This window comes from Syntrophothermus lipocalidus DSM 12680 (assembly GCF_000092405.1).
In the GTDB taxonomy this organism is placed as follows: domain Bacteria; phylum Bacillota; class Syntrophomonadia; order Syntrophomonadales; family Syntrophothermaceae; genus Syntrophothermus; species Syntrophothermus lipocalidus.
The window spans coordinates 345,846-576,531 of sequence record NC_014220.1 but is presented as its reverse complement, the minus strand read 5'-3'; the positions used below and the strand labels follow the sequence as shown (position 1 = coordinate 576,531).

The following is a 230,686-nucleotide window of genomic DNA, read 5'->3' as shown; positions in this document are numbered from 1 at the left end:
CACTTTCAGCCCAGCTCACCTCGTTTTAGCTGCTGGTATTTATCTCTTATCAGTTTAAAGTCCTCCCAAGCCGGCCTTTTCAGCCTGGGATCACGGAGTAAGGCAGCGGGGTGGTAAACGGCCATCATCCACACGTCACCGCGCTTGAACCACTGCCCGTGGATCCCGGCCATGGTAGCCTTGGCCTCTATTACCGTCCTGGTCGCCAAAAGCCCCAAACAGACGATTATGCGCGGGCTCATCAGCCTTATCTGGGCCTCTAACCATCCCCTGCAGGCAGCCACTTCATCCGGATTTGGTAAGCGGTTGCCTGGAGGCCGGCACTTGACGATATTGGTGATATAAACCTCATCCCGGCGGATAGCACACGCTTCCAGGATGCGGTCCAGCAACTGCCCGGCAGGCCCCACAAACGGCCGCCCCTGCTCGTCTTCAACCTGCCCCGGCCCCTCTCCTACCAGCATCAGATCCGCTTTCTGATCCCCCTCTCCGAAGACCACCTGCCGGCAGCCGGAACGCAGTCGGCAGCGACTGCAGGCTCCCGCCCTGGCAGCCAGTTCTTCCAGGCTGCTGATCTCTAAGAATGATTCTTCCCTTTTGACCCCGGGCAGAAACGCAAAATAGTGGTCTTGTCCCCATTCCGGTCGTACCGGTTCTATCTCGGGAAAAAGTGTCAGCTCCTCTCCGCTCATCGTACCCTCCCGCTTCCGTTTCTTCCTAGCTTGCGCTTTTGGCTAGTCCCGCTACGACATACGCTGACATCGTCGGTCGGCGTTAACTTAATTTTATGCCTTGTTTTATCAATCTTCCACCCTGTTATCGAACAGCGCCTGGTTTAAGGCCAGGTTACACCCTGCTAAACTTTTAAACCCTCTTTGAATGAAAAAGGATTTTTCTTTTATACGTCAAAATATAAATAGTACAAGTCCAAAAAATCGGCAGCTATAATCGCTGTCGTGTTACCTTGAAAGGAGGTGAAATGTATGAGTAGAAAGATAGTCATTAAAGCCATCTCTAATTCACCCGGTGGTAAAGACCCTAACTTCAGGCTAACCGACGAGTGGGTATGCATTAAAAACGAAGGAACCACTACGGAGAACATGGCTAACTGGATCCTCCTGAACCGTAAACCTGACAACAAGCACTATTACCATTTCCACTTCCCAGCCCGTGTAGGCAACCGTCCTATGGAGCTGAAACCGGGTCAATCCGTTTACGTTATAACCGGACATGGTGAAGACGCTTTCGTACCAGGGGATGAGAGTGGACCGGGTCAATTTTTCTTCTATCGCAACTTCGACCATTTTATCTGGAATGAGCCAGGCGACAAAGCCTTGCTATACAGTTACAACCATCCGACAGTTGACAAAGAGAGTTTCGAGCTGGTGAGCAGTAAGGTTATCACCGAGTAGCAAGAATCAAGAATATATCGCAACCATAAGTCATAAAGCTACGGTCTGCTACCGTAGCTTTTGTCTTTTTCTTTTTGTGCTCATTTCCTCAAGATTCCTAAGGTCATACAAGGAACAGCGAGCAGGCCTTCCTTTTTCCAATAAGGCGTGTCTTGATAAAACCGGCACATGCGGTGTAAAGCATCCGAAAGATCCTTATAAACTCGAGGCCCGAGACTTTTGTCTGCGTACTTTACTACCATCAAAGGCCCCTTTTTCAACAACAGATCCTTCGACCTCGAATAACTCCTAACTCTGCACACGACGCTGTTGTCCCGCTGCCTAACCAACGTAACCCTATGTTTCTCCGCTGGCATAGACAAGTGGTCGACTATTGCCAGTCGGTCATACTCCCATAAGTCTTTCCCAGTTTCCTCCCTCCCGGCCGTTTGGTTATTCTCTATCAGCCCGTTGAAAAGAATCCGAGCCGAGGTTAAAATACGCTCAGCCATTGGTCCTTCGCCAGCGTCATGCAAAAGTCTAGCCAAAAAAGTGACATAGAACATACGAATGAGCTTCATCTGGTCCATGGCTCTGCCTTCACCCGAAGGCTCAAGTTTGAGTGAACACTGGTGCTCACCACCAATTATAAGATCTGCCCGAAGCATCTCTTGCGGGCGCGAAAACCAAGACATATCTTGCAACCCCTTTTTCTGCAGTGTATCCGTTTAGCTGTACCGCTAAATATACTAGCAGATCGTGGGGGGTGCAGTCTAATTGCTTAAAGCCAGGTTATCGTTTTCCCATTTTTCTGCGGTTTCCGGAAAACGGGCAGACGGGGCTTGCCGAGAGATGCTACCGAAACAGGACATTGCATATATAGATAGAAGCTAATAGACCACTAATGTCAGCGGTTAGGCCCGTAACAATCGAGTAACGGTAACGCTTTACCCCTACTGAACCGAAGTAAATCGTCCAAACAAAAAAAGTCGTATCGGTTGAACCCTGCATTGTCGAAGCTAAGCGACCGATAAAAGAATCGGGACCGTAAACCCGCATTAGTTCCGTTGCCAATCCTAGTACTCCGCTTCCCGATAAGGGACGCATGATGGCCAAGGGCAAAACTTCAGCTGGCGTACCTATTGCTGTCAACAGCGGGCTCAATGCTTTCACCAGATGATCCATGGCCCCCGAAGCCCTGAAAACGGAAATCGCCACCATCATCCCAACCAAGAATGGGATAATCTTAACAGCGGTTACAAAACCCTCCTCGGCCCCTTCGACGAATGCTTCGTAAACCGGAACCTTTTTTAGCGAGCCATAAAGAGGAATGCAAATGAGGATAAGAGGAATCGCCCACTTGGATACCTGGGTGAGAAAGTCAATCAGCACGGTTTTTCCTCCCCCAGCAGCTCCTGGTGCGGAAAAGGTAGTCCACCGTCACCGCCAGCAACATCGAGCAAGAAGTAGCGAAGATCGTGGCCCCCACGATTTCAGTGGGATTGGCAGAACCAAAAGAGGCCCTTATCCCGATGATGGTAGCAGGTATAAAAGTGATGCACGAAGTGTTGAGTGCCAGGAAGGTACACATGGCTTCCGAAGCTTCATCGGAATCGCGGTTCAGCTCCTGTAACCCTCGCATAGCCTTCATTCCAAAAGGAGTCGCTGCGTTGCCCAGCCCCAGCATATTCGCAGATAGATTAAGAATTATTGCGCCCATAGCAGGATGACTCGGAGGCACCGAAGGAAACAACTTGACCATCAGCGGGCGAAGCCCCCAGGCCAAAGCCTCTACCAGGCCGGCTTTTTCTGCGATTCGCATTATGCCTAACCATAAGGCCATGACCCCTACCAGGTCAAAGCAGACCTCGACCGCCCCCCGAGCAGCGCCCAAAGCCGCTTCGGTAACAACCTCGACCTGGCCGTCCAAAGCGGCTACTAAAACCCCACCCGCCAGCAAGGCCAGCCAGATGACATTAAGCACCTCAACCCCCCCCAGCCTCTCTCTTCCCTACAGGTTATGAGGCTGAGTTGGGAATAAGAACACTGCTAACTAGCGGGCCTCGCTCACTTGAGTGATGAGTGAATAGAAGACTCTTGCAACAACCGACTTGCCTTGTCCGTTCCCTTAAAGTTCGAACAAGTCGACGGGAACTCTTAATGCCACTAACTCGGAGATACCTGCTTTTCTTTACGGCTGAGCATAGTCTCTATCCGGTTCAGCACTTCTGGGGCAAGATCCATCAGCCGTAAGGCCAGTTGGTTCCCTTTAACCGATAGCAGCCTGATATCGCTATTAGGGCGAACTACCAGAAAACCTATCGGTTTTATCGAAACCCCACCGCCGCTTCCGCCCGCAAAGGGCATAATATCATTTCCTTTCACGTCAGAAACCTCATATTCCCCCCCACCTGCCGCAAAACCGAAGGCGACTTGAGATAGAGGGATGATAACCGTACCGTCGTTGGCCTCCACCGCGTCCCCGACCACCGTATTGACGTCTACCATCTGCTTTATGTTCTCCATAGCAGTGGTCATCAGCCCCTCAATGGGATGAGGACGCAAAATTGGCGTTTGCGTTTCGTTTGTAGACATGGCAGCCCTCCTTAATATCAAAAACGTACTCTTTCTTTCATGGTTAGTATGGGCCTAAAAAAAAGTAGGTATTCCATTATCTCCATTATCGTCTACTGTTTGCAAAGCAACCCCCATTTTGCGCGGAGATTTGAAAATGACAGCAGTAAGGTTTCTTGTCATACTCTTCCATGGTTTGGTAAAATAGAAATGGCCTTGACATGAGGCTGAATGCTATGGATAGACGAAACCTCAGCGGAATCTAAGACGAGGGGGGTCTGAAGTGGAGTTCTACGAAGTAATTCATTCCCGTCGTGCGGTTCGCCAGTACCGCCCCGACCCTGTGCCGAAGGAAGTGCTGCAGAGGATACTGGATGCGGCTAACTGGGCACCCTCGGGGATGAACAGGCAACAGTGGTATTTCGTTGTGGCTTCTGGAGAAAAGAAGAAGGCACTGGGAGCGAGCTATGCCAAAATCGCGGAGAGATACACGACCAGGTGGGATGATGCCGAGCGCCGCAAGCAGTTCATCGAGTTTGCCCAGACATACGGCGGCGCCCCTGTGGTGATAGTGGCACTCACGGACGCTGCTGGTGACCCGGCTACCAGGAAGATGAACCTGGAAAGCGTGAGCGCGGCGTTTGAAAACCTGCTCTTGGCCGCCTGCGCGGAAGGGCTAGGCAGTTGCTGGATGACCGGTCCTCTCCAAGACGAGGCCTCGCTGCGGCAGATACTTAACATCCCGTACGATAAAGAAATCGTAGCTGTAACCCCTATAGGCTACCCCGCCTTTCAACCACCGGCTCCACCCCGCTTGGATCCGGAGCTCAAAGAGAAAGTCCTGTGGGTAGAGTAACCTCCACAAACGTTGAGCAGCAAGGGGGGTGCTCCCCCTTTCTTTCTTCTTTCACCAACTTCAAATAGGTCTTGATGGCAACGCCTTTTGTCATGCTTGCCCGAGTCCGGGTGGGAAGGCTGTACATTGCATCGAATACCAATAGATGATTCTGTAGACGGGAGATATAGGAGCATGATCAAGGCAGTATTGTTCGATCTTGATGGAACTCTCTTAGACATCGACATGGATATCTTTATACAGAATTACTTCAAGTTAATGGTTGAAATGGCTCGGCACCGCGGTCTGCCTTATCAGGATCTGCCGAAGAAGATTATGACAGCCACTGAGGCTATGATAAGAGACAAGGATCCGAATAGAACCAATAAGGAAGTATTTGAAAGCGTCTTTTACAAGATCTGCGAAGCAGACCCGAACCTTATGGCCGCGTTTTTCAACGATTTTTACAAAGAGGCCTTCCCCCGCCTTTCGAGTCTGGCTGCTCCTATGCAAGGCGCACAAGAAGTGGTAGCCAAAGCTTTCGAACAAGGCTTTAAAGTAGCAATCGCCACAAACGCGATTTTCCCCTACTCTGCCATTAACGAGCGCTTGAAATGGGCACAATGTCACGATTTCCCTTATGAACTAGTTACGACCTATGAGAACATGTACTTCTGCAAACCACACCACGAATACTACCTGGACATATGTCGCTTTCTCGGAGTCCAACCCCATGAGTGTCTAATGGTCGGTAACGATGTAGCCGAAGACCTGGTAGCTGGGGAAGTAGGAATGGAGACTTTTTTGTGCCGGAAGAGAATACTGAACGAAGGAGCAAGGCGAATCAAGCCACGTTATGAAGGTGACCTACTCCTACTTTACCGCTTGCTTAGTGAAACTTAGCCTCTTGGGCAAAGCGAAGAACCCGGGTTGCGCCTGATTTGCGCTTTGTGCTATAGGCCTATGTGATAGTGGAAAGGCATTCTTCCTATGTGTCGGGCCAATTGCCAAGCCGCCGGAGCTTTGGCAAACACTAAGCCGGCCACTACAACCCCTATGACTGCACCGGCTAACACTTCTTTCGGATCATGCCCGACCGGATAAGGCGGAATATCGGTGGGGCGGTCGGCTCCTTCCGTTTTCTCGACTATCTGCCGTAATATCTGAGAATGTTTTCCGGCAACCCGTCGGACACCCATAGCGTCGTGCAGCACAATAAGTGCAAACACCAAAGCCAAGGCAAATTCATCCGAATTGTAGCCCAACGTAAACCCAATCCCCGCAACAAGTGCGACGACCATGGCACTGTGGGCACTAGGCATACCGCCATCACTGAACAACCAGTACCAACGCCAACACCGTTCCTTCAGATACATGTAGACTCCTTTGATAAGCTGGGTTACCCCGCAAGCAGTGAGCGGAGCCACGATCAGTTTGTGATTGGTAAGCCATCCCCTCAAAAACTCACCTAACATATTCATTCCCTCCCCAAGAGGCCCCTCATTCGGATGAAGACAAACTCGCATACGGTTCAGGAAAGAATAACATCGGCAATCCTACCAATCTCCACCCCCTGTGCCGCAACTCCGAGATTATCACAGGCAGAGCAGTTAGCAATGCCCTCGGCCGGTGTGGAACAAAGCTTCCGTCATGGCAGAGGACAATTCCACCTTCCAGGTACCGGCAGGTTAATACCCGGCGAATAATGTACTGCGGTCTAATTCCCAACACCCAGTCCCGGCTGTCACAGGACCACCGTACCACCTCCATCTGCAACTGTCGTGCAGCCTCCACCGTCCAACGGTTAACCAGGCCCCAAGGAGGCCGGTAATAACGGGGCGCTTGGCCGGTGGTTTCCTTTAAAATCTCTACCGCCTTCCTCATTTCCCAAAACGTACCTTCCCGCGTCAGCGTCAGTTGGGGCTGATGCCTTAAGCCGTGACTTGCTAGGTGGTGACCATCCCGCAAGATGGCCTCTATTATCTCTGGGTAACGCTTAGCCTTCGTCGACAACACGAAAAACGTCGCCTGTACTTTGTAACTACGCAAAATCTCCAGTATCCTCGGGGTATAAATAGGATCGGGCCCATCGTCAAAGGTTAAGGCCACCTTGCCCGCTCCGCTCAAGCTCTTACTACGAATCTCTGGCCCGGAAAAAAGCTCCGGAACAGAAGCTTCTTTGCCAACCACCAGCCCCCACCCCAGTTTTACTCAACTAGTTCCGCAATTGCGCAAGCGGCATCGAAAGCCGCCCGGGGACGAGCCAGTTTGCGAATAGCAGCGCTGAGTGATGCCGCCAGCTCACCCCTATCCAATAGTATCTTCTCCACGGAAAGCAGGAGTTCCTCCTGGTTTCGAACCTGCAAGGCTGCTCGATGCTGAGCATAATATAGCGCGTTGGCCTCTTCCTGAGCCGGAAGACACCGGTAGATAATCACCGGCAGCCCGGCCGACGCAGCTTCTGCCAGTGTCAGGGCCCCGGCCTTAGTGATAAGAACATCCGCTGCTGTCATAAACTCCGCCATGTTGTTTACAAACCCGTAAAAACGGAACCGCGGGTCTCCCTCGAATTTGGAACAAAGTCTCTCTCGATACGTTACATCCTCCCCCGTAATAACAAGTACCTGCATTCCTAACCGGAGGCGGCTCAAACCGGCACATATTTCTTCCATTGCCGTAACCCTACCATTTCCGCCTCCGACTAACAAGACCACAGGGACCTTTTCGTCCAATCCCAAGTGGTGCCTAGCTGCTGTCTGGTTCAGGTTATCCGCAAAACCAGGACGAATCGGGATGCCGGAAACCCTTATTATATGGGAACTGATACCACGTTTGAGGAGCATTTCCCTTACGCCTTCGTCTGGGACCAGATACAGATCCACCCCTGGGTGAATCCACTCCGAGTGAACCGTATGGTCGGTTATAACCATGACCACGGGCACCTGTGACTTGCCCTCCAGTTTGAGTGTTGCTGCCACCCGCCCCGGGGTAGGAAAAGTGGCCACTACGACCCGAGGACCAAACTCATCCACGAAGCCCTGTAAACGCCTGCAACCGAAGCGGTCCAAAAGGTAACCTTTCCGCGGCTTCACTGCGTCAGTAAGGTGGTAAAACCACTGGTAACACAATGGAAAATGCCGGACCATAAAAAGATAAAATTTGCGAGAGAAAACGTCGAACGCAGGGCTGACCATCTCGACAAAGTTACAGGTCTTTACTTCCCATTCCGGCCTGATGTGTGCCAGGGCAGCCTGTAAAGCGAGTCCAGCCTGAAGGTGGCCCGCCCCGTAAGCCGCACCTAAGATGAGAACCCGAGTTTTTCCATACGTTTGCGCATGCCTAGCAGAAATACTCAACATTTCTACACATTTTCCTTATTCACGGGGAATAGAACAAATTCCCGAACATAATCTCAAGAACGGGCAACCAGAAAAACACCTACAAAAATCAATACTGCCCCTACCCACCGACTTACAGAAACCGTTTCCTTAAAGAACAATACCCCGGCCAACACGCCGAGAAAATAGGTAATACCCTGAAGAGGAAGGGCTTGAGAAAGAGGTACCCGGGCCAAAACATAAAACCACATAGCTGTCGCTAATCCAAAACAACCAAAACCAGCCCATACCAACGGGGAAAAAAGGAGCTTCCACCAAGCCACTTCTCCGCCGACCACCGCTTGTTTCCAGCAAACCTGGCCAGCTACCAAGAAAAGAGCGTTTAAGATTACCAGCCCGACAACCCTTGTACTCACAGCTTTTCTCCTAATACGACGCAGCGATGAGCCCTCCGCTACCTTCAATTCCGGGTTCTAAATATTCCCATCTATTCGATGACTCCTGGGCCCGTGCTATTCGCTTGATTGCTCTTTGTTTCTTTGTAATAATTGATCCAAAGAAACTTGGTGTATAACCGTTAAAGTTTATCCACCTGGTTTACTAATAACCCAAAAAAGGAAGTGTTCCTATGTTAAAAAAGCGTATCTCCGTATCGCGGAAGCGTCAAATAACGATTCCTATTGAGTTTTGCAACAAGCTCGGTATTGAAAAAGAAGTCGAGTGCTTTCTTCAAAATGATGCCATTATTATTCGCCCTGTGCAAGAGAGAAGTGGCGATTTTGACGAACAAATCCTAGAAGATTTGATCTCGCAGGGTTTTTCCGGCAATCAGCTTCTCGAAAAGTTCAAGGAAATGCGCCGTCAGATTCGTCCTGCTGTTGAATGCTTGCTTGCTGAAGCTCGCCTTGCCGCTGACGGCCAAGCTCGATTTTCCACATACGAAGATGTTTTTGGTGCGGAGGACGACTAATGCATGAGCTCGTTATTCTCCCCCCTGCCGCACGCTACTTAAAAAAGATAAAAGAAAAACCCCTTAAAATGGCCTTTCAAAAAGCGGTTAATGAAATACTCCAGAACCCTCACCTCGGTAATGCGAAAACGGGCGATCTATCCGGTGTGTACTGCTACGATATCTATTACAACAAAACAAACTACGAACTGGCCTACACTATCGTTAAGAAAAATACCAACACGGTTGTTGTCATTATTCTGGCCGGTACTCGTCAAAATCTTTACGAGGAATTGAAACGATATATGAAGAAGCTTTGATTGGTGACCCCGTGAAAATGCAAGTCGGGTAAAATTGGAGGCGGGCTAAAAGCCCGCCTCGCTTCTTTCAGAGCGTGACAAGGAACCGTCCCCTGTCACGGTTTTACTTGTTCTTCGGAGTGTAGTGGGTATGCAAAAGCTCGTGCGATTTGTGTCCCAGCGGCTCATGCAGGAAGTCTTCGTACAAGAGCTTGACTTCCGGGTTCTCATGGGACTTGCGCAAGGGCAGGCCCTCGTCCTCGATGTAGATACCCTTGATGCGTTCTACCCTCTTGGCTACAGTTGACGGGATCGGCTGCCCGCCGCCACCGATACAACCGCCGGGGCAGCACATGATCTCAATAAAGTGATACGGTGAGGTACCGGCCTTGATTTCTTCCATAATCTTCCTGGCGCATCCTAGCGAGTTGGCAACCGCAACCTTTACCTTGGTGCCGTCGAGATCGACCTCGGCTTCTTTCATACCCTCGAAACCGCGTACCGCGGTGAAGTTTACGTCCTCGAGGGTCTTGCCAGTAACCACTTCGTAAACGGTTCTCAAAGCTGCCTCCATAACTCCACCAGAAGCTCCAAAGATAACCGCAGCCCCTGTATAAGCACCCATCAAGGAATCGAAGTTTGAAGGTTGGAGCTTGTCAAACCCTACACCGCACATGCGGAAAAGCCTTCCCACTTCGCGGGTAGTGAGAACCAGGTCCACGTCTTGATAACCGCTGTCTCTCATCTCCGGACGGGTAGCTTCATACTTCTTGGCCGTACACGGCATGATGGAAACCGAGAATATCTTGGCCGGGTCAATGCCCATCTTGTCCGCCCAGTAGGTCTTCACCAAAGCTCCGAACATCTGCTGCGGCGATTTGCAGGTCGAAAGATGAGGTAACTGTTCCGGATAGAACGTTTCAATGAAGTTGATCCATCCGGGGCTACAAGAGGTCAGCATCGGAAGGGTCCCGCCCTCTTTCAAGCGTTTCAAAAGCTCATTGCCTTCCTCCATTATAGTGAGGTCGGCGGTGAAGTTGGTATGGAAGACGTAATCGAATCCGAGTTGTCTGAGACCCGCCACAAACGTTAACATATCCAAAGAGCCGGTTTCCATCCCTACTTCCTCAGCAACAGCCACCCTTACCGCTGGAGCTATCTGGGTTACCACGATCTTCTCGGGATCCGCTATCGCCTCTAGGAACCGGTCTATTTCTTCTTTCTCGGTGATGGCCCCTACCGGGCAAGCCAAGGCGCATTGACCGCACATCACGCACTTGGTCTCGATCAACGGCTTGCCGTCTACCGTCTGCACTACCCCGTCCTTTATCTCCAATGCCCCAACCGTTTGGATATCGTTGCAGACCTCCACACAGCGTCCGCATAGAGTACATTTAGACGGATCACGCACTATGGATGGTGTTGAAGTATCCTTGGTCAGTTGCAGTGGCTTGTGTTCGAAAGAACGAACAGTCAGGGTAGCGGTGAGGGCCTGCAATTCGCAGTTTTGGTTGCGGGCACACTGTAGGCAGTCCTGAGGATGAACCTTGAGGATCTTCTTGAGGTTTTCCCGCTTGGCTTCGATTACTCGCGGGGTAAAGGTTTTGACCTCCATCCCTGGGGACACCTTTTCCGCACATGCGTTCTTTAATTCCCCGTTTACCTCCACCACACACACATTGCAGTTCTCTTTGACCTTGAGATCCGGGTGGCTGCAAAGTGACGGAATCATAAAACCTGCTTGGGCTGCTGCTTGCATTACTGTGAAGTCCTCGGGCACGTCCACTTTGCTGCCGTTGATAACAACGCTTACCATGTCATCTCGCTCTCCTCTCCCTTTGGTATACATTACACTTTCCCCTGCCTTTGAGTCTATTTGAAAAAGCTACAGCATGTCAAGCAGATAAAGTTGTCCCTGCGTTTAGTCGTTTAATCAAACCCATGGTAATTAGAACGTGGATCACCTTCAGCTGAATATCACAGGTCAACACCGTTTTAAACAAACTGGTATCAAACCTAGGGCTGACATGAACGTGGATCCGTCTGACAGGAAATATCCATGTAATGTAGGATACGAGACACCCTTTTACCCCCCAGCAGAGACCGGCTTTAATACCGGTTTCCATGGGCTCTTCACCGCCGATCTCCGTATGCCACTCGAACCTTTTTATTAGAATGGTCCTAAAATAAAAACGTTTTAACCCAGGCCACCTATCTAGCCCTGCTAAGAAAAAACGGATCTTCCCATAGTACTCTTTCAAATCCACCAGCCCTAGCCTCCCGCGTTCAGCCCACAATTCTTTTCCTTTCGGGCTCTCCACTTCCTTGGTCACATCGAACCAAGGCAGCAGCCGCCCAAATCCAAGCTCGAGGTCCTTGTAGCTGTATTCTTTCTTAAACATCCGGTTAAGATAAAAAACTTCTAAAAACAAACCACTTTCATCGTTATTCTCCAAGTATTTCGCAGCCACTTCTATGTCCATGAACAGGAAAAGGATCAGACTCAGTCCAACCAAGGACCAGATTATAACCATCGCCCGTTTTCTCCCGTTTTCCCATATCTTTCCCCCACAGGCTTTTCCCATATACAAATAGAAAAAAAGCGAGCCTTGCTCGCCCTTTCTCATACTTTAGGAATAGCCACTGATTGACATTACAACCGCATGCCAGTTCTCTAACATCTACCCGCTACCCCGCAGGTATCACGGGGAATCTCAAACTGTGATCATCTCTTGATTTTGGAGGCCACGACTCCTTCTATTTCTTCGACTACTTTAGCATATTCCGTCTTGACGTCGATGTTGTGCCGCCCCAGCCAGAACATGGGGTTATGGAGATTGTAATTGTCAATCTGTTTGTTCAACTTCTCCAACCTCTTTAGAACGTCCTGGTAGAAGTCAGCTTTTTTCTTTTCAAAGCGTTGCCAGGCCCGGTGACTAACCCTACCGTCCAAAACCACTTCTATGTACCGCTTGAATCTTTCCACGTCCTCTCTAAAAGCTTCCATGGCACCGTCAATATCTTTCCCTAGCTCGACCCAATAGGGAGCGTAACCGGCATCCTTCAATATTTTAAAGACCATCCGCATCTCCGGCGGCTCAAACGGGTTCTCATATAGTTGAAGCGGTTTACCAAATCCCTCAAGGTTATCAAAAGCCCCCTTCTCCCGGGCTTTGCGAATCCGTTCCTCCACCAGGTCTTCAAAACTGGCCATATACCTAGCCGTACCCCTAACCTGTTGGGCCTTTATCATGATCTGTTCTTCCAAAGACTTCTCTTCCCCCATGTTCAAGCCCCCCTGACGTCCTTGGGCAAATCCTCCAAACTGGCGAGTCCAAATAACCTCATGAATTCGTTAGTAGTAACATACAGAACCGGCCGGCCAGGCGCATCCTTCCTCCCAGCTTCGGCGATTAGCCCCCGTTCGAGCAAAGAATTGATAACTCTTTCTGCCTTAACTCCACGAATCGCCTCTATCTCTGTCCTCGTTACCGGTTGCCGGTAGGCTATGATAGCCAGGGTTTCTAGAGCTGCCTGTGAAAGTCTTTTTTCTGGCCCTCTGTTCAAATCCCTGATATACTCGAAAAAAGCGGGTTTGGTACACATGGCATAACCCGCATCCGATTTGACAACCTGTATCCCGTGCTCCTCTTTATTATACTCCAAAATAAGTTCCTCCAGTATAACCTCGACATCGTCAGGCAACAAACCGGTGACCCTGGCGATCTCGCTTAAAGGAAGAGGATCGCCACTGGCAAACAGTAAAGCTTCGATCGTTGCCTTTGCGCTTATCCTAGCCAACACCTGGCAACCCCCCGTTCCCCATGGATTAGACGGGACCGCCTCTGGCACCGTTTCCTGTCAGTCGGATGATAATGCGGCCAAAGCTCTGTTCCTGTATAGCCTCCACCTTTTTTTGCCTAATCAGTTCGAGCAGGGCCAGAAAAAGGGCCAGAGCCTCCCGTCTCGTCCCGGCCCTAATGAAAACATCTTGAAACACTATTCCTTGCGGTCTGGTCTTGAGGAATTGCTCTAATTCCTGCATTTTAAGGTCGACTTTGACCTCACCGCCCGGTGCGACCACCAGCTGGAGTTCGTTTTCTCGCTTCTGCTTCCACACCATGCGGAAAGCCCGAAGCAACTCAGGCAACGAAGCCCGCAACCCGCCTTCAGGCGACGAGTCCTCGTCGTTAGCCAAGCGATAGTAAACTCTCGGCTTCTCCCCTTGATAAAGAGAAGCCAAGATACCCGCTAGTTCCTTGTAATTCCTGTACTCCAGCAGCTTCTTGACCAGTTCCTGGCGCGGGTCTCCCTCGTCGTCCTGCCCGGAGTCCTCTTCCCTCTCAGTAGGAGCAAAGAGCATCCTCGCCTTGATACTTAGCAAGGTGCAGGCCATGACCAGGAAATCAGCCAGGTGATCCAGATCGATTTCCTGGCATCCAGAAAGGTACTCCAGGTACTGCTCGGTGATAGCCGCCACCGGGATATCGTAAATGTTAACCTTATTCTTCTCGATGAGGTGCAGCAGTAAATCCAGCGGACCCTCAAAAGCCTCCAGTTGAACCCGGTATTCCATAACCAATTAGATGCGCATCGCCTCGCGCACTTCCTCCAAAGTACGGCTAGCTACTTGTCTAGCCTTCTCTGCTCCTTCTTTCAGCATATCGTGGATTTGCCCGGGGTGGTTCATCAATTCGTTTCTCTTATCCCGAATCGGTTGTAGCAACTGGTCTAAACGCTGTGCCAACCTGGCTTTGCAGGCCACACAACCGATCTCGCCCCTCCGGCACCGGATTTCTACGTCATCTGTCTCTTCCTGATTAAACATCCCGTGGTAAACGAACACCGTGCATACTTCGGGGTGCCCGGGATCCGTCTTTTTGATACGGGCAGGGTCGGTTATCATCATCCTGGTTTTATCCCGGATTTCTTCCGTTGAATCGGTAAGCGATATATAGTTGTTGTAGCTCTTGCTCATCTTCCGCCCGTCAATGCCGGGAATTACCGGTACCTTGGATAAGAGCGCCTGGGGTTCGGGAAATAAACTAACATTGAAAAGGTAATTGAATCTCCTCGCGATTTCCCGGCATAACTCCAAATGTGGCAGCTGATCCTTGCCTACCGGTACTGTGTCTGCCTTGTAAACCAGTATATCAGCTGCCATCAAGAGCGGGTAGCCCAGAAACCCATAAGTAGATATATCCTTGCCTTCTTTTCCCAGTTCCTGGATCTGTTCTTTATAGGTGGGACACCGTTCCAGCCAGGAGACGGGAGTCACCATGGACAAAAGCAGGTGAAGTTCGGCGTGCTCTTTTACGTGGCTTTGAACGAACACCGCGCTCTTTGCCGGATCCAGGCCCACGCTAAGCCAATCCAAAAACATGTCCCTGATATTCTCTTGGATGATCTCGGTTTCGTCGAACGAAGTGGTTAAAGCGTGCCAGTCCACTATAGCAAAAAAGCAACGGTAAGTCTCCTGCAACATTACCCAGTTCCGCAGTACGCTCAGGTGTCCGATATGAAGTTTTCCGGTGGGACGCATCCCGCTCATAACCGTTCCTTGCATAAAATCCACTCCTTCGGCCAAAATTCCTTTCTCTGGATAAGGACGAATATTATATAAATACAGATAATCACTTAACCCCCTACGCGACCACCAGTTTAAGAATCCCCATTACCAGCCTTATAAAAGGATCCAGCACCGTCCCCATTACCCCGGTCACGATCAGCAACATCAGTATCAGAGTGCCGTAAGGTTCCAGGCTGTACATAAACCCAGCTTGCCTTCCAGGCAGCAAACCCGCTAGGATCTTGTATCCGTCCAAAGGCGGTATAGGAATGAGGTTGAAGCTGGCCAGTATCACGTTTATCCACACCAGCGGTTGCAGTAGCTGGTCAGCTATATACAATGTCGATCCGCCAGTGAAGGTTGGCAAGTACTTAATAGCTAAAAGCCCGACGATCGCTACCAAGATGTTCATAAGGGGACCAGCCAGGGAAACCAGCATCATGCCCGTTTTCATGCTGACCCTTTTGAAGTTATACGGATTGACCTGTACCGGCTTGGCCCATCCGAAGTGAACTAAAGCCAGTAACAAGAAACCGAGCCAGTCTATATGCGATAAAGGATTCAAAGTTAAGCGGCCTTGATAATACGGGGTGTTGTCGCCCAAGGCATCGGCCACCCGCGCATGGGCGTATTCATGAAAAGTCAGTCCCACCAATATTGCCGGTAACCAAATAACAAAATCGGTCAACCTATCCATCGTCCTTTACTCTCCCCTCAGATATCCACTTCTTGACCAGCTCGATCTCTTCGTCGTAGGTCTTGACCAAACCATCCAGGTTAGCATCGTACAAGTCAGAGAGTATCTTTTGATAGACCGGTCCCTCTCTTAGGCCCAAAGCCTTTAAGTCATAGCCGTTCACCTTAACCCGGACATCCTGTTTAAGCTCCAGATACCGAGCTACCCTTTCCCACGACTCAGGCCTGTTTAAACACAGCAATAAGAAAGCGATGTGTTCCCCGCTCAATTTTCGCAGTTTTTTGTTTAGATCACTCATGCTTAAGCTTTGTATCTCCTCGATTTCCACCGCCAACCCGGGCACTTCGCGTCCCATCAATAATATCTCTGTCACATCCCGGTCAAACCGGTAACGGTGGACTATCTCTTCCACCGCGCTGTCAGGCAGTTTCTGCAGAATCACCAGCAAATAAACTACCCAGGAACGAAGCCCGATATTAAGCCACCTTTCCGCCAGCCAGCCCAACACTCTAGGTACCCGGCGGAGCATAATCCAAGTCTCGGAATCCAACCTGACTTCCGGCATAACATATTCCCATACCCCGATCTCATCCATCCGTCTCAGTGCAGGTAAAGGATCTTTTTCTTCCAGAATAAGAATCAACTCGTGCAGAATACGTTTATGGGACAGCTTCCCCAGCAACCGACGGTCGATAGCATCTCGGGCCAAACGTAAAGTCTCAGCCTCTATCTGGAACTTGTACCGCTGTTCAAATCGAATCGCCCGCAAGATCCTGGTCGGATCTTCAACAAAGCTCAGATTGTACAGTATTCTGATCAAACCTTCCTTCAGGTCTTTTCGCCCCCCGAAGTAGTCGATCAACTCCCCGAACCGGCCAGGATTGAGACATATTGCCATCGTGTTGATGGTGAAGTCCCGCCGGTACAGATCTTCCCTGATCGAAGACCTATGAACCACAGGCAAAGCAGCCGGAAACTCGTAATACTCGGTGCGGGCTGTAGCCACATCTATTTTGAAACCGTCGGGCAACACCACCACCGCTGTTTGAAAGCGCTCGTGGACTCGGGCCCTGCCCCCGAGTCTTTGCGCCAAAGCCCTGGCAAAAACAAGGCCTTCGCCTTCTACTACCAAATCGATATCGTAATTCGGAACCCCTAAGAGAAGGTCGCGGACGATACCTCCTACCATGTAAACCATGAATCCGAGGTCCTCGGCCACGACCCCCGCTATTTCCAAAAGTGACTGGATCCGGGAGGGTAATCTATGTGACAAAATCTCCCGGCAATCATCACTTGAACCAGCTTCATCGCTTACATAAAGCACCTCATGGTCTTCAATTTCTTCGTCTTCTCCGTGCAGCGTCCGAAGGATGTCAGTACGAGACACTATGCCTACCAGACGTCCTTCTTCAATCACAGGCAGGCGACCGACGTCGTGCTCGACCATAAGTCTCTGCAGTTCTTTGACCGGCGTCTCCGGAACCACGGATATCACCGTGCGCGACATGTAGCCTTTCACCGGAGCATGTCCCAGGTCATGCATCCGCGCCTTGTCCACATCCCGTCGGGAAATAACGCCTACAACGTTTTCCCCGTCCACTACCGGCATTCCCGTGTGCCCGTATCTCAGCATTATCCGCCCCGCCTCTTCCATGGTCAGGTGAGCCGAAACAGTCTTGACCGGGGTTGACATGATGTCACGGGCGGTAAGACCGGGACGGGCACTTTCTTCCACCCTTTTCATTACCTCTTCTGTCAACGATCTCAAACTTCGACCCTTTACCATAGCACTGGCCGCCTTTTCATGACCTCGCCCCCCAACAAAAGACAACACCTCGTTTACCTTGATATTGCTCGTCCGGCTCCTGGCAACGATGTTTGCCTTCCCTTCCATCATGGCTATTACAAAAACAGCATCGGCCGGTTCCATCTCCGCCAAACGATGGGTAACTAGGTCCAAACCGGGAACGAAGTTGTCGATCTCGACTGTTGCAACCAACACATCTGCTCCCTTTACGTGGTAGTGGTGGGACGTTTCCATGAGTTTGTGTAAAAGGTAACGCTGCTCGTCGGAAAATGGCTCCTCGATAAAAACAGACACAACCGACAAATTGGCTCCGCGGCTCAACAAAAAAGATACCGCTGCCGCATCCCGCCAAGTAGTCGAAGAAAACAAAAGGCTCCCGGTATCTTCATAAATACCCAAGGCCAGGATAGTAGCTTCAAACGGGGTAACCGCAATTTTTTCGCTTATGAGCTTTTCCACCAGGATAGTCGTAGTAGCCCCTACCTCGTGTACCTCCTCCAAAACACCGGCAACATCTCCAGGCGAAGCAGGGTGGTGGTCGTAAACGTAAAATTCGATGCCAGGCCGCCGGCATAAACCCTGTAGTTGACCGAGGCGATTAGGATTACGGGTGTCCACCATAATGATGCGCGAAACCCGACCCAAGCCCACTTCTCGTGGGTACCTGATGGATAAATGGTCTTTGTACAGACCCATGAATTTCTTCACGTTCTTAGAAAGCGTCCCGGCAAACACCTTGACAGCAGAAGGGTATAACTTCCCTGCTGCCACCATGGCCGCCAAACCATCGAAATCCAAGGCATTATGTGAAGTTATGATGTCCATGTCTTCTCTCCCGCGATTTCTTGCCCATTCGCATTATATCACACCCGTGGAAAAAGCCTCAATTAACGCGAGAACCGGGGCTTCGAGCACCCGGTTAGTTCGCATTTGAAGCGTTTGCGTTGTTTTGCAGTCATCATAACTTCTTGCCGGCCGCAATCTTGACCACGTCGCCTCTGGCCAAACGTTCGGGAATCACGTCGTTCCTGATGAGATCCTCATAAGACTCCCTCTTCACGATCAAGTCTGCCTGACCGTCTCTGACCAACACCATGGCCGGGCGTCCTACCCGGTTATAGTTGCTAGACATTGAATAATTATATGCTCCAGTAGCGAAAACCGCCAAAATATCTCCAGGTTGCGGATGGGAAAGCTTTATATCCCATATCAACATATCGCCTGATTCGCAGCAGCGTCCGGCAACCGACACCAGTTCGTCCGGCTCCCGGTCGGCCCGGTTGGCGATAACCGCCTCGTACTTCGAACCGTACAAGGCAGGCCGGGGATTATCCGTCATACCTCCATCAACCGCTACGTATTTGCGGACCCCAGGAATCTCTTTATAACTGCCCAAGGTGTACAGAGTAATGCCAGCCGGACCCGCTATAGCCCGACCCGGTTCCACTATAACCTTCGGCATCCGTAATGCGTTGGCCTCGGTCTTACTGCGCAAAGTCGACATAACCGCCTTTGCCCATTCCTCCGGCTGCCGGGGCTCGTCCCCGCTGTGATAATAAATCCCGAAGCCCCCACCCATATTCAGTTCCTCCAACTCCAAGCCAAAACGGTTTTTGATCTCGGCCAAAAGATCTACCATTATCTCAGTAGCATGAGCGTAGGCATCCATTTCAAATATCTGGGAACCGATGTGACAGTGCAGTCCCATCAAGCGGAGATTCTTCGTTCGGCAGACCGTATCGACTGCCTTTAGGGCGTCCCCGTTGGCCAGAGTAAACCCGAACTTTGAATCGATCTGCCCCGTTTTTATATACTCGTGGGTATGGGCCTCTACTCCCGGAGTGATCCGCAGAAGGATGTTCTGGGTGCGTCCCAACCGCTCACAGACGTTTTCCAGAAGCTCAATCTCGTAGAAATTGTCAACAACCACCCGTCCTACCCGGGACTCTACCGCCATAACCAGTTCATCCAGAGTCTTGTTGTTGCCGTGGAAGAAAATCCGCTCAGGTGGAAAACTAGCCCTGAGAGCCGTATAAAGCTCGCCCCCGGATACAACATCAAGGCCCAGACCCTCCTCTTCCACGATTATGCAAGCCGCCAGGCAGGACAGGGTTTTGCTGGCATAAATAACCAAGGAATGACCGTATTTGGCAAAAGCATCCCTAAAAGCCCGGCAGTTAGCGCGAAATCCTTCTTCATCCAGCACATACAGGGGCGTACCGAATTCCCGTACCAGGTCTAGAACATCGATTCCTCCCACCTCGAGGTGTCCCTGGGCGTTGATCCGCATAGTTCCCGTCAGCCTCAACCTTTTCACCCTTTCCGTTCCGATAGTAAGCCACAGATAGACACTGATTAAGATAAAACAAAGCAGGCTATCGTCATTAAACAGCCTGCCATAACACCTTCTAATATGACCAATTTCACCAGCATTGTAACATCGCCGTGAAAATCGTGTCAAAGCATAATACATGATACACGGTAACTAGACCTGGGGCAGAGTCTTCAGGCTCTCTGCCAGTGCTTCGTCCGAAAACTCCACGTCTTCTATTCTGCCATTCAAGTAACTGTCGTAGGCGGAGATATCGAGGTGGCCGTGCCCGCTTAAATTGAAAACGATACAGCGGCTGACCCCCTCTTCTTTGCCAGCCAAGGCTTCGTCGACTGCCGCTCTTATGGCGTGAGCCGACTCGGGAGCAGGAAGAATGCCTTCGGTTTGGGCAAACAACACCGCCGCTTCGAACACATTCTTCTGGAATACCGCCCTCGCTTCCAGTAGCCCGTCATGATAAAGTCGGCTTATAAGCGGAGAATCCCCGTGGTACCGCAAGCCCCCCGCATGGATACCGGGCGGAGTAAAATCGTGGCCCAGGGTATACATCTTCAGCAAAGGGGTAAACCCGGCCTGGTCCCCGTAGTCATACGCAAACACCCCTTTGGTCAGGGTTGGACAAGCTGCCGGTTCCACAGCGATGAGGCGGACATTGGTTCCTGCAAGTTTGTCCGGTATGAAGGGCAAAGCAATGCCCGAAAAGTTGCTGCCCCCCCCGCAGCACCCTATCACCACGTCAGGATACTCATCCACCATTTCCAGCTGGAGCTTGACTTCCTGCCCGATGACCGTCTGGTGCAGGCAAACGTGGTTCAAAACGCTGCCCAGGGAGTAGTTGGTATCGTCCCGGCTGGCTGCATCTTCCACCGCCTCGCTTATAGCTATGGCCAAGGTACCTGGGGTATCGGGATCTCTCTCCAGCACAGCCCTTCCGGATGCGGTTCGGTCGGTAGGGCTGGCTAGACAAGTCGCTCCGTAGGTTTCCATTATAGAGCGACGGTAGGGTTTCTGTTCATAACTGACCTTAACCATGTACACCGTACAATCCAGCCCGAAGACCCGACAGGCTAACGCTAACGCTGTTCCCCACTGCCCAGCTCCCGTCTCCGTCGTAAGGCGCTTGATCCCAGCGATCTTGTTAAAGAACGCTTGTGCGATAGCGCTGTTGAGCTTGTGACTGCCGACCGGGCTGACACCCTCATACTTATAGTAGATTCGGCAGGGAGTATCGAGGGCTTTTTCTAACCTGTGGGCTCTATAAAGAGGGCTCGGTCTCCACAGCCGATAAATTTCCCTAACTTCCTGGGGAATCTCGATGTACCGCTCCTGAGAAACCTCCTGTTCGATGAGACCCATTGGAAAAATCGGCAATAGATCATCAGGAGTCGCAGGCTCCCCAGTGCGCGGATTCAAAGGCGGATCCAGCGGGTTAGGCATGTCAGCCTGCACGTTGTACCAATACTTGGGAATCTTGTCCTCCGGAAGGATAATCTTAGTAAGGGCGTCTCTACTCATCTCATTAATCTCTCCTCTCCTCAGCTGTCGCTGTTACGTATTGAAATCATGTTGATATTTTACCAGACCATCATAAGCCAGACAACGAGTAATTTGGGTCATCGGGTTTTGCCAGCCAGAATCAAGCTAGTGCCCGGCAATCTGACGAGAGAGAAGTCTCCCACCTTCGACAGCGGTCTCCCCAGTAAGCCAGGACTTCCCCTCCCCGCTTGATGCTGACCACCTCACAAAGGTTAGGGCATCCCTGACACTCGAAACTTCGAGTCGTGAAATGGCCGTCTAAAACGTAATCCATGCCCTTAAAGTTCGTGGGCCGGCCCTTTTCCGCTACTGTCTCCCGGGCCAATAGCGCGGCACCTACTGCCCCCATAACACTATGGTACTGCGGTACAATGACCGGTTTTCCCAGAAGCTTCTCGAACGCTTGCTTCAGTCCTACGTTGGCCGCTACTCCCCCTTGAAACATCACCGGTTCCTGGATATCCTTACCTTTTCCTACGTTGTTGAGGAAGTTCCGGGCTAAAGCTTCGCACAAGCCGGCTATGATGTCTTCGACCGGATAACCCATCTGCTGCTTGTGTATCATATCAGATTCGGCAAAAACCCCGCAACGGCCGGCAATCCGAGCTGACTGGCGGGCAGCTAGGGCTTTCTGTCCGAATTCCTGAATAGGAATGTTCAGCCTCGCTGCCTGCTGGTCAAGGAACGAACCGGTCCCCGCCGCACAGACGGTGTTCATGGCAAAGTCAACTACTATTCCGTCCCGGATAATGATTATCTTCGAGTCCTGGCCCCCGATTTCTATAACGGTGCGAACCTCCGGATTGTACTGGTACGCGGCTATAGCATGACAGGTGATTTCATTCTTTACCACATCAGCCCCCAGCATCGTAGCTGCCAGTTGCCTCCCGCTGCCAGTGGTCCCCACCCCCTTAACAGGCGTACCGGGAAACTCTTTTGCCAACCTGGCCAACCCGTCTCTAACAGCCTGCACGGGGTTGCCCATGGTCCGAAGGTAAACAGAAGCCAGTACCTCGCCTTGACCATTAGATAAAACAAAATTGCTGCTTACCGAACCGATATCTACGCCCAAATAGAGTTCCAATTATATCACCCCGTATTGCCTCCCCCTCTCCTCTCACATACCGCATCTTTCGCCCACCACGTCGTTCTTCTGCCAGCCACAGATGAACGCAGACAGCCACTGAAAAACACCGATTATTATCAGAACAATACAGGAACCGCTATGAAGCGGAGTACTATTTGAGTTCTATTAGTAGACCTTGATTGCCTTGCCAAAACCCGTCTCCTCAATCAAGTGCAGGAGAAAAGGCTACCGTTGTTCATCCGCTTCCTATGTCGCACCATATCGATAAACGCCTCCAGCCGGGTCTGTACCCCGGCCTCTGCCGACTGTTCGTCGAAGTACATGGTCATCACCGGTATACCTTCCACCTGGCTCACCTTACCCAAGACGGATTGGGCTACGATCTCGGGCATGCAGGTTAGAGGCCCCACCTGTACCACCCCGTCAAAACCTTGCCGGGCCAGCTGAACCGTGTATCCCACTGTCTCTCTCCCGTGCCCTCCCACCCAGTCATTAAGGTACGGGCTGGAGCAAGCAACCGCTTCCCTACAACTTCCTACCTTAAGCACCCCACCCAAAAGATGATCGTTGACCCACTGGGGAAGTGATACTGTTTTCTTCACTTCTGCTCCCAATCTTCCCAGTCTTCTTTCTACCCGCAGGTTGCTAGCCGGTTCTAGGAGAGTGTATATTTCACCTACCAACCCGATCCTGAGTGGAGTACACCCGTTCTGAGGTAATCCGCCCAGTTCATCTGACGTAGCCAACACTGCTTCTCTGATTTCCATCGAAGTGTTGGCTCTGTCTACCTTTTTTAGCCCTTCTGCAAATACCTTTTCAGCCCGGTCTGGATCTAAAACGCGCGGCAAATAGTACCTAAGCTTTGATTCCAACTCATCAACTGCTTTCAGTTTTTCCCAGCCAAGACGTATGGCCTGTACAACCTTGAAAAAGGATACGTTTTGGCCCAAAAGCTTTAACTGTTTAATCAGGTCTTGCAGCCTGGAATCGGGAGCTTCCAAGACGATCAGCCTAAACTTAAAGCCAAGGTCTACAAGAATGTCCTTTTCCACCTGAGCATAGTACCCAAAACGACAGGGGCCCCAGCCACCGGCCATAACAATGGTATCAGCCCCGTTTTCCAGAGCCTCGATAAAATTTCCCATGTTGATCTTCAACGGCAAACAGGCAAATTCGGGTGAATGCCGCACTCCCAGTTCCATTGTCCGGGCCGAACAAGGAGGAGGCACTACCACTTCAAGATTCAATCCCTCGAAGAGAGATTTAACCGAGATCCAAAGATTACCCATGTGGGGAAAGGTGACTTTCATTTACTTGTTTCCTCCTCCATATCATGTCGCAGAAAGCTTCCAGCCTCGTTACAAGTCCTGCTTCCCCCGTATGCTCGTCCACGGTTACCAGCATGAAAGGGGTTTTCCTCACCCTCCGTTGTATTATCTGCCCGACCAGGGAATCCGGACCACAACCGAAACAAGCCAGGTAAATTATCCCGTCTATGGTCTCGTCACTGTCCATTTTTAAAGCTCCTCCGATGAGCTTTCGCCCCAAGGTCCAAAACATGCGCTTGGGCAAAGTTGCGGCATGAGCTTCAACTTCCTGCCCGGGCAACATTTCTAAAGTGACGATTTCTACCTTCATGCTCCTGAGTCGATTCAAGAGATCCAAGCTGATTACCTTATCGTACAAAGAGTACCCATGTCCCAAGACCCCTATTCTGAGTTTTCCTGTCCCGGCACTTTCAACGTTACCGCTGTTTTTTCCCGCCAAATTGCCGGTTTCCCAGGCTTCCAAGGCCTCATCCGACGAGTACCCTTGTCTGGTCAACCTGTTAAACCTTCTCTGTTCTTCCTGTCCCGCCCGGTAGGCAGCTTCGACCTGCTTTGGCTTACAGTTCAAGAGTTTTCCTACCTGATAGATGCTCGAGAAGAGGTCTCGTTCTCGCTTCGACATGTCAATCTTGGGCTCTATAAGCGGGGGTAAACCCGGCACTTGGGCCTTCAGCATGTCCGGTACGCCCATGAGCTTTGGACAGATATAGCTGCGCGGTTCAACACTGACCAAACGTGGCACAAACAAGTAGTCTACGTCTTTTCGGCAAAGCTCCTTTACGTGACCGAAGTACACCTTAACCGGAAGGCAAGCCTCGTCCACCGCCGTCAGAACCCCCTCATCCATAACGTGGTAGTTCGTAGCAGGCGAAGTCACCACCCTGAATCCCAGGGACAAAAAAAAGGTCTTCCATAGAGGATAATAGTAGTAGTAAAAAAGACCGCGAGGAATGCCTACAGTCTGCACCGCTGCTGCCCTCCTTCCCACTTTTATTCCTTGGGAGTGAACAATACCGCTGTTACGTAGCCAAACACAACCGCGGCCGCGATCCCAGCAGCAGCAGCCTCGACTCCCCCGCGAAAAGCCCCCAGTATGCCTGACTTGTTCATCCCTTCCAAAGCACCTTGAGCCAACAGGTGCCCGAACCCTGACAGTGGAACCGTGGCTCCCGCCCCCCCTAAGTTGACCAAAGGCTGGTAAAGTCCTATGGCGCTGAGAATTGCGCCTATCGTAACGTATCCCACTAGAATATGCCCGGGCGTAATCTCGGGTTTGGTCAGGTCCATCACTAACTGAGCTAAGAGGCAAAGTGCACCTCCGATTACGAAAGCCATGAAATACGACAACACGAGTTACCCCCTTGGTTCACGAGTCTACTCCTTTTTCACTCCGTGTCGTTAACCGGGTTAGTTCTCGATAGCCACCGCGTGCGCAATGCAGGGTATCGTTTCCCCTTGTAACGAACTGGTGGTACTCATCAAAGCCCCGGTTCCGACCAACAATATCCGGTTAAACTCTTTGGCCTGCATCCGGTTGAGTAACGGCCCGCATAACATCACTGCAGAGCACCCACAGCCGCTACCCCCAGCGTGAACATCCTGATCGATATCATAGATGAGTACCCCACAATCGCTTACGTGTTGTCCCAGCGGACAGTTTAGTTTTTGGCACAGGGATTCCATAAGAGCCAGTCCGTACTTGCCCAGATCCCCGGTTATAATCAGGTCGTAATAACGAGGATCGCGCCCGGTGTCTCGAAAGTGAGCGACGATGGTATCGGCCGCAGCCGGGGCCATGGCCGCTCCCATATCGTTCACGTCGCTTTGTCCCAGGTCAATCACCTTACCTACCGTGGCCGTCGTTATCCTGGGCCCGACACCGTCTCTTTGTATGATAAGGCACCCGCATCCCGTGACCGTCCACTGGGAAGAGGGGAGCCGCTGAGCACCTTGCTCGGTGGGAAAACGGAACTGCCGTTCAGCCGTGTGATGGTGGCTTGTTACTCCCACCGTCAAGGTGCTGTAAAAGCCGCCATCGATCAGCATCGCTCCCAGAGCAATCCCCTCAGCCATGGTCGAACACGCTCCGTACAGTCCCAAAAAAGGAATCTTCAATTCCCGGGCCGCAAAGTTGGCAGAAATAATCTGGTTGAGAAGGTCTCCTGCCAACAACACCTCGATGTTACCCAACGGCAAATTGGCCTTGCTCGCCACCAGCTTTACGGTTTCCCGCAGCATTTTGGCCTCTGCCTTTTCCCAAGACTGTTCCCCGAACAGGTAGTCTTCTAGAACCCAGTCAAACTCCTGGCCGTACGGGCCCTGCCCCTCCATCGGTCCCACTATGTTCGCCCAATTAGTAATCACGGGCGGGTTTTCAAAGTAAATACTCTGCTGACCGGTTCTCTTGGAAACCCGAGGCATTCATCCCACCTCTATTTAAACAAGTAAGCTACCAATCCTATTAGAACACCCGTAGTAATTCCATAAACCAGTACCGGCCCGGCGACCTGGAACATCCTCGCCCCCACCCCGAGCACGTAACCTTCTCTTTTAAATTCCATGGCCGCTGCCACTATGCTGTTCGCAAACCCTGTAATAGGCACGATAGAACCGGCTCCGGCCCTTTTGCCCAGCTCGTCGTAAACCCCGAGTCCGGTTAAAATGGCCCCCATCCCTATAAGCACCACGGAGGTCGCGGCTCCAGCTTCGCGGGCGTCCAGCCCGGTGGCTTTGAACAACTCGAGCAGTCCTTGCCCAATGGTACAGATTAACCCGCCAACCACAAAAGCCCACACGCTGTTTTTTAACACCGTGGGCTTGGGCTTTATTTGCTTCACCATCTCGTCATACTCCAAAGCGTCGATTTTCTGCACCTTGGCCTGTTCACTCTGGTCAACCATGATTTCACCCACCCTTTACATGGGTATTATGCGAACAAAAACCCGCTATTATACAAGCTATAAGGGCTATAAACCACTGATTGACACAGATTAACGCAGATTTGCACTAATTGTGCCGAGAAGGTGCGACCAGGGAGGGATTAGGTAGGAAAACAACACGAAGAGTTCCGTCACTCAACTCCTCGCTAACTTAAATAAGAGACACATAAAGAACGGCTATTAAATTGAATCGAGTAAACCCCTTAGTTTTTTCAGAGCTCTTTTCTCAAGCCGCGAAACCTGTACCTGCGATATACCCAAATCTTCGGCTATGGCCGACTGCGTTTCGTCTTTGAAAAACCGGCGAACGATAACCTCCCTTTCCCTGGGATCCAATCGCATAACCGCCTCTTTCAAGGCCACTTTTTCCAATAAGTCCTCTGTCCCCTCTCGGTCACTAACCTTGCTGATCAGGGGAAGAGGTTGTTCTTTCTCGTCTCCAGGCAACAAGTTGTATATGTATGTCGGGGGCTGGCACGCTTCTACCGCCATTACCACGTCATTTAATTCTAGCCCCAGCCGTTCTGCTATTTCGCCGATCGTCGGTTCTTTTCCGAACTCTCTTCGCAAGTCATCCTGGGCCGACTTGACCCGATAGTAGATCTCTTTGATACTCCGCTGGACTTTCAATATCCCATCATCTCTCAGGTAGCGTTTCAATTCCCCGATGATCATCGGTACAGCATAGGTCGAAAACTTTACCCCGTAACCAAAATCGAACCTAGCAATGGCCTTGAGTAACCCGATAGCACCGATTTGAAAAAGATCCTCAAAGTCGTATGGGGTGTTCTTAAACCTTTCCAAAGCCATATATACTAAACCCAGGTTACTCTGAAACACCGCTTCTTCCGCGTCCCGGTCTCCTGCCTGTGCAGCCTTGAGGAGAGCCTCCATCCTGTCTTGATCAATCTCGGTGCGATTCTTCATCGCTCTTCCCCTCAGGCCAGGGCTTGCCTATCTCGCTGCCCAAAGTCCCTTACCATCTTTACCTTGGTTCCTTTTCCTGGAGCAGAATCGACTTCCAGGTGGTCCGTGAACGACCTCATAAAGACAAATCCCATTCCGGTCCGCTCAGGGTCCGAGGAATAACCTGCTTGCATAGCCTTTTCTAAGTCCTCTATGCCCCGGCCATAGTCAATCACGGCCACCTCCAACACCCGTTCCTCGTATAGAGCAAGTTCGACAACAATTCTCCCATCTCTTTGATTTTCGTAACCGTGAATGATGCAGTTTGTAACCGCCTCGGACACCACCAGCTTTACTTCCTCCAGCTCTTCCAAGGTGCAATCTAGTTGAGCTACCAGGGCAGCGGCGCAGGTACGGGCCCAAGCCACGTTTTCGGGCAAACTCCAAAACTCCAGTCTAACGTAATTCTTGAGCTTCATCTTTCCCGGCTTGATCGCCGGAACACCTCCCCTTGTCTACAAGCTGATAATCTCTTTTTCGTCCTGGCATAGAGTCACGAGCTTATGCACGCCCGCCAGTTCAAGAATTTTTCGGATGCCGGGATGCGCTCTGACTATATACATCTTTCCTCCCACTGCCGAAATCTTCTTATACCTCCCCAGTATCACTCCTAAACCTGCACTGTCCATAAAAGAAATTTCTTCCAGGTCCAGTATCAGTTTCTGAATTTTTCGGGCCTGCATAACTCTGTCTATCTCCTGCCGGATTCGATCCGCTGCCAGTATATCGAGCTCACCTCCTATTTGAACCAAAAGAGTATCTTTGATTACCTTTAGCTCCAACCGCACAACTTGTCCCTCCCGGCTCCAATGCCAAAGCGCGGCAAGCATAGCTGCCGCACCTCGGTTGAGGTTACACCTGTTTCTTTCGCCAAATCTAAGAATAATTCCTTCCATTAAATGGTATTACAAACAAAATATTTTGCTCATGGCTTTTGTTATCTCCTTCCATATGCCACACCGCTCAACATCCCGGTATGCGACTAAATCTACAGTCTTTACCAAACGTCCCGAATTGTACACTTTTATTTCTCCCAGCTTCTGACCTTTCTTGACCGGGGCATCGATATAGTCCACCAGGCTTCTTTTGTAAGTAATATTCTTTTCTTCACCTTTCAAACAACTGGCACCCACCTCCTGCGTGCATATGGCCTCGACCCTGTCGTTGGTTCCCTTGCCTACACTTACCAGCCCGCACTGGCTTTGCGGTGCAAAGAAACTACGGTAAGCATACTTAGCAAAGCCGTAATTAAACAGCTTCATCGAATCCCGAAAATTTCCTCCTTTTTGGGGGGAAGCCATAACTACACAAATAAGACGCAGCCCGTTACGTTTCGCCGTGGATACCAAGCAAAACTTGGCCTCATTAGTCCAACCTGTCTTGAAACCATCAGTACCTGGATAATGCCAAAGGAGTTTGTTCGTGTTGTAGAGCTTGAACTCGCCTTGGCGCAGGTTGTATTCCTTGATGGAAGTGAACTCGAGGAGTTTGGGATAACACAAGGCATACCTGGCCATAAGCGCCAAGTCGTAGGCACTAGAATAGTGATCGGGATCAGGTAACCCGTAAGCATTGACGAAATGCGTGTCTTTCAACCTCAATTCTTTGGCTTTGGCGTTCATCCTCTTAACAAACTCCTCGTGACTGCCGTCCAAGTGTTCGGCTACCGCCACGCAGGCATCGTTGGCCGACCCTACCGCGATGGCTATCACCATGTCTTCAAAGGTCATCTCTTCGCCAGGTTCCAGGTAAATCTGCGACCCTCCGAGCTTCCAAGCGTTTTCGCTGGCTACCACTTTCTCCTTTAAATCTACTTTCCCTTTGTATAGATCTTCCATAGCCAAAATTAGGGTCATCAGCTTGGTCATACTGGCCGGTGGAAGTCGCTTGTGCTCGTTTTTCGCTAACAATACCTTGCCGGAATCTGCGTCCATCAGCACGTATGAATCGGCTTCAACATCCACCACCGCGCCCCATGCGGTCGTCGGAAACGCCAGGGAAAAGAACAAAACCCAGGCCATCAACCACAACAACCGCTTTCTTGTTTTCATAATTTATCCCCCCTCGTACCCTTTTTACTGAAAATCTATTTTCTCGTTGCCGGTATTATTCGTGAAGCAACTGTTAACAGCTGGCCGGGTAACTGAGTATAGCGTTGGGTTTCAGGGGAATAATAGAGCTAGAACCCGACTCGAGGCATCAGGGATTTGTAAATCCAGGTCTGGCGTAACTTGACACGGTTCGCTATTCCTTATGGCCATCAGGAGTCGGGTTCTTAAAGGCCCGCAAGCTGCCTTCTACTCGGTAGAAACCCTTCAAATCCGGTTATAACCGGTTTGATATAGATGGCTTGCGGGTCTTTCTATTTCATATAAAATTAGACGCTGATTGACGCAGACTTATTCTTTTATTAATTAATATATTGAATCCGAATGTGCGCGTTTACCGAAGAATGTCAAGCATTCTTTTCCATGATTTTCCTGGATGTTTTCGTTAAGAAAAACGAATTACTCCGCGATAAGGGGACATACTAAGGGTAGCTGAAGGGATCAAGCAGGCAGAGCCTCACAGGAAAAGGTCCCTGTAAAAGGATAAATCCTTTTCCTGTTAAACAGAGTAAATCCCGGGTATCTGTTATCCCTTCGGCTCAAGTTGGCCCGCAAGTTGGGTTACAGGCTGTCGGTAATGATACCCTGTAATCCACGGTTCGTCTGGTAGGCTTGCGGGCCTTTATGCTTTTAGCCGACCACGAACCGGGCGGTGCTGCCTTTTTCTGTAGGCCGTATCTCGAGCCGGGCTGGAATCCTCTCCTTCAATTCCGGTACATGCGAAATGATACCTACCAGGCGTCCAGATAGTTGAAGGTCGATTAGAGCATCCATAGCCAGGTCCAGGGTCTCCGGATCGAGGCTGCCAAAGCCTTCATCCACGAAAATGGTATCCAGCCGAATACCCCCGGCATAGCTTTCTACCACGTCGGCCAAACCCAAGGCCAGGGATAAGGCAGCAAGAAAGCTTTCTCCTCCGGACAGGGTGGCTGCCGATCGTTCCAGTCCGGTATAGGCATCGAATATAACCAGGTCCAATCCTGCAGCTCCCCGCGCTCTCGTACGCTCTACCGTCCTCCGTAGTTGGTAACGTCCCCGGCTCATAACCTTCAACCTCTCGCTGGCGGCCAGGGCTACATCGTCCAGCAAAGCACCTAGTACAAACCTCCGGAAGCTAAGGCCGAGGCTGTTTTTCCCGCTGGCCACATCTGCCAGGCGACCTAATACCCCGTATTCGGCTTCGGCTTTTTCCAGCTTTTCGTCTACCTTGAGCAAAGCCTTAAGCCATTTCTGGTCGGCCCTGATACCGTTCTCCAGTTCTATTTTTTTGGTCTCCAGTTGTTCCCACCTATTGCGGGCTATTTCTAGTTCGGCCGCCAGTGCTGGCAAATCTGGAGGGGGCAACCCCTCTGCTGCCCTCCGGGCCCGCTCGTAACGCTCTTTGGCCGTATGCAATGCTCGCTCGAACTGGCTGACTGCTTGCTCCATTTCGGCGATTTCTTCGAGGGCTTTCCGAGCATGGTGGTATGAATGCAAGTCGGGAAACCCGTTTTCTTGCAAGCGTGAATAGAAACGGGTTTCCTCCTCTCTTAGCCGAGTATCGGTTCTTTCCAATTCATTAGTTAATCCTTGTAGCATTGCTTCCGCACGAGCCGCAGCCCTTCCCGCTTCTTCCGCATCTTTTCTGGCGTTTTCTAAGGCATCGTTCAGGCTTTTCAGCCTTGTTTGAACCGATCTGATTTCGGCTTCGATGACAGGTTTCTCCCTCAGCTCAGGCGGAACCCCGGCTTCTCTCTCCTCCCGAACCGCCCGAGCCGTTTCCCACTTCGCCTGCGCATCTTTCACCTCCTTTTCGATCCGAGATGCCTCTTCTTTAGCCTGTCCCGCCTGCCTTTCCAGCTCTTGGAGTTCCGAGGCCAAACTTCCGGCGTCCCGAGAGGCCTTGAGCGCTTCTTGCCAGAGGCGTCTGGCCTCGACAACTCGGGCCTGAAGCCTCTGGATGTCTGTTTTCGCCACGTTCCCCAGCTCGGCTTCGAGATCCCGAACCCTGTTTTCAGCCGTGTTCTTTTGGGCAGAACTGGAATTGAATTCTTTGAGCGCCCGTTGGAAACCCGTCTCAGCCCGCTGCCATTCTCTTTCGGCGGCTCTCAACGCATCTTCTCCCTGAAATTCACCTGCCGCCTGAGCCGGCGCCGGGTGCTCAACTGATCCGCAAACCGGGCAGGGCCTTCCGGGAACCAGCTGGTTAGCGAGGACAACCGCCTGGGCCCGCACCCAACTGTCCTGCACCTCTTTGTAGCGTCCCCGGGCCCGATTCAGACCTTCCTGGGCTTGGCTAAGAGCCAGCTCTGCTGTTTGATAGCTTTCTTGGACAGAGGACAGCTCCTGCCTCAACTCTTCCAGCCGCTGGCGGCGCTGTAGGTTTTCTTCCCAGTCCCGGTACTGTTTTTCGCGAGCCCCAGCCTCTGCTGCCACTTCTAAGGCCGCCAAGCGCGCTTTCATAACCTCTTCCCGCCTGGTTTCGATATCGGCAACCTTCTTTTGGACTTGGTCCCACCGCACCTCTGCTTTCTTCAAAACTGCAAAGGCTTGGTTTTCGGCCTGGCGCGCGTTTTGGAGAAGCTCTATCTTCTCCAGTAAGTCTCGAAGCCAGCCCAGTTTCTGCCGGAGATCTTCCCTTTCCGGTTCCTGTTCCAAGTGGCTCTTCAAGGCCTGGTCTGCCGACTGTTTCTTTTCCCTCGCGGTTTTAAGCTCCCGATCGCTTTTTTCCACTGCCTGTTTTAGCCGGGCAGCCTCCTTTCGGCGCGATAGCACCGCTTCCTCCAAATCGACCAAGGCTGCCGCTCTTCTGGCCTGTTCCAACTCGCGTTTCGCCGCCTCCATTTGAGCCCTTTGCGATTCGAGTTGGATCCAAGCAGTCTCCGCTTCTTCTTTTTCCTTAATTTTTTCCTCGACCTTTTGGGCCTCGTTTAGAACCAGCTGCCTCCGTTTAACTTCCTCCGCGGCCTTTCCCAGGGCCTCGGCTACCTCTTTCAGCTCCATCTCGCTCCGATGACGTCTTGCTTCCAATTCTTGTGCGTCCCGGGCTTCGGCTGCCTGCAGAATCAGACTCCGCTGCTGAGAAAGTTTTTCTACTTGTTTTTTGGCCTCCGCAGCGGACTCCCGCAGGGCTTCCTCTATGCGGCCGTAGTTGTCGATGTGAAAGAGGGTCTGGAGGATATCCTGGCGCTCCCGGGAACTCGCCGTTAACAGTTTGCGAAACTCGCCCTGGGGTAAGACTACCACCTGGCGAAACTCGGCGGCGGTAAAACCCAAAAGGCTTTCCACTTTTTCGTTTACCGCATTTACCCCAGATGCCAGAACCGCCCACTCCCCGTCCTGACATGACACCCCTTTCTGATAAAGCGTCGCCGCTGCCGGCTGAACCCTCGTCCCCTGCCCCCGTTGCCTGGGACGTTCCTGTTCCGGCCAGCGTTCCACTTTGTAAACCCCGTCTCCCAAGGCAAACTCGAAAACAACCTTGGTTTCTTCCCCGAGGGAACAATGATGGCTGCGCATGTTTTTACCGTCGCGTCCCGTACTGGTTGTTTCACCGTAGAGGGCAAAACAAATGGCATCGAGAACCGTGGTTTTCCCGGCCCCGGTAGGACCGTGAACCAGAAACAGGGAATGTCCACCCAGTTCATTAAAGTCCACAACCTGAGTGCCGGCATAAGGTCCAAAAGCGGTCACGATTATCTTGATCGGTTTCATTCCGTTTCCCGCTCCTTTCGCCCCCAATCCTCAACCACTCGGGCGAAGGCCTTCGACTCTTCTTGCGCCAGCGGTCGGGAGGTCACTTGCTCGAAAAACGATGAAAAAAGATCTAAGACCGTCATTTTGCGGTGGTCTGTTGACGGGCGGATATTCTCCGCTCGCGGAACAAGGTGGGGTCGGTCGACGTGAAGGAGATTCGGGTAAACTTCTCGCAGCCTGCCCATGGCATCGAGAATCGCCCCTTCATCGTTGAGGGTAATCATGAGGTAATCGTGGCAAGAACCTCCACCGTGAGGTCCCTTTAAAAGGTCGGCCAGGTACCCTTCCAAGCACCGGACATCTCGCCGGGGAGACAAAGGTATCTCTTCCAGGGTTACGTTCCCCTCCCCGTCTAACTCCACCAAGCTTACGGATTTGCGGTGAGAAGCCTCGGCGAACGAGTACTTCAAAAGAGACCCCGAGTAGCGGATGCTATCACCACCTGCCGACTGCGGCCGGTGAAGGTGGCCCAGAGCGGTGTAGTTAAAAGTCAAGAAACATTCCCGGCTCACGGTTCCTGCTGTCCCGACGGCCAACGGTCTCTCCGATTCGCTCGCCTCTGCCCCGGCCACAAACGCATGGGCTACCGCAACCGATCTTGCGCCCCGGGGAAGACGGCTGACCATTTGGGAAACTACGGCCTTCATGGCCTGCTCATGATTACCTACCTCTTGCATCCCGAACCGTTCCTGGATCACCGGCGGCTCGGCATAGGGAATGGGGCAGAAATAAACCGGTCCCCACTGATCGTAAATCACCAGAGGCTGTGCATCATTTCTGGGCTTGCCCACGATATGTAACCCCCGGGTGACCAGTAGCCGTCCGGCAAATCCCAGCCTTTCAGGGCTGTCGTGGTTACCCGCCACCAGAATCACCTGAACCCCGCACTCCATAACCAGCCGGGTTAGAACATCGTCCAGGAGCTTTACCGCCTCGATCGGCGGCACCGCCCGGTCGTAGACATCCCCCGCGATTAAAACCACGTCCGGCTCAGTATCCTTCACTAGCCTGACCAGTTCATCCAGAACATACGCCTGGTCATCAGTCAGGTGAACCCCGTAAAAAATCCGCCCCAGGTGCCAATCGGCTGTATGTAAAAACCTCAAGAACACCCCTCCTAACAGATGAAATACGCCACCCCTGCTAAAATCTTCCCGAAAATCTAGCCACAAACCTCTATGACACTTAAGAGTGTCACCACCAGGTGTCATGGAGGTCTGCTCAAATCTTGACCGCCAGACCACCGGACAGGAAATACAGGTACTTTTTTTTGACCGGCTTCTTCAGTATCCGTTCAACCGCCAGGGCGTAGAGATCAACCTGAGGCCGGTACTTTGCCACCAATTCTTCCACCCGTCCCGGTCGCAGTTCGTCGGTTTTGTAGTCGATGAGTACAAAACCATCACCTTCATCCAGGAGGCAGTCGATAACCCCCTGCACCAGGACCCGTTCGCCGTACCCGCAAAGCTCACCCGAGTACAGTTCTTCCGCGGGTAAGGACAGGCTGAAAGGCAGCTCCCGTAAGACCGCTTCTCCGGCTCGCACTATACGCCGTCCCAGTTCTCCCGCAAACAAGCCCGCGATGGCATCGATATCGACGACCTCGATCTGGTCTGGACCCAGGATCTCCCTGGCGACCATCTCTTCCAATTCCCGTTTTACCCCCGTGACATCTCCCGCTTTAGCCGGGTCAACGTGCTGCAGCACCAGGTGCATTATGCTCCCCCGCTCGGCGGCGGTAATGCCCCCGGTCTTGCGGTAGAACCGGGGATGAGAAACGAAATCGGTCCTACGCATCTCCTCTTCTGGCCCGTACCATTCTCCGGAAGCGGCAAAAATGTTTCGGGCTTCGGTAACCGAGAATTTGGCCTTCTTCCCTAAAGCCTTTTCCCACGGATAGCGCCACGATAGTCTGCGTTCCACCTCGCCCAGGCCATCCCCGGCTGCCAGCTCGACTCCTTCCCCCGTCGTAAACAAGGAGTCATCGTCTTTGGGCCTTGGGGCAGTAGCCGCCCGCTCTTCGAGCTCGCTCGCCTTCACCACCCTTACGTCAAAATACACTTCTCCCTCCTGCTGCCCGTTCTCTTCGCCCGCCCGCTGCCATAGCTCTAATCCACCTGCCTGTCTGACTGCTGCCGGAGCTATCCAATCCAGGTAGCACCTGGCTCGAGCTAAAACCGCTTCGGGTAGAGTGTCCGCCCCGGTACTGGCAGCACGGCACCACTCCCCAGCACTCTTGTTCAGGTTCTTCACCGTTCCTACCAGAACCAGCTTTTCCCTGGCCCGGGTCATGGCCACATACAGAAGCCGCATCTCTTCCGCCAGCATCTCCCGCCTGATCCTGTTCTTCACCGCCAGTTTCGCCAGGGTAGGGTAGGTCACGGCAAGATCGCGGTCCACGAACTCCAGTCCGATTCCCAGCTTCCGGTGAACCAGCACCTTGCCCCTGAGGTCGGCAAAATTGAACATCCGTCCCAAGCCAGCCACGAAAACTAACGGAAACTCCAATCCCTTGCTCCGGTGAATACTGACCACCCGTACGGCATCATCGTTCTCGGCGGTCACCGCTGCGGTTCCCATTTCCCAGCCGTTTTCCTGCATTCTCTCCACGAACCGCAGGAAGTGAAACAACCCCGTGAAAGAAGAGTTTTCATACCGCGCTGCCCAGGTTTCGAGCAGCCGCAGGTTGGCCTGTCTCTGCTTACCGCCTGGCATGGCCCCTGCGTAATCGTAGTAACCGGTATCCTCGAACAAGTTCCAGAGAAGTTCCTTGGTCCCTCTTCTCCGGGCCACGGTACGCCACCCCTCCAGTTTACGGAAAAACTCCTGGAGCTTTTTCCCTACAGGGTTGTCGCCTTTACCCGCCACCCTAACCGCCGCCTCGTAGAAACTGCCCTCGGGGAGGTGTACCCTGATCTCCGCCAGTTCCGCCGCGTTGAATCCCCCAATCGGCGAGCGCAGAACCGCCAGGAGTGGAATGTCCTGCCGGGGGTTATCGATGATGTTTAGTAAAGATAATACGGTTTTTACCTCAATGGCATCGAAGTACCCGGTATCAACCTGGGCGTAGGCCGGTATACCTGCTCGTCGAAGCTCTTCTACGAAAGCCTGGGCTGCCCCGCGGGTCGTTCGCAGCAAAACGGCGATGTCGCGAAAACACAGCGGGCGGTAGTCCCCGGCTTCCCGGTCCCACACCTTCACGCCTTCCTTACGCAACCTCTCTATTTCCGCCGCTACCAGCCTGGCTTCGAGCTGGGCCTGGTTGAAGAGCACCCGATTGTCCCCCTGTTCCTCTGACCCTGAAAACACCCCATCGTCGTCCCACTGCTCCTCCAGGCTGTCGTCCCCGGGTTCTACCCCATCCCCAGCCGCATCGACAATCACCAGTTGAACTGGTTCGGTGCCGAGATCCTTACCGTCATCCGAGTCCGGGTAGACAGACCCCGGGACCAGTTCTGATTCACCACCATATTTCATCTCAGCCACCCCCGGAGCCATGATCTGGCCGAAGAGGTAATTCACGGCTTCTATCACCCTGTCCCGGCTGCGGTAGTTCTGCTTCAAGTCTATTCGCCGCTCTCCATTGTCGGCTTGCCGTGGGTAGCGGTGGTATTTTTCTAGGAAAAGCCCGGGTTCGGCCAACCGGAAACGATAGATACTCTGTTTTACGTCCCCGACCATGAAAATACTGGATCTTTTCGCTTCTTGCTTCGATATCAGGTTAAGAATCGCCTCCTGTACCGCGTTAATGTCCTGGTATTCGTCGACCAAGATTTCTACGAACCTCTCTCTGAACTCCAATGCGATCGATGACGGGGTAAACCTGTCACACCCTTCATCCTCTCTCGACAAAATCCTCAAACAATAGTGTTCGAGGTCGCTGAAGTCAAGCACCGACCGCCGCTCCTTGGCCCCCCGGTACCTTTCGCCGAATTCGCTCACTAGGCCGATCAGAGCCTCGACTACCGGGGCCATCCTGCGCATATCGTTCGCCTGCTGCTCGGGGGTCCTGCTGAAGACGGTTTTACGGATGGAATCGATCCGTTTTTTCACCTGATCCCGGATGGTCTTTACCTGTTCCTGTAGCTCGGAGCGGATCCCGTCCTTCTTGCGCAGCGGCTTCAGACCGGCAAAAGACGCGCCGTCAAACCCCTCTCCCAATTCGGCCCAGCTTCTCTTACACAAAGAGGACAAGCTGCCGAGCATCTTGAGGTCTTGCTTAAGGTTGTCAATATAAGCTACCGGCCCTCCGGGCTTGAGGCAAAGGGCGATGGCCCTTTTTATCTCCTCGATACAACCGCCGATCTCCAGGCCGATACCCTGCTTCAATTCTTCGCACCACGCGTACGCGTCTATGGACTCCACCTGTTTCGCCCATTCCCCCGCAACCTGTCTCAACCAATCTCCAGGACAGGGCAAGCTGCGGGAGAAGCGGAAAAGCTTCAAAACCAGTTCCTTTAAGCCCTCGTCGTCCCGCTCCCCTCCGTAAAGGTCGACCAGAGCAAAAAAGCTAGCATCTCCTCCCGCGTACTTTTCTTCCAGCAAAGCCTCCAGCACCTCCAGTTGCAGGAGTTCGGCCTCGGTCTCGTCAGCTAGGCGAAATGCAGGGTCCAATCCGACCATATAGAAGTGTTCCCTCACCACGTCCAGGCAAAAGGAGTGCATAGTGGCGATGCAGGCGTCGTTCAAAAGAATCATCTGGCGCCGAAGATGCATCGATTCCGGGTTACGGCTGATCTCACTTGCCAGTTCTGCCCTTATCCTTTCTCTCATTTCCGCAGCAGCAGCATTCGTATAAGTTACGACCAGCAACCGGTTGATGTCGATAGGGTTTACCGGGTCCTTGAGGTGGCCCATAATACGCCCGACCAGTACCGCCGTTTTTCCGGTTCCGGCCGCCGCCGAAACCAAAAGGTTCCCTCCCCGCCAGTTAATCGCATCAAGCTGTTCACTCGACCAAGCACTATTCTCCATCTATTTTGCCCCCTTGGTTCCGCTTGAGGTTCTGCCAGACCATCGCTTCCTCCAGGCTATCCCACACCCGGTACGAGTCCCCGCAAGCCACGTCGAACCGGCAAACAGCCTTGAGCCCGCAGTAGTCACAAGCCGTACGATTCCCTTTGGCAAACGGGCTTACCGCGATTTCTCCTGCCAGTATCCTCTGGCCTCTTCTTTTGGCCATATCCCGGAAATGCCGTCTCAGCCACTCGAACTGCTCCCTCAAAACTACCTTGGAGCGGGCGGTGAAGCTTCCATCCTTTTTCACACCTACCGGTATAACGTGGGAATTGCCAGCCAGTCCCCGGTGCATAAGCTCTACCGCTTCCCCCTCCGCCAGAACCAATCCTTTTAGCCTGAAGGATTTGAGCACCTCGAGCTCCGCTTTTTCTGGCCCGTCCACATTCCCCTGTATAAGAGGGTTCTTGACCTCGAAGTAAAAAACCCCCGCCGGGACCGCTTCTTTCCCCCACAGAACAGCGGCGTTCTCGACCACCGCGTCCAGGTAGGCGATAAGCTGCAGGCGGAGACCGTAATACACTTCGTCCAGCTTGAAGCCGGTCGAACCCGACTTGTAATCTATGACCCGCAGGTAAACCCCTTCTCCGTTAGGGGCGGCGTCTACCCGGTCTACCTTCCCCACCAGTTTCAGTTTTACGTCACCATCGTCCACCACAAGCGGTGGAATCCCGTTCCTCCCTATCTCCAGTTCTAGCCCTACAGGCCTGAAATCGCCGCAAGCTAAGTGTTCGGCCACGGCCCAGGCTGATACTTCCACAATTTCCTTCAGCTTGCTTACGAGATAACGCCGCCGCTCGCTCAAGGTTTGCATCTCCGACTCCATCGCGGTTACCATCTCCGAGACTATCTCGTCTGCCAGTTCCCGGCATTCGTCCCGGCCTACGGTTTCCCAGGCAAGCCTCCGAATTTTAACTTCTTCCACAAACCTCTTCAGGGCGTCATGGAAAAAAGTCCCCAGGTCTGCCGGCCTTATCTTAGCGGTCTCCTTTTCCTTAGCTCGCAAACCGTACCTTATGAAATAAGCGAAAGGACACGACGCAAACTGCTCCAGCTGGCTCACGCTCAGGTGGAGGGGATAACCGTAGAGCCTCTGCGCCAAATCCCCCCCCAGCGGTTGTTCTTCATTCCGGTAAAAGAACCCTTCCAGCACCCGGTGCAAAGCCTGGGTATGATTCTTTTTCAACCATTTGTACGCACCGGCCCACACCGGGTCCAGTGCCCCCAGGCTTCCGGCCTCCCGCAGCCTCGCCGCCAAAAAAGAAAGGGCCCTGCCGGGAACCGCCACATACGCGAGGTCGCCCGCCCCCCCAGGAGGTTCCAGGGAAACCGTCGCGACCTCGATGCTTGGGAACACCTCTCTTAGCCTATCGATGACGGGAGAAGCGTTCATCGCTCTGCCTTCTTCATCAGCCCGAGGGTAGCTGACCCACAAGTATTCGCTCGCCCTGGTCAGGCCAGTATAAACCAAAAACTGCTCCTCGAACAGCCGCTCTTGTCTCCCTGGGGCCAGCTCTACCCCGAAGATTGCCAACTCGGCCCGTTCTTTCTCGCTCAAGAGACCATCCCGCCGGGGCGGTTGCGGCAGCACCCCGTCATTGACCCCTAAGATGAAAGCCGCCTTCACCTCCGAAGGCCGCGAGCGTTCGAGTGAACCCACAAAGACCTGGTCTAGCCCAGGAGGTATCAGACCAAGCGTCAGCCCCCCTAAACCCGCATCCAGAACGCGCAGGTACTCCTCCAGTGATACTGGGTAATCTTCCAGGGCGTCAACCATTTCATCCAGCAGGCCCAGAAACTGGTTATAGACCTCGGCGTGTTCCGCCGCCTCCTCGAGCCTCCCCTCGGCTTCGGCCGCCCTGCTCCAAGCCTCCAGCTCTTTCCGTACCCCAAGTTGTTCCAATAACAGGTAGAGAGCCCTGGTCACCGATCCAGCAGTCGGGCTGTTTTTGACCTGTTCCTCAAACCATGCCAGGGCTGCTACCGCCTTTTCCCGAATTCTGTTTATGCGCGCAAGGTCCGCCGTTTCTTCGGGGTCTTCTTCGCCTAGCGAGTACCGCCGCCGGTATGCCCAGAGCTTGCCATCGGCCCACCTCGACCCCTTTATTCCGTGAGCCAAGACGTAGTTCTCGAGCTCGTCCACCTCTTCGCGGGAAACCGGAACCAGGTCCGTTTTCAGGAAGCGGAAAACCGCCTCGTAAGACCACCCGGACAGCACCACCTCCAAGGCCGACCTGACGAGCTCGATCAAGGGGTAACTGGTAACCGGCCTTCTGGAGTCGACAAAGCAGGGTAGCCCATATACCTGGAAAACCTGGGGCACCAGTTCTCCGTATATGGACAGGTCACGGACCAGAACCGCGATATCCCGAAAGCGGTATTCCCGTTCCCGGCATAAAGCGAGTATCTCGCGGGCCACGGCCTCGACTTCCGCCCGCCGGTCCTCTGCGGCTACCAGCTTCAGCCCCTGAACTTTCCCGGAGAAAACGCGGCCGGGCCAGGCCGGAAACTCGCGTTCGAGATGGGCCAAGGCCTCGTTCTCCCTGAACCTCGGGAGTCCGTTCTCGCCTAGAATTAAGGCCGGCTCCACCTCAACCCCTGCCCGGTTGGCGATTTGCAAAAGACGGGTGTATGTATTGTAAGTGCAGAAAAAGACTTCTTCCCGCTTCACGGTCTTTGTCAAAGCCCCGGGGTCTAGACATAGCAAGAAGTTCACCCGGCTCGAGGTTTTCAAAAGCGAAACCAGAACCTCGTATTCCTGGGGCGTAAATCCCTTAAAACCGTCGACCCATACCTCGCTGCCCTGGCATGTCTGCGATTCCCCGATCTTCCGGGCACAAAAATCGAGATAATCGTCCGGATCAATCAGCCTTCCTTCCAAAACCTGCTGAAAACCTCGATAAATCACGAGAAGGTCCGCCAGCTTGTCTTTGGCCAGCGACTCCCCCTGCCAAGAGGCCAGCACCTGTTGCAGGTCCTCCGGCTTAACGTGATAAGCCTTAAGCTCACCTATGGCCTGGGCCAGCCGGTCGTAAAAACCCGGCTGCTTCGCTACCCGGGCGAAAGCCTTCAGCCGGTGCCGATTTTCCTCCAGGAGGCGGCAGAGCACCATCCTCTTGCCGTTATCACCCAGAAACGGGCGGTTAGCCCCTCCTGTTTCCTGCAAAACCCGCCAGGCCAACCTACGGAAGCTGTAAACCTGAGCCCGAAAAGACCCTTCCAGCCCCGGTAGCCCGGTAAGCTTTTGCTCCATCTGGAAAGTGCTCTGTTCAGGGACGAGGATGATAATACTGGGCCCCAAAGGGCGGTCCTGGAGCTCCTTTTGTATCTCCTCCAGGCAGTAAGTGGTTTTCCCAGCTCCCGCCCTGCCGATTACAAACCGCAAAGTCATGCTTTCACCCTCCTCCCGATTCCTATTGTATGACCAAAGATCCACGCTGCTTTGTTGAAATTAATCTCCCTACAAAATAATTTTACGGTACCCACCTCATCCTGGCAAAAGAAAAAGGAACAAACATTCGCCTGTTCCTTGTCTCTAATTTTAAGCTTATTGTTTTTCTTGGTCGAGTCGATTGCCTCATCCTCTTTTTAGTTTGTATTCAGAAGCTTACAAGTCCCAACGCTTTTCACACCGCCCTCGTAATGCGCTGCTGGCGGCGGCTCACAGCTTTTTCGTACAGCTGCACATATTTAATGGCGGAATGGTTCCAGGAGAAGTCCATCTTCATGCCCCGGCGCATCAGGTTTAACCACGCTGGCCGGTCATCGCGATAAAGGTTAATAGCTCTGTTTATAGCCGCAAGCAGAGCTTCCGCTGAATAAGAGGAAAAAGAAAACCCGTTACCTTCGCCGGTTGAGGGATCATAGTCCTGGATAGTATCGCTCAAGCCCCCGGTCGCCCTTACCACGGGGATGGTGCCGTAGGCCAGGCTTATTAGCTGCCCTAATCCGCATGGCTCGAACCGGGATGGCATCAGAAATATGTCTGCACCAGCGTATATCTTTTGGGCTAAAACCGAATTAAACCCGAGGTTAACCGACATTCGTCCGGGATGCCGGAGCTGAAGGTCGGCAAAGGTTTTTTCAAGGTGGTCCTCGCCGGTGCCGAGCAAGACCATCTGGGCTCCACCTGCCAGAACGGGTTCTACCGTTTCTGCTACCAGGTCTAAACCTTTTTGCCCGACCAGGCGGCTGATTATGCCCAAAAGCGGACGGTCACACACTTCCAACCCCAATTCCTTCTGCAACTCGTACTTGTTCAGTTTCTTTCTCTCTAATGAATTCTCGTCATAGTTCACGTATATCCTTTTGTCGGTAGCGGGATTGAATTCCTCGTAATCGATGCCGTTGATAATCCCGTAAAGATCCAGAGCCCTTTTGCGCAGTAACCCGTCGAGTCCTTCGCCCAACTCCGGGGTCTGTATTTCCATGGCATACTTCGGGCTGACTGTGTTTATCACATCGGCGTACAGAAGCCCGCCTTTCATAAAATTGACTTCGCCGTAGAATTCCAGCTCTTCCGGAGTAAAAAACTCGTCGCCCAGTCCCAATGGCTTCAATATGGCCCGCGGGAACCTTCCTTGGTACTGGAGATTGTGAATCGTAAACACCGTGGCCATCGTCTCAAAGAAAGGCTCGCCCGAAAAACGTATCTTTAAGAACAGCGGCAACAAACCGGTATGCCAGTCGTTACAGTGAATTACGTCAGGTCTAAATTCCAGGTAAGGTAGCATAGCCAAGATGCTCTTGCAGAAGAAATTGAATCTTTCTCCCTCATCAACATAGCCGTAAATATAATCGCGGTAAAAGTAGCGGTAATTGTTGACCAGATAGATCGGTACTTCCGTTTCTCCAGACCTTATTGCCGTTTGCCTTACAATAGCGGTCTCTAAATGTCCGTCCATGGGGACCGGCAAATCGGTAACGTACCGCCCTCCGCTGATCTGTTTGTAATTCGGGATCACCACCCTGACGTCGTGTCCCAACCGTTGTAAGGCCTTGGGTAGGGATCCGATTACGTCCGCCAAACCTCCGGTCTTGGCAAACGGGACCATCTCGGAAGCAGCCATCAGTATTTTCATCAATCTACCTTCTTTCTTCTTTCCCCAGCCAGGGACGGGTTTAATGCGAAGGGCCCAGATCCTCAATTGTCTCGCGCAGTATCTTAGCCGCCATTTCTGGCGGAGTAGGATTAATGTAGTAATCGGTCCCCATCTCAAACCCAGCAACTCTGGTCAAGCGGGGCAGTATCTCCAAATGCCAGTGGTACCCCGGATCCCAGGGAATGTTAACCGGAGAGGAATGCAGTATCAAGTTGTAGGGAGGGTTGTTTAGGACCTGAGCCAAACGGGTAAAAGTTTCGCGCAGGATCCAGGCCAAGCTCTTTATCTCATCCTCCGATATGGCTCCAAAATCGGTTTTGTGATGCTTGGGCAGTATCCAAGTTTCAAACGGAAAACGAGAAGCAAATGGGCAAAAGGCCAAAAAATGCTCGGCTTCGAGCACCAGGCGGTCTTGCGCAGCCTGTTCCTGGACCATCATATCGCAGAATACGCACCTACCAGTGGTTTGACGGTACCGCTCAATCCCGTGAACAACTTCATCCATCACTGACTTGGGAACTACCGGGGTGGCTATGAGCTGGCAGTGAGTGTGTTCTATGGAAGCACCGCCTTCTCTTCCGTGGTTCTTGAATACCTGAATATACTTTATCCGGTAGTCCCTAGCCAGATCACAATAACGGTCCCGCCACATCCTAATTATTTCCTCTACCTGGCCAACCGGGTGTTCGTGAAAATGAACCTGGTGACGCGGCGTCTCGATGATTACCTCGTGAGCCCCGATACCGGTCATGCGACTATAAACCCCTTCATTATGTTCAGCCAAAATCCCGTCAGGAACCAAAGCCGGGTATTTGTTCGGTACTGTCCTCACCCACCAGCCCGGGGCGTCTCTATCGGTCCCTGCTTGGCGGTAGGCCCATATTTCGGGAGGAGTCTCTTCTTCCCTCCCCCCGCAAAAAGGGCAGTCTGATACCCGCGGTTCCTCGCGCGTGGCCGGAAAATCCTGGGGTCTCATCGCCCTTTCCGCCGCTATCACTACCCACTGTCCATTTACCGGATTCTGTCTCATTTCAGGCATTTTCTTCCCTCCATTCTTTTTGACGCTGCTTCGTAAGTGTAGCCACAGATACACACAGACCTTTATGACTCTCATCCGAGTCACCACTAGAGAATGAAAATGCGACTGTGGAGGAGTGTTAGCCGGGCGAAGCGACGTATGACGAGCTCCGGCACTCAGCTGACTGAAGCTGTAACATGAGAGCAGGTTCCGAAAACGCTAGTCGCTAATCAAGAGCAGAGCTGAGTGCCGGGTCAGTGTACATCAGTGGTTACGTCTTCGGAGCATATTTCCTTTATCTTTTGCTCATAGAAATCGGTTAAGGCCTCGGCTACTTCCTGGGAAAAAGCTTCCGAGTATATGCGGCATACCGGTCTCTCATCATCCGGAAGTACCAGGGTCCAGCCATCTGGGTTTTCGAGGCGCACCCCCTCCAAGTGATCATCGGTCAATCCCAGCCCTTTTTCTTCCGCCAGCCTTCTGATTACCCTTCCCTTATGTTCCCATGCTACCCTGGTTTCTCGCTTGTGGTAATTCAAAACCGGCAAAACCTCTATCTCATCCTCCAGTTCTCTATCATGATTTGCGAGGTGTTCGAGTATCTTCATAGCAGCATACAAGCCGTCAGCGTAGAGGCAGAACTGCTCAATTTCTCCTCCTTTTAGCATGGCTTCCATCAGACTGTCGGGGCTAGACTTGGTTCGTATCACTTTTTGTCCAGAACCACGAAGCGAGTTTTCTACTGCCTGCGGTAGATAGAGCGGAATGTATACAGTTTGAAAACAGCGGCCAAACAGATTTACAAGTAAAGCAATATACTCCTCTTCTTTAATCACCCGCCCCTGCCGATCTACCAAGGCCAGCTTCTGCCCCCCATCGTAAAGATACAACCCTATCCCGAAGTTTTTTTCGCACAACCTGCGTCGCAACTGGCTTAACGCCATCCCCGTCTCGAGAGGGCTAGAATCTCCGTCCATCATCTTGGCCCGGCCATCGACTCGATTCACCCGGCAACCCAGCTGGTCCAGGATTTCAGCCATCGTGCCAGACAAATATGGATTCTCGGCCGCCAGCTCGACCGAAAACCTGCGGCGTTTGATACGATCCCCGTTGACCTTGGCCAGCATCGCCGAGGTGTATGAAGAAGAAATGGCAGGCAAGACGGTTTTTTCTCTTATCCTTTCTGGCGGTACCTGTCTGAACTCTTCCCGGTTCCAGATGTTTTCGACCTTACGCTCTTCGCGCTTAGGTAGATCCGCTCCGTTCTCGTTCACCACAACCAGGTTCGCCATATGCCCGTCTGGCCCCAGAACCCGACAGTACACCCCACAGTTGGTCTGAAAGCTGTGAGCCGCATACCGCAAAACCGGCAGCAAACACCGGCCGGCATCTGCGACCTCTACTCCGGTAGCCGAGAGCCCGCTCGTCAGTGCATCTTTCAATAACTGACTGGCAGAAATCGAATCAGTTCCTACCACCACCCTCGCTCCGGTAGGAAGATACGTTCCCAAGGCCCTGCCGATACGTGCGGTGTTTTCAGGAGTTAACTCCTCGTTGATTTTGCCCTTGATTCCCCCAATCCCGAATAGGTTCCGGGTCACCCGGCCTGACCATACCACGCTTTCCAAAACGCTTCTTCCTTCTTCAATATGTTTGTGTGGCCAAATCTTTACCCCTGGCTTGACCATAGCCTGGGCTCCTACCTTAGAGTGGTCCCCGATTACCGCCCCTTCAAATACCCCGGCTTTGGTTTGAATGTTTACCCCCCGCCCGAGAATTGCGCCCCTCACCTCGGCTTGCGGTCCCAAATAACATCCTTTACCGGTTATCGTCCTCTTGACCGAAGCCCCCCTGTCTACCAGACATCCCTCACCTAACACCGAATAAGGCCCCAAAAAAGCTCCCGGCCTTATTTCCGAGCCTGGACCGATGTAAGATGGCCCCTGAACCACTGCCTCCGGCGACACAAAGGCCCCAGACCCTATCCACACAAGCCCCTGGCGGCTACCGTCGATCTCGATTTTTACCTTGCCGTCAAGGATGTCGAGGTGTACCTGGTAATACATGTCACAGTTCCCAATGTCACACCAATAGCCACTGAGCACGCACCCGAAAATCCCTTGTTTGTCACGTAGCAACTTTGGAAAAAGCTCTCGCGAAAAATCGAAGACCGTGTCCGGTGGGATGTACTGAAGGATTTCCGGTTCCAAAATGTATATTCCAGTGTTCACCGTGTCGCTGAACACCTCGCCCCACGAAGGCTTTTCTAAGAAACGAGCTACGGCTCCTGACGGTTCGGTTAGCACCAGGCCGTACTCAAGCGGAGACTCAACCCGAGTCAGCACTAGGGTTGCCAGGGCTTTTCTCGAACGGTGAAATTCAACGGCTTCGCCCAAAGCGAAGTCGGTTAAAGCGTCCCCGCTCACAACGATGAAGGTTTCATCCAAGAAATCCTCTGCGTTCTTAACGCTCCCGGCCGTTCCCAGTGCAGTCTCCTCTTCGTAGTAGTGAAGGTTGACCCCCCATTCGCTGCCATCTCCGAAGTATGCCTTGATGTGTTCAGGCAAGTATTGTAAAGTCACCGCAATCTCGGTTATCCCGATTTCCCGCAGAAGCCGAAGCGCGTATTCCATAACCGGTTTGTTCATTACCGGCACCATAGGTTTAGGCAAGTTACAAGTTAAGGGCCGCAAACGTGTTCCTTCCCCTCCAGCCATGACCACCGCTTTCATCCCTTATTCCTCCTTGTCGTTCTTGAAGGTGGAAGTTGGCACATACAGACCAGGTCCGAACCGGCAATCCTTAACCAGTAATATGCACGCTCCCCGGTCAAATAATACAAGTGCAAAAAAAGGGGCGGTTCTGATATGGCGTGGCATGCCATCTCAGAACCGCCCTTTTTTTTTACGTTTCTACTGCTCGTTTTGCTCTGTCCGCACATGAGAGACCCGATTGCGGCCTTTGCTTTTTGAGAGATACAACCCGTCGTCTGCCGCTTTCACCAAGGCGACTCCCGTTTCTCCATCCAGCGGATAAGCAGCCAATCCCATCGAAAGAGTTATGGGAGGGCCGGTCTTGTCGTTTTCCACCCTTTGCCTTATACGCTCCGCAATCAGCCGGGCATCACTCAACGGCGTGTGGGGAAGCACCACTATGAACTCGTCTCCGCCGTAACGTCCGAAAATGTCACCTTCTCGAATGGAAGACTTTACTATCCGAGACAGCCGTTTTAAAGCCATGTCCCCCGCCACATGACCCAGCTTATCGTTCAACTGCTTGAATTCGTCAATATCAAACATTAGTAGGCAAAAAACATCTCTATCTCGGGCCACCAGCAGCGAATCAATCTCCTGCAATAAAGCTTTCTTGTTCAAGGCGCCGGTCAACGCGTCGGTTGAGGCCTTATCGGCCAGCCTTTGCTTGGCCCTCTCCAGTTCTAACATCCTCAGCTTCACTTCCCTGCCTACCGCTCTTTCAAAGTCCTCGAGAACCGTGCGAGCTTGCTGAAGCTCAGCCTGGCTTACACGAACAGCCTCACGATACATGCAAGCAAAAAGCCATACCAATCCGAGCGTTTTCAGAAAAATCGGTAAAAATAGCCTGTTCCCCGACAAAAAAAGCCAGCCTGGATAGCTGGCAGCAAGTATGACAGTCGGAGTTCCCCAATCCGGCCACTTCCTTGTTCGTGCTAACTGAATTGCAGCCAGGAGCAAAAGCCACCCGAACGGCAGCCACAGAAAATGAGGATTTTGGTATATCAAGAATCTCCTTACCGACGACATAGAAAACCAAACCCAAGAAAACAGGCCCGCACTACCCAAAACAGCGGCCACCAGTTCCGGCGAGTACATCAACCTGGTTCCTAGCGCGGCTAAACCGGCGACAACAAGCATCCCGGCAACCTCGGCAAATATATAGCTCGAGGTAATGTCGGTCCCTTTGCCCATGGCTACGGCCAACACCCCTATCACAAATGGCACGACGAACCCCACGCCGGGTTTCTTCCATTGACAGGTCGCTGGCACCACCAACACAGCATAGCTCCATATCAGCAAAGACATGCATACCAAGGCCAGCCCGTATAATCTCGTTATCAAATCTAATCCTTCCATGAAAACCATTCAGCCCTTCATGCAAATTGGAAATCGTGCAATTTAAGAATCATCCCTTTTTGCACGTTTTCTAATGAATTTGTAAAGCCTTCCCTTTCATGATAATATTATTAAGAAAGTAAAAGGTCAAAGACATTAGGCAATTTCATAATTCCCGCAGTGCAGTTGCTGACCCCGACCTTTACAGGGCGTTACCGTTACCTTCGTAAATCCCGCAATGCCTGCGCTTTAAGCTTTTTGTGTTACAAACAATCCTTTGGCTCTTATAGCCAATTCTAACCCTCGATTCCCTGGATTTTTAAAGGAGGTTTTTCTTTTGAACATTACCTTGATTGAACCCAAGCCCCCGGGCAAACATGTATTCAGCACGGTTAAGATGCCGCGTTTGGGACTGCCCATCCTAGGAACCATTCTCAGACAACAAGGACATCATGTCAACCTGGTTTACGGTACCTATCGCAATGTGAAAGCTTCGGATCTGGCTGGCACCCAGCTGGTTGGAATATCTGCTACCACGTCGACCGCCCCTTATGCTTACCGATTAGCGGACTTCGCCCGTTCCCAAGGCATAGCGGTGGTGATGGGCGGACCGCATGTCAGCTTCATGCCGGAAGAAGCCCTAGGGCATTGTGATTACGTGGTGCGGATGGAAGGAGATTACACGTTCCCCGCTCTTGTACAATGCCTAAATCAAGGGGAAATACCGTTCGAGGTGCCGGGTATCAGTTTTGTCCATAACGGGGAAGTCATACACAACCCGGCACCAGACTGGGTTGACATCGCGACTTTACCTTTTCCCCACATATCCGTTTTCGGTGCAAATAGGCTTTCGACGTACCCGGTAGTAACTTCGCGCGGGTGTCCCTACGATTGTACTTTCTGCAGTGTAACCCCTATGTTCGGCCACAAGATGCGTTGTCGTAGCATTGAATCTATTGTAGAAGAACTGGAACAGTATAAAGGCAAGCAGGTCTTCTTCGTCGATGACAACTTCACAGCCAGTCCGGCCCGGGCCAAAGCCTTAATGCGAGCAATGATTGAGAAGAACGCCAGACCCCGCCGCTGGTTTGCTCAGGTACGTACTGAAAGCGCGCGGGATGATGAGCTCCTCTCGCTCATGCGGGATAGCGGATGTGGTTACGTATACGTGGGGATGGAGTCCATCAATCCCAAAACCTTGAAAAACTATAACAAGCGCCAGGAAGTATCCGACATCGAGTACTGCGTTAAACGTTTTCACGATTACGGCATAATGGTGCACGGAATGTTCGTCTTTGGAAGCGATGAAGACACTGCGGAAACCATTGAAGAAACGGTGTCTTTTGCGCTTAAGAACCACATCGACACCGTTCAGTTCATGATACTGACCCCTTTGCCGGGGACCAGAACCTTTGCCGAGTTGGAAGCTGCTGGGCGCATCTTTACCCGCGAATGGAGCCTGTATGACGCCCATCACGTAGTATTTACCCCCGCAGGCATGTCGTCTTATTCATTGCAGGCCGAGACCCAGGAAGCGTTTAAGCGTTTCTACTCTTTAAGCAACCTTTTTTCAAATTTCCAGGTATCGGGATGGCGATCCGTGGCCTTTCGCGCCGTAGGTTACTGGCTGGTAAGGAAATGGGTGAGAGAAAACAAGCACTATGCCCAGACCTTACTCCAGCCCGGCGAAACCGAGTCGCGGGACGCCTTCTCGCTAATAGAGCAACCTATTTTCAAAGTTATCCATCACCAACTGACGAAAATCGAGCTTTTTACGGACGGGGTTCAAGCCCTGGCTAAAATGACTGGAAAAATAAACGAAACAGCGGCAAGCAAAGCTGTTAAATCCTTTGCCGCCGCCTTGGGTAAGGCCTGTTGCAGCATAATTATCGATGCTCGTGAGCTAACGTTCGCCTCGGATAACAGTCTAATACGGTTCATGAAGACCCTTAACCGCACTGCAGGCACAGCACGCCACATGGTAGTACGGTTGCCCGTTTCTGCAGACTACCTGTTTCAACTTATGCTGCGTTACGACGTAGAAATACCTAGCTACGTCATCGTGCCTTCCAACCCGTAAAAACTGGAAATCGCCGCTGACCCGGCACTCAGCTTAAATCTTGATTATTGACTAGCGTTTTGGAGCCTACTGTCATGTTACAACTTCAGTCAGCTGAGTGCCGGGTCTGTGGCTCGCCTCGCAACCAGGCTTTGCCGACGAAAAGGCCATTCATACTTGCGCGGAGCTCGAAACCCGCTGTTTTTGCTTTCTTTCAGAATTTCTTCGTACACTTCCACGGTTTTAGCTGAGATTATCCTCCAGTCATATTGGGCGTACACCTTCTCAATTGCATTGTGGGCAAGTTTTTGGGCTAGATCTCGGTTTGTTAATATCTCTATCACCCTGTCCGCCAGGGAATTGGCTGACCCGGTTATAGCCCACAGCCCGTCTTCGTTGTTTTTTACTATCTCCGCTAACCCACCGCTGTCCGAAACCACAACCGGGGTTCCTGCAGCCATGGCCTCGAGAGCTACTATGCCAAACGGTTCGTAAAGACTGGGAAAGACCGCTACATCGGCTACCTGGTACAGCCGGTCACGGTCCTCTTCACTGATATACCCTGTGAAACAGACCTTATCCCCAAGACCCAAGTCGTTTGCCTTTTGTCGCAAGAAATCGTGAAAAGGACCGGTTCCAGCGATAACGAATTTTGCTTCAGGACAATGCCCGAGAATTTTAGGCACAGCCTCCAGAAGCACTTGCACCCCTTTTTCCGGCACCAACCTGCCCACAAAAAACACTATCTTTTCGTAAGGGAGGGCCCATCTATCTTTAAAACCGGTCGGCACTTCCTTCTGCCGCAATCTTTCCGGGTATACCCCATTAGGTATCAAACGTATTTTATCGGAAGGCAAATTAAACACCCGCCGCACTTCATCGACCATATAGCTAGAACAACATATGACCCGCCAGGCTTCATAGGTTAGCCACCATTCGATGTCACTTATACTTCTCTGTAACTGGTTATGGAGCCCGTTATTGCGCCCGTACTCGGTAGCGTGCACAGTAGCCACCATAGGAATTCTGTAGCCGTGTTTCAACGCCCGAGCCGCGCATGCTACCAACCAGTCGTGAGCGTGTATTATATCCACCTCTCCTTCCTGGTTCACATAGTCTATGGCCCTTTCCAGGATAGCTACGTTCAACTGAAGTGACCAGCCCAGGATGTCAGCGGTAGGCAAGTCATAAGGGCGAACGCGCAATACTTCTACTCCTTCAACCCTCTCTCTCTCCAGTGACTCTGACCCGCCGCAGGTTACGACCGTTACCTCCAGTCCTTGTCGAACCATCGATGTAGACAAATCGTACACGTGCATAGCCAGTCCCCCGACCACTCTTGGAGGAAACTCCCAGGAAAGCATCATCACTCGCATAAAAGTACCTCCTAGCAACCTTCTTCAAATAGCGAAGTTCAAAACGCCTATTTTAGCAGCATCTTTCATTAATATGTTCCGGTTTCTTGGTAAGCATACGGCTCCCCAAACATAAAAAAGCCCGGGTAATTGAACCCGGGACCAAGCGAGGGGAATTGCTAGGGCTTCCTGCCAGAATGAATAGTATAACTCCAATCCTTGCCGCTGTTGTTATCCCAGTTGTTGGCACTATCTTTGAAACAGAAATTCAGCCGGTCATTAGATTTTACTTTGATGCTGGCTTCAAACCCGTCTGAAGTTCGGTGCATGGGCAAGTCGGCAACATCGGCCCAGTGATCGGCTGGACCGTACCCGTAATGAAGGTAGACGGCATCTGCCCCGCTGGCAGCCAAGAGGCCATTGTACTTGATATTAACCTCAGCCCCAGCCGTAACCGGCACCGGATGCGCTATTACCCCGCCTTCAATCTCTGCCCGAGCCATGCCATGGCCTCCTCTTCGGTTCACACACTCCAATTCATACCGTTGTTGTTATCCCAATTGTTGGCCGAGTCTTTGAAACAAAAGTTGATACGGTCAGGTCTCTCTACCTTCAAGGTAGTTTCGAACCCGCGATCTGTCCGCATCATCTCCTGGTCATGGATGCTCGCCCAATGGGTGGAAGGTCCGTAACCCATGTGCAAAAAGACCCGGTCGGCTCCACTCTGTGCCAATAACCCGTTATAAATTATTTTTAGATTTTCCCCGGTGTTGACCGGGTACGGGCTGGCCACAACTCCACCTTGCATTCTGATTTCGCTAGCCATCTTTTTCGCCTCCTTTGATCTGAATTCAAATTTATTTTTTGTCATACCCTCTGTGTTTTATGAGCAAATAAAAAAACCTGGCCTGGCCAGGTTTTCCTCTTAATCCTGTATTTCTCAATTTTGTTCTATCCAAAGGGCTACAGGTTTTGAATTAGAGCATCCCCGAATTCCGAGCATTTTACTTCGGTTGCGCCCTCCATCAACCGGGCAAAGTCATAGGTCACGATCTTACTCGCTATGGTTCTTTCCACAGCTCCTATAATGAGATCCGCGGCTTCATGCCATCCCAAGTGCCGCAACATCATTTCCCCTGACAAAAGAACCGAGGAAGGATTGACCTTGTCCAGCCCGGCGTATTTGGGAGCTGTTCCGTGGGTTGCTTCAAATACCGCATGTCCAGTATCATAGTTGATGTTAGCTCCTGGGGCAATTCCAATCCCCCCTACCTGCGCGGCTAACGCATCAGAAATGTAATCACCATTGAGGTTCATAGTAGCTATAACATCGAATTCTCGAGGACGGGTCAGTATCTGCTGCAAAAAGATATCGGCAATTACGTCCTTAACTATGAGCTTGCCCTGGGCCTCAGCCTCTGCTTGAGCCTCATTAGCTGCTTTTTCTCCTTTACGTTCCTTGATCTCATCGTACTGGTTCCAGGTAAAGACGTGGTCCCCAAACTCCTGTTCCGCTACTTCGTACCCCCAGTTCTTGAAGCCTCCCTCAGTAAACTTCATAATGTTCCCCTTGTGAACCAGGGTCACGCTCTTTCGTCCTTCGCTCAGCGCATACCTTATTGCCGCTCGAACCAGCCTCTTGCTCCCTTCTTCCGATATGGGCTTTATGCCAATGGCCGATGTTTCGGGAAACCTTATGTTTTTCACTCCCATTTCGTCTTTTAAGAACCTTATGACCTTCTTGACCTCTTCCGACCCTTTTGGCCACTCGATGCCTGCATAGATGTCTTCTGTATTTTCTCTAAATATCACCATGTCCGTGTCCTCGGGCCTTTTGACCGGAGATGGTACTCCTTTGAAATAACGCACCGGTCTAACACAGGCATATAGATCCAGCTCTTGCCGCAAAGCCACGTTCAGAGAACGGATGCCGCCACCTATAGGAGTAGTAAGTGGCCCTTTTATTGCTATAACGTACTCCCTGATGGTATCTATGGTTTCCTGAGGAAGCCACTGTCCTATCAAGTTAAAAGCCTTTTCACCCGCGAGAATCTCTTTCCATACAATTTTTTTCTTGCCCTGATATGCTCTTTCTACCGCAGCCTCGAGTACCCTTGATGCTGCTGCCCATATATCGGGCCCGGTACCATCACCGATAATAAAAGGAATTATCGGATTATCCGGAACCTGCAGCGCTCCGTTGACCACCCTGATTTTTTCACCCTCGACCAAAATATTCACCCCTTATAACGTTTACTCGTTACCGATTGAAGTCAACGAGCTATACCGCCCGATGTCTTCGTAGGCAAAAGTTTCAGCTGAGCCAGGAAGTAATTGAGAATCTAGAATGCAGAATTAAGAATGATAAACTGAGAACTGTAAGCTGTCCGTCAGTCAAAATTGAACGTGCCGTATTTCTTGAAGTGTTCCACCAGCCCCCCGTCCGAGAGGATCTTGATCATAACCTTGGGCAACGGCTTTATCGGAATCTCAGTTCCCTGGGTTAAATTAGAAATTACCCCTCGTTCCAGATCCACCTCGAGCTCGTCCCCCGGCTCAATGCGGTCGGTATCGCACTCGATAAGAGGCAACCCGGTGTTGATGCAGTTGCGATAAAAAATGCGGGCAAAGGACTTGGCCAGGACCGCGCTGATACCGGCATGTATGATTGCCCATGGAGCCTGTTCACGTGACGACCCGCAGCCGAAGTTCTTCCCAGCAACTATCATATCTCCCTTTTGAACCTTCGAATAAAAATCGGGATCCAGGTCCTCCATAACGTGCTTGGCCAGCTCTGTCATGTCTAAGGTTTTAAACTTATACCGTCCCGAGATTATGTAGTCGGTGTTGACATCATCACCGAACTTGTGTGCTTTCCCTCTAAGTTCCATAGCAGACTAATCCTCCTATTTTAAGAATTCCCTAGGATCGGTAATAATGCCAGTAATGGCAGACGCTGCTACCGTCGCAGGCGAGCCCAAGTATATGAAGGCCTTGTTGTTTCCCATCCGTCCTTTGAAGTTACGGTTAGCTGTAGAAATTACACTTTCGCCATCAGAAGGAATCCCGTTATGGGTACCCACACAAGGCCCGCATCCGGGCGTAACCACCGCTGCTCCGGCCTCAATCAAAGTTTGCAGTACTCCCTCTCTTATGGCATCGAGCATAACCTGGCGCGAAGCAGGAGCTACGATCAACCTGAAGTTGGGATGTATTTTTCTCCCCTCCAGTATGCTGGCTGCGACTCTAAGATCTTCTAAACGACCGTTCGTGCACGTTCCTATTACTCCTTGCTGCACCGGAGTTCCTGCAACTTGACTTACCGGAACCACATTGTCAACGGTGTGTGGTTTGGCTACTTGGGGTTCCAGTTCTGACACGTCATATTCCTTGACAGCTGCATATGCAGCGTCCGGGTCCGCTTCAACCGGTTCGAAGGTCCGATCAGTGTGCTTTCTCACCCATTCCATTGTTTTCTCGTCGGCTTCCATCAGCCCTACTTTGGCTCCCATTTCTATGGCCATGTTGCTGATGGTAAAACGAGCTTCCACGGACAAGGTTTTGATCGCTTCACCCGTATACTCGGCCGCCATGTAAGTGGCACCATCGGCAGTCACGTCTCCAATGAGATAGAGGATGAGGTCTTTGGAATATACTCCTTTAGGTAGCCTACCGTTGATCACAAACTTTATCGTTTCTGGAACCTTGAACCACATCTTGCCCGAGATAATTCCCGCCGCCAGATCGGTTGACCCCACCCCGGTGGCAAAAGCGTTGATGGCCCCGTAAGTACACGTATGAGAATCAGCCCCGATGACTAAGCTACCCGGCCCCACATGACCCTTTTCAGGAAGCAGCTGGTGACATACACCCTCACCGATGTCGTACAGGATAATGCCGTAGCGGCGTGCAAAATCCCTCATCTTGGCGTGGAGACGCGAGACCCCTTCCAAAGGACTGGGCGCGCTGTGATCAATAACCATCGCCACGCGGCGCGGGTCAAACGGTCCGTCTCCTTGCATCTCCTCAAAGGCCTGAATAGCCAGGGGCGACGTGCCGTCCTGCCCCATGACGAAGTCAAGATCCGCTACCACGATTTCATTAGCCCTAGCATCCTGCCCGCTTTTGGCCGACAGTATCTTTTCCGCTATAGTCTTACCCAACGTTTCTCCCTCTCTCCTTCATGTAGTCTTCGTAGATGTAAACCAGTTCCTTATCAAAGAGCGAACGTTTGAGATCAACCGCAGTTGCCCTGACCCTTTCTAAAATGTTTTCTGCATCCTCGTCGCCCAATTCTAAACCGTACTCGCGGAATTTAGCCTTCAGTGCCGCCGTGCCCGAATGTTTGCCAATGACTATTTGCCTCTCCAATCCTACTTCTTCCGGTTTAAATACCTCATATGTCAACGGGTTTTTGAGCACGCCATCGCCGTGAATACCCGACTCGTGGGCGAAAATGTTAGACCCGACAATCGGCTTGCTGGGAGGCACCTTTCTCCCTGCAGCCTGGGCCACGTACAAGGCAACTTCCCTGAATTTCTCAGTCTTGAAGTTCAGGTCCACGTTCATGAGATACTTCAAAGCCATTACCACTTCCTGCAGGCAAGCGTTTCCGGCTCTCTCACCAAGGCCGTTTACCGTGACCCCTACGTGGTTAGCCCCCGCATAAACCCCGGCTATAGCGTTAGCAGTAGCCATTCCAAAGTCGTTATGGGTGTGCATCTCGATATCCATCTCGATAGCGTCTCGCAAGGTCTTGATCTTACGAAAAGTAGTTAAAGGATCCAGGATACCTACTGTATCGCAAAAGCGCAACCTGTTTGCCCCGCAGTGTTTGGCGGTTAGGGCGAACTCGATAAGAAACTCCATATTGGTACGGGATGCGTCTTCCGCGTTGACCGAAACGTAGAGACCGTGGTCTTTGGCAAACGAGACCGCCTCTGACATCCTCCGTAAAACATCTTCCCTCGTGGTCTTAAGCTTGTGCTCGATGTGAATATCGGAAGTCGATATGGATATCGCTACCGCATCCACGCCGCAGTCAAGAGAATGTTTCAAGTCCGATATGGCAGCCCGATTCCAGGCCATAATACTAGCTCTCAGTCCCAGGGATACTATCTGCTTGACACACTCCTTTTCGTGTCCTCCCATAACGGGTATCCCGGCCTCGATCTGGTCTACCCCTATTTCGTCGAGGTATTTAGCTATGCGGATCTTTTCCTGGTTAGCGAAGACAACTCCAGCCGTCTGTTCTCCGTCGCGTAAAGTTGTGTCTACGATGTAAATCTTAGCGTCCTTCGCCAGAAACCAGTCTTTGCTCAGCGAACTTTTGGTCAAACCTGTCACTCCTTTCCCTTCCGTTGTTCGGTAAGACGTTTGCCTATTACCAGCTATCGATTCACTGACCATCTACGAGCATCCTTCTTAATATGTCATTGACAACCTTCGGGTTTGCCTGGCCCCGGGTTGCCTTCATTACCTGCCCTACCAAGAAACCAAAAGCCTTTTCTTTTCCTTTGCGATAATCCTCCACGACCCCTGAGTTCTCAGCTATGATACGGGCGATGACAGGTTCCAAAGCAGCCTCATCCGATATCTGTACCATTCCCTTTTCCCTAACCACGGTTTCGGGAGATTTCCCACTAACAAACATTTCCTCAAATACCGTTTTGGCCATTTTTCCGCTTATCTGGCCGCTATCAATCATTTTCAGCATTTCCGTCAAATGAGCCGGTTTGATCTTCGCATCTTTCAGCTCTAGGTTGTGCTGGTTCAAGAGCCGGCTCAATTCTCCCATTATCCAGTTGGATACAGTCTTAGCGTCTTGATAATACTGCATACATTCATCAAAAAAATCAAGCGTGTCCTTGGTCATCGTAAGTAAGTTGGCATCATATTCGGGCAAGTTGAACTGTCTCATAAGGCGTTCGCGAGCAGCATCAGGAAGCTCGGGCAAACTCGATCGTACCTCTTCAACCCATCCCCTATCGATGATTAGAGGAACCAGGTCGGGATCCGGAAAATAACGGTAGTCCTGAGCTTCTTCTTTCGAGCGCATCGAAAGAGTCGCTTGTTGCGATTCATCCCAGGTTCTGGTTTCTTGAATCACCGACTCGTCATCCTCCAAAAGCTCTATCTGCCGTTTTATCTCATACTCAAGAGCCCTTTCCAGGGCTTTGAAAGAGTTCAAATTCTTTATCTCGGTCTTGGTCCCAAACCCCTGCTGCCCCTGTATGCGAACCGAAACGTTGGCATCACAGCGCAAGGAACCTTCTTCCATCCGGCAGTCCGATACCCCCAGGAAAAGAAGAATGGACCTCAGTTTTTCCATGTAAAGACGGGCCTCGGCAGGACTCCTCATGTCCGGCTCCGAAACGATCTCCAGGAGCGGCACCCCGGACCGGTTAAGGTCCACCAGAGAATACGGGGTACTGGCTATGGTACCTTGATGTAACAGTTTTCCCGCATCCTCCTCCATATGCACCCTGGTAATCCCTACTCTCTTTTTGCGCCCCTCGACTTCTATATCAATATAACCGTTGCGACAGATAGGAAGGTCGTACTGCGATATCTGGTAAGCTTTAGGCAAATCGGGGTAAAAATAATTCTTGCGGTCAAACTTGCTGAACTCCGCAATTTCACAATTAAGAGCCAAGCCGGTTTTTATCGCGTATTCCACTACTTTACGGTTCAGTACGGGTAAAACCCCGGGCATCCCTGTACAAATGGGACATACTTGAGTATTCGGTTCAGCCCCGAAACGGGTAGAACAAGCACAGAATATCTTCGAATCCGTTCTCAGCTCGGCATGCACTTCCAATCCTATTACCGCCTCATAGCGTCCTGTCGGCACTCAGTTCACCCCCAGCCGAGGTCTCAAACGAGCCATCCCTGTACTCTGTTCAAAAGCGTATGCCACCCTCAACAAAGTTCCCTCCTCCAGCGGCCTACCGATTATTTGTAAGCCAACCGGTAACCCGTTTACAAATCCACAGGGTATGGACATAGCTGGCAATCCTGCTAGATTCACGGGAATGGTAGCTATGTCAGACATATACATGGCCAGAACATTATCCGTTTTTTCATGAAGCTTAAAGGCAACTGTGGGAGCAGTTGGAGTCACTAAAACATCGTATTTATCAAAAGCCCAATCGAAATCCTCCTTAATCAGCCGTCTTACCTTCAAAGCCTTAAGGTAATACGCATCATAATACCCAGAGGAAAGGGCATAGGTCCCCAGCATTATTCGCCTTTTCACTTCTGGCCCAAAGCCTAAGGCCCTGGAACTGGCAAACATGTCGATAACGCTTTCGGCCTTAACATCTCTCAACCCATATCTTACCCCGTCAAACCTGGCCAAATTGGAGCTGGCCTCAGCCGGGGCAATGATGTAGTATGCAGGTAAAGCGAACTCGGTATGCGGAAGGGAAGTCTCTTCTACCACTGCCCCCATCTCTTCCATCTTCAGCATGGCCCGGTTGATGGTTTCCTTAACCGCATCGTCTACTCCCTCTTGAAAATACTCGCGGGGATAACCTATCCGAAAGCCCTTTATATCAGGTACTAAAAACTTTGTATAATCAGGTACAGGAGCGTCGATACTTGTGGAGTCCAGCCTGTCATGGCCGGCGATAACATTCATCACCAGGGCACAGTCGGTCACGTCCTTGGTCAAAGTCCCTATCTGATCCAGAGACGATGCAAAGGCAACCAAACCATAGCGAGAAACCCTTCCGTATGTAGGCTTCATACCCACAACCCCGCAAAACGACGCCGGCTGCCGTATGGAACCACCCGTGTCAGAACCGAGGGCGTATATCACCTCGCCGGCAGCAACTGCAGCCGCCGAACCACCGGAAGAACCACCGGGAACCCGTTCCGGATCCCAGGGATTGCGAGTAGGGAAGAAAGCCGAGTTCTCTGTGGAAGAACCCATGGCAAACTCGTCCATATTGAGCTTACCCATGAATACGGCCTTTTCTCCCCGAAGTTTGGAAACAACCGTAGCATCATAAGGGGGAACAAAATTTTCGAGCATGCGGGAAGAACAGGTAGTCCTTATGCCGCGGGTGCACAAATTGTCCTTCAATCCACATGGGATGCCGGCCAACCCTCTGTAACCGCCTTCTTCATGCAGTTTGCGCGCGGAATCGCGCGCCGCCTCCGGAGTCAACGTAACAAACGCTTTGATGTTCTCTTCCACTTCACCTATGCGGTCCAGGCATGATTCCACTATGTCTTGGGCCGTAATCTCTCTTTGGGCCAGCATGTCTTTCAATTCATGGGCAGTCAATTCACATAGCCGCACCTGACTTCCTCCTCACTGCACAAGTTAGTGCTATCGGCTGCGATCGCGAAAATTCACACAATTCGGGGCACTTTAAAACACCCGTTTTCCTCTAGAGGAGCATTGGCCAGTATATCATCCCTGTTAGTCTCTTCCGGGCTCACCCCATCATCGCGAAAGACATTACTCAGAGGAAGGACGTGAGTTAGAGGCTCAATCTTGCTGGTATCGAGGTCGTTCAGCCGCGACATGTAATCGAGGATGGCTGTCAACTGCTCCGCAAACCTCTCCAATTCTTCATCACTCAACTTCAAACGAGCCAATGCTGCAACATGTTCAACTTCTTCTCTGGTCAGTAGCATGGACTTTAGACCTCCCGCTATCCTGCTTGCACGGCAACCTATATCCGAGCCCAACTATAAAATAAAGTGTGCGTTCACGCACACCCTTATCGCCAATGGCTGGGGCGGAAGGATTCGAACCCTCGAATGCTGGAGTCAGAGTCCAGTGCCTTACCGCTTGGCGACGCCCCATTCACTTGAAGATTGATGTTCACACGTTGATTTTACAGAAAACCAGCCTTTCCGTCAAGGTCCAGTTCTTCGCCATGTAAACCTTGTCAAGTGTGCAGCAAATTACTAATTTCACAATAGTTGTATATACGCAACCGCGTGTGCTAGCATATAGTTAACGGGTTAATTAATTGGGTCGCAAAGATAACGGGAGACAACGCGGCTCATTTTGTCAGGATAGAGAGAATAAAGAGACAGAGAATCAGGAGTCACAGCAACCGAGGCGAGGGGGGAATTTAAAAAATGTTGCGCACCTTGGTGGGCGAAAGGGGTGGAGGCTCGTGGAAGGGTGGCCATCAGATTTTGTCCAGATCGTGGCTGCATTGGTGCAAAACCCTTATATGGGGATCGTTATCGTCGACAAGAACGGGTATGTTACGGTCGCCAATGACACTTATATCCATATCGTTGGAAAAACCCGTGATGAAGTTATCGGCAAGTACATCATGGACGTTACGTCTAACTCTCAACTCCCAAAGATACTGGAAACCGGCGAAGTTCACATCGCCGATTACTGGCCCTGTAACGGTCACGACCTCATCGTTACCAGGTTCCCCATATACAACAAGGAAGGCGACCTCATAGGAGCTGTAGGCAAGAGCCTGTTTTTGGACCTTGGGGATGCCAAGGCCTTGGCCAAAAAAGTGGCGGACCTGGAAGAAGAACTGGCTTTTTATCGGGATGCCATAAAAAGTGTATTCAGCCCCAAGTACTGCTTTGATGTGATCGTAGGCAAGAGCAGCAAAATGGCGCGGCTCAAGTCTATGGCCGAACAGGTCGCCCAAACCGGCTCTACGGTTCTCATTACCGGGGAAAGTGGGACCGGTAAAGAACTGTTTGCCCACTCCATTCATCGTTCCAGCCCTAGAGCTCACTATCCTTTCGTGCGGGTAAACTGCGCGGCTTTGCCGGAACACCTGTTGGAATCTGAGCTTTTCGGTTACGAAGAAGGGGCATTTACCGGAGCCCGCAAAGGTGGAAAACCAGGTAAGTTCGAGCTTGCCAATAAAGGAACTATTTTTCTCGATGAGATCGGGGACATGCCTCTGCCTATGCAGGCTAAACTCCTCACCGTCTTGCAGGAGCGCGAGTTTGAAAGGGTGGGAGGCACTAAGCCTGTTCGCGTGGACGTCCGCATAATCGCTGCCACCAACTGCAATTTAGAAAACTTAGTTGAGCAGGGCAAGTTTCGTGCTGACCTGTATTACCGGTTGAACGTCGTAGTGCTCGATATCCCTCCACTGCGCGAACGTCTCGAAGATATCCCGCTCTTAGTTCAGGCTATTCTGCCTCGTCTCAACCAGCGTCTTAACACCAATGTGACGAACGTATCTTCAGAAGCAATCCAATTGCTTAGAAAGTACCACTGGCCGGGTAACGTCCGCGAACTAGAAAACCTCTTGGAACGCGCTATTAACTTGGCCGACCTTAATAATGAAAAGCAGTTGACTGCAAAGCACTTCCCGTCTTTGCAGAAGCAGAACATAGAGAATATCCTTATCGATAAGAAGGGCGAAACTTTGGCCGATGCGGTTGAACAGCTGGAAAAAGAGATGATAAGACAGGTGCTTAAACAAACTAATTATAATAAGGCCCAGACCGCAAAGCTTTTGGGCCTGCATGGTTCAGTACTGTATCGCAAATTGAAAAAGTACAATCTCGGATAAACACTAGCAAAAAAGGATGATCGGATCCATCATTTCCGTTAATCTCACCGAATCGTAGGCCTCGACACCTCTCCCGTTTTGAGAGAGTCTCTCAAATTGAGATAAGATTTTCGGACTTAAGGCAAGCTTGACAAATAGAACAGCATAAGCTCGGAACCCCGAGCTTATGCTGTTTTTTTCTCCTCTCGCTGCTGCACTGGGTATGTTGGCACGGTTATTGCTCCACGGTTTCGACAGGAACGGTTAGAACCCATATCGGGAAGGAGGGGAAAGGGGCGAAATCGATAAAGTTGCCACTTCGTCTTACAAAAACCTGAACAGCCTAAGGGAGGTATTGGGATGGAATTCAAAGCTATAGGAGTATTGGGAGCAGGCACCATGGGAGCAGGTATTGCTCAGGTCTGTGCAGAAGCCGGGTTTAAAGTGGTACTCGTGGACATAGCCCCCGAGTTTGTGGACAAGGCAGTAAAGGGCATGAACAAGAACTGGAGCAAGGCTGTGGAAAAGGGCAAGATGGCAGCCGATCAAGCCGAAAAGCTTAACGCCTTGGTCACAACCAGTACCGATAACGCCGCTTTCAAGGATTGCGACATAGTAATAGAAGCAATTGTCGAAAACATCGATATCAAGAAAAAGGTATTTAAGCAACTCGGAGAAATATGCGGTCCGGACGCTATACTGGCGAGCAACACCTCAGCCCTGAGTATAACCGAGATTGCGGCAGCCACCAACCGCCCAAACAAGGTGGTAGGGATGCACTTCTTCAACCCGGTACCGGTTATGAAGTTAATAGAGGTTATCCCCGGAGCCGAAACCACGGATGATGTCGTGGAAGCGGTCATGGATCTATCTCGCAAGATTGGTAAAGAGCCGGTAAGAGCTAAAGAATCCCCTGGTTTCATAGTCAACCGCATCCTGGTTCCGTACATCAATGAAGCAGCTATAGTTTATCAAGAAGGCATAGCTTCCGCTGAAGAAATCGATAAGGCCATGAAACTCGGTGCGAATATGCCGATGGGCCCGCTGGCTTTGTGCGACCTGGTAGGCATAGATGTGGTACTGGCTATTTGCGAGTATTACTGGAGAGAGTTCGGTGATTCCAAGTATCGCCCGTCCTTGGCCTTCCGGCAAAAAGTCAGAGCAGGACACCTGGGCATGAAGACCGGCAAGGGGTTCTATGATTACACCAAGAAGTAGGGGGTGAAACCGTGGAGTTTGAAACCCTACTGTATGAGAAAGATGGCAATATAGGCATTATAACCTTGAATCGGCCCAAGTTCTTCAATGCTTTGAACGACGTATTGATGAGAGAATTGGGCCAGCTCATCGACCAGATTGCCGCTGACGACGAAGTGAAAGCGGTGATTATTACGGGCGGGAGTAAGGCTTTCGCAGCCGGGGGAGATATAGCCTACATGCTGGACGCGGACTCCCTAAAAGCAGAAGCTTTTATAGCCCTCTGCCATCAAACCATCGACAAGATAGCTAATCTGCCCAAACCGGTAATAGCAGCCATCGCTGGCCTTGCCCTGGGCGGCGGCTGCGAGCTGGCTATGGGGTGTGACATCAGAATTGCGGCTGAAGGCACGACAATAGGGCAGCCGGAAATTAACCTTGGCATCATGCCGGGTGCAGGTGGGACCCAGCGTCTAGCCAGGCTTGTAGGCGAGGGATGGGCGAAGCAATTGATATTCACCGGAGATCCGATCGATGCCCAGACCGCCTTAAGTATAGGGTTGGTAACTAAAGTGGTCCCCCTCGAGAGCCTTATGGACGAAGCTAAGAAAATAGCCAAAAAACTGGCTGGCAAGGCTCCGATTGCCATGAGAATGGCCAAGACTTGTATCAACTATGGGGGTAGCGTAGACCTTCCATCCGGCCTGCTTTTTGAGCAAAAAACCTGGTCGTTCCTGTTCAGCACCGCTGACCAAAAGGAAGGTATGAAAGCTTTCCTGGAAAAGAGAAAACCGGTATTTCAAGGCAAGTAACCCGAGAATGAGCCAGTTTAGGAGGGAATAGAGATGGATTTTAGATTTACCGAAGAACAAGAAATGATGCGTAGGATGGCTCGTGATTTCGCGGACAACGAAATCGTCCCCTATGCTCAAGAATGGGATGCCAAAGACGAGTTTCCCTGGGAATGCGTTAAGAAGATGCAAGAAGTAGGCTTGATGAACATCGGTGTGCCTGCCGAGTACGGCGGACCTGGCCTCGACCACGTTGCACAGAACCTGGTGGTGGAGGAAATAGCACGTGGAGACGCAGGTATCTGCACTACTATGGCCGCCAGCACCCTTTTGGCCGCTGACCCGGTATTGATCGCTGCTACCGACGAACAAAAGAAATGGTGGTACGGGCGTGAGCTCGAAGGGGTCATCGGAGCATTTTGCCTGACCGAGCCGGGTGCCGGTTCTGACGTAGCCGGGCTGTCCACCCGCTGCCAGAAGGTTGGCGACGAGTACATTCTGAACGGTACCAAGCAGTTCATCAGTAATGGTGGGGTAGCCGGGCAGTACACGGTCTTCGCAACCCTGGACAAGAAGCTCGGGCACAAAGGCATATGTGCTTTTATGGTTGACCGCGATACCCCTGGAATCTCGGTCGGCAAGAAAGAAGACAAGCTGGGCATTCGCAGTTCCAATACGACACAGGTGATATTCGAGGATGTAAAAGTACCGGCCAAGAACATGCTGGGCAAGGAAGGCGATGGTTTTAAGATCGCGATGAAGACCCTCGATATATCCAGGGCCTGCGTCGCGGCTATGGCCTTGGGAGTTGCCCAGGCCGCCTTCGAAGTCTCGGTTAAGTATGCCATGGAAAGGCAGCAGTTCGGCAAGCCCATCATCAGTTTCCAAGCCATCCAGTTTATGTTAGCGGATATGGCCCAGTTAATCGAAGCCGGGCGTCTACTGTACCTCGAAGCTTCCTGTAAACAGGATCAAGGATTGCCCTATACTGACGCCGCTTCCCTAGCCAAGTGCTTCTGCGGCGATGTGGCCATGAAGGTGGCTACTGATGCTGTACAGATCTACGGTGGTTACGGGTACACCAAGGAATACCCGGTAGAGAAGTATTTCCGCGATGCTAAGATAATGCAGATCTTCGAAGGAACAGCTCAAGTACAGCGGATAGTCATCGCCAACGACATCATCAGACGGTTTTCCAAGTAGCACATTCTAGAGGAGACTGTGATTTCCGATGTAAGGAGGGGTTGATGAGCCATGTTGAGTTACAAAGAAGAATACAAAAAGAAACTGGTACCCGTCGAGGAGGCCATGTCGGTAATCAAGTCTGGTGATCTCGTACACTACGGCGAGTTCGTCATGAACTCCCGTTACCTGGACGAATCCCTGGCAAAGCGGGTCCCCGAGCTAGAGAACATTATCATAAGAACGGTGACCTGTCCTTTCCCGCCCAAGGCAGTCCTGGCAGATCCCGAAAGAAAACATGTAATTTATGACGATTTGCATTTCAGCGGGGCCAGCCGCAAGCTGCATGACCAGGGTCTGTGTAATTATTTACCCCTAACCTATCACGAGGTCCCCTCGTTCTATGAACGAGGATACATCAAGCCAGATGTATCCCTCATCATGGTCACACCCATGGACGAACACGGTTTCTTCAACTTGGGTACTTCTAACTCTATCACTCACGCCGCAGTCGACGCCGCCAAGGTCGTTATTGCCGAAGTCAATACTTCTGTCCCCAAGTGCCTGGGTGGAAACCGCGAGTGCTTGCATATCTCCGAAATCGACTATATTGTAGAAGGCCCCAATTATCCAATGATTGAGGTGCCCCCTGCTCCGGTAAGTGAAGTAGACAAGAAAGTGGCTGAAATCATAATGCAAGAAATTCACGACGGATCTTGCCTCCAGCTCGGAATCGGCGGCATGCCCAACGCGATTGGAGCCATGATTGCCCAGTCCGACCTTAAAGACCTGGGCGTCCATACCGAGATGCTGGTGGACTCCTTTGTCGACATGTACGAAGCCGGGCGTATTACCGGACGGCGCAAACAGATCGACAAAGGTAAAATGGTCTATACGTTTGCTATGGGAACCAACAAGCTCTACGAGTTCATGAACAACAACCCGGTTTGTGCCAGTTATCCGGTAAACTACACGAACAACCCCTTCGTCATCGGTCAAAATGATAACATGGTCTGCATCAACAACGCCGTACAAGTGGATCTGTACGGACAAGTAGCATCTGAATCGTCTGGTCCTCGACACATTTCCGGAACCGGCGGCCAGCTCGACTTCATCTTCGGTTCGTACAAATCCAAAGGCGGTAAAGGCTTCATTTGCCTCAGCTCGACCTACAAAGATGATCAGGGTAACATCAAATCGCGCATCGTGCCAACTTTAGAACCGGGTACCATCGTTACCGTACCCAGGACCATAAACTTCTACGTGGTAACCGAATACGGCATTGCCAACATGAAAGGTAAATCCACCTGGGAACGGGCCGAAGCCCTGATTGAAATAGCTCACCCGGACTTTCGCGATGAGCTCATCAAAGAAGCAGAGGGCCTCAGGATATGGGTGAGGAGTAATAAGATTTAGCTGATGTTTCGCACTTATTTACGAGCCGGTTTCCAGAGAAGTTTTTACTTCTCTGCTCAGTTACCTCCCCGTATTATAGTCGTCGGGCAGTGAGCCGCGCCGCTGTCCGACCCTATCCCTTTTTTTAAACATCTGGCCGGAAACGAGCACGTTCCGGCTGATCCTTAGTACTAAATTCTTATCTTGTGAGGAGGTAGGTTTGAATGATTAACGAAGTCGTAATGGTCAGTGCATGCCGCACGGCCATAGGAGATTTTATGGGAAGCCTGAAAGATTTGAAAGCCAATGACCTGTCAGCAATAACCGCGACCGAAGCACTGAAAAGAGCCGGAATCCAGCCGGAAATGGTTGATAGTCTTGTTTTAGGCATGTGCCTCCACCACGGTAACGATTCCGGGCCAGCGCGCCAGGTAGCTATGGCGATTGGCATGAGACATAGCAGCTGGGCCTGCATGGTCAATCAGAATTGCGCCTCCGCCATGCGCGCCCTTGAAATCGCAGCCAACGAGCTCATGCTGGGCAAGAGCGAGATAAGCCTGGTTGTGGGAACGGAAAGCATGACCAACGTGCCGTACATTCTGCGTAAAGCCAGATTCGGCTATCGCTTGTTTGACGGTGACAAGGCCGAGGACGCTATGATCTGCGATGGCCTGTTTGACAAAATGGTACCCGGACACATGGCGATCACGGCCGAAAATGTTGCCGAAAAGTACGGAATAACTAGGGAAGAATGCGATGAGCTAGCGCTGTTGAGCCATACCCGTGCCCTTAAGGCCAACGCCGAGGGTATCTTCGCCCGGGAGATTGTGCCGGTGGAGATCAAGACCAAGAAAGGAGTCAAAGTAGTTGACAAAGACGAACATCCTATGGATACAAGTCTAGAAAAATTAGCCCAGCTACCTCCGGTCTTCAAGAAAGGCGGCGTAGTCACAGCCGGTAATGCCTCCGGTATCAACGACGGTTCTGCGGCGGCGGTCCTCATGACCAAGAAGAAGGCCGAAGAACTCGGCATCAAACCCTTAATGAAGCTTCTATATGTATGCAGTGAAGGAGTTGACCCCAAGTTTATGGGCTTAGGACCGGCAGTAGCTATTCCTAAGGTTCTGAATAAAGCGGGGTTGAAGTTCGAGGATGTGGAATACTGGGAAATCAACGAAGCTTTTGCCGCTCAGTGGCTGGGAGTCGGCCGGATGCTTAAGGAGGACTTCGGAATCGAGCTCGACCTCGACAAGGTCAACCATAACGGCTCCGGCATCGGTCTCGGCCATCCCGTGGGCTGTACCGGCCTTCGTATTCAAGTATCCATGTACTACGAAATGGAAAGGCTCGGTTTGACCATCGGCGGAGCTTCACTCTGCGTGGGTGGTGGACCGGCAATGGCTGCCCTCTGGACCCGGGACATATAACCTAAGGGTGCGCTGCATTCAAATAAATACACCCTCCTTACGGGCAACGGCGTTTCTACAAATCAGTCGTTGCCCCTTTTTTTATCTCGATTCCTCATTCCGGAATGTCGAACATTGACGAATATTTGTGGAAGATCCAGGCAGGTTTTCTTCCTCTGATTGTAGAACACGTAGGTAGCAGTTTGATTTTATTGCCAGTTCGTCAGGGCAGCCTTCACCTCGTGGTTACTACTGTCTTTGAGTTAACGGAACTGTTGTGCTCCGGCTGCCGAGGACCCGCGTAATAAGTAGATTTTCACTACTGTGCTCACGGTGGAGGTGAACTGCTTTTGCAGCCGAGAGATGACACAATCCAAACCATACTTGACACCATTGAAGACGGCTTTTTTGAGGTGGACCTCGCAGGGAACATGCTGGTCTGTAACCGGGCATTGGCCCGGATAATCGGCTATCCCGTCCCAGAACTCTTGGGTAAGAATTACACCGAATATATGAAAGCTGAGACTGCTCAACTGGTTTACAAGGTTTTTAGCGGCGTCTTTCTCACCCGTGAGCCGGTAAGAGGCTTCGAATGGGAGCTCTTGCGCCCAGACGGTTCCACGCTTTGGGTAGAAACCTCAGTCAGCCCGGTTATCAATGGCGACGGTAGAATAGCAGGATTTCGCGGGGTTCTGCGGGATATCTCGGCTCGCAAGAAGGCCGAACAGCTTTTGGACCACCAGTTGCAGTTTGAAAAGCTTCTAGCTCATATCAGTCAGGTTCTGTTTTTATCCAACGAAGCCAACCTCGACTCCTGCATAGAACTAGCTCTGGCCAAATTAGGTGAATTCGTGGGTGCAGACCGCAGCTACCTGTTTCTTTTTTCTGCTGACATGAGGACCACCAGCAATACCCACGAGTGGTGTGCTCCCGGAATTTCACCACAGAAACACAACCTGCAAAAGCTGCCAGCCGAAGTCTTTTCCTGGTGGATGAAACAACTTTACACTGAACCTTACCTGTACATCCCGAGTGTGTCCGAACTCCCCCCCGAAGCCGAGGTCGAAAGACAACTCCTGGAGATGCAGGACATACAATCCCTCATAGTCGTGTCTGTACCGGGTCACGGGGGTAATTTGCTGGGCTTTCTGGGCTTCGACGCGGTCAGAGAAAAAAGAGAGTGGCACGAGGACAGCATCCGGTTATTATCTATGGCTGCTCAATGCATTGCCCACGCTATCCAGCGTTGCCGGTCGGACCGAATTATACACGAATCCGCCCGGTTGCTACAGGATATCGTAAACTTTTTCCCCGATCCCTTCTTTGCCATCGACGCCGAAGGAAAGGTTACAGTCTGGAACCAGGCTATGGAACAACTTAGTGGGGTCAAGGCTGGTGAAATCATCGGTAAAGGTGACTACGAATACGCCTTGCCTTTTTACGGCTGCCGCCGGCCATTGCTGGCCGATCTCGCCTTGTCTTATGATAGTGAAACGGTAGAACTGTACGACAAGCTACTACATATCGAAGACCAAACCTTGACTGTTGAAACCAAGGTCCCGATGCTAGATGGAAAAACGCTCTGGGCTAAAGCCAAGCCCATCTATGACCGAAAGGGCAAAATCAAGGGGGCAGTCCAGTCCCTCCGGGATATAACCTATAGGGTTCAGATGGAAGAACAGCTGAAAAACACCTTGTCCGAACTAGAGGCTGTAATGGAGGCCTTACCCGATCTCTACCTCAGGCTGAAAGCCGACGGCACCGTACTCGACATCAGGGCCGGTTACAACGCTGCCCTGGATCTAGACTACGCGCGAGCGGTTGGAAAGAACCTGCCGGAGGTTTTTGTCCCCAGCATAAATCGGGCCTTGGAACAAACCCTCTCCGAAGTCATCCAAACCCGGAAGGCTGGTGTTACCCAGTTCAGCTGTTCTAATTCGGACGAGCGTTATTTTCAGGCTCACGTAGTCCCGCTTTTCGGGGATCAAGCTGTAGCCGTCATAAGGGACGTGACCGAACACCACAAGTATACAAAGTACCTGCAGGAGATAAGCCTGTACGATAACCTAACTAAGGTGCACAACCGCCACGCTTTTCAACAAGAACTCGAGAGGATACAGACCCTATCGGAGACCTTTCCTATGGGGATCATGGTTTGCGACGTTGATGGCCTCAAGCTGGTCAATGACGTCTTGGGCCACCTGGCGGGCGACCGCCTGCTCGAAGTCTTTGCCCAGCTCTTGAAAAGTTGTTTTGAAAATAAAGCCAAGATATTCCGCACCGGAGGAGACGAGTTCGTGGCTATCTTTCCCCTGCACGACCACCAAGACATGGAAACCAGATATGCCGAACTCTATCAAGCCGTTGATTTGTACAACTCGACTAATCCGGACTTGCCCCTAAGTATATCAGCAGGGGTTGGGCTGTGCCAAGAGCCGGGTCCTGCAGTCCAAGATGCTCTGGAAAGAGCGGACAATAACATGTATCAAGCTAAACTGCGCCAGTATAAGGGTAGCCACCTGTACCTGAAACAAACTTTAATGCACGCTTTGGCCGAACGTGACTTTTTGGCCCAAGGGCACGGAGACCGACTGCAAAAGACTCTTCTTCTTTTGGCCAGAGCGGTGGGCATGCCTTCTAGCCGCCTGGATGACTTCCGTCTCATGGCGTATTTCCACGACATCGGCAAAATCAGGGTTCCTCAACACATCCTGATGAAACCGGGCCCCCTAACTCCTGAAGAAAAGAGAGAAGTAGCAAAACACTGCACCGTCGGCCATCGTATCGCCTTGTCCGCTCCGGAGTTGGTTCCTATAGCCGAGTGGATACTCCACCACCATGAACGCTGGGACGGCTCGGGGTATCCGCTGGGCTTGAAAGAAACCGCCATACCGCTGGAGTCGCGGATATTTGCTATTGCCGATGCTTACGATGCCATAACCAACGATCGTCCCTATCGGAAAGCCCGCTCCTCCGCCGAGGCTGTGGCAGAACTCAGGGCCTGTGCCGGAACCCAGTTTGATCCTGAACTGGTTAATCTGTTCATATCCGTAGTTCTGCCGGCTATTGAATCCTCGTTTTCATAATGGAGACATAGCGGATTTGTGCTCGCATGCCGTAAAGCTATAATTATAGATGGAGGTGAAGTGAGTGGATCGCGAGCAAGCGATAAGCCGCATCGTAGACCTCATGTCTAAATCTAAAAATACGGTAGTCGTGACCGGTGCCGGCATCAGCACCGAGGCAGGTATACCGGATTTTCGCGGGGAAAAAGGCATATACCGGACTCTATGTGAACAGCGGGTAATGAACATCATAAACATCGATGCTTTCAAGCGCAATCCCGAAGCCTTTTACGAGTTCTACCGTAAACACTTTATGTTCCCGCCCGTAGAGCCCAGTAAAGCCCATTTTATGCTGGCCGAACTGGAAAAACGCGGCTTCGTTAAAGGTATCGTCACCCAGAACATCGATAACCTGCATCAAAGGGCCGGCAGTCGGAACGTGATACCCATCCACGGTAACGGTGACCGTTTCATTTGTACTCGCCACGGCTGCGGCCATGTTCATCCGGCGAGTTATATCGAGGCTTACCCTGAACTAGTTCCGCTTTGCGAAAAATGCGGGGGCATACTGAAGCCGGATGTAGTGCTGTTCGGCGAGCACATCCATCACTATTTCGACGCCCGCGACCTCATTTTGAGAGCCAAATTACTTGTCGTCATAGGTTCCTCGTTAACTGTGTATCCGTTGGCCGGTTTTGTTAAGGAGTTTTCCACCTTCTATCAAGACTTGGTCATAATCAACAAAGGCCGTACCGAACTAGACCACGCGGCCTTGGTAAAGGTCGATACCGACAACACCGGGGCGGTTTTAGAAGAAATCAACCGCAGGCTGTGACCAAAGCCAGAGCCACAGATGTACGCAGATGAGCCAAGATTTGCACTGATGTTTATTGGACGCTGATTCACGCAGACCCTCATGACTCTTGAAAGAGTCACCACTAGAGAATGAAAATGGAACTGTGGAGGAGTCTTGGAGCGAGCTGGCTAACACTCCGTCGGCAAAATGTTTTTCGAGGCATGTCACCCTGCTGAGTATTGTTGAAGCCGGTAGAAGGTAAATAGCCAACTCACGGCGAAGGATAAAATGTACAAGATTAAAGGAGGGAGTTGCCCGGTGAAAGTCAAGTACTACATGAGCACCGATGTTAAGACCATAAGTCCCGATGCTTCTGTCATCGACGCCTTCGTTCTAATGAACCGGAACAACATTCGCCGGCTTCCAATCGTGGAAAACGGTAAACTGGTAGGAATAGTGACCCTGAGCGACTTAGAGAATGTCCCCATTAACAAGCCTACCACTCTCAACTTCTTCGGGACCAGTTACCTGTTGGAAAAAACTTTGCTGCGGGATATCATGCCCGAGAATCGAGAAGTCATAACGGTTGGCCCGGACGATTACCTGGAGACAGCCGCGGCTTTGATGAGGGAACACGTGATCGGTGCCTTGCCCGTACTGGAAAATGACAAGATAGTGGGCATTATTACTGAGACCGACATTTTCGACGCTTTTACCCGTATCATGGGGTTCGGAAACAAGGACACCACCCGTATCGATATGAAACTGGTCGACCGCCCCGGAGAGCTGGCCCGCATCGCCAACATCATCAGCGATTTAGGTGGCAACATCGCAAACATTGTACGGATCGACTTGCCGGGTGATGATAAAGTGCACCTGGTCTTGCGTATAACCTGCTCTGACCCGTCTGCAGTTGTTTCCAGGCTCAAAGAGTCCGGGTTCGAAGTAGAAAACGTAAACGGCAAGGAGTAGCATTATTTTTGACGCTGATTAACGCAGACCCTTTTAAAGCTTCCATTTCCAGACTTTTTATAAATCACAAGTGTTCTTTATGGCACGTTTCTGCTGGCTAAAACATGTTCACCCAAAACTTATTGCGTAAATCTGTCTCTGACCTTTCATACGTATCTTATGACCTCGTCTTGGGTTACTACGCCCAAAATCAACGGGCGTTTTGGCGGCGGCTGCTGGTCCAGCCGGTAAGCCTGGGCCAGCATTGCCCGCGCGGTTTCCAGCCGGTAAGGGTCGTTAGCGTGAATTACAGCCAGAGCCTGCCCGGAGCGCACACTGTCTCCTTTCTTACGTCGCAAAACAACGCCCACTGAATGGTCTATACGTTCTCCGGCCCGTTCTCTCCCGGCTCCTAGCCTCATAGTTGCCAAGCCCACCTGCTCAGCATCTATGTCAGTTACATATCCGTCTGAAGGCGACGGCACACTTACCTGCAGGCTAGCCCGAAAATAATCTTGAGGCCGGTCCAAGCACCTCGCGTCTCCTCCCTGAGCGATAACCATTTCCCGGAATTTCTCAAACCCGGCCCCGCTGGTCAGGTTTTTCTGCACCAGTTCTCGAGCCGACGCGAAGTCCCCAACCCTTCCCCCTACCAGTAGCATGTAAGAGGCCAAGGTAACTGAAAGTTCGGTAAGATCCGGGGCTCCCTCTCCTTTCAAGGTCTTAACTACTTCCTCTATCTCCAGGGCATTCCCTACCGCGCACCCGAGAGGCTGGTCCATGTCGCTCAGAACCGCCACGACTTCACGACCGGCCTTAAATCCTATATCCACCATGAGCTGGGCCAGCTGAAACGCCTGGTCCAAGTCTTTCATGAATGCCCCTTTCCCCACCTTTACATCCAGCACTATACCGCGAGCTCCTGCTGCCAGCTTCTTGCTCATAACGCTGGAAGCTATGAGCGGTATGCTGTCAACGGTGGCGGTTACATCCCTTATGGCGTAAAGCTTTTTATCTGCAGGCACCAGATTGCCAGACTGAGAAATTACCGCAGCCTTTACCCTGTTTACCTGCTGAACGAATTCAGCCACGTCTATTTCAACTTTGAATCCAGGTATGGATTCCAGCTTATCGATGGTTCCCCCGGTGTGCCCCAAGCCCCGGCCGGACATCTTGGGCACCGGGACTCCGGCAGCTGCGGTCAAAGGCACTGCCACCAAAGTAGTTTTGTCCCCTACCCCGCCGGTGCTGTGTTTATCTACAGGTATCCCTTGCACTTTACTCAGGTCAACTGTATCTCCGGAGTGAGCCATGGCCAGCGTAAGGTCAGTGGTTTCGCGCTCGTTCATCCCTTGGAAGTACACCGCCATAGCCCAGGCCGCTATCTGGTAATCAGGGACATTGCCGTTGGCTATACCCTTGACCAGGAACTCTATCTCTTCTTTCGAAAGCTCGCCTCCATCCCGCTTTTTCTTGATGATGTCGTATGCGTTCACAGCCGCTCACCTCCTTATCAAAGGCGCAAAACTCAGTCCTGGTAACCCTTCTGCCTTTACCCCTAAAAGCTCAGCAACGGTTACACCTAAGTCCGCGAAAGTTTCCCTGGTCCCTATATCCACACCAGCACGTATCCCGCCCCCGTAAACAAGAACCGGAACGTACTCCCGCGAATGGTCGGTGCTGGCAGTGGTGGGGTCACAGCCATGGTCGGCCGTGATGACCAGGATGTCTTCGCTTTTCATGCTATCCATCAACCGAGGCAAAAATTCATCGAACTCCTCTAAAGCCCGGGCATAACCTTCGACGTCGTTCCGGTGTCCATACTTCATGTCAAAATCAACCAGGTTAGCAAAAGCCAGCCCTTTGAAATCCTCTTTCACCAACTCCAGAATGACTGCCATCCCCTCGCGGTTGTCGGCTGTAGGGCGGCTTGCAGTTATACCTTGCCCGACGAAAATATCGTTGATCTTGCCCACGGCGATGACATCCAGCCCGGTACCCGCCAGGTAATCCAGCGCCGTCGGTCCCGGCGGTTTCAGAGAAAAGTCATGCCTTCGTTCGGTGCGGACGAAATGCCCTGGTTGTCCCACAAAAGGTCGAGCAATAACCCTCCCCACTGCATGCTCTCCTACCAAAATCTCCCTCGCGATACGGCACATCTCGTACAGTTGTTCAACGGGGATTACCTCTTCGTGGGCTGCTATCTGAAACACGCTGTCGGCAGAAGTGTACACGATGGGAAAACCGGTCGCCATGTGTTCTTGGCCCAGTTCTTCAATTACCACCGTGCCTGAAGCCGGTTTGTTGCCAAGTACCTGCCGCCCTATGCGTTGCTCGAAAGCTTCTATTACTTCAGGCGGAAAGCCATGAGGATACGTAGGAAAAGGCCTCGTGAGTATTATTCCCATGAGTTCCCAATGACCCGTGGTAGTGTCTTTCCCGCAGGATTTCTCGGCCATCCTTCCATAAGCCCCTGCCGGCGTAGTGCTGCGGTCGTATCCCGGCAGGTCTACCAACCGGCTCAAGCCGAGCCTTGCCAGATTCGGTACCTTTAAACAACCCCTGACAGCAGCGATATTCCCCAGGGTGTTGCTTCCTTCATCCCCGTATTCCGCCGCGTCAGGCAAAGCACCTATACCAGCACTGTCCAAGACAACAAGAAATATCCTGCGGGCCATGAACACTTCTCCTTTCCTAACGAACACTCCTAAGTAACCGGCTAAACCTTATTGGTAAAAATAATCACACCGTCTTGTAACACCAACTATATCACAGACTTCTTCTTGCCAACATCCCATTTCCGAGCCCCGAGCCCCGATCTCCTACCTCTAACTTCCAACTTCCATTCTAACCTCCCGCCTCAATTCCAACCTCCAACCACCCATTTCTAACTCCCATATGACCTCTCAACTTCAATTCTAACTTCCTACTTCCGGCCTCTAACTTCTATTCCGGCCTCCAACCTCCATTTAGCCTCCAGCCTCCAACTTCTAACTTCCATTCTAACCTCCTACCTCGGGCCTCTAACCTCCATTTATGCCCGCGGGTGGCTCTTCTCGTATACTTCCCTCAACCGGCTCTTGGTCAAATGGGTATAGATCTGGGTTGTACTGATATCTGCATGTCCTAACATTTCCTGAACAGCTCTCAGGTCTGCTCCATTTTCCAAGAGATGGGTAGCGAAAGAATGGCGGAGCGTGTGAGGATGAATCTCTTTTTCTATCCCCGCCTGTCGCGCGTAACCGTTCAGTATCTTCCAGAACCCTTGCCGGCTAAGTTTTTTCCCCTTGGCGTTGACGAAGAGCGTCCTTTCTAAAGAACTCTTGACCAGGTGATTCCGGGACCTGGATATGTACCTCTCCACCCAAAAGACCGAAGTCTTGTTTACAGGAACGATACGTTCCTTTCGACCTTTACCTAAACAGCGTACGAAGCCGGCAACCAGGTTAATATCCTCTAATTGCAAGGCCAGCAGTTCCGACACCCTGAGCCCTGTGGCATACATGAGCTCCAGCATGGCCCTGTCTCTTATACCGCGAACGGTCACCGGATTAGGCTGCTCCAGAAGCTTTTCCACCTCAGAGACAGAAAGAACCCTGGGCAGGCGGCGAACCACTTGCGGGCTCTCGATGTTATCGGTGGGGTTGGTCAAAATGTACCTCTCCTTCTGCATAAAACGAAAAAACGATTTCAGAGCCGATAAGGTTCGGGCCAGGCTAGAGTAAGCCCTACCGCCCTTGAGCAGCCATCCGAGAAAATCTACCACGTCGTGCCGCTTAACCTGACTAATATCGGAAATACCGCGCTCCTTTTCGCAGTAAACCAGAAAGCTTCCGATATCGCGTCGATAGGCTTGCAGAGTATTTTCCGACAAGCCCCGCTCAAAATTAAGGTATCCTATGAACAGCCCTAAGTATTCCTCCATGGTTCACCTCTCCGGGCATCAGCTATATTACTAGACTAATTACACGGAAGGTGACCCGTTTCCTGCCCTTTCATTCCTTTTCTTGATAATAAAAGTCTTGTAACTTGACCACAAACTGGTCCACCACCTCGGTAAACTTCGTTTTGGGGTTGTTTTCCACTCGCATCGGGTTTCCGGTCGGTGTCTCGTCTTTGGTCCAACCAAAGAACACAGGCCTGTGGTCACCCAAAAAAGCCATGATTTGAGGAACAAGAACAGCAAATGCCAGAATAACTACCAATATCTTGGCCAGGTTAACCATCTTTCTTCTCCAACCTTTGATAACAATTACCAATCGCTTCGACCTCCCTTTCGGCTATTTCACCACCAGACTTAGCAACCACGGGGAGAGAAAAGCCTCAATGAATGCGCCCAGCAATAGAATGAGCAAGAACAGAAGCATTGCTCCGGTATAAGTCACTAACCCCTGTCCCAAAGCTAAACCGCGACTGAACCTTCCCCGCACCAAGTAAACAGAGAAATTGATACCTATGACAGCCCAGGCAACAGTAAGCGGAACATAAAGCAGGTTTTGGGGAAAGACAGAGGCCAACGATATCAGGCCGCCAAGCCAGGCCTTTTCCCTAACGAGAAATCCCACTGTAAACCCTAAGGAAAAACCCTTGAAGAAAATGATAGCCAGGATAAACGGCACTCCGATGACGGTTAGCCCCAGAAACCATATCAGCCCCACTGCTCTGGTCTGGTTAAAAAATGCCGTCAAAAAAAGCCTGTAGCCTTCTCCTTCTCGAGAAGCAGTCACTCCCCCTTTTAGAAAACCGTCTATAATTTGGATGAGGTGATTTCTTGTACCCCCTGCCAGGTTAGCCGCATTGATCTCCCCCAACATAACTCCAACCAGAAAGACCAGCGATATAACCGTATACTGCCATGCATTCCTTACTATATGTTGTTTTACGAGGTTTTTGATCATGGCCCAATCCCCTCATCCAACTCCTTGGGACAGTCTATGGTGAAATCTTCAGCATTATGCCTGACGACGATTGCTTATCCCCTGGCCTGATTCAGCAGAAGAGCCCCACAACGTCAGGGTTTATAAAAGCACGTTGTTTGAATTTGTCACGCCCAGCATCTTGGCACCGTGAAGTATTTTTAAATTGGCCACCAATACAAAAGAAAAACCTCAGGGTTTAACATCCTGAGGTCGGCAAATGATGCTCGTCTGTCTACTCCGACAATATAACAATGGGAAATCCGGGAAATTAAACCGCTAATAAATACATAAGGTAAATCACTTGGACACAAATCTTGGCTTTCTCTTCTCTAGGAACGCGTTGACTCCTTCTAGGAAGTCTTGTGTTTTGGCACATTCAAATTGGTACTCGACTTCGTTTTCCACGTAAGTTTCGAAATCTGAAAAGACATATCGGTTCATCAGGGTTTTCATCCTTCTGATTGCTTCTCCGGGGGCCTTGGCCAAATCCTCGGCCAATTTCAGGGTTTCATGTTCCAGGTCGTCAAGAGGTACAACTTTAGTCAATAGCCCCATCGCCCTAGCTTCCTCAGAAGTAATCGTTCTTCCAGTCATGATGAGCTCCGTCGCTTTCCCTACTCCTATTAAACGGTTAAGAATGAACGTGCCACCCGCATCTGGAATCAGCCCGACATTAACGAAGGCCTGGATAAATCTACAATTGTCAGCGGCAATTCGAAAGTCACTTACCAAAGCTAAATTAAGTCCCGCACCTGCTGCAACTCCTTTCAAGGATGCGATTACCGGCTTTTCAATGTGTCGTATCTTTATAGCAGCGTCTCCTGCCACCCGGGCCATGTTCTTGATCAAGAAGGGTATATCGTCGGGGCCGGCTTCCATTATACTTTGAAGATCTGCTCCCGCACAAAAAGAGTTGCCTTCGCCAGAAAGCACTATCACTTTCACTTCTTTGTCTTCCTCGCATGCACTTAGCATACTACGGAGCTCCTGCAGCATGGCGAGGTCCACCGAATTAAGCCTTTTGGGATTGTCCAGGGTAATTTCGGCCACACAACCCGATTTCTTATACTTCACCTTGGTGAATTCCACTGTTCTCACCCATCCCTCTTTCGTAATGATTTACAACCGGTATTTATGAAAGTAGAACGATTCTCTAACCACCCCATTACAAGAAACGTGCCATATCCGTCTTAGGTATTTGTAATTACAGCGAACAAAGGAGAATTCGGGCCTGCGGCGGGATACCAAAACACCGTAGCAGTAAATCGTCACGGCTTTTGATCATTCGCGGCTGAGATCAAGTTTCACCACATCAATCGGCAGTCTCAAAATTGAAACCAGTGTGTTATAATTTTATTGATACTTGGGCTACGAAAGGTGGCGTTATCTTTGAAAGCCGAGCGTCCAAGTCTCCCTCAGGGATTGAGTGTAGACAATCTGACTCCTGCAGCTGTCATAAATAGAAATGGAATCATAGAGTGGAGCAACAGCTCTGTCGATGTTCCTTGTCTCCCCGTCGGCAGGAATATAAGTGATGTTGTGCCTGACCTACCGACAGATGATATTCTTGGGGCGAATGCGCAGGTCAAGGTTCATATAGACGGGGTCGAGTACCTGCTTACCAGCTACCCGGATATTGATCAACAGACGACTGTCGTACTCTTGGAGAACATCGATGTCTTGAAGGCGCGCTTGAGTTTCTATATTGATCATTATGAGATATTGCAGGGTTTACTTGATAGTCCTTACGAAGGGTATGCGTATGTGGACGAGCACGGTGTGATTCGTTATGTGAATAATACCTTGGCTAAGTATTTCAACCTCAGTGTGGACCAGATAGTGGGACTCAACCACAAGGATTTTCCCCTGGATGAAAACCTTGATCAGGTGTTGAAGACGCGCGAGATCAAACCGTTAGGGGTAGTTACAGGGGTCGGCAACAAGCGAGCTATAGGTTCTATACGACCTGTGTACCGCAACGGGAGATTCGCCGGAGCATTGGGTCGATACTTTAGCATTGACATTAAGGATATTACCAAGTTTGGCGGGGAATACCTTAATTTGGTGGCAAGCATGGAACTCAGAGAGATTATCGCTGATATTGACGCGATTATGATGCAACTGCACTCATATAGAGAAGAATTCCAACGTCGACATGCAGCCCGCTTTAGCGTAGATAACATTGTGGGAAAAAGCTTCATGATGCAAGACCTGAAGAGAAAAGTACTGAAGATATCTAAGTCGCCGTCTTCGGTTTTAATAATGGGAGAGAGTGGAACGGGAAAAGAATTATTTGCCCAGGCGATTCATTTTCACAGTGACCGTTCATCTCATCCTTTGGTCATGGTCAACTGCGCTGCTATCCCTGAGAGCTTGCTAGAATCCGAGCTTTTTGGTTATGTTGAAGGTGCTTTTACAGGAGCTCGCAAAGGTGGGAAGCTGGGGAAATTTGAGCTTGCAAACCAAGGAACAATTTTCTTGGACGAAATCGGGGACATGCCCTTGTCTATGCAGGCTAAGCTTTTGCGAGTGCTTCAGGACCGGCAAATTGAACGGGTCGGAGGAGAACGTCCCGTCCCGGTAGATGTCAGAGTCATATCAGCAACTAACAAAGACCTAGCGACATTAGTTAAAGAAGGCTCTTTCCGCGCGGACCTGTATTACCGGCTCAACGTCGTTACCCTCCACATTCCACCGCTACGGGAGAGGAAAGAAGACCTACCGGACTTGGTAGACTATATCATCAGCGTTATGAATACTAAACTCCGCCGCAATGTGATAGGCGTCACCGAAGAGGCCATGGACTTGTTGATGCGCCATAACTGGCCGGGCAATGTTCGTGAACTGATTAACGTTCTGGAAGCAGCCATGAACTTTTGCGGAGGTGCCCTCATAGACGTCAAGGATTTGCCATCGTTTCTTCAATCGTATAAGGATGAACCCGCTGATATAGATAAAGATGCAACGTACCTCCAGGCAAGAATAGACAATGCAGAGAAAAAGGAATTGGTGTCGGTATTGGAGCAATGTCACGGCAACCGCAAGGTTGCGGCTGAGGTTTTGGGAGTATCGAAGGCCACGTTGTGGCGTCTGATGAAAAAACACGGGCTATTGTAAAAAACTGAACGGATTGCCAGTGGGTTCGTTTGCTACCCGTTGGCACCCGCGGCCCTTATCAGTCGACACGCATCGTAGACCAGCTCTGACAGATGTATGCACCCATCTCGGTGCCCTACGAGATAAATGATTTCTTTCTTCTTCATTTCTGCCAGGCTGTGTCCCACTAACTTCGGTAAGCCAGCCGCCCCGCTAACGCAAACCTTGTCGGGAATGCGGACATGTGCTGCCCTCGCGTCCAACACTACATTTCTTTCATCCAGCCGCAGTAGTATGTTGATCTCGTGATACGTGTCTATAAATGTCCCGGAGACAATCCCTCCATTATCACCTTTCTCGAAATTGAGTACGTGGCTACGATTAAATAGGTTACATTTGCGTTTTACCCCCGTCGCGTGTTGAGACCAGTCGCCCTCGACCTCATCTTGATGGCTGAAAGTATAACAGGTCTTATCATTAATCGCACACCAGTGATCGAAGTAATCCTGTTGAGTCGGATAACCACGCTCTTCGTATAAGAAAAACTCGGCCTGAATTATTCCTTTAACACACTCCGATATCAATTCCCGAGCAAGTTGCTGATCACGCCCAATAATGTTTTTGATGTTCGATCCGCTGTGGAGGTAGGCCTCTAAACCAGCTAATTCTGGAAACCCGTAATAGCCTGGCTGCTCATCCGTCGAGCGGTATACCTCGAGGCCAGCACCCCTTATCACAAAATCGGCCGCATTCGCTGTTATCCAGGCTGATGCCTCTTGAAAACTGCTTAAGTACGAACACTGGGATAGCAACGTTTTATCATCAAGCCGGTTAACAATCACATTTTGAACCAGATTGAAATGCTCAGCCACTTCGTCATCCCTCGCTTCTCCACTGCATAACTGTTGTGTGTCCTGCTGTTCCCTGCCTCTGTCATTTACCACGCTTGCACTGGGCCTACGGGTTGTAATCGGCAAAGCTCTGCTTGTCGGTTGCCATCCTGCCCTTAGGCCTGCCTGCGCGGATAATTACTTGTCAGGCAGCAAACGGTGCATGCCAATCCTGAGGTACTTCGCCGCCAAATCGATATACAATTGTTTTCCCCAGGACCACATGTCTATGTCTTTTTTCTCAATCCTGCGCACTGTTTTGGCTGGATTCCCAGCCACTACGACTTTTTCGGGAACTACCTGGTTCATCTTAACGACAGCTCCTTCTGCCACTATGGCTCCGGCACCTATTTTGGCGCCAATGCTAACAACTGCTCCCATGCCGACAACCGCAAAGTCACCGATTTCTTGGGCATGGATAATAGCCCCATGCCCAAGCGTGACTTTGTTCCCGATTTTGCCCACCTGCTGAGGAGGGACGTGAACAATAACCCCTTCTTCGACTGCCGTTCCCGTTCCTATTTCAATCCTACCGTAGTCGCCGCGGAGAATCGCGCCATGACCGATATAACAGTTATCTCCTATCTTCACGTCTCCAATTACTAAGGCAGTTTCGCTGACATAGCTGTCTTTCCCTACTTCAGGCTGTTTTCCATCAAACAAATACAGCAAAATCCGCTCCTCCTTAATCCCAGAAACCACACGTCTATTGCCGCTCGCCCCTTTTAACGGCCCTTAAAATTCGCCTTCCTTTTTTCGATAAAAGCATTTAGCCCTTCCTTGGCATCTTCGGTGCTGAAAAGAAATGCGACTGCTTTTTGCTCAAATGCAAGTCCGGAAGCAATATCGGTACTGATAGAATTATTTAAACATTGTTTCGCCACCCTGGTAGTAATCGGAGCCTTGGCGGCTAGCTTCATGGCCAATTTTTTGGCCTCGTCCATCAGGTCTTCCGGCTTCACTACCCTGGTTACTAAGCCTATTTTAAAGGCGGTCTCCGCATCGATAGGATCTCCAGTCATTATCATGTCCTTAGCCCATCCTATCCCTACCAGCCTCGTAAGCCTCTGAGTTCCTCCGGCTGCAGGAAAAATCCCCAAGTTAACCTCCGGAAATCCCAGTTTTGTTCCTTCAGCCGCTATGCGGATGTCGCATGCTAAAGCCAGCTCACAGCCCCCACCGAAGGCTAACCCGGCTATCGCAGCGATAACTGGCTTACTTAGATTAGCAACACTATCAAAGGCTTGGTGAAACTTCGCCATAACCCTTTCGCATTCTACAGGGTCAACCTTTGCCATGTAGGCTATGTCAGCTCCAGCCGCGAACGCTCTTGATCCGCCGGTTATGATGACACATTTGACTTCATCATCTGATTCAATCTCAGACATCAAGTATATAAGCTCATCCAGAGTATCTGGGCTGATTGCATTCAGCACCTTGGGACGGTTAAAAGTGATAATTCCGATACCGGACTCTTTTTCGTACAACATTGTTTTGAGTTCCATGATGTAACCTCCTTTTTATTATCACCCACATCAGGATGCAGAGACAGGGGCGTAGCAAGCCAATAAGTCGCAGACGTTACTTCTTACACATTACACAAAGCCAAGAATCGTCCCGCTCATCCAGGCTTACCTGCCGCGAAAGTCTGCAGCCCTTTTTTCAAGGAAGGCTTTAGTCCCTTCGCGGAGGTCATCCGTGTTAAACAAGATTGCGAAACATTTGGCTTCGTGTTCGAGCCCCTTCTCTATATCTAAACCTATGCCCACGTTTACGGCGCTCTTTATCATAGCCCGTGCCAAGGGCGCTTTTGCCGCAATCTGCTTCGCCATTTTCATCGATTCCTCTAAGAGGCTGCCATCCTCAACTACGCGGTTTACAAGCCCTAACCGGTACGCCTCTTCGGCCGGGACGGGCTCCCCTATCAACAACATTTCTTTGGCTTTTGATGCTCCGATTAACCTCGGCAACCTCTGAGTCCCACCTGCTCCGGGCAATACGCCAAGGTTAATCTCGGGCAGGCCGACTTTCGCGCTCCTGGATGCGATCCTGAGATCGCATGCCAAAGCCAGTTCCAGACACCCGCCCAGGGCAATCCCACCTATTGCAGCCATGGTAGCCTTAGAACTATTTTCGATGCGATTGAATACTTTCTGAATCCCACGAGACCAGACAAATGCATCATACGATTTTTCAATTTGGCTGACCTCCTTGATATTGGCCCCCGCCCCAAATAGTCTTTCTCCTCCCCAGAACACAGTCACTCCGATACTGTTATCGTTCTCGAGTTCGTCCAACAACTTACTTAACTCTGCCAGCATCTGATGACTCAAGGCGTTCATCTGTGAAGGATTATTTAACGTGACCAGTGCAACCGCACCATCGACATCCAGTTTTAAGGTCTCGTACATTTCTTCATTCCCCCTGACAAATCCTGTACAGGCTAAGCCCTCAACGCGGTGGTTAAACCGCCATCAACGATGATTATCTGCCCAGTAGTATAGCCGGCTTCGTCCGCCGCTAGTGCCAGCACGATGTGAGCTATGTCTTCGGGCAATCCCAAACGGCCGCCCGGGATAGATTTTGCCAGTTTTTCTTTTGCCTCCTTGGGCATGCCCTGGGTCATAGGCGTTTCCACCAAGCCAGGTGCGACGCAATTTACGGTGATGCCGTTTCTAGCCAACTCCAAAGCAGCTACCTTGGTCAAGCTCGCCACCCCAGCCTTTGCGGTAGAGTAAGCAGCCTGATAGGCATTTCCGAGATAAGCAGCCGAGCCGATGTTGACAATTCTTCCATATCTCTGTTGAGACATGGGGCCTAAGGCTGCCTGAATGCAAAATAAGGTCCCTTTGAGATTCACCCGGTGAACCCTGTCCCAATCCTCTTCAGATAACTTCTTAAGCGGAGCGTCAAATAGAATTCCAGCACAATTAACCAAAATATCTAATTTACCCCACTTTTCCACCGTAGCCTGAACTACGTTCTGGCAATTCTCCTTTGATGCCACATCACATTCTAAGGAAATCGCCTCTCTTCCTAGCTGCCTAATTGTATCAGCAACGCTATCGGCGCTTTTTTTGCTAATATCCACAACCGCCACTTTCGCGCCGTTTTTGGCCAAACTCATGGCAATTGCTTGTCCGATGCCACTTCCTCCTCCGGTAACCAACGCTACTCTGCCTTCCACCGTCATCGTCATACCACCCTTTCAAAATCATACTCTAACCCGGATTCCTACGAATAACTGAGTATTTCGGTTTCGAACAAGACTGTATCCCTTATATCCTTTGGCCGAATTTACGGAAATCACTGCTTTGTATGTCGATTCGCTCACTATAGCTTGCCGTAATATATAACTCCATCTTGCAGGCACTTGCTTATGACGCCCCTGAAGACCAAGTGGGTCAGATGAGACAAGGCTTCACCGACTGCAAATACCTTTTGCGTGATAGGAACTTCTTCCCATGTCTCGTATTCCATATCCCACGTCATCTTGCTGGCTACCTCCGTTGCAGTCATGAAGCGATCTGCAAGTATTCCCAATATTTCCTTCAAGCGAACCCGATGATGGAGCATCAATTCTTGAATCCTTTTATGACAGTCGGTTAACGCTGCGCCGTGTCCTGGGAAAACCAGTTTGACGTCCAGGGCATCAACCTTCTCCAGGCTTTCAAGGTACTCGCCAAGGTAGTCTCTCTGCGTTGTCCAAGGCGCTTCCCATATCGTGTTGTTGGGAGTAATGGTACCGAGAATATGGTCCCCGCTGAAGAGTAATCCCTTTCCCTCCCCGTACAGGCAAACATGGTCAGGAGCATGCCCAGACGTCACCACACAACGCAAGTCATACTCCCCTACCTTGATGTGAGTGCCGTCGTGAACTACACACACGTTGTTAAATGGCTGGCTCATGTAGGTATAGCCTAGGTTATCCAAAGTGTCATCCGTCACCCATTCCAGTAATCCACTCTGTTGCGTTATATTGTCGAAGTAAGTGGTAAAGTCCCTGGTTTGGTACAGCCAAGCAGTGTATTCCCCCGTGTAGACCACGGTTTCGGGCCTTACTAGAAACCCTGTTAAACCACTATGGTCAGCGTGCACATGCGTGACAAATATGTCAGTATCGTCCATAGAAAAGCCAAGCTCCTCCATCGCGCGTTGCACTGCTACCTGACAAGCGTTATGGTTAAACCCGGTGTCGATTAAAAGGTTTCTATCCGTACCGCGAATAAAATACCCATTCACAGATTTTAGAGGGTTACCCGGAAGCGGGATTTCTACCCTATATAGTCCCTTTTGGAGTTCTTCAATCATTTTGACCTCCTGATCCTTTAGACGGTTCGCGCCGCCACAGCGCAGCAATACTGCCTAGCCACCTGGCTACTTGACCCTCATGGATGATTTTTCAGCTGCCTGCCCAAAAAAATTCTTAAAAGCTGAGGAGAGATGTCTCCCTCCCCAGCTGTCTCTATCGATAATGTCTCAATAGGATCTACTTATACTGGAAGAATCCGCGTCCGGTCTTTCTGCCATAATGGCCAGCGCGTACCAGTTTTTTCAACAGTCCAGGTACCCGATATTTTGAATCCTGGGTTTCATTGTAAAGGGTGTTCATAACCATCAGTAACACGTCCAGCCCTATCATATCAGCCAATGCCAGCGGGCCGATGGGATGATTGGCACCCAGCTTCATGCCTTGATCGATATCCTCCGCGGTCGCGATTCCTTCCTCAAGCACTCTGACAGCCTCGGCGATCATCGGCACCAGGATTCGGTTAACCGCAAATAACGGTGCTTCCTGAACGGTGATACACGTTTTACCAAATTTCTCGCAGACCTCTTTCGCGATGTTATACGTTTCATCCGAGGTTTCAAACCCCTTGATAAGTTCCACCAGGCGCATCACTGGAACCGGGTTAAAAAAGTGAGTCCCGATAACCTGGGATGGCCGACGGGTCGCCGATGCCATTTCGGTGATGCTGAGCCCAGAAGTATTGGTGCAGAAGATAGTATTTGACTGACAAATTCCGTCCAGATCACGGAAAAGCTGCTTCTTGATGTCCATGTTTTCAATTATCGCTTCAAAGACGATGTCAGCCTGTGCCAAGTCTTCAAGGCCTAAGGACGGTTTCAGCCTTGCCATCACCGTGGCAGCTGATTCCTTAATCTGTCCTTTTTCTTCCATCCGTTTCAAGTTCTTTGCAATGAGTTCTGTTCCCTTGTCCACGTAGTCCTTCGATACATCGGTCAAAATAACATTGTAGCCGCCCGTTAGAGCCACTTGGGCTATTCCAGCCCCCATGGTTCCAGCTCCGATTACCGCAACTGTTTCGATTGCCATTACTTCTTCCTCCTTTATTTTAGCTAATTATTTCCTTTACCAACTTAGTACTATCTGATGTTAATAGTCAAAACTCTCAGGACTCGAGTCCAGAACAGAAGTATCGCCATCGCGTAATATCTCCGTCAGGCTCCATACATTCGGAACCACATTCCTTAAATAGTACCTCGCTGACAGAATCTTGGCGTTGTAGAACTGGTAATCGTAGTGATCGGTCCCTATTTCTCCTATCCTTCGCTGCGCTATTAAGGCCTGCTCCAAGAGACACATCCCGCCATAGAGCTGGGCTGTCGCAGTTAGAATCCGCCGGGCAAACGTGGGCATCATACCAGGCTTTCCTGTGCTGAGATAGCCTCTCATCACGTTCATGAGGTCTTTGTAGGAATCCAATGCCCTTGCCAGATTAGCTAGCTCCTTTTTCAATGTCTCCTCGGTTTTGTTGGCCTCGATGAAATCTTCTATACTCTTTAGAAATGCATTGAAAACAGAACCTTTTCCGAGGTTCCACTTCCGCCCTACGAGATCCATTCCCTGAATAAAGTTAGTTCCTTCCCAAATAGAAAGGACTTTACAATCGCGAGCTGCCTGCGCCACTGGGTACTCTTCGCAATATCCGTATCCCCCGTGTGCTTGAATAGACTCGGCAATAAGAGTCCAAGCTTCGTCTGACGGGTACGCCTTGGCCAAAGGAATAAGGCAGTCAACCATTGCCGCTGCAGCCTTTCTGCGACCGTTGTCCATATCATGTTTAGCTACATCCATGTAGTAGGAGGTTTTCATAATAATAGCGCGGCATGCTTCAGACGTAGCCTTGTTCAAAAGTAGCATCCGCCTTACGTCTTCGTGATTGATGATGGCAGTTCTTTCTCCTTGCTGGTTGCGTCCTTGAATACGTTCTTTGCAGTATTCCGCCGCGTTCCAATACGCGTTTGCCGCCAAGGCTAGGGCAAAAATTCCGGTAGTAAGCCGCTCTTCGTTCATCATTTGAAACATTTGAGCTATACCCTGTCCCTCACCCGTCTCCGCGTTATACGACCCTAACAGCCAGCCACGGCAGCCGTCATTCTCGCCAAACGCAAGTGCTACTGTAGAAGACCCCTCTAGACCCATTTTGTGCTCAACTCCGACAGCCTTGACGTCATTCGGCTCCAGACTGCCATCCTCGTTGACCCAGTATTTAGGAACTACGAATAGGGACAAACCCTTAGTGCCGGACGCAGCCCCATCGATGCGGGCCAAAAAAAGATGGACAACGTTTTCTACGTGATTTCCGTCACCACCGGTGATGAATATTTTGTTGCCCCTAATCTTGTAAATACGCGGATTATCTGTGGGATAAGCCTTTGAAAGTATATCGCCCACATCAGAACCGGCACTAGGCTCAGTTAAACACATGGTGCCTGACCATGACCCGTCGAACATTTTAGGGAGAAACATGTTCTTCAAGCGTTCATCGCCGAAGGATTCGATAAGTCCCGCTGCTCCGGTTGTTAAAACAACGTAGCTCATCAACGAAGGGTTAGCGGCTATCAGTAGCTCGTTTACAACGTTCAGAAGCGTTAGCGGGAGTGCACCCTCTCCGTGTTGATCGAGGTTGCTTGTACCCCACCCGTTTTCCTGAACGTACTTGAATAGCCCCTTGAAAGACTCAGGGACAAACACCTCTCCGTCTTTTAAATAGACAGGATTGTTGACCCCATCGTTAGCAGCTGGAGCGACTACTTCTTTCGCAATCTTGTATATCTGGTCCAATATCGGGTCTACGTCATCCACAGTGTAGTAGTCTTTAAACCTGTCATAAGCGAATATCTGGCTAAGCGGGAGCCATTCTTTCAATATGAATTTGTGCTCTCTTGTCTTGTACGCGTAATTATACGACATGTCTCCAAACAACCTGCCTTTCCACTTGTTGGTCTCAATCCCTTTCCTCATTAGGTTGGCTAAGTGTTCTCATGGAGGTGCAGTTATCAAATCTGCTCTGCAACGACCCCCCACTTGAACAAAGGCCAATATAGCATCCCTCCTCTCTTATCTGCCCTGTCCTACAAGTCTACCGGCGATTAGTTACTGACCCTTACCGGGTTTTGCTTGAGCCCCGACACCTTCGCTTTCCCTAGGCGATCGATTTATTCGTTCTCAACAGATGTGCAAAAACATGGCGCCGTGGGGAAATATCCGTTCAGGTCCGGAGTTCAATTTAATAGACCTTTCAGACCCCGTTGTCACAGTGTCGTGCAATTTCTGTGCCAAAGGTGTAACAAGCAAAAGGTCTGGATAGCCAGGAATCAACACAGCTCTTGTAAGCAGGAGGTAGGCGAAGCCGTGCGAATGGTCATAGAATTCTGCAGCATGCCGCGCCCCTAGCACGGTAAGTCATCTCCGCGCTGAGTTTGCTTGTTTGTTATTTTAGGTTCATTCGTGAAATTGCATGGTTTCACTGTTTTGGGAGCAGTTTCAATCGTGAAACAGTTCACCACTTCTTTATAAATCCGTCAGCACGCATAGCCCACAAATGTTTGATGGGCGCGTTGCGGCTCTTGGCATGTTATTTGCATTGCATACCTTGAGAACAAGCTAAGTAGAACTGGGGGTGGAATCGGAAGTTAAGCGTATCAGATTAAACCGATCATTTTTAGAGACGAAAGGAGTAGTTTCGAAATGCGCGATGTCGTAATAGTAAGTGGGAAGAGGACCGCAATCGGCAATTTTTTAGGAGCGCTTAAAGATTTTTCTGCAGTTGATCTAGGAACAATTGCGCTCAAAGCTGCCATTAATAGTGCTGGCATTAGCCCGGATACCGTAGAAGAAGTCGCCGCCGGGCATGTATACCAGGCCGGTTGTAAGGGAAATCCAGCAAGGCAAATCACCATCGGCGCTGGCTGCCCGGTGGAAACGGTTTCGGTTACTGTCAATCAGCAATGCCCTTCGGCCATGCGGGCCCTCGAAATTATTAGCCAGGAAATCATGCTAGGCAAGATCGACGCGGGTGCTGCCGTAGGCATAGAAAGCATGAGTAATGTCCCTTATCTCTTGCTCAAAGCTCGCACTGGTTACCGCATGGGAAATGGAGAGCTTGTTGACGGCATGCTCTACGATGCGTTGATAGACGCGTTCGGAAACGGTCATCAAGGAATTACCGCTGAGAACCTGGCAGAAATGTACAATATCAGCCGAGAAGAACAGGACGAGTGGGCCTTCATAAGCCACCAGCGTGCCTGCCAGGCTATCAAGGAGGGCAAGTTTAAAGACGAAATAGTGCCCGTCGAAGTAAAGACTAAGAAAGAGACTTTCCTGTTTGACACCGACGAACATCCTAATCCGGACACCACGCTAGAAAGCTTGGCTAAACTCAAGCCTGCTTTTAAGAAGGACGGAACCGTCACTGCCGGAAACGCGTCGTCAATTAATGATGCGGCGTGTGCAGCCGTGGTTATGGCTCACGACAAGGCAGTGGAATTAGGAATCAAACCGCTCGCCCGCATAGTGGCCACGGCTTCGGCGGCTGTTGAACCGCGCATTATGGGCATCGGCGTGGTCCCGGCGGTCAAACGGGCCCTCAAATTTGCAGGAATGAGCTTAGATGATGTTCAGCTTTGGGAGATCAATGAGGCGTTTGCTGCCCAGTTCCTTGCGTGCAACCGTGAATTGAAGCTCGATACGGAAAAGATTAACGTAAACGGGTCTGGGATCTCCCTGGGGCATCCCGTAGGGTGTACCGGACTTCGTTTAGTAATTACCCTTATAAACGAGATGAAACGCCGGAACCTGAGATACGGGTGTGCAGCCCTCTGCGCGGGTGGAGGCCCTGCCATGGCAACCATTATCGAAGTTCTCTAGGTAATACCTCTATAGACTGAAAGGTTGATACACAGTCAGCCTGAAGAAGCCAGGTTGGGGAGCCCTCTAACGGGGGCATTGTATCCCCAACCATTTGGGCACCAGTAGTGTAAGTACCAAAGACTAGGTCAATGGAAGATCCGAGAGGATGTTGGCATGATTTTTGCTTATAGCCCATCTATAAGAGGTAATTGGTCTGAATTTGTACAGTATGACCTGGATAAGAACCCCGAGTGAGGAATCAAACCATGAAAACCAGCGGATACAATTACACTGCCGAAGATAAGGTAAAAATAGTGATCGATTTTATTAAGTCCGGAAAACCAGTGTCTGAGTACTGTCGTCAGTATGGATTGTCAGAACCGGAACTCCGCGAGTGGAAAGCTCAGCTGGTGAAAGGAGCCAGAGATTACTTTCGTTATGGAAGTGTAACCGTTGAAAACTATCGCAAGCGAGTGCGCCAGTTAGAAGCAAAAGTCGAAGGACTGGAATTGGAAAATATCTCCTTGAAAACGGCCTTGCGCTTTTTGAGGGAGAACATTTAGATAGAAAATACCTTTATTTTCTTATAACACATCCCTTTATCCCTTTGGTGTCCCTCCCCCCCAAACGGAGAAAGCCCGCAGTATACCTGCGGGCTTTCTCGTTTTTATTTGGCGGTTATAAGAAATCGAACCTTAACCTTCTGTGGGTATCCTCATCCCATAGAATGAACGCCATACGAAGATTAGAGCTATGATCAAGAACACACCGCCAGCTACGGGCGCTACCCCTCTAAAGGACTCGGATATGGCTATTTCCATGGCCAATAAACCGAATAAAGTCGTAAACTTGATAATCGGGTTCAGTGCTACTGCCGAAGTATCCTTGAAAGGGTCGCCTACGGTATCGCCGACTACGGTAGCGTCATGCAACTCAGTTCCCTTTTCCTGCAGGTCGACTTCTACAACCTTTTTCGCGTTGTCCCAACACCCACCGGCATTAGCCATGAAAACTGCCTGGAATAAACCGAATACTGCGATTGAAATCAAGTAGGACACGAACAGCGCTACCGGTGCTTCATAGTTCTTCGGCGCTGACAGACATGCAAATGCCAGGGCAAAGGAGAATATGGCTATAAAGATGTTGAACATCCCGGATTGAGCATACTGGGTACATATTCTTACCACTTCTTTAGACTTTTCTGTGGCCGCTTTTTGGCTAGCGTTTTCATCAAGACTGATGTTTCTCTTAATGTATGCGACCGCCCTGTAAGCGCCAGTAGTGACTGCCTGCGTTGACGCACCAGTAAACCAGTAGATCACAGCTCCTCCGCATATGAACCCTAAGATACAGTAAGGATTCAGTATGGTAAGAATGCTTTCCGGCTTTACGCCTAGTACGCTCTGAATAACCAAAATTAAGGAGAATATCATGGTCGTGGCACCGACCACAGCCGTACCTATTAGCACTGGCTTGGCGGTTGCCTTAAAGGTATTGCCCGCGCCATCGTTAGCTTCGAGGTAGTATTTTGCCTTGTCGAAATCCGGAGCGAAACCGAAATCTCTTTCAATTTCTTTCTCCACGTCGGGAATAGCTTCAATCAGAGAAAGCTCGTAGATAGACTGCGCGTTATCGGTAACGGGGCCATAACTATCAACCGCAATGGTGACCGGACCCATGCCCAGCATTCCAAAGGCCACCAGACCAAAAGCGAATATGGAGGGATAGATCATAATCTCGTTTAACCCCTGACCGCTTGCATAGTAGGCAATGTACATAAGCACTAAGAACACCATGCCGATCCAAAACGCGCTGAAATTGCCAGCAACCAGGCCCGAAAGGATATTCAATGACGGGCCTCCTTCCCTGGAAGCTTTTACGACCTCTGCTACGTGCTTTGACTTGGGACTGGTAAAAATTTTGGTAAATTCAGGTATGAGAGCTGCCCCCAGGGTACCACAGCTGATGATAACGGCCAACACCGCCCACAGTCGCTGTAGCTCAGGAGCCGCTCCTGACCCCGGTCCCAAAATGTAATAGCTGGCAGCAAACGTACCAACGATAGACAAGATTGAGGTAATCCATACCAGACTGGTCAGCGGTTGTTCAAAGTCGATCTCATCTTTGTTGGCGTATTTCGCCTGGCTCATAGCTCTGTTAAGGTAGAACGAAGCCACTGAGGTAATAACCATCAAAACACGCATTACAAATATCCAGGTAAGAAGGGTAGTCTGTAGTGCGGGTGCCACCGCCAGGACGATGAATGTGACCAGCGCTACGCCTGTGACCCCATAAGTCTCGAATCCATCCGCGGTAGGTCCTACACTGTCACCTGCATTATCCCCGGTACAGTCGGCAATTACCCCTGGATTACGGGGGTCGTCTTCTTTAATCCCAAACACAATCTTCATCAAGTCAGAACCGATGTCGGCAATCTTGGTGAAAATCCCGCCAGCAATTCTCAGGGCACTGGCCCCTAGGGACTCACCCACTGCAAAGCCGATAAAGCTGGCCCCTGCCAATTCCCGAGGGACGAACAGCAGGATAATCAACATCATAATCAGCTCGACGCAGACCAGAAGCACCCCGATACTCATTCCTGCGTCGAGAGCAATGTTCAAGACCTTAAGCGGCTTTCTCTCCAGTGCGGCAAAAGCTGTCCTGCTGTTAGCCAGTGTGTTCATACGAATGCCATACCAGGCCACGCTGTAGGAACCAAGAATGCCTATTATAGTCCAACCCAGTATAAGCAATACCCCACTAATTGGTGTATTCTGCAGGAAGCCAAAGTAGAAGGCTATACAAAAGCCTATAAAGGCAAAAAGTATAACCAAGAATTTACCCTGCTGAATGAGGTAGGTCTTACAGGTCTCATAGATGGTGTTAGCCACATCCAGCATAGACTGATGGGCCTTATACTGCTTGACCTTCATAAACTGGTACAAGCCAAAAAGCATCCCTAAAACGCACACCAGAATCCCGCCCAGCAGAAGATGGTTTTGCGATTGGCTCAAGTGCGGTATCTTCAAATTGGCTTCACTTGCAAACGCTACTGCCGGCGAAAACAATACGAACATAAGGCTGAGTAGGCCGCTACGCATTAGCGTCGCTAGTTTGTTATTTAACACGATGATTCCACCTTTCAGTTAAAATTGATATCCGCGAAACAAGCAAATTCTTACTTTGTGCGTGGCCGGTTGCACCACACTAAGTACACCTGGTCAAAAATCGAGAGTCACCCAGGGATAACTGGTATCCCTGGATAGACTCTCACAACCGGGAAGAACCGTTACTTACTATAATAGAAGCGGCATCACGTAAATATCTATCCTTTTACCACCGGGCCCGGTACTGGTAAAAGCACCTTGCCGAAAGCCCCGTTTACTATAGCCGCTGCTCCGAGATAATTGCCGCACAAACCTACCAGAATCAACAGATACCCTGCAAGCGGTTTCAGAATCTCAGGATTTCCGAACCATTTCGTATCCATCCCGACTATCATCCACAGTGCAACGTCAACCAAGCATACCATGATAAACATGAGGGCGCTGCTTCCTCTCGCATAAGCCGGCGTAAGCAGAGTCAGGAATAATGCTCCCGACATCCACAGGTAGCCTTCTACCACGGTATAAGGGATTACACCCTTCCCAATCATCAGATACTTGACGTACATTCCTATACCTGTTGCCAGCATGAAGAAAGCTGAGAAAAACAACATCACATTGCCTCCGGTCATGTGCCCTTCCTTCAATTCAACTATTGCTGTCAAGAGTTGTACGATGAACGCTGCTACTAACCAGCCTGCTAATAAAGGGACACCTTCTAATGGGACTTTACCCAAGAAAGAAAACCCAAATCCTATCGCTGCTACGCCTAGAGCCGCCATCGCAGCCGGTCCTGGAGATGCCCATCCTTGTTGTGACATTTTTTACTCCTCCTCTCTCACGTATGAAAATCGCATGATGTCAAGCTAGATGAAACATTCTTCATTTGTTATTCTTGGGCGTTCGCGAGTGATTCAAGCTGTATCGCACCGCTCGCTACGTCTTCTTTAAGCTTGAACTTGCGAAGCTTACCGGTTGCCGTCATAGGAAACTCTTTTACGAATGCGTAATAACGCGGCCTTTTGAAACGGGCTATATTGTCCAGGCAGAACTTGTCCAGCTCCTCTAACGTTGGCAGGTCGTCGAAGGATTTTGGAATGATTATCGCCGCAACTTGCTCGCCCCAATACTCATCGGGTACACCTATTACAGCCACCTTATCCACTTTCGGGTGCTCTTTCAGCAGGTTCTCGATTTCCGCCGGATAGATATTTACCCCGCCACGAATGAGCATGTCCTTTAAACGGCCAGTAAATCTGACGAAGCCGCGTTCGTCCATGACGCCCAAATCTCCGCTGTGTAGCCATCCTTCCTCATCAATCGCAGCTGCTGTAGCCTGTGGGTCGTTGTAATAACCCTGCATTACCTGGTAACCGCGAATACAGATTTCTCCCTCTTCTCCGATCCGAACAACTGCACCGGTTTCCTTGTCTGCGATTTTGAAGTCTATCATAGGATAGGGTTGCCCGATGGTTTCAGCCTGGTCTTCGGGTGAATCATCACGGAAGGTTTGGGTATAACCGCCATGTGCCTCGGTCTGGCCACAGACGATGGAAATATCGCAGTTTAAGATACTTTTAAGGCGTCGCACCAGGTCTGCCTCGACTTTGGAGGCCCCGGAAAGTATATACTTCCAAGAAGAAAGATCGTATTTGCCCAGGTCGGGGTAGGCCAATATAGCTTCCATCATCGTCGGAACGAGCAGTGAAAACGTTCCCTTATACTCTTCCATCAGAGACAGGAATAGAGGCACGTCAAATTCTACAACCAGCACGTGTGTGGCTTGCTGCTGCAGCGTTCCCAGAGCCGCGAATCCATTTCCTCCCATAAAAAACATGGGCATCACGTTAACCCACACACCACCAACTTCCAAGCCCGCACGTATAGCCATGAATCTAATGCTGTTGGTCATGCCAAAGTGGTTTAGCATGGCTCCCTTCGGGGTCCCGGTAGTACCTGATGTAAACATGATTACATCCAGGTCTTCCGGTTTGACCTCAGGCAGTCCTACCGGTTTACCGGTGTTCATGAACTCATCCAACTTCTGCAGATCATACACGTCTTGTAAAGAAGGTAATGATTCCCGTATAGATTCAATGGTGTCCATCATTCGGTTCCCGCGATACTCTTCCATAGTAAAGATTGCTGATACTCCAGCCGTCTTCAGGATGTGCTCGATTTCCCGAGCATGATAAGCCGGGTTAACCGTGACCCTAACCATACCCGCCATGGCAATACCGTATTGCATTAAGGCCCATTCCACAATATTGGGCGCCATGATGGCAATTCGGTCTCCGGGCTTATACTTGTTGAGCAACGCATGGGCTATGCGCTCGGCGTCCCTTAGGAGTTCAGCATATGTCCAGGTCCTGCGTTTGCTCGCATCAGGAATGCCCTCGATCAGTGCCAGGCGATCCGGAACTTCAAATGCATTCTTTCTTAGCCAGAACGGAATGGTAGTATGATACAGCACATGATGAGTTTCTCCCGACCAAAATGATTCGGTTAAACGTCTTTCGCGATATAATGCGGACTTTCTCTGAAGAATACCGTTAGCAATAATTTCTCCCTGAAATTCGCTCACATTATTCCCTCCTCAAGAAACTTTTTGGCGATGGCCCTGTCAACGATCATTCACTAAGTGGGGATTCACAAACTTCCTGTATCTCCTTTGCTTCACCGTGCTCTTTGTTTCTAGTTATTATGATCCGCTCTCAGCCTCCTCACACAGCCTGGTTTAAAGGAGCTCCTTTTAGATTCCTCAGTCCCAAAATGTCTAATTGCGTCGTTTCATTTCGATGCTTATGCAAGAACGGTGCCAATGCTTCCCCGGCTCAAACTCTAGCTTCTGATATCACTTCACCGAGCGGGGCATTATTGATATCCGGCCTGTTTTCGCTTCATAATCAGGCTAGGAAGTTTCACTCGTGTAACCCATCATTGCAAAAATGAACCGCTGCCTGAGTATGCGAGCTGGCAGCGGTTTCGTAGTTTTCTATATCAAAATCCCGTCGGCAGATTGAATCCTAACATAAGAACTCCATCAAGGTAAAGATGGTCACGATAATTATTTTGAACGGGCACTAGGCTCCCTGGCCCCCTCACCACTAGCTAGTGTCAAGTGCGCGTACAGGTCATAAAGGCGATAATTGGTTGCCTTAAGACGGTTTATCCTTTCCCTGATATAGCTACTGTCGCCTTTGCCTTCTGACAGCAGGCTTTCGACCATCCGCAGCTCTTCGTTGATGTAGGCAAGTGCCTGGTTCAAAAGGTTATCCATCTCCTTGTTGATCCTTTCGGTTAGGTTCGAAGTGAGGCGGTGGATGTTCTTTTCAACCTCATACGGTATCTGTTTCAAGAAGTACCGGCGGAAAACGTTTTTGAAGATGAACATGGGGAAGAAGAACCAGAGCAGGTCCAGGTGGAAGTCGAAAGACCTGCTGATGGAGATGTTGGGCTTTTTCATTTCGCCCAGCGTCATCTCCCATTCTTCGGCCCGCATTTTGACCCCCAAAACCCGTTCCAGGTTCTCGCTTAGCCTCTCCCGGAAAGACTTGAGGTAGAACGAGAGGTGTTTCTTGACGGCATTCAGCAGCTCGAACGACTTTTCTTCCTGGGCCAGGATCTCGCTGAGTTCGGTGTGCAGGGCTTGAGCCAGCCATTTTTCAAACTGCCTAGTTACCTCATAAAGGTTCCCTTTAAAGGTTTCGAAGGCAGTGTTGTATTCATCGATTATCTTGAGTTCTATTCCGCTCCGGAAGGCCTCAAAGTAGGTCCTCAAGCTTTCCCTGGTCTTTTCCTTGTAGCTGGCGATGATCAAGGTAAGCTCCCGGCGGACGAAGTGCGAGTTGAGATGCTGGTCTAGAATGATTTCTTTTATCTTCTGCTTTTCTGCCTCCATTTTGGTCGACGCCTCGTAGGCTATCTCAAGATAAGAGATGCAGGCTTCGACCAGCGTAGACATTTTATGCGAGAGTATCTTGAAGAAGACGTGGATACGGTTCTGAGCCAGGGGGAAAAGCACCTTCTCTTTCAACTCCCGGTTGTAGCGGTCAGCGTTCTGGTAGGCCGAGTGCCTGTAGATGGGAAAAACTCCTTCGAAGTTCCTTTTCAGCACCTCGGCGGTGAACGTTTCGATGTCCTTCAGCTGGTCTTCGCCGAAAAGGTCTACCTTAGTGATCACCACGGCGATTTCCGGGGTATACAAATAGGTCTCTTTCAAGAAGTTCAGTTCGCTTTCCGATATCGGCCTTTCGGCGCTGATCAGGAACAAGACCCCTCCCGTTTCCGGGAACCACCCGGTGGTGGTTTCCGTGTTGTGCTGCCATACGCTGCCGATCCCGGGGGTGTCGACCAGCCTTATGGCCTTGAAGTCCTCCAGGGTTGGTACCTCGATGTCGACCGAGAAGACATCCCTCTCGTTGCCCGGGTTTCCCGATTCGGAAACGAAGTCCTGAATCTCATCGATTGGAATCTCTCGGCTGGTTCCGTCCAGGAAAGAAACGGTGACCTTTTCCTGGCGCCCGTATCTTATCCTGGTTATCACCGACGTGACCGGGATATTGCCCACCGGCAGTATGGGACGCCCGATAAGACTGTTCAAGAACGAGCTTTTGCCCGCCTTGAATGAGCCCAAAACCGCAACATCCAGGTATTGGTTCTGTTCAGTAAAGTTTTGTATACTTTTCACGGTTTTCTTAAGAGAACTCAAGCCGAAGTCCTTACAGGCAGACTCCACCTCATCCAGTATTTTTCGGGCCTCTTCCAGAAGTTTCTTTTCCGTCTGCATCTCGGTTTTTCACCTCCAAATGTCTTCTGGCAACTTCCTACTTCATCAAAAAGGCTCGTCCCCTAATAAAGAAAGCCCCTGTCAAATCTAACAGGAGCCATTAGCTACTTAGCCGTTTGAGCCTGTAAAGGCTCAGGTGGGCGCCATCACCACTATTAATCTAAATCTAGATTCGAAAAACTCTTGGAATCTTCGACTTCGAACCAATCTTTCTGCCAGGTACAAAAACCGGAGAACTCCGGACCGTGAGGCTATCCGCATAAACGTAGTCCTAATCAAAGTAAATAAATAGTGCGGTACCCGATAACTGGACATTGCCAACGTCTTGCTCTATAGTGATTTTGCCATTTCTGCTAGTCTCTCGGCCATATTGGCCATTTCCATAACGGAGGCGGTAACCTGTTGTGTAGCTGCTGCCTGTTCCTGGCTCTGTTTTACGCTGTTTACCGAAGCCTCTCCTGCCTTGCTTACCTTTTCTCCTATTTCCCGCGTTAGCTTTCGAATTAGTTCAGCCGTTTCCTTTGACTGATCAGACAGGTTTCGGATCTCCTCGGCCACCACTCCAAACCCGCGTCCGTGTTCTCCGGCCCGAGCGGCTTCGATGGCCGCGTTCAAACCCAGCATTTTGGTCTGGTCAGCCACGCTACGAATAAAGTTGAGTATCTCGTTTATTTCGCTGGAAATCCCCTGAACTTCCTTAATTACGTCTGCGAGGTTGCTTTCATTAACGTTTATCTCGCTGGCCGAGGCTGCTATCTCTTCCATCGCCAGGGCAATCTCTTCAACATTTGTTTTCAATATCGTAGCCATCTCCTTCAGGTTTTTAGCCAGGATTCGCGGGGTGGCAATGCCAAAAGCACCTACCACATCACCAGTTTCCTCATCAAATAAAGGAATCCCAATCATGCGGAAAGCCCCATATCGTTTGCTTTCAATATCGTCCACAATTGTGGACCCAGTGGTCACGACTCTCCATCCGGCATCTCCTTCTCTAATCGGGTTTCCGACCGACATCTCCTCGATGCTGAACTTTTTACTAGACATGCTGTGCGTAACCTTTTCCAAGTCGGTTACCATAACCTGAGCTCCCTCAACGTTAGACTGAATAACGATGGGCGCAAATACATCGAAGGCTCGGGCTACCGGGTGCACTTTGGGAACCATAACCCCGTAGGTACCGAGTACCTGGCCTTGTCCGTCGTCCTCGAAAATCGGGTTTACCCATATCTTAAGCGGTATCCCGTAAACCTTGGCGTCTATAACCCCCTTTACCTGCTTTTTAGTATTAATACACCGGTCTATGTATCCGTCTCGCAGGAACTTTTCTCCTACCTTCACTTTGGAAATATTGATATCTGTAGACTCAACGAAATCGTATCGTTCCAGGTCTGTCGTAAAGTAGACCACTCCGCCCTCGTAGGTTCGTGTCAAAAAGGAGGCTAAACCCTCGAAGGTCTCCTTCTTGCTGTTAACTTTCCTCACCATTTTCTCGTGGGCTGCCGTCAAGGTCATCAAGAAATCAGCCCCTTTGGCATCGATTACCGAGCACGTCTCCCTCTTTTTCTCATATATTAATCGCTGCACTTTTTCGCTGCCTGTTGCTTCGATTACAACATCAAGACCGGGCTGTCTTAGAAGCGTTTCCACTTCCGAATAAGTAGGAACTCCCCGGTCTCGGGCCAGTTGCATAGCTGGGGCGTTCGTATCTATATCACAGATTCCGACTATGCTAAACCCCTCAATGCAATCAAAGGCCTTAAGAATTGAAGTTCCACCTTTTCCTCCTCCGACGATGGCGATACCCGTCATTCCTAAATCACCTCACATAAAGTAACCAGATTGTCTCGTTGGCTTCGTTAAACCCCTCAATTCAAAGCCCACCCTCCGCACCCTTGTGATGCGAAAGGTGGGACTTAATCACGGTCGCCTGCTCAGCCCAGACCCCAGGGAGTTCGTAGGATTATGCCAGTGCCAAGTCTCCGCTACCACCGAAACTTACTCACTCAAGGCCTCTCTTATGGTCGAGGCTGCAGTTTCCGGAGGAACGGGATTCATATAAACCCCCGTAGCTATCTCAAAACCGTGTGACACCAACAGGCGGGGAGTGAACTCCATATACCAGTGATAGCCAGGTTCATACGGCGACTTCACAACAGGGGCCGTGTTGATAATAAAGTTATACGAAGCGTTATTTAGACTGCTTACAACAGCCAAGCTGATCCTCTTACACAGCACCGCCAGAGCTTTTTCTTCCGGTTCAGCGATATCGCCAAAATGCTCCGTGTGGCGCTTCGGGACAATCCACGTTTCATAGGCGAACCGTGAGGCATAGGGACAGAAAACCACAAAATGTTCGTCCTGATAGACAATCCGCTCTTCGGCCTCCAGTTCTTGTTTCAACATAGTACATATCAAGCATTCTCCATGGTCTTTATAGTATTGGATCAAACCTGCGTTTTCTTGTGGAACAAAGGGAAGTCCTATTATCTGGCTATGGGTATGTCCGAGAGAAGCACCCCCAAACATCCCGCGATTCTTGTAAATCTGAATATACTTTAGCCGTTCATCCTTAGCCAGGTCGTTATAACGCATTTTGAACATTGCCACAGTCATTTCCATGTGCTCCATGTCTAAATCGTGGAAATCAATACCATGTAACGGTGTTTCGATTACCACCTCGTGCTTGCCAAGCCCATTGCATCTGTGGAATACCCCACTCTTTCTTTCTTCCAAACTGCCTTCCATGGAAAAAGCGGTAAATTTGTTGGGAATAGTCCGAACCAACCAACCAGGGCCGTTTACTTGCGAATCCTCTTTTCGAAATGCTGCAATCTCGGGAGGGGTTACTTCTTCATTCCCCTCACAGAACGGGCAAAACCCTGACTGCCCTGCCTCGGCACTTACTTTCATCGTTGGAAAATCCTTTGGTTTCCAGCCTAGAGCCGACGATATGGATACCCACCGGTTTTTTACGTAGTCCCTTCTCAGCTCGTTCATATGTTGGTCCCCTCCTAATAATCTTCACCTGCCAATTCACCCACTCTATAAAACGTCATACGACTCTTAGCCATTAGTTTGCCGTTTCCGTCGCGCATTTCTCCCTCGCCAACTACGACGGTCTTTCCTTTATGAATCACCCATCCGTCGCAGGTAACGACATCGCCTACCTCCACGGGAGCAATATAGTTCAGATTCATCTCTAAGGTAACCACATCATAACCAAGCGTCCATACAGCCACTCCAATCGCCGTGTCAAGAGCGGCTGCTACTAATCCCCCGTGAGTTCTCCCATGGGCATTGGAAAACTCTGTTCCCACCACCATTTTCAATCCAGCCGTTCCATTACCTAGATAGGTCATTTTTAAACCGAAGGTATTCAATCCCCTTACCCGATTACATCGGTCCATTACAAGACTAAATAACCTCTCCTCGAGCCCGCGATTTTCAGTTTCCTCATACTGCACTCCGCAGACCCCTCCAATCAGTTCAGAGTTGAACGTGTTGCTCCTCTGTTTACCGCCTTCCACGTTCCCAACCCACGCGCGCAAGAACTGTAGCCTATCTGGTCAATGAGAGTCGCTTAGCTAAACAAACCCGTCTTGGTAAATTCCTCAATTTCCTGCAAAGAGTACCCTAGATTCTGCATTATTTCCGCGGTATTGGCTTGATCTTTCGGCACCCCACAATGGTGGTATTCGGGACATGACTCTGAAAACTTAATAGGACAAGCGATCTGCTTAATTGTGATACCATTGGGGCCGGGTACTTCGACCACCATGTTTCGACCTTTAACTAGGTCGCTTGCAAACACTTCCGATAAAGTAAGCACCGGCACGCAGCAGGCATCAACCGAATCGAATACGGCCTTCCACTCGTCAAGTGTCTTAGTCTTTATTACCTCTCTCACTTCTCCCTTTACCTGGGCACCAGTCTGCATGTTGAGCCCCTCTTCAACTAAATCCGGTCTCCCTATAGCCTCCAAGAAGGCTCTAATAAACTGCGGCTCAGCGCCTCCGAAGGCCAAATACCGGCCATCTTTGGTCTCGTAATAGTCATAAAGGCCACCGCCGTTCGTAAACGTTTCCTCTCTCCCGATGTCTTTGCCGTCCACCAGGAAAGCAGCACCCTGCATAGCGTGGAAGGCGATTAACGCGTCGGTCATCGATACATCAATGTACTGGCCACGCCCGGTGTTTTGCCTGTGTATCACGGCCGCCAGAATTCCGATTATAGCATTGTTTGCTCCAGAAGCAACGTCCGCTATCTGAATACCCAAAACCGGTGGCCCCGAATCCTTCTTCCCGGAGTAAGACGCTATGCCTGAAAGGGCCACATAGTTAAGGTCGTGGCCAGCCTTATCCCTCATGGAACCCGTCTGCCCGTAACCGGTCAATGAACAGTATATCAACCGTTCGTTTACTGCCCTGAGGTTTTTATAGTCAAGCCCGAACTTCTCCATCACTCCCGGGCGAAATTGTTCGATTACGATATCGTAACCAGCGTCAGTTATAAGCTTGTGGATCACTTGCACTGCCCGTTCGTCCTTCAAATTCAAGGTCATAACCTTCTTGTTTCTTCCTAACTGACATGATGCAGCTGATAATTTAGTCCCCGGAACAAATGGGGGCATTAAATCAACCAGATCAGGCCTCGAACCTGAGACTATTCTCAGCACCTCTGCCCCCATGTCTGCCAAGTTCATCGTAGCGTAAGGCCCGGGTAGCAATGTCGTAAAATCAAGGATTTTTAAGCCGCTCAAAGGCCCGGCCATTCTATCGACCCCTTTCCGACAATCCATATATTTCATCGAACGCTGCTCTTTCTAATCATACGTTCTAGTCCTCGTTACAGTGTAAGCTTACCTCACTTAATAAAGACTTCACCAGGCATCTAAACATCACTCGTGGCTTTTATTAACGTCTACCTGAGTTTTAACCCGGACATCCCTTCCACAAAATCCAATGCAAAAAGCGCCGCTCCGAGCGCTCCAACTATCTGGGGATCCCTGGCGACAGTTATCGACACCCCTAACTCCCCTTCTATAGCTCGAACGGCACCGACGTTCTTGGCGACTCCTCCCGTCATCATCACCGGTTCCCGCAGCCCAACCCGGGCAACCAACCCGGCAATCCGGCTAGCGATAGATGCGTGAAGGGCTCCAAGTATATCTTCTTTGCTGTGCCCTTCTGCCACCAACGATATTACTTCCGTTTCCGCAAAAACCGTGCAGATACTGCTTATCGTCAGCTTCTGCCGCGCCTTCAAGGACATCTCCCCAATCGCTTCCAGCGGCACACGAAGAGCACTCGCCATTACCTCCAGAAACCTTCCGGTACCAGCGGCGCACCTGTCATTCATCGCAAAGTGAGTTGGGTTCCCTTCTTCGTCAACGGCTATCACTTTGCTGTCCTGTCCCCCGATGTCGATAACAGTTCTAACCTCCGGAAGCAGGTAGTGTGCCCCTTTGGCGTGACAGCCTATCTCGGTTACGGTCTTATCGGCAAAATCATATCTGCGCCGCCCGTAGCCTGTAGCTACCACATAGGCGATATCGCTCATATCCAAACCGGCCGAACTCAATACGTTGTTCACTGCTTCCTTCACTGCCTCTAGGCTGACGATTTCTAGCTGCACCACGCTATGCGCAACAATCTCCCTATCCCGGTTCATTATTACAGCCTTGGCCGTCAAAGAACCGCTATCCACTCCTAGGACATAAGCGCCTTCGCGTACATCATGCCCCTTATCCATATTAATCGCATCCTGGCTACTTTCCATGCTGTTCCTTCCTTCGTTAAAACAAATTTGTCTGCTCGAAGGTCTAATCTTCTTCCGCCACCCGTAAATCTATTTGTTAATCCAGAATTCATCCGGGGCGAGAAGGAACCCCGGACAAATTCATGGATTTAAGGGGGGGTTAGCTAATTGTGTGTTTATTAGTTCCTGCTCTTCTTGGCTTCGAGTGTTTCGAGTAACGCCTCAATACGCGTGTTGACGAGTTCGTCGATGTAGAACGACTCATCAACCATATCGCCCTCGAACATGGTGCTGGGTATCCCCATAGTCCTCATCAATTCCTCGGCCATCAAATAATGTGACCGGGCGAAGGAACGGCAAGTTCTAGCCCCGTGGAGAATCACCCCATCGATGGCATATTCCCGGCAGAGCTTCTTCATCCTCTCGATAGTGATAGGATATCCTAGGTTAAGCTGGCATTCCAGGTGGTTAATAGCTATCCCTTCGAGGGGATCCTCTGGATCAATCACGTCGGGCTCCTGCCAGAAAGCCATATGAGTATACCGGCCAGCCACCACGCACGCATCGTAATTCGCAAACTTGTTCGCCATCCACCCTAGCTTGTTCCAGTTCATTATTCCTTCCCAGAAGAGCCGGTACTTTTCATTCGGAACCGCCGTTACTCCATTGGCTATCCTTTCCTGAACTTCTTCTTTAACTGCTTGCATACACTCTATTGTCCCCGGCCACGCTGTAAGGTAATTCACTGGAGCGATGAATTGACTCCAATCGAAGAAACTCGCGGGTGAAGGGACGGTCTTACCTGCTAGCTCCATGGCTTCCATGCGGAGCTTTCCAACTTTCTTAGTGACCGCCATCAGTTCACAGAACTTGTCCCAGTTGTATGGACGACCGCTGAGCTCTTCCAACCACCGGATGAGATCCTTGAACTGCCTCACTATATATGCAACCTCGTCCTGGAACTCCTGACCGCTCATGTAGCCGGAGCCGTTGCGCCCCATGTGATACGGTATAACAACGTTGAACCATGGTATTTTCTTCCCCCATAGCCGTTCAATAGACCAGTCCCACTGTGGTCCGCTGGAACAGCCGGGATAACAAGTAACGATAGCGTCCGGCGGAGGTATCTGAGCTGCGATGGGACCCGCAGGTAGATCCTCAGGAATACCTCTTTCGGCGAACATCACACAGCCTAGCTGGGTTCGGGCATATGAACAGATCTCCCGGTTATATCCCCGTCTCTCAGCATAAATCTGCGGTTCCTTCTCCTCATGCCTGGCGGCAACGCGGGCCCCGTAACCCTCGCCATGTATCCAGGCCATGTCTTGTGCTGCCATGAACGGGCCGATAGGTAGTCCTGTAGTGTAGACCACTAGTTTGCCCGCTTCTTTGGCATGTATCAGGTCTTCCCAGTATTCGTTTACGAGCTTGTTAACCAGCTTGCCCGATTTTACGCGATTAGCCTTCTTCGGTTCTGCCGTACTCATTCGTCTCACTCCCTCCTACCTAGAAGCCTCAGCCTTGCCCTTCTTAAGAGCCTCAATTTCGACTATCTCCACAAAGGCCTCTATCCTCGTCCTCAGACTTTCCAGTGACACAACTTCATGTTCCACCTCAATTAAGAGATGAGGAATCCCCGCTTCTTCCAATGTTTCTTTGATATCAGGATAGAAGAACATATGCGGTTCACAGTATTTTGCCATCAAGATGATAATCGCACCAGCTCCGTGCTCTTTCGCCGCGTTTACCAAATACTGCTGCCAACTGGTCGTAGGATCAACCCGGGTCGGGCATGGTACCTTGGCGTTCTTTGCGATATAGAAAGATGCAATAGCTTTTAGCGGATCCGTATTTCCATCAATATCGATGTCGGTGTTGATATACCTGTATCCGTGGAAGAGATCGTCATCCACAACTACAGCACCAGTCTGTTCCAGCATGGTTAGTATATCGACTTTGGGAGCCCCACACAGGCTGCCCGATACGAATACACGTAATCCTTCCTGGTCCGCACGGGTTTCCCTGCTGGGCAAGTCTTTCAAAAGCTCCTGCAAAATTGCGTTATGCTCCTCCTTCGGCATAATCATGCTGGTCTTTACTATTGTCACCAAGTCCTTCGCACTCAGGGCCTCAGGATTGGACGCCCTAATTCTGTATATCTCCCTCATAAGGGAACGGTTCCTGTTATAGACACGAATACTTTCCCGAATAGACTCATCCGTGATTTCGTGACCTACGAACTTTTCTAGGTCGCGTTTCAGTTCTTGCAAACCTTCCTTTATATCAGCCTGTGTCCAAGGCTGGTTACCTACAGGAAACCGGAAGAACATATTGCTGGCTTTGCGAAGAACAACGCCCAAGGCCTCCCCTGCCCCGACAACCTGAATGCAGTAGTCACCCGATATGAAGCCATCCAAGAAATCTAAATACCCTTTTGCCGCCTGGTCGATAATACTGCGGCTAAAGCCACAGAAGAAGGGATAATAATAAGCATGCCCCGTCGTTACCGGCTCGTCAATCTCTTGAAGTATGATTGGGAGAGCCCCTGACGCGTGAACCAACTCTTCGGGATAGTGCATCCCGCACAAACCCACTACTTTACCGCCATGCTCCGCCTTCCACTGCTTCGCCTTTTCATAGGCCTGTTCCGCTATCTTTGACAAATTGGAGAGAATTTCGCTAAAACTCATACATTCAAGCACCTCCTTAGATACGGCTGCATCAATATCACTTCCACCTATGGTGTGTATGAGGCAACTCTTAAGTTTTGGCCCTGTAAACCTCTATGCCTTTTACCCTCCGAAGGACAGTCCCCCGTTTACGCTGATAACCTGACCTGTAATTACATCTGTCTCAGGCGAAGCCATGAACAATACGGCCTCAGCTACATCTTCCGCAGTTGGGATACCGAAAGGAGCTCGCTCTACAGCCTTTTGAAAAACATGTTTGGCATCGGTTCCCATCACCGCATCAAAGGCCGGAGTCCCTTGAATCACCGTCAAGCACACTCCATTTACGCGTATATTCCAGCTGCTAAATTCTTTTGCTAACGCCTTTGTCACCAGTATCAAACCTGCCGCAGCCGAACCTATCATCGATTCTCTCGGCGTTGGAGTTCTCCCCGCGTCGCTGGTAACGATCACGATCTTGCCGTAGTTCTGCTCTATCATGTGATCTAACAAAGCCCGGATAGCATATAAGCGCGCAAACTGCTGTGAATTAAGACAACCTGCATAGTCATGAGGATCGAGGTCTCTGAAGAACTTCGCGTATTTTACAGTAGTAGCCCCGCTGGCAACCAAGATATCTACTTTCCCCATCTCGGCAATCGCCTTATCTGCCATATTCTTAACCGAATCATATTCCCATAGATCACATTCTATTGCCGTGGCTCTCCTGCCCATACCTCTAATGTCTGTTGCCACCCTGGTAGCCCCATCCAGGTTTTTGTCCGCAATAACTATGTCAGCTCCGCTTTGGGCCAGCTTCAGTGCCGACGCCTTTCCAATTCCATCCGCACCACCGGTTACCACTGCGACTTTTCCCTTTAAATCACTCAGCATTAGGCATTCACCTCCCTATGCTTAATTCTAACTCTTTCAACGCCGCCGCCTGTTTCTACTTCTTTAAACCATCTCCAAAGCGACCGCCATCGATACTCCGCCGCCGCCGCACAGGCTTGCTAACCCCAGTGTCTTGCCTCTCTTTTTCATCGCATACAGCAGCGTCACCATAATCCGGCATCCGGTAGCTCCAACCGGGTGCCCCAAACCGATCCCAGATCCATTGACGTTGGTAATCTCGCGATTTAAGCCCAATTCCTGCTCAACGGCGAGATACTGAGCCGCAAATGCTTCATTAATTTCTATGAGTTCAAAATCTTCTAATTTAAGCCCCGATTTTGACAGCAGATTCTTTATAGCCGGAACCGGGCTCAATCCCATGATAGATGGATGGCATCCTCCGTAGCCGACCGCCTTAATTCTGGCAATTGGTTTCATCCCTAATTCTCTAGCCTTATCAGCCGACATTATTACCATAGCTGCGGCTCCGTCATTCATCCCGGAAGCATTGCCTGCCGTTACTTTTCCGATCTTGGGGACAAAAGCCGGCGGTAAAGCAGCAAGTTGTTCCATAGTAACGCCTGGTCTAAAATGCTCATCCTTGTCAAACACTAAGGGAGCCTTCCCCTTTTTCTGTGGGATTTCAACTGGAACAATCTCCTCTCGAAACGATCCATCCTTTGTGGCGCGCTCTGCGTTGTTATGGCTCCGCAGGGCAACTTCATCCATCGCTTCGCGACTGATATTGCAGTATTGGGCTAATAACTCCGCCGTGTAACCCATAATATAAGGCTTACCTCGACCCGCCTCCAGAATGGGACCTTCCTTGACCGGACCGTTTTCCGGCCCTGGCAAAAACTTTGACCCGCCGTATAACCCGTGAATCAGGTTATCGACAAAAACCGAATCCTGAAGGCGACAGCCCCACCTGGCATTTAGAACGCTAAACGGGACACCTGACATGTGCTCCACCCCACCGGCCAAAACCACATCGACAAGGCCTGCCTGGATCATGGCCATACCCGATACAACCGCTTCCATTCCCGACACACAAACCCTGTTTATCGTCACCGCAGTCGATGTCTCAGCAGGTACTCCTGCTAACAGCGCTGCGACACGAGCTACGTTATTGCTGTCAGGATGTTCAAACGCACAACCAAAGCGCACATCATTAATTAGCCCCGGATCTATCCCTGCCCTCTCGATTGCTCCCCGCATGGCTACCTTCGCCAGGGTCGGAGCATTTAGGTCCTTCAACGAACCCCCAAAGGTTCCTATAGCTGTCCGGCAGGCGGACACTATGACCACGTCTTTCATCTTATTCCTCCTTTCGTTCGGGCTACGCTAACCGCTTACTTCATCGCCACCTCGCCGCAGTTTACGCGGCGAGATGGACACTGTTCACAGCTATACTCTTTCCAGAACATGGATGCACATTGCCGCTTCCTCAATTCCTATGCTGCCTCCGCCATTCTGTGCTAAGGCGATTCTCGCACCTTCTACCTGTCTGGGCCCTGCTTCTCCCCGAAGCTGAGTCACAAGCTCGTGAATTTGGGCAAGTCCAGAAGCGCCGATTGGATGTCCTCTACCCTCCAGGCCACCGCTAGTATTGATAGGCCTGTCTCCACCTAGCTTAGTAGCGCCAGATTCTGCATACGGCCCCCCTTCCCCAGGCGGGCAAAACCCCATACACTCACATTGGTGCAGTTCTCCATAGGCGGTAGCGTCATGCAGCTCTGCGGTGTCAATGTCTTCAGGACCAACTCCGGCTGCATTATACGCAAGCTTACCAACCCGCTCGCCGATATCTTCTCCGTCGTAATCTCGGTCCGAGCCTTGAACCAAAACCGATGCCCGGATTCTAACCGCTCTTCCCTTTCCATGTTTCTTTAAGAAGTTCTCGGAACACACGATTGCAGCGGCTGCGCCATCTCCTACCGGGGCACACATCGCCCGAGTCAACGGGTAAATGACGGGAACGTCGTTCATTACTTCTTCAACTGACATCACGTTCTGATATTGTGCATATGGATTGAGCGAAGCGTGGAAATGGTTCTTGGATGCCACAACTGCCAAGTGCCTTTGGGTCGTCCCATACTTGTTCATGTGCCACCTTGCCATCATTCCGTAAATGTCCATGAAGACGCTACGCTGTGCATTTTCGTCTTCGGGCGGCAGCTCTATCGTAAGGTTTCGACCATATCCCATTAGACCATTGAGAGTACCTTCGATATTAGTCACGTCCATACAAGCAGAATAAGACTGGAGAGACTTGGCTTTGTCTGAACTCGTCAGTTTCTCCGAACCCACAGCGATAGCCACATCAACCATACCTGCCCTCACCGCCGTATAGGCAAGGTGAAGCGCTGAAGAAGCCCCCGCACATGCGTTCTCAACGTTGACTACCGGGATTTTATCGATGCCCATGCCTCTGAAAACTACCTGTCCCCGAATGGAGTGTTGCCCGTCAAACAAGCCCCAAAACGAGTTTGAAAAATAGCCTGCCTGCAGGTCTTTTTTATCAATGCCAGCGTCTTCTAGTGCGTTGATTATGACTTTTTCTGCCATGGAACGTACGGTTTCATTCTTGTGTTTGCCGAAACGAAGTATTCCTACCCCAATGATATAAACGTCTTGCATTTTGCTTGTACCTCCTTTTCTTACAAAAGTTGGGCATTACGATGACCAATTCAAAAGGCGTATCTTAGCCGTTCACAGTTATTCTTATACGGCTCAAGCTAGATATTGCATATCTCCCCTCCCTGTGACAGTCTAGCGTGTACTACTACAAAACATCTTCAGATATCGGTCATGCAATAAATGTGCCAACCTAGTCGGAGTTGAATATCTAGTTTGAACCGTCGGAATTCAGACATGGATGTGCTGCGAGAAGCCCTGTTTTGGGAACGGGATCAGGTTACGACAAGGCATTGGATGACCAAAGAGCGGAGAATTCTTTACCATCATAAGCGAAATAGTTTCGTTTTCGAAACGCAAGGTCACAAGATCGAAACTGGGATCCTTTACCATCGCGTTATCATAGGTATTTGCATGCGAAAAAGCGGGGAACGCACTATTATGAATGCGGGTATACGCGGACTACTAGTAATAGAGTCTGAACAGTGTCGTCCTTGCTGAAACCGAGTATTTCTCTCTTTGTTCTGTAAAAGAGTTCTTGTTTTGACTTATCATGAATCATTGCATTTGTGGCAGCCCTTATCCTACTGTCCTTCCCTAGGGCTGAACTTTTTTACAAGTTGTTAAACCATCTGAGGCAGGTAGAAAATGCCAATATTAACAACGGAAAGCGGTTAGCGTCATTGGGTTACGCGTTTCATGGGTCATACCTTAAGCCAATCGCCAAAATAAAGCGCTGGCGGTATCATAGCCGATTGTTGGCTAATGGCTGAAAAGGAGGGGGAAGTATCCTCATATAAAGCCAGGTAACTGAACCGCCAGCGTCAATAAACGCTCACCTATTAAATTGCCTTGACTAGCCTTATTTCCCAGAACTCATGTAGAACTTGGTTCTGAGACTGTCCATCAGTTCTCCTCTCAAATCGGGATGAGCAATGGATATCAATTCCAGTGCTCGTTCCCTTCTACTCTTATACTTAAGCTTGGCAATCCCGTATTCGGTGATAACATAATTGGTGAAAGTCCGGGGTACACTCACCGGCGTACCCGGCGGTAATTCCGGAACAATGCTGGAAACCAGTCTGCCGTCAGGCATGGTACGAGCAGCGCTTAACATGTTGATGCCTTTTCCGCCTTCCGACCAATAGGCTCCGATCAAGAAGTCTAACTGGCCTCCGACACCGCTAACCATGGTATGACCTATCCCTTCGCACGTGCTCTGCCCGGTGAGGTCTATCATTAGAGAAGTATTCATAGCCACCATATTAGGGTGTTGGGAAATAAACCTTGGATCATTGGTGTACGAAGCCGGGTAAAGCTGACAACTAGGGTTTTCGCTGATATAATCATATAAGGCCTGGTCGCCGAGTACAAATGACGCTATACTGATTCCCTTGAATAAAGGCTTGCGAGAATTGTTGACTATACCGGCTTCGACCAGCTGCGGAAGAGCCAGTGGTAACATCTCGGTCAAGATGCCGAGATCTCGTTTGCCCCTCAATCCGGCGGCCACGGCCTCGGATATACCTCCCAGTCCCATCTGGACCGTATCCCCGTCGTTTATCAGTTCCAGCACGTATTCTCCTATGCGCTGTTCAACTTCGCTTGGTTCTCCTCGTTTAAAAGTCGGTATAGGGGCCGACCGTTCGATGATGTAATCGAACTCCGAGATGTGCATCCAGTTGTCGCCGAAGACGATCGGCATCTGGTCGTTGACCTCGGCTATGACGGTGCGCAACTGTCCCCTTTTTCTTCCCAGCCTTATGCTTTCTGCTGTGTAGAAACAAGTCGGACCTAGGTTCACGTACCCCTGTTTGTTAGGTTTGCTCACCATTAGGGCAAATACAGTAACCCTCTCTCCGTACTTATCCCCCGCGTCCATCGTGGTAGCTGGCCAGAAATCAGAGAGTTGGGCCTGGTACATTTTCCTCACAGTAGCTATAGCAAAAATAGGAGTGTGCGTGATCCTACCCTCCAACTGAGCCATGAATTTGGGGTCATACAGTTTGGAAGGATAAACTTGAATCGAATCCGTAATCTTCACGTTTTCCAGTTCTTCATGGCGATCTAGGATCGCGTCCAACATCTTATCGGAACAGGATCCCGTCCCTAAGGCAGTTCCTACTACGTCACCCGATTTCACAACCTTGGCAGCCTCTTCGTAAGTTGTAAGCTTTCTTTTGTAATCTTCCTGCCAATTCATGTTCCTAGACTACCTCCCTTGCCTTATCTCCCTCTGAATTCAGGAGCTGCTTTTTGCCTCGTAAACACCGCGATGCCTTCCTTGTAATCCTCAGTAAGAGAAGTTGTCATGACCCCGTGGCGCTCGGCTTCGAGCTGGCACTCCAGGAACGGTAGCATACTCTTGTTTATCAAAGCCTTGGACATCCCAAATGCCTTGGTAGGCCCGTTGGCTAACTGCCGGGCTATTTTCAAGGTCTCCTGTTCGAGCTCTTCCAGTGCAACCACCTTGTTAACAAAGCCCCAGGCTAAAGCCTTATCTGCCGTTATAACCTCGTCCAGGAATATCATTTCACTAACCCGGCCGAAACCCACGAGGAGCGGTATCATCTGAGTAAAACCGGCGTCCTGGCTTATCCCCACGCTGGTATATGCCTGCTTGAAAACCACTTTATTGTGGCAAATCCGCAGGTCACAAGCCGCGGCAAAACTCATCCCCACCCCGGCGCATATTCCGTTAATGCTAGCGATGATGGGTTTGGGAAGTTTTCTCATGTCAGATATCACCCTGGCCAAAGGAACCGTGAAATCCCGGAAAAACGCTTGTAAATCCCCATTGCCGTATTTGCTAGCTTCAGCGATGTCTCCCCCGAGGCAAAAGGCCTTTCCTGCCCCGGTAAGGATTACGGCCCGAACGCTCTCGTCGTAGCAGTCTTGAAACGCGGCAACCATTCCGTTGACCATATCGCCATTCAAGGCGTTCATAGCCTGGGGCCGGTTAAGCGTTATTGTACAGATGCCGTCTTCTTTTTTCCACACTACAGCTTCATTCGCCATGGAAAATCCCTCCTGTGATAATACTTGGTCTCCCTCCACGGCCGGTTACATCCGTTCCAGCCGTATAAAACCCCCTGACAGCCCGTACCTCTTTTCGCAAGTGACCGTTATCTCACCCCCTACCTCAAAGCCTGCAAAAATTCTGGCAAAGCCTTTTTGATATCGGTAACGAGTACGTAGTCGGCCATCTGGTTCATGTAGGCGTTCTCGTCTTTGTTGACTGAGACTATCACCTTGGCTTCCCTTATTCCGACCGTAAACTGAACCTGGCCCGACACCCCAAGGATCAACGCTAGCTCCGGTTGACATGTCTTTCCCGAGAGTCCTATCACCCTATCTTCCGAAAGCCATTTCTTATCCGTCGCGACGGGTTTGGAACAGCCGATTTCGGCCCCCAAAACGCTGGCCAGCTCTTCTACGAGCGGCAGGTCCTCCTTGTCTTCTACTCCTTGTCCCACCACCACCAGGGTCTTGGCCTTCCTAATATCCGTGCTCTCAGCATCTTTGGGTCTGGTCTCTATCATCCGTACAGTGGCCTTTGTCCCAGTTATTTCAAGTTCGTTCACTATCCCGCTGTCCGAAACCTTCTCCGCGCATGGAAAAGCCCCGGGTGCAAACGCAACCACTTTCAGAGAACTAGTTATAGTCTGCACCGCCACCGTAGCCCCCCCCAGGGCATTTCGCACCAGACCTACCTCCTGTCCCGCAGTCTCCACTGCTTTAACGTCGGTCAAACAGCCGGCATCGAGCTTTGCCGCCAGTCTACCTGCCAGTTCCTTGCCCCTGCGATCCGAGGACAATACGATAGCATCGCCCTCTAATTCCTTCGCCACCTGAGCGATAACCGAGGCCAAGGCGGCAGTATCAGCAATCGCAACCCCTTCGCCCTTAATCGACCACACGTTGACTCCTCTGGATGCCAGTTCTTCAGCTTGAGCGCGGTTGTTGATACTTATAGCCTTGACTTCATTACCGAGCCCTGCCCGGCACAAGGCTCGCGCCGCCTCTATCAGTTCCAAGGCCAACTCGGTCTTTTGACTGTACACGAGTGTACCTGCCATGTTACGCCCTCCCCAACAGGCCCTCGGCCCGCAGTTTTTCCACCAGTTCGGCTACACTTTTGACTCGAATCTTCTTGCGCTCGATTTCCGGAGCCAGATTGCTTATGGTATTGATCTTGGGCGGAGGAAGCACACCTGCCAGCTCCTGAGGGGATACTGTCTTCTTGGGCTTTTTGCCTGCCTTAAGTATCTGGGTTACTGAAGGTATACGCGGCTGGTTTAGGTCAGCCACGACCGTCAATACCGCAGGTAGAGTCACTTCCAATACTTCCTGCCCGTCTTCCAACGAACGCGTGACCAGCACCTTGCCTTCGGCCAGCTCTATCCTTTCCACATACCCTACCTGCGGCAGGTCGAGGAGTTCCGCTACTCTAGAACCCACCTGTGAAGAATAATTGTCCCCGCTACCTTCGCCGAACAGTACCAGGTCAACTGAACCGAGTTGCTTAATGGCCTCAGCTATCAACCTGGCATTAATTGAACTCTCAAACCCTTCCCGCTCGTCGTGAATAATCAGATAAGCTTGGTCGGCTCCAGCAGCTAGAGCTTCTTTCACCGTATCCTCGAGACCTTCCTTACCTACCGCCACTACCGTAACGCTGCCTCCAACCTCTTCTTTTATGAGAACTGCTGCTTCCAGAGCGTTTCGATCTATATTACCGAAAGTCTGAGGAACGTCTTCCAAGAGCGGCTTTTTGTTCCTTATCCGTATCTGCTGTAAATCAGGTATCTGCTTCATTGCCACCACAATGTTCATCCTTTAACCTCCCTGCAAAACTCAACTGTCCTGTTCCCATTGAAACCAGCCTTTAGCCGAACCGGAACTGAACTCCAGCCCCCCCTTCCGGGTACTCCCAGTCAAGCAGCTCCCGTCCGCATGCTATGAGGCAAGTTCCACACTCCAGGCAGCCATCAGAGCTGAGGGTTACCTCTCCTTTGGAGTTTTGGCTGTACAGACCCGCTGGACAAACCAATACTGCCTTTGCTAACTGCGGATGCTTTTCCTTTCCTTCTCTAATCCGGATGTGAGACTTACCGCTCTCCTTGAATACGTTAAGCCCAAGTTTACCCTTCAGTCCCGGGGTTGAGCTCATATCTTCCTCATCCTCCTGACATCGCCCAGAATCTTGCAAGCCTCTCTTACCCCTAGATAACGGCGAATAGTACTGTATAACCTATCTTTCGGACCTGGCGGGACCTGGTACAAGTCCTTTAATATGTTTCCTAGCAGTTCGGGGTAGTACTGAAAGAACCGGTGATTGTCGAGCACAGACAAGGCGTCACGAAAGTTCCTGAAATCCTTGAGCACAAACGAATCCTCCAGTAACCGCTGGTACTGGCTGAGCGTAGCCCGACTGTAGTCTCCCTTTTCGCGGGCTCGCAACACGGTCTCAGCCGCGTAGTAACCGCTAGCCATGGCGTATTCCATTCCTCTTACGGTCACTCCAATATTTAAAGCGAATCCTGCCGCATCTCCTGCTACCAGAATGCCATCTCCGTACAGGGAGTTAAGGGCGTCAAACCCGCCTTCTGGTATGACGTGAGCCGAGTACTCTACTGTTTCTCCCCCCCTGACGAGACGGGCGACCTCCGGTCTTTCTTTGAACCGCTCCAGCAACTCCGGTGCGGTAAGCTCCCTTTGGTTTTCCGACAGGGCTTCGATGCTTACTACCAAGCCCAGGCTGATGCTCTCCAGGTTGGTATAAAGAAAACCTCCTCCAAACATTCCAGCAGTTACGTCTCCCATGAAGAGCCTTGCCGCTCCTTCTTCCCCTTCCAGGTTGAAACGGTTTTCAATAGTCGCTCTATCCATTTCTATTACTTCTTTAATACCGACAGCGTAGTTTTGGGGCCGCATATCCTTCCTCAAGCCAGCTTTCTCACTGACGAGAGACAATACCCCATCGCAGGCTATGACCACGTTGGCTCGCAGTTCTTCTCCACCTGCCCTTACGCCCTTTACTGCTCCGTTTTCCAGGATCACGTCATCTACCCGACTCTTGGTCACCAGCATAGCTCCCTTTTGTTCCACTTGCCGGGCCAACCACCGGTCAAACTTGGCCCGAAGGACGCTGTAGCTCTGGTAGGGGGGCTCTCCCAGTTCGTTCCCATCATATCTCAAGGTGATGGAGCGGGTTGAGGCGAAGAGGCTGACTTCCTCGTGCGCGATATACCGTTCGAAAGGCGCATCCTTCCAAAGCTGTGGAAAAAGGTCTCGTATCGGATTCAAGTAAATCCGGCCGCCGGTTACGTTCTTGGCACCGCAATAATCTCCACGTTCTAAAACCAAAACTTCTACACCCCGGTCGGCCAGGGTGTAGGCGGCGGCTAACCCGGCGAGTCCACCACCGACCACGATTACCTCAAATCCCTCGTTTGCTTCCTGGTTCGGCATCAACTCTTAACCCCTTTTCTCAACTAAGTATGTCTTCCTTCATTATTTGAACAAGATACTTCCGGCCACGATTATCTTTTGCATGTCAATAACCCCTTCAATCTGCGGACCCATCACGGCATCGCGATAAAGTCGGGATATTTTGTAGTCTGTCATCAGCCCGTATGAACCGTGTATGTCTAGGGCAATTCGGGTCGCAGAAAAAGCGTTCTCGGCCACAATAACCTTGGCCATTGCTGCTTCACGGGCAAAGTCGGCGTAGTCCTTAGTTTGGTTAGCCAGACACCCTAGGCGGTAAGCCACCCAGCGGGAAGCTTCATACTTCATGGCTATATCGGCTATCCGTAACTGTATGGTCTGAAACTTGGCTATAGGTTCCCCCCGGTGGGTCTTTTCTTTGGCGTAAGTCACCGCTTCTTCGTAGGCAGCAAGTAGGGTCCCCAAAGCAATCGCATTCATGCCGATTTTCCCAAAAGCGATACCGTACTGTAGTATCGGGTAGCCGTAGCCGCGTTCCCCCAAGACGTTTTCCGCAGGGATCCGAACGTTTTTCAGGTAAATGTCGACCAGGTCCCCTCCGTGCCAGCCCACTTTTTCCCAAGGCTTGGATACACTGTACCCTTCACAGAACTTCTCTACTATAAAAGCGGTTATCTTGCCGTTTTCCTGGTCGCGGGCAAAAAGCACCACGGGGCCGGGGTAAGTTCCGTTAGAAATGAATCTTTTGGTTCCGTTGATAACAAAGTGGTTTCCGTCCCTTACCGCGGTGGTTGTGATCTGCTTGGGATCCGATCCGGTGCCGGGCTCGGTAAAAGCGAAAGAAGCTATATGCTCCCCGCGGCAACACTTTGGCATGTATCTTTGCTTCTGTTCTTCAGTCCCGAAATTATTGATAGCCCCCAGCCCCAGGGTGTGCGCCGAAATAATCATAGCTGGACCGCACGAAATCCTGGCAATTTGTTCCAAGGCCACAACATAAGTGTCGTACCCTGCTCCCGCACCCCCGTATGCTTCAGGCATAGGCATCCCGAAAAGGTCGAGTTCAGCTAACCCTTCGATGACCTCTTTGGGTACCGCATTTTCACTCTCAATCCGCTCTACCAAAGGCTGAATGTACTGTTCGGCGTAGTCCCTGGCCATCTTTTGAATCAGTAGTTGTTCCTTGGTAAGAGTAAAGTCCATAAAGCCTCCTCCTTCTCCAGTTTGTCGGGGAATATGAGTGATGATTACGCATGGTCTCGTCCCGGCACCTCCTGGTGCCGGGATTGCCAGAGACCACGCCTCGATTAACCCGAGCTGATTGCCTAAAACCTAGTCGGCCTTTCTTGTTCACTAGATGCCGAAGATTTCTTCCGGAACCTCGATACACGTCGCGTCGGCGTTCTTGGCCACTTCCAGGAAAGCTCCAATTTCCGGAATGATATTCTGGACAAAGAACCGGGCTGATGCCACCTTCCCGAGATAGAAATGATAATCGTAGTGGTCTCGCCCTAGTTCGTCAATCTTTTTCTGGGCAATCAGAGCCATCTCCAGGAGGAGTTTGCCGGCCCAGAGCTTGCCGGTAGCGTGCAAGAGCCTGGTGGCATACAGCTGGGCCATTCCGGGAGTGGCAAAGAGTTTCTGCAGGACTTTCAGTAGTTCGTTGTACTTGTTCCAGCCATCGATGTAGACCTCAAACTCTTTTTCAAACCCGGGAGCCTTCTTGTTAGCTTCGATAAAGTCTTGGATGTGTTTGAGCCAAGCCGCAAAGACCTGCCCCTTCTTCATGGTCATCTTCCGACCGACCAGGTCCAACGCCTGGATGTAGTTGGTTCCTTCCCAGATGGGATATATCCTGGCGTCCCGGTAAATTTCGGCAATGGGATATTCTTCAGAAAAACCGTAACCTCCATAGCACTGCAAGGCTTCAGATATGCACTGTAAAGCCACGTCAGAACAATAGGCTTTCACGATGGGAGTGTTTACCTCTAAGAAGACCTTGGCTTGCTGGACCAGGTCCGGGTCGGAGCTGTACTTTTCGATGTCCACCCAGTAATAAGTCTGGATAGCCATTGCCCGGAAGGCTTCGACATGAGCTTTCTGGAACATCAGCATCCTTTTTACGTCTTCGTGTTTAATAATCGCGCACCGTCCGGCTTTCGGATTGGTAGCAGCACGACCTTGTATCCGTTCCTGACAATACTTCACCGCGTTGTGATAGGCTGAGGCTGCCAGGGCACACCCTGAAAGACCGGACATTAAACGCTCCTCGTTCATCATCCGGAACATCTGGGCCATACCCTGTCCGCTGCCGTCTTCGCCTGGAGGGTCACCCAGCAAGAAGCCCTTGCATTTTCCCTCCTCACCGAAGTTGAGCACGCAAGTGGGTGAGCCCCGGTGCCCTAACTTGTGCTCGATGCCAACGCAAGTAATGTCGTTCCATTCTCCCGGATTCCCGTCAGCATTCGGCAGGTACTTCGGTACCACAAACAACGACAAACCCCGGGTTCCTGAGGCAGCCCCTTCGATGCGGGCCAAGACTAGATGAACGATGTTTTCTGTTACATCCTGCTCGCCACCGCTGATAAAGCATTTGGTACCTTTGATCAAATAAACGCCCGGCTCATCGGTAGGTATCGCCCGAGTCGTGGCATCCCCGACGTCAGAGCCGGCCTGGGGTTCAGTAAGGACCATGGTTCCTGCCCATTGCCCGCTGTACATCTTGGGCAGGTAAATTCGCTTTAGCTCTTCGCTACCGAAATCACGGATGAGGCCGGCAGCTCCCGAGTTGGCCAACCACAGGGTTTGGATAGATGGGTTGGCAGCGATAAAGTACTCGTTCAAAGTCCAAACTACGGCCTGGGGTAGAGCCGACTCGTCATCCGGATCCACGTTAGTAGCTGCAAACCCGTTGTTAACGATGAAGTAGTAGGCATCCTTGGTTGACTGGGGGGTGATGACTTTACCGTTCTCGAACTTGCACCCTATTTCGTCCGAGTCTTTACAGGACGGTGCAACCATCTCTTTGGCACCTTTAAGGGCATTTTCCAAGATAAAATCCAAATCGTCTACCGTGTAGGTGTCCTTGAAGCGCTCGGTCTCAAATACTTTGTTCATGTCCAACCATTCTTTGAGAATAAACTTCTGGTCCCTGGTGGTGTTCATGAATGTTGACGGCATCTCTGTTCTTTCCTCCTTTTTCCTCCTGTTGACCAATTCAGACTCTCGTTGACCCGATGGTGCACAAAAATTCCTCGGTTGCTGCTAAACAACGAGAACGCCCCGAAGGTATGTGGTGATTTTACCCGAGAGGACTAAAACCGTTACTCTGCTTACAATAGCGAACATTCTCGGAGCAGCAAGCGACTACCCTTCACTAGTGTTCCGGGGCCCCACCTCCTCTTACTACCCCCTGCTCTTAACAGCCCATGCATTAATATCCACATTATTCACTGTTTATTAAATTAAGTTTTATCGTCCGCTTTGCCGTAGCCTATCATCCACGCTATTTCTAACGCGCGTTTTTACTTTTATTATAGGCCCGTGAGTTTATGTATAGAGTTATTTCTTTGCATGTGATCTATTTCTGTCTTAATAAATATCACCTGGTCTGCAACTTGTCAACGGTTATTTTAAAAATAAAAACTTGACAATTATGCTAATAACAGATTTAAATATAAAGGACTACTATCGCAGTGCTGGCTAAACAGGGGTAGAGTTCTCCATAGTTCTTGTCATTTTAGCAGTATTCATCTGCACAATTCCCAGAACAAGAAGATTACGTGGAGGTAACTGAGTTATGTTAGATTTTACTAATTTTCTATGTTTTCGTATAAACGCCTTGTCGCGAAGAATAAGCCGCCTTTATAACAACAGGTGTCTGGAGCACGGGGTCACAGCGTCGCAGTCTTTTGTCATTTTTGATGTTATGGATCATGAAGGAACCAGCGTCAAAGACATTGCCGAAAGGATTCAACTTGACAGTCCTGCGGTCACCGGGTTGATTGACAGGTTGGTTAAGGAAGACTTGATTGAAAGGAAAGAAGATCCTCAGGACAGAAGAAGTTTGAAGATATACCTAACTCCTAAAGGGCGCGAACTAGCTGAGACCAAACTGGTGCCGATGGCCAACGAGTTCAATGAGTATATAAGAGATACGGTAGACCCTAACATCGTAGACATCTTTCGTCACTCACTCGACTTGATGGATACACGTCTTAGAAACGCCTAAGTCGAAAACCGATTCCCTAACCGACATCATTCTATATCCCCCATCAGGAGGCTGGCTATGAATTGGGCTGCGAGGATGTCCTCCTGTGAGTTACGGCTGGCGGCCACAATCGCTATGCCTCGGTGGTCAGCTAGGTGTTTACGGGCTCGCCGTACCGCAGTTAGAGCCGGCTGGATTCCTTTCTGGGTCAAGGTGCGGGCTACAGTGCCGGTAATAACGGTAGCCTGTTCTTGAAATGCGGCATCGAAAGCGACTCCACCGGTATCGGTAACAGCGACCACCACCCGGTTTTCCATGCTTACCAGTTTGGGAGTTTCAGCTCCCATGTTGGGCACCACCGCCTCCACCTTACCGCCTGCGGCATAGATTCCAGCCAAAAGCTTCTGACATCGCGATAATCTCTCTTGTTCTGATCCCACTCTCGGTTCCGCCACTATTACTATCCCTGTGCCAACCTCTGTAGCCTTTCTAGCCGCTTCCTGACCGATCAGATCAGGCGAAACTGAAACCGGAACCCGAACGTTGTCCGGGCTAGCTCCCAGTACCAAAGCAGCCCCCGCATCCAGTGCACTTTCCAGGGTAGTGGACATGTCTATCACATCTACGATCATGACTACAAGTCCTTCCCGCGCCGCCTGCTGCGCGCCGCTAGCATCGGTGGTAACACTAATCTTTTTGTACCTTACCATATTTGCCTCCACCTCCAGGCACAAAAGAAAGTTTCCCTCGTCTCATGCGGCCGATAACAGTCGCCGTCTCGGCCCCAGCCACCTGCTTGATCTCATCCAGATCAGCATTCTCTATGACATGTATCTCGTTCTCAAAGTGTTCTACCAGTTTTTCTACAGTCCGAGGCCCGACCCCCGGCAGCATGGCCAAGGGAACCCGGTAATGGTAAGGAACTGTCTCAGAACTTTTTGGGTTTTCGACCCTGTCCCGTATCTGGCAGATGCGATCCCAAACCCCGAGAACCATCTTCCTGTTGCCGCAGCGGTCGCAAACCGTCACTGGCGCTTCGCCCGTCGCGATAGCACTGCATAGTGGGCAGAAACTGCGGTGATACTTGCCTAACATCGGATGCATCCCGTAGTTCGCCAAAACCTGTCTTCCTTTCTCGCCGCGAACAGCCCTCCGCACTTCGGCAAAGCTGGGGTTTTCCATCAACAGGCAGTTATACTCCCTACCCAAACTGGCTAAAGAATGGGCATCCGAATTTGACAGAAAGCAAAAAGCATCGGTTTCACTTATCATGTGAGCCATTTTGCTATCGGCAGAGAGCCCGAGTTCCAAAGCTTCTACTTTCCCAACGTCATCCCCCAGCCCCACTGCTAACCGTTCAATCCAGCACCCGTACGCCCCTTTGTGCGGGGTAAAAGCGTGGGCCGGGCAAAAAATGCCGCCGAGTTCCACAGTTGCTCGCAACAGCTCTTTGGCCGCGACCCGGGCTTTGGGTGTAGAAAGGTTCAAATTGGAGACGCGAGATTCTAGAAAGACTCGGAATTCTTTCACCGCAGTCAGGTCGGGCAAATAAGAGAGAAAATGGGCCCCCTCCACGGTCTCCACTTCGGCTCCCAACAACAGCAGAAGACCACTACCGCTTGCAAGCCCTCCATCCGCTGCAGGTAGGAGAGCCCCTGATTCCAGCATAGTCTCTAATTCTTGTATCACCAGGGGACTAGCCGCATCGACTATGCCTACGACATCCAGCCCCTTGCGCCTGGCCCCCCACAATATCAGGTTACTCAAGGTAAGCTGGCTGGAAGCCGTCACTTTTACCGGTCTTTCGCCCGCCCGCCCTATATGAACGTGCAAATCCGCATAGTATTTTCTCATCATACAACCTTCTACATTTCTCAAACTAATTGCGATGGTATCTTCAGAGCCGGTTACCTTATTGTCACTGGTTGTCTCTCTCTCAACCGACCTTTAGTTTAGGCTACCGGTTGAAGAGTTGGATAAGAAAACTTTGGTGATATGATAAGATAATAAGTGAGGTGAGTTTTGTGAATACATGCAAGAAATTTTTGATCAAATTAATCGATGAAATTCCAGACAATCAAGTGCAGGAGGTCATCGATTTTATCCTTCTTCTAAAGAACAAGAAAGATAACCAAATATTTAAGGATTTGACACTAGCTAGTGAGAGTAGCACAGGTTTTTGGGATAATGACATTGACGATGCGGTATGGAACGATGTATAAGCAAGGATGGCCTACAAACCCTCCCCTCGGTCCTTAGAAACCGATTCCCTGCGACCGTCCAATACCAAGTGCTGGATGGCCACTATACTTTTTCCGTCTTTGATGGTCCCGTCGATTACCTTCTCATACGCCTCGTCCAGAGGCATTTTCACCACTTCCAGAAACTCATCGCTTTCGGGAGCGGCTGCATGCTGTTCCACATCCCTGGCTACGTAAACGTGTACGACTTCGCTAGTAAAGCCGGGAGTCGAATAATATCTAAAAACCCGCGTCCAGTCCCGGGCAACTAGGCCCGTTTCTTCCAGCAACTCCCGACGAGCGCATTCCAGGGGATCTTCCCCCGGCTCCAGCTTCCCCGCCGGGATCTCCAACAACACCTCTTCTACCGGCTTGCGAAACTGCCTGACCAGGTACACCGCTCCTTCAGAATCAACCGCCACTACCGCTACCGCCCCGTTATGCTCCACAATCTCCCGCGTTGACTGCTTCCCATCAGGCAGAAGCACCGTATCCACCCGTACTGACATTATCTTCCCTGCAAAAACCTTATCGCTGTGCAGGGTCTTTTCCACAAAATCCATTTCGAAACCCCCTTAAATCACAACACTATTCTTTCTTTTTTACCCGCATAAACACTCCTCAAGGCAATAACAATACTAACGGAGGTGTTCTCATGATAACAGTGAGCCTGAAAAACGGTTTTATACTTGTGGGAAAGGTCAAACATTTAAAGCAAACCTTGTCTAAGCTACCCCCGGACATGAAGCTTGTCGATTACATACGATTCTCCCTGCATTGAGAGACATCCCCAAACACCCATGTGATCTAAGGCATTACGTGCAGAACATAAAAGCGACGACGGCAGATTCCGTTTCGTGACCCTGCTCTGCTCCTCGTCAAAGCGGTTTTAATTCGCGTTATCTGCGTGAATCAGCGTCAAAATTACATCTGTGTTCATCAGTGTTTATCGTGTGTGCATCTGTGGCTGGGGCTCTATCTTACGTAATTCAAAGGTTCGCCCCGAAGGAGCTTGACAGCTGCCCGGGCACAGGCTCCACAAGCCAGGAAAAACTCGGGGTCACTTTCCATGTCCCTTCCCATCGTGCTCACCTTCAACCCGAACCTGGAAACAGCTTCTTTCACCACGCTCCCGTCTTCCAACGCGAACCGGTGCCGCTCTCGCAGTTTCTCTCTGTCTATGACGCTCAGTATTTCCCCCATTTTGGCCTGGTCCAGTACCGGCAGAGGGACCAGGCATTCCACCTTACACACCCGGGAAAGAACAGTCAAGGTATGGTGGCTTACGCCGCGATGACGGGCCCGGGGATCGGCAAAACCTATCCTGGGTATGGCCACCGGTATCCCCCCCAGGGTGGCAACCGCATTCAGAATCTCGCCTTGTTCTATACCCGTATATCCCCATTTTGTTCCCGTCCCGACTATTCCAGGTCCCATAGATACTACTATGACATCGGCCCCCAACACCCACCGTGCCGCCAACAAACCGGAATAGTAGTTAACAGCCTCCAAGTCGCCGCCAAAGGCGTGACCGCAGGTCACCGTCCCGTCCAATAGTCCTTTTCCTTTCAGCTCGGCCACGCTCCGGCTGAATACGAGAGGCAAGCTAGCCCCGTCCGTCATAATATAGGCTACCTTCAAGTCCGCGGTAGCCTTGAGGACCGCACAAACCGGTGCCAAAGCCGAATGAAGAGTACCCACCAGCACCGGACATCCTTCCAGACTGTCGGCTCTGGCCATGATATCGCGGTAGGGACTGTCTTCTTCTTCCACCGCCAAAACTTTCACCTGCAAAGGGGTGTAACGAAGTTTCATAATGTGTCCTTTTCCTGTCAACTCTTTCTCCCCGCCAGCCAAAGAAGCCATGACAAAATGAACTCCGCCGCTTCCCAAGCCCAAACTCACTGCGGTCGTGTTCAACAATACTTCGTCTCCTATTGTTACCTCACCGATCAGGTCGTCGTAACTGACGGCCGGCTCTTTTCGCCCCTCGACCATGACCACAAGTTCGGTAATACCTCTCCTCTTACCTGTGACTTCTGTAACCGTGCCCCTCTTAATCCGGATCAACCCGTCTCCCTGCTTCCCTTATAATCTCTACCACCAAGCGGGCAGTATCTACCAGGTCCTCTATCCGTATATGTTCCTCGGCAGTGTGCACTGCCTCCATACCGATACCGAGGTTTACGCAGCGGATGCCGTGACCGTTAAAAATGCTGGCATCACTTCCTCCCCCGGTCTTTATCAAATTCGGTACCTTGCCCAGGTTCCGGGCTGCCTGCTTGGCCAATGCCACTACCGGCTCCTCCGGGTCGAGGTTCATTTCGGGATACAAGAGATTCACCCGAACCTCACTCCTGGCCCCGTACCTTCCGACCTCCTCTTGGAAATGCTTGACCATTTCCGCCGTAACCCGCTCCAGTTTCTCCGGTGAGAGGCTGCGCACTTCTCCTCCGATACAGCAGTAATCGGCAACGATGTTTCGGGCTTTGCCGCCCTCAACCGTGCCCAGATTACATGTGGTTTCTTCATCGATACGGCCGATCCTCATTCCCGCCAAAGCTTTGGCGGCAACGTGAATAGCGTTTATACCGTCTTCCGGATTGATACCGGCATGGGCTGCTTTACCGTAAACCCGGAATTCCAGCTCGTTTTGGCGCGGAGCCCGAATTACTATGGTTCCCGGTTCTCCCACGCTGTCCAGCACGTACGCTTGTCTAGCCTTGAGAACGGAGAAATCGAGGTGTTTTGAACCCATTAGTCCCCGCTCTTCAGAAACCGTGAATACGACCTCGATTGGAGGCCTGGCCAAGCCCTGTTCCTCAGCCACTCTCAGCCCTTCCAGAATAGCTGCAATGCCGGCTTTATCGTCTGCCCCCAAAACCGTGCCTTCTCTGGAGTATACGGCACCATCCCTGATGACCGGTTTTACTCCAACCCCCGGCTTAACCGTGTCCATGTGCGCGCAAAACAGTATAGCAGGCTTATTTGTCGTACCTTCTAAGCTTGCGATGAGATTACCCGAATCGCCCTCCGTCTCTTTTCCAGCCTTATCTTCAATCACCGTCAGCCCTAAATCCCCGAGCTTTTCCTTCAAAAGCTCCTTCAACCGTCCCTCGCGTCCCGACTCCGAATCTACCTGCACGAGCTCTAAAAACTCGGCCAGGATGCGTTCTTTATTCGCCACGCCGTTCACCACCCCTTCCCAGGTTGTCTAAATAGCGCAACAACGCACACCGTTCGATTATCTCCGTAAGAGAATACCGCTCCGTAAAAAGATGGGCTACAATAAGGAATCCTAAAAACCCTAGTCGGAAAGGCATATTCATCCTCATAGCGCACATCAGGCCCAGAGTAAACCCCAAAACGTTCGACCCAGAATCACCCATCATCGCCTTGGCCTTCAAGTCAAACGGAAAATAGGCGAGGACTGCGGCAAGTAGAGGTAAAAAAAGAAAAAGGTCGGATTTAGCTGCAAAAAATAAAATAACAAATAGGACCAGAAACCCCTTGATAGCCCGCCCTGGTCTTAAATCGAGAAGGTTAATGAGGTTAGCGAAAAGAGCCATTACCAAGGCGTTTACCAGTATATCCTGCCATGACTTAAAGAGTAGAGCAGACGCGTAAACTGCGATAATCCCGCCTCCGACCGCTTTCAGGCCGCCAGTGGTGAGCTCCCCGTGGAATAGTTTGCGTATGTGTCCCCGAAATCCCAAGGTATCGCGGGTACCTATTAAGTCATCTATGAACCCCAGAAGTGATATTCCGGTTACCGCAGCCAGGTATACGCCTGCCTCTCCTCCTGGATAGACGCCGAGAATACGTTCTACCATGAACACCACAAACAAGGTGGCCGGGAAAGAAACCCCGATCGCTATCGGAATCTCGATTCCCCGATAGTTCGGAGCAGTCACGCGGTGCCTGCTCATAAAGCGCAAAAGAAAAAACAATATCAATAACTCGGTCGCAAAAGCCGCCCCTGCCGCCAACCCTAGCGACGATGTAGCATTCAACAAGGCCCCCCCTTTGCCTCCTTAAGAATCACTTTCAGTACATCCCAAAACTGCCTGCCTCGGTGCACAAACCCTTTTACATCTCTCCCGGTTTCTGCATGGGTCATAGTGGTATCAACCTCTAGCAGCCTGTACCCCCGTGCCAAAGCGCGCAATGACATCCCCAGCTCCACTCCAAAACCAGGAGAAAAAGGCAACAAGTCCATAAGAACAGTCTTGCTCATAGCCCTTTGCCCGCTCAAGGGCTCTCGGGCCTCCATCCCCGCCCTCTTAAGCCCCCAGGCGGCCAATCCCTTTACTAACCCGAACCCGCCTTTTTTCTTAGGGGGTGGAAAACGAGCGATAGTTATATCTGCTTCACCCTCCAGTATCGGCTTGACCAATAGCTGGCCCTGCCTTGCCGAATCCCCGAGATCCGCATCCAGAAACAAGACGATGTCCCCTTTTATGTGTGGCACAGCCCGATTCAAGGCTTCCCCTTTGCCGCGGTTAGGCTTGAGTTCGATTACTTCTGCTCCTTCCCCCCTGGCTATCACCGCCGTTTTGTCTTGCGACCCGTCGTCCATTACCAATATCTGGTCAGCAAACTCGCTTTCCCTAACCGCCCGCACGGTACTCCCGATTCTCGTTTCTTCGTTGTATGCAGGTATTACAACCGTAACCGTTTTCATCGATTGCCTCCCGCGTATCCCGGCGGTAGAGACGGCATGAACTTCTTGGCAGTGGGTTTCACCCCATAGTCTCCGGATTCGCCTGCCATTGCCAGAACCAGCGACACCTGTCCCGGGATAAGGTCAATGTCATCCACGGTGGTAATCTTCTGGGCCTGGTAAACTTGCATATACGAGTACTTGACATCCGAGACTTCTACCCCTAGAACCCTGACTCCCGCCCCCGATACATTGTTTATTATGGGTACGTCTATAGTTTCAGGGAAATAATAATCGAGGCTGCTAGCCCCTCCCATCACGATTACCGCGTCCGGGAGGATACTGTAATCCCCGTTAAATTTCACCAGGTCGTTCTGTTCCAACAGGCGCTTAATCTCTTGAACATCGTGGTTGAGTATAATATCCCCTATGGTTTTTCCGACCTGAATCCTCAACTCTTCCGGCGAAGTTTTGTCTCCAACTCCATAAGCAGCAGCCAGCTTCGAACGTAAAGAATCGCTGGAAAGGTTAATCCCCGGTAAGATCACCGTAGTCGAAACGATCCTAGCCCCGGCCAAGGACAGCGAGTTCAAAGCTCCCGAAGGAATATCAAGCCCCCCTGAAACTACTAAGGCCACTTTCATACCCGCCAGCCGGTTCTCCACGATAGAGGGAAGCAGCGCCTCGGTGAAGTCCTCGTAATGTCTGAGCAACCCGTTCATGAATTCGACGCGGGTTGTGAGGTCTTCTTCCTTTTGTCTCAGGACCTCAAATTGTTTCTCCAGTTGATCAATCATCTTTTTTTGCTGGTCATTCAAAACATCACTGCCAACCACGGTACTCCCAACAAGTATGCCAACTCCCAGCGCCAAAAAGATGGCTATCAACGTGGCTATGTGGTACCGTATGTCCATCATAAACAAACTTCACTCCTGATGCAGCATGTTTTGTAGGAGCTACAAATTAAACAGTAGCTTCAACTGCAGACTGATCAGCCTCAACAAAGGCTTGGTAGAAGGCGATACCCATATAAGGACTAAAATCGGTATAAAGGCAGCGACCAGTAATTGCAAAAGATATTTAACCCGAAGATGCTGGCGGTATAGCTGGCTCACGCCCTTGGCATCCACCAAAATGGAGCCCACCTTCAGCCGTACCAAAAAAGTGCTGGCCATCCCTTTTCGGCCTTTTTCTAAGAAATCCAGCATATTGGAATGAGTTCCGACCGCTACCAGAAGCTCAGCTCCGTTTTCATAGGCCAAAATCATGGCTACGTCTTCACTGGTTCCGGGCATGGGCAAGATTTTGGCTGGCAAATCCATCCCTTGCACCCTTTCCAAACCCGGAGCCCGGCCGTCAGGGTAAGCATGTACTATCAGTTCGGCTCCACACTTGAGGGCCTGATCCGATACGCTGTCCATATCCCCAACAATAATATCCGGTTTGTAACCTGATTCTAAAAGGGCGTCAGCTCCCCCATCCACCCCGATGAGAACCGGCTTTTCTTCTTCTATATAGGTACTAATGGCTTTTAGATCTTCCTTATAGTTCTTGCCTCTCACTACTATCAAAACGTGCCTGCCTTTGATCCTGGTTCTTAACTGGGGCAAGGTCACGTTGTTGAGCAAGATACCTTTTTCCTTCTTTGCATACTCAAGGGTGTTTTCCACAAACCGATCCAGTTCTTCGGTCAAATTGTGCCTGGCTTCTTTGAGTTTTTCTTCCACGTCCTTTATGCCGAGAACCTTACCCTTACAAATAAAGCGCCGGTTGCAGTAAATCTCTCCGTCCCGTATCTCTACAGTAGCCCCTTCCTTAACTTCTTCAAAGACTCGAGGCCCTACGCCGTCGATGACCGGAATACCGGCTTTGAGTATATTTAAAACCCCGTTGGTCGGGTATTTCCCGGTGATTGAGAGGTCAGCATTCACCACCGCCTGGGGATGAGCTTCTATGAGGCTTGCAGCCGCCACCTCATCTATGTCATCGTGATCAATGACCGCGATTTCATTCCTCCGCAGGCGCTTCACCAGGTTCTTGGTCCTTTTATCTAAACGCGCTTTCCCTTTCAAGTGCAAACTATCACCTTCCACTTCGCCTGTACTGTAGCCAGGCTGGTCCTCGCTTCTCGAATCCTTTGCCTAAATCATAGCACCTTATCCCCCGCCTGTCCAAATCCGACCCCTTTAAGGTAAAGAGCGTTCTCCAGTAGGCTTGCTAAAAACACGACCGACAACCTCATCCCTTTGGTATGTTTTGGCAATCCAAGTAAGGCTCACTGTTACTCGACTCGTTGCCTACTCAATTCCTCCTTGGCCTTTACCAGGGAAACAATAACCCGGTTGACCGGGGTATCGATGCCGAGCTTCATTCCCAACTCCACTACCGCCCCGTTGAGAGCATCGATTTCAGTCTTCCGTCCCCGCTGTATGTCCTGCAACATAGAAGCATGATGCTGAGCAGTCGAAGGCACCATTTGCCCGTAAAAAGCCTGACGATAGGCACCCGCATCAGCCCACAAAGTCGTTTCCCCAGAAGCCTCCAGAACAGCGAAAATCTCGTCGATCATCGCATCCATCAATCCGGCAGTGTACTTATTTTCTGCCAGCTTGCCATAAGGAACTTCGAGGATAGCTCCCAAGGAGTTCAAGGCCGAATTGTAGATTATCTTCCCCCATACATATTTCATGACCTCGTTCGAAGCCCGCGTGGGGATACCGCAGGTCGAAAACTGCTCTGCTATTTCAGCTAAAACTTCTTCACTGATCAGATTCTGAGGTGAACCAATAACCACGTCGTCCGCAATTACGGTAACTTTGGCCTTCCCCGGTTCTAATGTTTCTGATCCAAATATCACCCGGGCTACGATGAGCTGTTCGGGAGGAAGAAAAGCGGAAGCAGCCTCGTAGTTCCCGTATCCGTTCTGGGCCAGTACGACGTACGTGCCCGCCCCGGCCAGGCCAACCAGCTTTGACGCAGCCTCAGCCGTATCGAAAGACTTGACGGTTAGAACTATCAAGTCGAAACTCCTCGCCTGAACCTCATCTACCGTACTCGCCACTTCGTCTAGAAAGGCCGTGTGCTCACCCCAAATCCCGGTGATTCCGAGCCCTTGTGTTTTAACCCGCGACACCACAGGTTCCCGGTCAATCCCAACTACGAAATGACCGGCATTCTTTAGAAGACAAGCGTAAACTGTCCCCAAAGCCCCTAATCCGAAGACTAAAATCCTCATGATACCACCTCTAGCTGTTTCTTTCTCGACAGTAGCTAATATTTAACAACGCTTAAAATAATATAAACCAGAGTCTCCATAAGTGCAACAATCAACCAGGGGGACGGTTCCTGCGGTTTATTTTCGAAAATAAACCGCAGGAACCGTCCCCCTGGTTTACCCTCCTTCAGCTCACCTTGGTTTCCAGTCTCAACCGATCGGCGATGATGGCGATGAACTCGGAGTTAGTCGGTTTACCACGATCTCCGTTAACTGTGTATCCGAAAAGCTTGTTCAGCTTTTCTATGTCCCCCCGGTCCCAAGCTAACTCGATGGCATGGCGTATAGCCCTCTCTACCCTGCTAGGGGTAGTCCCGTACTTCATCGCGATTGCCGGATAAAGCTCCTTAGTTATAGCTCCCAGGTAACTGATCTCATCCACTACCAATATTATCGCGTCCCGCAAGTATTGGTAACCTTTGACGTGCGCCGGAACCCCTATCTCGTGAATGATACGGGTGATTTCGATCTCCAAATCTCTTTTGGTTACGGGTACCGGCTTGGGAACAGAATCTGATCTGTTCCTCGCCACCTGCCTTACCCGTTCCCCCAACACCTGGAGGTTGAACGGCTTAAGTATGTAGTAGTCGGCACCCAACTGTACTGCTCTTTGAGTTATGTTTTCCTGTCCAAAAGCGGTGAGAATAATGACCTTCGGTCGCTGCCGCCCCTTGAAATCCCTCATCTTTTCTAAGACCCCAATCCCGTCCATGTGAGGCATGATGAGATCTAAAAGTAGAACATCAACCGGCTTCTGTTCTAAGACCTCCAAGACTTCCAGGCCATTCGAACAGACATCCACCACATTAAAATCGGAAACGCTTGTAAAAAAATCTTTTAGTATGCCGCAGAATTCTTTGTTGTCGTCGGCTAATACGACATTTATTGGATTATCTAACATATTCACAGCCAATCTTCCCCTCCCTTTTTCTAAGATTAGATATTCATAATTTTACCTATCGAAGTTTATTGTGTTCTTCGACGTCCGCCTCGAACTTTCCTCTCCAATCCTTACCGCAAATTCGCCCAGGATCCTACATGACAGGCAGCTCGATACCATTAAATGCCATGCATTCTTGCAACAAAAACGTTTCAACTGCCTTTATTAAAGGCCCGAGCTGGAAATTATTGGGTTTCTTCTTGATTATACTAGCTCGCATTTTGTCGAAAATTTTTTAACCCGCTCCCCATGCTTTCCAGTTCCTTCAGCATGCTGTCCATAAACGTTCCGTAGCCGCGCTGAGGGTCATTCAAGAATACGTGCGTCACCACTCCCACGATACGATTATCCTGAATAATCGGGCTGCCGCTCATTCCCTGGACTATCCCACCCGTGACCGAAAGCAGTCTTGGGTCTGTGATCCGAATCACCATTCCTTTACCGTTCTGTCGGCTCGGATATACCTTTTCGATGCTAATGTCAAAAGACTCTATCTCGTTCCCGTTTATAACCGTGAGGATTGAAGCCTTTCCCTCCCTGACTTGATGAGCATAACCGACTTCGAGCGGATAAGCAAAGAGCGGGTTCTTTACTTCTTGCGTTGTCCCAAATACCCCGGCAAAGGTGTTCTTTTCGATATCCCCTGTCAAGAGACTCTCGGGATCAAAGAGCCCTATCTTCTCTCCTGGTCGACCAGGTTGAGCAGGGCGAATGGTTTGAACGGAAGCGCCTACGATTTTGCCCTGGCGAACATCGATTCCCTTTCTGGTATCGACGTCGGCGATTATGTGGCCTAAGGCCGCATATCTACCGGTAAGCGGATCCCAGAAGCTCAAAGTTCCAACCCCGGCGACTCCGTCTCGCACGTACAGGCCAATGCGATAGCGGTTGGTTTCTGAACAAAAGCTAGGGGAGACTTCTACTTTGACTTGGTTTTCGCCTCTCTTCAATGTCAGGTTTAGAGGCTGATTCTCCTTACCCGCCTGATCTATGAGTTCTGCCAGTTCGGTTTCGGTATAAACCGCACGTCCGTTGACGGCGATTATCACATCCCCGATTTCAACCCCTTCTTCCTTGGCCGGATAGTCCTTCTCCCCGCTTTGGTCTAGCACAGGTGCATAGCCCACTACCATGATTCCTCGAGATTTGAGAAGCACACCTATTGAATGACCTCCCGGCACCAACCGTCGCGGGGCCAGGGATTCAACTTTTATCGACTTCAAAGGTATGTTCCCCAGTTTGAGCTCTACATCGGCTTGTCCGGGCCTTAGGGCAAGTATATCGTAACTTGTTTCCTCTTGGTCCACCGTCACGGGTTGGTCGGAAGGCGGCGAAAATACGGTGCGCGAAGGTCCGCGCACGCTCACTTCAAAGGCACTCCGTAATCGTGCCGGTACTTGTAAAGGAAGAGTAAGTTTTTCTCCTACTACAATACTTTGGGAATCAGGTAACGAAAGGATGGTTCGAACGGGGGGATACAACGAGCACACTGCTACTGCTAGTGCAAGCAGGATACCGCATACCTGCCGATAAGTTGGACTCACTCAACTTCACTCCTAGGGAGGTTATCGACAGGTTTAATTTATCCTTTTAGACTTTGTTCTATGCCCGCCTTGCGGATTTTCCTTTTCAACTCAATGCCCGAAGTCAGAATCTCACGGGCATGTTGAAATGACACAAGGGATGGGGGGGCACCCGATAACATCCTGGCAATCTCCGAAACCCTCTCCTCTTGATCGAGCTTCCGGGCTTGGGTAACGGTTACCCCTCTTTCTACCGATTTTTCTAAAAGAAAGTGCTCATCAGCCAAGCCTGCGATTTGGGGCGAATGAGTGACAAGCAACACCTGGTGATAGAGAGAGAGCTCGAACAGTTTCTTGGCCATGGCGTTGAGGGCACTGCCTCCTACCCCTACGTCGATCTCGTCAAAAACCAAAGTAGGAACATCATAAGCTTCGGCCAAAACCTTTTTCAGAGCCAGTATCAGCCGGGACAGTTCCCCGCCCGAGACCACCCGCCCCAGGGGCTTAGGTTCCTCTCCCGGGTTAGCAGAAAACATCAGGGTTACCTGGTCGATCCCCTCTCGGCCCCACGTCTCGACGGGAGTAACCTTTACCTCCAGTCTTACCCCAGGCATACCGAGTTCCAAAAGCTCTTCGCACACCCGAACCTGCAACTTTTGCGCGGCCTTCTGCCTCTGTTCTGATAGTAGTCGGGCTTGATGCAAATAAGCCTTCTCCAGGTCCCGGACATCGTTTTCCAGCTCCTCAATCCTGGCCTCACTGCCTTGCAGATGCTCGCTCTTGCGCCGTGCTTCTTCTAAGAAACCGAATATTTCCTCGATGCTGCTCCCGTACTTCTTCTTCAAGCGGTTGATGGTTTCCAACCTCTCTTCGATGCGTTCCAACTCCTGCGGGTCCGCTTCCAAGTTCTTTTGAAAAGCCGCTAACTTGTCCTTGATATCCTCTAGGTTATAAAGACAAGTTTCCAGCAAAGAATAAACTTCCGCCAAACAAGCATCATCCCGGACTTCTTGAGCCTTTTCTATAGCCAGCGCTACCAGGTCATACGCTGATTGGTAACCTGCTCCTCCATATATAAAACTGTAAATATCTTCCGTTCCCCGACGGAGTCTTTCCGCATCGCGCAGGCGCCTATATCTTTCTTCTAATTCCGCATCTTCGCCCCTGGCCAGCTGCGCCGACTCGATCTCTTTTATCTGGAACTGAAGAAAATCGAGCTCTCTTAGTCTTTCTTTTTTCCCTTCAACCAGCTCATCAAGTTCTTTTCTTTTCTCATGCCATCGGTCGTAAAGCCTCCGAACCTCCTGCAATAGAGGGTTGATTGAAGAACCGAACCGGTCTAAGTAGTGCCGGTACATTCTGGGCTCAAGCAGCAGTTGGTTGGCTTGTTGCAAGTGAATATCTACCAGAAACTCGCCCAGGGACTTCAAGCGGCTGACAGTTACGGTACGCCCGTTAATCCTGACCGTACCACGTCCTGCCTCACCTATTTCCCGTCTCAGAACAAGATAATCGTCCTCTTCTTCGATAAACCCTTCCTGGCCAAGGTATTCTTTCAAAGAAGAGTTTTCTAACGAGAACACAGCTTCTACCACCGCTTTTTGAGACGGGTCCCTCACCAGATCAGTGCTCATGCGCTCACCGGTGATAAGCCCCAAAGCGTCGATGACAATGGATTTGCCTGCCCCCGTTTCTCCGGTAAACACGTTCAACCCCGGGCCGAATTCCAGCCTCAATTCCTCAATGAGTACGAGATTCCTGATGTAAATTTCGCGCAGCATCGGCGTACTCAAACCCTCCCAGTAACGCTCCACTATAAAAGAGCCCCCACTGATCCAGAACTACTTTTCTCCGATGAGTTCCTTGAAACGGCCAAATACCTGTCTCAGATACTTGCGCGCCTTCATTACGACCAAAATGGTATCGTCACCAGCTACAGTACCGAGTACACCTTCGATTTCGGAGTTATCGATAGCTGAGGCTACCGCTTGCGCGGTGCCGGGCAAGGTCTTGATGACGATCAAGCTTTCATTTCGCTCTACCGCTACTACAGCGTCGGCAAAAAGGCGTTTCATACGGTCGTACGAGTAATGCCCGGCTGCCGACTTGGGAACAGCATAACGATAGCCCCATTCATCCGGCACCTTGATGAGTTTTAGTTCTTTAATATCCCGGGAAACCGTAGCCTGGGTCACTTCGAACCCCCTACGGCGCAGTTCCTCGCACAGCTCGTCCTGCGTCTCCATACGTTGGTTGGACACGATGTCGATGATCGCGAAATGTCTCCTGGCTTTCATCAGGTGTCACCCCTGTTCTTCCCAACTGCGATAAGCTGGGGAGGATGGTGGACTTGATTGATGTAACAGCTTTGCATAACGCTGAACTCGTGTTGAGGCAAACCTCGCACATAACGCAACAGCGCTTCCAACTCCTCGATCCCACCAGGATGGCCTGTGTAAGCTACTACCGTTACCAGCCCTCCCGGGACTACTGCCGACAGAATTTCCCGCATCGCTGCAATCGTAGTCTCGGGACGGGTAACCACCCGCTTATCCCCGCCCGGAAGATAACCGAGATTAAACATCGCCGCTTTTACCGGTTCTCTCAAATAATGGCGGATCAAAGAGTGGTCATCTCGAACCAATGTGACCCTGGACCCCAAGCCTTCCTTCTGCAGCAGACTCTTGGTGCGCTCCACCGCCAGCGGCTGAACGTCTATAGCCAGAACCTTTCCTTTTTCCCCAACCAAACGAGCCAAAAAGACTGTATCCTTCCCGTTGCCGCAGGTGGCGTCCACCACAAAGTCTCCCGGTTCCACCACCGTATGTATCAACACGTGAGCCATTTCTACGGCGTTTTTGGGCCAACCGCTTTTCATGCGAAACTGCCTTCCCCCCGCCTGAGTCGGGCCCCTAGCGCCTCTGCCAGGGTCTTGTCTTTCATCTTGACCAGCCTGGCAACCGTATCGGCCCTGGTTATCTCCACCATCTCTCCCGGTTCCATCGAAACCTCAACCTGCCCGTCCACGGTCAGACCAGCTTTGCGTAAACCTGTCACCTGCATCCTGATAACACTGTCCGCAGGCATAACCAGCGGTCGACTAGACAGTGAAAATGAATTAATGGGAGTCAGAAGGAGGGCTTCCACCTCCGGCAGTATCACCGGCCCACCGGCTGCTAGCGAATAGCCGGTAGACCCTGTTGGTGTCGCCACTATAAGCCCGTCTCCGCGAAAAGGGCCCAACTGTTCGCCATTTATTTCGACCGATATCTCGACCACCCTGGCGGTTTCCGCTCGCAGCACCGCATCGTTCAGCCCTAGGTATGAGACGGGTGATCCCCCGGCCGGCATTATTGTTACCTTTAGCATGAGTCTTTCTTGCACTGTATAATCCCGATTCAACAAACGGGGTAAATACCGCTCTATCTCTTGAGCATGGAGTTCCGCTAAGAAACCGACTTGCCCCAGGTTAACTCCGAGGATAGGTATTTCTTGAGGCCCATACTGGCGAGCTGCCCGCAGAATAGTACCGTCACCTCCCAGTATCACCACCACATCCGGCCTTGCACCCGCATCGGGCGGGACTTCATCTTCCGTCCAAGCCACGGCCCCATAACTGCGTAACCTGTTCGCAAGATCGCGGGCTAAGACACGTGCTTGTTCTTTAGTGCTCTTAAAAACGATTTCTATATTCATCCTGTGTCCCCCAATTGCCTGTGGGCATTCTCTACAACCCTTTCTATGTCACGGGCAGCAACGGCTTGCCCTTGCCCGTCTTTCACGAGGTACAAAAAATACTCGATGTTTCCTTCCGGCCCAGTTAAAGGGGAATAAGTGACCCCTCGTACCGACAGCCCAAGCCCGACCGCCGATTCAATGACTTTTAATATCACGTGGTTATGGGTTTCGCGCGAGCGAACGACCCCTTTTTTTCCCACCTGGTCACGGCCAGCTTCGAATTGGGGTTTCACCAGGGCAACTATTTCTCCTCCCTCGCGTACCAGGGAAGATACCGCCGGCAAAACTTTCCCGAGAGAAATGAAAGACACGTCTATGGTGACAATGTCTACCGGCTCTCCCAGGTCTTCTAAGGAAAAATTCCTTATATTCGTCTTCTCCTTAACCAGTACCCGTTCGTGGTTGCGTAAACGCCAGTCCAGCTGACCGTAGCCCACATCCAGAGCAACCACCAAAAGGGCTCCGTGCTGTAGTGCGCAATCCGTAAAACCGCCGGTAGAAGCTCCAACATCCAGAACCCTTTTGCCCGTAAAAGAAAGACCGAAATCTCGGATCGCACCTTCCAACTTCAGCCCTCCGCGGCTCACATAAGGAAGCCCACCTTCCAGGACTGCAACGTTGGCATCTACCGGAACCTTGGTACCAGGCTTATCTACCCGGTTCCCGTTTACCACTACTTTCCCCGCTAGGATCAAGGCTCTAGCCTTCTCCCGGGTGGGCGCTAGTCCTCGGTCATGTACAAGGGTATCTAACCTACTTTTCTCCAAATCTCAATATCCTCCAGCCTCCGGTTCGCGTCAGTTCCGGCCACGTTTCCATCACCTTGGCTACTATACCGCTTGCATCCATCCCTAACTCGTCGAAAAGAGCATCCACACTGCCGTGTTCTATAAACCGGTCCGGCACTCCTACGCGCAGAATATTGCAGTGCCTTCTCAGATCAGCAGCCATCTCAAGCACAGCCGATCCGAATCCTCCATGAAGAACGTTATCCTCGACCGTAACCACTCTCTCGAATTGTCGCAACAGGCTTCCCAACAATTCCCGGTCAAGAGGTTTGACGAACCGGGCATCTACCACTGAGGCCTCGATCCCTTGCTCCTGTAATATCTCGGCCGCCCGAAGGGCCAAGCCCACGCCCCGGCCAATACCGAGAAAAAGCATATTTCTTCCCTCTCTAATGATGCGAGCTTGAGGCAGATGAATAAGCTTCCTTTCCTTCTTGACTCCTACGCCCTCCCCGCTTCCCCGCGGGTAACGCACGGCCACCGGCATGTCATAACTGAAAGCCGAATAGAGCATATCGGCTAACTCGTTTTCATCGGAGGGAGCCATAACTACCAGGTTGGGAACATGCCGCAGGTAAGACAGGTCAAATACCCCGTGGTGAGTAGGCCCATCTTCCCCCACCAAGCCTGCTCGATCAACTGCGAATACAACCGGCAGGTTTTGGAGACAGACGTCGTGGACGATCTGGTCATAAGCTCTTTGTAAAAACGTCGAGTAGATGGCCACAACCGGCCGCAAACCCATGCGGGCCATCCCCGCAGCTAGTGTCACAGCATGCTGTTCACATATACCCACATCAAAAAACCGGTCTGGAAAACGACGAGCAAAATCACTCAATCCGGTGCCGCTGGTCATGGCTGCGGTTATCGCCACTACCCGAGGATCTTGGCTCGCCCTCTGGACCATGAAGTCGCCGAACACCTGGGTATAAGTTACAGAAGCCGGTTTCAGCGGTAAGCCGGTATCAACGTTAAAAGGCCCGATACCGTGAAATTCATCTGGTTTGGCTAAAGCCGGCTCATATCCCCTTCCTTTCTGGGTTATAACATGAATAAGCACCGGACCCTTCATTCCGCCGGTTTTGCCCAAAACAGTAATCAAGTCCTGCAGGTTGTGCCCGTCAATCGGACCGATATAGGTAAATCCTAGCTCTTCAAAAAGCATTCCCGGAACGATCAGGTACTTTAAAGAGTCTTTGAGTTTCTCTGCCACTCGGACGATGTTCGGTCCAATACCCGGAATACGTTGTACCCAGCTTTCGATTTCTGCCTTGCGGCGAAAATAGGCGGGATCGCTCCGCAGATTACTCAGATAAGTGGATAAAGCCCCTACATTTCGAGAGATCGACATCTCGTTGTCGTTCAGCACAACCGTAAGGTCACATCCCTGGTGCCCGGCGTGGTTCAAGGCTTCAAAAGCCATGCCCCCGGTCAAAGCACCATCCCCAATAACCGCTACGATCCTGAACCTTTCCCGTTGCAGGTCTCGGGCCAACGCCATTCCCAAGGCTGCAGAAATAGATGTGCTGCTGTGACCGGTATTGAAAACATCGTATATACTTTCCTCCACCTTAGGAAAACCGCTCAACCCTTTAAATCTACGCAGGGTGTGAATCTCGTTCTTTCTTCCAGTAATTACCTTGTGAGTGTAGCACTGGTGCCCCACATCCCAAATTATTTTATCCCTAGGCGTATCGAGCACGTGATGGAGAGCCAAAGTTAGCTCCACCACACCCAGGTTAGCTGCCAGATGCCCTCCATTTTCTGCTACCGTGTTCACTAGAATCTCTCGGATCTCACCCGCCAGCTCTTCAAGTTGTGGTACTTTTAAATTTTTCAGGTCAGACGGGGAATCGATGGTGTCCAAAATACGCCCCAACAGTTCCGCCCCCTTAAGGAAGCTTTAACTTATTTGATTTAGACGCTGATTAACGCAGAACTTGGAAAATAGCCACAGATGCACACAGATTTTCACTGATATACACAGATTTTATTATAAACCAGGTGATTTTCTTGATGCTGAGGAAAGAAAATAGTCATCAGCTCTTCAGCCATAACACCGGCTTGATACAGGAAAGTGCACCTCAAACTAATCAAAAATAACGATGTCACTGTGCATTTGGTAAGAAATCACTATTCCCAGAGCCAGGAATCAGCTATTAAGATAACAACATCTGTGGGTATCTTATACAATCTGTGTTCATCAGTGGCTAACTCCTGCGATGAAGCAGGTATAAGGCCAGGTTGCGCAGGAAGTCGGCTTCGGCTCCGAAAACATTCAAGCTTTCGACCGCTTCCTCTACCGACGACTTTGCCAGTTTCTTAGCCTCGTCCATGCCTAATAACGAAGGATAGGTGACCTTTTGCTTCTTCTCGTCACTACCTACCGGTTTTCCTGTTATCTTCTCATCGCCTTCAACATCTAATATATCATCGGTGATCTGAAAAGCGAGCCCGAAGTTTTCGGCATAACGGGTGAGGGCCTGCAATCTTTCGTCCTCCACTCCAAACAGCAAAGCTCCAGCCCGCAGACAAGCTCGGAACAAAGCCCCGGTTTTCTTGCTGTGAAGGGTTTTCAAGGTAAAAAAGTCAGTATCTTTGCCTTCCAACTCCAGGTCCAATACCTGCCCTCCCACCATGCCTAAACTGCCCACCGCCCTGGCCGTTTCCCGAACAACCTTTGCCACGTACCTGGGTTCCATCCCCGGCAACTCAGCACAAGCGGTCATTATCTCGAAGGCTAAAGTTAGCAACGCATCCCCAGTCAGGATGGCATTGGCTTCGCCAAACACTTTATGACAGGTGGGCTTGCCCCGGCGCAAATCGTCGTCGTCCATTGCCGGCAGGTCATCGTGTACCAAGGAATATGAATGGATCATCTCCATAGCACACGCAACGGGTAACGCGCGGGTCAGGTCTTTCCCTACAACCTGGGCCGACTCCAAAACCAAAATCGGGCGTAAGCGCTTACCACCGTTAAAAACCGCGTAGTGCATAGCCCGGTGAATTACCTGGGGGTATGCGTTTTCGGGCGGCATAAACTCACGCATAAACTTTTCTACGTAAGCCTTCTTGTCAGCCAGTTCCCCCTCGAACGTTACAACATTGAAACCCACTCTTCATTCCTCTCCTATCCTTCGAGCGGAGCTACCTTCCACCCAGAATCTAGATCCGCCGTAAGTTTCAGCACCCTTCCTTCTGCTTCCCTTAACTTTTTCTCCAGGAAACGCAGAAGCTCCACCCCCTCTTGAAATATGGTCAAGCTCTCTTCCAGCGACAAGTTTCCTTCTTCCAACCGCAATACTATTTCCTCCAAACGGGTTAAAGCCATTTCAAAGCTTACGATTTCTTCCATCCCTCACCCTGCTCCTTTGTTTTGACCTCCACTGTCATTCTGCCTTCACTCAGTATTATCTCCAGCAGTTCCCCGATGCGAACCTTTTCTACACCTTTTACAACTTCTCCTGCTTCCGGCTTTCGCACCACCGCGTATCCACGCTCCAATACCCTGAGCGGGCTTAAGGCATCCAGACGCCCACTGATACTCTCCAATCCGTGGCGTCTAAGGTCAATATCGGATTTCGCCGCCTTCAACAACCTTTCCCGTAATTCGCCCACGCGCAAGCGCTGATGTTGCAGGAGCCCGTCTGGTCCTGCCCATATTCTCCTGGCTCTAAAATAGTCAACGGTCTGCCACTTTGACTCAATGTTTCTCTCCATCGCTCTTCGCATCCGCCTTTGAAGCAACGCCAAATCCTGACGCAAGGCTTCTATATCTGGAACAGCCAATTGGGCCGCCTGGGTAGGGGTAGCAGCTCGTACATCGGCCACCAAGTCGCAGAGCGAATAGTCCACTTCGTGCCCCACCGCCGAAATCACCGGTACTGAAGAAGCACTCACGGCCCTTACTACTTCTTCGGTATTGAAAGCCCACAAATCTTCAAAGGAGCCGCCCCCACGTCCTACGATGATGACATCTATTTCACCGTATTCGTTCAAAGCGCGGATAGCACGGGCTATCTCCTGGGGGGCCGACTCTCCTTGCACTGAACTGTGGGCAAGAACCACAACCGCTCCCGGGTGCCGTTGCCGGATTACCTTGAGAATATCCCTAAAAGCTGCCCCGTCAGCAGATGTAACAACCCCCACCCTGTTAGCGAACTTCGGCAACGGTTTCTTTTTGTCTGGAGAAAACAGCCCTTCTTTTTCTAGTCTTTGCCGAAGCTGGAGCAGTTGCAGGTACAAAGCCCCGATGCCGTCCGGTTCCAGGTCTTCCACGTACAGCTGGTAGCGCCCGCTGCGTTCGAATACCGATACGTAGCCAAGAGCGATGACCTTCATGCCGTTCTCCGGCACAAACCGTAAGGACCTTGCTCGGCTCCGGAACATCACACAACTTATGACAGCCCCTTCATCCTTGAGACTGAAATAGGAGTGTCCCGATTTTTGATAATACTTGAAATCAGATATTTCCCCTTTTACCCATATAGAAGCCAAAACCATATCATTTTCCAGGAGAGATTTTATATACATGGTGAGCTCGCTTACCGTGAGAATCCTTTCCCTGTCCATCTCTTTACCTCACAAGCTCTTGATGAACCTTCTCTACTTACCAATCGTCAGCAGCGAAGACCTGCTCCCGATAGGCGGTAAGCAGGTTTTCGAGCAACTTCGCTATCAACAAAGGTCCGATGCCCCCTGGCACCGGAACCAGCCATCCAGCCTTTCCTGTCACCGACATCGGGTCCACATTCCCGCAAACCCGGCCTGCTTCCCAATGAAAACCAGCATCTATCACCAAGGCTCCCGGTTTGAGGTGATCCGCCTTCACCATCAGGGGGCGACCTTTTTCGACCACCAGTACATCGGCCCTGGCTGCTACCTCTTCCCACTCATGGGCCTCGGGTATAATACATACCCGGCTCCCGCGAGCCATGAGCAAAAGGGCCAGCGGCTGGACCAGATCAAAAGAATCCCCCACCAGTACTGTCAAAAGCCCCCTGGGATTACGATACATGGTGATTATATCCATACAAGCCAGGGCGGCACAACTCACGAGAAAAGGAGGTGTAGAAAACAGCTTACCGCGGTTAAAAGGGTGAAAACCGTCGACATCCTTGACTACACTGAGCGAAGACAGGACTGTTTCTTGCTCAGTCGCCAAAGGGCCAGGTAAAGGCAACTGCACCAGGATGCCGTGAGTGTGGGGATCCGCATTCAGCTCTCTTATCTGCCCGAGTAATTCCACCAAAGTGGTATTTTCAGGCAAGTTGATTGCTCGGCATTGACCTCCTATTTCGTCTACCGCCTTTTCTTTCAAGCGTACGTACCGTCGGCTCTCCTCATCGTCACCGACTAACAATATCGCCAGTTGAGGTTTGGGAAACAAGTCGTTTACTTCTTCTTTTAGTTTTGCTTTGATAACACTGGCCATCTCCGAGCCTTTGACTATCACTGTATCCACTCTACAGCCTACCCCTTCCCTTGGGTTTCTCTTTCGAGTTGCCATTTGGCCGCTCTTACCAGGTTTTGTAACAAGAAAGCTACGGTAACCGTTCCCGTTCCTCCCGGAACCGGAGTTATGTACGCAGCTCGGCTCTTGGCTTCTTCAAATTCCACGTCGCCCACCAGTTTGTCGCCTACCGCGTTCATGCCTACATCGATGACTACAGCCCCTTCCTTAATCCATTCTCCTTTTATTGCCTGAGGATGTCCCATAGCTACGATGAGAATCTCAGCACGACGCGTATGTTCCTCTAACAAGCCCCTCTTAGAAGTGAAACTGTGACAGATAGTAACCGTGGCGTTCTCCGCTAACAGCAACAAGGCACAAGGTTTTCCGACAATATCGCTGCGCCCTATGACTACAGCTTCTTTGCCAGCAAAGTCGACTCCGGTGGACTTTGCAAGTTCAACCGCTGAGAGGGCCGTACAAGGAACCAGTTGAGGCATACCCAAAAGCAGGCGCCCCAGGTTGTACGGGGTCACGCCTTCGACATCCTTTTGGTAGGCAATTCTCCACTGAGCCATTTTGCTATTGATATGGGACGGAAGTGGCATGTGCAGGATTATTCCGTTAATCGCCGGGTCCCGATTGAGGTTGTCTATGGTTTTGAACAACCGATCCTCCGAAGTATTAGCAGACAATTCTATGAGTTCACAGCTGATACCGACTCTTTCTGCCAGCCGGCGCTGAGAAGAAAGATATACCTGGGAAGCCGGGTCCTCTCCCACTTGAACCGTCATGAGACAAGGATTAATCCCTTCTTGCTTTAATTCCTTAACCCCCTGGGCTACCCCCGCCAATATGGTATCTGCCAAATTTTTTCCGTAGAGAATGTTAGCTTGCAACAGTCACACCTCTTTCCTCGTCGTTTTTAACCACGTCATCCACCCCAACCAAGCCGTTCCTGCCGCGTTGTCCGAACTCAGGCCGGGCGGGGCAAAGTGAAGCCGACATGACAACGAAGGATGGGAAAGCCTTTCCTTGAGCCTCTCCCTTATGATGAAATTGGCCATCACACCTCCCACCAGCAAAACATCCTTGACGCCTAAGATCTTCGCTTTTTCTCGAATAACTTTTTCCAGGGTATTGGCTATGCACAAGAACACAGCCCGACTAACCTCAGCCAAAGGTGCCCCCTTATCTAACCACCGAAAGGCCTGGGCTTCAGCTCCAGAAAAAGAAAAGGAGTCCCCCTTCACCGCTGCCGGAATTCTTAGCCCACATTTTTCTGGGGCTAATTCTTGGGCCAGTTCTTCCATGAACTTGCCGCAAGGAAACGGCAGTCCCATCTTAACCCCTACACGGTCCACCAACTGCCCTGCGTGCAGGTCAGCCGTCGCCGCCAAAATCGATATATCGTAATATGAAGACTGCCCCGGCCGTACCAGTAGAACCTCGGAAGTGCCTCCAGAGAAATGCACGGCTATGTATCTTTCTGGCAGATTAACCCCAGCTCCCCTCTCCCCGGCCATTATGTGCCCTTCTTGGTGGCTAAAGGTAAAAAGGGGAATACCCATGACACTGGCAATAGAGCGGGCCACCGTCTCTCCTGCCCGGAAAACCGGCATGTAACTCCCGGCTACGTTGCGGGGTCGATCGCTGACCGCTATTGCCGCCAGAGAATAGGTAGCCCAATACGGTTCCATCTCGCCAAATAAAAAAGGAAGGTTCTTTATGTGGGCGAACAAAGCCTCTGACTGGCGGAGACCTCGTTTTCCCAGCTCAACCTTCAATACCTCTCTCTTATCGGCTACCAGTTCCCCGCGCTGGTCGACCAGGGCCACGGACGTGGTATAGGCGCTGGTATCAATCCCGAGAAAACCCTTCACTCTTTTCCCCCATTATCCTGTCCAAAATGGCGTTGATAAAACTGCTGGAGTTTTCATCACCGTACTTTTTGGCCAACTCCACCGCCTCGTTAATGACCACGACCGGGTCGATCTCGGTATACAACATTTCACACACGGCCATCCTCATGATGTTTCGATCAACGGTCGCCATCCGGCTAATGCTCCATTCTGGCGAGTACTTGCTTATATAGCTGTCGATGGTCTTCACGTGCTCAAGGGTTTTATCAACTAATTCTCTGGCAAAAGCCAAGTACCGGTCGGCCAGGGGAGTCTCCGCAGTCAAATGCTGCAAAGCATCCCTTGGAGACGCTCCCGCCAGATCCACTTGAAACAACACCTTGAAGGCGGTTTCTCTTGCCAAACTTCTGCTCAAGTACAGTCCCCTTCCCCTACCTGTTCTTGAAAACCCGCTGGATCCAATCATCAAACCGGCCGTTTTCATCCAGGCTCCTGCCAATGCTGTAACCGACTAAAACACATAAAATGATCAAAAGGGTTTTCCAAAAACCGTAGACCACCATCAATATCCCGGCTACAAGACCCACCAGGATCCCGATGGCCTTACCGCGATGGTACTCCAGTAAGTGCATAATAAACTTCTCCCACATAGGCGTCATGCCTCCTATTTTACCCGAGGGCTTTTATTAACGATATCGTCGACCAGGACCTTTATCTCCGCCACCTTCAGCCCCCCAATATCCTCCAATTGGCGACTCACCTGGTTCTGGAGGTTTTCGGTCATTTCCGGCACCCGGTAATCCGGGTTTATCATGAGGTGCAAGAATACCCGAATCCCATCACGACTGAATTTGACTACTGGCTTTACCTCCCGTATTCCTTCAACCGTCCGAGCCGCTTTCATAATGATCTGTTTGACGGCAGGTACGGTCATGGAAATTTCCCCTAAAGGTCCTTCTAAGACGGTTGTCACAGGGGGCTCGTCCGATTTCAATGAAGCTATCAATACGTAGAGCCCGATGAGGAGGCCCAGCCCGGCGACCCCTCCCGTAATTATACGTTCGCGGGTCGTATTCAAAACCTCGTTCAACCACGTCAAGGGCTGACCAAAACCAAGCGACAGCGCCAGAACCCCAGCCATAACCACCATAAAAAACAAGTTATACAAGAACATCCATAACCTCCAGGTCGCTGACATATCAACCGCCCCCTTTTCACCCGATTACTGCTGAAATACGAACAACCCCCTGTTTCTTCGCAGGGGGTCGGTTAATACTATCGATTGGCATAAATCTAGCCCTCGAAACCTTCTTCTTTTTCTCCGGCCTTTTTCATCGAAACTCCGACCACGTGTACGTTAACCGCAGTTACTTTTAGCCCGGTCATATTCTCTACCGCTGATTTCACCTGATCCTGCACTTTTTGGGCTACCCGCGGAATCGGAAAACCGAATTCGATAACCAAATAAATATCGATGGCTGTCTCCTTTTCCCCGACCTCGACCTTTACCCCTTTACCCAGGTTCTTCTTGCCTAACATCTCCACTATCCCGGTCCCCCAGCCACCGCTCATCGCCGCAACCCCTTCGACTTCAGACGCGGCTAACCCGGCGATGATAGAAACGACTTCGTCGGCGATCCTGATCGAACCTAATTCCGTAGCGGTTTCGGTCCTCTCCATGATCCTCTCATCCACTGTTCCCACCTCCTAGTACCCCCATTTTAAGCAATAAAGCCACAAAATTCAACCTCAGCACCGACTTTACCTTCCGTCGGGATTAATCCGCCTCTGAATGAAGTTGGTATACACTTCTCCTCTCTGGAAAAAGGCGTTCTCAAGTATCTTCAAATGAAAAGGAATGGTCGTCTTGATACCTTTGATGGTAAACTCACGCAGGGCTCGATCCATACGGGCTATGGCCTCATTTCTGTCCCTGCCCCAAGCGATGACCTTGGCCACAAGAGAATCGTAGAAAGGTGGAATGGAATAACCGGCATATAAGGCCGAGTCAACCCTTATGCCCGGTCCCCCGGGCGGGATGTATTCTGTGACTGTCCCTGGCGAGGGTCGAAAATCCATATCGGGATCTTCAGCGTTTATACGACATTCAATGGCCCACCCGTGGATCCTGATATGATCCTGAATAAACCCAAGGGGTTCCCCGGCTGCAATCCTAATTTGCTCTTTCACGATGTCTATGCCCGTCACCATCTCCGTTACCGGGTGTTCAACTTGAATCCTGGTATTCATTTCGATGAAATAGAAATTGTGATGCTTGTCTACTAAGAACTCTACCGTTCCCGCGCTGCAATAACCGGCAGCCCGGGCGGCCAGCACTGCCGTCTCACCCATGCGCTTGCGTGTTTCTTCGTTTATGAAAATGGACGGTGCTTCTTCTAGTAACTTCTGGTTGCGTCTCTGAATAGAACAGTCCCTCTCGCCCAGGTAAACTAGGTCGCCTTGTTCGTCTCCCAATACCTGAATCTCGATGTGTCGAGGTTCTTCTATATACTTTTCTATGTAAACCGAACCATCACCGAAGGCGGCTTGGGCTTCAGCCTGAGCTGTAGCCAACGCCTTTTCCATGTCTTTGGGGTTGTGGGCCAAGCGCATACCGCGACCGCCGCCGCCGGACGCCGCCTTGATCAAGACCGGATACCCGATCTCGTTCGCTAGTTCCAGAGCCTGCCGCAGGTCTTTGACGGCCCCCTCGCTGCCTGGAACGACCGGGACACCTACCTTCTTGACCATTTCTCGAGCACGTATCTTGTCCCCCATAGCGTTGATAGCTTTGGACCCTGGCCCTATGAACTTTATATCGCAGGTTTCACACATCTCGGCAAAATAAGCGTTTTCTGCCAAGAAACCGTATCCGGGGTGGATGGCATCAGCGTTAGTAATATTAGCAGCAGCCACAATATTGGGTATATTGAGGTAGCTCCGGGTGCTGCTGGCCCCCCCGATACACACGGCTTCGTCTGCCAACTTTACATGAAGTGAGTTACGGTCGGCTTCTGAATAGACTGCCACCGTCTTGATCCCCAGTTCTCGGCAAGCCCTGATTATCCTGACTGCGATTTCTCCCCGGTTTGCCACCAGCACCTTGGTGAACAATTCCATCACCTACTCCTTCGCTATCAAAAACATGGTCTGCCCGTATTCAACCGGGTGAGCATTATCTACCAGAATGTCCACTACTCGGCCTTTGACTTCGGACTTTATCTCGTTCATCAGTTTCATGGCTTCGACAATACACAAGGTCTGCCCCGGTTCGACCCTATCCCCTATCTCCACGAACGGCGGTGCGTCTGGAGCCGGTGCGCGGTAAAACGTTCCTACCATAGGGCTTACTACTGCGACCAGGTCCTCTTCAGGTTCTAGCTCCTCATATCTGGGGGTTTTTACCGGTTCTCTATCTCTTGTCTCCCCTTCGCTAATCGGTTCGCGGGCAGGGGAACTGGCAGAACGGCTACTCTTGCGCAAAGTCAACTTGTACTCAGGCCCTTCCAACTCCAACTCTGCGATGCTGGTATCGTCGAACAATAGCATCAACTCCCGAATCTCATCGATGTCCATGTCTTGTCCCCCCTTGCCAGTCACTCTCTTTTGTGCTTTCCTTGTTGGTTGTCTGCCAGCAGGTTTCTCTGTTTCTCTCTGACTCGCATTCTTTTCGTTGAATAAAGGCTTTTCCTCAGTTTCGCTTTGAGTCTGTCCAGCCTGATCCCGGTAAGCGAAAAACTTGAGGGCTACTTGCGGGAACAAGGCATAACTGAGAACATCTTCCTCGTTCTTAGCCACGTCTTTGGTTTCTTTTAGAGCCTTTTCCCAGCCCGGTTCCAGCAAATCAGCAGGTCGAACAGTTATGACCTCTTCCTCGCCGATAATTTTCTTTCTTACTTCGGGTTCTATAGGCGCCGGGGACCGACCGTAAAGCCCCCTCACGTAATCCTTTACCTCCCCTGGGCACAGCTTGTACCTTTCGCCCATCAAAACATTGAGCACCGCTTGTATACCCACTATCTGGCTGGTAGGAGTTACCAATGGCGGGTATCCCAAATCTTTTCTGACTTTTGGAATCTCCTCCAATACCTCGCCCAGGCGGTCGGCTGCTTTTTGCTCCTCCAACTGAGCCACAAAATTAGAAATCATGCCCCCCGGAACCTGGTGCTCAAAAACTTTCATATCCGCGATGCGGGTAACCCCCCGCTCAAAACCCTTTTGCTTTCGAATCTCCTCGAAATGGGAAGCGATTTCAAACAGATCGTGCAGGTCGAGTCCTGTATCCCACGGAGTGCCCTGCAGGGCCCTGACGATGGTCTCAACCGGAGGCTGAGAAGAACCGAAAGCCATAGGACCACTCGCAGCATCCACGACGTCCACCCCGGCCTCAGCTGCTTTCAGGCAAGCCCCTACTGCCAGTCCTCCTATGTAGTGGGTATGCAGCTGAATCGGCAACTCGACTTTTTCTTTGAGCAAGCTTACCAACTCGTAGGCCTGGTAAGGAGCGAGCAGGCCAGCCATATCCTTTATACAAACGGAGTCAGCTCCCATGTCTTTAAGCTTCAAAGCAGTCTCAACAAAATAGTCCATGGTATGAACGGGACTGATGGTGTATACCACGCAGGCCTGGACATGTTTGCCTGCTTTCTTTGCAGCCTTCATCGGAACGGCTAAGTTTCTGACATCGTTCAAAGCATCGAATATCCTGAATATGTCTATACCGTTTTCCGCCGCCTTCTCCACAAACTTCTCCACTATATCATCCGGGTAATGACTGTACCCGACCAGGGACTGCCCGCGCAGCAGCATCTGCAGCTGTGTTTTCTTGACGTACTTCCGAATAGTACGCAACCGTTCCCACGGATCCTCGTTGAGGTAGCGCAGGCAAACATCGAAAGTAGCTCCACCCCAAACTTCCAGCGAATGGTAGCCTATGTTGTCGAGCTGTTCCAAGACCGGTATCATGTCCTCAGTAGTCATCCTAGTGGCCCAGAGACTTTGGTGCGCGTCTCTCAGGCTGGTATCCGTTATTCTCAATCTCTTCATTTTAGACCTCCCCGGAACTGCAGTTGTAGGGGCTTGCTGGCTAAAAATTAACTCAGGCCTTGCCGACCTGAGTATTACGGGCTTCCATCCTACTCGTCCCCCGTACGTTTAGATGACCATCACTTGTTTATCCTCGGCTACGCGTTCAGGTAATCATACTGATGCAAAAATATTAAGTATATATAGGGCCTTAGCAACCTTCTTATATTATAGAGAGACCGAAAGTCAAATTCAACAGCTTGCCATGGTTTCGAGCAAGTATACACGCTTATCCACGCTTATCCCCAAAACGCAAATTGGGGACGGTTCTCATTTTGCACGTGCAAAACAGAAATGGTTCCGAATTTGGGTGGGAACTAGCGGAGATACAGGGAACGGTTACCATGGGTTAGATTCTCATTTAACTGAAGCCCTTGTGATAACGCATACGTGATTGGGGCGACACTGGATAACGCTGGCCACCTGTTCCTTTAATTCGTTTTCCTCATCCAGAGGAATGGCCGCTCCTTTGTAGGATACGATTACCGTAGTAAGAGAGGGTTGTACGATGACCACGCAATCCTCATACCCCCTGGCTTTGACCAAGGCTTCCGCTTTCATCTCCCGGTCTATGGTCATAGATATCTCCACCAAACGGGCCGCAGCCTTTTCTCGGGATTTTGGGTCCAGGTTGGCGTTATTGAGCATTTCCCGTAGCAGTTCCACCTGCTGATCTCGGGTTCGTTCCCTTTCTAACCTGTACTCCGAAAAAAAACCCCGGTCTTGCCCCACCGTTTCCGGCTTCTTCGTAGATGTAGAACTCGTAACTGGAGCAGCCTCTTTCACACGTTCGGGTACTGATCTCCCTGCCAGTATTACCCAACTGCATATGGCCACCAACAGAAGACCCACTACGAAGTAAACGAACTTTCGACCTACTTTAAAAACCACTCCTAAATCCCCCTCCCCATTTACGCGTTTACTTTTCAAATACGACCAATCCCCTTGGACCATCTGGCGTTAATCCGTTCAAAGGTCAAAATATTTTCTCATACAAAGCACCCCGCTTTAACGAATATCCAAGAACTAACCATAGGCGCCGCTGACACCTCACACTACCCCTATTGCGTGCAATAAAATGCCATGTTGCCAAAAATAGCCACAGATGTGCACAGATTTTGAAGGATGTTCACAGATGATTATAAAAATTTGCATACCGATCGCCGCGTTGTTCGTAAGCCTCTGGGTATTTTTATTGCCTAGTGGTGACACCGACAGGTGTCGTGAGGGTCTGCCCCGGAAGTCGATTGACGGGAGGAGTGTTAGCCGGGCGAGCGACGTATGACGAGCTCCGGCACTCAACCCGACGGCTCAATGATAGAACGACGCTCGCTACTACCGTTGAGTGCCGGACAACACACGGCGAAACTGAGGGCTGCGAAGCGGAGCGAGAAACAGGAGGTTTCGTCCGGCACTCAGGACCCGTCTGCATTAGGAACACCTTCCTTTAACTGGCTAATTTGCATGACGCGTTTGCCCTGAGTGCCGGATCGCACCGAAGTGAGCCGATGTGTTGCAGGCGAGGAGTCTTGGAGCGAGCTGGCTAACACTCCTCCACAGTCGCATTTTCATTCTCCAGTGGTGACTCGGATGAGAGTCATAAAGGTCTGTGTCTATCTGTGGCTCTATTCTCGGGGTAAAACCAGCACCCGAGTAGCAGGAAGATCCAGCAAAGTCTCGACTGCTCTGGTGATTTGCTCTTTGACTGCCGGGTTCGCCGCCCCGTCAGCCACCACTAAAACCCCCTTCACCTGCGGAGCCTTCTTTTCCACGAGCAACGGTGATTGACTGCCCATAACTACCAAGTCTTGGGATGTATTGGTGTCTGTGGTCTTGCGTACCCCCCCGTCCTTGTCGGTTTCCTCGGACGATGTCTTCTGTTCTTTGGTGTTAACAGCGTACGAATTGACTCCTTCCGAAACCAAAGTCAGGCTGACCTCGACTTGCCCTGCACCTTCAATCTGCGATAAAATACCGGCCAGTTCCCGCTCCATATCTGCCTTAACCGATGTCCCTTTCCCCGAAGACAACGCGCTTTGCTCCGGCTTTGTCGTGCCCTGGCGACTGCTTGATACCGGCCACATCAGGAGTATTATCCCCAAGACTGCCAAACAAGCCAAGGCCCAACGTGACTTCAAGTAAGTTTGAATCTTGTTCCCCGAACCACCTAGAGGCAGATATCTCTTCTTCTCCTTAACTGTTTCTCCCGACATGTTAACCCCCCTCAAACTCCACTTTAACCTGTTCCGGTTCCAGCCCGTAGAGATTCTTAACGAGGTCTATGAGTTTTTGTTCAATGCCCTTTTTCTGTTCTCTGTCGCGTCCGCTGGCTATAAACGCGTCGACCTGGAATGTTTCCGACTTGTCCTGTTTTGGCTTGGAACCGACGATTAGGACCAGGTGAGATATTTTGCCTTGGTCATCCAGTTTAACCTCGGCCCGTAATGATTCAACCCCAGGAACCAAAGAAGCTATAGCAGCTACTTGTCCCTCAGTCTTGGCTTTTAGCTGGTTCGACGCCTCCTTTAACATCTTGTTTCGCAAAGCTTCCCCTTGATGTACTGCCATTTCCGTCTGCTTTTCTGGGTACTTTACCTCCCACGCTTCCATAGCCAAATCCTGGGTTTGGTTAACAAATTTCAAAGTCGGGTTTAGCACTGCTATGACCACGAAAAGGCCTATGGCAAACCTTACAAACGGGCGCAAGCTGCTAGAAGGTAACATGATTTCTAAGAAACCGGCCAGAAGAGCTATCGCCGCCAGGTTTCGCACCATGTCTGAAATAAGACTCAAGTCCAGCACCTCACTTGAGCAACAAAGGCTGGTTAGTGATACCGGCGAGCACCGTAATCATTATGAAAAACATTAAAGCGACGGCCACCACCGAGGCCAAGACCAATGTCAGGTGTTTAGCCATGATATCCAAGGCCTGGGCTGTCCTGGCATCACCCAGCGGCTCTACCAGAGCGGCCGACAGTTTGTAAATGAGAACGATGGCCCCTATCTTCAAAACCGGGAAGATGCAAATGCCGAAGACTATCACCAAACCGAAGATGGAAAGAGCGTGCTTCAAGATCGCCATATAGCCCAGCGTGTATTCCAGGGCCTCCGATAACAGTTTCCCGATTACAGGGAAGAAGCTGGTTGCAAACTGCGTGGTCTTGAGAGTTACTTCGTCCAATACCGCTCCGTAGACGGTTCTGAGTCCTAACAACCCTACGAAAACAGTCATGAACAGCCCTAACCCTACTATGGCCGCACTCGAAAGCAGTTTCCCCAGTTTCTGCACCTGCACTGTATCGGCTGCAGTGTCTACCAGGTGCAGCACTGCGGAAAAAACAACCAGCGGGAAGACCACATGCTGGATAGCACTGGCACACGCAGTGCAAGCAGTCATCATTAGAGGAAACAAGGCAGTAGAGGTGTTGATCCCTCCCATCCCCGCCACCAAAACCGTCATTTGTGGCAACACACTCACCATAAAATCGGACATATCCGTAACCGTTTGCTGTCCCAGGCCCAAGGCATAACGAAAAGATGCGATCCCTACCGCCATTAAAGCCATGAAGGCGGCCATATATGATATCCTGCTGGTTCCCTCTCCTCCGAAAGCCGCCTGAAAATTGACCAAAAGCGATGTAACCACGGACAAGACCATAAGCTTGCCCAGCAGTCCGGCGTTGGCAGCCACTTCTCCTAGAAAGAACCGCAGAAGGTTTCCCAAAACCTCTTTCACATTTAGCTCCCATTTGCCTTGAATAAAGTCGATGAACCACTGTTTCAACGACACCTTTTGTAAATAGGCTGATAACTCCCCGTCTATCTCGTTTTTGTACTTCTCCATTTCTCGGAGATCCAGACTATCTAAACCCTCCTCCCAGGTAACCGATGCTGCCTGCGATGAATCTCCGGCTAGCGCGGGCCTGCTCCAACTTAGAAGAGCCAGTATTAAAGTTAATCCGATCAGCCATAACTTATTTCCTGTTAGCAACGGGCCCACCGCCTATCCGGGCATAATGTCCATAATGGATTCGAGTATCGCCACCAGAATCGGCAAAGCCAATACTGCAATGATCACTTTGGCCGCAAACTCGACTTTTTGGGCAACGGCTTGCTCACCGGCATCGCGGCAGATTACAGAGGCAAACTCGGCCAAATAAGCAACCCCCAAGATTTTGAGCACAGTCGAAACAAAAAAGAAATTGACTTCTGCCTTCCGAGAAAGCTGGCTCACCACCTGAACCACAGAAAAAAGCTTCCCTATAATCATAAAGAAGACAACGATACCAAAAGCAATACTAAGAAGAACCGCTATTTGTGGTTTTTCTTGGCGCAAAAACATCAGAAATACGGTGGTAACCAATGCTATCCCGACTAGCCGGGCAATCTCCATTAACCTTTTCCCCTCCGCTAACAAGCCGGTTTAGTACAACGGCTTAAAGGTCAAACACGGTCCTGACCATGGTGAACAGCTGGCTCAAAAGCTGGACCAGAATAATCAAGACAACTATCACCCCGGCCAGGGTGAGCATCTGGGCTTGCTCCTCTTTTTGCGCCTGTTTAAGAACTATACTCAGAACGGAAATGAGAATGCCAATGCCTGCAATCTTAAATATTATAGCGGTATCCACGAACACCCACCCCTTTACAGCAATAGAAGTACAACCAGGGTTCCCAGAAGAAACCCCCCGTAGGTCCATAGTTTTTTTTCTGTAGCCGCAGTCTTAAAAGCTGAATCTTCCAATTGTTTTATCTCTTCACCCAGCAACTGGAAAGCTTTTTTTTGCTCTTCAGTATCGGACATTCCCAGGCGCGAAGCGAAAGATTGTAATAAGAACAGATCAGTCTCGCTTAGATCCGAGTTTTCCTGAAGGGTCTTTATTCCCTCCAGCCACGCTTCTTCGGCGGTTACGCCTCCTCTACGTTCAAGGCATCCTGCAGCAACCGCGAGGAACTGACGGGTAGGAGGCTCTGCCAGTAGAGCCGTTTTCTGCAATGCGCGCGGAAGAGGGTTCTGCAGATAAGTGATCTCCTTTTCTAAAATTGCGAGAGCAAAACGGATTGACTTTAATTGCCTCACGCGGTTGTCCAGACTTTTGGCACCGGCCAAACCATAAGCCCCGCAGGCCAAAAACGTCAACAAACCTCCCACGATTTTTACCAGCATAGCAACCAACCCCTTAACACCTGCTGTAAAAATGTGGTATAATTTTCAATAATCTGTGTTAATCTGCGTTAATCCGTTGTCTATCCGTGGCCCGTTTTGGAAACAGAATTACCGCCTGAACTCGGGTTGCGATATACCGCCTCAACCGTACCCGGACCCTTTCTTCGAGACAAGACCACTAGTGCTTCGAACACACCGCTGGCTAATAGACCAGCCATGATCGGGCGGCGGCTTATATCTTCGAGGTCAGTACCGTGAGCGGTGGCAATAACCGATACTCCGGCGTTAACGCATTCTTGTAGAGCCTCCGCATCCGCCGGGCGTCCGATTTCGTCCACCACGACGAGGTGAGGCGAAAGCGATCTTACCGCCATCATCATCCCCAATGCTTTGGGACAACCATCCAGCACATCGGTGCGGTTTCCGACGTTGAGCTGTGGAATTCCCTGGTAACAGGCTGCTATTTCTGAACGCTCGTCGATCACGACCACGTTGAGATTGGCCGGCCCGTCCGAATACAACCTGGTCAAATCCCGTAACAAAGTGGTCTTGCCGCAGCGAGGCGGGGAAACAATAAGGGTATTTAATATCCTGCGCCCGGTTACAATCAAACGGCTTGCTATCGGCTCGGCGCAACCTACCATCTCTCGCGCCACCCTGAACGCCAGCCCCGAAAAATCCCGCATCGTTTTAATCTCTCCCTGGGCCAGCACCACTCTCCCCGCCAGACCAACCCGGTGTCCACCCCTCAAGGTGATAAACCCTCGCTTTAATTCTTCTTCCAGGGCATAGATCGAACTCTGGCTAACGGAGGCCAAGGTACGCTCCAGGTCTTCTTCTCCTACCGTGTATCCGAGGTTATACTGCTTGGTGAGTTCGCCTGTGACTTTGACAGCATACTCCTCATCTCCCAACCTGACCAGTAAAGGACGTTCAACCCTCAATCGTATCTCTTCCAATTTCCTTAGCCTTTCTGCGGGCAGCGCCCCTACTATCTCCTTTATCGGCCCCGACAAATATAGAATTATTTGTCCGCGTATCTTGTCCTCAATCTTCGCCAAGCACAACTCACCTCTCGTATTTAATACTTATTGGCTTAAGGGTGAAATTATGCCAAACAGAAGAAACACTGGAATACCTGGCTGGCACAGGCAATCAACAGCTACAGAAACACGGGCAAACTAAAACGGCTCTGCCAGTTTGAACCGACAGAGCCGTTTGAAATAGTGTTGGATCCCCCGGGGATTCACACTCCGTTGCCCGGCATATCCCCTGATTTCTCGCTATCCTTCCATGTTGCAATGTTGCCCCCATACCCATTCTCCAGTTCATATATGTAGAGTAGCGAAGCTAAATAATCGCAAACTCCATTGACGGCATTTAGCTCCATCTCATTCATGGAACCGTGCAAACAAAGCCAGCCAATCTCTTGTCCCCTGGCCCTAAGAAGAAACATATGTAGATCTTCTTGCCGACAACTGTATCCCATACCCCTGACCAACTCCTCAAACCAGTACAAGCATTCATCGCTTGTTTTTGCCACGTCTTTGTCCGAAAGAGAATTCATAAAGCCCTGTACCATGTCATCGGTTGCAGCAAAACCTTCACTGGCTATTACCCTCACATTTGCGCCTTCCCATACCAGCAATAAACCTCTTCTCGCCTGCGACTCCGAGACTAGTACGCTGAGTATTCCCTTGAACACATTGTCCCAATCTTCTCTTTCGCTGTGTATCTTGGCAAGCAACATAAGAAAATACAATTTGTTGAGGAATTCACTCTGTTGTGCTGCCCTAAACATATCGACAGTATACCTTATGATACGTCCAAAACCAGCGGGAGGCACGAGGTCACTCAGGTAAAGCCGATGTTGCCACGAATAAGACCACATCTTCTCTTCCAGTTCCCAAGGCCTAGGAACCACAACTATCACCCCAGCAGCCTGCCTTGCCAAAGACATGATATACTGCTCGTAAGCCTTCACTTCATCTGAATCTTTATAACAACCGATAAAGATTTCGTCCATATCGACCTCATTTACCTGAGGATGACGCTCGACTACGCGTAATTCAGACTGTGAGGCCAAAGCTTTCAGTAAATCGTTGTTAACAACTCCTCGATTCTGCCATACTACAAGCCGCACCATCTCACCTCATCCTTATCCTGCGTTCCTCATCCATCCAGACCACCAGGCCCTCGCGAGGCTCATCTATTCTTACCGAATGTCTTCCAATTCCAATAAGAACATTACCCAACACGCGCTCGCAGACAACCCTGCGATTCTCCGTTACATTAACCCTGGTCAAAGCCCCTACTTCAGAGCCCAGTTCTCTCACGTAGACGTCGTTAGCCGCGATTATCTGCCCTCCCCTGAATACCCCAGGCGTTCCCTTTACGGTAACCCGTTCAGCCGATGAGAGCAAGGTGTTGAAACACCCTTGGCCGTCTACAGTTATCGAGCCCGTAGCATAAACCTCGCTGTTCAAGGCATACCGAAGATAGACCTCGGATTTTCTCTTCATCCGGGATTCTGCGTTTGATATCCAGTCTTTTAGATTGTTTACCAATTCAGACACGTTATGATTGCCGGGAACAGCAACACTCGACACCGGATGAAGCACCATATTTGTTATCGATTTGAACATGTTGACTTCAGTCTCTTCCAGACTAAGCCCCTTCTCTTCGCACACTTCGAGCAACTCTTTGGCCATGCGTGGGAGATCTCGCAGCTTCCTTTCCAGCAGTACTTCTACTATCCTCCCAGCTGCAACCGGTTGTTTTCCCCGCCATTGGAGGCGCAGGTTAATTTGACAAACAGCGTCTTCGACTATCTCCAGGTCATGGAGGATGCGTTTAGCCATAGGCAACACTTTGCTAAGCTCGGCCGTCTCGCCCCCAGCCTGTACCCTTGAGTTTACTACTGAATCCAGGCAAACCACCCCGTCTCTAGCCGTGACCCGAGCTTTTTCTACGATGCCCAGGACCTTGATCATACCCTCTGCGCTTACAGTCATGCCCGAAGTAACGTTGCCTTTAATCAAGACGTCGCCCGAAAACCTGATGTTACCCGTACTGATATCAACATCGCCTTCAATCAATAACAATGGCAAGACTTCGACCAGGTTTCCCGTGACCTTGGGCCTCCCGCTTATCGTTGCCACCAATCGGTCATCAACCTGCCTAACTCCTTTTCCAACTCTAAAATGAGCGGCTCTAGGCAATTTAACTTCTATCTCTTTCCCCGTCACCGTCATCCCCGGCTGCCCCTGAACCGGTTCTACTATTCTGGCCACTACCTCGCCCGCCTTCACCGACTCGAAAATGTTCAGTTCTCGAAAATCAACTTTTTGTTCATCCTTTGCTGCGGTTGTGTCTGTATGCCGCTCATAAACTAGATCAAGGTATCCGTCCTTACTAGGTACCGCAGGCCTGCCGAAAGCTACGGCCACACGCAGCCCATTAGCTTTAAGCACCGCTGTCCTCACTTTCTCCTCATCCACCCCGTATACTACTCCTTTTTCTCGCAGGGCCTGCAGCACTTCGTCGACAGACAGAGGACGTAAAGGCTCTTCAAACTCTTCCACCGCTAGCTCGAGCTCAGCTGCCGGTTCCGCGTCCCGAAGCCTTCTAACCTTCCTGACTGGAGGATATACAGTAAGATAGGCACACAGACCGTCTTTAGAAATCTCGATCTCGTATAGTCTCTGATCTTCCGGGGCAATTACCTCACATACGATCTCGTCCTTGTCGGTTACTACGGTTCTCTTGGTATGCGTTATTCCGTTAATTCTCAGCTTGATTTGGGGGCACGGCGCAACAGTCGGATAACGCCCGTTACCCCTAGGAGGAATAACGACTATTGTTCCGTCCTTTACCCCTACCAAGCCGTCTCGGTCCTCTGTCGCCTCTCTTGCCAAATCAAGTACCAGGGCTTCTAGGACCCGCTCGTCGTCATCTATCCCGTCTCTTTCCTGGTCAATAATTTTCACCTTTATCACAGCCGGAGCACGACCGAAGCCGAGGAACCCACGACTTCCCTTATTTATCACCTCGATTTCCATCCTATCCCGGGATATCTTCAAAGCACTCTCCGCCTTGGCGATAGCTTCAGCAACGTTGCTCCCCTCAAACCAATGTGTTTTTGTCATCTCCGGTCACCCTGCGGCAGCCGGCATAGTTCAATGTCAGTTTTCGATCTATTCACAACAATCCACCTGTCCCTTGACAAATAATGCGTGCTATCGTGCTAATTCCGGTAAATACCAGCCCTATATGAAGTATTCGCCCTTGCTCGCCCATTCCCTGCTGGTTTTCAAAAACAAAAAGTACCACTACCCACAATGTAGTGGTACTTTCGGATCTAATCACTCATACTTCATACAGCTTTTCAAAGCTTCCCAACGTGAACCTGACTATCCTTCATCCGTACCCAGTTGGGAAAGTTCTAATTACCCGCAGATCCAGAATTCCGGCCGTCTGGACTCGGACTGTTCTCCCCCTCGATCCCGCTTTCCATCACCGAGGGTTCAAAGTCAAAGGAACCATCGTTGACGAAAACAACCTCGTTGCACTTGGGACATATGATCTCAATAACGTCGTCATCTTCCAAAACGTCGGCATCGAAGTACACCTCTTCTCCGCACTTCTTGCAGGTCATATAGATGTAATCGTCGCCGTATATGTCTTCTTCCAGCAGGTTCAGGTCATCATCAATGCTTTGGACATACTCCTTAAACTCCTCCATTTCCGTCCGCAAAACACAAATGTCGTCTATTACCCCCTCCAGCACGTCCAATATGCCGTTCATAATCTTGCCCTGCGGGCCAAGCTCGGCCACGTTTATGCCTTCGCTCAACCCTTTCAAATAGCTAATCCTTTCTGACAAGTTTTTCAAACACGATCCCCCTTCTCGCACCTGATCTCTGCCTCCGGGACCAGGTCACAACTCATTTATATAGTATTATTCCGCTCCAAAGGGGGTTTTATTTCAAACGCGTTCAATATACTCTCCGGTTCTGGTGTCGATCCTGACCCGATCCCCGACATTCACAAAAAGAGGAACCTGAACCGTGGCCCCGGTTTCGAGTACTGCTGACTTGGTCCCACCGGTGGCAGTATCGCCCTTGATTCCAGGCTCTGTTTCCACGACCTCTAATTCAACAAAGTTGGGCATTTCTACCCCCAAGATCTGTCCCTGATAAAGTAACACCTGAATTACCATCTGCTCCTTGAGGTACTTGATCCCGTCGCCAATTTGGTCCTTACTAAGCGATATCTGGTCGTAGCTTTGGGTATCCATAAAAATATAGTCCTCACCGTCGTTATACAAGTACTGCATTTCTCTCTTGTCTAGACGGGCTCGCGGCACCTTTTCTCCGGCTCGAAAAGTCCGCTCTATGACCGCTCCTGACCGGATGTTCTTCATCTTGGCCCTAACAAAAGCAGCTCCTTTGCCGGGCTTAACGTGCTGGAATTCTACCACCTGCCAAACATCGCCCTCTACTTCGATGGTCAATCCAGTCCTGAAATCATTAACAGAGATCAAGCCCTTCCCCTCCTACTGAATAATAAGCAACTCCTTTTCTGCTTTGGTCAAAACTTCACAACCTGTTTCTTTTACTATTACGACATCCTCAATCCTAACTCCTCCCCAACCGGGGATATAAACCCCCGGCTCAATCGTTACAACCATGTTCTCGGCCAGGATTTCCTCACTCTTCGAACTGACCGCCGGTTCCTCGTGCACTTCCAAGCCCAAACCGTGGCCGGTAGAATGGACAAAATGCGGCCCTAATCCGTATTTTTCAAGATATGAACGGGCCGCTCTATCAACTTCTCGGCACGCTACGCCAGCCCTCACCGTCTCTATGGCCGCAACCTGGGCCTCCAAAACCCGATAATACACCTCGCGTAGGCGATTAGAAACCGTTTCAATAGCCACCGTGCGGGTGGTATCTCCAGCATAACCCGAGTAAAAACCACCAAAATCCAAGGTCAACATGTCGCCCGGTTCGATGCGGTTGTCGGTAGGTTGACCGTGAGGCAGCGAAGCCCGGCGCCCGGAAACCGCGATGATATCGAAAGCTTCCTTTGTACAGCCTCCGCGGCGCAGAAGCCTCACCATTTCCCAAGCAATATCTCGTTCTGCCCAACCTGGCCCAATGTTAGCAATCAGGTTCTCGAATGCCCAGTCACCGATCCTGATAGCCTCGGCAATGTAAGCTATCTCCGACTCATCTTTCACCTTCCGCAACTCTTCGACCAGCCCGCTTTGCGGTTGTAGTCTATCGCCGATTTCTTTACGCAGTCGTAGGTACTGATCATAAGTAAGGTGCCGGCTCTCAAATCCAACCCGCCCGAGACCTCGAGCCAGCTCCCCTATCACCCGCAAGTAATCGGATTCTGCCTCGACTACCTCCCAACCCCGGCACTCGACCGTCGCCTGCTCAGTATATCTTCGATCGGTTACTAAGTATACCCTGTCTCCGGTAACCAAAACTAAGCCGTCTGTACCAGTAAAACCGGAAAGGTAAAGACAGTTTTCCCTTTTGGTGACCACCATCGCTTCTATTCCTTGGCGTTCCATCAACCGTCTTAGCCGCTCTACCCTGCCCAAACCTTCTACAGCCACCCTCTGTCCGACACCCCCCATCCTGACCGATATTTTTACCTAACTATCTTATCCCACGCCGAAGAAACGAAACTCATCGTCTCGCCATATGATTTAGACGCTGATTTACGCAGATTTTTTAAAAAACATAATCATACGTGATTTCACTGCGAAAAGGGTAAACCATATAGTCTTAACCTAACATATTATGGCTATTATTGGTCCTAGCGCTACATACGGGCAAACAGACAAGCACCGGCCAGCCTGAAGGGGTTTTCGCAGTGAAATCACCATATTATTCGTTTTTTTGAAGCCTCATACTATTGAGACTTTTACATAGTAATAATCGCTTCGAATTCTATCAACGTAAATCAGCGTCAAATATCAAGTGTTAATCCGCGCCTCGTTCTCGCAGTATAGAACATGCCGCCTCGACCGCTAAACGGTAACTCAAGGTTCCCAGCCCGAAGACACCCCCCAGGGCGACCGGTGCTACTAAAGACCGGTGGCGAAATTCTTCACGGGCGTAAGGATTGGTCAGGTGTACTTCGATAACCGGCAGCCGCACGGCCTTCAAGGCATCATGCAGGGCTATACTATAATGGGTCAAAGCTCCGGCATTCAAGATGAGAAAATCGGCTTTCCCTTTGGCTGCATGAATGCAATCTATAAGCTCGCCTTCGTGATTGGATTGGTAAAACTCTATGTTTACCCCCCATTTCCGGGCGACAGTCTCCAGCTCTCGGTTCAACTCTTCCAAAGTCACGTTTCCGTATAGCTCCGGCTCCCGGCTTCCTAAAAGGTTTAAGTTAGGTCCGTTTATTACCAAAATGGTCTTCATCATCTTATTCCCCCGCGATGCTCAAGCCCTTCACTCTCAAGGTAGGCGCTCCAATCCCGCCAAAGAAACGGAGGTCTTCTCCTACGCCCTCCACTCCCTGCAAAAACTCCTGTAAATTACCGGCAATAGTAATGCTTCGCACTGGTCTGGTCAGTTCCCCGTTTTCAATCAGGATGCCCGCAGCTCCGACTGAAAAATCTCCCGAAATCGGATTCGCGGTGTGTATTCCCATAACTTCCGTCACGAAGAGCCCTTGAGATACCTCTTTTATCAGCTGTTCGGGTCTGCTCACACCCGGAAGAACAAATAAATTGGTGATACCTACCCCGGGCAGGCTGCGAAACGATCCCCTGACCCCGTTCCCGGTCGACTTGGTATTCGCTTTATTGGCAGTGTAGGTATCGTACAAAAACCCTTTCAGTATTCCACGATCGATCAAGACCGTCCGTTGGGTGGCAACTCCTTCCCCGTCGAACGGGAAACTGGCTATTCCTTGCGGTGAAGTTCCGTCATCGACAAGAGTAAAATTGCCGGCAGCTACTGTTTGTCCGATTTTGCCAGCCAGGAAAGACTTGCCTTTCTGCACGGAATCCGCGTTGACCGAGTTAACCAGAACTCCTAGAAAGCTAGTAACAACGTAGGGTTCAAATATACACGGTACCGATCTAGAAGTTATCGTTTTCGCCCCCAGCATGCGCACCGCGTTATGCGCCGCTTCCCTTCCCACCCGGGCCGGATCTAGTTCTTTTACCCGCCTAGCAGCAGCATACCCAAAGCCGGTCTGGGCATCTCCCTCTTCTTCTGCCACCAGGTAAGCGTACAGGGTACAAAAAGCCCCCCTTTCAAAAGCTTTGATTCCGTTGGTATTAAAGACGGCTAGAGCAAACTCGGAATCTTCGTAAGCTGCTTTTTCAATGACCTTGATTCTGCGATCGTAAGCAAGTGCCGCCGATTCCAGATCCCGGGCCATCTGAATCTTCTCCTCAACGTTAACCCGGCGCACTTCGGGATCGTATACATTGAGCTCCGGGTACTGGTATCGTCCTGCCGGCAGGCTGTTGTTTTCATCGCTCGCGGTAAATTTAGAACTTTCGACAGCCCGGTCCAGAAGCTGGTTCAAAGCCTCTGGACCGAGATCCGTGCTGTAAGCGAACCCTACCCTGCCTTCTTTGATAACCCTAACTCCTATCCCTAATTCTTCTGCTTCTGCCAGGGTCTCGACTGTTCCTTGTGCCACCTCTATGCCCAGTTCCCGGTTATAGAACAGAAACGCCTCCGCCTCTACCCCTTTTTGTCTGGCCATCTCCACGACCTGTTCTCCTGTCTTCACCAACTCGTCCCGCATCAGCGCACCACCTTTTTCTGCCTTAGACCTTTTTATAGAGCTGTTCCTCCAACCGTCAATTCACGGATACGAATGGTAGGTTGGGCATCGGAAACCGGTACCCCCTGCCCATCCTTACCGCACTGCCCGATGGCAAACTCTAGGTCTGATCCAACCATATCGATGTTATTGAGGGCCTCCGGCCCGTTGCCGATAAGCGTGGCCCCGCGAACCGGGTATTTTATCTCTCCGTTTTCGATGATATAACCTTCCTGAACCTCAAAAACAAAATCTCCGTTGGTAGTGTTTACCTGTCCGCCGCCCATTTTGCGGACTAAAAGACCTCGAGAAGTGCTCTTTACTATCGATTCGGGATCATCGCGGCCGGGGGCTATAAATGTGTTGGTCATGCGAGGGATCGGTTTGTATTGATACGACTCCCTGCGCCCGTTGCCGGTCGACTGGCGGTTCTCCTTTCTCGCGGTTAGCCGATCATACATGTATTCGACCAAAACCCCGCGGTCAATCAACACCTTGCGAACGGCTTTTACCCCTTCATCATCAAAGCAAAAACTGCCGTAGTTACCCGGCAAAGTAGCGTCGTCGATAACGCTGACGCATTCTGAAGCCACCTTTTGCCCTAATTTGCCCCGGTATACCGACAACCCTTTCTGCACCAAGTCGGCTTCCAATCCATGTCCACAAGCCTCATGCACCATCGTCCCACCGGCTTCGGAGGACATGACAACCGGCATCCTTCCCGCCGGGCATGGCCGTGCCTCTAGCATCAGAAGAGCACGTTTGGCTGCTTTTCGAGCCACCTCGGTTGCAGACTTTTCCTCAAGTAGTTCCCAGCCCTTGACCGCGCCCAGGGCTTCGTACCCGGTCTGAATCAGCCCGTTTCTCGCCGCCACTACATTGACCACGAAACGCACCCTGGCAGTTTCGTCCTCCACCCAGTCACCTTCAGAGTTGACGATCAGTACATTTCGTTCAATGTCGGCCAAACCGACCGTCACCTGTTTGACGTTGGAACCCAGCTCCCGTGCCGCTTCGTTGGCAGCCAGGACCTGCTCCATCTTGAAATCAAACCCCACTGCTGACGGACGTCGAACAATCGCCAGCCTAAAATCTGGCTTCAATACCTTAAAGTCAAGCGATACATCCGTCTTTTCGCTCGCGTTCTTCACCACGTGGGCTGCTACAGAAGCCGCGCTTATAAGGCTTTGTTCGCTCAGATCATTAGTAAAAGCGTAGGCGGTGTTGCCTTGGCTGATAACCCTAATCCCCGCTCCCTTCTCGCTCCCGCTATGCACGCGCTCGATCTTGTTGTCCTCGCAAAAAACGCTAGTAACCGCCCGGTTCTCAACATACAGTTCCGCAAACTCAACCCCACGGCTCATCACCGCCCGTAAGACCTTTTGCACCAGCTCTCGGTCAATCATGACGCCTCTTTGCTCCTCTCGTCGTATTGTAGACCCGTAGCCACTAATGAATATCTATAATCAGGCGCAGACTAACGCTGATTTAGTTTTTGCAAAGAAGGATCAAAATACACGACTATAGTGCATTCGCACACCATGAGACCATAATTTTCCTTTAGTAGACTTTCATCCGTCTGCTCTCCCTGGTCAGTGCTCCCCGGTGACGGCACCAGTTCCCGTTCAGCCACGCTTGGCGCAAGGTTCAGTCTTCGAGAATTAGCTTCCACTTGCTGGTACAGCCTGATTTTTTCGACCGACAAAAATCGTTTGCCCGTTTCCACACCTTGCAAAAACGACCACAAGTCTTCGTATTTTCCCTCTAGCCGGCATCTCAACGCGTAGCTGGGGAAGGGCTCCTCTTTACCAGAAACATGGGTTACACGTTCCACTTTCGACAGTCGGATGCCGCTAGCCCGTGCCAATTCAGTAAGGTACAGCAGTAACTCGTCCCTCCCTGGCTCATGAGGCACCTGGGCATCGTTCTCCTGGCCAAGTGCTGCTAATTGGGTTCTTGTAGCTTGAAGGCTTGACGGTTTGTCAGACCCGGCCTTTGTCTTTTCTAATTCTTTCTGCAGCCCGGCGTTGCATATCTCAATTTTTGCCGTCTCTTCCCGTAGCGGCTGGTAGAAACAATTATAGAATAAAATCCAAGACACTACTACTATTACCAGTACAGAAAATTCCTTGATCCTACTTATACCCATGCTCAGCGATCGCTCTCCCGAATAGAACTGCTCAGTTGCACCTGGATATGAAAACTCACTCCACCGTCCTCCGTTTCTTCGCACCTCACCAGCTCTGCTTCTTTAAAAAACGATTGTTCAGTAAGTCCTTTTAGAACCTGAGCAACGGCCGCATAGCCTGGCCCCAGTCCCTTCACAGCCACGCTATTTTCGTCGATTGAAAGCTCAGAAAGGCACGTGCCGGCAGGCAGCAGCTTTTCAACCCTAAGCAAAACTTCGGTCATCAATACGCGGCTCTCTTCCAGTTTCCTGATTTTTAAGGCCTTTTCCTTCACCACTTTTTGCGAGGCCGCTATATCGGGCACGACGAGCGAAACGTTTTCTTGGCGCCTAATGCTCTCCAATAAGAGTGCATTGCGCTCCTGGGCCTGCTGCCTGGTCTGGTAAATACTGTACCCCATCGCGATCATGACACCGTAAGCTACCACCACCATCAAAGCCGTCCAAAACCATGTGTTGGTCCATAAACGTGTTTTTAGCGGCGAAGCTAACAAGTTTATGCGCGCATCCGTCTCCACTTAAACCATTGCCTCCCTCCACGCCATCCCCAGAGCGGGCAAGTATGATGGCCCAGGTAGAGCGACTGATTCTGATATTGCCGGAAAACCCGTCAGCGACAATGCATCCGAAATCTGCCAGTAGGGTAACAGTGATTGGAGCTTTTCCCCCATCCCTTCTCTCTCGGCTCCGCCTCCGGTAATCACCACCCGAGTGGGCTCAACCATAACCTTCTGTACCTGAGCGTATTCGAGGGTTCTATGTATTTCCCTAGCTACATCCTCTACCACTGGCTGTCTTTGATACTCGACGTAACCCAGGGCTAAGCTCCTAACCAGTTGTAGCCTTCCATAAGCGAAATAGGCGAACTGAACTCCGCTCGCCCCTAAATCAACCAGCAAGGTCCCCCCGCTATCGCACTGAGAATGCAACAAACGATAGGCAGACAACGGTTGAATCTCAACCACCACCGGGGTGAGACCAGCTTCCTGGAGGGTCTGATTCAAATCCAGCACTATCGATTTTTTCACTCCCACCGCCAGCACTTCTGTTTCCCGGCCGTCTGGAGATCGCCCATACACCGCCACATCCACGACCGCATCTTCCCTCGGCCAAGGAAGGGAATTCTTTATCTGTAAATTTGCCGCCTGCTTCAGCTCTCTGATCCCCAGAGAAGGTAAAACCAAGCATTTGATATAGCAAAACGAAGCGGGTACGGCCGTAACCACCCTGCGGCTCCTAATCCCTTTTTCCTCAAGCAGCCTCCGTATGGCCGCCGCAATCGCGCCCTTGTCCCTGATCAATCCCCGGTCGACTGTTCCGGGGGGAACCGGTCCCCTACCCCAAGCCTCTATGACGCACCTTCCCCCCGCTCTCTTCAACTGCACTACTTTTATACTTTCGCTCCCCAGGTCAAGCCCCACCCCGCTCGACCGACCCCTCAACCATTTCATTACCCTATACAGCGACCTCCTGGTACGATACCATGCTTCCGAGTACAGTGTCTTTTAAGACTTCGTTAGCCAACAAAACGCTTCTTTCCTCCCTGATAACAAACTCACCGTTGGTGTTGACCGTTACTTCATCGGCCGCGATCACGCCGTCAAAGGTCAGCGGTCCCTCTGCGGTTCCCACGTCAAAAGCTATCTTTGTGTTTGAATGGAGATAACCGCTAGGGATCAAAACCGCGTCTTGGTTAGCCGAGATTGACAAATCTCGGGCACAGATGATACTCAAACCGAAAGTGCTGTTCCCTTCTTCCTGTGCTGGGCAAACAGTAACCGATCCGGTCGAAACCAATAAACTACCTTCAGGACACGCCCTTATACTGTTGTCCAGGATCACGTCACCGTTAACTAGAACGTTGCTGCAAAATGCAAAATCATCCGCTGTCAATACCTTGGGCCCAGAATAAACCTGCCACTCGTCAGGGCACATCTGAGCTAGTTGCTTGAAAGTGTTTATGTCGATGTGCAAAACCGCGAATCCCGTGTATCTGTTTCCTACCTGCTGGTACATTCCTTCCGCCTGTTGAACGGCGGCATTTCCCTGCACGGTACAAAGACCGCTTCCGGATACAGCAACCCGTTTGGCTGAGAGCCCCACATAAGGGCTAATACCGAATTCCGCAGTCATAGTTTTTTTGGCCCCGTTATTCAGGACAGCCTGGGAGCGTGCTTCTATCATACCGTTTCCGTTAGGAGCGGTAATTACAACCGAAACCGTACCTTGGCCTAATTGCATGCCAAAACTGTGCTCGGTCAATATGGCTGAAACGTCGCGGGCCAACCCAGCTCGTGCTCTCTCTATCCCACTATCAGCCAACATTAAAGCCTGTTGCGAGGCCAAGTGATAGCTAGCCATCATTTTTTCACAAAACACGATGTTGGTAACCGCGCTTCCCAGAACCAGAAGGACTAAAACCAGGACCAGTGTAACCACAAGAACTGCCCCTTGGTCTCGCGAAAACCTGCACCCGGTCTTACCGCGACCCGACCTGCATCCCAACGCGGTTTTCCTGTGTTCAATTTCCAAGGTAAACCACCCTCATGACCTCATCCAAGCTGGTCAACCCTTCTCGCGCCTTCCTTATACCATCTTCCAGCAGGGTTGTCATTCCTTGTTCCCGGGCAGCAGTCTCCATCTCCTCCTCTGTAAACGAATCACTCATAACCATACCCCGCAAGTCGTGGTTTAAGACCAGCACCTCCTGCACTGCCACCCTACCTTGATAACCGGTCATGCGGCAAGAGTGACAACCGCGTCCCCGACGAAACCGCTTTCCTGTCAATTCCGGCATGCCGATCCTGACCGCAGTAAACTCATCCAAGAGGTATTCTTCGGCACACAGAGAACAAATCATCCGCACCAGCCTCTGGGCCACAACCCCTCTCAAGGAAGAACAAATGAGGTATGGCTCTATTCCCATGTCCAACAATCTCGTTATGCTGCCTACGGCGGTGTTGGTATGGAGGGTTGACAGTACCAGGTGACCGGTCATTGCCGCCTGAACCGCGAGGTGCGCAGTTTCGGTGTCCCTTATTTCCCCCACCATGATGATGTCCGGGTCCTGACGAAACACCGCCCTGAGACCATCGGAAAAAGTTAGCCCGATCCGCGGGTTCATCTGAATTTGGGTAATTCCCGCCAAAGAGTACTCGACCGGGTCCTCAAGGGTTATTATGCAGCGGTCTGGAGAGTTGAGGAAACGAAGCATCGTATAGAGCGTAGTGGTCTTTCCGCTCCCGGTCGGTCCGGTAACCAGCAAGATGCCGTGGGGACAAGCGAGTAGAGACATGAAACGTTCAAAGTTCGAGCTTTCTAACCTCAGCCCTTCAATATCGAGTATTCCGCGGGTCTGGTCTAAAACCCGCAATACCACTTGTTCACCGTATACGGTTGGAATAACAGCCACCCGAAGGTCAATACTGTGCCTCTCGATTTCTAACTTGATCCGTCCATCCTGGGGCAAGCGCTTTTCCGAAATGTCTAGATTGGCCATAACCTTGATGCGGGAGACCAAGCCCGGGCCCATGCTAACGGGCAAGTGTAAAACGTCGAAGAGCGAACCGTCTACTCTAAACCTTATCCTTATCGCTTCAACCTCAGGCTGAATATGAATGTCACTGGCCCGACACTGAAAGGCTTGAACAAAAAGCGAATCGAGAACCCGTACGACTGAAGTCTCATCCAAACGCGCTTCTTCTCGCCTCATCCTGCTGGAACTGGAGAACACGCACTGTCCTGCCGCCCAGGTCAAATCGCTCTGCCTAACTACCACTGGAACTACTTCCAAGCCCGTAGCATTCTGGACCTCTTCTATAGCCTTTTCATCCAGGGGATCTACCATGGCTAGAGTCAAATGTTGACCTTGGCGCGTTAAAGGAAGGATTTGATAATGCCAAATCAGGTAGGAGGGCAACATCCCCATCGCTTCAGCCTCTACCATGCGGGGATCTAAACGGGTGGTAGGAATGCCCAATGTCGCGGTTAAAGTATCCACAATTTCCTGTTCCGTAACATAACCTTTTCTTATCAGGATTGTTGACAAGGGTTCGCCGGTCTTGTTCTGTTCCTTCAAACTGGAAACGAGCTGACTGGCCGTGATCATTCCCGCTTCCCTTAGTACGTCACCCAAAGTTCTGCGGACCTGCATGACACCTTTCTCCTCACAGTCTAGGAATATTATACCAGTCCCGCAGCCGATTTGTAACCACAGATTTACACAGATTTTCACTGATAAACACTGATATTCGTTGATATATAACCACAGATTCACACAGATTCTGACTGATGGACACGGATGCTCCAGGCGTTTTACTCCTAGATCGGTGCTGTTCGCGTCCCAAGTACGCCCAACCATAAATACCCTGGTGCCAATTAACCAAGCTCAGTCACGTATCTGGATACGAAATCGCACCTTATTCTGCGATCGCAGGCGTGCTCAGAAGATTAATTCTTAAAAAATCAGTGGAAATCGGTGACAATCAGTGTGCATCTGTGGCTTGACTTTGATTACAGAGCACCTTCAGTATAAGTTCGTCGTCTATGTCATCCCTTACTACTGCACGACCGATTCCGCAGGGCAAGACCAACCGCAGTTTTCCGCCCCGGGTTTTCTTGTCACGGTACATGGCGTTCAAAATCGAACGGGAATCGAGTTGGGGTAACTTCACCGGCAGCCCCAACTCCACCAGCATACCGGTAACCCTTTCAACCTCTCCTGCCCCCATCAGCCCCAGATCTCGGGCAAGAGAACAAGCCAGTATCATGCCGATGGAAACCGCCTCGCCGTGCCGGTATGCACTGTATCCCGTCAAAGTCTCAACCGCATGGCCGAAAGTATGACCTAAGTTAAGGACGGCCCTTAGCCCCCGTTCGGTCTCGTCCTCCTCTACCACCATGGCCTTCAGTTCACAGCAGCGCTTGACTATGGATTCCATAACCTGTTCGTCTCGGTCTTTGATATCAGAAAGACGGTTTTCCAAAAAAACAAAGAAACTTTCATCGAGTATGATCCCGTATTTAACCACTTCAGCCATCCCCGCCGCAAACTCCCGCTCGGACAGAGAAGCAAGGGTATGCACATCCACGATGACCGTTCTCGGCTGGTGGAAGGCGCCGATCATGTTTTTGCCGGCCTGGTGGTTGACTGCCACTTTACCCCCGACGCTGCTATCGACCTGAGCCAACAAAGTAGTGGGTATCTGGACAAAATCTATGCCTCTTTGGTACACCGCAGCCACGAAACCGGCCAGATCTCCTACTACCCCGCCACCCAGTGCCACCAACAGGCTTTCCCGGTCAATTCCCCGGCGGATGGCTTCGCCGATTACTTCTTCGGCTTGACCCATAGTCTTGTATTCCTCTCCGTCCGGGATCAGTGTTGCTACCACCTTCAGCCCCGAGTCTTCGCAGCTTTTTATTACGGCCGCTCCATAAAGTGAAAAAACGGTCGGGTTGCTGACCAAGAACAGGTTCTCGCTTCGAGCTCCCTCTTTTATGATCTGCCCGCTTTGCTCTAACAGGTTTGCCCCGATGTGGATGTCATAGCTTCTCGCTCCTAAGTTAACACTAACCTTTGCCATAACAAAACTCCTTCAGATTCAGGATTATCTTATGAACTAGTTCTTCGATGCCGTGGGTACTGGTGTCCACCGTAATGTGAGCACACTGATAATATTTCTCCCTCTCTGCCATCATCGCCCGCAAACGCTCCAAGGTCAGTTCACGATCGATGAGGGGACGGTGATGCCGTTTTCTCATCACCCTCCTGAACACGTCTTCGGGACTTGCTTTTAAGCCTATGATCACCCCGTTCTCTCCCAACACCTTCATGTTCTCCGGATCTAAAGGCATGCCCCCGCCGCAGGATATGATGAGGCCTTCTCTTTGGGCAAGTTTGTGAGCCAGCAGTTTCTCTTCGGAACGAAAACGTTTTTCTCCGTGTTTTCTGAAAATCTCGGCCACTGTCATACCTGTAATCTTTTCGATTTCGCGATCCGTATCGACGAAAATCATTCCCAGCTTGCGGGCTAGGCGTTGCCCGATGGTCGACTTGCCGGTTCCCATGAACCCGATTAAAACGATGTTCTTTCCCATTTCCAAACCCTTCTCAAGTATTCAAGATAACGCTTGTAGCTGGTCTTGATTTCTTGCATGGTATCACCGCCGAACTTCTCCAAGAGAACCCCAGCTATGACCCATGCTGCTACCGCCTCCCCGATAACCGCAGCTGCCGGAACCGCACAGATATCGGACCTCTCCACCTGCGCTTGTTCCTCCTGCCAGGTACGTATGTTGACGCTAGTCAAAGGATTGTACAGAGTCGGTATGGGTTTCATATAACACCGGACCCAAACCGTTTCCCCGTTGCTTACCCCGCCCTCAATGCCCCCTGCTCGATTGGTAGAACGTCTAATACCTCCTTCAGCTTCATAGTAGATCTGATCGTGAACTTGGGAACCAAACCTCCCGGCAGCCGCCACCCCATCTCCTACCTCAACCGCCTTAACTGCCGGGATACTCATTAGTCCTCCTGCTAAGCGGCTGTCCAACCTCCGGTCCCACTGGGTATAACTGCCCAAGCCCGGCGGAATATTCAGCGCCCCTATCTCGAAACAGCCTCCGAGTGACTCTCCCCGGACACGGGCCGTGTCTATCTCGGCCATCATGGCCGCTGCCGCTTCCTCATCATAACAGTGAACGGGGGAAGCATCGATTTTCTCCATCAATTGCGGCAAGCTCTCGTGGTCGACCGGCATCGATTCTGCCCTCACCTGACCGATGGCCACTACCTGGCTGTAGATCATGATGTTCAGCTCTTCCAAAAGCCGGCGACAAACAGCCCCAACTGCCACCCGCATGGCCGTCTCCCTGGCGCTGGCCCTTTCTAGTACATTCCGCAAGTCCTCATGGCCGTATTTCATCCCACCGGCCAGGTCCGCGTGCCCGGGGCGAGGCCTGAATACTTGCCTTTCTCCGGTCCCCGGTCCGGAAGCTGACATGATCTGCTGCCAATTAGAATAATCCCGGTTTTCAACAATCAAAAAAACGGGGCTTCCCAGCGTCTTGCCATGCCTAACCCCAGAAAGAATCTTCACTGTATCGGTCTCGATAGCCATCCGTTTGCCCCGCCCGTGCCCTTTTTGCCGGCGGGATAACTGGCGGTTAATATAATCTTCGTTTATTTCCAGACCGGCAGGAAGCCCATCTATTATGCCCCCCAAAGCCGGTCCATGAGATTCTCCCGCAGTTAAAAACCTTAGCATGACCGCTGCCTCCCTACTTCTTTATGTATCCACCTCGAAAATACTTGGGCTCCATGAAAACTATAAACGCGTTCGGGTCTACCTCTTCTATTTTCTCTGACACCTGTTGGGCAAGATTTCGTTTCACAAAAATGTTAATAACCAGTTTGGGGCCCTCACGACCGCTTCCTTCCCATGTCGTGACTCCAAACCCCTGGTCTCGCAGGTATTCAACCAACCTATCATTGTTGTAATCGGTTATAACCTGTAGCCCCCTGTAGCCGAGCGCCAGTCTTTCCTCTATGACAATACCCACTAAAACGCCGCTGGCAAAACCTAAACAGTAGGCAATAAGCCGGGGAGGTTCATGCAGGCTGTTAATCACCTTGCCCAAAGCCACTACATATACCATTATTTCGAAAAACCCGATACCAGCTGCCAGGTACCGTTCTCCGCGAATAGTAAGGATCATGCGCACCGTTCCCAAAGAAACGTCGATGATCCGAGCAAAAAATATGAACATCAGATCAAATACCAAGGACACCCCCAGCACCGCCTTTATTTAGCAAGATTAGACGCTGATTAACGCAGATTACTATACATAACAATATAGATAAAAACTTCCCATTTCTCTCATCGCAATAACCGAGACAACTCCAACCACCCACTAACTCACTCCACCGGAGGCGTAGAAGACAGCCGAACCCGGCCCACCACGGGATTGACCACCACGTACAAGCGCTGACCACGGCGGTTCTCCAAAGCCACCGTACCCCCTGCTGTAGGAACTCCCAAGGGACTGAACTGGCACATAATCCAACCCCGAGGGTCCTTGGGAAAACTGACATAGAGAAATCTGACCCCTGAACTCAACATGTAGGTCTTGGTAGTAGGCTGGTAGACCCGGTAATACTGGTAGTCGGGGTAAAAGCGAACCTGGTTCGATTGCATGGTTGCCACTGCCCGGTGACGGGCCAACCGCAGCTGTCTGGATATTTCGATTGCATCTTTTCTTAGTTTTATGTAATCCGAAAGGACGCTAAACTTGGGAACGGCTATCAGTACCAGAACCCCGATAATTGCCAGAACGACCCCAAGTTCCAGTAAAGTAAAACCCCTGACCGTTGTCCTTATCCTACCCCTCTGCATTACCCTCGGTGAGTAAATGGATGACCACCTCGCGCATTACTTCCAAAGGAGCCGCAACGCCGGTTAGCAGCTGGAAAGCCAAAGCGCCTTGATGAACAAACATGCCTACCCCGTTTACAGTCTTAAGCCCCCGCATAGACGCCTCCATCAGCAACCGGGTCTGAATCGGATTATACACGATGTCGCACACAACCAATCCCGGATGGAACCACTCGGGGTCTAGAGGCGGCATTTCTCGGATCCAAGGGTACATCCCGATAGAGGTGGTATTGATCAACAGATCGGCCTCCTCAATCGCCTCTTGGAGGCAAGCCCTTTCCCAGCCGACTGCCTTAACGGGAACGTCACCGATGCCCTCTAACTCCCCGGCCAGAGCCTCGGCCCGGTCTACGCTCCGATTTATCAACACCAGCGACTCGACTTCAGCTTGAACCAGGTGGTAAGTAATAGCCCTAGCTGCACCCCCGGCTCCTAAAACCACCACCCTCTGTCCACCCGGCAACACCCCTTGCTCCTGTAATGAAGCCATAAAGCCGGCTCCATCGGTGTTGTACCCGACCAGCTTCCCTCCACAGTTTTTGACAACATTAGCGGCCCCACACCACCGCGCTTCTTCTGATAAATCATCGAGGTACCCGATGACAGCTTCTTTGAAGGGGATGGTGACGTTGACTCCATCGATCCCGAGGGCCCGTATGCCATCGACCGCCTCTTTCAGAGCATGGTTGTCCACCACGAAAGGCACATAAACGTAGTTCAGCCTGAGGTGCTCGAGAGCCCGGTTATGCATCTGCGGAGAAAGCGAGTGACCGAGAGGATTTCCGATTATCCCTAGCACCCTTGTGTCAGCCTTAACCTGCATTATAAACGTTCCACCTCTTAATAGACTACCATCAATCCGTCATGCTTCAACACCGAAAAAACCAGTAAACCACCACACCCAGGCCGCTTAGTGCCGGATGGAACCACGGAGTCTCGATTCGCCTGTCAACGTATCGACTCTCAGCAGTCGCGGCATTGCATGGTTAGAGAGTACGGCTTTCTATTTTCATCTTTGGTCTCCTTACTAACCTTTCCAAGTTTCTTAGGAAAATCCTCGTACCGAAGAACTCCCGCGGGTTGAGGGGAGACACTAGTATGGTTAGCATCCCCATCAAGTTTCCTCCCAAGACATCTGTAAACACCTGATCCCCCACTACTGAAGTCTCCTCAGGTAGAGAACCTACTTGCTCCAGAGCCCTCCGAAAAGCCCGCCGCAGAGGCTTCCCGGCACGGCAAACGTACGGAATGTCCAAAATATGAGCTACAGCCTTCACCCTGCTTTCCTTATTGTTAGAGACTATACAAGCCTTGCCACCCGTTTCCTTAAGCTTATCCACCCAGGCTATAATCTCTGGCCTTACCTCGTTGCTGTTCCATTCCGTCATGGTGTTGTCAAGATCCAAAATAAACGAGGTTATACGGTTCTGTCGCAGCTCTTCCACCGGAATGTCTAAAACCGAATTTACACACATATCTGGGTGCAATATCTTAAACACCGGCTCCTCCCTCTATTATTTAAGAGTTGAGAACTAAACTGAAAGAACATCCAGGTTAATTTCCCGTATGAGCTTTTTTAAGGCTCGTTTTTCTATACGCGAAACATAGGAGCGAGAAATTCCTAGTTTTCTGGCTATTTCACGTTGGGTAGCTTTGAGGCCTGAAAACAACCCGTAGCGCATTTCGATAACCTGGCGCTCCCGCTTGCTCAAGGCCCCCAATTTCTGCCTTATCTTTTCTTCCTGTAGCCTGGTTTCTACAACATCGACTATCTCGTTGTCCGTAGTCAAGATATCCAGGAATGTAATCTCGTTCCCTTCCTTATCATATCCTATAGGCTCATAAATAGAAACTTCCTGCTTAACTTTCCTGCTATTACGAAACCACATCAGCACCTCGTTTTCAATACAACGGGCTGCATAAGTAGCGAGCCGGGTCCCCCTCGCATAGTCGAAAGTGTTGATGGCTTTGATAAGACCGATGGTTCCAATAGAGATGAGGTCTTCCGTGTCCTCCCCTGTGCCCTCGAACTTCTTGATCACGTGGGCTACGAGGCGCAAATTGTGCTCTATGAGGATGTGCTTTGCCTCCTCATCTCCTTCCCTGGTCTTTTCTAAATAAATCCTTTCCTCTTCCTCGCTTAGCGGGTGGGGAAAAACCAGGTTATTGAGATAAGAAAAGAGCATCAACATGCCCTTCGTTAAAGAAAATATAGCCAGAGCCCACCCCAGGATGGTCATTATCCCACCTCCAAAATTTTCGGGCTATACATCCTATGGGGCTCTGGTCGAAAACGTGCTTGTCTTAGAGAGGGAATATTTTGGAAAAATTAAATAACAAACCCCGCGATATTCGGCCAGGTTACCGCTAGAAGGCCCAAGTGCTTGCGAATTTCGCGGAGACTCGATGCAGATTAATACACTATTAGGATTTACTTTATCTAATTGGAACCTGCATCAGGCTAGCAGATCCGTGGGAGTTGGTCGCTTTCCAACATATTCAATATACGGTGAGCTCCGAGCTCAGTTTCCAATAAAACCAGTCCCGGCACCTCATCCTTCACATACCCGATAACTGCGCTATCCCTGCTTTCGGGGAGCTGGCGCAGGTCTTCCACTATAGCCTGCGCCGCGTCTTTGGCAACCACCACAACCATTTTTCCCTCGTTGGCTAGGTAGAGCGCGTCCAGCCCTAACATTTCACATGCTCCCTGCACAACCGGATCGAGCGGAATATCCTCTTCTCTGACAATGAACCCCGTCCCTGACTGCTGAGCCAACTCATTTAAAACCGTGGCTACCCCTCCCCGAGTGGGATCGCGCATGCACCTCACCTCTTGGCCATACCGGGCCAGCAATTCACCCACGCGGTGCAGTGGCTGGCAATCGCTGGTTACCGGGGTGGAAAAACTCAAGCCCTCCCGCTGAGCGAGCACAGCTAAACCGTGTTCTCCTACCTTCCCCGTAACGATAACCGCATCACCGGGCTTAATACGATCCGGCCGGTAATCCACTTCGGTTCTTATTATTCCTATCCCGGTCGTGTTGATGAAAATACCATCTGCCTTCCCTTTCTCCACTACTTTGGTATCGCCCGTCACCAACTGTACCCCTGCCTCAAGAGCAGCTTTGCTCATGGAAGCAGCTATTTTCTCCAACTCCTCCACCCCGAATCCTTCTTCAATGATTAATCCCGCGGACACGTACAATGGCCGCGCCCCGCACGCAACCAGATCGTTAACCGTTCCGTAAACCGACAGTTTTCCGATGTCTCCCCCCGGAAAGAACAGAGGGGTTATTACGAAGGAGTCCGTGGTCATGGCTATGCGTTGACTACCGACCTCCAAAATCGCCCCATCCAGCATCTGGTCGAGATACGGGTTAGCCCACGTCTTCTTAAACACGCTGTTAACGAGTTCTTGGGTCATCCTTCCCCCGCTTCCGTGTCCTAGCAAAATCTTTCGCGTTCTCATCTTCCAGCTACTTCACCTCTTCTTTGACGCAGACCTTTATGACTCTTATCCGAGTCACCACTAGAGAACGAAAATGCGACTGTGGAGGAGTGTTAGCCGGGCGAAGCGACGTATGACGAGCCGTTGCAACACACGGCGAAACTGAGGGCTGCGAAGCGGAGCGAGAAACAGGAGGTTTCGAGCAGCGAGGGACTGAGTGCATGGATGCCGAATCCCGAGCGGTCCGCTTCGCACCGAAGAGAGCCGATGTGTTGCAGGCGAGGAGTCTTGGAGCGAGCTGGCTAACACTCCTCCCTCCAATCGATTTTTGACGCAGATTAACGCAGATTTATGAAATCGGCGTTAATCTGCGTCTTACAATCTGTGGCTGCGGCCGTAGCGATAATACGCGGCACAAGCCCCTTCCTGTGAAACCATGCAAGGTCCCACCGGCTTGACTGGGGTGCAGGCCTGGCCGAACAACGGACACTCATAGGGCGTGATCACACCGCGTAATACATCCCCGCACCTGCATCCTTTAATGATCCGCTCTTTTCCCTCAGGAATGTCGAATCTGCGCTGCGCATCCCATGCCCCGTATTCTTCCCTGATCGCAAGACCGCTGGCCGGTATGATCCCTAAGCCCCGCCAGCTAGCATCCGTTGCAGTGAACACGCGTTCGATGGCCGCCTGGGCTAGCGGGTTACCCTCCGGCCGCACGATTCGCCGGTACTGTATCTCGATCTCCGCTACCCCCTGGTTTAACTGGCGCAAAAGCAGCCATATACCCTCCAGGATATCCAAGGTTTCGAATCCGGTTATCACGCAAGGCTTGTGGTAACGGGAGACGACCGGCTCGTACGGCTTTACTCCGGTTACGGCCGAAACGTGTCCTGGACAGATGAGCCCGTCGACTTTAACCGACTCGTCGGAAAAAACCGCGTCCAAGGCTGGCCCCACCAGCTTGTGCAGCGACCAAACAGAAAAGTTGGCCAAACCAGACGCAGCCGCCTGCTCGATGGTCAGGGCTACGGCCGGAGCTGTGGTTTCAAAACCTATGCCCAGAAACACCGTTTCCCGTTCCGGGTTCTGGCGGGCGATCTCCAGGGCGTCCGAGGGAGAGTACACCACCCGCACGTCTGCCCCTCGTGCCTTCTCCTCCTGCAAGGAACTTTCCGACCCCGGAACCCTCATCATATCACCGAAAGTGACCAGTATGACCCCTGGTCGTCGCGCCAGTTCGATAACAGCATCGATGTCAGATTGGGCGGTGACACACACCGGACAGCCCGGACCTGAAAGCAGCTTCAGGTTAGGAGGGACCAGGCTTCTCAGCCCACTTCTGGCAATGGCCACGGTATGAGTACCACACACCTCCATCAATGAGACTTCACGTTTCTCTCTTTTTATGTCTGCTAACAAACGTTCAGCGTATTCCTTAGAGTTGCGCATATTGCCGAAGCTCCTCCAGTAGGCCCAGGGTTTCCTTAGCCCAGGCTTCGTCTACTATCTGCATGGCAAACCCCGCGTGAATAAGCACATACTGACCCACCTTCACCTCGGGGGTAAGCCTGATGCTGATTTCCAGCGAGTTCCCGCTCACATCGACCCTCGCCCTATCGTTCTCCAGTATTTCTTCTACCCTTCCTGGAACGCCTAAACACACTATCGTTTCACCTCGCTCGCAACGTAGGCCTGCCCCAGGGATATGCCCCCATCCCCGGGTGGAACCTGGGTATGTTGGTAAACTTGGAAACCTTGCTCCCTCAACTGCTCCGACACCTTTTCCAATAATATCTGATTGTGAAAAACCCCGCCGCTCAACACTACCTGCTCCAGGCCGATATCATCTCTCATCCTATTCAAAGCATCGGTCATCGCAGCAACCAAGGTCAAGTGGAATTTCATGGCCATCTCCCTGGAATCTTTCCCGTTCTCCCGGTCTTTCATCATTTCTGCCCACATTGGAAGAACATCTAGCTGCCAAACCCCGTCCTGCCTCTCAAGAAAATACGGATAACACCCTGTTGCTTTGGTATCGGCAACAGCTTCCAATTCCACCGCAGCCTGTCCTTCGTACCGGTTTACGTAGCAAACCCCCAGAAAAGCCGAAACCGCATCGAATAGACGCCCGCAAGACGAGGTCCTCATGACATTACCTCTTTTTCGCACCTGATGACCCAAAATCTCTATCTCTTCCTCTGTCACGGCAGGCAAGTACCGTCTCGCCATCTCGCAGCCCTGGTCGCCCAAAGCCTCCAGCAGGTAAACCAGAGCCATCCGGTACGGTCGTTTACTCGTCGCATCCCCGCCAGGCAAAGGAACGTAGCGCAAGTGGCCGAGGCGGGTGAAAGAACGGCGGTCTCCTTTCAGAAATTCGAAACCCCAAATGGCACCATCAGTCCCCCAGCCGGTTCCGTCACAAACCAAGCCCAAGGCCTCACCTTCCAGGCCGTTCTCAGCCATGCAGGAGGCCAGATGCGCGTAGTGGTGCTGTATGGCAACCCTTTCAACCCCCTCCTGTTTCAGAGCCCAAATCGTGGTCTGGTAATCGGGATGCATATCATGGGCGATAACCTCCGGTTCAACCGCCAGCATTCTTTTAAAGCGCGGTATGCCCTCAACAAACTTAACCCAGTTGGAATAATTATTCAAGTCCCCCCAGTGCTGGCTCAAAAACGCCTCGTCCCCTCTGGTCATGCAGAACGTATTCTTCAGTTCACCACCGAGCGCCAACACCGGACGGGTTTCACCCGGCAGTTTTATTCCCCGCGGTACAAAGCCGCGGGCCCGGCGCACGAACTGGGGAGTCCCTATGGGCGTAACCCTCATCACCGAATCGTCGCAAGGGTTATAGATCTCCCGGTCGTGCACGATAAAATAGTCGGCTACCCCCCGCAGCTTGAACAGGGCCTCGCTATTATCGATAATCAAGGGTTCGTCTGTGATGTTCGCGCTGGTCATTATCAAAAGGTCCAACTCGCCGTCGAACAGCAGGTAGTGAAGGGGGGTATACGGCAGCATAACCCCTATGGTGTCTATGCCGGGATGAATCAGCTCGTCAGGCAAAAGCCCGTCCCAGTTCCTCTCCAGTATGACAATGGGAGCCGCAGGCGAAGTTAACCACTGCTCTTCGACTGGGTTTATGTGGCAGTACCGGCGGGCCGCTTCAATGTCCCTGGCCATCACCGCGAAAGGTTTGGCCTCTCGCTTCTTGCGGTGCCTTAGGCTCCTAACCGCATCGCGATTCTTAGCATCGGCGGCCAGGTGGAACCCTCCCAGCCCCTTTACCGCCACTATATACCCCCTCTTTAAGAGTTCAATCGGTTCCTCGTCGACCTCCTGGCCATCGGCATCCCAAACCCAGAGCTTGGGCCCGCACACCGGACAAGCGTTAGGCTGGGCATGAAAACGCCGGTGTCTCGGGTCTTCGTATTCCCGGCGGCAGTCTTCGCACATGGGAAACGGAGCCATCGTAGTTTTATCCCGGTCGTAAGGCACGTCTTTGATGATAGTGAAACGAGGGCCGCAGTTAGTACAGTTCGTAAAAGGGTATCGGTACCTACGGTCTTCGGGGTCCGTTACTTCCCTCTTGCAGTCCGGGCAGACAGCAATGTCGGGCGATATCATGACCGCTTTCTCCGATTCATTTTGACTATGCCTGATGGTAAAGCTGGCAAAGCCTTGCGCATCTATCTCCTCGACCTCGCAGGTCTTGATAACCGCCAAAGGCGGTGGTTCTGCGACCAGTCTGCGTGCAAAATCACGAAGAGACTCGGAACGCCCTTCCGCCTCGATCAATACCCCGTTAGAAGAATTTAGGACCCACCCTGTTATGCCGTTTTCACAGGCCAGACGGTACACGTGGGGCCGAAACCCGACCCCTTGAACTATCCCTGTGATACGAATTCGAAAACCCTTTACTTCCTCCTGCATACCTTTCCCCGCTCGCTTTAGTCGGCTCGGCTGCCGTTGATAAACGAAGCCCTGGCACAACGCCAGAGCCTCAACCCCGCTATATTCTTTCGATTTCCTGCCGGACCAATTCCAATACCCTGGGTATCCGGTGCTCGAGCTCAGGGGAGAGTTCAGTTCCCCAGTCGATGGTTTTGGGCTCGATACCGATAACCGTTATCTCCGGGGAACAGCCCATCATCCTAGCCATTTCGACTGCTTCGTGAAACTGCAACTGGTGTGAAGACAGCAGTTCCCCCTCTCTCCTCAGTTGCAGCTTTTCGAAGGGAACCCGGTAGATGGTCCCGGGCTCCCCTCCCCCTTGCATGGCATCAATCACGATCAGCCTCTCGGACTCGTACAAGCAATCGATCAAATCGTAGCTGTTAGTTCCTACATCGACTGCTTCTACACCTGGCGGAAGCGCGCTTTCCTTTAATCGACTGACGACATGGACCCCTACCCCTTCGTCTCCGAGCAGCAGGTTGCCGATCCCTACCACCAGGATCCTCTTCAATTCCCGGCCTCCTTTACGCCTACTAGCAGTTCGGATTCATATCTCATTTACCGGCGTGTTCCGTCTCGGCGTGGTGAAACCCTTTCGGCATCTTGCCAGTAAACATCGACATGAGCACCGGTATTCCTTCAGAAACATCCAGGTACACGTGCACTACCACCGACAGGGCAAACAACCAGGTCACTATATAGTGAATAACCCTAACCGCCACCAGGCCACCCAAAAAAGCTCCCAAGGATGGGAACAAATCGGGTTTATAGAGGACAAAACCAGTGATAATCTGGATTAGGGCCATGAACAACCATCCGGAATACATCATCTTCTGCCCCGGGTTGTACTTGCCGTAGTCAGGGTGGCTGTCGGACATGAAAAGGTAGTACTTCAACATGCTGGGTAAGTTCTTGATATCGGGTATCGGGTTGAAAAGAATGTTCTTCCAATCACCTGTTACTATGGCATAGTATACCCGGCCTATCACCCCGACACACAGTACGTAAGCCATGGCAAAATGCAGCATCCGGGCGTGATCCATGCTGCTGAAAATTCGGAAATGTAGAGGAGCATGGATGTAGTACCCCGTAAGCATCAGAAGAGTAATGGATATCATGTTCATCCAGTGAAAAACCCGGATCCAGATGGGATGCCTGAGCTCCATTTCTTTCATCTCATCATCCCCCTCAGTCAATAACGAATTCAGCCAGAGTCTTCTTATCGGGAGTCATCAGATGAATGGCGCACCCGAAGCACGGGTCAAAGGATCTCACTACGCGAACAGGCTCCACCGGGTTATTGGGGTCCGCCACCGGAGTATCGATCAAAGCCTGCTCCATAGGCCCGCGCTGGTTCAGACCGTCACGCGGCGACGCGTTCCAGGTGGTAGGAACCACCGCGTTGTACACCGCCGTCCTCTGGTGCTTGATGTGGTGCCAGTGCCCTAGAGCACCCCGCGGTGCTTCGGTCAACCCCATGCCATAAGCTTCGCCCGGTATTTCATAGGGTGTGGCAACCGGTTTACCCGGCTCGAGCTGCAATACCCATTCATCCATGGCGTGAGCCACCAGGGAACACTCGATGGCCCTGGCAAAATGCCGTCCCATTACCGAGAAGGCCTTTTCTCCTAAGTCCGTAACCTCTTTGACTTTCTTTATCCACATCCGGGCCAGCGGTCCGACCTCCATCACTATCCCGTTGTAGCGCGGGGCTTTAAGCCACGAATAGGCTCCTTCCTTCTTCGGGTCCGGAGTCACCACCGCTTCTGTCGGTTTCTTGCCGCCCGTATCGTCCTTGTACCAGGAATACTTTACTTCCTCCGCCACCAGGGACGGGTCGAAAGGACGGTACTCCCTGCGGATATAAGTGCCAGACGGGAAGAACTTCTCCTTCTTAACGTGGTCTTTGCCCTGTTCCAAAGGCATTCCCCCGTAAGCCAGCAGGTTCATGCAGCCGCGCCCAATGTCAAACCAGTCAGAATAAGCCTCCGCCACGGCCTTAACCGTCGGTACATAAACGTTGTCGATAAAATCGATGAGTTCAGCCAACCTCCATTTGAATTCCACTATCTTTTGCGTATCCGGCTGTTCGGTCGCTCCACCAACCACGATGCCCTGCTGGTGAGGCATTTTACCTCCCCATATCGCCAACATCTCCTGGGCTTTGCGCCTCATGTCCAATGCTTTGATGTAATTATCGACTGCCTGCTTGTTCACCGCATCCGGCAGACGGTAATCGGCCTGGTACCGAGGCACGAACGGGGGCACGTCTGGTCCCTTAACGTAGTCTAAAGCCGCTAAATGGAAGAAATGAAGAATATGCGACTGGATATAGTTGGATCCCAGGATCAGGTTCCTGATAATCCGCCCGTTATCTGGGGCCTCAATTCCGAAGGCATCATCCAAAGCCAGGCTTGCAGCCGTACCATGGGACACCGGGCACACCCCGCATATTCTCTGCATTATCTGGGATGAGTCCCGCGGGTCTCTCCCCTGCATGATCAATTCCATTCCCCGAAACATGGTTCCGCTGGTACGGGCGTCCACAACTTTACCGCCGTCGATCTCGACCTCTATCTTCAGATGCCCTTCTATGCGGGTTACGGGATCAACTACAACCTTTTGCGCCATTATTCCTCACCTTCTTTCGCATCTTTCTTGCCACCGATCCGCCCGGTCAGAATATTACCGGCCAAGTGCCCGCCGATACCGAGCACGGCTGCTCCTCCCAGAATCATTCCGAGCTGGTCAACTGTGGCAGTCATAGCCGGCCCTACCGGCATTTCCGGCATCCGCTCGTAAATCGGCCACCCTGGGAACTGCGGTTCTGTACAGCCTATGCAGACCCCGCCGCACTTAACGCACCAGTTGACCCCTCCGTTCCATAACCGGGTAGTCGCGTCACAGTGCGCGATCGGGCCTTTGCACCCCAGTTCCAACATGCACCCTGGATCCCCGAAATTCTTGGCAAAAATCGCGTTATCGAAGTACTGTCTTCTCTGGCAGTTATCGTGGATAATCTTGGAGAAGAACATCTTGGGACGTCCGAATTCGTCCAGTTCAGGATAGTCGCCGTAAAGTATGATATGCGCAATGGTTCCAACCATCCAATCCGGGTGAGGAGGACAGCCAGGAACGTTCACTATCGGTACGTTTTTGATCACTTCAGAAACCGGCTTGCAGTCTGTGGGATTAGGCGGAGTCGCGGGAATGCCGCCGTAGGCCGCACATGTCCCAAAAGACAGTATAGCCTTGGCTTTGCTGCCGATATCGTTAAGCAACTTCACGAAAGTAATAGGTTCCCCGTTTTCCTCACCCACAGTGCAGTACAAACCATCGGCCCCGGTTGGTACAGCCCCTTCGACCACTAGGAAGAATTTTCCAGGGTTTTCCTCGGCCACCTTGTACATCGCTTCTCTAATAGCCAAGTCACCGGCAGCAGCCATAACATTGGGATGATAACGGAGGCTGATGACTTTCAATAACACTTCCTGGATAGAAGGGTGAACCGTGTTGAGAAGCGAAATTGAACAACCTGTACATCCCGCTCCTTGGATCCATATCACCGGCGGGGCTCCCGCTTCGGCCGCCTCAGCCATGAACGGTGCCAAAAACGGCGACATCGATATGGCCGCCGCCGAACCGGCACACAGGCGGATAAACTCGCGACGACTGAGCTTAGTAGGCATTATGCTAGTCCCTCCCAACAACTAGTCTTCCTGACTAACCTGATCCTTGAGAGCTCAACAACGACACATTTTAAGCAGGCCTGCTGGCCCTCACGTCATTTCTTATGACTCTTTTCCTGCACCTCCTTTGCCCCGTCTCTGCAATCACATGTGCCCCCCTTTTTCTCACGACCGTTCAGCCGCAAGTTCCATTTCTGACCTCAGGACGGCACCGTTTGCCCCGTTTAGCAACACCGGTTTTTGTAAACACATCTTGCACCGCACCCAAATGTTACACCAAACCCGGATGTCCTCGACCTCTTAATCTCGGCACCGATTTATGCGTATCCCTTCCTAATGTCAGGGCCAACTGTTTTAGAAAGCCGCTTGCCCCGGGCCAATGCCAGCGGCAAGCGGGAAGAAAAAGATTGGGATTGGCTAGCTACAAGCAATCTTCTTCTTGTGAACTTCCTCTTCTAACCAGCGGCACCACTCGTCTATGCCCTGGCCGGTTCGTCCCGAGACGAAAAATATCTTGGCTTCAGAATTTATGCTGGACAATGCTTTTTCGAACTCCCTCACATTAAAGTCAGTCTGGGATAAGAGGTCCATCTTGTTTAAAAGAATGGCCCTGGCTTGTTGGAACATCAAAGGATACTTCCAGGGCTTGTCATTGCCTTCGGTCGTAGTACAGACTACCACCCGGAAGTCCTCACCCAGATCGAACTCGGCCGGGCAAACCAGGTTGCCCACGTTTTCTATAAATAGGGTATCTATCTCTCGCAGCTTCAATCGCTCGAAAGCGTCTCTAACCATCCGGGCATCGAGGTGGCATCCACCACGGGTGTTTATCTGGTAAACCGGCACCCCCGTGCTTTCAATGCGCCGGGCATCCCAATCCGTGTACAGGTCTCCTTCAATAACCGCCATGGTCATCCTGGGTTTTAGCTCCAAAATAGTCTTTTCCAGTATCGTGGTCTTGCCTGCCCCGGGCGAGCTCATTATATTAACTACCAGCACCGACCGTTGGGCAAATAGTTTGCGGTTCGCGGTGGCCATCATGTCATTAGCTTGCAGAACACCGGTCTTGAGCTCGATCCTTTTCCCCATCTAGCGATTCTCCTTCGAAATAATCTACGAGTAGTTCCCGCCCGTGTATGATTTCCACGCTAGCCGCTCCACACTCCGGGCAACTGAAAACACCCAAGGGCAAACCGCCAAAACATCTACCACAGGCCCTGCATCTACACTCCACGTCCTTTTCTTCTATTTCCAGTTTCGCATCTTTCCACAAATCATCATCCGCAACCAGCACATCAAAAGCAAAACTGAGGCTTTCAGGTAAAGCCATGGTCAGTTTGCCCACCACAATCTTAATCTTCGTAATCCTGGTTATATTATGCGCAGCTGCACTTTCCTGAACGGCAGCTATAATTCCTTCCATCAAAGCCAGCTCATGCACTTGTTGTTACACCCACCTAAGACAATCTTCGCCTCTCTATCCTAAGCGTAGAGGGCAAAAGGGCTCTGCTTACCAGCTTATTGATTTAATATACCGCTGGCCTGTCTTACTGTTAAGTGGTCCTCGTCTATTATCTCGGTTATACTGCATGAAATCACGGGTTATCGACTGCAAATTTCGCCGCAGGCAATTAACCTGGCCGCTAATCTGATATAATACGCTTAGAGTGAGTTACGAAGCGGGATTGTATACTTGTATACTAAAGACACAGAAGCCTATCGAGTGCAGGTGATGATGATGGCTCGCGCGTCTAACCAAGTTACGGTTTTAATCGCTGAAGATGAGCCCAGCATTCAGGAAATGCTGGAAAATTGTCTCCTTGCTATCCCTGGGGTTAGGGTTGTGGGTAAGGCGTCAAGCGGGAGCGAGGCTCTGTCCTTGGTTGAGGAGCTGAAACCGGACGCGCTTTTTCTCGATGTCAAAATGCCAGGACTGGACGGACTATCCTTAGCTTCCATCGTAAAGACGGCTAAGCCTGAAACTTGTCTGGTTTTTGTCACCGCTCACCCCGGTTACGCGGTCGAGGCTTTCCAAGTCGACGCCACTGACTACATCGTGAAACCGATTACCGCAGAAGCGGTGGCAAAAGCGATTACTAAGGTCCGTAAACAATTAGAAGCTGAAAGAATGACGCATTTGCACAAACAGAAGCTGACTATTCGCGACCACCGTGAAGTGGTTTTTATCGAGGCCGATGATATCGTATTTGTGGAAAAACTTGCTCGGAAAACCATAGTCCATACTATCAAAGGCCCATACACCACTACAGAACCGTTGTCTTCTCTGGAAAAGCGGCTACCGCCGAATTTCTTCCGTTGTCATAAAAGCTTTATCATTAACATGGACAAGGTAGAAAAGATTTCACCGATAGCAGAAAGAATTTACAGGGTATCATTTTATGACTACCCGAAGCATGTAACCATGGGCAAAGACAAGCTAAATGAACTGTATGACATTATGTCTTTAGAGCTTTGAACCGCGTAGCCTGGGAAGCTGGAAGCTCCCGTTGAACCGACAGGAGGTTGGTTTTGTGTGTTCAGTTGTAAACCCGCCGCTTGGCCATCGTGGCTAAAGGCAGCGGTACCTGTCTACCTTTTAGCTGTATACAAGGCCCATCGTATCCGAGCTACATTCGGCTCCTTTTGGAGTAAAATTAACCAAAGGCGAAAATTTTACCAGTGGAATTCACTTTTCTTCGCAGTTCTCTTGCAGGCCTTGCTGTTAGGCAGCTTTACCTTGACCGTAGCTCAGGGTTTGAGTTCTAGGACCCACCCTGTGGTACTGGGGTTGTTTTTTCTCAGCTTAATGGGTTTAAATGTTTATATACTGTTGCGTTCAGCCCATGTGGTAGAGGCCAAGATACTGACCGAAACGCAAAGCACTATCTCGGACGACATCATGAACCTTATCACAGCGGTCCGAAGCCAACGACACGACTTCTTACACCATATTCAAGTCATAAGCTCTCTCTACCACACGGGAAACATGGAGGCCCTGGGACAGTATCTATCCCAGGTCACCGTCGACGTGTCTAGGCTCAACAACCTTCTTAAAATCACCAGCCCCTTTATCGCCGCTCTGCTCAACATCAAGCTGTGCCAGGCTGAAGCTAAAGGGGTTAGGCTGGATGTGGAAGTGGAAGGACAAGTTTTTGGAAGTTCTACTAGGGATTACGATTTGGCCAGGGTATTGGGCAACCTTATCGACAACGCTATTGAGGCTGTGGAGACGAAAGAACCACCTGATAAGTGGGTAACCGTGGTAATCAGAGGCAGAGGTCCGTTTCTGGTGTTCTCCATAACCAATCCTGGAGAAATCTCACCACAGCTTCGCTCGGAAATCTTTAAATCCGGATTCACCACCAAGGGTAACCAACACCTCGGTCTGGGACTTCGCATATGCCAGGACTTGACCAAGAAACTGCACGGCCGGCTGGAATGCCGGTCCTGGCCGGAAGGGCAAGTCACATTTACTCTAACCCTCCCGCGAAATGATTGAAGACTTGCCCTCAACCCAAGCTTTAAAGCAGTCTGAGGCTGGCAATAATGCTGGGAGTAAAGCGGGCAAGATAGAATTTTGCGTGTTTATATTATAACTATAACTGATTTGATTTATGGTTGTAAGGAAGGTGGACTACAAAGTGCCTGCACTGAAAGTAGCAGTGGTAGATGGACAGGGAGGAGGAATCGGTCGCCTAATCGTCGAAAAGTTGCGTCAGGAACTGGGCGAGGAAGTCACGATTATGGGGCTCGGTACTAATGCGGTTGCAACTTCCGTGATGCTCAGGGCGGGTGCCAATGAAGGCGCAAGCGGGGAAAACGTGGTAGTCCAGTGTGCGAGCAAGGTTGACGTTATTGCCGGGTCGGTGGCCATTATAGCCGCTAATTCGTTTCTGGGGGAGCTGACGACGCGCATGGCGGAAGCCATTGCCAGTTCACCCGCGGTCAAGGTGCTATTACCGATAAACAGGTATGGTATCGAAATCGCCGGTGCCCTGGACGAGCCACTCCCCCTTCAGGTGGAAGACCTGGTACGAAGAATCCGAAAGGTGTATGATAACTTTGGTCGCGTTTGACTGAGCAAAGAATAGGTTATACATATCAGCGAAAGGCGGCGATAAACCGTGTGTCAGGACATGTCCCCTTTGGAGAAGGCGGTTCAGTTTCACGGGCACATCTGCCCCGGATTGCTTAGAGGCGTTCGGGTCGCCGAGTTTGCTCAACACTACCTGGGAATCAACCGAGATGAGGATGAAGAGGTCGTAGCCGTAGTCGAAAACGACGCCTGTGGAGTCGATGCTATTCAGGCCATTCTGGGATGCACTTTCGGTAAAGGCAACCTCCTGTTTAGAGATTACGGCAAGCAGGTGTACACCATTATCAGCCGCAATCAGAACCGAGCGGTTCGCATAGCCGAAAAGTTCGGGGCTCTGGTTGGCCCCGAATTCACGCGCTACCGGGAATTGGCGAATAAGAGCGGGCTAAGCCGGGAAGAACAATCGGAAAAGGAACAACTGCAGGCCGTGATGTTTGAGGCGATTATGACCCGCCCCTTCGAAGATATGTTCGACTACCGGGAGGTCAGTCCGGCGGTGCCCCCGCGGGCAGTCATCAGAAAAAGCGTCCGCTGCGACGGGTGTGGAGAAGCAGTAATGGAAACACGGGCTACTCTAACCTCCAAGGGCTGGTTGTGCCGGGAGTGTTTAGAAGAGCGAGCCAGCTAAGATTTTTTGGGGAAGGTTTCGGAAGAAGCATTTTCGCCTGCTGCTCGTGACAGGGCAGGTTTTACAGAAAGCTGGGGTGATGAAGGTGTGCGAAGCTAACGTTTACCTGGTGCGCCATGGGCAGGAAGAACTGGTCATGGAAAAGGTGGACCGGGTAATACCGAAGGCGGACTCGATTTTTATGGAAAACGTCTTCGGTGAGCGTAGGGTAATCAAAGCCCGAATAAAAGAGATGGAGCTGGTTCATCACCGCATCCTGTTGGAAGAGATCGAAGTGGCCGCAAGACAAGAGGAAACCGAGATCTGGCTGGAACCGATGACGGATCACGGCCATTTTCACCCAGGAGAAGAAGTCAGGTTAAGACTTCTCAAAGGTTACAACCTGCATCCCGTGATAGAGCCGGCTTATTCATCCTTGCAGGCTTTCGTGGTGGAAGGAGGTGAAACAAGAGAAGTAGAGCTGGAAAAGAAAGGAGCTGTTGTTGAGCTTACCCTGGGAAAGGGGGCAGATGGTTTAATAACCGCCTACGCCGTAGAAAAAGCCGACATCAAGCACTGCTATGCAAAAGTCATTGTGGAAATCGGTCATCACCATCACCACCAGTTGATGCCGGTGGGAATACCGCTGGAAATCGTTCCCGCCAAATACAGCCACGTACATCTAGGTGACCCTTACGAGTTTCAGGTCCTCTACGAGGGTAGCCCTCTACCCGGGGCTGAAGTGAAGGCTTCGTACCCTGGGGTATCCGGGCGGGACTATCCTATTCAAATGACTACCGACGATGGGGGTAAAGCCCGGGTCTTTCTCATGGCTCGCGGTAACTGGTTGTTTTCGGTTAAGCACCAAAACATCACCAGCACTTTTACCCTGGTAAAGGATTTCTAAGGTCAGAGAATAGTTGTTTTCCGTCGTCTGGTTCCTAAAAAGTGCAAGGGCGCAACTAACCAGCACCATGAAGGTGCTGCGCCCGCATCGATTGCTCAGGCTTCGAAAACCATAATTTCATACTGCCCAACGACGACCATGAAGGTGTCCGCTGGAGCGAAACGCCAGCTAGTTTCTTCATGGTTTTTTTATTACCAATTTGTGCCCGCTGTAGAAAATGTCAATGCCGCGTGAGTCAAGTTATTCTTGACTAATATCAAAGATATCAGTGTAAATCAGTAATCATCTTGTGTGCATCTGTGGCTCAAAAAGAAAAAGGAGGAGATGGAAGTTGCATATACCTGACGGTTATCTCAGCCCTCAAACGGCCGTTCCCTTCATTGGGGCTATGATCCCGATTTGGGGCGTGGCTACCAAAAAAGTAAAAGCCACTTTGAAGAAAAAGGAGACCCCGTTAATAGCTCTGGGCGCGGCTTTCAGTTTCGTTATCATGATGTTCAACGTTCCCATCCCAGGAGGAAGCTCAGGCCACGCCGTCGGCGCGGTCTTGCTGGCCATATTGCTCGGGCCTTGGGCCGCCTGTATCGCAGTTTCAACCGCTCTTATCATCCAGGCCTTGGTGTTCGCTGACGGCGGCATACTGGCCATCGGCGCCAACTGCTTTAACATGGGAGTGGCCATGCCTTTCTTTGGGTATTACGTGTATAAGTGGATCAAAGGCTCTGCACCCGGTCTGTCCCGTCGAGCACTGTGGGCGGCAGCTATAGCCGGTTACTTAGGAATTAACCTGGCAGCCCTGTTTACGTCGGTCGAATTCGGTTCCCAGTACCATCTTTTCCGGGCTGCGGATGGTACCCCACTTTACTTTATGTACCCCTTGAAAGTCGCAGTCAGCACCATGATGACAGAACACCTCCTCATCGCCGGGCCGATCGAAGCCGTGATTACCGCTTTAGGCTTGGGATTTGTAGCCAAGAGCTATCCTTCCCTGATCAGCGAAAAAGACCCGGTTCTACCGAACAACTCCCCGGAGGTGAGCATCAATGGTTAAAGGTTACAGACGTTTGTTGACAGCTCTAATTGTACTGGTTATATTATGTCCGCTAGGGCTGCTGGCAACGGGTACAGCCTTCGGAGAGTGGGGACTAGATGAGCTGGTTGATGAGGTGGGCTATATTCCGGCCGGTCTGGCCAAGTACGCTGATTTGTGGAAACACGCGCCCCTGCCGGACTACAGTATCCCGGGATTTACTTCCAGCTTTTTTAGCCAAGCGTTTGGCTATATCGTAAGCGCCGTCTTGGGAATGGTTTTGGTTGCCGCCGTGGTGACGCTGTGGGTTCGGCTGGCAGGCACTGGTGAAAACAATTAGTAGCTTTTGACCATGCTAACCTTCGTGCCACTCTGAAAACTTACGAGTCGCTAGGCAGAACACGCTTCTGTAATTGTCTGTGGTTAATCCCAGGGGGAGGAAGAACTGATGGCAATCCCCGAATGGATGGTAAGCCCTGCAGAAGTAGCTACCACAAGCAAAAAGGGCGGCAGTTTCACGAAAACAAACTTCATCCGCAAGACCATGAACCAGCTAAGAAAAGCCGTAGTGGAAGAACTGGCAACCGAGAAGCACGCCCGGGGAACCGGTCTCTGGCAGGGGCTGGACCCCCGGGCCAAGCTGGTATGTGTAGTGCTGCTTATCCTGTCCGCCGGTATGTCTTCTTCCATTTGGGAGTTAGTAACCATAGGACTCGGCACGGCGGTAGTAATGGCGCTGTCGCGCCTGCCGGTTTGGACTCTACAGAAAAAGATATGGGGGTTCATCCCCCTGGTCACCATAGTCATCTCCCTACCGGCAGCCCTGAACCTGTTTACCAAGGGTACACCCTTACTCGTACTGGCCCACCCCGGGTGGTCAGGTACTTTCTGGGGTATGACTCTCCCTGCTGAGATATACCTCACCCAGGAAGGTATGCTGGCCGTAGCCCGCTTGGGGTTGCGGGTAGGGGTCTCCCTGTCGCTGGCGGCTTTGCTGGTCTTGACCACCCCTGTCGGCGAAATCTTCAAAGCCCTGCGCGCTTTCCGCCTTCCTACCCTGTTGGTGACGGTCCTGGAGATGTCTTACCGCTATCTGGTGGTGTTTTTGCAGTTTTCGCTTGAAATGTGGGAAGCTCGGTTCTTACGGACGGTAGGTCGTATTCCCCTCGGCCGTCAGCAAAGACTGGTAGCTTCGTCTATGGGAGCCTTGTTTGCCAAGAGCATGGCCTTTGCCGACGAGGTACACCTGGCTATGAGATCCCGCGGTTACAGCGGTGAACTGGCTTTCCCTTATAGGCGGTCTCTTAAGGCGAGAGACTGGGGTTGGTGCTTGGCTTCGGCCGGCACGCTCCTAGCTGTATTATTGATATAAGAGGTGCAAGCAGTGGATAAGAAACCCTTATTCAAACTACGAGAAGTCAGTTTCGGTTATCGGCAGGGCGAGCCGGTTTTTTCCAATCTCTCCCTCGAAATAATGCCTGGCGAAAGCGTCTGTATCCTAGGTGCGAACGGTGCTGGCAAATCTACCCTTCTAAAAATGCTGGCCGGGCTCGTTTTTCCCTTTGCTGGCGGGTTAGAAGCTTTCGAGGAACAACTTACAGAAAAGCGGATGGAAAACGATAGGTTCGCTCAAGAGTATCACCGGCGGGTCGGATTCGTTTTTCAGAATCCCGATGCCCAGTTGTTTACCACCAGAGTTTGGGACGAGATTGCCTTCGGTCCGCTTCAGTTGGGACTGAGCCCTGAGGAGATCACAACCAGGGTTGAAGATGTCATAAAAATGCTCTCTATTTCCAGCTTAAAAGACAGATCCCCTTACCACCTCAGCCAAGGAGAAAAGAAAAAGGTGGCTATAGCTTCCGTCCTGGTTATGAATCCCCAAGTCCTTATATTGGATGAGCCTACTACGGGTTTGGATCCCAAGACCCAGCGCTGGCTGGTCGAGCTTATCTTAGAGCTGAACCACAACGGTCGAACGATAATCACTTCTACCCATGACCTGAACCTGGTGCACCTGCTGGCCGACCGGGTTTTGTTGTTGTCCGAAGACCACCGTTTGGTTTACGACGGTCCCAGCCAAAAAGTTCTTGCCAATCGCCGGCTTTTGGCGTCGGTCAATCTTATCGATGAATACAGCCACACCCACGACCAGGGCCAACACACCCACCTGTACGTGCACGGGTGAGGTTTATTCTAGCCCTGAAAAGACAACTAAGGCGGGCCTAACTAGAGCTTGTCAAACGGCCCGCCTCAGTCGCTTACCACTTTTTTCTTCGACCTTGTCCTCACATTCAACCGGTTCCAGTCCAACGCTGGTCAAAACCTCCTCAATTACCCGGTCTCTTTTCTGCCCCCGATCGCGTTTCCTGCGGGGTAGCGGTTCAAACGGTTCTATGGGTTCCAATCCCGCCCTGGCCAAGGTTTCTTCAATAACTCTCCTGTCCATTCTCCACCTCCTAGACTTCTACTTTATCAGAATCAGGCCACCTAATTCTATAGCATATGACAGAAATTATAACATGATAACTTCCACTCTGTACACCCCACATTTCCGGCTAATTCTCAATTCTTAATTCTTAATTCTTAATTCTTCATTCTCAATTTCCCTAGCGTCTCTGTTCTCGGGCCATCCGGTTGATGTCTACCCTTTCTCCCGATATCGCGAATATTATCATTTCGCCCACGTTGGTTATGTGGTCCCCTATTCTTTCCAGATGACCTGCCGCCAGTAATAGGGAAGTTGCCTGGTTAATAGTCTTGGGATCAGCCATCATATAAGCCAAAAGCTCCCGGAATATCTGATCGTACAGGGCGTCCATCACCTGCTCGTCTTCTACCAGGGTCCAGCACATGACCGGGTCTTCTTCCAGCATTGCCTGCGTGCATTTTTTCAACATTTCCCGCGAGATTTCACCCATACGGGGAATATCGATGAGCGGTTTCATATACTCCTGGTCTTTGAGCTTTATGGTTATCTTGGCCAACCCTTCGGCATAATCACCGATCCTTTCCAAATCCACGATGATGCGAAGAACACTTCCAATAGTGCGCAAATCCTTGGCCATAGGTTGCCTCAGGGCTATGAGCGACAAACACCTTTGCTCTATGTCCACCGTCATCTTGTCTACAATGTCATCAGAAGTTATAACCTCTTCGGCCAGCCCGACATCTTTAAGTACCATAGACCTCACCGCTTTATAAACCAACTCCTCCAGAAGGGTGGCCATCTTGACCACATCGCCCTTAAGCTGAACCAGTTCTCGATTGAACTCATCCCTGCCCATACCCTTCGCCCTCCTTTAGCCGAACCGGCCCGTGATATAATCCTCTGTCCTCTTATCCCGGGGATGTATGAAAAGTTCCTTAGTTGGCTGGAATTCTACCAGATACCCGTTCAAGAAAAAAGCGGTAAAATCAGACACCCTGGCAGCCTGCTGCATGTTGTGGGTGACAATAACAATCGTATACTCGTTCTTTAACTGGGCAATAAGATCTTCCAGCTTGGCGGTGGAAATCGGGTCCAAAGCCGAAGCCGGCTCATCCATCAAAATAATTTCGGGATTTACCGACAGAACCCGGGCAATGACCAGGCGCTGCTGCTGTCCCCCTGAAAGCCGCAAAGCCGAGGAATGCAGCCGGTCTTTGACTTCATCCCAGAGATTGGCCTGTTTAAGGCTGGTCTCTACTATTTCATCGAGGACGGTTCTCTTCTTGATGCCGTGAATGCGCGGTCCGTAGGCCACATTTTCGTAAATAGACATAGGAAAAGCACTCGGTTTTTGAAAAACTATTCCCACCTTTTTCCTAAGACCGACGACATCGACCCCGGGATCATATATGTTGACCCCGTCGATCACAACCTCGCCTTCAGTTCTGGTTCCTTCTATGAGTTCGTTGAGCCGATTGAGACTGCGCAAAAAAGTAGATTTGCCACACCCGGATGGCCCGATGAGAGCAGTCACCTTGCGGGCTTTCATCTCCATGCTCACCTCATGCAGGGCCTGGTAATCCTGATAGAAAATGTTCAGCTTTCTAACTGCAATTTTCACCTGGCTGAGTCCTTCCATTGTGCCGGCAAAACCTTCTTCGGCAGGCAACCTCTCATCCTTGTAATGGCAGCCCAGCTCTCGTGACACAGCTGTTATCTGGCTCATCCCGTATCCCCCCTTAAGTTCTTAAACGGCAGGAAAACCGCTGCAGGCTGCGGTTAGCCGCATAATTGACCATCAGTATAAGAACAACCAGCAGAAGCGCGGTGCCAAAAGCCCGTTCCATGCTTATCCCCTCAGAGGCCAGTACATACAAATGCACGGCCATGCTTCGGGCCGGGTCTGTCGGCAAAACAGGGGTCCCCAAAGCGCTCCCCGCAGTCAGCAAAACCGCGGCCGTTTCTCCAACACAGCGACCTATTCCAAGTATTATCCCCGTAATTATTCCAGGCATAGCCGCAGGCAAAACCATCCTGCTCACGGTCTGCCACTTGGTCGCTCCCAGGGCGAAGCTGTTCTCTCGAAACTCCGGCGGGACTGCCGCCACCGCCTCCTGGGCCGTCCGGATAATCGTGGGCAAGATCATGAGGGATAACGTCAGGCCCCCGGACAGCACCGACCACCCTAATCCCAGAAACAGCACAAAGAATACAAACCCGAACAGCCCGAAAACTATGGAAGGAGTTCCGGCCAAAAGCTCGGCCGAGATCTCGATCAACCTGGTAAACCGGCTCCGACGCGAGCTGTATTCGGTCAGGTAGATGGCGGTTCCAACCCCGAAGGGGACACTGATGAGCAAAGCCGTCAACGTTAGGTAGACTGTACTTACAATAGTCGACGATATACCGCCTTCCTTTCCCATGCGCGAAGGTACCTGGGTTACAAACCCCCAGCTTATGGTTCCAATTCCTTTTACCGCCACGTAAGCCACCATGGCCACTAACATCAGGGCTACCAGGCATGCTCCCAGCCAAATGCCGGCAAAAATAAGTCTTTCATATAGGCGAAGCCATGATCTCACCTATCTCCCCGCCTTCATGTTCAGACTGACGACTAGGTTCATAAGCAGTATAAAAGCAAAAAGAACCGTAGCCGTTGCGAACAAAGCCAGTTGGTGATCTCCATGCGCATAACCCATTTCCAAGACCACGTTACTGGTCATAGTTCTGGTCGGATCCAATACCGACGTCGGAATCCGCGCAACATTTCCGGTAACCAGAACCACGGCCATGGTCTCCCCTATAGCTCGCCCCATCCCCAAAACCACGGCCGCTATAATACCCGAACGGGCTGCAGGCAGCATTATCCGGGTGATAGTCTGCCAGTGAGTAGCGCCCAGAGCCAGGGACCCCTCCTTGTATTCCCTAGGCACGGCCAGAATCGCATCCCGCGCTACCCCCACAATAGTAGGTAAGATCATGATTCCGAGAATCAAAGCCCCGGCCAGCACGCTGAACCCCCAGCCCCCCAGGTTATCCCTGATAAAGGGAACCAGCACTACCAACCCCATAAACCCGTAGACCACAGACGGTATACCTGCCAGGAGGTTGACCACCTCGCCCATTACCTGCCCCATCCAGCTGGGAGCTATTTCCGCCAGGAAGATACTCAAGGCCAGCGCCAGCGGTACCCCCCACACCAGAGATCCGAAGGTCACCGCTATGGATCCCACCACCATAGCCCCGATGCCGAAGCGCCCGTTAGTAGGATCCCAGGTGGTCGAAAGCAAGAAGTCGGACAACCCCACCTTCGCAATGAGCGGCCCACCTTTGCTGCAGACAAAGCCGATAATGAGAACGATAGACAGAACCGATACCACCGCGCTCAAGCCCAGCAACCTCTCAATAAAAAGCTCAAAACTGAGCCCCGGCCGCCGGCTTGAGGTTGCCCTATTGACAGTATTACCTTCCACAGTCATGGTCTCAACCTCTTTTCCCACCCGCTTGAGCTTATGCCTTACCTTAACTCTAACCCGAAATGGTTAACCGACCGGGAGTAATTTGTCAAGCCCGTATAAACAATTTGTAAATTAACAGTTAATTTTTTGGGAGCAAACCCCCATGGCACCTATCGGTGTCACTAGCAGAAAACGAAAGCTCCGGTGCTCTTTCGAGAAAACGGGGGCCTTTATGCCAAAATCACAGGCTTATACTATCAGTGTGAATCCATAGAAATCAGTGTTCATCTGTGGCTCGTTTTCCCGGCAGGCTAAAATAAAAAACGGATCCGTTTCCGGGAACGCTTCGCACCCCGACCCTACCCCCGTGTGCCTCGACTATGTGCTTAACGATAGCCAGGCCCAGTCCAACTCCCTGTCCCCGTGTCCTGGCCTTATCTACCCGGTAAAAACGCTCGAAAACGCGCGCTGCCTCCTCCTCCGGAATTCCGGGGCCTTCGTCGATAACCTCAACCAGTATCTCTCCCGGCAATAGGGTTCCGCGAACGGTGACGGTTCCATCTGGAGGGCTGAATCTGGTGGCGTTATCCAGCAGGTTCATTAAGACCTGCACTATTCTGTCCCGGTCGGCCCGCACGACCAAGCCGTTTTCCGGCAGTTCAACTTCCACCTTCAGTCTCTTCTCGCTTAACCGCGGCTCGAATCCCTGCAGAACTGTATCCAGGCACTGCCCTAAATCGAATTCCTCCTGGTCCAGTTCCGCCCCGACCGACTCTAGCTTTGACAGCTGCAAGAGGCTGTTCACCATCCGGGTCATTCTCTGGGCCTCGTCATATATTATCCGCGCAAATTGCTGGACAGCAGGATTGTCGGAGTTCTCCATCATTAAAGTCTCGGCAAATCCGCTGATAGCAGCCAGAGGTGTTCTCAGTTCATGTGAAACATTGGCCACAAAATCTTTGCGTATGGTCTCAAGCCTCTTCAACTCGGAGATGTCGTTCAACACCACCAGTACTCCCTGTAACCCGGCTTCCTGCTTGACCGGAACGATGTTGGTTTCCACGGCCTTGCCTCCGAGGTTGTGGAGCACGAACTCCTTCTTGAGGGGTTGTCCCTCTTGAAACACGAAGTCCACCGAATCGGCCAAAGCGTAACTTCTGGTAACTTCGACGTGGTGCTTGCCGGTCACGTCTTTTTCTCCTACATCGAGCAACCTTCGTGCGGCCGGATTAATGTAGAGGATATCTCCTCCTTGTCCGATAAAGATGACGCCGTTAACGGTGTTGGTTAAAACCGTTTCCAGACGGTTTTTGGTGGCGGCAAGCTCGTTCATCTTTTCATCCAGCTTCTCGACCATCCTGTTCATTGCCTGGGCCAGAATCGCGACTTCGCCCATGTCCCTCTGGCCGCGAATCCTCCGTTTCAAATCCCCTTCAGCCATGGCCTGGGCCACTTCGGTAATTTCCTCTATGGGCTTCGTCAGCCTCTTGGCTAACCACCAACCCACCAAAACCGAAAGTAATGCAGCAGCCAGCATCGCCAGTAATGTAACCGCCCACAACTGTCTCAATAGGGAGTTGATAGCAGCCAGGGGAAGCGAAACCCTGACCACCCCTTCAATTTGTCCTTTTTTGACAATCGGCACTGCCGCGTAAATCATGTATCGATGGAGAGTGCTGCTGTACCTTACAATGGAAGTTTTTTCTCCGTTTAAGGCCCCCCTTACCTCGGGCCTGGCGCCGTGATTGGCCATGGTCTTCGGGTTCTGGCGAGAGTCGGCTAAAACCTCACCGGTTCGTGCCACTATTGTGATGCGAGCCTGAGTATCCTTGCCGGCCACCTCTGCAAGCGCTTGCACGGCATCACTGGGCCCAGATAAATCTTGGCTGGCGGCAAGCTCGGCAACCAACCCGGCCTCATAGAAAAGGTGGCGAGTCAAGTTTTCCATGTAAAAGTTGTCTATTCTTTTGATCACGACTATCCCCGTAAAAAACATGAACAAAGACACTATAACAACGTATGACAGGATAATTCTGGAACTAAAGTTATTCTTCATAACCTTTCTCCTCAAACTTATAGCCGATCCCCCTCACCGTCTCGATACCCCCGCCTTTCAGGCCGTAGCTCGCAAGTTTCTCTCTCAGCTTGCTTACGTGTACATCCAAAACCCTAGTCTTAACTGTATCACCGTAGTCCCACAGCCTCTGCAGCAAGTAGTCTCTTTTCAAAACCCTTCCTTTGTTTTGAACCAGCAAGGTAAGGAGCTCGAACTCTTTGCGGGTCAGATCTACCTTTTGCCCCTTTAAGAACACTTCGTAGTTTTCTGGGCGGATGAGTATCGGACCGGCCTCTATCTCCGGTTTGCCCTCATACAGGTCGAGATTTCTGCGCCTCAGTATCACCTTTATTCTGGCCATCAGTTCCCGCACGCTGAAAGGTTTGGTAACGTAATCATCGGCCCCTATCTCCAAACCGACCACCCGATCGATCTCGTCATCCCGAGCCGTTAACATTATAACCGGAGTATAATTTTTTTCCTGCCGCAGTTGTCGACATATTTCCAGCCCGTCACGATGAGGCAACATTACGTCCAGGAGGATAACATCCCACTCGCCTGACTGGATCTTGCGCCAGGCTTCGTCCCCATCCATCGCCACCCCCGTTTCATATCCCTCCCGCTCTAAATTATGTGTTAGCAAACTCACGAGAGCATGATCATCTTCAACTACCAGTATCCTGGCCTTCACTCTATCAGCCCCCAACCTGTAATGCTAAAACAACGGCCGGCTTCTTCTTCTATGTTAACGCTCCCAGCTCCACCTGAATACCTTTCTCCACGGTTTTAACAATCATATGCCGCTTAAACCGCACAATGCCTCTCCTATTTCCCTGAAAACGGGAGCCGCGGTCTGGCCACCACTGATCCCGTTTTCCACCAGCACTACGATAACCCAACGAGGGTTCTCTGTCGGCAGGTAACCGGCAAACCAGGTATCGAGTATTTCTTTTCCTGACTGGTCAAATCTTCCGGTTTGGCTGGATGCGGTTTTCCCTGCTGAACCGGTCCATTTTAGTTGTCCCTGTTTGCCCGTCCCACTTTTGACCGCCAGTTCCAGCATAGCTTTCAGTTGTCGGGCTGTCTTGGAACTGATTACCCGTTCCTTAGGCAGGGTATCAAACCTGCCTTCCCATCTCCCGTCAGCCCGGCGTATGCCTTTCACCAGGCGGGGAGCAGTCCACCTGCCATCATCAGCAATCGTAGCCACCAGGGATGCCACCTGCACCGGGCTCAGCATGACGCCTTCCTGTCCGATGCTGGCATTGCCCATAGCCACTGAACCTGGTTCCACTCTCACATACCCCTCGGGCTCAACCCCTGGATAACCGATTATTTCCGTATCTGTCACGCGAAGCCGCTGCACGTAATCCAGCAGTTTTTCTCGACCTAGCTTGAGGCCCACCTGGATCAACACCGAGTTGCAAGAATTAGCCAAGCCTTCAGCCAGGTTCAGCCAACCGTGCCCCTCTTTTTTCCAGCAGCCGATGGACACCCCGTTATCAAAGGCGTAACTTCCTGTACAGTTCCAGGTATCGTTTACAGACACCACTCCAGCCTCGAGGGCTGCAGCCGCGACCACCAGCTTGAAAACTGACCCCGGGTGGTACAAGGCTAAAGCCCTGTTCAAAAAAGGGCTGTCTTTTTCCTCCTTTACGGCTTCGGTCTCCCCGTCGTATCTAAATTTGGGCCGGCTGGCCATGGCCAGTATATCCCGGCTGGCCACATCCATCACCACTACCGCCCCTTTTTGAACCCTGCGGTCCATTACTTTTTCCACTGCTTCCTGCAACCTCTGATCGACCGTCAATACAACGTTGTTCCCCTGACCGGAATCTTCTCTTTTCCGCACTTTTGGAGGAATACCGGGAATGGGATTACCTCTGGCATCGACCATTACTGCCACCTCGTTCACGGGTCCAGGGGGAACGCGGCGCAGAACCTCGTCGTATCTCTTTTCGACACCGGAAACTCCGGACCACTCCTCTGCATGAGGCGCGCCGAGCAAGTCCTCTTTCAATTTCACCTCGCCCAGGAGATGACAGGCAAACCCGTCATCGCCGTATCGCCTTTGTACGGGCAGCAGGTTCACCCCGTCAACCGGGCTCCGTTCAAGAATGTCAAGCTCATACCTGGCTACCGGCAGTTTGAGCAACACCAGGGCCTGCCCCTCTTTTTGGCCCCGGATGAAACGGTTCTCGACCGCCGCCACTTCTTTATCATCCCAACCCAATCTCGCGGCCAGTTCCTCTGTCGTGTGTCGAGGGTCTTTTACCAGTTGCGGCCAGCCGTATAGCCCCCATACCGTGTACTTGCCGGTTAAAGGCACACCGTTGCGGTCCAGGATATCGCCCCGTGGTATGTCCCGCAGCCCCACCGTTCGGCTGTGCATTTCCGCCGTTTGGCCTGCGGTATGTGAGGCCTGTAAAACCTGGTAGTAGAACAGGACGCCACCCAGCCCGAGGTACACCCCTAGGAATGAACACATCAACTGCAAGCACCTGTTTTTGTCCATGAAAAACAATACCTCCGGAAGGCCTTTTTCTTAGGTTAGGCTCGTCCGGAGGCTGTTATTCCCAGCACTATTCCTTCACGTCACTTTACGGCGACAGCTCCTTCACGCTCGATAATTTTCTGGCCTTCTTCGCTCAACACAAACTCGATAAAAGCCTCGGCCAAACCGGTTGGCTCGCCTTTAGTCACGTATATAAACGGCCGCGAAATCTTGTACTGCCCCGACTTTACGGTTTCTCTATCTGGCTTAACCCCGTCAACCGCCAGGGCTTTAACCCCAGAGTCGATGCTTGCCATCGACATGTACCCGATGGCGTTCCTATCTCCGGCTACCGTGGTTCTAACTGCTCCCGTAGAATTTGCCACCAGGGCCTTGTCGCTGATCGGCTCTTTGTTCATGACCAGGTTCTCGAAACCGTCCCTGGTCCCCGAACCGGCTTCCCGGGTGACGAGGGTAATCGGGGCATCCTCTCCTCCTACCTGCTTCCAGTTGGTTATCTTGCCGAGAAAGATATCCCGCACCTGTGCCACCGACAGCTCGTTAACCTTGTTCGCCGGGTTTACCACTACGACAATACCGTCCTTGGCAATCACAAACTCCCGCATCCCTTCCTTTTCTTCCGGCTTCAGGTCTCGCGAAGAGGCCCCGATCTCAGCTGCGCCGCTTCGGGCTGCCTCTATCCCCTGGCTCGACCCTCCTCCTTGCACGTTAACCCTGGCCTTAGGATTCTCGGCCATGAATGCTTCCGCCAAGACCTCGGAAAAAGGCTGAACCGAGGTTGATCCCGCCACCGTAATGGTACCTTTCAAACCCTCCTCGGTTTTTCCTGCCCCATCTTTCGGTGCTCCCGCTTTCCCGCCACATCCAGATATGAGCACCGAGAACAAAAACACCGCAACCAACGTTGAGACGATTCTCCTCATGATCCACCAGCCTCCTCTCAATTTGTAAACTGTTCTTTCTGGTTCTACAGTATCAAGGCAAAGTCAAGTTGACATTATGCCAATGTTAATGCAGGTACAATTTCGGTTAAAAACAAGTAAAAAAACCGCCGGCCAAGACAGGTGATCTCAGTCTGCCGGCGGTATGTCTTCATCGAACCGTATAAAGGATAATTTTAGCAGACCCTCATCACATCTATCGATGCCACCACTAGAAAATAAAAATGCGGCCTTGTGCAGAGCATTTCCAGAAGTGTTAGCCGGGCGAACTCATTTTCGGGGCAGACATTACCTTAACAAACCTGTAACAACAATGCAAGCGTTATCAAAAAAGGAACTTGTACTTTTATTTCACCCTAAACGTTCTCGCTGGACAAGTCTGAACATTATTTCCCTTTCTGCGTAAGTACATGGAACTCAAGAATCTAGGATACTTTACTTCTGTTCCAGCACCTCTGCCGGAAAAGGAAGAAACCTAACAACGTTTAACAACTCCGGTTTAGTGTCAGGGGTTACCCGGATCACGACCAGGCCCTGGTCACGGTCAAGAGTTGATACGATACCGAGACCATCCCAACCTTCCACGATGCGATTCAGAAAATCGATGTTTTGGGTTTCAACGCGTAAAAAAACTTGATCACCGGGGTCAACCACGGTCATCCACCCTTCGCAGTATGTTGAAATATTGGACCGGCTCTTTAACGGGTATCCACACCCTTTGCTGGGCGTGACGGGCCCGCTCCAGGGGAACCAGGTCCATATCCAGTATCTCCTCTAGTTTCATCCGCAAGGACTCGAGCCCTGGGCGCAGGATCTCGATAACATCACCCACACCAAAAGGAGCTCTCTGTTCCACCAAGGCCAGCCCTTTTTCCGGCCAGTAATCCCTGACTATCCCGCAGAAGGCCACGGCTGCGGGTTTCGATAGTTTCAGCACATCCTGCCCGGCCACGGGCGGCCCCAGCAAGAACCCGGTAGTATACGGCCGGTTGGCGATTTTATTCAGCTCCTCCCACCATTTGTCTAAGTCACGTCCGGGGCTGCCTTCCATAACCGCCTCGATGGCTTCCCGGTAAACTTGAACCGTGGTTGCTACGTAGTGCGGGCTTTTCATCCTGCCTTCGATCTTGAAAGCATCGATCCCGATGTCTATCAGCTGCGGGATATACTCGATAAGACACAGGTCTTTGGAGTTGAGGATGTAGGTTCCGCGGTCATCTTCTTCAATCGGAAAGTATTCTCCTGGCCTTTTTTCCTCCCTCAAATAGTATTGATAACGGCAGGGATGAGCGCACTCTCCCCGGTTACCGCTGCGACCGGTCATGAAGCTGGACAACAGGCATCGACCGGAATAAGCAACGCACATGGCCCCGTGTACGAACACCTCCAGCTCCAGCTTCACCTTTTCCCGGATCTCTTTCAATTCTTCCAAAGTCAGTTCCCGAGCCAGTACTATTCGCTTTACTCCCAGGGATTCATAGAAACGGGCGGCCAGCACATTGGCTACGCTGGCCTGGGTACTGATGGTAACCGGGATTTCCGGCGCGTACCTTCTAGCCAGTTCGAGCACCCCGGGGTCCGACAATATTATCCCGTCGACCTTCAATTCTCGAAGAAAAGCCAGGTAGATTGCTAAGCGGCCCAGATCCCGGTTGTGGGCCAGTATATTGACTGCCACGTAAACCCTTTTTCCCTTAGCCCGGGCCATGGCCACGAGTTTTTCCATCTCTTCATCTGAGAAGTTACCAGCCTGGGCTCTGAGGCTGAATTCCCTACCCCCGACGTAAACGGCATCAGCCCCATAGAGAAAAGCAGCCTCCGCCTTTTCCTTATCTCCGGCAGGGGCCACCAGCTCCGGTTTCTTAATTGACATGCCAATCCCCCTGAAAATCAGCCACAGATACACACAGACCCGGCACTCAGTTCAAGTTCTAAATTCTTAGTGACTGCCATTTTTGAGTGCCAAGCGCTGCTGCCCCGCAAATTAAACCAACTGAGTGCCGGGCTGATTTACACAGATGTTTATAATTAGACGCAGACTAACGCAGAACAAAAAATTAAAATGAGCATGTGCTGAAAATATAACATATATAATGCTAAGCAAGGTATATGCTGTCAAGAATAGTAAAGCATATTATGCAATTATACTATTTATGTAACATATTAATAATTCTGTATATTAAGATATAAAATCTGCGTCACTCAGCGTCTAATAAATAATATCTGTGACCATCTGTGTTCATGTGTGGCTGTTCTTCGCCTGCAAGTGCTCCTCGTAGGTTCTGGAGAAGTAGTGGCGGCCATCCCCCACATACACGTAGTAGTAATAATCATGCCGGGCAGGATTGAGCACTGCTTCAATAGACGCAGCTCCAGGCGATGCAATGGGCCCTGGGGGCAGCCCCGGGTAACGGTATGTGTTGTAAGGGGAGTCCACCTTAAGATCCTCATAGGTCACTTGCTGCTTGTGCTGTCCCAAACCATAAAGAACAGTCGCGTCCACCTGTAACAACATGCCCTTGCGCAAGCGGTTCTCCAAGACCCCCGCGATTATAGGCCGCTCTTCGTCGATCTTGGCTTCCTTTTCCACCAAGGAAGCCAAAGTCACCACCTCGTACACCGTCCGTCCCTGCTGCCGGGCTGAGCTTTCAAACCTGGTTTTCCAGACCTGGTCAAACCGGGCCAGCATCATGTCCACGACCTCTCGGGCGGTTATACCCCGGGGCACCTGATAGGTGTCAGGAAACAAGAAACCCTCCAGCCGGTTATCGCGAGCCGGGATGTCCTTCATAAAAGAATAATTATACTCGCCGGTCAAGGCCTGTTTGTACTCGTCATAACCGCATATGCCTTTCTCCGCCAGCAGTTGTCCGATCTGGGCAAGGTCGTAACCCTCAGGGACTGTAAAAACCTGAGTAATTACTCGTCCCTTGACCAGGTCATCCACTAAATCCTGCACGCTTTGACTTTTGCTAAACCCGTAGGTCCCGGCTTTAAGTTTCTGGTCAACCCCGCGCAGCCGGCAGTATATAACAAAAACCGACTTGTCCCGAATCAAATCATGGCCCTTCAGTATCTCGGCTACATCGGAGGTACTGGCAGCAGGCGGAATCACGACTTCTATCGGTTCCTTGTCTTGCCGATCAACCGCCTCCAGCGACCACTGCAACTGTTGCCAGCCCAACCCGGCTAGGATAAAAACCGCGAGCACCAGCACCACTGCTATTATTCTCTTTTCGCCGACCACTCGCACTTCACTCATTTCGCCATCCTGACACTCGCTAAAAATGATTGTAGCTTCATTGCGCTGCTTCACTCGGCTCACTAGGGACTTCGGCCGAATTTGGCTGCGCTTGTTCCCCTGCCGGTGGGGATACCGGCTTTTGGTCTTCCTCTTCAGGTTCCGTTACCTCCGGCTGAGGAGAAACCGGAAGCGCTGGCCCAACCAGCGTTATCTGACTTAAGGGCTTGTATACGTCCCGACCCAAAGCTTCGCGGCGTACCACGTTCCCGGCCTCGTCGTAAAAAATACGGAACGAACGCACCGCATAGCCCCTCACCCCGGCTTGCTTTACTTTTTTTTCTCCAGGCGCCAGTCCTTTGTCGGGAACCTCAGTAACCGTAAAAGGAACGGTTTGATCAATCACTCGTTCCAATCTAATCCGCTGCTTGAAATAAGCCTGTCCGTAGATCTTCACGGTCATCTTGCCGCCCCCGGCCCGGGCCGCCAGGTAAACCGGCCCTCCGGTGTTGTTGTGAAAACGAAAATCCTTGCTACCATAGTTAACGGTGGCATCGAGCCCAACCGGCACGTAGCTAACAGCCACGCTGTGATTGTGACGCTCGACAATCTCCAACCCGGCTAGCAAACAAGCGTTATATAGAGTCGATACCACCTGGCACACGCCCCCTCCGACCCCGGGCGCAAACTGATCCCCGAGGATCACCAGGGCTTCTCGATACCCGGTCTTCAGCTCTCTCGGCCCAACCCTCCGGTTGAAAGAAAACTCCTGTCCCGCCGGAACCATAGCTCCGTTCAAGGCCCGAGCCGCGGTGGTCAGGTTGTAAGAACGGTCCACGTTGCTCGAATCATAAAAGGTACTATAGCTGGCCAGTTCAAGCACGTCTTGGAAATCTTCCGCCCGTATCTCGGGAGTCACCGCCTTACAAACCAAAGGGACCTCAAAACCGGCAGTATTGAGCGAGGTTGGGAGCTTCTCCAAAGTAGCCTGTATATCCAGCTTCTTGCCTTCCTTTTCTTTGACTATATTCAATGTACCGTTACTGTTTACCTTTACTTGGCAGTTCTCCGGCTGAATCTCAACCTGTGGCCGCAGGGATTCTAGCACACGGGTGACCTTTGCCCGGTCATATGTAATGGGTACCGGGTAAGTTCTATTGCCTTGCTGAGTCCGCTGAGACCATATCCTATTCCACCAGGGGGAATCTTCACCTACTGAGTAGCTCACCTCATCAACTACTTTCTGGGTCTCCACCCGCCCGCCTATTTCCCCCAAGTTGGTACGATAGACAAAGTCTCCACAAATAAAAGTTACGGGAATAGGTTCTATGCTCCTCAGCCATTCATCCAAGGCCTGCGCCGCACCGTCCCGATCCATCCCCCCCACAGATGCCCCGCCTATGTATACTCCGGGCGGGAAAAGGTCACTTCCGTAAACTGCCTGAAACCCGTAAAGCCCTAACCCTGCCAGTAACCCAGCAATCACGGTCGAGATTATCAGCCAAACCTTCTTCTCAGGTAACAACCCCTGTTCCCTCCACCAACCCTCGTCTATTTAGGCAATTGAAGAAGGCGGGTAAACCAACCCGCCTAAAACAATTCTTCGTCTTCTACTAGTTCTTGCCAGGCATCCGCTACCTTTTCCCACTCCTCATCGTCTTCGATATCGCATAGAAACTCGTTGCCGTCTTCATCCCGGACCGTCTTCATAATCCGGATTTCTACCTCAGTCTCCTCTTCTTCTTCTCCTTCTTCCCCTTCTTCATCCAGTGGTACCAGCACCTTGTAGTTTTCTCCTTCTAGCTCCAGCTCGGCGATTAGTTCAAACAGGTATTCGTTCCCTTCTTCATCCGTCAACAACACGGTCTCGATCTCATCTTCAAAGTATTCTTCTGACAAACGCTTCACCCCTTCTCAAGACTATTGACATTTTAATACTATCCCCCTGCAACTGTCAAACACTCCTGTTTGTTCCACTTCCGCCTATCCGGTCAAGATATCCCTGTAAGATATAAGCTGCCGCCAGCTTGTCCACCACCCGTTTCCGCTTGCGTCTCGAAGTGTCCGCCTCCAACAACACCCCTTGAACTGCCTTTGTACTCAACCTCTCGTCCCATAGCGTTACCTCTAAGCTCAGATGTTCCTTTAGTTCTTGCGCCAGTTTAGCCGACTGGGCAGCCTTTTCCCCCCTGCTCCCGTTCAGGTTCAATGGCAGACCCAAAACGATGTGCTCCACCTGGTAGGTCTCGCAAATCTGCCTGATGGCTTCGATGTCAGCTTTTAGGCTAGAACGCTGGATTGAGGTCAGAGGTTGAGCGGTAATTCCCAAAGCATCGCTTATTGCCACTCCTATCCTTTTTTCCCCGGGATCAAGTCCTAGTATTCTCATAAGCATGCTCCCTCATACAATCTTGATGCAAAAATCCGGGCAGTACCGACTGCAGTACCCGCAAAGGATACATTTCTCTTTTTTAACCTCCACCCGCCCCTCCTGTAACTCCAAAGCCTGGTAGCGACACGCCTCCAAGCAGGATCCACAGCCCCGGCACCACGATTCGATAAGGAGATTCCGGCCCTGCGCCCCTACAATTTCTTCTAACACCTGGTCGCGCCGTCCCTGTATCCAAGTCAAGTTAAGGTCTACTTCTGCTTTTGACTTCATCCCGACGGCAATCGCATCTATGTACGGGATGGAATTCACAAAACTCAAGGCTCGGTGTGCCTGTTGGCCCAGGTTCCCGCCCCCCAAAGCCTTCATCGCATACAATCCCTTACCTTTCTCACGGGCCAACGCCACAGCTGCCAGCATTTGCTCCCGTGACCCGTCCATAATGCCGAGCCCAGTCAGGTTAATAATAGGATGTATGACTTCGATCCCCTCGTTTTTAGTCCCTGCAACAACACCGCGCACCGAATGTGTAGAAATCCCTACCGCTCGCACCCACCCTTTTCTTCGAGCCTCGAAAAGAAACTCCAACGCCTCCCTGTGCCCGGCTAAGGTCAGCTCGTTCTCCTGTTCATGGAGTAAGAAAATGTCTACAGTTTTAATGCCCATTTCATCTCGAGCCCGGTCCAGGCTTTCCTTCATCCCCTGGCGAGTGTAAGCATAAGACTTGGTAGCGATCACCGGCTGCACCCGGGCGAGTTCTAAAGCCCGCCGTATGTAAGGATAGGTCTGATAAGCTTCAGCCGTGTCTAAAAAATTTATACCTCGGTTCAACGCATAGGCTATGACCTCCGCCCCTTCCTCCAAGGGCAGGTTTGCCTGTAACGGCCCGACGGTGAGTACCCCAAAGCAGAGCCGGGAAATAACCACCCCAGTTCTTCCCAGCCGTACGTACTGTAGACGGTCAGATTCCGAACTCATAGACAACCACCAGCAAAAAGCCCATGCCAGGCATGGGCTGTACCCTTTCTACTTCTCAAGATAGTTGGCAAACAATACTTCCAGTATTTCGTCTCTTTCCACTTTGCAGATAAGATTTCTAGCATCTTTATAACTTGTGATGTAAGCCGGATCCCCGGAAATCATATAACCGACCAATTGGTTGATAGGGTTGTAGCCTTTCTCCTTGAGCGCATTATATACAGCCTCCAGAATGGCTCTCACCGCTTCCTGTCCATCCTTGGGCCGCTGAAAACTGACTGTCCCTTCAGGCCCTTCGGGCATAATATCACCCCCTGAAGAGATATTTCAACATGCGAGCAATTCTTTCCTCTTTTTCCCCATCTCGAATTGTTGTTGTCCCCCTTTACGACGAACCGCAAACCCTATGACACCTTTCGGCGTCACTGTTGAGGAAGATTGACGTAACTCGCTCCAATCCGCAAAATCAACCAAAGTCAATCAGCGTTAATCTGCGTCTTATTCCTAAACTCAGAGACTCGCCTCGATTTTAGCCCGGGCTTCCTGTAAGGCTTCCCCAAGTTTTTCGGGAATCTTGCCTCCGGCCTGGGCCATGTCCGCCCGGCCCCCGCCCCCGCCGCCGACCACTTTCGCCGCCGCTGACACGATTTCGCCGGCATGCAGGCGGTCGGTCAGTTCCTTGGCAACGAAGACCACCAGGTTGACTTTGCCGTCCCGAGCCGAACCGAGTACCACCACCGCCCGGCCCAGTTTGTCCCTCAGCATCTCCCCGTTCTGTCGAAGCACAGCCATGTCTTGCCCGCTCATCTCTGCTACCAAGACTTTGACCCCATTAACCTCAAAGGCCTGCTGCAATAGCTCTGCCGCTTCCTGGCGGGCCAGCTTGTTTTTCAAGGCTTCGATCTCTTTTTCGCTCTCTTTCAGCTCCCGGCTCAAGCTTTCCACCCGTTGGGCCAGCTCTTGTGCTGGAACCTTTAGAACCGAGGCTGCTGTCTTTAACTCCCTCTCCTGGGCATTGAGATAATCCAAAGCCCTGGGACCGGTCAAAGCTTCAACCCGCCGAAGTCCTGCCCCGATGCTGCCTTCATTGATAATTTTGAATAGACCTATTTGCCCGGTGTTCTCGACATGGGTGCCACCGCACAACTCGATGCTGAAATCCCCGATACTGATGACGCGAACCTCATCTCCATATTTTTCACCAAAAAGCGCCATAGCCCCTTTCTGCTTGGCTTCTTCTAAAGTAGCGAGATCCACTTCTACCTTTTCCAGGTCCCAGATCTTGCGGTTGACAATATCCTCGATTGCCTGAATCTCTTCCTCGGTCAACGGCGCAAAATGGGAAAAGTCAAAGCGCAAGCGCTCCGGTTCGACCAAAGACCCCTTCTGCTGGGCGTGCTCGCCCACTACCATGCGCAGAGCCCTGTGCAAAAGATGCGTTGCCGTGTGGTTTCTGGCTGTGGCCAGTCGGCGCTGCTCGTCCACCTCGGCCTGAACCTCTTCGTTTTTGACCAGTATACCCTGCACCCGCCCGTAGTGAAGTATCCATCCGGCTACCTTTTTTACGTCATCCACGATAAAAGTGCCTTCTGAACCCTTTATGACTCCTTTATCCGCTACCTGCCCGCCGCTTTCTGCGTAGAATGGAGTCTGGGCTAGCACCAGTATGGCTCCTCCATCCCGGATGAGATCCAGTTCTTCGTCCCCGCTGATGATGGCCTGAATCTGGGTCAGAGTAAACAAACGCTGATATCCCTCAAAGTCGGTAGAAGGTATACCTTCCAGCATCTCGGCCAAGCGCTTCTCTTGGGCGAACGCGTCCTCTCCTTTTTGTGCCCTCCGGGCCCGCTCCCGTTGTTCTTCCATCAACCTGTTGAAATCTTCCTTATTTACCCCCAGGCCGTTTTCTTCCGCCATATCCTCGGTCAGATCTAAGGGAAAACCGTAAGTATCGTAAAGCATGAAGGCGTCTTGCCCCGATATGTCTTTTCTCCCCTCGGCCTGGCACCGTTCGATGATTTCGCCCACCTTGCGAATCCCCTCGTTAAGAGTAACAAAGAATCTCTCTTCTTCCATTCTTACAACCTTAGCCACGAACTCCTGTTTGTCCACCAGGTCGGGATACGAATCTTTCATCTTGTCGACTACAACCCCAACCATCCGGTACAGGAAAGGCGCCTCAATACCCAAAAGCCTCCCAAAGCGCACTGCCCGGCGTAAAATACGGCGCAAAACGTAGCCCCGTCCTTCATTGCTGGGCAAAACCCCGTCACCGATGAGGAACGTGCAGGCCCGGCTGTGGTCCGCTATCACGCGGAAAGGAAATCCCCCGGGCCCCCGATCATATTTCTTGCCTGTCATCTCCTCGATTTTTTGGATAATGGGAATAAAGAGGTCGGTATCGAAGTTACTATCAACACCTTGCAAAATGGAGGTAATGCGTTCTAGCCCCATTCCGGTATCGATACTGGGACGGGGGAGCGGGGTCAGGTTACCGGCTTCGTCCCGGTTAAACTGCATGAAAACCAGGTTCCATATCTCCAGCCAGCGGTCACAATCGCAGACACCCAAAGCACAGAGAGGGGCATCACAGCGATACTTCTCCCCGCGATCGTATATGATCTCGCTGCAGGGACCACAAGGCCCGGTATCGCCCATAGCCCAGAAGTTGTCTTTTTCGCCCATGCGCACGATCTTTTGCGGGGAAATACCCGCTATCTCTTGCCACAGTTCGAAGGCTTCGTCATCATCGGTAAAAATCGTTACCCATAATCTTTCCGGTGGCAACCCGATGACCCTCGTTAACAAGTCCCAGGCGTAAAAAATGGCTTCCCGCTTGAAGTAATCGCCGAAAGAAAAGTTTCCGAGCATCTCGAAAAAAGTATGATGACGGGCAGTTCGACCTACAGTCTCCAGGTCATTATGTTTGCCTCCAGCCCTGACACACTTCTGGGACGACGTAGCCCGGGTGTAAGGGCGTTTATCAATGCCCAAAAATACGTCTTTGAACTGGTTCATGCCGGCGTTGGTAAAAAGCAGAGTTGGATCATTGGCGGGTACAAGCGAAGAACTTTCGACCACGGTATGTCCGTTCTCGGCAAAGTAATCCAAAAACATCTTACGAATCTCGCTACTGGTCCGCACTGAAATCCTCCCTCGTTTGCACTTTTTCTAATTTTCTTCTATAAGTTGGGACATGTCAATTATTCCACCACTTTGTAAAAGAAAAAACTCCCCAGGATTTTAATAACCGCGGCTACAGGAACTGCCAGTAACATACCCCAAATACCGTAAAGTTCACCTCCAGCCAAAAGAGCAAATACAACAACGAGGGGATGCAGGCCCACTTTTCCTCCCAGGATGCGGGGCGAGAGTATACTAGCTTCTACCTGTTGTACTACTAGAATAATAAAAGCAACGTAGGCAGCCAGGCGCGGAGACTGCGCATAGGCAAGCCCCACTGACGGAATCGCTCCTAGAATTGGACCGAAATAGGGAAACAGCTCGGCTACCGCGCAAATCATCCCTATCAACAGCGCAAATTTCACTTTGAGGAGGGCAGCCCCGAGGCCGGTCATCGAGCCTACCAGGACAGCTACCAACAGATGTCCTTTAATAAACTCCTTCAGCACCCCGTCAATATCTCGCCCCAGCTTAATGGTGTCCTGCCGGGCACTGACCGGCAGGATATCGAGAAAGCCGTCTCTGATCTTTTCCCAATCTTTTGTCAAGTAAAAGGCTAAAATGGGTGCAAATATTATCGAGAGTATGCTGTGGGCGAAGTTAAAAATAGCCTCCAAAAACCGGCGAAACAAACCGTATAAATAGCTTCGCCCCCTCTCGACGGCTTCGTCAACCATTTGATCGATTGAGTCTGCATTGAAAGCCATGTTTTCCACCCGATGGGCCATCTGTTCTGCCTGGCCTACATAATGAGGAATAAGAGCACCTACAGCCCCCACTTCTCTCACCATCGCCGGCACCGCATAATAAAAGACGGCTCCGGCCACGGCTGCCGCGCCCAGATATACTAAGAGTATGGCGTAACTGCGACCGATTCCTATTCTTTCAATCCTGTGAACAACAGGAAACACCAGGTATGCCAGCACCACAGCAACCGCAAAAGGAGTCATTACCTGTCGAACCAGGTACAAAAAATAACTGGTGGCCAAGACCACCAGGATCATCACCGTATACCGTAAACGCCGGGAAGGAAAAAGGGACGACACGCTTCATCCCCTCCTGAAATTCAATAAACGTTCAACCCTCCTCGTCCAGGTATCATTTCCCAACCTCGAGGCGCGGCTTTTTACCGCCCGATATCAAAAGAATCGTTCAAGGATACCAGGCTACCGTCCTCGGCCACCTCATACAGGCTAATCTTGCCTCTACTAGTATTGAACTCGACAAAACAGTTCCAGCAGTAGTACTGGTCGTTCCCTACCTTGCCCACCTGCACTCCGCCACATACTGGACAATTCAACCATTTCCACTCCTTTCTTCGGATTCCACAACAACCATGTCCGACCCGTCAACCCGGATGGAGTTCATAGGTATTTCCTCCCGCCTGCCTGCCAGAAAATCTTGAATAACCCCACCCGAGATCTCAACCGCGATCGTCCCCTTCGTCTCTTCGTCGATGACCAGGTCACTAACCCTGCCGATCTCGCGTCCATCGCTATCGAAAATGGTTTCACCCATTTTATCCTTATATGATGATTTTCCCCTTCCTTGATACGGTTTTAAACCTGCACCTTCATTCAATAAAACAGCATCTTCCCCTATACTAAAGCCTTCCTGTTCGATAAATCCAACCTTACCGTTTTCTTCCTCGACCAGCAATCCTTTCAGGTCAAACTCTTCGATTACCAGGTCACACACCCTGCCCACTATCTCTCCTCTTGCCGGGACCACTGTAGGCATGCCCAGGAGGCTCCTAGCCTTCAACGTCTTCTCTCCCTTCGACCAGAGACGTTTATATTATTTCCCCTGGGGACAGATTCATTCCGGTTCTAAGCTATTATCCCGCCACCCACCACTACATCCCCCTGGTAGTACACGACCGATTGGCCACGGGTAACGGCTCTCTGGGGATGAACGAATTCGACCTTTATCCCTCCAGACACGGGAGTAAGGCGAGCCTGTGCCAACGGGGCCGTATATCGTATTTTTGCTTCAACCATTAGCGGCTCCGTCAGGGATTCGAAGGGGATAAAATTATTGTCTGTAGCCAAAAGTTCCTGGCGGTAAAGCTCCTTTTCTTCCCCCACCACCAGCGTGTTGTTTCTGGTGTCCAGGTCAATCACGTAGAAAGGCCGACCGGCCCTAAGGCCCAGGCCACGCCTTTGTCCAACCGTATATGAGATCAAGCCCTGGTGAGTCCCCAGCACATTCCCTTCTTGGTCCCGTATTGGCCCCGGAACCCCTTTTACCCCTTTGGCCGCCAGAAATTGGCGGTAATCCCCTTCTATGAAACAAACTTCCTGGCTTTCCTCTGCCTTGGCCACGGGCAGCCCATATTTTGCGGCGATTGATTTCGTCTCCTGTTTGGTCATGTTACCCAATGGGAACAATAAACGGCATAGCTGGTTCTGCTTAAGCCGATAGAGAAAATACGATTGGTCCTTTTTGGGGTCGACCCCTTTTTTGAGTAGATGTCTCCCGGTGGTCTCGTCAAGTTCCACCCGCGCGTAATGCCCGGTAGCCACCCACCGGCATCCTACGTCCCAGGCCTGCTCGAGCATCAGTCCAAACTTGACAAACTCGTTGCACACAACGCAAGGATTGGGAGTCAATCCTTCCTCGTACGTTCGGCAAAAGTAGTCGATGACCTGGCGTTTAAACTCAGCACGCAGGTCTACTACGTGGTGGCTAATCCCCAGGAAACGAGCAACTTCTGCTGCCTTTTGGCAAACTTCGGCCGACCAGTTCAGCATGGTCAACCCGATAACATCGTAGCCTTGTTCCTTGAGAAGCAGGGCGGCAACGCCGCTGTCTACTCCCCCGCTCATAAGCACTGCAACCCTTTCGCTCATACTTCCTCCGTAAGCTATAATTGAATTAAGAATTGAGAATTAAGAATGCAGAATTGCCGTTTCCATTGTCCATTCTTAATTCTTAATTCTTAACTCTTCATTCCAGTTCTAAATTATACGCAAACGAGCGTTAGGTCACTTTGAAGGGAGTTTTTTATGGATCTTTTCTCTTATCAAAGCCAAAACCAACCTCAGGCTTGGTCCCCTTTGGCGTTTAGGATGCGGCCAAAGGATCTTGACGAAATCGAAGGGCAGGCACACCTGGTCGGTCCGGGGGCACCTCTTCGCCGCATGATAGAAAGAGACCAATTGCATTCCATGATACTCTATGGCCCTCCTGGGACCGGGAAGACTACCCTGGGGAACATCATAGCCAAGAAGACACGTTCCCACTTCGAGTACTTGAAGGCAGTCAGCACTACCACGGCGGACATCCGCCAACTGGCGGGTGAGGCAGGACAGCGTTTGAAATTCTACGGACAGCGAACCATCTTGTTTCTGGATGAGATCCACCGTTTCAACAAGGCTCAGCAAGATGCCCTCCTCCCCATGGTCGAAGAAGGCATCTTCATTCTAATAGGCGCGACTACCGAGAACCCGCTCTACGAGATAAATTCGGCCCTGCTATCCAGGACCCATATATATGTACTGGAACCCCTGGATGAACAGGCAATCGAACGCATCCTCCTTCGGGCCTTGAACGATAAAGAGCGAGGCTTGGGCAAGTACGGGATCGAAATAACGGAGGAAGCCCTAAAAAGCGTCGTCATCGCAGCAAAAGGGGACGCCCGCACCGCCCTCAACCTGGTAGAAAACCTCTTTCTGGCAAAGTACCGGGAAGGGGAACGGCTGCTCATTACTCCCCAGGAAGTCGCGGAGGTGCACAGGAAAACGGTAATCAATTACGACAAAAAGGCGGATCATCATTACGACACCATTTCCGCCTTCATTAAAAGCATCCGCGGCTCGGATCCAGATGCTACGCTCTTTTGGTTAGCAGTAATGCTCGAGGGAGGCGAAGACCCCAGGTTTATAGCCCGCAGGCTGGTGATACACGCGGCCGAAGACATCGGGCTAGCAGATCCTCAAGCTTTGCTGATCGCTACCGCTGCCGCGCAAGCCGTAGAACTGGTGGGGCTCCCAGAAGCCCGCATCCCCTTGGCCGAGGCCTCGCTGTATCTGGCCCTGGCCCCCAAGAGCAATTCCAGTAAGGTAGGCATCGACGAAGCCCTAGAAGCAGTCCGGGATCTTCCTTTGATTAAGGTTCCCCTTCATATCGCCGACGCTTCTCATCCCAAGGCCGCAATCCTGGGTCGGGGAGTCGGTTACAAATACCCCCACGACTTCGGGGGCTACGTTGACCAACAATACCTCCCGCCGGAACTCGAAGGTAAACGATTTTACCACCCTTCCGGCAACGGCCGCGAAAAACAAGTTAAAAGCTAGCCACAGATACACACAGATACGGCACTGATTGACACTGATATTTTAGACGCTGATTAACGCAGATTTGCCACACACTATAGTCTATTATTGTTATTTACTGATTTTACCTAAGCATATTATATTTATACACGCGTTGTTATTCATACACGCTGCACTAGGCGATTATTTGGGGTTGAAACCAATGTTTATTTTATAATCATACGTTTATCAAGGCGTTGAAAAGGATTCCGCAGCAAAACCATTAGTATTACTAGAATACAGGAGTCAAAATCTGCGTCAGTCTGCGTCTGAATTATTTGAAATATCAGTGTGAATCTGTGCTAATCCGTGTTCATCTGTGGATCGTCCTACCCTAAAACCTTCTCGATAGCAGCTGCCAGCTCGCCTTTGCTCTGGTAGCCGATCAACCGTTCTTCTTCCTGCCCATTTTTGAAAATAATCAGGGTTGGTATACTCATGATCCCGTATTTTGCAGCCAGTGTCCGGTTCTCGTCTACATTTACCTTGCCCACTTTTAAACGGCCAGCGAAGTCCTGGGCAATCTCTTCCACCACCGGTCCCACCATCCTACAAGGACCGCACCATGCCGCCCAAAAGTCTACCAGGACTGGAATATCGGATTTTAATACCTCAGCATCAAAGTCATTCACCCCGAATTGTTGCACCGCTGACATAACAACTTCCTCCTTTCATTTCCGCGGTAAACACTGGCCCGTGGAAACCCTGACCAAACACCCAACTTCTCGAGCCAAAAATCCTTTTTCTTAAATTATAACACCAAGTGACCAATAGTAACCGCCAAGGCCAATGATATCACCGCCCAAAACAGGGTACGCAAGAATTCCCTTTTGACAACTTGTCTTAATTCCTCCATTTTGTGTTTGCCTCCTTTTTTTACCTAAGCTAAAAAAACCAGCCTTGAATATAATTTTATAGAACTCCCATGCCAGACCGGAGGTGATAAAGTGGAAACCGAAGACCTCTCCCGCATGTTGAATAGCGCCGAACAACTTCGCCAGCGCTTGGTTGACATCGATAAATCCCTCAAAAAAGGAGTATTCACGGTCAACTCCCAGAACAACCTAGTCTCTATTTCCATGAATTACCAACAGGAGGTCCTAGATATTTTCATCGATACGAGCCTTCTCTCTCCCAGTAAGGCCGGTATCCTCAAGTCCAGTGTGGTCGAAACCATCAACCGAGCTATTAAAATGGCCCGCGATAAGATGATAGAGGAAACCGCCAAAGCCATTAACCTGCTTCACATAAAGGAGTGAAAACCATGGACAAACAAGACCTTGTCAAACTGCTGTCAACTATCGTGTACGAGGTCACTGTCCCGGGCAAAAACGGGCACCTCGATATTCCCAGTTTAGTCGGCCTGCTCTCGCTCGTCAACCTTCTAGGGATAATCAACTACATTTCGACTCATTCCCAGGTGCAACCCGCCCCTATGGTGGAGAATTCGGCCGCGGAAACCCGAGACCTCTTAGCCGGTCTGCTCAGTTCCTTAAAATTAAGTTCGGGAGAAACCACTAATACTCAGAATTTGAACCCCCAAACCTTGATGCTCCTTCTGAACCTGCTGGCCAACCTTAACAAGAAAAAAAATGAAGAAAACCTCGAAGCACCAGCGGTAAGCGACTGATTAATACCATCCTCTGCCTCCAGCCCATGTCGAGGCTAGTTAACCATTACAAGTCTACCCCTTTCCCGCGAGGAATAACAGGAGCACAGTAACCATGTTAATGCGCGTTTCATAACATGTATTAACCCCAGGATATGACCTGCTCGAATGTCTTTGACCACTAGTCCGGTGGGTTAACTGCTGCGAAGGAGGGGTAGATCGACCAGGCCTTATCCCCCTCTTCGACGGGCTAGCCACCTCGACATGAAAGGAGGCCAGTAGATGAAAATGGATGGTTGCGGACGCGACAACGGCTTTTTGTTAATCCTACTCCTAATAATCCTGCTGTTTTGCTTTGACGGCTGGGGCTCATACTAATACGAAGAAGCCGCTATAATGCGGCTTCTTCTCCTTATAAAGACGGCATTCTCAATATCCTCCCCCGGCCCTCACTTCATCTCGCCTGAACCGTTGGGCCCCACCAGTATAATCATATCCGTTGGCCGGTAATAATCTTCGGACAAGAGAGTCTTTTCTACATCGCGGCCATTTTCGGAAACCACGCGGTATATCTTGACCAGATACCCCTTCTTCCCTGCCTGTTTTACCACGCGACTTCCCTCCGGCAGCGCCGGATCGCTTTTAACAACCACTCGGGGCTGGATCTCTTTTTTTTCAGTCTCCACCCTTATTTTCCGGCCGGCATACGTCTGGCACCCGAAAATCCTGGCAATCAGTTTGTCATCTTTGACCGATATTGAAATCATAACAGGGAAATCCGTGTTGTTCCTGAACTTCATGTCCGTTCCTGCAGTCGACGATATAGTAGCATCTAGACCTAAAGGAGCATAGCTGATAGGACGGGAGTGAGGCCGGCGCTCGATTATTTCCAAACCTGCCTGCAACACCGCGTTGTACAGAGTGGTAGCCACCTGGCATATTCCCCCGCCAACATCCTGTACTACCCGGTTATTAGCAAAAACAGGGGCTTTTTGATAACCATCCTTCTCGCTTCTAGGCCCTAGAGCCTCGTTTAGCGAGAAGACTTGATCCGGCATGATTATGGTTCCGTCGATAGAAGCGGCCGCAAGCTTAAGGTTATTGGTACGAGCCTTCTGGTTCGGGTCAAAGGTGGTCACGTATACACCTAGAGTATCTTTGACTGTTTTGATATCATCCAGCTTTACCCGGGGGTAAACGGTTTTAAAAGCGATGGACACAGGCCCCAGTTTACCTGCAGCTAGACTCTGTTCTAAGCGTCGAAGGGTTGTCTCTTGGTCAACCTTTCGCCCGTTTTCATGAGGTATGTATTCCAGAGAATCGTCCCGCCATATTATCCGCGCGTCCTTAGCGGGAACATCAAATTCGGAGCTCAGCTTTCTAATTACTTGTTCTAGATTCCCACGATTCCAAGTAAAAACTATGAGTAAGTCTCGACGTTTGGCTCGGCTCAAACTATGAATTACCATTCCCTGCCAACCAGCCCATCCCTCATCCTGACAACGGGCTAGGCTTTGCTCTATATCAATCCCTATATGGCAATCCTGTCGAGCTACACTCACGTTCTTATCCTTTGATGAAAACACTACTCCATTATCAATCCGTTCGGAGATACCGGCCAAAAGTTTCTCTTTGGCTTTTTCGTAGGGCAATCCTCCTACCGGGATACCTGCAATGAAGGTGTTAGGCGGGATTCTCCCGTTATCCTTTGCAGTCAAAACCAGAGACGTGCCCAAAACCGTGATGATGTACACTATGACCGCACCGGTCAATCCCCACCACAGCTGTTTCCTGTCAGGCAACATAAGCTTCTCCTACTTACGGTTTGATATTCTGTGATAGTTCGATAAGCCTACCGTGGGCCTCGGCGATATCCAAAACAGCTTCGTCTATAAGAGCACCTTCGGGTATGATTACATTGCCGGCATCGTCTCTAATCTCCTGAATAACCCTCTTGCCCATGAGGAACTGTCTCTGCCTTTCCACAAACAGCTTGGTTGCCGCGGATTCTCGTCCTGACTCCTCTCCCGAAACGCTTTGGCCTTCGTTCCCGGATGCCGCTACTTCCCCGGTTGTCGACGGGCGGCGGGTAGGCCCAACCTCGCCCAGTTTCTCTTCCACTACCAGTACGTCCTTACCAAAGGTAAGAACCTGATTAGCCCTGATCACCGTGGTTTCGCCTTCTCCATCCAGGGATTTAAACTCCAAACTGGTTATCTTACCGGTGTTTTCATCCACCTCATACTCGCTGACCACACCCAGCAGGTTACCTTTCTTGGTCAAGACCTTTGTCCCCTTCACTTTGATGTTTCGCTGGAGAAGGACGCTGGCATTGGTCGACTCGTTCAAATTGGTCAAAAGGTTCTCACTCTCAGTCGTGACCGCATGGGCCCCGATCCCCATGACAGCACGGTAGGGAAGAACCTTGGCCCCCACGTACCAGTTGCCCCCGTTCACCAAAAGGTATTCAATCGAACCCTCTTCCGGATTGATCACCAAGTCCTTTACCTGCCCAACCTCCTTCCCATCGACTATAGAAAAAACCGGCAGCCCAATGATCTCCTGGGTTTTTTTCATGGACCTAACTCCCTTCCCGTTTGATTATTTATTATGATACGCAGAAATAAACTCTTCCCAAGCCCTGCGCCTTATCAACCTCGGAATTTGTGAAGCTGGTAAATCGGGCATACCGATCTCCTGCAAAAGCCTTTTCGTGATTTCAAGCAACTTTTTCTCCCGGAACGCCGTTTCGCTTCTCGCCTCACCGATTGCCCCGTTTTGAGCCAGAGCATCCAATACTTCTAAGGCTTTACTGTAGTCTCCTGTCTCGCGGTAAAGGGTAACCAGTTCCATGCCTAACATAAAGTGAAGTTCAGGCTGGGTAGATACCTTCCAAGCTGCAAAGAAGCTGCTCGCAGCTTCACCATAGTCTCCCTCGGACTTGGCTCTAAATCCCCTGTCTATCAAGTTTTCAATGGCGGCTCCCGTTTCTGCCGGCGGTTCTTCAACAGCCGGAGTATCGGGTTGCGGGGCTTCATCTTCCGCTCCAGTACCCACAGGCCCGGGCAGTTCGATCGAATCGAGAACACCCTCTCCTATGAACCCGACTTCGCCCGCTGTTTGTCTCTCCGGACCCTCAAGCGGTACCGCAAGGTGTTGCGTCAATTCTGGCCCCTCACCACCCAAGAGCTCTGCTTCTTTATCCGGAGCCGATATTTCGGTTCCACCACTCGCACCTGCTTCGCCTTCTGTTGCCGGTTCAACTTCAGAGGCCAAAATTCCCAACTCTTCTATTACGTTCCTGGTACCTGCGGCTGAATCTGGACCAACCAGTACCGGCGGGCTTTCTTCTTCCGGTTCTGTTTCTATAACGATTGCGTGCTCCTCCGATTCTATCTCACTCGTCGCCCGACCATCGTTGGGAGTGCCTTCTTCAACAAGAACAAGCTCTTCGCTCATTGCTTCGCAAGACTCCAAATAGGAGCTTTGCCCTGCTTGATCCGACGCGGCTAGCTGAGGCTTCCCCCAGGTCCAAATCAACAGACCTGCTCCTGCAAAAATTACCACATGCAGCCCGGCAAAAGCAAACGGGTTCAAATTCGACGCCAGGACGGGGAACAATCCAACCAGCACCAAAGCAACCATCAATAAAAGCCCAATCGCTCTGGGGCTCAGTCCCCGTTTTTGAAGCCACTTAGAGCCCACCACTGCCACCGGCACAAAAATCACCAAGGCCACGGCCAGGTATTCCAACACAGATGCAAACCTCCCCAGTTTTTTCTTCGACAAGGTCCGTCTTTTTCCTTCTTTCACCTCCAGGTGCAACAGCTAATCAACTTTGCAGTCTGATTCAAAAATAGCCGCTAACCGCGTGCTCAGCACCATAAATGATCGAGCTATCTCGGTACACAATGGTCGGCTGGCTTTGTAACTACAGGCATTTTAAGATGTTCTGAACACTGAGTCAGTGCACGCCTATGTACCTTGGCGGAGCAAAACGTGGGAGAGACCCGTATTATGTATTGACCAAGGTTAATGTCATTTGTTCCAAATATTGTGTTATTCGACAGCCCTGTCTTAGTTCCTGCTGGTTTCACCAACTATTTACTGCCTAGGTCCTAATTAAAGAGCTAATCAGGGAGAGGAGGGACTTCATGTCCGACTACCGTCACCGCAAACTCGGGGCTATTCCCAGCCCCAAAGATCACCGCGATTTTCACGTTGCCCGTTTTGTGCAAGTCGAGAGGTCTTTCCCGGTTGAATTCAAGGTAGCGCCTCTGATACCAGAGCCTTACGATCAAGATGATGTAGGAGCCTGCGTAGCCTATTCTCTGAAAGCAATCAAAGAAATTCAAGAACAAAAAGAAAGGAATACGTACACTCGTTACTCCGCTGCTTACATCTACGGAGCCCGAGAGCAAAAACACTATCGGGGTGAAGGGATGATACCGCGTGAGGCCTTAGAAATCCTGCTCAAACGCGGAGTATGCCGGGAGCAATTGCTTCCGGGGATTTACCCATACCCGGTAGCAGCTACTATGATAACCGAGGCCATGCACCATGACGCCTACCCGCAAAGAATCAAGGCTTACGCCGCGGCTTATCGGGTTGAGGAAATCAAATCCGCCTTAATGGATCTGGGTCCGGTGATGGCAGTGATTCCAGTTTATGACAGCTTTTACCAGGGAGGCCACCTGCCCAGACCCGACCCCATCAAAGAGAATATGTACGGGTTTCACGCCCTGGTTCTGGTGGGCTGGACCAAAGATAACCGGTGGTTAGCCCTGAATTCGTGGGGAAAAGACTGGGGAGAGTTGGGGGGTTATTGTACCTTGCCCTTCGATTATCCATTCTCCGAAATATGGACCATAACCGATCTGGTAGTTCAACCCGAACCCAAAGTTTACGAGATCTTTGTTTCGCCGTGGCGCAAGGGCAGCCGCAGAGCCTGGCTGGTCCACATGGGACTGTTCGCTACCAAGGAGGAAGCAGTAGAACAGGTAATCAAGCCTCTGCAGGATGACCTAGCTAGGGCCGGTCAGAAGCTAAAAATCAACACCTGACACTTGCTCCCAAAAACCGCCACAGATGGACACAGATATCCCTTTTACCTCTAAAATATCTCCATCACTACCTAGAACAAGGGTTTCATTTTCTCCAGTGGTGGCACTTTCAAGTGTCATGGGAGTCTGCCCCCGAAATAGGACGCTGATCAACGTTGCCAGGCTCCATTTCTTGGGTGTGGTAAATGGTGTTGAAGGGCAGTGTGAGTTCAAGCATCGAAAAATCGAGCCGTCAAAAGCGACGGCTCAATTCATATTGTGTGCGGCCTAGAGGCCGTTGTGGAGGGTGCCTCATAATCGAAATGTTAATCTTCCTTAGCGTCTTCCAGGTAACTGTCTACCGCTTTTAGCTCTTGTTCCAGGTACCGGCGGTAATTTTTCAAAGCCTCCTGATTCTGGCCGGGGAAGCCTCCGAAAAAGCCCCAGAAACCGCGGCCGAAACCTCTTCCAAATCCTCTGCCGCCCAAGCCGAAAAATCCCCGGCCCAAGCCTCTTCCCATACGCCGGCCAGCTCCGCAGGGTCCAAAACCCCTTCCGGTCCCCGGTCCATATCCCAACGGTCCGGTTCCGTTAAATCCAGGCATTCTGTTCACCTCCCGAGATAATTATCCAAAAGAACATATCAATTTGGTCATATGCTCGATTTAATTCTAACCCCATTTTGAACATATGTCAATTATCTCGGGTATTAAATTATAAAAATTCAACTCAGAACTAAGCCTCTTCAGGCGCAGGGTTTTTCCCTTTCACCTCTTCGAGCAACCTTACCGTTATCTCTTCTACTGCTTCCGACTTGTAGTCTTCAATAGTACCTTCGTCAGCCATCTCGATTAACTCAGGATCCCACTTCAAGCTCCCTAAATAAGGAATGTTCATTTCCTCCGCGACTTTTTGGCCGCGGTTGCGCCCGAAGACTTCCAGGAAGGTTCCGCAGCACGGGCATACCACACCGCTCATGTTTTCAATCAGTCCCAAAATAGGCTTGTCCAGCTTTTGTGTCATTTTTATCGATTTTTTGACCACCATCGATACCAGGTCCTGCGGGGATGTGACTATCACTACTCCGGTAACCGGCAGGCTCTGCAAGACCGTTAGAGGCACATCCCCGGTGCCGGGTGGAAGGTCCACGATCATGAAATCCAGTTCGCGCCAGTCCGTTTCCTCCCAAAACTGCTTTACCCCCCCGGCGAGAAGCGGACCTCTCCAGATTATGGGATCATCCTCGTTGGGCAAGAGCAGGTTGATGGACATGAGCTTGATACCGGTCCGGGTTTCCGGCGGCTGTATGCCGAACGGGGTCACGCCCGGGCTCCTCGCAATGCCGAACGCTTTTGGAATACTAGGACCTGTGATGTCCGCATCCAGTATCCCGACCTCGTAGCCTTTCTGTCTCAGGCTGAGAGCGAGAAGACTGCTGACCGTAGACTTGCCTACCCCGCCTTTCCCGCTCATCACCGCGATCATGTTCTTGACGTGGTTAAAGCAACCTACCAGAGACTTTTCCTCGATGGACTGAGCTTGACTGCAGCTCCCATCTTGGCTTGAGGGACAGGTTTTGCAACTCTCACCGTTACTCACTCAAACATACCTCCATTTCTTTCCAAATAGGTTTCACGATTTCGGCTATATCTTTAGAATAACTCACAGGGGGTAAGCAGCAATCAATCGCGTGCAAAAAGTCTTCGCGGTAAGGGACAGATCCCCAAACCGCAATCCCTTTATCCCTGCAAAACTCCTTTATTTCTTGGGTTTTGATGGGACTGAGATCGCACTTGTTGATTACTACCCCGAACCTTACCTTGAAATGCTCGCAGAGTTCTATGACTCTCTGCATGTCGTGGATAGCAGAAAGCGTCGGTTCCGTAACGATAGCCGCCAGGCTACATCCTGTAATAGCCGCTATGGCCGGGCATCCGGTACCAGGAGGTCCGTCGGTTATGATGTAACGCCTCCCATTGGTCTTCGCCGCTTCTTTCGCTTTACGCCTTAGAAGAGCTACCAGTTTACCGGAGTTCGGCTGCCCCGCCCGCAGCCGCGCGTGAAACATGGGCCCGTAAACCGTCTCCGACCGGTACCATTCTCCGGAAACGCGGTCTTCCATGCGGATCGCTTCTACCGGGCAGATACGGGAGCAAAAACCGCAGCCTTCGCAGTCTAGGTCCGAAACCTGGTAATCACTAATGGCGCCGAAACGGCAGATTTCCATACACAATTCGCACTTTACGCACTTCTCCGGATCCAACCACGCTCGCCGCGAGGCTGAAAAAGCCTCCGACTCCCTCGGTTGAGGCTGCAAAAGGATATGAAGGTTGGGTGCCTCCACGTCGCAGTCGCAAATCACAGAACTACCTGCCAGCACCGCTAAAGATGAGGATAAACAGGTTTTGCCGGTCCCCCCTTTACCACTGATTATCACCAACTCTTTCATCTTATCACCAGTCCCTCTATCTTGCCAACGAGCCCGGCAAACATGCCCGCATACCGCGGTAAGCTTCTGGTAAAAAGCCTCCCCTCCGCATAACAGAAGGCTATCTCGCGATCAAAAGGGATGCGCATCAGTACGGGAATGCCCCTTTCTTCAGCGTAGCAATCGATTCTGTCCCATCCTTCTCGATACCGGTTGATTATGATGCCTGCCGGGATCTCGAGCTGACCCACAAGGTCCACCATCAACTTCAAGTCGCTCAGGCCAAAAGGGGTAGGCTCAGTTACAAGCAGGCAAAAATCCGCACCTCTAACCGCTTCTACCACCGAGCACGACGTGCCCGGAGGAGCATCCATTATAACCAACCGGTTTTTCATTATCCTGTGCTTCAGTGCCTGGATAACAGTTGGAGCCGCTACTTCCCCTATATGGAGCTTCCCCTGAGCAAAGACGATATTATCTATTTCAGCTCCCTCGATTACCCCGACCTCCCGTTCCACCTCCGAAATGGCCTTCGTCGGGCAAAAATACGAACAAACCCCGCATGAGTGGCAGAGCTCCGGGAAAAACAGTATCTCTTCCGTCAAAGGTACCAGAGCATTGAAAGCACAGACATCCCCGCACAAACCACATAGATTGCAAAGCCCGTAATCTACAGAGGGCACTTGGGTGTAAACCTCGGTTCGCTCGCTAATCTCCGGCTTCAGGAACACGTGGGCATTAGGCTCTTCCACGTCCAGGTCCAAAAACTGCACCGGCTGATGCTCGGCTGAACTGGCTGCTAGGTTTGTAGCCACTGTAGTTTTGCCGGTACCGCCTTTCCCGCTGGCAACTACGATAACCACGGTTTTGCCCCCTCACCGGTGCTCGCAGTCGTGCCCTCCGTGATGGTCACACACCTCACCTGTCCCTTTAAGTTCTCCGGCCACGTATGCTTCAACAGCACCGCGGATGGATCCACGTACACCGGTTATGGTTTTTATGCCCAAACTCTGAAACAGCTCCACCGCCTTAGGTCCCATACCGCCGGCTATCACCACGTCCACTCCCTTATCCTTTAGAAACCCCGGCAGAAACCCGGGCTGGTGCCCTGGATTATCTACTGTCGTCATGTTGGTGACATTTGTCCCCTCGACATCGAACAGGACGAACTGTTCACAGTGTCCAAAATGTTCGGACACCATATCCCCTTCTCTTGCCACCGCAATCCTCATCTTTATAACCCCCTAGTTTAATTATTAGGCATGTCCATTTTCCCCAATTTGCCTTGGATGAATAGTTCCAGGCTTTCCTGGATGGTGCCGGTCAATCCTCCATAAACCGGAATGCCAGCCCTGGCTAAAACCTCAAAGGCCTTTGGCCCTATGTTGCCCACAATCACCGCATCGATTCCCTGTTTCAGCAACGCACGGGCAGCCTTGACCCCAGCCCCGCTACTTTCGGACGCATCGTTGGCCACGAAAGTCACGCTTTTCGTATCAGTGTCAACAACTGCAAAGTAGCGGCAACGCCCGAAACGCTCGTCTACTCTCGCGTTGTCAGAATCTTGTTCCACGCTCATAGCTACTTTCATGTCTTCACCTCCTATTTTTGGTTATAACCACAGATACACACAGATTTATCGCGGATTTGCACAGACATAATTGTTTTTAGTATTAGCATCTTGTTTGGACATTGGTCGATGCAGACCATCATGACACGTAAAAGCGTCAGTAGGACGTGGAAAATAGATTCTATCTTCGGTACAGAGTGGCGCAAATACTTGCCACGATATGCTAAAGTTGGGAACATCACCCTCTACAATCCATTGTCCTCGTAATGTCCCAGCACCTGCTCGCATTTGGGACACTTAACACTTCCTTTTTCAATCAGGCTGTACTGGCAGCGCGGGCACTGCAAATGCTCCGGATCGAGATGATAAGCCCCTCCTTCGATGCGCAACGCCTTGCCTTCGATCAAAACCTCTGCCACTTTCCGCCTGGCTTCCACCAGGATGCGCTGGAAAGTCGGTCGAGAAACACCCATCCTTTCGGCACAGGCCTCCTGGTCTAACCCCACCAGATCTTTGAGCCTGATAGCTTCCATCTCCTCGATCCTCAGAACAACCTCTTCAAGGTCGTAAGCGGGAATCCCTGCCGGTTTGAACAGCGAACACAAGCGAACACATGGGTACGTGCCCGA

At 51.1% G+C, this 230,686-nt stretch carries 218 protein-coding genes, 1 tRNA gene and 1 riboswitch (1 of these 220 running past the window's edge); of the genes, 32 read left to right on the top strand and 187 right to left on the bottom strand.

The window, feature by feature from the left end:
• A protein-coding gene (tsaE, locus tag SLIP_RS02720) for a tRNA (adenosine(37)-N6)-threonylcarbamoyltransferase complex ATPase subunit type 1 TsaE (RefSeq protein ID WP_013174744.1) crosses the window boundary here: on the bottom strand, positions 1-3 show its 5' portion. 507 nt of this gene lie to the left of the window's left edge; 3 of the gene's 510 nt are visible here — the first part of the coding sequence; the start codon lies at positions 1-3; its stop codon lies beyond the left edge, outside the window.
• 2 nt (positions 4-5) lie between these two features.
• On the bottom strand, positions 6-692 hold the full coding sequence (locus tag SLIP_RS02715) for a uracil-DNA glycosylase (protein ID WP_013174743.1): 687 nt from the start codon (positions 690-692) through the stop codon (positions 6-8).
• Between the two features lie 291 nt (positions 693-983).
• Between SLIP_RS02715 and SLIP_RS02710 the strand changes: the two genes are divergently transcribed.
• A complete protein-coding gene (locus SLIP_RS02710; RefSeq protein WP_013174742.1) occupies positions 984-1,412 on the top strand; it encodes a lamin tail domain-containing protein in 429 nt (142 codons plus the stop codon).
• Positions 1,413-1,492: 80 nt separating this feature from the next.
• On the opposite strand, the gene SLIP_RS02705 is transcribed toward SLIP_RS02710, so the two are convergent.
• The 4 genes from SLIP_RS02705 to ytfJ form a co-directional block, all read right to left on the bottom strand.
• On the bottom strand, positions 1,493-2,086 hold the full coding sequence (locus SLIP_RS02705) for a hypothetical protein (protein WP_013174741.1): 594 nt from the start codon (positions 2,084-2,086) through the stop codon (positions 1,493-1,495).
• Positions 2,087-2,246: 160 nt separating this feature from the next.
• A complete protein-coding gene (locus SLIP_RS02700; RefSeq protein ID WP_041433335.1) occupies positions 2,247-2,780 on the bottom strand; it encodes a spore maturation protein in 534 nt (177 codons plus the stop codon).
• Positions 2,773-3,375, bottom strand: a complete 603-nt coding sequence (locus SLIP_RS02695) for a nucleoside recognition domain-containing protein (protein WP_013174739.1) — start codon at positions 3,373-3,375, stop codon at positions 2,773-2,775. The genes SLIP_RS02700 and SLIP_RS02695 overlap by 8 nt, the downstream gene beginning before the upstream one ends.
• A 182-nt stretch (positions 3,376-3,557) precedes the next feature.
• Positions 3,558-3,986, bottom strand: a complete 429-nt coding sequence (gene ytfJ, locus SLIP_RS02690; RefSeq protein ID WP_013174738.1) for a GerW family sporulation protein — start codon at positions 3,984-3,986, stop codon at positions 3,558-3,560.
• Between the two features lie 262 nt (positions 3,987-4,248).
• On the opposite strand from ytfJ, the gene SLIP_RS02685 reads away from it, so the two are divergent.
• Entirely contained in the window at positions 4,249-4,821 is a 573-nt protein-coding gene (locus SLIP_RS02685; protein ID WP_013174737.1) for a nitroreductase family protein, read from the top strand.
• A 174-nt stretch (positions 4,822-4,995) separates the two neighbouring features.
• The gene (locus SLIP_RS02680; protein WP_013174736.1) at positions 4,996-5,703 is read left to right on the top strand and encodes an HAD family hydrolase; all 708 of its coding nucleotides are present in this window, start codon (positions 4,996-4,998) and stop codon (positions 5,701-5,703) included.
• A 50-nt stretch (positions 5,704-5,753) separates the two neighbouring features.
• On the opposite strand, the gene SLIP_RS02675 is transcribed toward SLIP_RS02680, so the two are convergent.
• The 4 genes from SLIP_RS02675 to SLIP_RS02660 are packed head-to-tail and all read right to left on the bottom strand — an operon-like array spanning position 5,754 to position 8,554.
• Positions 5,754-6,275 (bottom strand): divergent PAP2 family protein, encoded by a 522-nt coding sequence (locus SLIP_RS02675; RefSeq protein WP_013174735.1) that lies wholly within the window; start codon positions 6,273-6,275, stop codon positions 5,754-5,756.
• A gap of 25 nt (positions 6,276-6,300) precedes the next feature.
• The gene (locus SLIP_RS02670; protein ID WP_013174734.1) at positions 6,301-6,990 is read right to left on the bottom strand and encodes a polysaccharide deacetylase family protein; all 690 of its coding nucleotides are present in this window, start codon (positions 6,988-6,990) and stop codon (positions 6,301-6,303) included.
• 17 nt (positions 6,991-7,007) lie between these two features.
• Positions 7,008-8,159 carry an MGDG synthase family glycosyltransferase gene (locus tag SLIP_RS02665; protein ID WP_013174733.1) on the bottom strand — a complete coding sequence of 384 codons (1,152 nt, stop codon included), beginning with the start codon at positions 8,157-8,159 and terminating at the stop codon, positions 7,008-7,010.
• Between the two features lie 53 nt (positions 8,160-8,212).
• Positions 8,213-8,554, bottom strand: coding sequence for an EamA family transporter (locus SLIP_RS02660; protein ID WP_013174732.1), 342 nt, complete (start codon positions 8,552-8,554; stop codon positions 8,213-8,215).
• 212 nt (positions 8,555-8,766) lie between these two features.
• Here SLIP_RS02660 and SLIP_RS02655 point away from each other — a divergent pair, with 212 nt between their 5' ends.
• Both SLIP_RS02655 and SLIP_RS02650 read left to right on the top strand, forming a co-directional pair.
• Positions 8,767-9,108, top strand: coding sequence for an AbrB/MazE/SpoVT family DNA-binding domain-containing protein (locus SLIP_RS02655; protein WP_013174731.1), 342 nt, complete (start codon positions 8,767-8,769; stop codon positions 9,106-9,108).
• Entirely contained in the window at positions 9,108-9,407 is a 300-nt protein-coding gene (locus tag SLIP_RS02650) for a type II toxin-antitoxin system RelE/ParE family toxin (RefSeq protein WP_013174730.1), read from the top strand. Before SLIP_RS02655 ends, SLIP_RS02650 begins: the two co-directional genes overlap by 1 nt.
• Positions 9,408-9,510: 103 nt before the next feature.
• Here SLIP_RS02650 and SLIP_RS02645 read toward each other — a convergent pair whose 3' ends face one another.
• The 28 genes from SLIP_RS02645 to SLIP_RS11930 all read right to left on the bottom strand — a co-directional run bounded on the left by SLIP_RS02645 (position 9,511) and on the right by SLIP_RS11930 (position 48,723).
• Positions 9,511-11,202 carry an NADH-dependent [FeFe] hydrogenase, group A6 gene (locus SLIP_RS02645; RefSeq protein WP_013174729.1) on the bottom strand — a complete coding sequence of 564 codons (1,692 nt, stop codon included), beginning with the start codon at positions 11,200-11,202 and terminating at the stop codon, positions 9,511-9,513.
• Between the two features lie 79 nt (positions 11,203-11,281).
• Positions 11,282-11,920 (bottom strand): DUF2953 domain-containing protein, encoded by a 639-nt coding sequence (locus SLIP_RS02640; RefSeq protein ID WP_013174728.1) that lies wholly within the window; start codon positions 11,918-11,920, stop codon positions 11,282-11,284.
• A gap of 191 nt (positions 11,921-12,111) precedes the next feature.
• The gene (locus SLIP_RS02635; RefSeq protein ID WP_013174727.1) at positions 12,112-12,672 is read right to left on the bottom strand and encodes a DnaJ family domain-containing protein; all 561 of its coding nucleotides are present in this window, start codon (positions 12,670-12,672) and stop codon (positions 12,112-12,114) included.
• A 2-nt stretch (positions 12,673-12,674) separates the two neighbouring features.
• The gene (gene scpB, locus SLIP_RS02630) at positions 12,675-13,190 is read right to left on the bottom strand and encodes an SMC-Scp complex subunit ScpB (protein ID WP_013174726.1); all 516 of its coding nucleotides are present in this window, start codon (positions 13,188-13,190) and stop codon (positions 12,675-12,677) included.
• Positions 13,191-13,215: 25 nt separating this feature from the next.
• The gene (locus tag SLIP_RS02625) at positions 13,216-13,962 is read right to left on the bottom strand and encodes a segregation and condensation protein A (protein ID WP_041433332.1); all 747 of its coding nucleotides are present in this window, start codon (positions 13,960-13,962) and stop codon (positions 13,216-13,218) included.
• A gap of 6 nt (positions 13,963-13,968) precedes the next feature.
• Positions 13,969-14,952: a tryptophan--tRNA ligase gene (gene trpS, locus SLIP_RS02620; RefSeq protein WP_013174724.1), complete on the bottom strand. Its 984-nt coding sequence runs from the start codon at positions 14,950-14,952 to the stop codon at positions 13,969-13,971.
• 79 nt (positions 14,953-15,031) lie between these two features.
• Positions 15,032-15,652 (bottom strand): site-2 protease family protein, encoded by a 621-nt coding sequence (locus SLIP_RS02615; protein ID WP_013174723.1) that lies wholly within the window; start codon positions 15,650-15,652, stop codon positions 15,032-15,034.
• Complete coding sequence (locus tag SLIP_RS02610) at positions 15,645-18,284, bottom strand: CBS domain-containing protein (protein WP_013174722.1); 2,640 nt, start codon at positions 18,282-18,284, stop codon at positions 15,645-15,647. Before SLIP_RS02610 ends, SLIP_RS02615 begins: the two co-directional genes overlap by 8 nt.
• Positions 18,285-18,417: 133 nt before the next feature.
• Positions 18,418-19,767: a diaminopimelate decarboxylase gene (gene lysA, locus SLIP_RS02605; protein ID WP_041432647.1), complete on the bottom strand. Its 1,350-nt coding sequence runs from the start codon at positions 19,765-19,767 to the stop codon at positions 18,418-18,420.
• A gap of 177 nt (positions 19,768-19,944) precedes the next feature.
• The gene (locus SLIP_RS02600; RefSeq protein WP_013174720.1) at positions 19,945-21,306 is read right to left on the bottom strand and encodes a TrpB-like pyridoxal phosphate-dependent enzyme; all 1,362 of its coding nucleotides are present in this window, start codon (positions 21,304-21,306) and stop codon (positions 19,945-19,947) included.
• A gap of 121 nt (positions 21,307-21,427) precedes the next feature.
• Positions 21,428-22,411: an acyl-CoA dehydratase activase gene (locus SLIP_RS02595; RefSeq protein WP_041432644.1), complete on the bottom strand. Its 984-nt coding sequence runs from the start codon at positions 22,409-22,411 to the stop codon at positions 21,428-21,430.
• Positions 22,412-22,620: 209 nt separating this feature from the next.
• Positions 22,621-23,724: a hypothetical protein gene (locus SLIP_RS02590; RefSeq protein ID WP_013174718.1), complete on the bottom strand. Its 1,104-nt coding sequence runs from the start codon at positions 23,722-23,724 to the stop codon at positions 22,621-22,623.
• Positions 23,696-24,709 carry an acyl-CoA dehydratase activase-related protein gene (locus SLIP_RS02585; RefSeq protein ID WP_013174717.1) on the bottom strand — a complete coding sequence of 338 codons (1,014 nt, stop codon included), beginning with the start codon at positions 24,707-24,709 and terminating at the stop codon, positions 23,696-23,698. The genes SLIP_RS02590 and SLIP_RS02585 overlap by 29 nt, the downstream gene beginning before the upstream one ends.
• A gap of 23 nt (positions 24,710-24,732) precedes the next feature.
• Complete coding sequence (gene spoVAE, locus SLIP_RS12690; protein ID WP_207635757.1) at positions 24,733-25,077, bottom strand: stage V sporulation protein AE; 345 nt, start codon at positions 25,075-25,077, stop codon at positions 24,733-24,735.
• A 72-nt stretch (positions 25,078-25,149) separates the two neighbouring features.
• A complete protein-coding gene (spoVAD, locus tag SLIP_RS02575; protein WP_013174715.1) occupies positions 25,150-26,163 on the bottom strand; it encodes a stage V sporulation protein AD in 1,014 nt (337 codons plus the stop codon).
• Between the two features lie 11 nt (positions 26,164-26,174).
• The gene (gene spoVAC / locus SLIP_RS02570; protein WP_013174714.1) at positions 26,175-26,642 is read right to left on the bottom strand and encodes a stage V sporulation protein AC; all 468 of its coding nucleotides are present in this window, start codon (positions 26,640-26,642) and stop codon (positions 26,175-26,177) included.
• Positions 26,643-26,861: 219 nt separating this feature from the next.
• Entirely contained in the window at positions 26,862-27,608 is a 747-nt protein-coding gene (locus tag SLIP_RS02565; protein ID WP_013174713.1) for a SigB/SigF/SigG family RNA polymerase sigma factor, read from the bottom strand.
• 11 nt (positions 27,609-27,619) lie between these two features.
• Positions 27,620-28,066 (bottom strand): anti-sigma F factor, encoded by a 447-nt coding sequence (gene spoIIAB / locus SLIP_RS02560; protein WP_013174712.1) that lies wholly within the window; start codon positions 28,064-28,066, stop codon positions 27,620-27,622.
• Between the two features lie 36 nt (positions 28,067-28,102).
• Positions 28,103-28,435 (bottom strand): anti-sigma F factor antagonist, encoded by a 333-nt coding sequence (gene spoIIAA, locus SLIP_RS02555; RefSeq protein ID WP_013174711.1) that lies wholly within the window; start codon positions 28,433-28,435, stop codon positions 28,103-28,105.
• Between the two features lie 117 nt (positions 28,436-28,552).
• Positions 28,553-29,698 carry a D-alanyl-D-alanine carboxypeptidase family protein gene (locus SLIP_RS02550; protein ID WP_013174710.1) on the bottom strand — a complete coding sequence of 382 codons (1,146 nt, stop codon included), beginning with the start codon at positions 29,696-29,698 and terminating at the stop codon, positions 28,553-28,555.
• A gap of 687 nt (positions 29,699-30,385) precedes the next feature.
• Entirely contained in the window at positions 30,386-33,448 is a 3,063-nt protein-coding gene (locus tag SLIP_RS02545; protein ID WP_013174709.1) for an AAA family ATPase, read from the bottom strand.
• On the bottom strand, positions 33,445-34,602 hold the full coding sequence (locus tag SLIP_RS02540) for an exonuclease SbcCD subunit D (RefSeq protein WP_423218574.1): 1,158 nt from the start codon (positions 34,600-34,602) through the stop codon (positions 33,445-33,447). Before SLIP_RS02540 ends, SLIP_RS02545 begins: the two co-directional genes overlap by 4 nt.
• Positions 34,603-34,711: 109 nt before the next feature.
• A complete protein-coding gene (gene addA / locus SLIP_RS02535) occupies positions 34,712-38,464 on the bottom strand; it encodes a helicase-exonuclease AddAB subunit AddA (protein ID WP_013174707.1) in 3,753 nt (1,250 codons plus the stop codon).
• On the bottom strand, positions 38,454-41,897 hold the full coding sequence (gene addB, locus SLIP_RS02530) for a helicase-exonuclease AddAB subunit AddB (protein WP_013174706.1): 3,444 nt from the start codon (positions 41,895-41,897) through the stop codon (positions 38,454-38,456). Before addB ends, addA begins: the two co-directional genes overlap by 11 nt.
• A 235-nt stretch (positions 41,898-42,132) precedes the next feature.
• Positions 42,133-43,587, bottom strand: a complete 1,455-nt coding sequence (gene glgA / locus SLIP_RS02525; protein WP_013174705.1) for a glycogen synthase GlgA — start codon at positions 43,585-43,587, stop codon at positions 42,133-42,135.
• Between the two features lie 40 nt (positions 43,588-43,627).
• Positions 43,628-44,647 (bottom strand): galactose-1-phosphate uridylyltransferase, encoded by a 1,020-nt coding sequence (gene galT / locus SLIP_RS02520; protein WP_013174704.1) that lies wholly within the window; start codon positions 44,645-44,647, stop codon positions 43,628-43,630.
• A 233-nt stretch (positions 44,648-44,880) separates the two neighbouring features.
• Positions 44,881-47,358, bottom strand: coding sequence for a sugar phosphate nucleotidyltransferase (locus SLIP_RS02515; protein ID WP_013174703.1), 2,478 nt, complete (start codon positions 47,356-47,358; stop codon positions 44,881-44,883).
• 180 nt (positions 47,359-47,538) lie between these two features.
• Positions 47,539-48,723, bottom strand: a complete 1,185-nt coding sequence (locus SLIP_RS11930) for a GGDEF domain-containing protein (protein WP_169303742.1) — start codon at positions 48,721-48,723, stop codon at positions 47,539-47,541.
• 331 nt (positions 48,724-49,054) lie between these two features.
• On the opposite strand from SLIP_RS11930, the gene SLIP_RS02505 reads away from it, so the two are divergent.
• Positions 49,055-50,797: a B12-binding domain-containing radical SAM protein gene (locus SLIP_RS02505; protein ID WP_013174701.1), complete on the top strand. Its 1,743-nt coding sequence runs from the start codon at positions 49,055-49,057 to the stop codon at positions 50,795-50,797.
• An 89-nt stretch (positions 50,798-50,886) separates the two neighbouring features.
• Here the strand turns inward: SLIP_RS02505 and SLIP_RS02500 are convergent, their stop codons facing one another.
• The 11 genes from SLIP_RS02500 to SLIP_RS02450 form a co-directional block, all read right to left on the bottom strand.
• Positions 50,887-52,152, bottom strand: coding sequence for a glycosyltransferase family 4 protein (locus SLIP_RS02500; RefSeq protein WP_013174700.1), 1,266 nt, complete (start codon positions 52,150-52,152; stop codon positions 50,887-50,889).
• Between the two features lie 158 nt (positions 52,153-52,310).
• Positions 52,311-52,634, bottom strand: a complete 324-nt coding sequence (locus tag SLIP_RS02495; RefSeq protein ID WP_013174699.1) for a carbohydrate-binding protein — start codon at positions 52,632-52,634, stop codon at positions 52,311-52,313.
• Positions 52,635-52,654: 20 nt separating this feature from the next.
• The gene (locus SLIP_RS02490) at positions 52,655-52,957 is read right to left on the bottom strand and encodes a carbohydrate-binding protein (protein WP_013174698.1); all 303 of its coding nucleotides are present in this window, start codon (positions 52,955-52,957) and stop codon (positions 52,655-52,657) included.
• 137 nt (positions 52,958-53,094) lie between these two features.
• On the bottom strand, positions 53,095-54,363 hold the full coding sequence (gene icd / locus SLIP_RS02485) for an NADP-dependent isocitrate dehydrogenase (RefSeq protein WP_013174697.1): 1,269 nt from the start codon (positions 54,361-54,363) through the stop codon (positions 53,095-53,097).
• A 158-nt stretch (positions 54,364-54,521) separates the two neighbouring features.
• The gene (locus tag SLIP_RS02480; RefSeq protein WP_013174696.1) at positions 54,522-55,022 is read right to left on the bottom strand and encodes a 3-isopropylmalate dehydratase small subunit; all 501 of its coding nucleotides are present in this window, start codon (positions 55,020-55,022) and stop codon (positions 54,522-54,524) included.
• Positions 55,023-55,037: 15 nt separating this feature from the next.
• A complete protein-coding gene (locus tag SLIP_RS02475) occupies positions 55,038-56,294 on the bottom strand; it encodes a 3-isopropylmalate dehydratase large subunit (RefSeq protein ID WP_013174695.1) in 1,257 nt (418 codons plus the stop codon).
• Positions 56,287-57,468 (bottom strand): homocitrate synthase, encoded by a 1,182-nt coding sequence (gene nifV / locus SLIP_RS02470; protein WP_013174694.1) that lies wholly within the window; start codon positions 57,466-57,468, stop codon positions 56,287-56,289. Before nifV ends, SLIP_RS02475 begins: the two co-directional genes overlap by 8 nt.
• 61 nt (positions 57,469-57,529) lie before the next feature.
• Positions 57,530-58,984: an Asp-tRNA(Asn)/Glu-tRNA(Gln) amidotransferase subunit GatB gene (gatB, locus tag SLIP_RS02465; RefSeq protein ID WP_013174693.1), complete on the bottom strand. Its 1,455-nt coding sequence runs from the start codon at positions 58,982-58,984 to the stop codon at positions 57,530-57,532.
• Positions 58,985-60,439 (bottom strand): Asp-tRNA(Asn)/Glu-tRNA(Gln) amidotransferase subunit GatA, encoded by a 1,455-nt coding sequence (gatA, locus tag SLIP_RS02460; RefSeq protein ID WP_013174692.1) that lies wholly within the window; start codon positions 60,437-60,439, stop codon positions 58,985-58,987. It lies immediately after the preceding gene.
• A gap of 53 nt (positions 60,440-60,492) precedes the next feature.
• Positions 60,493-60,780, bottom strand: a complete 288-nt coding sequence (gatC, locus tag SLIP_RS02455; RefSeq protein WP_013174691.1) for an Asp-tRNA(Asn)/Glu-tRNA(Gln) amidotransferase subunit GatC — start codon at positions 60,778-60,780, stop codon at positions 60,493-60,495.
• A 96-nt stretch (positions 60,781-60,876) separates the two neighbouring features.
• Positions 60,877-60,951, bottom strand: a tRNA-Gln gene (locus SLIP_RS02450).
• 320 nt (positions 60,952-61,271) lie between these two features.
• Between SLIP_RS02450 and SLIP_RS02445 the strand changes: the two genes are divergently transcribed.
• The 9 genes from SLIP_RS02445 (at position 61,272) to SLIP_RS02405 (ending at position 73,440) form a co-directional block, all read left to right on the top strand.
• Complete coding sequence (locus tag SLIP_RS02445) at positions 61,272-62,657, top strand: sigma-54 interaction domain-containing protein (protein WP_013174690.1); 1,386 nt, start codon at positions 61,272-61,274, stop codon at positions 62,655-62,657.
• Positions 62,658-62,996: 339 nt separating this feature from the next.
• The gene (locus SLIP_RS02440) at positions 62,997-63,854 is read left to right on the top strand and encodes a 3-hydroxyacyl-CoA dehydrogenase family protein (RefSeq protein WP_013174689.1); all 858 of its coding nucleotides are present in this window, start codon (positions 62,997-62,999) and stop codon (positions 63,852-63,854) included.
• Between the two features lie 11 nt (positions 63,855-63,865).
• On the top strand, positions 63,866-64,645 hold the full coding sequence (locus SLIP_RS02435; protein WP_013174688.1) for an enoyl-CoA hydratase/isomerase family protein: 780 nt from the start codon (positions 63,866-63,868) through the stop codon (positions 64,643-64,645).
• A gap of 33 nt (positions 64,646-64,678) precedes the next feature.
• Complete coding sequence (locus SLIP_RS02430) at positions 64,679-65,827, top strand: acyl-CoA dehydrogenase family protein (protein WP_013174687.1); 1,149 nt, start codon at positions 64,679-64,681, stop codon at positions 65,825-65,827.
• 51 nt (positions 65,828-65,878) lie between these two features.
• Entirely contained in the window at positions 65,879-67,222 is a 1,344-nt protein-coding gene (locus tag SLIP_RS02425; RefSeq protein ID WP_013174686.1) for an acetyl-CoA hydrolase/transferase family protein, read from the top strand.
• A 203-nt stretch (positions 67,223-67,425) separates the two neighbouring features.
• The gene (locus SLIP_RS02420) at positions 67,426-68,628 is read left to right on the top strand and encodes a thiolase family protein (protein WP_013174685.1); all 1,203 of its coding nucleotides are present in this window, start codon (positions 67,426-67,428) and stop codon (positions 68,626-68,628) included.
• Positions 68,629-68,957: 329 nt separating this feature from the next.
• Positions 68,958-71,693 (top strand): sensor domain-containing diguanylate cyclase/phosphohydrolase, encoded by a 2,736-nt coding sequence (locus SLIP_RS11925; protein ID WP_013174684.1) that lies wholly within the window; start codon positions 68,958-68,960, stop codon positions 71,691-71,693.
• A 64-nt stretch (positions 71,694-71,757) separates the two neighbouring features.
• Positions 71,758-72,507 carry an SIR2 family NAD-dependent protein deacylase gene (locus SLIP_RS02410; protein WP_013174683.1) on the top strand — a complete coding sequence of 250 codons (750 nt, stop codon included), beginning with the start codon at positions 71,758-71,760 and terminating at the stop codon, positions 72,505-72,507.
• A 279-nt stretch (positions 72,508-72,786) separates the two neighbouring features.
• Positions 72,787-73,440, top strand: coding sequence for a CBS domain-containing protein (locus tag SLIP_RS02405; protein WP_013174682.1), 654 nt, complete (start codon positions 72,787-72,789; stop codon positions 73,438-73,440).
• Between the two features lie 146 nt (positions 73,441-73,586).
• Here SLIP_RS02405 and SLIP_RS02400 read toward each other — a convergent pair whose 3' ends face one another.
• From SLIP_RS02400 to SLIP_RS02375, 6 genes are all read right to left on the bottom strand, one after another.
• The gene (locus tag SLIP_RS02400; protein ID WP_013174681.1) at positions 73,587-74,915 is read right to left on the bottom strand and encodes a pyrimidine-nucleoside phosphorylase; all 1,329 of its coding nucleotides are present in this window, start codon (positions 74,913-74,915) and stop codon (positions 73,587-73,589) included.
• 6 nt (positions 74,916-74,921) lie between these two features.
• Complete coding sequence (locus tag SLIP_RS02395) at positions 74,922-76,097, bottom strand: phosphopentomutase (RefSeq protein WP_013174680.1); 1,176 nt, start codon at positions 76,095-76,097, stop codon at positions 74,922-74,924.
• Between the two features lie 356 nt (positions 76,098-76,453).
• On the bottom strand, positions 76,454-77,344 hold the full coding sequence (gene xerD, locus SLIP_RS02390) for a site-specific tyrosine recombinase XerD (RefSeq protein ID WP_013174679.1): 891 nt from the start codon (positions 77,342-77,344) through the stop codon (positions 76,454-76,456).
• Between the two features lie 70 nt (positions 77,345-77,414).
• Complete coding sequence (locus SLIP_RS02385) at positions 77,415-77,678, bottom strand: hypothetical protein (protein WP_013174678.1); 264 nt, start codon at positions 77,676-77,678, stop codon at positions 77,415-77,417.
• 21 nt (positions 77,679-77,699) lie between these two features.
• On the bottom strand, positions 77,700-78,317 hold the full coding sequence (spoIIM, locus tag SLIP_RS02380; protein WP_013174677.1) for a stage II sporulation protein M: 618 nt from the start codon (positions 78,315-78,317) through the stop codon (positions 77,700-77,702).
• A 318-nt stretch (positions 78,318-78,635) separates the two neighbouring features.
• Entirely contained in the window at positions 78,636-79,436 is an 801-nt protein-coding gene (locus tag SLIP_RS02375; RefSeq protein WP_013174676.1) for an enoyl-CoA hydratase/isomerase family protein, read from the bottom strand.
• Positions 79,437-79,727: 291 nt separating this feature from the next.
• Here SLIP_RS02375 and SLIP_RS02370 point away from each other — a divergent pair, with 291 nt between their 5' ends.
• Complete coding sequence (locus SLIP_RS02370; RefSeq protein ID WP_013174675.1) at positions 79,728-81,455, top strand: sigma-54 interaction domain-containing protein; 1,728 nt, start codon at positions 79,728-79,730, stop codon at positions 81,453-81,455.
• A gap of 32 nt (positions 81,456-81,487) precedes the next feature.
• Here the strand turns inward: SLIP_RS02370 and SLIP_RS02365 are convergent, their stop codons facing one another.
• From SLIP_RS02365 to SLIP_RS02330, 8 genes are all read right to left on the bottom strand, one after another.
• Complete coding sequence (locus SLIP_RS02365) at positions 81,488-82,306, bottom strand: DUF2889 domain-containing protein (protein WP_041432641.1); 819 nt, start codon at positions 82,304-82,306, stop codon at positions 81,488-81,490.
• Between the two features lie 156 nt (positions 82,307-82,462).
• The gene (locus SLIP_RS02360; RefSeq protein ID WP_013174673.1) at positions 82,463-82,996 is read right to left on the bottom strand and encodes a gamma carbonic anhydrase family protein; all 534 of its coding nucleotides are present in this window, start codon (positions 82,994-82,996) and stop codon (positions 82,463-82,465) included.
• A 53-nt stretch (positions 82,997-83,049) separates the two neighbouring features.
• A complete protein-coding gene (locus tag SLIP_RS02355) occupies positions 83,050-83,829 on the bottom strand; it encodes an enoyl-CoA hydratase/isomerase family protein (RefSeq protein WP_013174672.1) in 780 nt (259 codons plus the stop codon).
• 126 nt (positions 83,830-83,955) lie between these two features.
• The gene (locus SLIP_RS02350) at positions 83,956-84,735 is read right to left on the bottom strand and encodes an enoyl-CoA hydratase/isomerase family protein (protein WP_013174671.1); all 780 of its coding nucleotides are present in this window, start codon (positions 84,733-84,735) and stop codon (positions 83,956-83,958) included.
• A 32-nt stretch (positions 84,736-84,767) separates the two neighbouring features.
• Positions 84,768-85,517, bottom strand: coding sequence for an SDR family NAD(P)-dependent oxidoreductase (locus tag SLIP_RS02345; protein WP_013174670.1), 750 nt, complete (start codon positions 85,515-85,517; stop codon positions 84,768-84,770).
• A gap of 140 nt (positions 85,518-85,657) precedes the next feature.
• On the bottom strand, positions 85,658-86,635 hold the full coding sequence (locus SLIP_RS02340; RefSeq protein ID WP_013174669.1) for an MBL fold metallo-hydrolase: 978 nt from the start codon (positions 86,633-86,635) through the stop codon (positions 85,658-85,660).
• 178 nt (positions 86,636-86,813) lie between these two features.
• Positions 86,814-87,656 (bottom strand): 3-hydroxyacyl-CoA dehydrogenase family protein, encoded by an 843-nt coding sequence (locus SLIP_RS02335; RefSeq protein WP_041433318.1) that lies wholly within the window; start codon positions 87,654-87,656, stop codon positions 86,814-86,816.
• Between the two features lie 66 nt (positions 87,657-87,722).
• Positions 87,723-89,543, bottom strand: coding sequence for an acyl-CoA dehydrogenase family protein (locus SLIP_RS02330; protein ID WP_013174667.1), 1,821 nt, complete (start codon positions 89,541-89,543; stop codon positions 87,723-87,725).
• A 777-nt stretch (positions 89,544-90,320) separates the two neighbouring features.
• Between SLIP_RS02330 and SLIP_RS02325 the strand changes: the two genes are divergently transcribed.
• A complete protein-coding gene (locus SLIP_RS02325; RefSeq protein WP_013174665.1) occupies positions 90,321-91,499 on the top strand; it encodes a thiolase family protein in 1,179 nt (392 codons plus the stop codon).
• Between the two features lie 248 nt (positions 91,500-91,747).
• Positions 91,748-92,044 (top strand): transposase, encoded by a 297-nt coding sequence (locus SLIP_RS02320; protein WP_013174664.1) that lies wholly within the window; start codon positions 91,748-91,750, stop codon positions 92,042-92,044.
• A 132-nt stretch (positions 92,045-92,176) separates the two neighbouring features.
• Here SLIP_RS02320 and SLIP_RS02315 read toward each other — a convergent pair whose 3' ends face one another.
• From SLIP_RS02315 to SLIP_RS02210, 22 genes are all read right to left on the bottom strand, one after another.
• A complete protein-coding gene (locus SLIP_RS02315; protein WP_041433315.1) occupies positions 92,177-94,582 on the bottom strand; it encodes a sodium-translocating pyrophosphatase in 2,406 nt (801 codons plus the stop codon).
• A 224-nt stretch (positions 94,583-94,806) separates the two neighbouring features.
• Positions 94,807-95,406, bottom strand: a complete 600-nt coding sequence (locus tag SLIP_RS02310; protein ID WP_013174662.1) for an acetate uptake transporter family protein — start codon at positions 95,404-95,406, stop codon at positions 94,807-94,809.
• Positions 95,407-95,474: 68 nt separating this feature from the next.
• Positions 95,475-97,169, bottom strand: a complete 1,695-nt coding sequence (locus SLIP_RS02305) for a class I adenylate-forming enzyme family protein (RefSeq protein ID WP_013174661.1) — start codon at positions 97,167-97,169, stop codon at positions 95,475-95,477.
• Positions 97,170-97,652: 483 nt separating this feature from the next.
• A complete protein-coding gene (locus SLIP_RS02300; RefSeq protein ID WP_013174660.1) occupies positions 97,653-99,374 on the bottom strand; it encodes a dynamin family protein in 1,722 nt (573 codons plus the stop codon).
• 84 nt (positions 99,375-99,458) lie between these two features.
• A riboswitch (Fluoride riboswitch) is annotated at positions 99,459-99,534 on the bottom strand.
• Between the two features lie 170 nt (positions 99,535-99,704).
• Positions 99,705-101,183 (bottom strand): methyl-accepting chemotaxis protein, encoded by a 1,479-nt coding sequence (locus tag SLIP_RS02295; protein WP_013174659.1) that lies wholly within the window; start codon positions 101,181-101,183, stop codon positions 99,705-99,707.
• A 186-nt stretch (positions 101,184-101,369) separates the two neighbouring features.
• Positions 101,370-102,371, bottom strand: a complete 1,002-nt coding sequence (locus tag SLIP_RS02290; RefSeq protein WP_013174658.1) for a galactose-1-phosphate uridylyltransferase — start codon at positions 102,369-102,371, stop codon at positions 101,370-101,372.
• 14 nt (positions 102,372-102,385) lie between these two features.
• Positions 102,386-102,838, bottom strand: a complete 453-nt coding sequence (locus SLIP_RS02285) for a PaaI family thioesterase (RefSeq protein WP_013174657.1) — start codon at positions 102,836-102,838, stop codon at positions 102,386-102,388.
• Between the two features lie 116 nt (positions 102,839-102,954).
• Complete coding sequence (locus SLIP_RS02280; protein ID WP_041432638.1) at positions 102,955-104,145, bottom strand: CaiB/BaiF CoA transferase family protein; 1,191 nt, start codon at positions 104,143-104,145, stop codon at positions 102,955-102,957.
• 149 nt (positions 104,146-104,294) lie between these two features.
• Positions 104,295-105,152 (bottom strand): acyl-CoA dehydratase activase, encoded by an 858-nt coding sequence (locus tag SLIP_RS02275; protein ID WP_013174655.1) that lies wholly within the window; start codon positions 105,150-105,152, stop codon positions 104,295-104,297.
• A gap of 158 nt (positions 105,153-105,310) precedes the next feature.
• Positions 105,311-106,618 carry a 2-hydroxyacyl-CoA dehydratase subunit D gene (locus SLIP_RS02270; RefSeq protein ID WP_013174654.1) on the bottom strand — a complete coding sequence of 436 codons (1,308 nt, stop codon included), beginning with the start codon at positions 106,616-106,618 and terminating at the stop codon, positions 105,311-105,313.
• Positions 106,619-106,633: 15 nt separating this feature from the next.
• Complete coding sequence (locus SLIP_RS02265) at positions 106,634-107,821, bottom strand: 2-hydroxyacyl-CoA dehydratase subunit D (protein ID WP_013174653.1); 1,188 nt, start codon at positions 107,819-107,821, stop codon at positions 106,634-106,636.
• Positions 107,822-107,923: 102 nt separating this feature from the next.
• Entirely contained in the window at positions 107,924-108,694 is a 771-nt protein-coding gene (locus SLIP_RS02260; RefSeq protein ID WP_013174652.1) for an SDR family NAD(P)-dependent oxidoreductase, read from the bottom strand.
• Between the two features lie 63 nt (positions 108,695-108,757).
• Positions 108,758-110,011, bottom strand: a complete 1,254-nt coding sequence (locus SLIP_RS02255; RefSeq protein ID WP_013174651.1) for a thiolase family protein — start codon at positions 110,009-110,011, stop codon at positions 108,758-108,760.
• Positions 110,012-110,101: 90 nt separating this feature from the next.
• The gene (locus SLIP_RS02250; RefSeq protein ID WP_013174650.1) at positions 110,102-111,334 is read right to left on the bottom strand and encodes a thiolase family protein; all 1,233 of its coding nucleotides are present in this window, start codon (positions 111,332-111,334) and stop codon (positions 110,102-110,104) included.
• An 859-nt stretch (positions 111,335-112,193) separates the two neighbouring features.
• Entirely contained in the window at positions 112,194-113,534 is a 1,341-nt protein-coding gene (locus SLIP_RS02245; RefSeq protein ID WP_013174648.1) for an acetyl-CoA hydrolase/transferase family protein, read from the bottom strand.
• A gap of 23 nt (positions 113,535-113,557) precedes the next feature.
• On the bottom strand, positions 113,558-114,349 hold the full coding sequence (locus SLIP_RS02240; protein WP_013174647.1) for an enoyl-CoA hydratase/isomerase family protein: 792 nt from the start codon (positions 114,347-114,349) through the stop codon (positions 113,558-113,560).
• 119 nt (positions 114,350-114,468) lie between these two features.
• A complete protein-coding gene (locus SLIP_RS02235) occupies positions 114,469-115,410 on the bottom strand; it encodes an electron transfer flavoprotein subunit alpha/FixB family protein (protein ID WP_013174646.1) in 942 nt (313 codons plus the stop codon).
• A gap of 1 nt (position 115,411) precedes the next feature.
• Complete coding sequence (locus SLIP_RS02230; RefSeq protein ID WP_013174645.1) at positions 115,412-116,167, bottom strand: electron transfer flavoprotein subunit beta/FixA family protein; 756 nt, start codon at positions 116,165-116,167, stop codon at positions 115,412-115,414.
• Positions 116,168-116,219: 52 nt separating this feature from the next.
• A complete protein-coding gene (locus SLIP_RS02225; RefSeq protein WP_013174644.1) occupies positions 116,220-116,504 on the bottom strand; it encodes a ferredoxin family protein in 285 nt (94 codons plus the stop codon).
• Positions 116,501-117,805: an FAD-dependent oxidoreductase gene (locus SLIP_RS02220; protein ID WP_013174643.1), complete on the bottom strand. Its 1,305-nt coding sequence runs from the start codon at positions 117,803-117,805 to the stop codon at positions 116,501-116,503. The genes SLIP_RS02225 and SLIP_RS02220 overlap by 4 nt, the downstream gene beginning before the upstream one ends.
• Before the next feature lie 42 nt (positions 117,806-117,847).
• A complete protein-coding gene (locus SLIP_RS02215; RefSeq protein ID WP_013174642.1) occupies positions 117,848-118,987 on the bottom strand; it encodes an acyl-CoA dehydrogenase family protein in 1,140 nt (379 codons plus the stop codon).
• Between the two features lie 150 nt (positions 118,988-119,137).
• Positions 119,138-120,964 (bottom strand): acyl-CoA dehydrogenase family protein, encoded by a 1,827-nt coding sequence (locus SLIP_RS02210; protein ID WP_013174641.1) that lies wholly within the window; start codon positions 120,962-120,964, stop codon positions 119,138-119,140.
• A gap of 619 nt (positions 120,965-121,583) precedes the next feature.
• Between SLIP_RS02210 and SLIP_RS02205 the strand changes: the two genes are divergently transcribed.
• Entirely contained in the window at positions 121,584-122,015 is a 432-nt protein-coding gene (locus SLIP_RS02205) for a MarR family winged helix-turn-helix transcriptional regulator (protein WP_013174640.1), read from the top strand.
• Between the two features lie 26 nt (positions 122,016-122,041).
• Here SLIP_RS02205 and SLIP_RS02200 read toward each other — a convergent pair whose 3' ends face one another.
• The 69 genes from SLIP_RS02200 to SLIP_RS01855 all read right to left on the bottom strand — a co-directional run bounded on the left by SLIP_RS02200 (position 122,042) and on the right by SLIP_RS01855 (position 188,704).
• Positions 122,042-122,704 carry a hypothetical protein gene (locus SLIP_RS02200; RefSeq protein ID WP_013174639.1) on the bottom strand — a complete coding sequence of 221 codons (663 nt, stop codon included), beginning with the start codon at positions 122,702-122,704 and terminating at the stop codon, positions 122,042-122,044.
• Complete coding sequence (locus tag SLIP_RS02195) at positions 122,682-123,848, bottom strand: endonuclease Q family protein (protein ID WP_013174638.1); 1,167 nt, start codon at positions 123,846-123,848, stop codon at positions 122,682-122,684. The genes SLIP_RS02200 and SLIP_RS02195 overlap by 23 nt, the downstream gene beginning before the upstream one ends.
• Before the next feature lie 379 nt (positions 123,849-124,227).
• A complete protein-coding gene (locus tag SLIP_RS02185; protein ID WP_013174636.1) occupies positions 124,228-124,797 on the bottom strand; it encodes an NUDIX hydrolase in 570 nt (189 codons plus the stop codon).
• Positions 124,798-125,209: 412 nt separating this feature from the next.
• On the bottom strand, positions 125,210-126,304 hold the full coding sequence (locus SLIP_RS02180) for a DUF3866 family protein (RefSeq protein ID WP_013174634.1): 1,095 nt from the start codon (positions 126,302-126,304) through the stop codon (positions 125,210-125,212).
• Entirely contained in the window at positions 126,291-127,421 is a 1,131-nt protein-coding gene (locus tag SLIP_RS02175) for a M20/M25/M40 family metallo-hydrolase (RefSeq protein ID WP_013174633.1), read from the bottom strand. Before SLIP_RS02175 ends, SLIP_RS02180 begins: the two co-directional genes overlap by 14 nt.
• Positions 127,411-128,247 carry an MraY family glycosyltransferase gene (locus SLIP_RS02170; RefSeq protein WP_013174632.1) on the bottom strand — a complete coding sequence of 279 codons (837 nt, stop codon included), beginning with the start codon at positions 128,245-128,247 and terminating at the stop codon, positions 127,411-127,413. The genes SLIP_RS02175 and SLIP_RS02170 overlap by 11 nt, the downstream gene beginning before the upstream one ends.
• Positions 128,244-128,918, bottom strand: a complete 675-nt coding sequence (locus SLIP_RS02165; protein WP_013174631.1) for a glycosyltransferase family 2 protein — start codon at positions 128,916-128,918, stop codon at positions 128,244-128,246. The genes SLIP_RS02170 and SLIP_RS02165 overlap by 4 nt, the downstream gene beginning before the upstream one ends.
• A complete protein-coding gene (locus SLIP_RS02160; protein WP_013174630.1) occupies positions 128,915-129,814 on the bottom strand; it encodes a copper transporter in 900 nt (299 codons plus the stop codon). Before SLIP_RS02160 ends, SLIP_RS02165 begins: the two co-directional genes overlap by 4 nt.
• A 39-nt stretch (positions 129,815-129,853) precedes the next feature.
• Positions 129,854-130,975, bottom strand: a complete 1,122-nt coding sequence (gene steA, locus SLIP_RS02155) for a putative cytokinetic ring protein SteA (RefSeq protein WP_013174629.1) — start codon at positions 130,973-130,975, stop codon at positions 129,854-129,856.
• Between the two features lie 203 nt (positions 130,976-131,178).
• Positions 131,179-132,132, bottom strand: coding sequence for a ketopantoate reductase family protein (locus SLIP_RS02150; RefSeq protein ID WP_013174628.1), 954 nt, complete (start codon positions 132,130-132,132; stop codon positions 131,179-131,181).
• A 166-nt stretch (positions 132,133-132,298) separates the two neighbouring features.
• Positions 132,299-133,072, bottom strand: a complete 774-nt coding sequence (gene spo0A / locus SLIP_RS02145) for a sporulation transcription factor Spo0A (RefSeq protein ID WP_041433299.1) — start codon at positions 133,070-133,072, stop codon at positions 132,299-132,301.
• Between the two features lie 248 nt (positions 133,073-133,320).
• Positions 133,321-134,655 carry a SpoIVB peptidase gene (spoIVB, locus tag SLIP_RS02140; RefSeq protein ID WP_013174626.1) on the bottom strand — a complete coding sequence of 445 codons (1,335 nt, stop codon included), beginning with the start codon at positions 134,653-134,655 and terminating at the stop codon, positions 133,321-133,323.
• Positions 134,656-134,693: 38 nt separating this feature from the next.
• Positions 134,694-136,448: a DNA repair protein RecN gene (recN, locus tag SLIP_RS02135; RefSeq protein WP_013174625.1), complete on the bottom strand. Its 1,755-nt coding sequence runs from the start codon at positions 136,446-136,448 to the stop codon at positions 134,694-134,696.
• Positions 136,449-136,475: 27 nt separating this feature from the next.
• Positions 136,476-136,931, bottom strand: a complete 456-nt coding sequence (gene argR, locus SLIP_RS02130; protein ID WP_013174624.1) for an arginine repressor — start codon at positions 136,929-136,931, stop codon at positions 136,476-136,478.
• The gene (gene mnmM / locus SLIP_RS02125; RefSeq protein WP_013174623.1) at positions 136,931-137,512 is read right to left on the bottom strand and encodes a tRNA 5-(aminomethyl)-2-thiouridylate-methyltransferase MnmM; all 582 of its coding nucleotides are present in this window, start codon (positions 137,510-137,512) and stop codon (positions 136,931-136,933) included. The genes argR and mnmM overlap by 1 nt, the downstream gene beginning before the upstream one ends.
• A complete protein-coding gene (locus tag SLIP_RS02120) occupies positions 137,509-138,330 on the bottom strand; it encodes an NAD(+)/NADH kinase (RefSeq protein WP_013174622.1) in 822 nt (273 codons plus the stop codon). Before SLIP_RS02120 ends, mnmM begins: the two co-directional genes overlap by 4 nt.
• A complete protein-coding gene (locus SLIP_RS02115) occupies positions 138,327-139,139 on the bottom strand; it encodes a TlyA family RNA methyltransferase (RefSeq protein ID WP_013174621.1) in 813 nt (270 codons plus the stop codon). Before SLIP_RS02115 ends, SLIP_RS02120 begins: the two co-directional genes overlap by 4 nt.
• The gene (dxs, locus tag SLIP_RS02110; RefSeq protein WP_013174620.1) at positions 139,126-141,039 is read right to left on the bottom strand and encodes a 1-deoxy-D-xylulose-5-phosphate synthase; all 1,914 of its coding nucleotides are present in this window, start codon (positions 141,037-141,039) and stop codon (positions 139,126-139,128) included. The genes SLIP_RS02115 and dxs overlap by 14 nt, the downstream gene beginning before the upstream one ends.
• A 331-nt stretch (positions 141,040-141,370) precedes the next feature.
• Positions 141,371-142,276 (bottom strand): polyprenyl synthetase family protein, encoded by a 906-nt coding sequence (locus SLIP_RS02105; protein ID WP_013174619.1) that lies wholly within the window; start codon positions 142,274-142,276, stop codon positions 141,371-141,373.
• Between the two features lie 14 nt (positions 142,277-142,290).
• Positions 142,291-142,515 carry an exodeoxyribonuclease VII small subunit gene (xseB, locus tag SLIP_RS02100; RefSeq protein ID WP_013174618.1) on the bottom strand — a complete coding sequence of 75 codons (225 nt, stop codon included), beginning with the start codon at positions 142,513-142,515 and terminating at the stop codon, positions 142,291-142,293.
• On the bottom strand, positions 142,500-143,732 hold the full coding sequence (xseA, locus tag SLIP_RS02095; protein WP_013174617.1) for an exodeoxyribonuclease VII large subunit: 1,233 nt from the start codon (positions 143,730-143,732) through the stop codon (positions 142,500-142,502). The genes xseB and xseA overlap by 16 nt, the downstream gene beginning before the upstream one ends.
• Before the next feature lie 37 nt (positions 143,733-143,769).
• Positions 143,770-144,624, bottom strand: a complete 855-nt coding sequence (locus SLIP_RS02090; protein WP_013174616.1) for a bifunctional 5,10-methylenetetrahydrofolate dehydrogenase/5,10-methenyltetrahydrofolate cyclohydrolase — start codon at positions 144,622-144,624, stop codon at positions 143,770-143,772.
• 8 nt (positions 144,625-144,632) lie between these two features.
• Positions 144,633-145,511 carry a bifunctional 5,10-methylenetetrahydrofolate dehydrogenase/5,10-methenyltetrahydrofolate cyclohydrolase gene (locus tag SLIP_RS02085; RefSeq protein WP_013174615.1) on the bottom strand — a complete coding sequence of 293 codons (879 nt, stop codon included), beginning with the start codon at positions 145,509-145,511 and terminating at the stop codon, positions 144,633-144,635.
• Between the two features lie 3 nt (positions 145,512-145,514).
• A complete protein-coding gene (locus SLIP_RS02080) occupies positions 145,515-146,495 on the bottom strand; it encodes a Kae1-like domain-containing protein (protein ID WP_013174614.1) in 981 nt (326 codons plus the stop codon).
• Complete coding sequence (gene nusB / locus SLIP_RS02075) at positions 146,473-146,889, bottom strand: transcription antitermination factor NusB (RefSeq protein ID WP_013174613.1); 417 nt, start codon at positions 146,887-146,889, stop codon at positions 146,473-146,475. The genes SLIP_RS02080 and nusB overlap by 23 nt, the downstream gene beginning before the upstream one ends.
• A gap of 16 nt (positions 146,890-146,905) precedes the next feature.
• Positions 146,906-147,124, bottom strand: a complete 219-nt coding sequence (locus tag SLIP_RS02070) for a DUF2273 domain-containing protein (protein ID WP_013174612.1) — start codon at positions 147,122-147,124, stop codon at positions 146,906-146,908.
• 14 nt (positions 147,125-147,138) lie between these two features.
• Entirely contained in the window at positions 147,139-147,672 is a 534-nt protein-coding gene (gene amaP / locus SLIP_RS02065) for an alkaline shock response membrane anchor protein AmaP (RefSeq protein ID WP_148216492.1), read from the bottom strand.
• 95 nt (positions 147,673-147,767) lie between these two features.
• Positions 147,768-148,154 carry an Asp23/Gls24 family envelope stress response protein gene (locus tag SLIP_RS02060; protein ID WP_041433288.1) on the bottom strand — a complete coding sequence of 129 codons (387 nt, stop codon included), beginning with the start codon at positions 148,152-148,154 and terminating at the stop codon, positions 147,768-147,770.
• 81 nt (positions 148,155-148,235) lie between these two features.
• The gene (gene accC / locus SLIP_RS02055) at positions 148,236-149,588 is read right to left on the bottom strand and encodes an acetyl-CoA carboxylase biotin carboxylase subunit (RefSeq protein WP_041433286.1); all 1,353 of its coding nucleotides are present in this window, start codon (positions 149,586-149,588) and stop codon (positions 148,236-148,238) included.
• Positions 149,589-149,597: 9 nt separating this feature from the next.
• The gene (gene accB / locus SLIP_RS02050) at positions 149,598-151,520 is read right to left on the bottom strand and encodes an acetyl-CoA carboxylase biotin carboxyl carrier protein (RefSeq protein WP_013174608.1); all 1,923 of its coding nucleotides are present in this window, start codon (positions 151,518-151,520) and stop codon (positions 149,598-149,600) included.
• 396 nt (positions 151,521-151,916) lie between these two features.
• Complete coding sequence (locus SLIP_RS11920; RefSeq protein WP_049764996.1) at positions 151,917-152,450, bottom strand: SpoIIIAH-like family protein; 534 nt, start codon at positions 152,448-152,450, stop codon at positions 151,917-151,919.
• A gap of 734 nt (positions 152,451-153,184) precedes the next feature.
• The gene (locus tag SLIP_RS11915) at positions 153,185-153,772 is read right to left on the bottom strand and encodes a hypothetical protein (protein WP_013174606.1); all 588 of its coding nucleotides are present in this window, start codon (positions 153,770-153,772) and stop codon (positions 153,185-153,187) included.
• A 1-nt stretch (position 153,773) separates the two neighbouring features.
• Positions 153,774-154,352, bottom strand: a complete 579-nt coding sequence (locus tag SLIP_RS02035; protein WP_013174605.1) for a stage III sporulation protein AF — start codon at positions 154,350-154,352, stop codon at positions 153,774-153,776.
• A 10-nt stretch (positions 154,353-154,362) separates the two neighbouring features.
• Positions 154,363-155,550, bottom strand: a complete 1,188-nt coding sequence (gene spoIIIAE / locus SLIP_RS02030) for a stage III sporulation protein AE (RefSeq protein WP_013174604.1) — start codon at positions 155,548-155,550, stop codon at positions 154,363-154,365.
• Between the two features lie 12 nt (positions 155,551-155,562).
• Positions 155,563-155,952 (bottom strand): stage III sporulation protein AD, encoded by a 390-nt coding sequence (gene spoIIIAD, locus SLIP_RS02025; protein WP_013174603.1) that lies wholly within the window; start codon positions 155,950-155,952, stop codon positions 155,563-155,565.
• 43 nt (positions 155,953-155,995) lie between these two features.
• Positions 155,996-156,190, bottom strand: coding sequence for a stage III sporulation protein AC (gene spoIIIAC, locus SLIP_RS02020; protein ID WP_013174602.1), 195 nt, complete (start codon positions 156,188-156,190; stop codon positions 155,996-155,998).
• Between the two features lie 14 nt (positions 156,191-156,204).
• The gene (locus tag SLIP_RS02015) at positions 156,205-156,726 is read right to left on the bottom strand and encodes a stage III sporulation protein AB (RefSeq protein WP_041432627.1); all 522 of its coding nucleotides are present in this window, start codon (positions 156,724-156,726) and stop codon (positions 156,205-156,207) included.
• A gap of 80 nt (positions 156,727-156,806) precedes the next feature.
• The gene (spoIIIAA, locus tag SLIP_RS02010; protein ID WP_013174600.1) at positions 156,807-157,787 is read right to left on the bottom strand and encodes a stage III sporulation protein AA; all 981 of its coding nucleotides are present in this window, start codon (positions 157,785-157,787) and stop codon (positions 156,807-156,809) included.
• A gap of 185 nt (positions 157,788-157,972) precedes the next feature.
• Positions 157,973-158,872 (bottom strand): hypothetical protein, encoded by a 900-nt coding sequence (locus tag SLIP_RS02005; RefSeq protein ID WP_041432624.1) that lies wholly within the window; start codon positions 158,870-158,872, stop codon positions 157,973-157,975.
• Between the two features lies 1 nt (position 158,873).
• The gene (locus SLIP_RS02000; protein ID WP_013174598.1) at positions 158,874-160,874 is read right to left on the bottom strand and encodes a flagellar assembly protein A; all 2,001 of its coding nucleotides are present in this window, start codon (positions 160,872-160,874) and stop codon (positions 158,874-158,876) included.
• 296 nt (positions 160,875-161,170) lie between these two features.
• On the bottom strand, positions 161,171-161,620 hold the full coding sequence (locus tag SLIP_RS01995) for a CD1247 N-terminal domain-containing protein (RefSeq protein ID WP_041432620.1): 450 nt from the start codon (positions 161,618-161,620) through the stop codon (positions 161,171-161,173).
• 93 nt (positions 161,621-161,713) lie between these two features.
• Positions 161,714-162,271, bottom strand: a complete 558-nt coding sequence (gene efp, locus SLIP_RS01990) for an elongation factor P (RefSeq protein WP_013174596.1) — start codon at positions 162,269-162,271, stop codon at positions 161,714-161,716.
• 12 nt (positions 162,272-162,283) lie between these two features.
• The gene (locus SLIP_RS01985; RefSeq protein ID WP_013174595.1) at positions 162,284-163,357 is read right to left on the bottom strand and encodes a M24 family metallopeptidase; all 1,074 of its coding nucleotides are present in this window, start codon (positions 163,355-163,357) and stop codon (positions 162,284-162,286) included.
• 370 nt (positions 163,358-163,727) lie between these two features.
• Positions 163,728-164,180 (bottom strand): type II 3-dehydroquinate dehydratase, encoded by a 453-nt coding sequence (gene aroQ, locus SLIP_RS01980; protein WP_013174594.1) that lies wholly within the window; start codon positions 164,178-164,180, stop codon positions 163,728-163,730.
• Between the two features lies 1 nt (position 164,181).
• Positions 164,182-165,522: a TldD/PmbA family protein gene (locus tag SLIP_RS01975; RefSeq protein WP_013174593.1), complete on the bottom strand. Its 1,341-nt coding sequence runs from the start codon at positions 165,520-165,522 to the stop codon at positions 164,182-164,184.
• Between the two features lie 32 nt (positions 165,523-165,554).
• Positions 165,555-166,946 carry a TldD/PmbA family protein gene (locus SLIP_RS01970; protein ID WP_013174592.1) on the bottom strand — a complete coding sequence of 464 codons (1,392 nt, stop codon included), beginning with the start codon at positions 166,944-166,946 and terminating at the stop codon, positions 165,555-165,557.
• A 71-nt stretch (positions 166,947-167,017) separates the two neighbouring features.
• Positions 167,018-167,689: a type IV pilus inner membrane component PilO gene (locus tag SLIP_RS01965; protein WP_013174591.1), complete on the bottom strand. Its 672-nt coding sequence runs from the start codon at positions 167,687-167,689 to the stop codon at positions 167,018-167,020.
• A gap of 2 nt (positions 167,690-167,691) precedes the next feature.
• On the bottom strand, positions 167,692-168,246 hold the full coding sequence (locus tag SLIP_RS01960) for a PilN domain-containing protein (RefSeq protein ID WP_013174590.1): 555 nt from the start codon (positions 168,244-168,246) through the stop codon (positions 167,692-167,694).
• Positions 168,247-169,179: a type IV pilus biogenesis protein PilM gene (gene pilM, locus SLIP_RS01955; RefSeq protein ID WP_041432616.1), complete on the bottom strand. Its 933-nt coding sequence runs from the start codon at positions 169,177-169,179 to the stop codon at positions 168,247-168,249.
• 4 nt (positions 169,180-169,183) lie between these two features.
• Positions 169,184-170,260 carry a PilX N-terminal domain-containing pilus assembly protein gene (locus tag SLIP_RS01950; RefSeq protein WP_013174588.1) on the bottom strand — a complete coding sequence of 359 codons (1,077 nt, stop codon included), beginning with the start codon at positions 170,258-170,260 and terminating at the stop codon, positions 169,184-169,186.
• Positions 170,250-171,881, bottom strand: coding sequence for a GspE/PulE family protein (locus SLIP_RS01945; protein WP_041432612.1), 1,632 nt, complete (start codon positions 171,879-171,881; stop codon positions 170,250-170,252). Before SLIP_RS01945 ends, SLIP_RS01950 begins: the two co-directional genes overlap by 11 nt.
• Positions 171,882-172,212: 331 nt before the next feature.
• Positions 172,213-173,313 carry a 3-dehydroquinate synthase gene (gene aroB, locus SLIP_RS01940; protein ID WP_013174586.1) on the bottom strand — a complete coding sequence of 367 codons (1,101 nt, stop codon included), beginning with the start codon at positions 173,311-173,313 and terminating at the stop codon, positions 172,213-172,215.
• Positions 173,300-173,827, bottom strand: coding sequence for a shikimate kinase (locus tag SLIP_RS01935; RefSeq protein ID WP_013174585.1), 528 nt, complete (start codon positions 173,825-173,827; stop codon positions 173,300-173,302). Before SLIP_RS01935 ends, aroB begins: the two co-directional genes overlap by 14 nt.
• Entirely contained in the window at positions 173,806-174,996 is a 1,191-nt protein-coding gene (gene aroC / locus SLIP_RS01930) for a chorismate synthase (RefSeq protein ID WP_013174584.1), read from the bottom strand. The genes SLIP_RS01935 and aroC overlap by 22 nt, the downstream gene beginning before the upstream one ends.
• 13 nt (positions 174,997-175,009) lie before the next feature.
• Complete coding sequence (locus SLIP_RS01925; protein WP_013174583.1) at positions 175,010-175,519, bottom strand: DUF2179 domain-containing protein; 510 nt, start codon at positions 175,517-175,519, stop codon at positions 175,010-175,012.
• A 128-nt stretch (positions 175,520-175,647) separates the two neighbouring features.
• Positions 175,648-176,124, bottom strand: a complete 477-nt coding sequence (locus SLIP_RS01920; protein ID WP_013174582.1) for a pilus assembly FimT family protein — start codon at positions 176,122-176,124, stop codon at positions 175,648-175,650.
• Positions 176,111-176,986 (bottom strand): shikimate dehydrogenase, encoded by an 876-nt coding sequence (locus tag SLIP_RS01915; RefSeq protein ID WP_013174581.1) that lies wholly within the window; start codon positions 176,984-176,986, stop codon positions 176,111-176,113. Before SLIP_RS01915 ends, SLIP_RS01920 begins: the two co-directional genes overlap by 14 nt.
• A 163-nt stretch (positions 176,987-177,149) precedes the next feature.
• The gene (locus SLIP_RS01910) at positions 177,150-177,662 is read right to left on the bottom strand and encodes a YqeG family HAD IIIA-type phosphatase (protein ID WP_013174580.1); all 513 of its coding nucleotides are present in this window, start codon (positions 177,660-177,662) and stop codon (positions 177,150-177,152) included.
• A 33-nt stretch (positions 177,663-177,695) separates the two neighbouring features.
• Entirely contained in the window at positions 177,696-178,403 is a 708-nt protein-coding gene (gene sigK, locus SLIP_RS01905) for an RNA polymerase sporulation sigma factor SigK (protein WP_013174579.1), read from the bottom strand.
• 221 nt (positions 178,404-178,624) lie between these two features.
• Entirely contained in the window at positions 178,625-179,635 is a 1,011-nt protein-coding gene (gene hypE, locus SLIP_RS01900; protein ID WP_013174578.1) for a hydrogenase expression/formation protein HypE, read from the bottom strand.
• A gap of 354 nt (positions 179,636-179,989) precedes the next feature.
• Positions 179,990-181,066, bottom strand: a complete 1,077-nt coding sequence (gene hypD / locus SLIP_RS01895; RefSeq protein WP_013174577.1) for a hydrogenase formation protein HypD — start codon at positions 181,064-181,066, stop codon at positions 179,990-179,992.
• A complete protein-coding gene (locus SLIP_RS01890) occupies positions 181,053-181,280 on the bottom strand; it encodes a HypC/HybG/HupF family hydrogenase formation chaperone (RefSeq protein WP_013174576.1) in 228 nt (75 codons plus the stop codon). The genes hypD and SLIP_RS01890 overlap by 14 nt, the downstream gene beginning before the upstream one ends.
• Positions 181,280-183,550 (bottom strand): carbamoyltransferase HypF, encoded by a 2,271-nt coding sequence (gene hypF, locus SLIP_RS01885; protein ID WP_041432605.1) that lies wholly within the window; start codon positions 183,548-183,550, stop codon positions 181,280-181,282. The genes SLIP_RS01890 and hypF overlap by 1 nt, the downstream gene beginning before the upstream one ends.
• A gap of 79 nt (positions 183,551-183,629) precedes the next feature.
• Positions 183,630-184,085: a HyaD/HybD family hydrogenase maturation endopeptidase gene (locus SLIP_RS01880; protein WP_013174574.1), complete on the bottom strand. Its 456-nt coding sequence runs from the start codon at positions 184,083-184,085 to the stop codon at positions 183,630-183,632.
• 43 nt (positions 184,086-184,128) lie between these two features.
• Positions 184,129-184,749, bottom strand: a complete 621-nt coding sequence (gene cybH / locus SLIP_RS01875) for a Ni/Fe-hydrogenase, b-type cytochrome subunit (RefSeq protein ID WP_013174573.1) — start codon at positions 184,747-184,749, stop codon at positions 184,129-184,131.
• Positions 184,750-184,762: 13 nt separating this feature from the next.
• Positions 184,763-186,205, bottom strand: coding sequence for a nickel-dependent hydrogenase large subunit (locus SLIP_RS01870; RefSeq protein WP_013174572.1), 1,443 nt, complete (start codon positions 186,203-186,205; stop codon positions 184,763-184,765).
• On the bottom strand, positions 186,205-187,263 hold the full coding sequence (locus SLIP_RS01865; RefSeq protein WP_013174571.1) for a hydrogenase small subunit: 1,059 nt from the start codon (positions 187,261-187,263) through the stop codon (positions 186,205-186,207). The genes SLIP_RS01870 and SLIP_RS01865 overlap by 1 nt, the downstream gene beginning before the upstream one ends.
• A 417-nt stretch (positions 187,264-187,680) precedes the next feature.
• Positions 187,681-188,352 carry a hydrogenase nickel incorporation protein HypB gene (hypB, locus tag SLIP_RS01860; protein ID WP_013174570.1) on the bottom strand — a complete coding sequence of 224 codons (672 nt, stop codon included), beginning with the start codon at positions 188,350-188,352 and terminating at the stop codon, positions 187,681-187,683.
• Positions 188,309-188,704 carry a hydrogenase maturation nickel metallochaperone HypA/HybF gene (locus SLIP_RS01855; protein WP_013174569.1) on the bottom strand — a complete coding sequence of 132 codons (396 nt, stop codon included), beginning with the start codon at positions 188,702-188,704 and terminating at the stop codon, positions 188,309-188,311. Before SLIP_RS01855 ends, hypB begins: the two co-directional genes overlap by 44 nt.
• A 252-nt stretch (positions 188,705-188,956) precedes the next feature.
• Between SLIP_RS01855 and SLIP_RS01850 the strand changes: the two genes are divergently transcribed.
• The 9 genes from SLIP_RS01850 to SLIP_RS01810 all read left to right on the top strand — a co-directional run bounded on the left by SLIP_RS01850 (position 188,957) and on the right by SLIP_RS01810 (position 196,088).
• Positions 188,957-189,739: a LytR/AlgR family response regulator transcription factor gene (locus SLIP_RS01850; RefSeq protein ID WP_013174568.1), complete on the top strand. Its 783-nt coding sequence runs from the start codon at positions 188,957-188,959 to the stop codon at positions 189,737-189,739.
• A gap of 57 nt (positions 189,740-189,796) precedes the next feature.
• Complete coding sequence (locus SLIP_RS01845; RefSeq protein WP_013174567.1) at positions 189,797-190,762, top strand: sensor histidine kinase; 966 nt, start codon at positions 189,797-189,799, stop codon at positions 190,760-190,762.
• A gap of 151 nt (positions 190,763-190,913) precedes the next feature.
• Positions 190,914-191,339, top strand: coding sequence for a DUF3842 family protein (locus SLIP_RS01840; RefSeq protein WP_041433273.1), 426 nt, complete (start codon positions 190,914-190,916; stop codon positions 191,337-191,339).
• Positions 191,340-191,387: 48 nt separating this feature from the next.
• Entirely contained in the window at positions 191,388-191,987 is a 600-nt protein-coding gene (locus tag SLIP_RS01835) for an FmdE family protein (RefSeq protein ID WP_013174565.1), read from the top strand.
• Positions 191,988-192,066: 79 nt separating this feature from the next.
• Positions 192,067-192,873, top strand: coding sequence for a CooT family nickel-binding protein (locus SLIP_RS12290; RefSeq protein WP_148216490.1), 807 nt, complete (start codon positions 192,067-192,069; stop codon positions 192,871-192,873).
• A 331-nt stretch (positions 192,874-193,204) separates the two neighbouring features.
• On the top strand, positions 193,205-193,924 hold the full coding sequence (gene cbiM, locus SLIP_RS01825; RefSeq protein WP_013174563.1) for a cobalt transporter CbiM: 720 nt from the start codon (positions 193,205-193,207) through the stop codon (positions 193,922-193,924).
• On the top strand, positions 193,917-194,243 hold the full coding sequence (locus SLIP_RS12875; protein WP_013174562.1) for a PDGLE domain-containing protein: 327 nt from the start codon (positions 193,917-193,919) through the stop codon (positions 194,241-194,243). The genes cbiM and SLIP_RS12875 overlap by 8 nt, the downstream gene beginning before the upstream one ends.
• 108 nt (positions 194,244-194,351) lie before the next feature.
• Positions 194,352-195,275, top strand: coding sequence for a cobalt ECF transporter T component CbiQ (gene cbiQ, locus SLIP_RS01815; protein ID WP_013174561.1), 924 nt, complete (start codon positions 194,352-194,354; stop codon positions 195,273-195,275).
• 12 nt (positions 195,276-195,287) lie between these two features.
• Positions 195,288-196,088 (top strand): energy-coupling factor ABC transporter ATP-binding protein, encoded by an 801-nt coding sequence (locus tag SLIP_RS01810; protein WP_013174560.1) that lies wholly within the window; start codon positions 195,288-195,290, stop codon positions 196,086-196,088.
• Between the two features lie 51 nt (positions 196,089-196,139).
• Here SLIP_RS01810 and SLIP_RS01805 read toward each other — a convergent pair whose 3' ends face one another.
• The 22 genes from SLIP_RS01805 to mnmA all read right to left on the bottom strand — a co-directional run bounded on the left by SLIP_RS01805 (position 196,140) and on the right by mnmA (position 217,944).
• A complete protein-coding gene (locus SLIP_RS01805; protein ID WP_013174559.1) occupies positions 196,140-196,349 on the bottom strand; it encodes a hypothetical protein in 210 nt (69 codons plus the stop codon).
• A 160-nt stretch (positions 196,350-196,509) separates the two neighbouring features.
• Positions 196,510-197,187 carry a phosphate signaling complex protein PhoU gene (gene phoU / locus SLIP_RS01800; RefSeq protein ID WP_013174558.1) on the bottom strand — a complete coding sequence of 226 codons (678 nt, stop codon included), beginning with the start codon at positions 197,185-197,187 and terminating at the stop codon, positions 196,510-196,512.
• A gap of 15 nt (positions 197,188-197,202) precedes the next feature.
• A complete protein-coding gene (pstB, locus tag SLIP_RS01795; protein ID WP_041433268.1) occupies positions 197,203-197,970 on the bottom strand; it encodes a phosphate ABC transporter ATP-binding protein PstB in 768 nt (255 codons plus the stop codon).
• Positions 197,971-198,070: 100 nt separating this feature from the next.
• The gene (gene pstA, locus SLIP_RS01790) at positions 198,071-198,913 is read right to left on the bottom strand and encodes a phosphate ABC transporter permease PstA (RefSeq protein WP_013174556.1); all 843 of its coding nucleotides are present in this window, start codon (positions 198,911-198,913) and stop codon (positions 198,071-198,073) included.
• Positions 198,914-199,810 carry a phosphate ABC transporter permease subunit PstC gene (gene pstC, locus SLIP_RS01785; protein WP_013174555.1) on the bottom strand — a complete coding sequence of 299 codons (897 nt, stop codon included), beginning with the start codon at positions 199,808-199,810 and terminating at the stop codon, positions 198,914-198,916.
• 256 nt (positions 199,811-200,066) lie between these two features.
• Entirely contained in the window at positions 200,067-201,845 is a 1,779-nt protein-coding gene (locus tag SLIP_RS01780) for a sensor histidine kinase (RefSeq protein ID WP_013174554.1), read from the bottom strand.
• Positions 201,835-202,536, bottom strand: coding sequence for a response regulator transcription factor (locus SLIP_RS01775; protein ID WP_013174553.1), 702 nt, complete (start codon positions 202,534-202,536; stop codon positions 201,835-201,837). The genes SLIP_RS01780 and SLIP_RS01775 overlap by 11 nt, the downstream gene beginning before the upstream one ends.
• Positions 202,537-202,638: 102 nt before the next feature.
• Positions 202,639-204,360: a peptidoglycan D,D-transpeptidase FtsI family protein gene (locus SLIP_RS01770; protein WP_013174552.1), complete on the bottom strand. Its 1,722-nt coding sequence runs from the start codon at positions 204,358-204,360 to the stop codon at positions 202,639-202,641.
• A gap of 80 nt (positions 204,361-204,440) precedes the next feature.
• Positions 204,441-205,283, bottom strand: a complete 843-nt coding sequence (locus SLIP_RS01765) for a phosphate ABC transporter substrate-binding protein (protein WP_013174551.1) — start codon at positions 205,281-205,283, stop codon at positions 204,441-204,443.
• A 453-nt stretch (positions 205,284-205,736) separates the two neighbouring features.
• Positions 205,737-205,961: a DUF4911 domain-containing protein gene (locus tag SLIP_RS01760; RefSeq protein WP_148216489.1), complete on the bottom strand. Its 225-nt coding sequence runs from the start codon at positions 205,959-205,961 to the stop codon at positions 205,737-205,739.
• The gene (locus tag SLIP_RS01755; RefSeq protein WP_013174549.1) at positions 205,948-207,174 is read right to left on the bottom strand and encodes a peptidase U32 family protein; all 1,227 of its coding nucleotides are present in this window, start codon (positions 207,172-207,174) and stop codon (positions 205,948-205,950) included. The genes SLIP_RS01760 and SLIP_RS01755 overlap by 14 nt, the downstream gene beginning before the upstream one ends.
• A 366-nt stretch (positions 207,175-207,540) precedes the next feature.
• Positions 207,541-208,563, bottom strand: a complete 1,023-nt coding sequence (mltG, locus tag SLIP_RS01750) for an endolytic transglycosylase MltG (RefSeq protein ID WP_013174548.1) — start codon at positions 208,561-208,563, stop codon at positions 207,541-207,543.
• Positions 208,564-208,600: 37 nt separating this feature from the next.
• Entirely contained in the window at positions 208,601-210,067 is a 1,467-nt protein-coding gene (locus SLIP_RS01745; protein ID WP_013174547.1) for a VanW family protein, read from the bottom strand.
• A gap of 65 nt (positions 210,068-210,132) precedes the next feature.
• Complete coding sequence (locus tag SLIP_RS01740) at positions 210,133-210,441, bottom strand: DUF1292 domain-containing protein (protein ID WP_013174546.1); 309 nt, start codon at positions 210,439-210,441, stop codon at positions 210,133-210,135.
• Positions 210,442-210,496: 55 nt separating this feature from the next.
• Positions 210,497-210,931 (bottom strand): Holliday junction resolvase RuvX, encoded by a 435-nt coding sequence (gene ruvX, locus SLIP_RS01735; RefSeq protein ID WP_013174545.1) that lies wholly within the window; start codon positions 210,929-210,931, stop codon positions 210,497-210,499.
• Positions 210,932-210,943: 12 nt separating this feature from the next.
• Complete coding sequence (locus tag SLIP_RS01730) at positions 210,944-211,909, bottom strand: aldo/keto reductase (protein ID WP_013174544.1); 966 nt, start codon at positions 211,907-211,909, stop codon at positions 210,944-210,946.
• Positions 211,910-211,957: 48 nt separating this feature from the next.
• Positions 211,958-212,212 (bottom strand): IreB family regulatory phosphoprotein, encoded by a 255-nt coding sequence (locus SLIP_RS01725; protein WP_013174543.1) that lies wholly within the window; start codon positions 212,210-212,212, stop codon positions 211,958-211,960.
• Between the two features lie 207 nt (positions 212,213-212,419).
• Complete coding sequence (gene alaS, locus SLIP_RS01720) at positions 212,420-215,053, bottom strand: alanine--tRNA ligase (RefSeq protein WP_013174542.1); 2,634 nt, start codon at positions 215,051-215,053, stop codon at positions 212,420-212,422.
• Between the two features lie 59 nt (positions 215,054-215,112).
• Positions 215,113-216,138 carry an AI-2E family transporter gene (locus tag SLIP_RS01715; protein WP_013174541.1) on the bottom strand — a complete coding sequence of 342 codons (1,026 nt, stop codon included), beginning with the start codon at positions 216,136-216,138 and terminating at the stop codon, positions 215,113-215,115.
• A gap of 80 nt (positions 216,139-216,218) precedes the next feature.
• Positions 216,219-216,392, bottom strand: coding sequence for a hypothetical protein (locus tag SLIP_RS12685; protein WP_013174540.1), 174 nt, complete (start codon positions 216,390-216,392; stop codon positions 216,219-216,221).
• The gene (locus SLIP_RS01710) at positions 216,389-216,856 is read right to left on the bottom strand and encodes a PRC-barrel domain-containing protein (RefSeq protein ID WP_013174539.1); all 468 of its coding nucleotides are present in this window, start codon (positions 216,854-216,856) and stop codon (positions 216,389-216,391) included. The genes SLIP_RS12685 and SLIP_RS01710 overlap by 4 nt, the downstream gene beginning before the upstream one ends.
• A gap of 65 nt (positions 216,857-216,921) precedes the next feature.
• Positions 216,922-217,944 (bottom strand): tRNA 2-thiouridine(34) synthase MnmA, encoded by a 1,023-nt coding sequence (gene mnmA, locus SLIP_RS01705; RefSeq protein ID WP_013174538.1) that lies wholly within the window; start codon positions 217,942-217,944, stop codon positions 216,922-216,924.
• A 156-nt stretch (positions 217,945-218,100) separates the two neighbouring features.
• Here mnmA and SLIP_RS01700 point away from each other — a divergent pair, with 156 nt between their 5' ends.
• Complete coding sequence (locus SLIP_RS01700; protein ID WP_013174537.1) at positions 218,101-219,390, top strand: replication-associated recombination protein A; 1,290 nt, start codon at positions 218,101-218,103, stop codon at positions 219,388-219,390.
• A gap of 347 nt (positions 219,391-219,737) precedes the next feature.
• Here the strand turns inward: SLIP_RS01700 and trxA are convergent, their stop codons facing one another.
• Positions 219,738-220,064, bottom strand: a complete 327-nt coding sequence (trxA, locus tag SLIP_RS01695; protein ID WP_013174536.1) for a thioredoxin — start codon at positions 220,062-220,064, stop codon at positions 219,738-219,740.
• A gap of 291 nt (positions 220,065-220,355) precedes the next feature.
• On the opposite strand from trxA, the gene SLIP_RS01690 reads away from it, so the two are divergent.
• Both SLIP_RS01690 and SLIP_RS01685 read left to right on the top strand, forming a co-directional pair.
• A complete protein-coding gene (locus SLIP_RS01690) occupies positions 220,356-220,667 on the top strand; it encodes a YbaB/EbfC family nucleoid-associated protein (protein WP_013174534.1) in 312 nt (103 codons plus the stop codon).
• Positions 220,668-220,672: 5 nt separating this feature from the next.
• A complete protein-coding gene (locus SLIP_RS01685; RefSeq protein ID WP_013174533.1) occupies positions 220,673-221,038 on the top strand; it encodes a hypothetical protein in 366 nt (121 codons plus the stop codon).
• Positions 221,039-221,466: 428 nt separating this feature from the next.
• Here the strand turns inward: SLIP_RS01685 and SLIP_RS01680 are convergent, their stop codons facing one another.
• The 3 genes from SLIP_RS01680 to SLIP_RS01670 are packed head-to-tail and all read right to left on the bottom strand — an operon-like array spanning position 221,467 to position 224,773.
• Entirely contained in the window at positions 221,467-222,819 is a 1,353-nt protein-coding gene (locus tag SLIP_RS01680; RefSeq protein WP_169303741.1) for a VanW family protein, read from the bottom strand.
• Positions 222,820-222,835: 16 nt separating this feature from the next.
• On the bottom strand, positions 222,836-223,594 hold the full coding sequence (locus tag SLIP_RS01675; RefSeq protein ID WP_013174531.1) for a PRC-barrel domain-containing protein: 759 nt from the start codon (positions 223,592-223,594) through the stop codon (positions 222,836-222,838).
• A 24-nt stretch (positions 223,595-223,618) separates the two neighbouring features.
• On the bottom strand, positions 223,619-224,773 hold the full coding sequence (locus SLIP_RS01670; RefSeq protein WP_013174530.1) for a hypothetical protein: 1,155 nt from the start codon (positions 224,771-224,773) through the stop codon (positions 223,619-223,621).
• 398 nt (positions 224,774-225,171) lie between these two features.
• Here SLIP_RS01670 and SLIP_RS01665 point away from each other — a divergent pair, with 398 nt between their 5' ends.
• Entirely contained in the window at positions 225,172-226,080 is a 909-nt protein-coding gene (locus tag SLIP_RS01665; protein ID WP_013174529.1) for a C1 family peptidase, read from the top strand.
• Positions 226,081-226,385: 305 nt separating this feature from the next.
• Here the strand turns inward: SLIP_RS01665 and SLIP_RS01660 are convergent, their stop codons facing one another.
• The 7 genes from SLIP_RS01660 to SLIP_RS01630 all read right to left on the bottom strand — a co-directional run bounded on the left by SLIP_RS01660 (position 226,386) and on the right by SLIP_RS01630 (position 230,662).
• Entirely contained in the window at positions 226,386-226,664 is a 279-nt protein-coding gene (locus tag SLIP_RS01660) for a DUF5320 domain-containing protein (RefSeq protein WP_013174528.1), read from the bottom strand.
• 130 nt (positions 226,665-226,794) lie between these two features.
• Complete coding sequence (locus tag SLIP_RS01655; RefSeq protein WP_013174527.1) at positions 226,795-227,658, bottom strand: Mrp/NBP35 family ATP-binding protein; 864 nt, start codon at positions 227,656-227,658, stop codon at positions 226,795-226,797.
• A complete protein-coding gene (locus tag SLIP_RS01650; protein WP_013174526.1) occupies positions 227,651-228,508 on the bottom strand; it encodes an ATP-binding protein in 858 nt (285 codons plus the stop codon). Before SLIP_RS01650 ends, SLIP_RS01655 begins: the two co-directional genes overlap by 8 nt.
• Positions 228,505-229,350, bottom strand: a complete 846-nt coding sequence (locus SLIP_RS01645; RefSeq protein ID WP_013174525.1) for an ATP-binding protein — start codon at positions 229,348-229,350, stop codon at positions 228,505-228,507. Before SLIP_RS01645 ends, SLIP_RS01650 begins: the two co-directional genes overlap by 4 nt.
• A gap of 12 nt (positions 229,351-229,362) precedes the next feature.
• A complete protein-coding gene (locus tag SLIP_RS01640; RefSeq protein WP_013174524.1) occupies positions 229,363-229,719 on the bottom strand; it encodes a NifB/NifX family molybdenum-iron cluster-binding protein in 357 nt (118 codons plus the stop codon).
• Between the two features lie 17 nt (positions 229,720-229,736).
• On the bottom strand, positions 229,737-230,078 hold the full coding sequence (locus SLIP_RS01635; RefSeq protein WP_013174523.1) for a NifB/NifX family molybdenum-iron cluster-binding protein: 342 nt from the start codon (positions 230,076-230,078) through the stop codon (positions 229,737-229,739).
• 224 nt (positions 230,079-230,302) lie between these two features.
• Positions 230,303-230,662, bottom strand: coding sequence for a DUF134 domain-containing protein (locus SLIP_RS01630; protein WP_013174522.1), 360 nt, complete (start codon positions 230,660-230,662; stop codon positions 230,303-230,305).
• Between the last annotated feature and the right edge of the window lie 24 nt (positions 230,663-230,686).

Excerpts from the sequence above, each read along its gene's own strand:
- SLIP_RS02715 (WP_013174743.1), bottom strand. The coding sequence starts at position 692 with ATGAGCGGAGAGGAGCTGACACTTTTTCCCGAGATAGAACCGGTACGA.
- SLIP_RS02710 (WP_013174742.1), top strand. The coding sequence starts at position 984 with ATGAGTAGAAAGATAGTCATTAAAGCCATCTCTAATTCACCCGGTGGT.
- SLIP_RS02705 (WP_013174741.1), bottom strand. The coding sequence starts at position 2,086 with ATGTCTTGGTTTTCGCGCCCGCAAGAGATGCTTCGGGCAGATCTTATA.
- ytfJ (WP_013174738.1), bottom strand. The coding sequence starts at position 3,986 with ATGTCTACAAACGAAACGCAAACGCCAATTTTGCGTCCTCATCCCATT.
- SLIP_RS02680 (WP_013174736.1), top strand. The coding sequence starts at position 4,996 with ATGATCAAGGCAGTATTGTTCGATCTTGATGGAACTCTCTTAGACATC.
- SLIP_RS02675 (WP_013174735.1), bottom strand. The coding sequence starts at position 6,275 with ATGTTAGGTGAGTTTTTGAGGGGATGGCTTACCAATCACAAACTGATC.
- SLIP_RS02665 (WP_013174733.1), bottom strand. The coding sequence starts at position 8,159 with ATGTTGAGTATTTCTGCTAGGCATGCGCAAACGTATGGAAAAACTCGG.
- SLIP_RS02655 (WP_013174731.1), top strand. The coding sequence starts at position 8,767 with ATGTTAAAAAAGCGTATCTCCGTATCGCGGAAGCGTCAAATAACGATT.
- SLIP_RS02650 (WP_013174730.1), top strand. The coding sequence starts at position 9,108 with ATGCATGAGCTCGTTATTCTCCCCCCTGCCGCACGCTACTTAAAAAAG.
- SLIP_RS02645 (WP_013174729.1), bottom strand. The coding sequence starts at position 11,202 with ATGGTAAGCGTTGTTATCAACGGCAGCAAAGTGGACGTGCCCGAGGAC.
- SLIP_RS02640 (WP_013174728.1), bottom strand. The coding sequence starts at position 11,920 with ATGGTTATAATCTGGTCCTTGGTTGGACTGAGTCTGATCCTTTTCCTG.
- SLIP_RS02635 (WP_013174727.1), bottom strand. The coding sequence starts at position 12,672 with ATGGGGGAAGAGAAGTCTTTGGAAGAACAGATCATGATAAAGGCCCAA.
- SLIP_RS02625 (WP_041433332.1), bottom strand. The coding sequence starts at position 13,962 with ATGGAATACCGGGTTCAACTGGAGGCTTTTGAGGGTCCGCTGGATTTA.
- trpS (WP_013174724.1), bottom strand. The coding sequence starts at position 14,952 with ATGCAAGGAACGGTTATGAGCGGGATGCGTCCCACCGGAAAACTTCAT.
- SLIP_RS02615 (WP_013174723.1), bottom strand. The coding sequence starts at position 15,652 with ATGGATAGGTTGACCGATTTTGTTATTTGGTTACCGGCAATATTGGTG.
- SLIP_RS02610 (WP_013174722.1), bottom strand. The coding sequence starts at position 18,284 with ATGGACATCATAACTTCACATAATGCCTTGGATTTCGATGGTTTGGCG.
- SLIP_RS02600 (WP_013174720.1), bottom strand. The coding sequence starts at position 21,306 with ATGAGTAGAGACGCCCTTACTAAGATTATCCTTCCGGAGGACAAGATT.
- SLIP_RS02590 (WP_013174718.1), bottom strand. The coding sequence starts at position 23,724 with ATGAAAGTCACCTTTCCCCACATGGGTAATCTTTGGATCTCGGTTAAA.
- spoVAE (WP_207635757.1), bottom strand. The coding sequence starts at position 25,077 with ATGGCTTTCGTAATCGGAGGTGCACTTTGCCTCTTAGCTCAGTTAGTG.
- spoVAD (WP_013174715.1), bottom strand. The coding sequence starts at position 26,163 with ATGCCTCGGGTTTCCAAGAGAACCGGTCAGCAGAGTATTTACTTTGAA.
- spoVAC (WP_013174714.1), bottom strand. The coding sequence starts at position 26,642 with ATGGTTGACCAGAGTGAACAGGCCAAGGTGCAGAAAATCGACGCTTTG.
- SLIP_RS02565 (WP_013174713.1), bottom strand. The coding sequence starts at position 27,608 with ATGAAGAATCGCACCGAGATTGATCAAGACAGGATGGAGGCTCTCCTC.
- spoIIAB (WP_013174712.1), bottom strand. The coding sequence starts at position 28,066 with ATGAAGCTCAAGAATTACGTTAGACTGGAGTTTTGGAGTTTGCCCGAA.
- SLIP_RS02550 (WP_013174710.1), bottom strand. The coding sequence starts at position 29,698 with ATGAAAACAAGAAAGCGGTTGTTGTGGTTGATGGCCTGGGTTTTGTTC.
- SLIP_RS02545 (WP_013174709.1), bottom strand. The coding sequence starts at position 33,448 with ATGAAACCGATCAAGATAATCGTGACCGCTTTTGGACCTTATGCCGGC.
- addA (WP_013174707.1), bottom strand. The coding sequence starts at position 38,464 with ATGGAGAATAGTGCTTGGTCGAGTGAACAGCTTGATGCGATTAACTGG.
- addB (WP_013174706.1), bottom strand. The coding sequence starts at position 41,897 with ATGACTTTGCGGTTTGTAATCGGCAGGGCGGGAGCTGGGAAAACCACT.
- glgA (WP_013174705.1), bottom strand. The coding sequence starts at position 43,587 with ATGAAAATACTGATGGCTGCTTCCGAGATGGTCCCGTTTGCCAAGACC.
- galT (WP_013174704.1), bottom strand. The coding sequence starts at position 44,647 with ATGCCTGAAATGAGACAGAATCCGGTAAATGGACAGTGGGTAGTGATA.
- SLIP_RS02515 (WP_013174703.1), bottom strand. The coding sequence starts at position 47,358 with ATGAAAGCGGTGGTCATGGCTGGAGGGGAAGGAACACGTTTGCGGCCC.
- SLIP_RS02500 (WP_013174700.1), bottom strand. The coding sequence starts at position 52,152 with ATGCGAGTGATGATGCTTTCCTGGGAGTTTCCTCCAAGAGTGGTCGGG.
- SLIP_RS02495 (WP_013174699.1), bottom strand. The coding sequence starts at position 52,634 with ATGGCTCGGGCAGAGATTGAAGGCGGGGTAATAGCGCATCCGGTGCCG.
- SLIP_RS02490 (WP_013174698.1), bottom strand. The coding sequence starts at position 52,957 with ATGGCTAGCGAAATCAGAATGCAAGGTGGAGTTGTGGCCAGCCCGTAC.
- SLIP_RS02480 (WP_013174696.1), bottom strand. The coding sequence starts at position 55,022 with ATGGAACTTAGAGGGAAAGCACACAAGTTCGGTGATGATGTCAACACC.
- gatC (WP_013174691.1), bottom strand. The coding sequence starts at position 60,780 with ATGCTACTGACCAGAGAAGAAGTTGAACATGTTGCAGCATTGGCTCGT.
- SLIP_RS02440 (WP_013174689.1), top strand. The coding sequence starts at position 62,997 with ATGGAATTCAAAGCTATAGGAGTATTGGGAGCAGGCACCATGGGAGCA.
- SLIP_RS02430 (WP_013174687.1), top strand. The coding sequence starts at position 64,679 with ATGGATTTTAGATTTACCGAAGAACAAGAAATGATGCGTAGGATGGCT.
- SLIP_RS02425 (WP_013174686.1), top strand. The coding sequence starts at position 65,879 with ATGTTGAGTTACAAAGAAGAATACAAAAAGAAACTGGTACCCGTCGAG.
- SLIP_RS02420 (WP_013174685.1), top strand. The coding sequence starts at position 67,426 with ATGATTAACGAAGTCGTAATGGTCAGTGCATGCCGCACGGCCATAGGA.
- SLIP_RS02395 (WP_013174680.1), bottom strand. The coding sequence starts at position 76,097 with ATGGCCCGCAGGATATTTCTTGTTGTCTTGGACAGTGCTGGTATAGGT.
- xerD (WP_013174679.1), bottom strand. The coding sequence starts at position 77,344 with ATGGAGGAATACTTAGGGCTGTTCATAGGATACCTTAATTTTGAGCGG.
- spoIIM (WP_013174677.1), bottom strand. The coding sequence starts at position 78,317 with ATGATCAAAAACCTCGTAAAACAACATATAGTAAGGAATGCATGGCAG.
- SLIP_RS02355 (WP_013174672.1), bottom strand. The coding sequence starts at position 83,829 with ATGGAACTCAAAACAATGTTGTACGAAAAAGAGTCCGGTATCGGAATT.
- SLIP_RS02350 (WP_013174671.1), bottom strand. The coding sequence starts at position 84,735 with ATGTACGAGACCTTAAAACTGGATGTCGATGGTGCGGTTGCACTGGTC.
- SLIP_RS02345 (WP_013174670.1), bottom strand. The coding sequence starts at position 85,517 with ATGACGGTGGAAGGCAGAGTAGCGTTGGTTACCGGAGGAGGAAGTGGC.
- SLIP_RS02340 (WP_013174669.1), bottom strand. The coding sequence starts at position 86,635 with ATGATTGAAGAACTCCAAAAGGGACTATATAGGGTAGAAATCCCGCTT.
- SLIP_RS02330 (WP_013174667.1), bottom strand. The coding sequence starts at position 89,543 with ATGTCGTATAATTACGCGTACAAGACAAGAGAGCACAAATTCATATTG.
- SLIP_RS02325 (WP_013174665.1), top strand. The coding sequence starts at position 90,321 with ATGCGCGATGTCGTAATAGTAAGTGGGAAGAGGACCGCAATCGGCAAT.
- SLIP_RS02320 (WP_013174664.1), top strand. The coding sequence starts at position 91,748 with ATGAAAACCAGCGGATACAATTACACTGCCGAAGATAAGGTAAAAATA.
- SLIP_RS02315 (WP_041433315.1), bottom strand. The coding sequence starts at position 94,582 with ATGCGTAGCGGCCTACTCAGCCTTATGTTCGTATTGTTTTCGCCGGCA.
- SLIP_RS02310 (WP_013174662.1), bottom strand. The coding sequence starts at position 95,406 with ATGTCACAACAAGGATGGGCATCTCCAGGACCGGCTGCGATGGCGGCT.
- SLIP_RS02300 (WP_013174660.1), bottom strand. The coding sequence starts at position 99,374 with ATGCAGACGGAAAAGAAACTTCTGGAAGAGGCCCGAAAAATACTGGAT.
- SLIP_RS02295 (WP_013174659.1), bottom strand. The coding sequence starts at position 101,183 with ATGACGGGTATCGCCATCGTCGGAGGAGGAAAAGGTGGAACTTCAATT.
- SLIP_RS02290 (WP_013174658.1), bottom strand. The coding sequence starts at position 102,371 with ATGAACGAGCTGAGAAGGGACTACGTAAAAAACCGGTGGGTATCCATA.
- SLIP_RS02280 (WP_041432638.1), bottom strand. The coding sequence starts at position 104,145 with ATGGCCGGGCCTTTGAGCGGCTTAAAAATCCTTGATTTTACGACATTG.
- SLIP_RS02275 (WP_013174655.1), bottom strand. The coding sequence starts at position 105,152 with ATGGAAAGTAGCCAGGATGCGATTAATATGGATAAGGGGCATGATGTA.
- SLIP_RS02270 (WP_013174654.1), bottom strand. The coding sequence starts at position 106,618 with ATGAGTACGGCAGAACCGAAGAAGGCTAATCGCGTAAAATCGGGCAAG.
- SLIP_RS02265 (WP_013174653.1), bottom strand. The coding sequence starts at position 107,821 with ATGAGTTTTAGCGAAATTCTCTCCAATTTGTCAAAGATAGCGGAACAG.
- SLIP_RS02260 (WP_013174652.1), bottom strand. The coding sequence starts at position 108,694 with ATGCTGAGTGATTTAAAGGGAAAAGTCGCAGTGGTAACCGGTGGTGCG.
- SLIP_RS02255 (WP_013174651.1), bottom strand. The coding sequence starts at position 110,011 with ATGAAAGACGTGGTCATAGTGTCCGCCTGCCGGACAGCTATAGGAACC.
- SLIP_RS02250 (WP_013174650.1), bottom strand. The coding sequence starts at position 111,334 with ATGCAAGACGTTTATATCATTGGGGTAGGAATACTTCGTTTCGGCAAA.
- SLIP_RS02245 (WP_013174648.1), bottom strand. The coding sequence starts at position 113,534 with ATGAATTGGCAGGAAGATTACAAAAGAAAGCTTACAACTTACGAAGAG.
- SLIP_RS02240 (WP_013174647.1), bottom strand. The coding sequence starts at position 114,349 with ATGGCGAATGAAGCTGTAGTGTGGAAAAAAGAAGACGGCATCTGTACA.
- SLIP_RS02235 (WP_013174646.1), bottom strand. The coding sequence starts at position 115,410 with ATGGCAGGTACACTCGTGTACAGTCAAAAGACCGAGTTGGCCTTGGAA.
- SLIP_RS02230 (WP_013174645.1), bottom strand. The coding sequence starts at position 116,167 with ATGAACATTGTGGTGGCAATGAAGCAGATACCTGATTTACAGCAGATA.
- SLIP_RS02225 (WP_013174644.1), bottom strand. The coding sequence starts at position 116,504 with ATGAGCTCAACCCCGGGACTGAAGGGTAAACTTGGGCTTAACGTATTC.
- SLIP_RS02220 (WP_013174643.1), bottom strand. The coding sequence starts at position 117,805 with ATGCCGAACCAGGAAGCAAACGAGGGATTTGAGGTAATCGTGGTCGGT.
- SLIP_RS02215 (WP_013174642.1), bottom strand. The coding sequence starts at position 118,987 with ATGGACTTTACTCTTACCAAGGAACAACTACTGATTCAAAAGATGGCC.
- SLIP_RS02210 (WP_013174641.1), bottom strand. The coding sequence starts at position 120,964 with ATGCCGTCAACATTCATGAACACCACCAGGGACCAGAAGTTTATTCTC.
- SLIP_RS02205 (WP_013174640.1), top strand. The coding sequence starts at position 121,584 with ATGTTAGATTTTACTAATTTTCTATGTTTTCGTATAAACGCCTTGTCG.
- SLIP_RS02200 (WP_013174639.1), bottom strand. The coding sequence starts at position 122,704 with ATGGTAAGGTACAAAAAGATTAGTGTTACCACCGATGCTAGCGGCGCG.
- SLIP_RS02195 (WP_013174638.1), bottom strand. The coding sequence starts at position 123,848 with ATGAGAAAATACTATGCGGATTTGCACGTTCATATAGGGCGGGCGGGC.
- SLIP_RS02185 (WP_013174636.1), bottom strand. The coding sequence starts at position 124,797 with ATGGATTTTGTGGAAAAGACCCTGCACAGCGATAAGGTTTTTGCAGGG.
- SLIP_RS02165 (WP_013174631.1), bottom strand. The coding sequence starts at position 128,918 with ATGAAAACGGTTACGGTTGTAATACCTGCATACAACGAAGAAACGAGA.
- SLIP_RS02160 (WP_013174630.1), bottom strand. The coding sequence starts at position 129,814 with ATGATGGACATACGGTACCACATAGCCACGTTGATAGCCATCTTTTTG.
- SLIP_RS02150 (WP_013174628.1), bottom strand. The coding sequence starts at position 132,132 with ATGAGGATTTTAGTCTTCGGATTAGGGGCTTTGGGGACAGTTTACGCT.
- spo0A (WP_041433299.1), bottom strand. The coding sequence starts at position 133,072 with ATGTTAGATAATCCAATAAATGTCGTATTAGCCGACGACAACAAAGAA.
- argR (WP_013174624.1), bottom strand. The coding sequence starts at position 136,931 with ATGAAAGCCAGGAGACATTTCGCGATCATCGACATCGTGTCCAACCAA.
- mnmM (WP_013174623.1), bottom strand. The coding sequence starts at position 137,512 with ATGAAAAGCGGTTGGCCCAAAAACGCCGTAGAAATGGCTCACGTGTTG.
- SLIP_RS02120 (WP_013174622.1), bottom strand. The coding sequence starts at position 138,330 with ATGAATATAGAAATCGTTTTTAAGAGCACTAAAGAACAAGCACGTGTC.
- xseB (WP_013174618.1), bottom strand. The coding sequence starts at position 142,515 with ATGGAAGAAATCGTAAGCTTTGAAATGGCTTTAACCCGTTTGGAGGAA.
- xseA (WP_013174617.1), bottom strand. The coding sequence starts at position 143,732 with ATGGACAGGGAAAGGATTCTCACGGTAAGCGAGCTCACCATGTATATA.
- SLIP_RS02070 (WP_013174612.1), bottom strand. The coding sequence starts at position 147,124 with ATGTGGGAGAAGTTTATTATGCACTTACTGGAGTACCATCGCGGTAAG.
- amaP (WP_148216492.1), bottom strand. The coding sequence starts at position 147,672 with ATGTCAGCGACCTGGAGGTTATGGATGTTCTTGTATAACTTGTTTTTT.
- SLIP_RS02060 (WP_041433288.1), bottom strand. The coding sequence starts at position 148,154 with ATGGAGAGGACCGAAACCGCTACGGAATTAGGTTCGATCAGGATCGCC.
- accB (WP_013174608.1), bottom strand. The coding sequence starts at position 151,520 with ATGAAGAGATTGAGAATAACGGATACCAGCCTGAGAGACGCGCACCAA.
- SLIP_RS11915 (WP_013174606.1), bottom strand. The coding sequence starts at position 153,772 with ATGTCGGGAGAAACAGTTAAGGAGAAGAAGAGATATCTGCCTCTAGGT.
- spoIIIAD (WP_013174603.1), bottom strand. The coding sequence starts at position 155,952 with ATGGAGATTGCCCGGCTAGTCGGGATAGCATTGGTTACCACCGTATTT.
- SLIP_RS02015 (WP_041432627.1), bottom strand. The coding sequence starts at position 156,726 with ATGCTGGTAAAAATCGTGGGAGGTTTGTTGACGTTTTTGGCCTGCGGG.
- SLIP_RS02005 (WP_041432624.1), bottom strand. The coding sequence starts at position 158,872 with ATGGTGCGGCTTGTAGTATGGCAGAATCGAGGAGTTGTTAACAACGAT.
- SLIP_RS02000 (WP_013174598.1), bottom strand. The coding sequence starts at position 160,874 with ATGACAAAAACACATTGGTTTGAGGGGAGCAACGTTGCTGAAGCTATC.
- aroQ (WP_013174594.1), bottom strand. The coding sequence starts at position 164,180 with ATGATGAAGACCATTTTGGTAATAAACGGACCTAACTTAAACCTTTTA.
- SLIP_RS01975 (WP_013174593.1), bottom strand. The coding sequence starts at position 165,522 with ATGCGGGACGAGTTGGTGAAGACAGGAGAACAGGTCGTGGAGATGGCC.
- SLIP_RS01970 (WP_013174592.1), bottom strand. The coding sequence starts at position 166,946 with ATGATTGACCGAGAGCTGGTGCAAAAGGTCTTACGGGCGGTGATGAGC.
- SLIP_RS01965 (WP_013174591.1), bottom strand. The coding sequence starts at position 167,689 with ATGGGTATAAGTAGGATCAAGGAATTTTCTGTACTGGTAATAGTAGTA.
- pilM (WP_041432616.1), bottom strand. The coding sequence starts at position 169,179 with ATGAAATGGTTGAGGGGTCGGTCGAGCGGGGTGGGGCTTGACCTGGGG.
- SLIP_RS01945 (WP_041432612.1), bottom strand. The coding sequence starts at position 171,881 with ATGCAGGTCCGCAGAACTTTGGGTGACGTACTAAGGGAAGCGGGAATG.
- aroB (WP_013174586.1), bottom strand. The coding sequence starts at position 173,313 with ATGGCAAAGGTTAGTGTTAACTTAGGAGCGAGAAGCTATGACATCCAC.
- SLIP_RS01935 (WP_013174585.1), bottom strand. The coding sequence starts at position 173,827 with ATGGGAAAGAACATCGTTTTAATCGGGTTCATGGGAACCGGCAAGTCG.
- aroC (WP_013174584.1), bottom strand. The coding sequence starts at position 174,996 with ATGCTAAGGTTTTTAACTGCGGGAGAATCTCATGGACCGGCTTTGGGG.
- SLIP_RS01920 (WP_013174582.1), bottom strand. The coding sequence starts at position 176,124 with ATGCAGAGGGGTAGGATAAGGACAACGGTCAGGGGTTTTACTTTACTG.
- SLIP_RS01915 (WP_013174581.1), bottom strand. The coding sequence starts at position 176,986 with ATGCAGGTTAAGGCTGACACAAGGGTGCTAGGGATAATCGGAAATCCT.
- sigK (WP_013174579.1), bottom strand. The coding sequence starts at position 178,403 with ATGACCATCCTGGGGTGGGCTCTGGCTATATTTTCTTTAACGAAGGGC.
- hypE (WP_013174578.1), bottom strand. The coding sequence starts at position 179,635 with ATGAGAACGCGAAAGATTTTGCTAGGACACGGAAGCGGGGGAAGGATG.
- hypD (WP_013174577.1), bottom strand. The coding sequence starts at position 181,066 with ATGCGCAACTCTAAGGAATACGCTGAACGTTTGTTAGCAGACATAAAA.
- hypF (WP_041432605.1), bottom strand. The coding sequence starts at position 183,550 with ATGCAGGAGGAAGTAAAGGGTTTTCGAATTCGTATCACAGGGATAGTT.
- cybH (WP_013174573.1), bottom strand. The coding sequence starts at position 184,749 with ATGAAAGAAATGGAGCTCAGGCATCCCATCTGGATCCGGGTTTTTCAC.
- SLIP_RS01870 (WP_013174572.1), bottom strand. The coding sequence starts at position 186,205 with ATGGCGCAAAAGGTTGTAGTTGATCCCGTAACCCGCATAGAAGGGCAT.
- SLIP_RS01865 (WP_013174571.1), bottom strand. The coding sequence starts at position 187,263 with ATGCCTACTAAGCTCAGTCGTCGCGAGTTTATCCGCCTGTGTGCCGGT.
- hypB (WP_013174570.1), bottom strand. The coding sequence starts at position 188,352 with ATGGGGAAAAGGATCGAGCTCAAGACCGGTGTTCTGCAAGCTAATGAC.
- SLIP_RS12290 (WP_148216490.1), top strand. The coding sequence starts at position 192,067 with ATGAAGGTGTGCGAAGCTAACGTTTACCTGGTGCGCCATGGGCAGGAA.
- SLIP_RS12875 (WP_013174562.1), top strand. The coding sequence starts at position 193,917 with ATGGTTAAAGGTTACAGACGTTTGTTGACAGCTCTAATTGTACTGGTT.
- cbiQ (WP_013174561.1), top strand. The coding sequence starts at position 194,352 with ATGGCAATCCCCGAATGGATGGTAAGCCCTGCAGAAGTAGCTACCACA.
- SLIP_RS01805 (WP_013174559.1), bottom strand. The coding sequence starts at position 196,349 with ATGGACAGGAGAGTTATTGAAGAAACCTTGGCCAGGGCGGGATTGGAA.
- phoU (WP_013174558.1), bottom strand. The coding sequence starts at position 197,187 with ATGGGCAGGGATGAGTTCAATCGAGAACTGGTTCAGCTTAAGGGCGAT.
- pstB (WP_041433268.1), bottom strand. The coding sequence starts at position 197,970 with ATGGAAGGACTCAGCCAGGTGAAAATTGCAGTTAGAAAGCTGAACATT.
- pstC (WP_013174555.1), bottom strand. The coding sequence starts at position 199,810 with ATGACTGTGGAAGGTAATACTGTCAATAGGGCAACCTCAAGCCGGCGG.
- SLIP_RS01780 (WP_013174554.1), bottom strand. The coding sequence starts at position 201,845 with ATGAAGAATAACTTTAGTTCCAGAATTATCCTGTCATACGTTGTTATA.
- SLIP_RS01770 (WP_013174552.1), bottom strand. The coding sequence starts at position 204,360 with ATGGACAAAAACAGGTGCTTGCAGTTGATGTGTTCATTCCTAGGGGTG.
- SLIP_RS01765 (WP_013174551.1), bottom strand. The coding sequence starts at position 205,283 with ATGAGGAGAATCGTCTCAACGTTGGTTGCGGTGTTTTTGTTCTCGGTG.
- SLIP_RS01760 (WP_148216489.1), bottom strand. The coding sequence starts at position 205,961 with ATGACCGTGGTTGACCCCGGTGATCAAGTTTTTTTACGCGTTGAAACC.
- SLIP_RS01755 (WP_013174549.1), bottom strand. The coding sequence starts at position 207,174 with ATGTCAATTAAGAAACCGGAGCTGGTGGCCCCTGCCGGAGATAAGGAA.
- mltG (WP_013174548.1), bottom strand. The coding sequence starts at position 208,563 with ATGAGTGAAGTGCGAGTGGTCGGCGAAAAGAGAATAATAGCAGTGGTG.
- ruvX (WP_013174545.1), bottom strand. The coding sequence starts at position 210,931 with ATGAGAATACTAGGACTTGATCCCGGGGAAAAAAGGATAGGAGTGGCA.
- SLIP_RS01730 (WP_013174544.1), bottom strand. The coding sequence starts at position 211,909 with ATGAGTTCGGAATCTGACCGTCTACAGTACGTACGGCTGGGAAGAACT.
- SLIP_RS01725 (WP_013174543.1), bottom strand. The coding sequence starts at position 212,212 with ATGCCCGAAGGGCCTGAAGGGACAGTCAGTTTTCAGCGGCCCAAGGAT.
- mnmA (WP_013174538.1), bottom strand. The coding sequence starts at position 217,944 with ATGAGCGAAAGGGTTGCAGTGCTTATGAGCGGGGGAGTAGACAGCGGC.
- SLIP_RS01700 (WP_013174537.1), top strand. The coding sequence starts at position 218,101 with ATGGATCTTTTCTCTTATCAAAGCCAAAACCAACCTCAGGCTTGGTCC.
- trxA (WP_013174536.1), bottom strand. The coding sequence starts at position 220,064 with ATGTCAGCGGTGCAACAATTCGGGGTGAATGACTTTGATGCTGAGGTA.
- SLIP_RS01685 (WP_013174533.1), top strand. The coding sequence starts at position 220,673 with ATGGACAAACAAGACCTTGTCAAACTGCTGTCAACTATCGTGTACGAG.
- SLIP_RS01675 (WP_013174531.1), bottom strand. The coding sequence starts at position 223,594 with ATGAAAAAAACCCAGGAGATCATTGGGCTGCCGGTTTTTTCTATAGTC.
- SLIP_RS01665 (WP_013174529.1), top strand. The coding sequence starts at position 225,172 with ATGTCCGACTACCGTCACCGCAAACTCGGGGCTATTCCCAGCCCCAAA.
- SLIP_RS01660 (WP_013174528.1), bottom strand. The coding sequence starts at position 226,664 with ATGCCTGGATTTAACGGAACCGGACCGTTGGGATATGGACCGGGGACC.
- SLIP_RS01650 (WP_013174526.1), bottom strand. The coding sequence starts at position 228,508 with ATGAAAGAGTTGGTGATAATCAGTGGTAAAGGGGGGACCGGCAAAACC.
- SLIP_RS01640 (WP_013174524.1), bottom strand. The coding sequence starts at position 229,719 with ATGAGGATTGCGGTGGCAAGAGAAGGGGATATGGTGTCCGAACATTTT.
- SLIP_RS01635 (WP_013174523.1), bottom strand. The coding sequence starts at position 230,078 with ATGAAAGTAGCTATGAGCGTGGAACAAGATTCTGACAACGCGAGAGTA.